The organism is Pseudomonas monachiensis (assembly GCF_047345015.1).
In the GTDB taxonomy this organism is placed as follows: Bacteria; Pseudomonadota; Gammaproteobacteria; order Pseudomonadales; family Pseudomonadaceae; genus Aquipseudomonas; species Aquipseudomonas monachiensis.
This window is the reverse complement of record NZ_CP178857.1, coordinates 2,621,767-2,852,452: the sequence shown is the minus strand read 5'-3', so window position 1 is coordinate 2,852,452 and position 230,686 is coordinate 2,621,767. Positions and strand designations below refer to the sequence as shown.

Here is a 230,686-nt window from a genome sequence, read left to right as displayed (position 1 = left end):
CCCGGCATGTCTGTCGGCCACGGCGGTGGCAGTGGCAGCGCGATTTCCGGAACCGTCAACCGCGCCATGAGCAGCGGCCTCGGCTCACTGGGCAGAATGGCGGGAGGCCAATGAGATGAGTCGGTCCCTGCTTTTACTTGCCCTGTTCGGCTGCACCGGCGTGATGGCCGATCCGGGCGTCAGTTCGGTGAACAACGCCACCCTCCAGGATTCTGCTACTCAATACCGCGGCAACTTCAACGTCAACCAGGCGGCAGGCGATCAGCAGCAGCAAACCAACGTCCGCGCGATCGCCATTGGTACGAATGCCGGTGCAACCACCAGCGTCCGGCAGACAATCACCACGCCCGCCAATCCGTCGATGGATGCGACGGCCACTATTGGCGGACCCTCCTTCAGTAATGGCAACGGCGTACTGGGTGTCAACCAGGGTGCCGGGGCGAACAACCAGATGGCCAATGCCATGCGCATCAGCATCAGCGCTGCACCGCAAGCCATCGACGATAGTGCCCTTTCTCAACAGAACGTGGCGTTGTTACCGAACTCGGGAGCAACTGGCGCCCCAAACGGCAGTCGCCAGGTCGTGACAAGCGACCAGGCCTTCACCGGCAGCCGCGGAGTGATCCAGGTGAACCAGAGTGCCGGGGTGGGGAACCGAATGGCTAACACCTTGAGCATCCGGGTCGCTGACTGACCCCGATACAGTGCGATTAAGGACGAACCAACACTTGACCAACTAATGAGCACGGAGAAACACCATGAACCCGACAACTGCTCTCAAACCTCTGGCTTTCGCTCTGGCGGCAGTGATGGCATTCGCAGCACAAGCAGGCGGTCTTGATGATGATCAAGGCAACGGCCAGAGCAATGCGCATGGCAACAACCACCAGCCCAAAGGCCCGACGCTGGAACAGATTCTGCAGATTACAGCAGGCGCCGGGGCCGTCGTGATGGACTCGCAGGAAAGCAGTGACAGCAGCGTATTGAACCGGGACACCAGGAACGACGCCAAAATCGATAACTCCCTGAACAACTCCAACGGCAACATGGGCGCCAACGTTGCAGCCGGTAACGGCAACCAGCAAGACAACGCCGCCGCCCTTGCCACGGCTGACGAAAGCTTCATCTTCGGCACCGCGGTCGCCGTCTCCAGTGCGACTCAGAAGAGCGCCGGCAACGCCGCCAGGAACCACTCCAACACCAACAACACAACGCTCAACAACGCAGGTAACAGCGGTTCCGGCAACATCGGCATCAACGTGACCACCGGCGACTTCAACCAACAGAAAAACAACCTGGCGATTGCCGTTGCGGGCGGTCGTGTAGCGCAAGCGGCGGCGGCGGCCAACCAAAGCACGTCCGGGCTGAACGTCACCAACAACGGCAACACGACTGATTTCGTAGCCGTGGGTGTATTCGGTCTGGCGGGCGTAACCACTCAACAAGTGATGACGCCTGAGGGTTGGAAACCCCCGGTAACCAACAACGCTTCGATAACGGGCTCGATGAACAACTTCTCCGGCAACGGCGGAGCGAACGTATCGTCTGGCGTGGGCAACCAGCAAAACAACTCGCTGTCCATCTCCGCGGGCTGCAAGTCCTGTCTGTAATCGCGATTGCAATGAAAGCCCCGGCGACGGGGCTTTCCCACAGTCCCAAGGCGTATCGATCATGCGTAAGACTGTCCTTTTCGCCCTGCTCTGCCTGTCTGGCCTGACCCAGGCTGCACAGATGCCGGTTGCCGCCCTGCCGGGTGGCGTGCTGGTGTACAAGCACGTACAGAGTTTGCGCGAGCGCAAGTTCAGCGACATCGTCGAACAGAAAACCGATTTCAGCTGCGGCGCCGCCGCGCTGGCAACGATACTGCGCCAGGCCTATTGGCTCGACGTCGATGAGGAGCACATCATCAAAGGCATGCTGGTCACCGCAGACCAGGACCTTGTGCGTACCCAGGGTTTTTCCATGCTGGACATGAAGCGCTACATAGAACGCATCGGCATGCGCGCCCGGGGCTACAGGATCCCGCCGGAAAGACTCGAAGCCGTGACGATTCCAGTGGTGGTGTTGATGGAAATTCGCGGCTACAAGCACTTCGTGGTGTTGCAGCGGGCGGACAAGAGCTGGGTCTATATCGGCGACCCGGTACTCGGTCACAAACGCTACTCCCATGATGACTTTGTCAAAGGCTGGAATGGCATTATCTTCGCCATCGTCGGCCCTGGTTACGACAAGACCAATGCCTTACGCAGCCCACCGGAACCGCTGACAGCCAAGAACAAGATGGATAACTTCAACCCGGTCAAAGATGCCGAATTGATGGATTTTGGTTTCATACAGAGCGACTTCTTTTAATCGCCAATAAGATGATAGGGAGCAGGATGCTCCGGGAGCAGCAAATGAAAACCTCGTATTGGGTGGTCGCAGCCTGTCTGGCAGCGAACACTTCAGGTTTTGCTGATGAGTTCAGACCCATCGAAATCAAGGACCAGGAACTGGCCGAGTTGCGTGGCCGGTATGTGATGCCGGGGCGGGTCATCAGCTTCGGTGTCGTCATGAGCAGTACCTGGCGCAATGCCAGTGGTGACCTGATCGGAGCCTCCACCTCGATGCAGCTTCAAGCCGCAACGGTCAAACCCCAGTTCTATGTTTCAACCATCAAGCAATCCGGTCATGGCGGTTCGCCCAAATCGGGTAGCGGCCACGTGACGGGGGGCGCTGCGCTGAGTACTTCCCGGGGCATTACCCAGGTCACAAGGGCAGCAGGCGATGGCAACAGCTCAAACAACAACATCGCCATCAACGTCAAGGAGGCCAGCACGGCCCCTGCACTGGTGCCGAGCCAGGGCCAGGCGCTGATAGCCGGTCAAACCATCACCGGCAGCAATGCCGCAGGCAGTGTCGTGGTATCCGCGACCAGTGGTGGCGTTCAGATGGCCATTACCGCCAACAACAATCAGGGTACAAGCGTGCAACAAGTCGCCCAAGGCGGGTTGCTGCAAAACACCCGGTTACTGGGCAGCAGCAATATGGTCGACAACATGACCCAGCTCAACGTAGTGCTTAACAATAATGGCCCGAGTGCGGGTGCACTGGACTGCAACCTCAATCAACTCGCTGCATTACGGACCATGGGCTATTGAACTACGCTGAGTCTGGACCATTAGGCACAAATGGACGGCTTATTCCATGTACCGATCAGTATCACTGCTAGCAGTTGCATGCTTGAGTGCTCTACTCCCGGCGGCGATGTTGCAGGCAGCACCTGACCCGGAACTGGAGGCTCTTAAACAAGAGCTCCTGGAGTTGAAGCAACGATACGAAGTACAGCAAAAAGCCCTGGCGGTTCTCGAACAACGGGTCCGCCAGGTCGAAGAGCAGCCCGCTTCGCCCCCACCCAAACGCCTGGCCAAGTCCCCAGCGGACCTCAAGGGCAATCCAGGAGTCGGCACCGCCTCGGGGGGCGTCGCCGGGGGCAGCGGCAGCTCTTATGGACAATCGCTGGCCAATGACTCACAACCGGCACAAAGTGTTTCGAACCTGTATGACGAAGCCAGCGGGTTCTTCGGCGGTGGCAAGTTCAGCGTCGAAACGGGGATAACCTACTCCCGATACGATACCCGCCAACTGGTCCTCAACGGTTTTCTCGCCCTGGACTCGATCTTCCTGGGCGCCATCAACCTGGACCGGATCAAGGCCGACACCTGGACGCTTGACCTCACCGGCCGTTACAACTTCAACAATCGCTGGCAGTTCGACCTGAACGTGCCGGTGGTCTACCGTGAGTCCACGTATCAGTCCGGTGGCGGCAATAGCGGCTCCGCAAACGTCACGACCGAAGATACCGTCAAGCAAGACCCGACCATAGGTGATGTCAACTTCGGTATCGCCTACAAATTCCTCGACGAATCGGCCAACACCCCGGATGCCGTGATGACCTTGCGCGTCAAGGCGCCTACCGGCAAAGACCCGTTCGGCATCAAGCTGGTTCGGGTGGCCGATAACTCAAACCTGGCCGTGCCTGAATCCTTGCCTACCGGTAATGGCGTCTGGTCGATCACGCCAGGGATCTCGCTGGTCAAGACGTTCGATCCGGCAGTGTTGTTCGGCAGCCTGTCCTACACCTACAACCTGGAAGAGTCTTTCGACGACATCAGCTCCAACCCGGCGCTCAAGACACCGGGCAAAGTTCGCATTGGCGACAGCTTCCAGATTGGCGCCGGTATTGCGTTCGCCTTGAACGAAAAGATGAGCATGTCGTTCTCGGTCTCTGACCTGGTGCAACGCAAAAGCAAGCTCAAGGAAGATGGCGGGGATTGGCAGTCGGTGGTCTCCAGCGATGCCAACGCCGGTTACTTCAACATCGGCATGACCATTGCGGCCACCGACAACCTGACCATCGTGCCCAACCTGTCCATCGGCATGACGGACGATGCCCCGGACTTCCAGTTCAGCCTGAAACTCCCTTACTACTTCTGACCCAAACAAAAAAACCGCTGCAATTGCAACGGGTTTTGGGTTTCCCACCGGGATTCAGCGAATCTGGTGCTTGTGCAACAACCGGTAGAAGGTCGGACGCGACACACCCAGTACTTTGGCCGCGACACTCAGATTATCGCTGTGGCGATTCAATACATCGCACAACGCCTGGCGTTCGGCCCGGGACTTGTATTCTTCGAGGGTACCCATCGGTGCGGCGATTGCATGCTGACTGATCAATCCCAGATCTCGGGCCTCAATCTGGCGGCCTTCGGCCAACACCAGGCCGCGACGGACGCGGTTGGCCAGTTCGCGAACATTGCCTGGCCAGTCGTGCTTGCCCATGGCAATCAACGCGTCGTCGCTGAAACTGCGTGGGCGGCGCCCGGTTTCATGGCTGTAGAAATGGGAAAAGTGGTTGGCCAGCACCGCCAGGTCGCCATGGCGCTCGCGCAGCGGAACAGTCGCCACTTGCAGTACGTTCAAGCGGTAATACAAGTCTTCGCGAAAGCGTTTTTTCTCGATGGCGGCTTCAAGGTCGACGTTCGTCGCCGCCAGAACCCGCACATCCACAGGAATCGGCTGACTGCCGCCGACCCGCTCGATATGTTTTTCCTGGAGGAACCGCAACAGGTTGGCCTGCAACTCCAGCGGCAGGTCACCGATCTCGTCGAGAAACAGAGTGCCACCGTTGGCGGCTTCTATCCGTCCGACCTTGCGTTGGTGCGCGCCGGTAAATGCGCCTTTTTCATGGCCAAACAGCTCGGACTGGATCAAGTGTTCGGGGATCGCCCCACAATTGATCGCGATAAAGGGTTTGCTGTGACGTTGGGACAGACGATGCAGGGTTCGTGCGACCAGTTCCTTGCCAGTGCCGCTTTCACCGCGAATCAACACCGGAGATTCGGTCGGAGCCAGTTTGCTCAACAGTTTTCGCAGTTCACGGACAGGTTTGCTGTCGCCCAGCAATTCGTGCTCGGGCTGGTCAACATGGACCGTACCCTGCCCACGCAACCGCGCCATGCCAAACGCCCGGCCCAGCGTTACCTGAACCCGGGACACATCGAACGGCAAGGTATGAAAGTCAAAAAACCACTCACAGACGAAGTCGCCGACATTTTGCAGTCGCAGTACTTCCTGGTTGAGTACGGCTATCCACTCGGTACCGCTGCGGCTGATCAACGCCTTGACAGCCTCCGGGTGCTCAAGGTGAAAAGGCTGCAAGCGCAGCAAGCCCACGTCGCAGGTTCGGTCAGCGGCGTTCTCCAGCGTGCAGCTGTCAACGTCCCAACCGATATCGCGCAACCCAGGGATCAGGCGATAGCAATCGTCACAGGGGTCCACCACTAGCAAACGTCGTAAGGCAGGCGCGTCGCTCATGACTGTTCCTTGGCGCCAAATTTGCGAAAATTTATTAAAAACAGTCATTTGGCAGACCTGACTGTAACATTAGCAAGAATTTGACAGGGCCTTGTACTGTTTGACTATAGGAGGGTCATAAAACCGGTTATAAGTTGCGATTATGTTAGTCACCTAACGACTCTTTCCTTTCATTCAGCTTTCAATGTCAGGCTCATTCTTGATTATGTGAAATAAAGTGGAAAATTCTTTTGATTGTGTGTGACCCAAACCCCGGTTGCGGGCATCAGTACAAGTAACCAGCTGAACGGTAAGCCCAACCGTCGGCCTGTCACTTGATTGGGCATAGAGAGAGAAGACCCTATGAACGCCCCGCTCCGTATCAACGAAGCACTTCTGATTGCCGACCGCGCATTCAAACCTTTCAAGTGCGTGGCCTGGGCCCCACAAGACGGTAACGGTGAACTCAGCCTGACCGTTATCGACCGCACCAGCACCAGCATTGGCCGCAAGCAGATCCCAAGCAGCGCCTATTCCGATCCTGCGCAACTCGAACTACTGCTGGAACAGGCTCGCGCCGAATTGAGCGAGGAAGGTTACACACTGCAGTCGTGGTCGATGCCGCACTGATCGTTTTGCGGATTACTCCGGAGTAATCCGCGCCCTTTTCCTGTCTTTGGTTCGCAGGTCTTTTTTGCCACGCACACTACTTGACACTGTTTAATTCGAACTTCGCTTGCGCCTGATACATTGCAGGCTCGCCATTGGTTCGAAAAGACACTGTTGTGGCACACAGCGACCCTCCGTCTGTTAGTTCTTACCGTTGTGCATCCCTTCATTCAGGGATTGAATATTCTCCTTATAAGGTCGCCACCCAAACTTCTGGATCATGACGACTCGCAAGGAGATGCGGTGCATGTCAAGCCACTCCGCTTTTGCCTACCCCGCCACCCGGAACACCGCCGGGGCCCTCGACACGTCGTTTGCCGCCAACGGCAAAACCCAGGTCTATTTCGCCGACAGCCTTTTCAGCCTGGCCAATGGCATTGCGATAGATGCCCAAGGTCGCTTGCTGGTGGCCGCAAAAGTCGGCATGGCCGATGGTATCCGCTTTGGCCTGGCCCGCTTGCTCGCGGATGGTTGCGCAGACCTGACGTTCGGCAAACAAGGCAGTGTCATCGGGCAATTCGAACCGGGGTTCGAAGCCATGGCCACCAAGGTCCTGATCCTGCCCGACGGCAATATCCTGCTGGCCGGCCTGCAATACGAAAACGCACACCGCACGCTCCCGGCCCTGGCATTACTGGATCAGGATGGTCGCCTGGTACAAGGCTTTGGCGATAATGGCCGCTGTGTCGTGCGATTGCCTGGCGATCTGTCCCTGGGGATGCGCGATAAATGGCTGCCTCCCGGTGTGCCGGGCGCAGAAGCCTGCGATGTGGCCGTACAGCAAGACGGCCGGATCCTGATCCTGGCCAACCATCACTTCGAACTGGCCGATCACGTCGGTATGTTGATACGACTGGATGTCGAAGGCTCGCTGGACTGTTCGTTCAATGGCCGCGGCTTCGTGATGGTCAGACACCTGCTGATGAATACCTGGCTCGGTAGCCTGACGATACAACGCGATGGCCGAATCCTGGTCGGAGGATCGATCAATTTCCCCGAGGAAGGCTTACTGGCCCGCTATCACCCGGACGGGCGCCTCGACGACCGTTTTGCCGTGGATGGATTCATGACCTTCAAGGCGCAAGGGCGTGGCGCCCGGGTCAGCCGGGTGGTCCAGCAAAACGAGGGCGAAATCCTGTGTTTTGGCTGCAGTCGCGAGCCGATGCACTGCCTGACATTTAAAATGCACAGCAACGGACGACCCGACAGTCATTGCAATGGAGGACACCCGCAGCGGCGGGAAATCGGTTACAGCGGATGCCAGTGGACCGCCGCGCAGTTACAGCCTGATGGCAGTGTGCTCACGGCGGGCGCTACCATCGGCGGTGTCGAAGCAGACTTCATTCTCGGGCGATGCCTGCCCAACGGCCTTCCCGATCGCCGTTTTGGCAAAGGCAGCGGCTATACGCGTACCCGCCTCGGCCCCAGCCTGGATACCGCCACCTGTGTCGCCGCGCAAGCCGATGGCAACATCGTCGTGGGAGGCTATTCGCTGCACGGAAACTACAAGGCGATCATCGCTCGATTCCAGGGATAACCACCGGCATTTTTCCTTCGCTTGATCTTCTGGCGCGCTTGCGGCAAGTTGCGCGCTTCTCAAGACAAGGAGCAGCCGATGTCCGGTTCAATGGCCCAGGCGTTCGCGCACAACTTTCTCGGGCACTCGCCCCGTTGGTACAAGGCCTGCATCGTCGGCTTTCTGATTCTCAATGCCCTGGTGCTGTGGACCGCAGGCCCGGTGGCTGCAGGCTGGCTGATGGTGCTGGAGTTCATCTTCACCCTGGCCATGGCGCTCAAATGCTATCCGCTGATGCCCGGCGGCCTGCTGATGATTGAAGCCCTGCTGCTGAAGATGACCACGCCCCAGGCGCTGTATGACGAGTTGCTGCACAACTTCCCGGTGATCCTGCTGCTGATGTTCATGGTGGCCGGTATCTATTTCATGAAGGACCTGTTGCTGTACCTGTTCTCGCGCCTGCTGCTCGGGGTCCGCTCCAAGGCCCTGCTGGCCCTGATGTTCTGCTTTCTGTCGGCCTTTCTGTCGGCGTTCCTCGATGCCTTGACCGTGACCGCCGTGATCATCAGTGCCGCCGTAGGCTTTTACTCTGTGTATCACCGCGTCGCCTCGGGTAACGATCCGCGCCAGGACAGCGAGTTCAGCGACGACCAACATCTGCCGACCCTGCATCAGGGCGATCTGGAACAGTTCCGCGCCTTCCTGCGTAGCCTGCTGATGCACGGCGCCGTCGGCACCGCGCTGGGCGGTGTTTGTACGCTGGTCGGCGAACCGCAGAACCTGCTGATCGGCCATGAAATGGGCTGGCACTTCACCGAGTTCTTTACCCGGGTTGCGCCGGTATCACTGCCGGTACTGGTTGCCGGGCTGACAACCTGCGTCCTGCTGGAAAAGCTGCGCTGGTTCGGATACGGCACGCTGCTGCCGGATAACGTCCGTGCGGTGCTGGCCAACTACGCCGCCGAAGACAATGCCGAGCGCACCACGCGCCAACGCGCAGCGCTTCTGGTGCAAGGCTTTGCCGCATTGATTCTGATTGCCGGGCTGGCGTTCCACATTGCCGAAGTGGGTTTGATCGGCTTGATGGTGATCGTGTTGATCACCGCCTTTACCGGCATCACCGACGAGCACCGCCTGGGCACAGCGTTCAAGGACGCCATGCCGTTCACCTCATTGCTGGTGGTGTTTTTCGCCGTGGTCGCGGTGATCCACGACCAGCAACTGTTCGCCCCGCTGATCCACTGGGTGCTGACGCTGCCGGCAGACCAGCAACCGGGCATGCTGTTCATCGCCAACGGCCTGCTGTCCGCCATCAGCGACAACGTGTTCGTGGCAACCATCTACATCACCGAAGTGAAGCGCGCGTTCATGGCGGGCGAGATGACCCGCGAACATTTCGAAACCCTGGCCATCGCGATCAATACCGGCACCAACCTGCCGAGCGTGGCGACGCCTAACGGCCAGGCAGCGTTCCTGTTCCTGCTGACCTCGGCGATTGCCCCGCTGGTGCGCCTGTCCTATGGGCGAATGGTCTGGATGGCGTTGCCGTACACCCTGGTGATGGGCTTGCTCGGGTGGTACGCGGTGAGTTACTGGCTGTAACCCCGGAACGAACTTTGGGAGGAAGGTGCTCGTGGCCGCGGAAGACGAGGGAGCGATTCCTCACTAGTAAATGCTCGATCTAACACCCTAATGGTTTTCCGCTCGGGGTACCATTCACCCCAACTAGAACTGATCCCAGAGAGCAAATCATTTATACAATGCCTGGCTCTCTGAGGTGTGCCGCCAGTTGGGCCACCCACTAAATACATCCCCTTCGTTGAACTCAATATTTCCTCCATGCGCCAACGTCGATCGGCAGTTTTTTCATCCATAGCCCCATGACGACCAGTGCGGTTAAAGGTAAGCCATGGAATAAAACAATCACTTGGGCCGGGGTCCACGCCAAATAGAATGGTCCTACCACCAGCATCCCCACTCCGAAGCCGGCCATCTGAATCAGTGTCAATAAACTGAACAGCGGCAGACGCAAGCTATCGGGCTCACTTTGCGCGCGGGAGATCAAGGCCACCTCAGATAAACCATCCCCTATGCCGGCCCACACGACCAACACCAGTGCCAGCCACAACTCGGTTTGTTGAAAGGTCAGAATAAAGCCGCTGGACATCAGCGCCACACCTATCATGAATAAGAGTTCCATGCTTTGCGTGCGACGGTCTTTCAAAACCGCACTGGCCAGGCGCGCACCGACGAACTTGCCACAGGCCCAGACCGCCAGCAGATAACCCATCACCGTTTTTGCCGTGTCCGGCGAAATGTACTGGGACAGCACAGGCCAACCGACGTTATGGGCAGCGCTACCGAGGGTATCGAGCATGCTGATCAGCAACATGGCGGCCAGCACTGGCGCGCCGCGCAGTCCTTTCCTCAGTTCGTGCCACTCAGCAGAGAGCCCCCGATGCGCAACAATGGCTACTGAATACAACGCGCGCAACGGCAGGATCAGACTGGCGGCCACGACATAGGTGCCGATGTTGACGGTAAACACCGCTTCAAATCCCCCTGTTGCGATCAGCAACCCTGACAGCAAACTGCCAAAGACCGCACCGGTGGCTGCGGCAGAGGTGATCCACGCATTGGTACTCACCCGCTGTTCAAGCGCTACCCAGGTGGGTAACTGACTGTTAAGGCCAATGGCAAACAGCGAATTGCACAAGCCGATCCCAAAGGCGATGAAGGGTAGGATGCTCAGCTGATGTGTCGGTATCAGCACTAGCAGGGGCGTCAATAATAGCGCCCTGGCCAAATCCAGCCCGGCCAACGCGCCACGCCCCGCAAAGCGCCGGAAAAACGAAATGCCAAACAGGCTGGCGACAATCCCGCCGATGACGCGGCACGCCAGGAAGATACTGACGAACACCACGCTTTCGCTGAGCCAGTAAACGTAGGTGGACAGCGCCACCATGTTGAGGAACGCGCCAAAATCCGAAACGCCTCTGGCAAAGATGATCAGGTGCGCGTTTCGGGTCGAGCGCGCCAACTGCGGATCGTGGCTCATGAAAGCTGTGCCTCTACGTCAGGTGGCAGGCTGCGAAGGTTCACCAGCAATAAATCGCGCCAGGCCGGCGCCGAATCGGCCTGCGGGCGCACATCGCTGGCCCGGTGGTAAATCCTACGGTCGTTGATCACGATGGTTTCGAGAAATTGCTCCATCGCCAGGTTCAATACCCGACTTTGCTCCGTTTCACTGGCAAAGACCTCCGAGACCACCGGCACTGTATTGCACTCGCCAATGAAGTGCATAAATACCCAGTCCAAGCCATCCTGGTGAATCCCCGAGGTGGTCGGACTGCTGGAATGCTCATCAGCCCTGACCCGAAACTGGTGGATATCAATCGTATAAGTCTGCTTTCCGAGGTGCGGGCCGATCACCGCAAGGTCCGTGGCCAGTAGTTTCTGCATGAGCGAATGCTTGATAAAGCCATCCTCGCAATAGCTCAAGTGATTCACGCCCTTGCGATACTTGATGGCATAGGTCACGGATGATTTGAACTCCGCATTCCTGTCGAGCCGCAGCTGCCGCGAAGGCAACAAACGATAGCGCAGGATGCGGCGTTTACGGTGGGTGTACTCCTTGAACGCCTCGTCTTGCACCAGGTTTGACCAGTACGCTCGAAAGCTCTCCTCTTCACCCGGCTCAATCGGGATTAACTCCCGAAAGTCCCGGACGTGGCAGTAGTGATGCTCGCGCAAATGCGCCGAAATCTGTGAGATGTCCATAACGCTATCCTGCAACCGGGTTATCGAGGATGACACGCAGGTTTTGCCTGATCGCATCATGCAGGGCATGGGCGTGTTCGGCATCGTCGACCTTGGTCCAGCACTTGAGCAAGTAGTGCTCTTCGATATCCGCATCGATATAGCTACCGGCTTCCTGCTGGGCATATTCCAGCACACACTCGTTATCATCCAGGTAGTGCATGCCTTCAATGCCCTTGAAATAGCCGCTGTGTTCCGGATAGATAGCCAACATCGAGTAGCTTTGCCCTGCGTCGGCGATCTTTTGCGCTCCAGCATCGAGCTGGGCGTTTATCCCCGGCCCGCCCAGCAGCAACGAGATATACAACTGATAAGGATTGATGGCGGCCAGATCACGGAAGGCTGCGTTGACGTAGAGACCACCCAAGCGCGGGTTGATCTCAATGACCACAGGCCCCTCATCGGTCATCCGAAACTCGAAATGCACCACTGCATTGGTCAGGCCAACCGCGCGCAGGCAATCCACGGCGTATTGGCGAATCTGCTCACACTGGTCCTCAGTAAAGGACGTCGGTGGCGAAATCAGCAGGTTTTCGAGTACGGTGCCATTGCGCTCTGTCAGCATCAATTTTTCGTTGATCAGCAGCGGATGGATCAACTTGCCGACAATCGCACATTCCACACTACCTTCAATGCCTGAGATATAGCCCTCCAGCAGCATGCTGCGCCCTGGAATATTCTCGTGCTGCCGCCCGTTTTCGTCAGGTAGGGTGTGCGCGCAGCCATAGAAATCCGAGCAAGCGGCAGTGCCGTGATTACTGAGAAAATGCGCGTAATGGCTGTGCAACTCTTCCCAGCTGGAACACTTCTTGATAAACACAGAAGCACCGCCAAAGGGGGGTTTGGCAATGAGCGGATAACCTACTCGATCGGCACCCTCCTTGAGGGCTTGTTCATTATTGCAAAGTGCGAACGGCACGGAGCGAAGCTCATGCTTATCCAGTACTCGACGCATCAGGAACTTGTTATTGCAGGCGGCAATGGCCTCAGGGCAGCTGTAAACCAGGCCGAGCCGCTTACAGGCCCGTGCAACAATACAACCCACCTCCCCTTGAGCAGACGGATGCCCTGCGTGGCAGAAAATCGCGCGAATGTTGTACTGCCCATCAAGTTGGCCAACCAGTTTCAAAATTGATACTTCGCTTAACGTATCAAGCAGGAAAACTTCATCACTATCATCCCGAAGTCGTTGCAGGTGATGACGCCCCAACACACCCGCCGTCAAACAAAGTAAACCTTGTTCGCGGGCAGCCGCAAAGTGCGGCTCACGATAACTATAGCGAACAGAAGTACTGTCATCGACATCAATAAAAATAATTGCATCTCGTTTCATGATGGATACTACCTGATTCGGTAAATGGATTCACGCGTCGTGCCAACTGCACCATTGCCCTTCCCAGTTACGGAACCGGTAATGGCGCTGCCCATCGAGAACTTCAAAATGCGGTAAATTTTCAGGTTTCTCAAAATCCAACAAGGGCACGGTGAATTTGCCTTGTGCGTGCGGTAGAACATATTCGGGCATGGCAATGTTGGATACACGCCGCTTAAGGCGATCCATAATGGCGATGACCTGGCTGATTGATGCCTTGTATTCCGATGCGCCCGGTGAGAACGGCATGAAGTGGTACAAGTAATATGGTTTTACACCCAAGCGATAAAGATCGATAAACAGTTTATGTAATGTTTTTTCATCGTCATTCACTCCACACAACAATGGCATGTTAGAGAAGACAATCGGCACCACACTCTGAATACGTTTAACCGCGGCGGCAAAGTCAGCACTCAGTTCAAGCGGGTGGCATACATGCACACCAAAGGCGTTGACGTTGTACTTTTCCAGCATTGCGACCAGTTCATCGGTGATGCGAAACGGGTTAAAGCTTAGGGCTCGCGAATGAATACGGATAAGCAGGTCGTTGCTGATTGAGCGCAACGTCGCCAGGTTCTCTTCTAGCCTGCGGTCAGCCAACATCAAGGGATCGCCACCGCTGAGAATCACCTCTTCAATGGCAGGGTTGTCGCGCACATACTCCACCGATTCCAGGAATGAGTTGGTATTGGCATTGGCTTTCTCGGTATCGACCTGCAAGGTACGCAAGGCTTCAAAGCAGAACTGGCAATACGCATTGCAGGTATTAGTCATCCGCAAGATGACGCGATTATCGTACTTGTGTTGGCAGATAGGAGTCTTCATCTCATGATGCAGCTCCCAATTCTCCGAAGTGCCGTCGTAGTCACCCGGCACATGTTCATTCCAGTAGGGCACCACCTGTTTCCACAGTGGATGTTCCGTCACCGGGCCGCTATCGAGCGAGCGCATGATCAGATCAATATAGTAGGGTGTAATTTGCATCTTACGGTCTTGCAAGTTTCGCTCAATATGAGCGGTGATATCTTCACTCCAGCCGCCGCATGCCACGCGAAGTGCAAGTTCATCACGCACGGCATTCTTCTGCTGCCAGCGCCAGTCTTTCCACTGGCCCGCACCATGAATATTTCGTTCGAAGATCGACATCTATTCAGCGCCTCTGTTAATCATGCACGAGATAACAATGAGGCTAACAAAAATTACTTGCGACGCAGGTGAACATCTATTTCTGAGTGCTACGTAGCCGACGGGCTAAGGTATTTGAGCAGAATACTAAACATCATCGGGCGCATGCAGGTGGAAGGCGTACTGATCCAAATAGATTAGTTGTTTTTTTCATGGCAACGGTCTCCGGTGGGGTCCCCTGTGAAAGCTTAGTGGGCGAACACAGGGGACAGCGGGGTAGCCATTTCATTAGTTTTTTGCATGACTCAATGAGACTGACGCTCGCTCATCCGAGACGGTGCCAGACGCGGCAGTCACGGGTGAGCAATTCTTCGCCGGCCTTGGGGCCGTTTTCCCCGGCGGCATATTGCTGCACGGTGGAGTCCTGCTGCCAGGCATCCAGGAACGGTTGCACCGCGCGCCAACCATTTTCGATGTTGTCGGCGCGCTGGAACAGCGTCTGGTCGCCCGTCAGGCAATCGTAGATCAGGGTCTCGTAGCCGGTGGACGGCTGCATCTCGAAGAAGTCCTTGTAGGCGAACCCCAGCTCGATGTTGTCCATTTTCAGGGCCTGACCGGGACGCTTGGCCAGCAGGTCGAACCACATGCCTTCGTTCGGCTGGATCTGAATGCGCAGATAGGTCGGCTGCAGCTCATCGACCTCAGTATCGCGGAACTGTGCATAGGGCGCCGGCTTGAAACAGATCACGATCTCGGTGTCACGCACGCTCATGCGCTTGCCGGTGCGCAGGTAGAACGGCACGCCGACCCAGCGCCAGTTATCGATCATGACCTTGAGGGCCACATAGGTTTCGGTATTGCTGTCGGGGGCGACGTTGTTTTCCTCGCGGTAGCCCGGCAGTGCATTGCCGTCGATCTCACCCGCGGCGTATTGGCCGCGCACCGAGTTGGCGCGGGCCTCCTCCACCGTCCAGGGACGGATCGCGCCAACGACCTTGGCTTTCTCGCCGCGCACCGCATCGGCACCAAACGCCGCGGGCGGTTCCATCGCCACCATCGCCAGCAACTGGAACAGGTGATTGGGCACCATGTCCCGCAGTGCGCCGGTGTGCTCGTAGAAACTGCCACGGGTTTCCACGCCGACGGTTTCCGCGGCGGTGATCTGCACGTGGTCGATGTAGTGATTGTTCCAGAACGCTTCGAACAGGCTATTGGAGAACCGGCTGACCAGGATGTTCTGCACGGTCTCCTTGCCCAGGTAATGGTCAATGCGATAGATCTGCTTTTCCGTCATCACCTTGAGCAGGCAAGCGTTCAAGGCTTCGGCCGTATGCAGGTCGGAGCCGAAGGGTTTTTCGATCACCACCCTTCTGAAGGCCTCGGGGGTTTCTTCCAGCAAGCCGGCCGAACCGAGGCGACGCGCCACTTCACTGAAGAAACGCGGTGCGGTGGCCAGATAGAACACCGCATTACCGGTACCACTGTCGGCGATTTTCGCCGCCAGTGCTTGATAAGTGCTGTCGTCCAGGAAATCGCCCTGGACGTAGCTGATGCCTTTGGCGAGTCTGGACCAGACCGCTGGATCAAGGGTGTGGTCACCCTTGCCAGCCATCTCGTTTCGAATGAATTCTTCGAGCTTTTGCGCAAAGCCTTCATCGCTGATGGCGTTGTGGTCAACGCCGATGATCCGCAGTCCATCCCCGAGTAACCCGTTGCGCTTGAGGTTATACAACGCCGGTACCAACAGACGCTTGACCAGGTCACCGTGGGCGCCAAACAGAAACAGCGTGGTCGGCGGCGCGGGTTCAGCCTTGGATTTTCTGCGGATCGCGTGGGTCATTTTTTCGAGGTCTCCACGTGGCCGCCGAAGCCGAAGCGCTGGGCCGAGAGAACCTTGTCGCCAAAGGTACCTTGCCCACGGGAACGGTAGCGGGAGAACAGCGAGTTCGACAGCACCGGCACCGGCACCGCTTGCTCCATGGCAGCTTCGATGGTCCATTGACCTTCACCGCTGTCGGCCACGGACCCGGAGAAACCGTCAAGTTTCGGATCGCTGGCCAGGGCGTCGGCTGTCAGGTCCAGCAACCACGAGGACACCACGCTGCCACGGCGCCACACTTCAGCGATGTCGGCGACGTTCAGGTCGAAACGCTGGTCTTGCGGCAGGTTCTCGCTGTTTTTGGTCTTGAGGATATCGAAGCCTTCTGCAAACGCCTGCATCATCCCGTATTCAATGCCGTTGTGGATCATCTTCACGAAATGCCCGGAACCGGCCGGACCTGCGTGAATGTAACCGCGTTCGGCACGATCGTCGTCGGACTTGCGGTCCTTGGTGCGCGGGATGTCGCCCATGCCCGGGGCCAGGGTTGCGAACAGCGGGTCGAGGCGTTTAACGGTCTCGGCATCACCGCCGATCATCATGCAGTAACCGCGTTCCAGGCCCCAGACGCCGCCGGACGTACCGACGTCGATGTAGTGCAGGCCTTTTTCCGACAGGGTCTTCGCCCGGCGGATATCGTCCTTATAGAAGGTGTTGCCGCCGTCGATGATGGTGTCGCCGGCTTCGAGCAAGGTGCTCAGGGTGTCGATAGTTTCTTCGGTCGGCGCGCCGGCCGGCAGCATGACCCAGACCGCACGCGGTTTGGCCAGGCCAGCGACCAGTGCTGGCAGGTCGGTGACGCCGGTGGAGCCCTCTGTGGCCAGGGCTTCGACAAAGGCGGTATTGCGGTCATAAACAACGGTGGTGTGCCCGTTGAGCATCAGGCGCCGCGCAATATTGCCGCCCATGCGGCCCAGTCCAATAATCCCGAGTTGCATGTGCTGATGCTCCCTACTACAAATAAAAGTGTGTCAAAGGTTATAGCCCAACGCGACTCATGAGGTTAGTCCAGAGCGTTGGCGTGAAGTTTCCGGGCATTGTGCCCGATCCTGATGGTTAACGTCGGGAATCAAACCGAAGACACAACGACCATGAAAAATAAAAAAGTTCCCTTTGGGGGCAAAAGAAATCAAAATTGGCGCCGATAGTAGGTCAGCCCCGGATTTCGAGGCGTACCTACAGTTGAGACACGCCATTTGCGAGGTGAGCAATGGGCACAGTACATACCGCACTGCCAGCACAAACCCTTTACGTCACAATCCGTCGCGATGAATTGCGCCAGTTGAAAGACGAACGCGATCAGTTGAAGCAGGAACTGGCACACTTGCGGCTGTTGCTGCAAACCGGCCAGACGCAGCCCCTGGCTGTGACGCAACGCGCCCCACTCGCCTGACCCCCTCCTTTCAAGCGGGAGCAGTCTGCACTGCTTCCGCACCGGCTCACGCCCTGCCGCCTTTGGCATCTCACAAAATTTTCACAATTGCCCCACGATAATTACTCGTTTAGGTCGCCCGATTCCGCGCGGCCATCGTTCGTCGTCCGCGATATCCAAGTCCCGGCGGTGGTAGTGAATTCTCGGCTGGAGCGCTGAATGTCTTGGTTTAAACGCAGTAAAACCACTGCGGCAGGTTTCGATTGGGCCGGATTCGTCTGGCTGTTTGTATTCTTCTGGTACTTTTCCGGCATTACCCAACTATTGATCCAGCTGACTGGCACCTCCGGCTTTACCGGGTTCCGCCAGGCCTTCGTCATGAGCGCCATCTGGCTGGCGCCGATGTTGCTGTTCCCCCGGCACACCCGTGTCATGGCTGCCGTGATCGGCGTCGTGCTGTGGGCCTGCTCCATGGCGAGCCTGGGCTATTTCTTCATCTATCAGCAGGAATTTTCCCAGAGCGTCATCTTCATCATGTTCGAGTCGAACGTGGCTGAAGCCGGCGAGTACATGACCCAGTACTTTGCCTGGTGGATGGTCCCGGCGTTCCTGGCCCACAGCGCTTTTTCCTGGTTCCTGTGGACACGCCTGCGCCCGGTGTACCTGTCCCGTGGCAAGGCGCTGGTCGCGGCAACAGCCCTCCTGTTCGCCGTGGTCGCCTATCCGCTGATCAAGCAGACCCAGCGCACCGGCAGTTTCGCCGCCGGTTTCGAGAAGTTCGAAACCCGCATCGAACCCGCGGTGCCATGGCAGATGGCCGTGGCCTATCACCGATACCTCGACACCCTGGCCGGAATGCAGGACATGCTGGAAAGCGCCAGCAAGATTCCACCGCTGCACAACCTCAAGGACGCCATGGCCAACACGCCTGCTACCCTGGTACTGGTGATCGGCGAGTCCACCAACCGCCAGCGCATGAGCCTGTACGGCTATCCCCGGCCAACCACGCCGGAACTGGACAAGCTCAAGGATCAACTGGACGTTTTCGACAACGTCATCACCCCGCGCCCCTATACCATTGAGGCGCTGCAGCAGGTCCTGACCTTCGCCGACGAAGAAAACCCCGACCTGTACCTGTCGACGCCATCGCTGGTCAGCATGATGAAACAGGCGGGTTACAAGACGTTCTGGATCACCAACCAACAGACCATGACCAAGCGCAACACCATGCTCACGACCTTCTCTGAACAGGCCGACGAGCAGGTGTACCTGAACAACAACCGCAACCAGAACGCTGCCCAGTACGATGGCGACGTGATCGAGCCGTTCAACAAGGCCCTGGCCGACGGGGCACCGCGCAAACTCATCGTCGTGCACTTGCTCGGCACGCACATGAGCTACCAGTACCGCTACCCGTCGACCTTCGACAAATTCCAGGACCGCGAAGGCGTACCTGCCGGTATTCGCGATGACCAGTTGCCGACGTACAATAGCTACGACAACGCCGTGCTGTACAACGACTTCGTGGTGTCCAGCCTGATCAAGGACTACGCCCGGACCGATCCCAACGGTTTCCTGCTGTACCTGTCCGACCATGGCGAAGACGTGTTCGATTCCGTGGGCCACGCCACCCTGGGGCGCAACGAGAACAAGCCGACTGCACCGATGTACACCATTCCGTTCATGGCCTGGGCTTCGCCGAAATGGCGCGCAGCCCATGACTGGAACCTCGCCGGTGATCTCTCGCGGCCTTACAGCAGCTCGCACCTGATTCACACCTGGGCGGACCTGGCAGGCCTGAGCTTCGACGAACTCGATCGCAGCAAGAGCCTGGTCAGCGACAGCTTCAAGGCCCGGCCATTGATGATCGGCAACCCGTATGAGCGTGAGCAACGGGCGTTGATCGACTTCAGCCTGATGAAGCCCAGGACGCCACCGGCTGTCGTCCAGCAGTAATCCTTTCAGGGGCCGCTTCCGGCCCCTTTTTTCATGCTGGTGAAGTTGATTCCCATTTAACCGAATCGGCGGATAATGCCATTTCGACACTGCTTCATTGATTCATGGACGAAAGGCATCCGACATCTGTAGTGGGAGGCAAACCATGAAACGCACCGCAATGATTCTCGCCGGCCTGATGGCCTTGGGCTCAACCAGCGCTTTTGCCGAAGGTGGAGCCGAACGCATGCGCTATTACTACGAAAGCCTGCGACTGGCCCAGCAAGAAGCCCTCGGCCACCCTATCCAAAGCACCGAACTGCGGGTTCCGGACGATCAAACCGCACAAATGACTGAAACCTACAGACCAAAATGATCCTGGGTCGCACAAGACTGTCGGGCGTCCTGATGGACGCCCTTTTTTTGGCCTGTCGAATCAGAGACTCTTGGTCCAGAACAGCATCCGCCCATGGGCAGGGTCGAACATGCCGGGAGCGAAACCGGCTTTTTCATAGGCCCCCTGGGCCACCGCGTTGCCTTCCAGCACCTCCAGGGTGAGCTTGCAGCAGCCGCGCTGACGGGCAATATCCTCGACCTTTTGCAGCATTTTCTGGCTCAAGCCCAGGCTGCGAAATTTTTTCACCACCGCCACATCGTGCACATTGACCAACGGCCGGCAGGCGAAGGTCGAGAACCCCTCGAAGCAATTGACCAGCCCGGCCGGCTCGCCACCGACAAAGGCCAGCACACTGAAAGCGTGGGGACGCCGGGCAAGCTCTGCCGGAAGTTGCTCCAGTACATTGGCCGGTAATGGCTGGCCGCCCCCCATCGGGTCCTCGGCGTAGTGGTTCAACACCAGACAAATAGCCTCGGCATGCACCGGATTGGTGTAACTGGCCTGAAGCACAAGAATTTCTGCGGAGTCCATTTCCATCCTCGATCACACATGAAGTAGCCCCCAGCATGCAGTCACGCTGAAGTGCCGGCAGACCATAGCGCGAGCACCGTGGTACCGACAATCGCAACCGAGAAAATCTTTGGCGCTCAAGCGCCCCAGATCAACGCCTCCGTCCACCCCAACTCGGCGAAATCCTCGGCCCGCAAGTGCGACTCACCGGCGCAGAAAAACTCGTCGAGTTGCGGTGGCTGGACCGAGGTGCCGCTGAGCATGGCGTGAACCTGGCCGCGGTGATGGATCTGGTGTTCAAACAAGTGGGACAGCAGGCGCAAGCGACTGTCGTGTTGCGGGGTGTCACGGGCGATGGTCACGATTTTGCCGAGGTCGGCGTCACGCATCTGCTCGCAATAGGCGATCAGCCGGCGGTCGACGTGGGCCTGTTCGCCAACCAGGTCCGTTGCCATGAGGCAGGGCTCGTCTTCCTTGAAAAACACCCGGCAATCGGGATGCGGATCGTCGCCGCGCAGTTCGCGCTCCAGGGCGTCCACGTAAAACCAGTCACAGGTGAGGATGTGGTTGAGGGTGGCGCGGATCGTCGGGAAGAAGCTGACCCGGGGTGCGCTCAGTTCCTGCGGGCTCAACTGACGCCAGGCCTTGGCCAGCCGGTGATTGGCCCAGGCGTTCTGATAGGCCATGGTCAGCAAATGGTGCGCCAGGGGCTGATTCATCTTCGCTGCTCCCGATCAAATCCCGATCAAACTTCGGCAAACCGCTGCAGTTGCATTTCCTGCAATCGACTGAGGGTGCGGCGGAACGGGAATTCCAGATAACCCTCGGTGTAAAGCGACGCCATGGGCACTTGCGCTTCAAGGTACAGCGGCACCTTGCGGTCGTAGCATTCGTCCACCAGGGCAATGAACCGTCGCACACCGTCGTCATGCACCGACAACTGCGGCAACTCGCGATCCCCCGCGTCCACCCGCTCGACACCGTCCTCGGTGCCCCGGGCAATGCGCCCGGCGCGTTTCTGTGCGCTGAGGTTGGGCACGTCACTCAACAGAATAGCGCCGTAGGTATCGCACAGGGCGATGAAATCCATGGCGGCGAAGGGTTGCTCGCACAGCGCGGCGTAACGGGTCCAGAGCACGCTCGGGCTGGCCTTGACCACCTCAAGGGTGCGGTAACCGACCTGGATCGATTCGCTCGATACTGACTGGCCGACGCTCAACACCTGGAACACTTCAACCAGCGCGCCAGGCCTGCCGGGCTCGGCCACCCAGTAGCGTTGCGAACCGGCCCCCGGATGCAGGCGATGGTCTTCCCCACCATCCACCGCAATCACCTGCATGTGCTGCTTGATCGCCGCGATGGCGGGCATGAAACGGTCGCGATTGAAGCCGTCGGCGTACAACTGGTCCGGCGGCAGATTGGACGTGCAGACCACTACCACGCCCTGTTCGAACATCACCTGGAACAGGCGCCCGAGAATGATCGCATCGCCGATGTCGTTGACGAACAGTTCGTCGAAACACAGCACCCGCACTTCTTCGGCCAGCTCACGGGCCAGTGCCTTGAGCGGGTCGGCGGTGCCGGTCAGTTGAAACGAGCGCTGGTGCACCCAACCCATGAAGTGGTGAAAGTGCTGGCGCCGCGCCGGTACCCGCAGGCTTTGGTAGAACTGGTCCATCAACCAGGTCTTGCCCCGCCCCACCGGCCCCCACAGGTACACGCCGGAAATGGGCGCGCGGCCTTCGTGCAAGGCCTCGTGGCATTTTTGCAGGGCCCACACGGCATGTTCCTGGGCCTCGTCCTGGACGAAGCCCTTTTGCTCGATGGCATGCTGCCAGGCGCTTAAGGGGGAATCGATAGTCATGGGCGGCAGTATGCCATTGCGCACGGATAACGCGACCAGTGATCGGCGATTTTATGCCGGGAGGAAAAGCGCCTTGACCAATTAGATTACCAGCATCATATTTAATACATGTTTCATATAATCTATTAAGCCTTGTCGTCACCCCTCTGGAGTCATCCCATGCATTACAAAGTTTTCGGTCGTAAAACCGGCTTGCGTGTTTCCGAACTGGCGCTGGGCGCCGGTAACTTCGGTACCGGTTGGGGGCATGGCGCCGAGCGTGACGAAGCCATACGGATTTTTGATGGCTACCTGGAAGCCGGCGGCAACTTCATCGATACCGCCAATGGCTATCAGGGCGGGCAGTCCGAAGCCATGCTCAGCGAATTCATCGCCGCAGAACGGGATCGCCTGGTCATCGCCACCAAATACACCCTGGGGACTACGCCGGCGGCCGGCATTTCCCACACTGGCAACAGCCGCAAGAATATGGTGCGTGCCGTCGAAGAAAGCCTCAAACGGCTGAAGACCGAGCATATCGACCTGTTCTGGGCGCACATGAGTGACGGTGTCACGCCGATGGAAGAGATCCTGCGCGGCTTCGACGATCTGGTCAGTGCCGGCAAGATTCATTATGCCGGGCTGTCGAACTTCCCCGCGTGGCGCATCGCCCGCGCCGACCTGCTGGCCGAGGTGCGTGGCTTTGCGCCGATTGCTGCGATCCAGGTCGAGTACAGCCTCGCCGAACGCAGCGCCGAGCGTGAACAACTGCCGATGGCCGAAGCACTGGGTCTGGCCGCGACCCTGTGGTCGCCGCTGGGTGGCGGCTTCCTGACTGGCAAATATCGCAACAGTGAGGGCGACAATCGCGCGAACAAGCTCGGCGTGCTGATTCACGCCGAAAAAAGCGCCCGGGAAACCGCCCTGCTCGACACCTTGATCGATGTCGCCGCAGAACTGGGCGCCAGCCCGACCCACGTGGCCATCGCCTGGTTGCGGGAAAAGTCCCGGCGCTCGACCACGGCGCTGATTCCGATCCTCGGCTCCCGGACCCGTGAACAGTTGGATGCGACGTTGGGCGCGCTGAATGTGCAGTTGAGCACCGAGCAACTGGCGCGACTGGACGGCGTCAGTGACGTGGCCAAGGGCGTGCCGCACGAATCCATTGCCGGTTCGTCCGCGCGGTTCAGCGGTGGCCAGGTCCTCGATCTGCCGATCGTTCCAGTGGCCTGACACAAATCATAATTGTGGGAGCGGCGGTGCGGCGATCCGACTTGCCCGCTCCCACATTGGGTTTTGTATTACTTATCAACCTTATGTCTGGCCGCATACAGACACAGCATCTCCATCGCCAGCGTCGCCGCCGCCAATGACGTGATTTCCGCGCTGTCATAGGCCGGGGCCACTTCCACCACGTCCATGCCCACCAGGTTGATCCCGCGCAGACCACCGAGAATCTCCAGCGCCTGAACCGTGCTCAAGCCGCCGCACACCGGTGTTCCGGTGCCCGGAGCGAACGCCGGATCGAGGCAGTCGATGTCGAAGGTCAGGTACACCGGGTTGTCGCCGACCCGCGCCCGAATCGCCTCGACAATCGCTTCGCAGCCACGTCGATGCACCTGCCGCGCGTCGAGCACTTGAAAACCCTGGTGATCGTCGTTGGTGGTGCGCAAGCCGATTTGCACCGAGCGCGACGGATCCACCAGTCCTTCTTTGGCTGCGTGCCAGAACATGGTGCCGTGGTCGATGCGCTTGCCCTCTTCGTCCGGCCAGGTGTCACTGTGGGCGTCGAAGTGGATCAGCGACAGCGCCCCGTGCTTGCGAGCATGGGCCTTGAGCAGCGGATAGGTGATGAAATGGTCGCCGCCAAAGGTCAGCATTGCCGTGCCAGCATTGAGGATGTGCTCGGCGTGGGCCTCGATCATTTCCGGCGTCGACTGCGGCGAGCCGTAATCGAAATCGCAATCGCCGTAGTCGATGACCGCCAGGTGATCGAACGGATCAAACGTCCACGGCCAGTGGCGTTCCCAGGCGATGCCGGCAGAGGCTGCACGAATGCCCCGTGGTCCGAAGCGGGCGCCGGGGCGGTTGCTGGTCGCGGTGTCGAACGGCACGCCACTGACCGCCACATCTACGCCGCGCAGGTCGCGACTGTAGCGCCGGCGCATGAAACTGGTGATACCGGCGTAGGTACTTTCGGCGGCCGTGCCGTAAAGGCTGTCACGGGTAAGGGCTTGATCGTTCTGCATCGGGACGTCCATTGAAGGCTCCTTCTCTTTTCTTATTGGCGGCTACGGAAAGTGGTCCACAGGCGGGTGCGCTGGCGCATGTCCTTGAGGTTCATGCTGCGGTCGGCGTACAGCCGCTCCCGCACGTCGGCCAGCGGGTAGATGTCCGGATCGGTGCGCACCGCTTCATCCACCAGCGGCGTGGCGGCCTGGTTGGCGGTGGCGAAGAACAAGGTGTTGGTCAGTGCCGCGACGGACTCGGGGCGCAACATGAACTCGATAAAGGCGCGGGCGGCTTCGGGGTGCGGCGCGTCCTTGGGAATCGCCAGGTTGTCCTGCCACACGAGGGTGCCTTCCCGGGGAATCCGGTAGGCGACTTCATAGGGTTTGTTGGCCTTGCGTGCCTGGTCGGCGGCCATGCTCGCGTCGCCGTTGTAGGTCAGCGCCAGGCACACGCTGCCATTGGCCAGGTCGCTGATCTGCCGCCCGGTGGCAACGTACAGCACATTCGGCTGCAACTGATGCAGCAACGCCTCGGCGGCTGACAGATCATTCTTGTCCGTGCTGTAGGGATCTTTACCCAGGTAATGCAACGCCAGTCCGATTACCTCCTGGGGCGAGTCGAGAATGGCGATGCCGCAGTCTTTCAACTTGCTCGCGTACTCGGGTTTGAACAGCAGGTCCAGGCTGTTGAGCGGCGCATCCGGCAAGCGCTGCCTGAGCGCCTCGACGTTCATGCCCAAACCCAGGGTGCCCCAGGTGTAAGGCACGCCGTAACGGTTGCCCGGATCGACAGCGGCGAGTTTTTCCAGCAAGTCAGGATCGAGGTTGGCGTAACCCTTGAGTCCTTCGTGGGGAATCGGTTTCAACGCCCCGGCCGCAAGCCCCCGGGCCAGTACGCTGGAGGACGGCACCACCACGTCATAACCGCTGCCGCCGGTGAGCAACTTGGTCTCCAGTACTTCCGAAGAGTCGAAGGTGTCATAGCGCACATGGATACCCGTCTCCTGCTCGAACCGTTGCAGGGTTTCGGGGGCCACGTAATCGGCCCAACTGTACAGATTGACCACCTTGTCTTCGGCCTGGGCCGATGCGGCCATGGCAAGGAACAGCGCGGGTAAACACAGCTTGAGCATGGGAGCCATGACGAACACCTGACCAGAGGAAGTGGTGGCAGGATGCGTCGTCGGATACATTGGTAAAATATCAAGTTAATTAACCTGACTTTATGACGGAGTAATGTTTGATGCTCGGCCAACTCCACGATCTGGATCTGCAATTGTTGCGTCTGTTTGTCAGCGTGGTGGAGTGCGGCGGCTTCAGCGCCGCCCAGGGCGAGTTGGGGTTGAGCCAGTCGAGCATCAGCCAGCAAATGGCCAAACTGGAAACCCGCCTGGGCTATCGGCTATGCAGTCGCGGCAAGGGCGGGTTCAGGATCACGCCCAAGGGTGAACAGCTGCTCAGCGCCACCCGTGGATTGTTCCAGTCCATCGAAACCTTCCGTCATCAATCCAACGGCGTGGCCGGGCGCTTGATCGGCGAAGTGCGCCTGGGCCTGTCCGAAGCCCTGGATCAATCGGTGCTGCAACGGGTGGCCGAGGCGATCCGGCGCTTCCGTGAGCGGGACGAGTCCGTGCGCATCGAACTGATCAGCGCCATGCCTGGTGAAATGGAGCGTTTGCTGCTGCAACAGCGGCTGGACCTGGCCATCGGCTATTTCTCGCAAGTGCAAAGCGCGTTTGACTACCGCCAGTTGTTCATTGAAACCCAGCATCTGTATTGCGCCCCCGGCCATCCGCTGTTCACCAACCCGGCCCCAAAGGATCAGGATCTGCAGGCCTGCGACCGGGTCGATCACCCCTACCGTTTCCTGCGCAGCGACGAACCCTTCCAGGGCAAGTTGTGTTCGGCGCGCTCGGAGCAAGTCGAAGGCACCCTCGCCTTCATCCTTTCCGGCAAGCATGTCGGTTACTTGCCCAGCCACTTCGCCCGTGGCTGGGAGGACAAGGGTTTGCTCAGGGCCGTGCGCCGAAGCGACATGAGTTTCGATGTCGCGTTTCATCTGGCCCGGCACCGCGCGCAGGTGGCCGGCGAGGCGCAGAAGGCGTTCGAAGAGGATCTGCTCGCAGCGTTTGCCTGAAATCGCCTTGGTCTACGCTGTAACAATACCGGACACAAACATGCAAAAATGCACAGACAACCTGCACTTATCCGGGTTGTACAAGGCAAATTTGCGCTGATACGATCCGCCATCGCTCGCGCGCGAGCATCTCGATAAAGAACAATAAAAGCAGGGAGTTAGTGATGACTGCTCAGGTTTTTTCTCCCGGGACCCAGTCCATGGATGCCATGCAAAACGAAGTGCTGGCCGAGGTTCGCAACCACATTGGTCACCTGACCCTCAACCGCCCCGCCGGCCTCAATGCCCTCACCCTGGACATGGTGCGCAATCTGCACCGCCAGCTCGACGCCTGGGCCCAGGATCCGCACGTCCATGCCGTGGTCTTGCGCGGTGCCGGGGAAAAAGCCTTCTGCGCCGGCGGCGACATTCGCTCGCTGCATGACAGTTTCAAAAGCGGCGACACCCTGCACGAAGATTTCTTCGTCGAGGAATACGCCCTCGACCTCGCGATCCACCACTACCGCAAACCGGTGCTGGCCCTGATGGACGGTTTTGTCCTCGGCGGCGGCATGGGCCTGGTGCAAGGCGCAGACCTGCGCGTGGTCACCGAGAAAAGCCGCCTGGCCATGCCGGAAGTCGGCATCGGCTACTTCCCTGACGTCGGCGGCAGTTACTTCCTGCCACGCATCCCCGGTGAACTGGGGATTTACCTCGGCGTCAGCGGCGTACAGATTCGCGCCGCCGATGCGCTGTATTGCGGGCTGGCCGACTGGTACCTCGAAAGCGACAAGCTGGGCACGCTGGACGAAAAACTCGATCAGCTCGAATGGCACGACACGCCGCTCAAGGACCTGCAAGGCCTGCTGGCGAGATACGCCGTGCAGCAACTGCCCGATGCACCATTGGCGGCTTTGCGCCCGGCCATCGACCACTTCTTCGCCCAAGCCGACGTGCCGAGTATTGTGGAGCAACTGCGTCAGGTAACGGTCGCCGACAGCCATGAGTGGGCCGTCACCACCGCCAACCTGCTGGAAACCCGCTCGCCGCTGGCCATGGCCGTGACCCTGGAAATGCTCCGTCGCGGACGCGAGCTGCCGCTGGAACAATGTTTTGCCCTGGAGCTGCACCTGGACCGCCAGTGGTTCGAGCGCGGCGACCTGATCGAAGGCGTGCGCGCCTTGCTGATCGACAAAGACAAGACACCGCACTGGAACCCGCCCACCCTCCAGGCGCTAGACGCCGAACACGTGGCGAGCTTCTTCAGCGAGTTTGACCAGAGCGAGAGCTGAACCATGCACGATATCGAATTGAGCGAAGAGCAAGTCATGATCCGCGACATGGCCCGGGATTTTGCCCGCGGCGAAATCGCACCCCATGCCCAGGCCTGGGAAAAGGCCGGCTGGATCGATGACGGTCTGGTGGCGAAGATGGGCGAACTGGGCCTGCTGGGCATGGTGGTCCCCGAAGAATGGGGTGGCACCTATGTCGACTACGTGGCCTACGCACTGGCGGTGGAAGAGATTTCCGCCGGCGACGGTGCTACCGGCGCCTTCATGAGCATCCACAACTCCGTGGGCTGCGGGCCGGTGATGAACTACGGCAGCGAAGAACAGAAACAGACCTGGCTGGCGGACCTTGCCAGCGGGAAGGTCATCGGCTGCTTTTGCCTGACCGAACCCCAGGCCGGTTCCGAGGCGCACAACCTGCGCACCCGCGCTGAACTGCGCGACGGCCAGTGGGTGATCAACGGCGCCAAGCAGTTCGTCAGCAACGGCAAACGCGCCAAGCTGGCGATTGTGTTTGCCGTGACCGATCCGGACCTGGGCAAACGTGGCATCTCGGCGTTCCTGGTACCGACCGACACTGCCGGTTTTATCGTTGATCGCACTGAACACAAGATGGGCATCCGGGCGTCCGACACCTGCGCGGTGACCCTGAACAACTGCACCATCCCCGAAGCCAATCTGCTGGGCGAACGCGGCAAGGGCCTGGCCATCGCCTTGTCCAACCTCGAAGGCGGCCGCATCGGCATCGCCGCCCAGGCGCTGGGCATCGCCCGCGCGGCGTTCGAAGCGGCACTGGCTTATTCCCGTGATCGTGTGCAGTTTGGCAAGACGATCAACGAGCACCAGAGCATCGCCAATTTGCTGGCCGACATGCACATGCAGTTGAACGCCGCTCGACTGCTGATCCTGCACGCCGCACGCCTGCGCACGGCCGGCAAACCCTGCCTGTCGGAGGCATCACAAGCCAAGCTGTTTGCCTCGGAAATGGCGGAAAAGGTCTGCTCGTCCGCCATTCAGATTCATGGCGGCTATGGCTATCTGGAAGACTATCCGGTGGAGAAGTACTACCGGGATGCGCGGATTACGCAGATCTACGAAGGGTCGAGCGAGATTCAGCGGATGGTGATTGCCCGCGAACTGAAAAACTACCTGGTGTAAAAGCAAAAGATCGCAGCCTTCGGCAGCTCCTACAGAGTTTTGCATACACCTGTAGGAGCTGCCGAAGGCTGCGATCTTTTGATGCAACCCTATTACTTGCCTTGGAACTCAGCCTCACGCTTGGCAATAAACGCCGCCATCCCTTCCTTCTGATCCTGCGTCGCAAACGCCGCATGGAACACCCGGCGCTCAAAGCGCACGCCTTCGGCCAGGCTCACTTCAAAGGCACGGTTGACACTTTCCTTGACCATCATCGCAATCGGCAACGACTTTTTGGCGATCAGCGCCGCGACTTTCAGCGCTTCGTCCAGCAGCTCATCACTCGGCACGATCCGCGCCACAATCCCGCAACGCTCCGCTTCCACGGCATCGATCAGACGACCGCTCAGGCACATTTCCATGGCCTTGGCCTTGCCCACCGCACGGGTCAGGCGTTGGGTGCCGCCCATGCCCGGCAACACACCGAGGTTGATTTCCGGCTGACCGAACCGGGCGTTGTCGCCGGCCAGAATGAAGTCGCACATCAACGCCAGCTCACAGCCGCCGCCCAAAGCAAAACCGTTGACCGCCGCGATGATCGGCTTGCGGCGGTTGGCCACGCGATCGCTGTCGCTGAACAGGTCGTCGATGTAGATCTGCGGATAGGTCAGCTCGGCCATTTCCTTGATGTCGGCACCGGCGGCGAAGGCTTTTTTTGAACCGGTCAGGACGATGCAGCCGATGTTCGAGTCCGCCTCGAAGCCATCGAGGGCCTGGTTCAGTTCGCTGACGATCTGCGCGTTCAACGCGTTCAGCGCCTGTGGACGGTTGAGGGTGATCAGGCCAACGCGGCCGTGGGTTTCCAGCAAAATCGTTTCGTAGTTCACAGATTCTCTCCTTCTTATAAATTGCGCGAAATGACCATGCGCTGAATATCGCTGGTGCCTTCGTAGATCTGGCAGACCCGCACGTCGCGGTAGATCCGCTCCAGCGGGAAATCGTTGAGGTAACCGTAACCGCCCAGGGTTTGCAGCGCCGAGGAGCATACCTTCTCGGCCATTTCCGAGGCGAACAGTTTGGCCATCGACGCTTCGACCAGGGCCGGTTTGCCGCTGTCGCGCAGGGCGGCGGCGTAGTGAACCATTTGCCGCGCCACGGCGATCTGGGTCGCCATGTCCGCCAGGCGAAAGGCCACGGCCTGGTGCTCGATGATCGGCTTGCCGAAGCTCTGGCGCTCACGGGCGTAGTCGCGCGCCGCTTCGAAGGCGGCACGGGCCATGCCCACCGATTGCGAAGCGATGCCGACGCGACCGCCTTCAAGGTTGGCCAAGGCAATCCTGTAGCCTTCGCCCTCCTCGCCCAAACGGTTGGCCACCGGCACCTTCACGTCTTCGAAGAGGATCTGGCAGGTGTCGGACGCATGCTGGCCGAGCTTGTCTTCGACCCGCGCAACGGTGTAGCCCGGCGAATCGGTCGGCACGATAAAAGCGCTGATGCCGCGTTTGCCCGCGCTCGGATCGGTCACCGCAAACACGATCACCACCCCGGCATTCTGCCCGGAGGTGATGAACTGCTTGCAGCCGTTGAGCACATAGTGATCGCCTTCCAGGCGCGCACGGGTTTTCAGGCCGCTGGCGTCAGAACCGGCCTGGGGTTCGGTCAGGGCGAAAGCGCCGAGCATCGCACCGCTGGCCAGCGGTTTGAGGAAGCGTTCTTTCTGCTCATCGGTGCCGTAGTTGAGGATCGGCACACAGCCCACGGAGTTGTGCACGCTCATGATGGTCGAGCAGGCACCATCGCCGGCGGCGATTTCTTCCAGCGCCATGGCGTAGGCCAGGTAACCGGTGTCGCATCCGCCCCACTGCTCCGGCACCAGCATGCCGAAGAAGCCCAGCCCGGCCATCTCGCCAATGGCTTCCTTGGGAAAGCGATGCTCACGGTCCCACTCGGCGGCGAACGGTTTGAGCCGTTCCTGGGCAAAATCCCGGGCCATGTCGCGGATTTGTTGTTGGTCGTCATTGGGGATCATGCCAAGTCCTTAAAAATAAATTGCCCCCTGTAGGAGCTGGCGAAGCCTGCGATCTTTTGATTTTTGGCAGTCTTGAAATCGCTAAAAAATCAAGGTCAAAAGATCGCAGCCTGCGGCAGCTCCTACAGGTCTTAATACAGGCATTCCACGGCCATGGCCGTCGCTTCACCGCCGCCGATACAAATCGCCGCAACGCCGCGTTTCAGGCCTTTCTGGCGCAGGGCCGAAAGCAGGGTCACCAGAATCCGCGCACCGGAAGCCCCGATCGGGTGACCGAGGGCGCAAGCGCCGCCGTGCACATTGAGCTTCTCGTGGGGGATCTCCAGATGAGTCATCGCGGCCATGCCGACCACGGCGAAGGCTTCGTTGACTTCCACCAGATCGACGTCATTGAGCGACCAGCCGGTTTTCTTCATCAATTTCTTGATTGCACCGATTGGCGCCACCGGGAACAGGCCCGGGGTGTCGGCGAACGCAGCGTGGCCATGAATCACCGCCAGCGGCTTCAGGCCTTGCTTCTGTGCCTGGGACTGGCGCATCAGCACCAATGCCGCCGCACCGTCGGAGATCGAACTGGAGTTGGCCGCCGTCACTGTACCGCCTTCGCGGAACGCCGGTTTCAACGAAGCGATCTTGTCCAGCCGGGCTTTTGGCGGCTGCTCGTCATTGCTGATCACCACCTGCTCTTTGCCGACCATCACCGTCAGCGGGACGATTTCATCCTTGAAGCTGCCGTCCTTGATCGCCTGCTGCGCGCGGGTGGTCGAGGCAATGGCGAAGGCGTCCTGGGCTTCACGGCTGAAACTGTTGGTTTCGGCGCACTCTTCGGCGAAAGTTCCCATCAGGCGGCCTTTGTCGTAGGCGTCTTCGAGGCCGTCGAGGAACATCGAGTCCTGCACCCGGCCATGGCCCATGCGGTAGCCGGCACGGGCGCGGTCCAGCAGGTAAGGCGCGTTGGACATGCTTTCCATGCCACCGGCGACCACCACATCGGCACTGCCCGCCACCAGCATGTCATGGGCCAGGATCGCCGCTTCCATGCCGGAACCGCACATCTTGTTCAGGGTGGTGCAGCGAGTCGATTTATCCAGCCCCGCACCCAGCGCCGCCTGACGCGCAGGGGCCTGGCCAAGGCCGGCCGGCAGTACGCAACCGAACAACACCTCGTCGACGGCATCACTGGCAACACCGGCACGTTCGACGGCGGCCTTGATGGCGGCCGCACCGAGTTGCGGCGCGGTCAGGCTTTTCAGCTCGCCCTGGAAACCGCCCATCGGGGTGCGGACGGCGCTGACGATAACAATTGGATCGTTGGACATTGTCATGACAAATCCTCCTTACTTGGCGGCCATGCGCAAGGCTCCGTCGAGACGGATCACCTCGCCATTGAGCATGCTGTTTTCAATAATATGCTTGACCAGCCCGGCATACTCGCCCGGTTTGCCCAAGCGCGGCGGGAATGGCACGCCAGCGGCCAGGGAATCACGGACTTCCTGGGTCATGCCGGCCATCATCGGCGTCTCGAAAATGCCGGGGGCGATCGTCATGACACGGATGCCGAAACGCGCCAGTTCACGGGCCGCCGGCAAGGTCAGGCTGACAATCGCACCCTTGGACGCCGAGTAGGCCGCCTGGCCGATCTGGCCGTCGTAAGCAGCCGCAGACGCGGTGTTGATGATCACGCCGCGCTCGCCGTCGGCATCCGCTTCGGTCTCGGCAATCGCCGCTGCCGCAAGGCGCAGCATGTTGAAGCTGCCGATCAGGTTGACGTTGATCACCTGGCTGAAACTGGACAGCGCATGCGGGCCGTTTTTGCCGAGGATCTTCTCCCCGCGCACGATACCGGCACAGTTGACCAGGCCGTTGAGGCCACCGAAGGCTTTGACCGTGGCTTGAACCGCTGCTTCGGCCGCCGCTTCGTTGCTGATGTCGGCGACAACACTCTGCGCACCAAGGCGCTGGGCCTGGGCCGCAACGGCTTCGGCGTTCAGGTCCACCAGCATCACTTTCGCGCCAGCGGCGACCAGCACCTCGGCCGTCGCTGCACCGAGGCCGGAAGCGCCACCGGTAACGATAAAAATCTTGTTCTCGATCTGCATCATTGTTTCCCTGGATTCAAGCTGGAAGGTTCTTCGCCGCAGCCTCTTGAGCCTTGGCGATTTCCTGGTTGCGCAAGATAAAGCGCTGCAATTTGCCGCTTGGGGTTTTCGGCAATTCGCTGACAAATTCGATTTCGCGGGGGTACGAGTGCGCCGCCAGACGCTTGCGCACGTGCTGGCGCAGCTCTTCGGCCAGCTCGGGGGCGGCGCGGTATTGCGCGCTGAGCACGACGAACGCCTTGACCAGTTCGGTGCGCTCCGGATCGGGCTTGCCGACCACGGCGGCCTCGACCACGGCCGGGTGTTCGATCAGCGCACTTTCCACGTCGAACGGGCCAACCCGGTAGCCGGAGGTGGTGATCACGTCATCACTGCGACCGACGAAGCTGATGCTGCCGTCCGGGTTCCACTCGACGGTGTCGCCACTCAGGTAATAGTTGCCGACAAAGGCCTTGGTCGGCCCGCCTTCGTAGCCGGCGAACCAGCACATCGGCGATTGGCTGCGGTCGATCGCCAGGATGCCCGGCTGCCCGATACCCAGCTCCTTGTACTGGTCGTCCAGTACCACGATGCGGTGGCCCGGCGAGGCAAAACCGGCGGCGCCCATGTGAATCGGGTGCTCAAGGCCGTGGTGGTTGCACAGCACCATGCCCAGTTCGGTCTGGCCGTAGTGGTCGTGGATGACCACGTCGAGGTTGTCGGCGAACCAGCGGATCACTTCCGGGTTCAGCGGCTCGCCGGCGCTGCTGACGATACGCAGCTTGCCCTTGATCGACTTGGCGAATTCATCGCCGCCGGCAATCAGCAAGCGGTAGGCCGTCGGCGAGCCCGTGAGGTTGCTGATCCCGTACTTGTTGATGACCCGGCAGGTGCTTTCGAGGGTGAACGGGCCATCGTAAAAGGTGATCGGATGGCCCATGGACATCGGCCCCGTGACACCGAAATAAATGCCGTAGGCCCAACCCGGGTCGGCGACGTTCCAGAAGGCGTCTTCCGGGCGCAGATCCACCGCGTCGCGGGTGTAGCTCTGGAATGCAACGATGGCCTTGAGCGGCACCGACAACGCTTTCGACGGGCCGGTGGTGCCCGAGGTGAACATCAGCAGGAACGGATCTTCGCCGGTCAGCAGCACCGGTTCACAGTCGGCGGAGTAGTTGGCCAGTTCGGCCCAGAAACTGAAATCGCCATGCACCAGGCCCTGCCCTTTGGCACCGGTGACGGTCACGATGGTCGGGCAATCGGCGACTTCGGCGAGTTTCGGCCGGTTCACTGCATCGGTCACCACCACTTTGGCGCCAGAGCAGCCCAGGCGGTGCTCGATGGCCTTGGGGCCGAATGCGGTAAACAGCGGTTGATACACCGCACCAATGCGCCAGGTGGCGAACACGGTGATCAACAGTTCGATATTGCGCGGCAACAGGCCGGCGACCTTGTCGCCTTTCTTCACGCCCTGGGCCAGCAGGTAGTTGGCGAAACGCGCGGCCTTGTCCTGCAAGTCGGTGAAGGTGTACGTCGCACCGGTGCCGTCGCGTCCTTCCCAGAACAGCGCGATGCGACCCGGCAAGGCATGCCGGTCACAGCATTCGACACAGGCGTTGAGGGCCGTCAGATCGCCCGCGAGCGCGGCATCGACGGTGTGCTGATAATTGAACTGAGAAGTAGCAGACAAGTAATCGCGCATTGCCAGAATCCCACTGTGTTTTTTATTAGGTTGGGGGGAACCGTAATCAACAGGGAAATACTCGCTCTGCGCGGGTTACCGGGCAATGGTCAAAGTTATCAAGTTGTCTGACTGCTTTGGCCAAAGCCCGCAGGTCATCAGGAAGTGAAGCGCACCCCGGGTTTGGCCCGCTCGTCCACGGTCAGCTCGAACACATCCGGCCGGGCGTAGTGGCCGACCACGTCGTAGTCGTAGCGGGCGCGTACCAGGTCGTCGGTGTCGATCTGTGCGGTGAGTAGCCCGGCACTGTCGCGCAACGGTCCGGCAAGAATGTCGCCCATGGGGCCTACGATTACACTGCCACCGGCAATCAACGGCCGATCCGCCGGCCAGTTGGCGATATCCAGGCCCAAGGCCTGGGGCGATGCCTGGATCTGGCAGGCGCTGACCACGAAGCAGCGCCCTTCATGGGCAATGTGGCGCATGCTGACCTGCCACATATCCCGCTCGTCCACGGTGGGCGCGCACCACACCTCCACACCCTTGGCGTACATCGCCGTGCGCAGCAGCGGCATCATGTTTTCCCAACACACCAGCGCCCCCACGCGCCCGACCTGGCTGTCGATCACCGGCAAGGTCGAGCCATCGCCCTTGCCCCAGATCAGCCGCTCGGTGCCGGTGGGCATCAGCTTGCGGTGTTTGGCCACCAGCCCGGCCTGCGGATCGAAGTACAGCGCGGTGCAGTACAAGGTGCTGCCGGCGCGCTCGATCACGCCGATCACCAGATTGGCTGCGGTGCGTGCGGACAGCGCCGCCAGCGCCTCGGTTTCCACGCCGGGTACATCAATGGCATTGGCAAAATAGCGGGCAAAGGCTTCGCGCCCTTGCGGCAGGCGATAGCCCAATTGCGTACCAAAGCCCTCGCCCTTGGGATAACCGCCCAGCAGCGCTTCCGGCATCACCACCAACCCGGCGCCGGATTCGATGATTGCGTTTTCATAGGACAGGATCTGTTCCAGGGTTTCAGCCTTGCCGCCGGGCAAGGCGCCGATCTGCAGCGCCGCAACGATTGATTTGGGCATCTTGGAAACTCCATTCGCATCAGGTGTTGCTCATTCTCCGGCGCCAGGCAATCATCAATAAAGACCGATTCAATGCTGAATGATATGAACCAAATGAATATCACCGACGTCGACCTCAACCTGCTCAAAGTCTTCGAGGCGCTGCACGAAGAGTCCAGCGCCAGCCGTGCCGCCTTGCGCCTGGGCGTGACGCAATCGGCCGTCAGCGCGGCCTTGCGTCGCTTGCGCGAGCTGTATGGCGATCAGCTATTCGTACGCACCGGACGCGGCCTGGCCCCCTCGCTCAAGGCCAATCAGCTCAAACCGGTGGTCAGCGATGCCCTGAACAAATGCCGGCAGAGCCTGGCGATGGTCGACCCGGCTGCGCAACAGTACGAAGGTCGTTCGGTCACCGTGGGAATGTCGGATGATTTCGAGATTGCCTACGGCCGGCGGCTGATCGAAGAGATCGCCCGTAGTGCACCGAAACTGCGGCTGATTTTCCGCCAGACCCACAGCCAGATCGTCGCCCAGGCGTTGATGGAGCGCAGCATTGACCTGGCGATTAGCGCGGGCGGGTTTGCCGAGCGGCTGCTCAGCCGTCAGGTGCTGGGGGAAGGTGGTTATCTGTGCCTGGCGGACCCGTCGAGCCTGGTCGAGGGTCAGCAGAGCATCGGTCTTGAGGAGTTTGTGGCACGCGAACACATTCTGGTGTCGTCCGGCGGTTTTATCGGGATTACCGACGAGGGTTTGGCGGCGCTGGGGCTCAGTCGACGGGTGTGCGCCTCGACCACGCATTTTGCCGCGTTGCCCCATTTGCTCAAAGGCAGCCGGGCGGTGGCGACCATTCCGGCCCATGCCGCCCAAAGCATCGCTACGCTCTGCGGGCTGGCGCTGCTGCCCTGCCCCCTGGCCTTGCCGCGCTACCCGATCGAACTGGGCTGGCGGACCAGCACCCAGCTCGACCCGGTGCTATTGAAAGTGCGCGAGGCGATCGTCGCGAGCTTCGCCTGACGACCGATGTTATTTGTTGGCCGCCATCAGGCGATTGACTTCACTGCGCACCATGTTGGCGTATTCCGGTGGCGACATGCCATCCAACTCGGCGCGCACCCATTCGGCCCACTTGCCTTTGCGCTTGGCCCGTTCGCCGAACAACCGCGCGGCCTCACCCTTGGCCTTGCCCAGGTTGTTTTGCCAGAGTTCGAACAGACGGGATTTCTCGTCTTCAAGCGCAGCGCGCTCGGCGAGGGGTTTGTCGGCCAGATTGAAGCTCATGGGAATTTCCTGCTGCGTAAAATAGGCGACATCTTACACTGTAGGACGAAAGGTCCTGCGCCGGTTTTTCAGCAAGATGACCTCCCCGGGCAAAATAGCTGCAACTTTTCCGACGACGGCAGACTCCATTGTTCACTGTCCACTTACCTGCAAGGAGTACTTCAATGGCCCGCAAAACCGCCGCGCAAGCCGCCGAAGATCAAATCAAGGATCAAGCCTTCAGCGAACTTCAAACGCTGATCGAAGAATCGGAAAAACTGCTGAAAAGCAGCGCCTCGCTGGTCGGGGAAGAAGCGGAGACCCTTCGTGGACAGATCGCCCTGAAACTCCAGCAGGCCAGGGATTCGGTGAGCAGCGTGCGCGAGCGCACCCTGCCCGCGGTCGAGGCCACTGAAACCTATATCGGCGGGCATCCATGGCAAACCGTGGCGATTTCCGCCGGGTTTGGTTTGGTGGTGGGATTGTTGTTGGGGCGTCGATAAACACTGGCAAACACTGAACCCTGTGGGAGCGGGCTTGCTCCCACAGGGGGTTGCGGCGTATCTAAAGGATCACTCCCCCGCCAATTCCCGAAGATTCGCCAGCGTCCGGGCATCCAGTTCAATGCCATTGACCTGCGACTTCGCGCGCTGATGATGACGCCGATCCCCCGGCAAACGCTTCAGGCCGACCCCGTGCATTTGCCGCACCAGTTCCTGGCTGCGCTCGGCAAAACTCTGCCCCGCCGCTTTGCCCGGATCGATCACGATAAGCAATTGGCCAGTCCAGGGTGTCTTGGCGCCAGGGTGGTTCTTCCAGTCGAACTCGAAGGAAAAATTGCCGCCGGTCAGTGCCGCCGCGAGCAACTCAACCATCATCGACAACGCCGAGCCCTTGTGCCCGCCGAAAGGCAGCAACGCACCGCCGTCGAGAATCGCCTTCGGGTCCGTGGTCGGCTGGCCGAGGCTGTCCACGCCCATCCCTTCCGGCAAGCGCTCACCCTCGCGGGCGGCAATTTGCACATCGCCGTGGGCAATGGCGCTGGTGGCCAGGTCGAAGACAATCGGCGAGCCATCGGCCCGCGGCGCAGCGAAGGCAATCGGGTTGGTGCCGAACAGCGGCCGGTCGGCACCGTGGGGTACCACGCAGGTCATGCTGTTGACCACGCTCAATGCCACCAGGCCTTCATCGGCGAAGGGTTCGACATCCGGCCACAAGGCCGCGAAATGGTGTGAGTTACGGATCGCCAGCGCCGCGATGCCGGCACTTCGGGCCTTTTGCACCAGTAGTTCGCGTGCCGCCGCCAGGGCCGGTTGCGCAAAACCGTTGTTGGCGTCGACCCGCACAAACCCAGAAGCCACATCTTCGACCACCGGAACCGCCTGGCCATTGACCCAGCCGCTTTGCAGCGTCGAAACATAACCTGGAATCCGGAATACCCCGTGACTGTGCGCGCCGTCGCGTTCGGCCCCGGCGCAGTTTTGCGCCAGCACCCGGGCAACGTCGGCCGAGGTGCCGTGACGCAAAAAAATCTTCTCCAGCAAAGCGCTCAGCGCATCGAATGAAAGGTGGGACGGGACAGCGGTAGAGGCGTGATCGTGTGGCGCAGACATCTGAAGCTCCAGACTGATTATTGGAGGGAACAACAGCGTACAAAGACCCGCCGATTAACAACGCGCGGCGAGCGACCTGTCAACCTTTCGCTCTGGGTCGATCAGAGATATCCCTCTCACGAATGCCCAGGCCCCGTGCGTTATCTATTTACCACCCGTGCCAGCGCACCGGCTTTTAGTGTCGAAGCTCAATCCACAGGCGCCTGTGAGTGGCACCTTGAACGAGACTCGACGATGTCTACACCCGTAACTCCGCTGTTTTTCCCCGAGGCGCTGACATTGCGCGGACGCTGGAAAGAACTTGGCAAAACCCATGGACTGACGCAAAAGGACTTCGAATGGTTCAGCCATATCGAACTGGCCACCCAGGCACTGCGCGATAAGCAGACGCCGCCCATGCTGGTGAAGAACGTGCTGCTGAAAATCCCGGGGCTGGAGCCCGTGGTGCTGGCCGGCAGCTTTGTGTTGACCGCGACACCCGATGACAATGGCCTGATTCTCTACACCCCGTACGCCGGGATAAAAAAGTTCGCCAACCGTACGGCCCTGACCGACCATCTGGTGACGCAACTCAAGGCCGCCAGTGAAGACGACGACCTGCTGGCCTTCATGGCGGTGTCTCAACGCAAGGCCGTGGTGGACGCCGGCGAAATCGTGTTGGACTTTCAACCCATCGACGACGACGTGTTCGAAGACCAGCGCAAGACCCTCTCCACCCATCAGCAACTCAACGACCAGGCCCTGCTCGACGAATTGAAAGTGCTGCCGTCCCTGACCTCGCTGCTCGACACATTGCTGAATCAGAAGCTGGCGGCGTCCTTTCCCGGTCTGGATCAGAGCCAGACCCAAGTGAACTTCTACCAGGCAACAACGCCAGAGAATGCTGACGAAAGCCATCCGGCGCGACGCTGGGTCAACTCCCTTTCCTTGAGTGAGGCCGTCCTCCTGCATTATCGCCATCAGCTTTGGCCGGCCGGACAGTCCCACGAATTTTTGCATCCGGAAAAGTCCCCGGCAAACGCCGACCAGCCACTGTGGGAAGCCGCAGTCACGACAATCTCGCGCCAACTGATCAGCCTGCTGGTCGGGCAGCTCGAAGGCTTCTGGGCTGCACCGAGCGCCGACGGCGCATCCCGTCGAGAGTTCTTCGGCCAGGCCATCGCCGATCAGGCGCGAGTGCAACTGCTGCTCAAGCGCGAAGCCGAGATCATCACCCCGGAGCAAAGCCAGGATTTGCACGCGTTGATCTCTACGGCCAGCCGGACGAACCAGGCAATGACGGTCGAAACCGTTCGCCTGTGGGAGTACAAGGCCAATTATGTGGAGCTGGCCGGCTCACTGATGGTCAGCACCGGCAATGCGTTTCTCTACACGCCCACCGCAGGCCTGCAGGTACTCAAGGACTATAAGGACTTGTGCGATACGGTGCGCAGCAAGTTCAGCGCTGCCGGTCACGAGGATGAACTCTATGGCCTGCTGAGCCTGGACGAGCGTCAGCGTTTCATTGGCTTTGACCAGCCGAATGTGACCGGGGAAGCAATTTCCGGCGAGATCTTCCCCAAGCTCTTCGACGGGATCATCGGCAAGCAACGGCAGAACATGCAATATGCCCTGCAGGTGTTCCGTCACAGTGACGGCACCGTGGACATCCACGCCCTGTTCGACAAAGCGCTGGATATCCGCTCGATGATCAACGAGCGCCTGCTGACGCTGGCTACCGACGGGCGCTGGAGCACGCGGCCCGTGCTATCCGGTGATCAGCATCCCTCCACGGTGCTGGCCCACACGGCGGCCACTTTCGCCAAGTCCTTCAACGACATCGAGACACCGTTCAAGACGGATTTCGCAGCACAACCGGTCGCTGCTCTGGCCCTGCAACGGGTCTATCTGGAAAACATGAAACCCCGCCTGGCCCATGCACTATCCGTTGGCCTGCGTGGCGAGGCCAATATGCGAGTGCTCGGCGCGACACTGCGGGATGCGGATCGGGCCATTGTCGAAACGGTATTCAATCCGGACCGGGCCGACCGGCAGAACCGTCCGGCCCTCAACGGCTTCCGACCCGATGCCTACTCATTGACACTGGAGTGCTCCGGTCAGCGCGATGTCCTGCCCCTGGCCCATTGTCTGCTTTTGACCGAGCGTGGCGGACTCGACCCCTCGCATTCCGGCCGGACAATCCTTTGGACACCCGCCGAGGGCCTGGAAGTCTTTGACAACATCAGTCGCGCAAGGCTGGAGCTGAACAGACGCCTGCTCGAACCGCAACAACGCCTGGCGCTGCTGGAAAACCTGACCCCGGCCCAACGCTTCCTTCACCAACGCTACTCACTGGGACCGTTGCGGCTGATCGAAGGGTCTGTATTGGAACGGGTCGCGCAATCATCCATCGAGCACTTTCTGGCTCGCTGCGAACACGTACGCATTTTCAAGCTGAGCGACACAAAGCGCAAAAAAGCCCTTAAAGACCTGACCACAACGGTGCTTGACACCAACCTGCAACGAGCCAGGTCGATTGCCCTGGCGATCGGCCAGCAGCAATCCCTGCCCGCCTGGCTGGGAATGGCTCCGCTGCAAGACCTGCGACTGCACCTTGAACTGCTGGAGCAATACCGCAACAGCGTTGTTGAGGACAAAGACTATTTGCACGGGATCAAACCCCTCAAGTCGTATGTGCATGAAACACTGAAATCGTTGCTCGCCGACCGCTTCCCGGCAACAACACTGGACCCCGACAAAATTCAAATCACCCCGGACCTGGCGTTGGTCGGCCCTGCCCGGAGCCTCACCGAGTTCGCCTTGCACCACGTCAACATTACGCAAGGCACCGGGTTCAAGGTCGGGTCGGCAACCACGCAAACCCTGCCCGCGGGGCTGGACCAGGCGGCTGTTCGCCAGTTGCTGCTATTACTGAAAATTGCGCAGAACTACGCCAAACATGTCACCGACAACTTGTCGAACAATGCGGCGGACGTGGAACAACGGATCCTGCGCTTCGTCAAGCAACTGCCCTGGCAATTGCTGCAACACGCACACGAACTGAAACTGCAGCAACGGCTGTCCGACAGCGCTTTCGATTTGCTTCGGCAAGTATTCGACATGCCGGACGCCATCGCCCGGGCTACCGTAGAAGGTGCGCACGCCATTGCCCGACCACTGGAACTGATCAAGACAACCGGTGCCGCCGCCGTCAAGGCACTGGGCCTGTACCTGATCGGTCCCGGCGAAGGCAAGGCAGGCCCGCAAATCCTCTATGCCCCTTACCACCCCAGTGGCTCACCGTTCGTTGAGTTCGACAATGAGGCCAGCGTTGTCGCGGCGCTCAACACACCGGGGCCATTGCAGGAGATGCTGCTTCGTCGCCTGCCGACCAGTCAGCAAACAGTGTTTCGCAACCTGCTCAAATCCACCGTTGGCCAGTCGAGCGAAATCACCCTGGCGTCCAGCCCCATCAATGGCAACCTGCTGACCCACTTGTTCCATGACAACACCAGGCTGCTGGAGAAGATGCTCGGCAGCCAGGCAAACGCAACCGCTCAGTCTGACTGGGAGGCTGTCAAACATCTGTTCAGCTCCGGCATAGAGCGCATTTCAGGCCTGCTGCCGGGCAAACTCGCGTATGTGCAGTTTCTTTGGAGGGCCTACAAGGACGCCAAAAACTCAGCCGAAGCCCTACAGGACCATCACTGGACGACCGCCTTGCGCGAGTTTATTGCCGGCGCGGCACAAATCGTGTCATTGGGCCGCTTGTCGCTTGAAGGGTGGGCCGAAAGCGCCCAGGCAACCAGCGAAGCCGCTGCTCAACCGGCCGTCCCCGCCGTGATCGCGCAACCCTGGTCGCAAGTCCGGTCGACAGCGCAACTGCGTACCCGGCTGCGACGGTTCGAAACCACCACCGAACTCAAGGACCTGACGAAAAGCAGCACCGACGGCACCTATCTGGAAGCGGGCAGCAAGAAAACCTTCGCCGCCATTGCCGGCAAAGTGTACGGCGTGAACAAGACCGGAGCGGTCTGGCGAATGGTCAAAGGCGAGCAAGAAGGCCCGGTGTTGCTGGCTACACCCGGCAAGCAACTGGTCATCGACCCGGATGCCCACACCGTTCACTTCGGCAAAGCCGTCTCGAAAATGCGCAATCAGTATGTCAACGCCTATGTTGCCAGGGAGGTGCTGAACATCGAGGCCCGGGGAATGGAGGAGATCCGCGCAAGACATCCCGAAAAAGCCCGCATGATCGTGCAGGCCATCGACATGGCTCGCTATTACGCGTTCAACAGCCTGCACAACCTGGTGCAACTCAGGGAACTCGTCCCGGGCACACGGCTCGATACCTTCCTCAAACAGTTCTTTGATGTTGACCTGATCGACAAAGCACTGCTCGACAAAATCAGGCAGGCCGTCGTTCCCATTTGCAACGCGCTGGTCGATCCCGATGAAGACTGGATGAACTCGCAACGTTTTATCGTGGGTTCAAGCCGGGACCCGGAGGACAACCTTGTCGCGTTTGTCGTGGACAAGGATCAACAGCGCAATGTGCATTTCACGGAAAACTTCTTCGATCAACAACTGGACTGGTACAAATCCAGCCTGACTCAGCCCTTCGATGTCGACGGCCACAGTCAGGCCGCGACCCTGATACACGAGTTCGCTCATTTGTTTTCAGGGGCCGTGGACATCGCCTACCTTGAGGCCAGGCTACCGTTCAGCGATCTGGTCGCGTCGGTCACCGGCTATGGCGCAGCAAAGAAACAGTCTCAAGTGGACTTCCAGCGAGAAGCCTTGTCGATGAAAACGCCAAAGGACGAACTGTTCGCACGCTGGAACAGTGGGCGGCAATTATGGGTCAACCTGGACTCCATACCGAGCACTTCCCACATCGGCAAGAAAATTCTGCAACTGACGGGCAGCGAGACCATGGCTAAGGCACGGGAAGCTTTTTTTAACGTGCGGGACTCGAAGTTCCGAACCGATGTCATTTTGCACAATGCCGACTCGGTCGCGTTTTTGATCTGCGAAATGGGCCGGCAACTGGACCCGGTACCGGTCGCTACGCCCCCTGCACCCTGATCCTGGCGAAATAACGCGCAGATCCCCGGATCTGTGCGCTATCGCGGTGTTTGATTTGATCTTTTTTTTACGCATCCCATGGATACTGCTACCCGAGAGCAGATGTTCCAGAGGCGAAGCGTTGAAAAAAAACCACACATTGATAGTTAAATGCCATGACTGATGTTCTCGCAGACTCCCCCCCAAGGTTAGAATGCAGGAAACCAGGAAGGGCCAATGACCGACCACACGATCTCGGAAGCCGAATACGACGCCATCACCGATGCCGCTGCGCATTGGTGCATGCGTCTGCACGCCAATGACTGCACCGAGCAAGAGCGCCAGGCGTTCGAGCAATGGCGCAACGCGCATCCGCTCCATGCCATCGAGTACGAAGCGATGCTGGAGATCTGGGATGTCGCTGGCGACCTGCCCCGTCCCGAGCCCGTCGTGCCGCTGGTTCGCCCCAAAGCGGAAAATCCGTGGCGCCGCCTGGCGATCGCAGCGGCGGTCTGCGCCCTGGCGTTGCCGGTGGCCGGTTATGGCGGCTGGCATCTGGGCTGGGTGCCAAACGCGTACCAGCATTTCGAAGCGACCGACAATGTTCGAACGGTCACCTTGAAAGACGGCAGCCAGGTGGAACTGAACCTGGGCAGCGAGCTGACGTACAGCAACTACAAGGATCAGCGGCAAGTCACGCTGGAAAAAGGCGAAGCCTTCTTCAGGGTCAGCCATGACACCCGTCACCCCTTCGTGGTCAAGGCCGCCGAAGGCCGGATTCGCGTGACCGGCACCCAATTCAACGTCTGGATGTATGAAGACCAGGTCAAGGTCAACCTGATCGAGGGTTCGGTACTGGTCAGCAGCAACGCCAACCTGAATGGCGACGGTTTGCACCTCAGCCCGGCGATGCAGGCCAGTTATCGCCACGGCGACTTCACCCCCCGCATCAGCCAGACCTATGACAATGACAGCTCGCTGGCCTGGCGCCAGGGCAAACTGGTGCTCGACGATCTGTCCCTGAGCGATGCGCTGCCCTTGATCAATCGCTACCTCGACAAACCGCTGATGGTGGCCGACAACAGCACCGGCTCGATCCATATCGGCGGCATCTACAACATCAACGAGATCAACGGCCTGGTGAAATCCTTGCCGCGGGTCCTGCCGGTCTACCTGACCCGCAATCAGAACGGCAATCTGGTGGTCAACGCGATTCCGCAAACCTCTCCGAAAAGCTGAAAAGGCCGCCACCCCTTGCGGGGTGCGGCCTTCAGTGTTCATGCAGAACTTCTGCTCCTTACTGCGCGGCCACCTTGGCATCCTGCCGACGGATCGTCTGCACCTGATAGTCCGGATCGGACAGGATCTGTTGCTCGGTGAAAGGCAGCACGCTCCATTGCTTTCTCGAAAAGGCCTGCGTCTGGTCCCGTGAATATTTCGACGCCGGGTCGCTGGACAACGAGAACGCCAGCAGCCCTTTGGCCTGCGGTCCGTTTTCGTCGAAGGTCACCACCTGCAGGTAACTCGTACCGCTGACCACCTCACGCTTGCCATCGCTGCGCGGCACGCTCTGGATGGCGTTGTAGACCCCCAGTGCACCCGGTCCGCCGTGGATTGGCGTCTGTTGCCCGCCGCTGCTGACCACCTGGATATCGCCCCAACGGCTGTCGGGTTTCAGGCCTGCCGCCTTGACCTGATCGACAGATGCCCGCATCGCGTCGCGCAGTGCCTGTGCAACTGGTGGCCGTTCAACCGCCAAGCCGCGCGGGGTATGTTGTGGATCCTGCGGATCGAATGCCACGCGCCATAGGTCCGGCACTGGCTCCAAAGCCTCCATGACATTCTGGAAGTGCACAAAGCCCAGGCCGCTGCCCAGGTTGGCCTTGCGGTCCCAGGCCTTGAGGCTGGCGCACAGTGGCGCGAGGGTTTTGGCATCGGCACCGAGATCCGCCACGCAGAATTGCAGCAGGTCCGCCATCACCTGATCCGCCTGATAAACCTGATCGTCCATGACCATGCGTTGCAAGTCCGCTGCCCCGACCTTGCCGGCCTTGGCCAGCGCGCTCAAACGATCGAGGGCAAAGCGTGAACGCAGCCCCAATGGCTGGCTGTCCTGGCTGATCAACGGCGAATAGCCGGTCAGCGGTTGCGCCGGGTTGGCCAGCCATGCCGAGTCGTTGGAGTGCTGGACAAAATCCTTGCGCAGCAATTGCGGTAACTTGTCCGCTGCATAGATGCCCTGCTGTGGCGCCTGCGGGTCGATGTCCCAGGCACAGGCGCCGTTGGAGCCGTCGAGAGTGATCATCTGCAAGCCAACGCGCGGATCGCTGCACTGCGCCAGCTTGTCGAGGCTGACGTTGGGCACCACCGAGAGGTTCATGTACAGCGTCTGCCCCTGATCGTCCGCCGCCAGGGTGTTGACCCACGGAATGCCCTGGATCTTGTGCACCGAGGCCTGGAAATCCTCGAGGCTTTCAGCGCGATTCATTGCGTACCACTGCTGCAGAACGCGGTCGTTGTCCAGATTGGCGTCACGCAGGCTGTAGGCGTACTGGTGGTCCCAATCCAGTTTTCCCGGCCATTGCACCACCGGACCGAATTTCGAGCTGTAGATCTCGTGGGGAATCGCCCGGACCTGCCCATCCGCCTGCCTGATGTTGACGGTCACGGTCTGCTTGTCCATCGGCAAGGACTGGCCGTCGAGCAGGTAACGGGTCGCATCCTTGGGGTCCAGTTGCAGGCGATACAGCGTGAAATGCCGGGAAGAATCCACGGTGTGGGTCCAGGCCAGATGTTGATTGAAACCGATGTTGATCACCGGCAGACCGGGTAACGCCGCGCCCATCACGTCCAGTTTGCCGGGTATGGTCAGGTGCATCTGATAAAAGCGCATGCCGCCCACCCACGGAAAGTGCGGATTGGCCAGCAACATGCCGCGTCCGTTGAAGGAGCGCTCGCTGCCGACCGCGACGGCATTGCTGCCCCGGTCCAGAGCGAAGCGCTGCATCCGCGTGGCGGCCACCTGGAACGCTGGCTGTGCACTCGATGCCTGGGCCACTGCGTTGGGTGGCGTGGCACCGGCCAGGGCTTCGGCAAACTGGCCGACGCCACCTTCGACCAACAGGCGCCGGGTCAGCTTGACCAGATCCGAGGGGGTGATCTCGCGCACCCAATCGCCCTGACACTGCAGCGGTAAACCCTGGGCCCGACGTTCGCTCAAGGAGCGGTTGTACCCCGCCACATAGCCTTCGACCAGTTCACGCACTTCGGGGGTTTGGGCCTGCCAGAAACCGGCGACAGCTTGCGGAGTGTTCAGCCAGGTGAAAAACACATCACTGACCAGGTTCTCCCGCTCTTCGACGGTGAACTGATCCGGCCCGAAGTACCGCGAACGTTCGCCGTTGACGGTCGTGATTTCGTTGGCCAGCAGGCACAGGTTGTCCTGGGCGTAGGCATAGCCGATGCCGTAGCCGAGCCCGCGCTCGTTGTCGGCGCGGATGTGTGGCACGCCAAAACCGGTTCGGCGGATATCCGCGCTCGTTTGCGCGGGCGTAGCGCTCGCGCTTGCCGCAAGGCTCAACCCCAGGCTCACCCCCAGAGCCACACCCGCCAGGCTCAACCTGATTAACTGGCTGGAAATAATCACGCTCGCTCCTGATCGAAAAAACGATGGCCACGGTTGCGCATATCCACGCACGCCGTGCCTCCCTGTAGGGACGAAGCTCACCACAAAAATTTAGGGATTTACTGTGCAACGACCCATGGTCTGACAGGTTGATCACGCGATGGCGACAAAATTTCTACATTCGAACCTTCATGATTCGGGCTGCTCATACGTCTAGTCCTGTAAGAGCGCCCATTTTTTTCTTGATCAGGCTCTGAAAGGAGTTTTGCAATGTACAACTCGCAACTGCCAACGGACGGTAGCAACGCGCCAAAGGGTACTTCCATGGGAGTCGGCGTATTCGAGCCGCGTACCGATCGTCACGGCAACGAGCGGATCCGGATCCTGCTCAAAAGCTTTGGCCTTCGAACCAGCCTGATCCGCCTGAAAGTCATCGACGCCCTGCTGACGGCCGCCGAAAACGACCGCAGCCTTGGCGTGCGCGGCGTGCACAGCCAATTGCTGGACCTGGATATTCCCCTGTCCTTTCTCAGCGTGCGTGAAGTGCTAAAGCGCTTGTGCAGCGAAGGCGTGATTGTTCTCAACCCCGACAAAAGCTACAGCCTGCATCCCCAGGCTGCCGCCATTTTGCGCAACCGATGATCGACTGATCAGGGCTTGACCTTGCGGCGCATCACGCCATTGATGACCACCACGACCACCGCCACGCCAATGGCGATGTACTGGAACAGTTTTTCGCTGATGACGCCGGTATTCTGCAACCAGGAAAGGCCAAACATGATCCCCAGCACCACCAGGGAGATCAGAATCGAGTATTTCAAACGTTGCGACTGAGTCATTGCGGGTTCCTGAATCTGAAATTGTATCCGGTTTGTATCGACATGCATGCCAAGCGCTTACCCGGTTTCGGGGATAAGCCGCTACAAGCGGGGTCCCATGTTACAGCCGATGAAGAGTTTTAGCTTCATTGCGGCGATAACCATGAGGACTTTCAAATGTTGCGTCGAATCACACTGCTGATTCCCCTGCTTGCCATCCTGACCCTGAGCGGTTGCATTGTTTTCCCCCACGGGGGCCGGCACCACGACCACTATGGCGGACCAGGTTACTACCAGCTTCGTTAACCACTACTCAATGCCCTGAATCCTTGCGATAAAAGTCATTGCCCGGCTGGGCACACAGTTCCACCAGCCAATCGACAAACACACGCACCCGCCGGGACAACTGGCGGTGCGGCGGATAAAGCGCCGTCATCGGCATGCCCGGTGGCGGCACTTCCCTCAGTACTTCACACAAACGCCCCTCCTGCAGTTGCCGCGCCACGTGATAGTACGGCGTCTGCACCAGGCCATATCCGGCCTCGCACGCAGCCAGATAGCCATCGGCACTGTTGACCGCCACCTGCTTGGGCAGGTCGACCGACCGCACCTGGCCATCCACGACAAACTCCAGTCCATAGCGTTTGCCACTGTTACTGGAGACGTACTCGACCATCCGGTGGCCGCGCAGGTCATCCAGCGTATGGGGCGCTGCGTGCCGCTGCAGATAGTCGGGGCTGGCACAGGTTACCTGATCCAAGACCACCAGGGGCCGCGCCACCAGCGAGTCGTCCAGCGGCGAACCACCGCGCAGCACACAATCGACACCTTCGCGTATCAGGTCCACCGGGCGGTCATTCAGGCCGATTTCCAGCTCGATCAACGGATAGCGGGCGGTGAACTGCGGCAGTGCCGGAATCACAATCAGGCGCCCCACGCCCGCCGGCATATCCACCCGTAACAAGCCCTTGGGATTGTGGCGTGCGGCACTGAACACCGCTTCGGTCTCTTCCAGGTCTGCCAGCAAGCGCACGCAACGCGGGTAATAGGCCGCGCCATCGAGCGTCAGGCTGATCTGCCGCGTGGTGCGTTGCAGCAGTTGCACCCCAAGATGCGCCTCCAGTTGTTTGATCAGGATGGTGACCGAGGCCCGGGGCAATTGCAGGCTGTCGGCGGCCTTGGCAAAGCCGCCCAACTCGACGATCCGGGTAAAAACGCGCATGGCGTTGAAACGGTCCATTGCTGGCTCCACCGGCTGATTATTTAGATTTTACGAATAGTGATAGCCGTTTTAGCCGGTTTATCTTGTTTCTGTCGAGGCGAACAATGGCGATTCACTTCACAGGGAGCTGATTTCATGCACACACGTCAATTGGGAAAAAACGGTCCGCAGGTATCGGCCATCGGCCTGGGCTGCATGGGCATGACCGACTTCTACACCACCGGCACGGACACCCGCGAAGCAACGGCCACCTTGCATCGCGCGCTGGAACTGGGGGTCAACCTGCTCGATACCGCCGACATGTACGGTCCGCACACCAATGAAGAACTGATCGGCAAGGCCATCGCCGGCAAGCGTGACCAGGTGTTCCTGGCCAGCAAGTTCGGGATCGTCCGCGACCCGGCCAACCCCACTGCCCGGGGCGTCAACGGCCGGCCGGAATACATTCGCCAGTCCATCGATGGCAGCTTGAAGCGCCTGGGCGTGGACACCCTCGACCTGTATTACCAACACCGAATCGACCCGCAGGTGGCCATCGAAGAAACCGTCGGTGCCATGGCCGAACTGGTCAGTGCCGGCAAGGTGCGTTACCTGGGATTGAGCGAGGCCTCGGCGGCGACCCTGGAACGAGCGCACAAGGTTCACCCGATCAGTGCGTTGCAAAGTGAGTATTCGTTGTGGAGCCGTGATCAGGAAGAAAACGCTTGCCTGGCAACCTGCCAGCGCCTGGGCGTCGCCTTTGTGCCCTATAGCCCGTTGGGCCGAGGGTTTCTGACCGGCGCATTGAAAAGCCCGGATGATTTCGCGGCCGACGATTATCGTCGTTTCAGCCCGCGCTTCCAGGGCGAAAACTTCGCGAAAAACCTGCTGCTGGTGCAACAGGTACAAGCGCTGGCGGCAGAAAAAGGCGTGACGGCGGGCCAACTGGCGCTGGCGTGGGTGCTGGCCCAGGGTGACTACCTGATTCCGATTCCGGGCACCAAGCAACGTAAATACCTGGAAGAAAACGTGGCCGCACTGGAGGTGACGCTGAGTGGCGAAGAACTGCACGCGCTGGAAGCGATCTTTGCGGCCAATGCCACCGCAGGCCTGCGTTATCCGGAAGAAGTCATGAAACTGCTCGACCGCTAAGGGTTGCCGGCCCGTTCGATGAACCGGGCGGGCCGTGCAACATGGCGTCAGGCCTCGTCCGAGAGAACTCTGCCTGGCCTCACCATGGGGCCGTTGTTCTTGCCGTAGGTTTCCAGGTTTTGCAGCACATAGATCGCTTTTTTGAACTCGGGAACCAGGTAGTTGGCGTACTTGTTACCCTTCAAATTATTGTTCTGAATGTTCTCCAGTTGCGTGGCGAAATATTCCAGCGCATTGAACTTGGCGTCAGGGTCCTTGATACCAAACCGGTCGAACTTGTCACCGGCATTGCTCAGTGTGACCGCTGTTACATCGCTGATCAGGCCACGCTCTTTCAGCATGACACTGAGAGCACCCATGGACTTGACAGAAATATCAGTGGGGTCAAAACCCTTCATCTGTTTGCGCAATTTCATCTTGTCCATCTTGACTGTATCCAGCTCAACCGGATTGTTGCCCACCAGGTCAAGCATCTGCCTGACCTTGACGCTCTGGGGAACAGGCTTTGATCTGCTGGCGGCATCTCGAACCAATAGACCCGCTTTCGCGGTCCAGTTGCCGGTATATCCGATCGTCATTGAAAACTCCTTGTTTGACCAAGTTGGGTGGCCAGAAGTATCGGCCGAAGCACTGAGGCAACCAAACTTTAATTCAGAGCCTTAACAATTCTCATACAATTAAGATACATACTGTAAAACTTCTTGTTTATTTGAACTTATCGCCCTGACGAATGTTCTTTCAGACTTTTCTTACATATCGGCTAGTTGGATTTCATCAGCACCGATACTTACCCTCGAATCTCAATCTGACAATTTTGTAATGTGCCCCTCATCTGCCTGACAGCATTGACCTACCATCATCGAACGGCAGATCTTTGTAGTAATTGGAAACACTCCTTGAATGCCTGACCGGATAAAATGGTCAGAATGCGTTTTTTTGCCCGTTACCCGAGACGAATCCCATGCGAAACCCTCTGCGCCTGATCGCCCTGAGCGCCCTGTTGATGTCTTCACTGGCCCAGGCCGCCGACCTCATTCCAATCGAGGTTCACCGCGACGCCAATTGTGGTTGCTGCAAAAAATGGATCACCCACCTGGAGGCCAATGGCTTCAAGGTCGAAGACCACGTCGAAACCAATATGAGCGAGTTCAAGCAACAGCACGGCGTGCCGCCGCGCCTGGCGTCGTGCCACACCGCGTTGATCAACGGCAAATTCGTTGAAGGTCATGTCCCGGCCGACCAGGTCCTGGCCTTGAGCAAGCGCGACGATCTGCTGGGGGTCGCGGCCCCCGGCATGCCCATGGGCTCGCCCGGCATGGAAATGGACGGCATGAGCGATGCCTATCAGGTCATCGGCCTGAAAAAAGACGGCACTGACGTGGTGGTTGCGGACTACCCCGCCCATTGATGTCGGGCGCGTACCTCGGGCTGTTTTTCGCGGCATTCGGTGCCGCCACGCTGCTGCCGTTGCAATCCGAAGCGGTGCTGGTCGGCCTGCTGCTCAGCGATCGGTACTGGCCCTGGGCACTGCTGGCGGTGGCAACGTTCGGCAACGTTCTGGGCTCGCTGCTTAACTGGTGGCTGGGGCGCGGGATCGAGCGGTTCCGTGACCGACGCTGGTTTCCGGTGAGCCCCCGGCACCTGGAAAAAGCCCGGCTTCATTACCAACGCTATGGCCATTGGTCATTGCTGCTCAGTTGGCTGCCGGTGATCGGCGATCCGCTGACGCTGGTCGCCGGGGTCATGCGCGAGCCGCTGGGGCGTTTCCTGCTGATCGTCACCCTGGCCAAGGGTGCCCGTTACGGCGTGCTGGCCATGGCGACTTTGGGCTGGATGGGTTGAACCATCAAGGGCGGCGGTTGCCTGTGTTTAATGCCGCCCTAATCGAATCGATCCAGCATCGGCGGATTTACCATGGAGCCCTTTCATGTCACGCCCCTTCTCCTGCTGGTTGCCCAGCCTTTTACTGACCGCCGCCCTGCCCGTCATCGCCCACGCCGAAGGACCGGGATACGGTCCCGAGTTGCAAGGTTTCGACTACCCCTACACCCTCAAGCACTTCGCCTTTGAATCCCAGGGCCAATCCCTGCAAATGGGTTACATGGATGTCGCCGCCCACGGCAAGCCCAATGGTCGCAGCGTGGTGCTGATGCACGGCAAGAATTTCTGCGGCGCCACCTGGGGCAGTTCGATCAAAGCCCTCAGCGACGCTGGCTACCGGGTCATCGCCCCGGACCAGATCGGCTTCTGCACCTCCAGCAAACCGGCGCACTATCAGTACAGCTTTCAGCAACTGGCGACGAACACCCAGCAATTGCTCAAGGCCCTGGGCATCCAGCAAGCCACCCTGCTGGGGCATTCCACCGGCGGCATGCTCGCCACTCGCTATGCCTTGCAATACCCCGAACAGGTCGAGCAACTGGCGCTGGTCAACCCCATCGGCCTGGAAGACTGGAAAGCCCTCGGCGTGCCCTATCGCACGGTGGATCAATGGTACGAGCGCGAACTCAAGCTCAGCGCCGAGGGTATCCGCAACTACGAACGCACCACCTATTACGGCGGTCGCTGGAAGCCGGAATTCGATCGCTGGGTCGACATGCTCGCCGGCCTGAACAAAGGCCCGGGGCATACCCAAGTCGCGTGGAACTCGGCGCTGATCTACGACATGATCTTCACCCAACCGGTGTACTACGAATTCCACAATCTGAAGATGCCGACCCTGCTGTTGATCGGTACGTCCGACACCACCGCCATCGGCAGTGACATCGCCCCGCCCGAAGTCAAGGCGAAGATCGGGCACTACGACGTCCTCGGCAAACAAGTGGCCAAGATGATTCCCCGGTCCACGCTGGTCGAGTTCCCTGGCATGGGCCACGCGCCACAGATGGAAGAACCGGCACAATTCCACCAGGCCCTGCTCGCCTGGCTGAACAAGACCAACCCCGTGCGTTGAAGAGGAAAGGCTCCCACAACGAATAATTGTTCATGCTGCGGTGTTCTCATCACATCAACCTTGCACTGCGCCTGGCCAGGCGCGATCTGATCCGAACCCCGTGAACCTGTGGAGCAATGCCCATGAATATTCGCTTTGCTGTTCTGATGCCCCCTCTGTTGCTGGCCATTGGGTTGTCCGGCTCCCTCGCCCTGGCCAACGGCGGTGGCGGCGACGACGACGCACCCATCAGGCCCAACTGCCCCAAAGGCCAGGTGTTCGATAGCAAATCCCAGCGTTGCGTGCGGCAGACCAGCAGCCTGGTACCGGACGAAGACCGCACCAACTATGCCTATCGACTGGCCAAGGACGGGCGTTATGAAGAAGCCCTGGCCCTGCTCGACACGCTGAAACAGCCAAACACGGCAAAAGCGTTGAACTATCGCGGCTACGCCACGCGTAAACTGGGACGTACCGACGAAGGCATCGGCTATTACCTGCAATCGGTGAAACTCGACCCGCAGTACGCGCAGGTCCGCGAGTATCTCGGTGAGGCCTATGTGGTCAAAGGCCGGCTGGATCTTGCCCAGGAGCAACTGCGACAGATCGAATCCATCTGTGGCAGCACTCAATGCGAGGAGTATCAGGACCTGGCCGAAGCCATCAACGGCTCATCGAAAACCTGACAACCCGAGCGGACGGAGGTCGCCATCGCCAGCGATCAGGCAATACGAACGGAACTGAACCAGCATCTGGCGCGTTTATGGCGTTACGGCCTGCTGTTGTCCCGGCAACGGCATGTCGCCGATGACCTGGTGCAAGCCACCTGCGTGCGGGCGCTGGAACGGGCCGGGCAATACGTGCCGGGAACGCGCATGGACCGGTGGCTGCTGAGCATTCTGCATTCGATCTGGCTCAATGAAGTCCGCGCCCGACGGGTGCGCCAGGGTCAGGGTCAGGTAGACGCCGATCAGGCCTTGTCGTTCGATGGTGAATCCGTGGCCCAGACCCACGTGCTGGCGGCACAGGTCATCCGCCGCGTCGATGCGTTGCCCGAGGCCCAGCGCGAAACGGTGTTTCTCGCCTATGTCGAAGGCTTGTCCTACCGCGAAGTCGCCGAGGTGCTGCAAGTGCCCATCGGCACGGTCATGAGCCGCCTGGCCACCGCTCGGGCGAAACTGGCCGAATACCCACCGTTGCACACGGTGCCCACCCCTAACCGAGGAGAACATTGATGAACACGATACCCTCGGACGAACAACTGGTGGCTTACCTCGATAACCAACTCGATACCGAGCAGCGCGCGCGCATCGACGCGGCCATCAATGCCGACCCGATGCTCGGCCTGCGCCTGCAATGGCTGGATCGCAGCAGCCTGCCGTTCAAGGACGCCTATGATGAACTGGCCCGACAGGCGCCGGTGGATCGCCTGCAAGCCATGCTCGCCACGCTGCCCTCACCCGCCCGTCCCGGGCTCAGTCGACGCTGGTTCCTGGCCGCCGCGGCCGGGCTGTTGGCTGGCGGTGTATTGGCGGACCGCTTGTTCCTCGGCTGGCAAGCGAGCCGGCAGACACATAACTGGCGCGGCCTGGTGGCCGATTACATGGCGCTCTACGTACCGGAAACCCTGGATCACTTGCCCGGCGATGAAGCCGCGCAACGGGCACAACTGCGCACCATCGATGCGCGCCTGGGCCTCAACCTCGCGTCGGCAAAACTGAGCCTGCCCCGTGCCGAATTCAAGCGCGCGCAAATCCTCGAGTACGACGGTGCGCCCATCGCCCAGATCACCTACCTCGATCCGGCGCACGGCCCCATGGCCCTGTGCGTCACCCGCTCCAACAGCGGCAGCCGACATTTCGCCCGGGAACAGCGACGCGAACTGAACATCGTGTATTGGGCCGATATGGAACACGCCTGGATGCTGATCGGGCATCAGCCGATGGCGGACCTGGAGGAAATGGCGAAGACGTTGCGCGAGCGCCTGAGTACCTGAGAAACCCCGGTTCAACGCAGGCGCTGCGCCAGCGCCTGCCAAGCGCGTCAGGCCGACGCCGGCAACCACAAGCGAAACCGCGCTCCGCCCAGGGGCGAGGCTTCCACCGTCAGCGTCCCGCCCTGGGCTTCCAGTGCGCGGCGGCTGATCGCCAGTCCCAGGCCGAAACCACCCGTGGCGCGGTCGCGGCTGCGGTCGAGACGGTAGAAGGGTTCGAAGATCCGCTCGCGCTCGTCATCCGGAATGCCGATGCCGTCATCGTCGACCCAGATTTCACAACCGCCGGCATAGGCCTGCACACCGATCTGAATACGCTTCTCGCAATAGCGCATGGCATTGCGCAGCAGGTTTTGCAAGGCACGGGCAGTCAGGCGCGGGTCCAGGCTGAAGCGTTCGAACTGGCCGTGGAGCAGCACGTCGATGACGATTTCCGGGGATTGCTGTTCTTCGTCGACGCTGCCGAGAATGCTGTCGATGAATTCATCCAGCGAGACTTCGACCTGCTCCGGTAGCCGCGCCGGGTTTTGCAGGCGGCTGTAGGACAGCAGCTCCAGCACCAATTCATCGAGTTCTCGAATGTGCGCCACCAGGCTTTGCAGGCGCTCGCGACTGGCCGCCGGCAAGTCGTCGGACAGCGCCAGCGCCAGGCCGAAATCCAGGCGCGTCAGCGGCGTGCGCAATTCGTGAGACACCGCATTGAGCAAGTCCCGCTGCTGGTTGAGCAGGTTCTCGATGTCGCCGGCCATGGTGTCGAACACACTGGCCAGGCTGCCGATGTTGGAACTCGGGGAGATTTGCGTGCGCTCGCCCAGGTGGCCCTTGCCAAAGCGTTCGGCGGCGCCCTTGAGGCGTTCCAGGTCACGCCAGTGCGGGCGCAGCCACAGCAACAGGCACGCGAGCATGGTCGCGCCGATCAGGACGTTGATGCTCCAGTACAACAGGTTGACGTCCAGCGGGTCCGGTGGCACGACCATTTGCACCACGGTGCGCTCATTGAGCGGCGCGACCGCCAGCGTGCGCCAGCCCCAGTCGCCCACGCGCACGATGTTCTCGCCGCGGCGCAAGCGCTGCTGTTCATCAGGGGTCAGGCTGCTGTCGTCATTGCCGCTGAGCACGATGTGCAGAGGAGAGAAGTCCTTGTCCATTTCAGCGGCCAGGGCCGGCCACTGTTCGGCCGGGACCCCGTGGAACTGTTTGACGATCAGCGTTTGCAGCCCACGGGAATAATCGAGGTTGTAGGTGACAAAGCGCTCCTGGAACACCTTGACCACCAGGTCCGGCACCAGATAGATCGCCGCGCTGAACGAGACGATGGTCACCAGGTACAAACGAAAGAGGATTCTGAACATCGGCTCAGCATTCCCACTCGGATCGACTGAACAGGTAACCCTTGCCCCACACGGTCTTGATCTTGCGCGCCTCGCCGGCGTGGTCGTCGAACTTGCGCCGCAGCTTGGAAATCGCCACGTCCACCGAACGGTCGGTACCGTTGAATTCGATGCCGCGCAAGCGTTGCAGGATCTGGTCGCGGCTCAACACTTCGCCGGCATGCCGGGCCAACACCACCAACAGGTTGTACTCGCCGCTGGACAGTTCCACCAACTGCTCGCGCCAGGTCACGGTGCGCTCGGACAAGTCGATGCACAGGTTGCCCATCAGAATGCGGTCGTTGGCGGTCTGCGGTTCGCTGAGGCTGCTGCGGCGCAGCAACGTCCGCACCCGGGCCAGCAGCACCCGCGGCTCGCAAGGTTTGGTGACGTAGTCGTCGGCCCCCATTTCCAGGCCCAGGACCTGGTCGTGGCTGTCGTCGCGGGCGGTGAGCATCAGGATCGGCAAGGTCGCCGAATCGGCGCGCAGCAGGCGACAGACTTGCAAGCCGTCGAGGCCGGGCAGCATCAGGTCGAGGATCACCAGGTCCGGCGGATTGAGCCGCGCACGTTCGCGCACATGGTCACCGCGACCGATCACGCTGACGGAATAACCGTTGCGTTCCAGGTAGCTGGCAATCAGTTCGGCGAGGGCGGTGTCGTCTTCGACCAGGAGGATGTTGGGCATGGGGTGTTTCCAGAAAGTGCTGTGGCGCCAGATACGCCGCCATCGCGAGCAAGCTCGCTCCCACAGTGGCCGGTGGTGTTCACAACATTTGTGTTCACATCAAATCCCTGTGGGAGCGAGCTTGCTCGCGATAGCAATCTATCAGGCGCAATAGAAATCAAGGACTGAAGGATATACGCCCTCACTCGTCCCTGAGTAAAACCCTTACACAATTTCACACAGCACCAACAAAGCTTCACCGCTACCCTCGCCTTCGCCCAGTAGGATGCTGGGTGTCTTTATTGGGGTATTACATGTCGAAAAATCTGCTTGCCAGGCTCAGCCTGATTGCACTGGCGTTGACACTGGCCGCGTGTGACAAGTCCTCGAATGCCGAGGAACAGGCGCCGCTGGCCACGGTTCGCGTCGAAACCATCGAGGCGCGGCCACTGACCATCAGCAGTGAACTGAGCGGACGGATTGCCGCGCCGCGCATGGCCGAAGTGCGTGCCCGCGTGGCTGGCGTGGTCTTGCAGCGCACCTTCCGTGAAGGTAGCGACGTGAAACAGGGCGATGTGTTGTTCCGCATCGACCCGGCGCCGTTCAAGGCCGACCTGGACAGCGCGGAAGCCGTACTGCGCAAGGCCGAGGCCAATGCGTTCCAGGCCCGGTTGCAGGAACAACGCTACGCCCAGTTGATCGATGACAAGGCCATCAGCGGTCAGGAGTATGACAACGCACGCGCCAACGCACGGCAGACCGCCGCCGAAGTCGCCGCCAGTAAAGCCGCTGTGGAGCGGGCGAAACTGAACCTCGGTTACGCCACCGTCACCGCGCCGATTTCCGGGCGCATCGGTCGTGCATTGGTCACCGAAGGCGCGCTGGTCGGGCAGAACGAAACCACGCCGCTGGCGCTGATCCAGCAACTGAACCCGATTCATGCCGACCTGACCCAGTCCACCCGCGAACTCAACGAACTGCGCCGCGCCTTCCGTTCCGGCCAGTTGCAGCAGGTCGGCCAGGACCAGGCCAAGGCCACGCTGATTCAGGATGACGGCAGCCTCTACCCGCTACCGGGCAAACTGCTGTTCAGCGACATCACCGTCGACCCGGGCACCGGCCAGATCATCCTGCGCAGCGAGTTCCCCAACCCCGACCTCGACTTGCTGCCCGGCAGTTTCGTGCGCGTACGCCTGGAACAAGCGGTCAACCAGCAAGGCATCAGCGTGCCGCAACGGGCCATCCAGCGCGACAGCGCCGGCATCGCCCAGGTGCTGCTGCTCGACGCCGAACAGCGGGTCGGGCAGCAACCGGTCGAACTGGGCACCGTGCAGAACGATCGCTGGATCGTCACCGGCGGCCTGAAGGCAGGCGACCGCATCGTCATCGAGGGCCTGCAGCACGCCCGCCCCGGCGAGAAAGTGCAGATCGACGACACCCCTCTTCCCCTTGCCCAGACGACTGGTCAGTAAGCAGGACGCTTCTCTATGCCGCAGTTCTTTATCGACCGCCCGGTGTTCGCCTGGGTGGTTGCCCTGTTCATCCTGCTGGCCGGTGCGCTGGCCATTCCGCAACTGCCGGTGGCGCAATACCCGGATGTTGCGCCGCCACAAATCGAAATCTACGCCGTGTACCCGGGCGCTTCGGCGCAAACCGTGGACGAGAGCGTGGTCAGCCTGATCGAGGAAGAACTCAACGGCGCCGATCACCTGTTGTATTTCGAATCCCAGAGCAGCCTGGGCAGCGCCACCATCAAGGCCACCTTCCAGCCGGGCACCAACCCGGAACTGGCCCAGGTGGATGTGCAGAATCGCCTCAAAGCCGTGGAATCACGGCTGCCGCAAGCGGTGATCCAGCAGGGTTTGCAGGTGGAGAAAGTCTCCTCCGGCTTCCTGCTGTTGATCACCCTGACGTCCAGCGACGGCAAACTCGACGACGTGGCGCTCAGCGATTACCTGGCGCGCAACGTGATGAATGAGGTCAAGCGTCTGGATGGCGTCGGCAAGGCTCAGCTGTACGGCGCCGAGCGGGCGATGCGGATCTGGATCGACCCGCGGAAACTGCTCGCCTTCAACCTGACGCCGGCAGACGTCAACACCGCCATCGTCGCGCAAAACGCCCAGGTGTCGGCGGGCAGCATCGGCGACCTGCCGACCCGCACCACCCAGGAAATCACCGCGACCATTCTGGTCAAGGGGCAGTTGTCGACCCCCGAAGAGTTTGCCGACATCGTCCTCAAGGCCAACCCGGACGGCTCGACCGTGCGCATCAGCGATGTGGCGCGGGTCGAGATCGGCAGCCAGGAATACCAGTTTTCCACGCGCCTGAACGGCAAGCCGTCCACTGCCGTTGCCGTGCAGCTGTCGCCCGGCGCCAACGCACTGAACACCGCGACCCTGGTGCGGGCGAAGATGGATGAACTCAAGCGCTACTTCCCGGCGAACGTCGAGTATTCGATACCGTACGACACCTCGCCTTTCGTCAAGGTTTCGATCACCAAGGTGGTCTACACCCTCTTTGAGGCGATGCTGCTGGTGTTCGCGGTGATGTTCCTGTTCCTGCAGAACATCCGCTACACGCTGATTCCGACCCTGGTGGTGCCGGTGGCGTTGATGGGCACCTTTGCGACGATGCTGGCGCTCGGGTTTTCGATCAACGTGCTGACCATGTTCGGCATGGTGCTGGCCATCGGCATTCTGGTGGACGACGCCATCGTGGTGGTGGAGAACGTCGAGCGGATCATGGCCACCGAAGGCCTTTCGCCCAAGGAAGCCACGCGCAAGGCCATGCAGCAGATCACCGGGGCCATCATCGGCATCACCCTGGTGCTGGTCGCGGTATTCATTCCGATGGCGTTCATGCAGGGCTCGGTCGGGGTGATCTACCAGCAGTTCTCACTGTCGATGGCCACCTCGATCCTGTTCTCGGCCTTCCTCGCCCTGACCTTGACCCCGGCCCTGTGCGCGACGTTGCTCAAGCCGATTGCCAAAGGCGAGCACCATGAAAAGACCGGGTTCTTCGGCTGGTTCAACCGTCGCTTCGAGCAACTGACCGACCGTTACCAGGGCTGGGTGGCCTACGCGTTAAAACGTACCGGGCGCTACTTGCTGATCTACGGCGTGCTGCTGATCGGTCTGGGCCTGGCCTTCAGTCGCCTGCCCTCCTCGTTCCTGCCGGTGGAAGACCAGGGTTACACCATCACCGACATCCAGTTGCCGCCGGGTGCGAGCAAGAACCGCACGGTGCAGGTGGCCGAGCAGGTTGAAGCGCACAACGCTGGCGAGCCAGGCATTCGCGACAGCGTGGTGATTCTCGGCTTCAGCTTCTCCGGCAGCGGGCAGAACGCGGCGCTGGCGTTCAGCACGCTCAAGGACTGGTCCGAGCGCGGCAGTGAAGACTCGGCAGCCTCCATTGCCGACCGGGCCAACGTTGCCCTCAGCCAGATCAAGGACGCGGTGACCTTTGCCGTACTGCCGCCGCCCGTGGATGGCCTGGGTACGTCCAGCGGATTCGAGTTCCGCCTGCAGGATCGTGGTGGTCTCGGCCATGAGAAGTTGATGGAAGCCCGCACCGAGTTACTCGCGGCGGCGCAAAAAAGCCCGATCCTGATGAACGTGCGCGAAAGCGCCCTGGCCGAGGCACCGCAGGTGCAACTGGTGGTCGACCGCAAGCAGGCCAACGCGCTGGGGGTGTCCTTCGCCGACGTCGGCAACGTGCTGTCCACGGCCGTGGGCTCGGCCTACATCAACGACTTCCCCAATCAGGGGCGGATGCAGCGTGTGGTGGTGCAGGCCGAGGGCGACCAGCGCAGCCAGGTGGAAGACCTGCTGAAGATCCACGTGCGCAACACCCACGAAAAAATGGTGCCCCTGTCGGCCTTCGTCCAGGCCAAGTGGACCCAGGGCCCGGCGCAGTTGACCCGCTACAACGGCTATCCGGCGATCAGCATTTCCGGTGAACCGACCCCGGGCCACAGCACCGGTGAGGCCATGGCCGAGATCGAGCGGCTGGTGGCACAGGGCCCGGCGGGCCTGGGCCAGGAATGGACCGGGTTGTCGTTGCAGGAACGGTTGTCCGGCAGCCAGGCGCCGATCCTGCTGGGGCTGTCGCTGTTGATCGTGTTCCTGTGCCTGGCGGCGTTGTACGAGAGCTGGTCGATCCCGACCTCGGTGCTGCTGGTGGTGCCGCTGGGCGTGCTCGGTGCGGTGCTGGCGGTGACCTTGCGCGGGATGCCCAACGACGTGTTCTTCAAGGTCGGGTTGATCACCATCATCGGCCTGTCGGCGAAGAACGCGATCCTGATCATCGAATTCGCCAAGAGCCTGTACGACGAAGGCCATGACCTGATCGACGCCACCCTGCAAGCGGCACGCCTGCGGTTGCGGCCGATTGTCATGACCTCCCTGGCGTTCATCCTAGGCGTGGTGCCGCTGGCGATCGCGACCGGCGCCAGCTCGGCGAGCCAGCAGGCCATCGGCACCGGGGTGATTGGCGGGATGATCACGGCGACCCTGGCCGTGGTGTTCGTGCCGGTGTTTTTTGTGGTGGTAATGAAGTTGGTGCGCAAGCGCCATAAAAACACCTGACAAAAACACTAACCCCTGTGGGAGCGAGCTTGCTCGCGATGGCGGCGTGACAGTCAACAAATATGTTGAAAGTGATGGCCTCATCGCGAGCAAGCTCGCTCCCACAGGGATCTCGGTGATTTCAAGATAGTGGTTACCTGGGCTAAGGTGATTGCACAGCCCCAACCCCTCGAGCCTCCATGATTTTCCTCGCACGCACCCACCCTCGCCTGTCCGCCGCCATCCTGCTGGGCATCGCGGCGGGCTTTCTGGCTCCGGCAGATTCGCCGATCAGCAAGATCCTCATCGGCTGGAATGCCGGCGTCTGGATCTATCTGTCGCTGATGCTTTGGCTCACCGTGCGTTCGAAAGCGCCTGACGTGAAACGCATCGCCGAAATCGAAGACGAAAACGCCGGGCTGGTGCTGGCGCTCGTATGCATTGCGGCGCTGGCCAGCCTGGCGACCATCACCTTCGAACTGGCCGGCAGCAAAGACCTGGAAACCACGCGCAAGCTTTTGCATTACGGCTTCACCGCCCTGACCGTCATCGGCTCATGGCTGCTGATCGGGGTCATCTTCAGCCTGCATTACGCCCGGCTGTATTACATCTGGGACGGCAAGGAGCCGGCGCTGCGTTTTGCCGAAGGTCTGACGACCCCCAACTACTGGGACTTCCTGTACTTCTCGTTCACCATCGGCGTGGCGGTACAAACCTCGGATGTCGGCGTGGCCACGCGGGGCATGCGCAAGATCGTGCTGGCGCAGTCGTTGATCGGTTTTCTGTTCAATACCGCCATTCTCGGGTTCTCGATCAACATCGCCGCCGGCCTGTTCGGTTGATGACTGCACAAACGTTCTAGGCATGGCCCTCGGTCAAGGCGTTAAATATCCCGGCAACCGTATCGCAGGTGCCCCATGAGCGCTCACAACTGGATCGACCTGGCCCAGGATGCCGACACCGGCATCGAGACCCTGCGCGCGCATTTCGAAGGCCATGCCTATGACCCGCACTGGCATGACAGCTATCTGGTGGGCGTCACCGAGCAAGGGGTGCAGCAATTCAATTGCCGACGGGCCAGGCACCAGAGCACGCCGGGCAAGGTGTTTCTGCTGGAACCCGGTGACATCCATGATGGCGACGCGCCGACCGCCGACGGCTTCACCTACCGCATGCTGTACCTCGACCCGCAGTGGTTGCAGCGCGAACTCGGCGCCGTGTTCGATCATGCCCCCGACAACAGCCAGCTGAGCTTCGCCGCCACCCTGGCCAGCGATGCGCGCCTGGCCCAGGCCACCAACCTGGCGTTTGAGACCCTGCATCGCGGTGAACTGAAGATCGTCCGCCAGACCGCCCTCGACGGTTTGCTCGAACGCCTGACCAGCCACTTGCAATGGCGCGCCCGCGATGGCCAGGACCCGCGTTTGCCACAGGTGGCGCAGAAGGCCCGGGAATACCTGCATGCCAACGCGCAATACGACATCGGCCTCGATCAACTGGCCGCCGTCACCGGCGTCGACCGCTTCCGCCTGACCCGCGCGTTCAAGGCGGCCTATGGCATGGCGCCTCACGCGTATCTGGTGCAATTGCGCCTGGCCACGGCGCGGCGGATGCTGGCCCGTGGTGAGCAACCGGCGGCTGTGGCGATGACATTGGGCTTTGCCGATCAGAGCCATCTGGGCCGTTGGTTCATGCGCGCCTACGGCCTGACGCCGGCGTTGTACCGCAAGCGCTGCTCAAATCTTCCAGACAGGTAATACCGGCGATGGTGAAGATCAACGTACTGATATTCACCGGAGTCTGCCTGCGATGCTTTCCTCTTTCCCGACCTTGTTGCCCTTCTTGCTGTTTGCCTTTGTCGCCTCGATTACACCGGGCCCGACCAACATTCTGGTGCTGAGCAACAGCGCACGGTTTGGCGTGGCGGCAGCCGTGCCCATCATTTTCGGCGCCTGCGCCAGCGCGGCGATCCTTGTGCTGTTGGTGGGTACCGGAGCCGGGTCAACGTTGACCGCTTGGCCGGTCTTGCAAACCGTCATGCAATGGGTCGGTGTAGGGTGGCTGAGCTATCTGGCCTGGCAGATTTTCAGCACCCCCGCCGAAGCCATCAGCACTCAGACCAGAGAAGTCCGCCTCGGAATGTGGGGTGCCGCCAGCCTGCAATGGATCAACCCGAAAACCTGGATGATGGCGCTGGCGGTGGTCAGTGTGTTCGCCGAAGGCGGCGAACAGCGTGGGTTGCGGGTGGCATTACTGTCGTTGGTGTTTTTCCTGGTGTCCCTGCCATGCCTCGGCGCATGGGCAATGCTGGGCGCCGGTTCGAGCCGCTGGCTGCGGACGCCGCGCGCCATGCAACGCTTCAATCGTTGCATGGCGCTTTTGCTGCTGGGTTCGACGTGGATAAGCGTCTGGATCTGAATGCCCCATGTGACCCATCGGTGCATAACGAGTTTCAACCGCCATCAGGATGACGTCGCGGCTGCAGCGCCGTTGGTGAACGTCGTCGTTACAGACAAGGAACGGTTTCCTGCGGCATCTTTGGCCCTTACGTCAAAAACGTCCGAGCTCCCCAAGCCTGAAACCGGGTAACTGGTACCGCTCACCGAAATCCAGCTACCTGCGTTACGCCGCACCTCGTAGCCGGTGACCCCGACATTGTCTTGCGACGCGCTCCAGCTCAGCAGTGCATTGCCAGGCGTCGAGGGCGTCAGCTTGAGGGCCGTCACGCGAATCGGCGGCACGAAGTCATGGGTCACCACGCCAATCACAGCCGACAGGGCCGGTACGGGGCCTTCGGGCCGACGGGGCTGAACGGTGAACCGATACTCCTGTTCGGCTATCAACCCCGTGGCGAGGTATTCACGCACACTGGTGCGAACGACCGGTCGTCCCGGGCAGGTGATTTCGTAATCGATCAGATAAGAGGCGTCCTGCGGCGCATCCCAGGTCAGACTCGCCTCGTTGAACGTCCTGCCGGGATTGCTCAGGTTTCTGGGTTGTGTCCGGTCCGGGCCGATGGTGACGGTCGCATATGCCGGTGCTGAATATCCAGTCTCGTTGAAAGCTCGCACTTCGATGAAATAGGTCACATCAGGAGACAGGTGCCTCAATAGCCAGGTCAGGTGCTCGGTTTCATATCGTGCGATGACTTGCGGGTGCTGACTGAGCACGCCATAGGCCACCTCGTATCCAGGCTGATTGATCGTGGCCCAACTGACACGCACCGTATCAAAGGTGTCCAGCACAACCAACGGGCCTGGCTTGGGTGGCAACGGTGGGCCATCCAGCGTTCGTTGAGTGATGCGCGACGGAGAAGATTCGCCGTTGGCATTGCGGGCGCTGACTTCGACGAAATAAAGGGTATTTTTGTTGAGGTTGGTCAGCGCCTCGCGCAGTAGTCGCGTGGTCAGCGTATTGACCGCCCCACCGGGTTCGATACCGTAACGGATGACATAATCGTCGGCCGCCGTGGCGGCAAACCATTGAATCTCCAGCGTGGAGATTGTCGGCGTCGCTCGCAAGCCAACGGGCGTCGCGGGCACTTGCAAGGTCTGTCTGGTGATACGTGTCGGTGCCGAATCGCCGACATTATTGGACGAGCGCACATCGAAATAATAGTGGGTTCCGGCATTCAGGCCGCTGACCGTGTGAGCCGCCGCCACCGATGTCGCGGAGCCGATCACCGCGCCACTGGGGGCAAGCCCGTAGCTGATCTTGTAGCTCGAAGCATCGGCGGGTCCGGACCAGCTCAAGGCTATGGTGTTTTTGCTGGGTGTGGCGCTGAGATTGGTCGGGCTTGACGGTACGGAGGCCGCCGGATGGGTCTTGGCTTGCGCGTCCTTGCTGATTGGCGACACCTCGCCACCCTTGAGCCCGAAAATCTGGATGAGATATTCCGTGTTCGGATTGAGCCCGCTGACGATATAGGTCAAGGAACTGATGGGGACATCGAACTCGCCCTCCGTGGGGCCTCCCGCCACTCCCCACTTCACCCGCGAACCGGTATGCCCGCCACCGGCCAGGTAGCCCCAGATCACGCGTATGGCCGAGGTCGACTGAGCGGACGCGGTAATGGTAATCGGCGGAACCACATAAGCCGTCCCAGGCAGGGGTGATTCGTTTTCATGCCCGCTCATTCAGACGCCTCCAGCAACGGTTTGACTGCGTTCATTTAAATACCGTTTGCGGGTGCAGCACCACTGACAGAACGGTTAGTGGCGATCGGCCGGTTTCTATTGTTCGCGCAATAGCAGCACTCGACCTTGAATCTGTAAGGCCGTCGCCCTTTCTCCGGCGATGCGTTGGGTCAAGGCTGAACAGCGCATGTCCTTCTCCCGTCGCGCGGATTCCCAGCCACAACCCTGTCTCACGTCGAGAAGCGCGCCACCGGCGTTTTCAAGCGACGAACGGGTATATCGGTGTTGATCGAAAACCGCCCCTTGCGTCGGCATTTTTCCGGTGAGGATCTGCGTAATCACTCGCCTGCGTTCAACACGCAAAATCTCGCCTAATCAAAAAATTAACGCGCATTCCTCAGGACGTCATGACTCAAAGATCCATCCTACAACTACCGAAGTCTTCGGCTGACAGCCTTTTCCATAACACCTGATTAAAGTTCCTCACCTGTAATTTCTGACAGGTTCCAAGTCGGTTGATTCGCGCTATAACGACACCTCGCCTACAGCCCTGCACCGGGCTTTGTAGGACGGCCGCGCGAACCGTGCCTTTGTGAAGTAGGAGGATTCCGCCGCGCCCACGCCGTCAATGATGATGAATGGGAGATCCAAAATGCATCAGTCCGCTACCCCCTCAGTTCGCTCATCGCCAGCCTCGCTCAATTTGCCACCTGTGGAGAGTAGGCAGGCAAAAGAAATCAGGCTTACCTCTCGGGAAAAAGAAGTCTTGCAGTGGAGCGCCGCGGGCAAATCTTCCTGGGAAATTGGCCAGATCGTCAGTTGTTCCGAGGCCGGTGTGAATTACCATTTTTGCAACATTCGCCGAAAATTCGGCGTGAGATCGCGCTGGATCGCCTTGGTCATGGCGCTGGAACAGGGATTGATTCAATTGCCTTGAGCCAGTCCGTCCCCAAGGGGCCGCGTGTCATCGCGTCCTAGGGACACCCAATGATTCCGGACCAGACACTTCATGCCTTCCCCCGTCCCCGTGCCTGTGACGATACGCCCGTATCGTGCAGGCACCGCCCGGACAACGCGCTACGCATTATCCTCGCCGATGACCATCCCGTGGTGCTGACCGGGGCCAAGATGACCCTGTGCGCGCAACCCGGTTCAGCATTCAGGATTGTTGCCCTGGCACATAACGCGGATGAACTGATCACCCATTTGCAGAACACCCCCTGTGATTTGCTGATCAGCGACTACTCGATGCCTGACGGACGCTTTCCCGATGGCCTGGCATTGATGGGTTACCTGCAGCGTCATTTCAGCCACATACCGCTGATGGTGATGACCGTGTTGCGCAACCCTTCGCTACTGCAAGCGTTGCTCAATATTGGCGTCAGGGGCCTGTTCGACAAGCGCAGCCCCATGACCGAGCTGAAATCGGCAGTGCGGACGGTGATCAAAGGCCGGCGCCACCTGTGCCCGACGATTGCAGAAATCCTGCAAGCCCGGAACGTGCCGTCCAGCTGTACGGCCATGCCGTCGATGAAACTTTCCGAGCGGGAGCTGGAGGTGGTCAGGTTGTTTGTCCAGGGATTGTCCGGCCGGCAGATTGCGGCGCAACTGAACCGCAGTGAAAAAACCATCAGCCGACAGAAACGCACCGCCATGGACAAGTTGGGGCTTGGCCATGACGGTGGGTTGGTGGAGTTTGCGCGGGTGAGTGGATTGGGGTAATCCTTTTTATTAATAACGAACCACTGAAACTTTAAATCAACTCCTGACGAAGTAAACAATAAGATTTAACTATTAGCACCCAGCGCTGATGCACTCACTCATCAGCGCTGGGATCTTTATTGGCTTACCCATTAATACATACACTCATTATTGCGCCCATTGTTTATTTGAGTCATATCGAATACCGCCTCCTCTAACTTCATTGTTTTTTTGTTGGTATTTTCGAGCCGCCCTGGCTTCAGCTTTGGCTTCGGTTTTGGCTCTGGTTTTGGCGGCATCTTTGGCTTGTTCTTGGGCTCGTTTCATAGCTTGCTCTTTGAGGCGATCTAAATACCGATGACGATCCTGATAAGCCCGTAGCACATAATCATCTAAGTACTCAGGAACCGCTTTTAACTCATTAGCGCTATGACGAGTAATAAGCCTTTTCCCAATGTTCCCCTCCATAAAATCAATCTGCGAAACCGAATCAGCGTATTTTCTAAAAAGTTCATCAGGCACATCTTTACCATTAAACTGTTCCAACTGAGACCTATAATGCCCAACCTGGTTCATGGCCTCTCCCGCATCAGATCGAGTTATTTTGTGCAGCGTCGCAGAGCCTTTTCCCTTGCCTACCATCTTCATACTACTTGGTATGCCTTTTGCCACTCTAGAATTCGTAGTCAATTTAAAAAGTCTAATTACAGCTCCCCAAGGACTATGGCCATTTTTATCTGTGAGATCAATCGGGTTCCCTAAGCAATACATATAAGCATTGATCCCCCCATCCCCAAACGGGCTCCAACTATCCGGACTATGAAACCGCATCAACAACGGATTGAACGCCCGATACCCGTTGCCCAACAGATACCATCCGGTTTGCGCTTCCCGTCGTTCGCCGTTGTAGCCCAAATGCCCACTGAGCGCCGCGTCATCCGCACGATGGCCATACGCCGAATACGTGACTTCATTGCGCCGGTCCTGGCTCACCTCACACAACACGCTGCTCTTGTCATCGCTGACAAGGAGTAGGGACTTTGGGTCGGCACCTGCCTGATGCTCGGCGAGCACTTTGCCGTCAGCTCGCAGGAAAGTACTGCTATTGGCACCCGTGATCAGATTGGCCAGATTACCGTCCTGATAAAAGCGCTGTTCATTGCCGCCAGCGGTGCCGAGTCCACTCAGGGTGTCCAGCGAGTCATAGTGATAGCCAGTGGCTTTTTCGCCTGCCTGGGCACTGACACTGATCAGACGACCCAGACTGTCATACCGCAAAATACGCCCCACTTCGTCCTGCAGCAGATTACCGTCGGCGTCATAAGTAAAATCAATTCTGGGCGGATAAAGCGGATCGCCCGGTAGCGCCGGGGTCAACGTATTGGTGAGCCCGGTCAATTGACACGGGTCTTTCTCGTTGGTGTATTCGAAATAGATCACATGACGCCCACCCTCGAAGGTCGTCTCCACGAAGTCCAGGTTGTCCTGCGCATCAAAACCGAAAACCTGACATTTGATGATTTTTCCATAAGGGTCCTCCGGCCGTTGACTGCCAGTGCATTTGTAGTCGACCAGGCGCCCACGCTCGTCATACGCATAGGTTTCGACGCGCAGCTCCTCGCTGCCTTGCATCAACGTCCGCTGGGTCAACCGGTCGACCTCATCGTAGGTCTGGCTCAGTGTTTGTTTTATCTGATTGCCCAGATCGAACGTACGCCGCACCTCCCGCCCGAAATCATCGTATTCAAGATCGATCTGCAGCCGCTGCGCTCCGTCGATGGTTTCAATCGTCTTGAGTTGCGCCAGATTGTCGTAGGTGAATGTCGAGCGCGTATCCCCCAGGCGGGTTGCAGTCAGTTGCGCACGGGGGTTGTATTCATACTCCTGGGTTTGCCCGAGGACATCGGTGTAGCGCATCAAGCGTGCTTGCCGGCTGTACTCGTAATACATGATGCGCGTGACTTCGCCGGTCTGCCCGCGGCTTTCGCTTTTCAGTTCGCCAGTGCTGAAATACTCGCGTTCAAGACTGTGCGTGATGCCCGACGGGTCCACCTCTTCAGTGGTCCGCAGGCGCGCATTCTGGGCGTCATAGGTATAAACCGCGGTACTCTCTAGCGCTCTGCGTTGCTCTGGATCCTCACCCAGTTCCGGCCGATACACGTAACCGATTTCCACCCCACTGGGACGCTTGACGCTTTTCGGCTGGCTTTGACCCGGGTCGAAGGTATAGACACTTTCCCGCCCGCCAGTGGTCGAAAGGACCATGCGATCGAGGCCATCGAAGCCCTGCTTCCCCAATACAACGCCGTTGACGCTGATTTCAATCGGCAGGTCTTCGCTACTGTGCCTGGCATATTGGCGCTCGACGACGTTGCTGTCCGGCAACACGGTTTTGGTCATCCGGTCGAAACCGTCGTACTCATAACGCGTCCAATTGCCCGCCGCATCCTGTTCCTCGGCGGTACGCCCTAGCCCGTCATACTGATAAACATGCTCGCTGATCTGCCGGCCACCCAGGTCGATACGCTTGACGCTGTCGGGCTTGTCAAACAGGTTATTGACGGTGATGGTTTTACCCATGCCTTCCAGCCAATGTGTGGTTGTGCGGGCGATCGGGTCATTGACCTCGTGCTCCTCGACACCATCGGGCCGCACAACGCTGCGCTGCTCGCCCCAATCGTCGTAGTTGAAAAAGCTGGTCAAGGCTACGTCTTTTGCTCGTTCCCAGTCGATATCCGTCTCGCTGGTCATCTGCTCCCGGTTGTTGTAAGTCGCACGGTAAATCTCACGGTACTGCCGATCATCGCCACCGAGGGCATCGGCATCAAGCCGGGTTTCCCTGATGACCCGGTTGTGCCCGTCCAGGTAGGTGATGGTTTCAACGCCCTTGACGTCCCTGGCGCTTTGCATGGCCTGCTGGCCCGATGCACTGGTCAGCGTATAGGTGTAGTTGCGGCTAGCGACATAAGGCGTGTTCGGTGCCACGGTTTCCCTGGTCACACGCCCGAGCAGGTCATACTCATATTCGATTTCAACATCGTTGTCGTCACGATTGAGCAAAGGCTCGCCATTGAGCAGCGAGTGCTGCAACGTGATGATTTTTTTCTCCCCGTCGAAGCCAGTCAATGTGCTGACGGTGTGCTGGACCGTTTCGCCGTTGCGCGCGTTGCGCGTCATGCTGTAACTGTAGTCCGTGGTCGTGGTCAGGTCGTTGAGCGTTACCGCATCCTGCAACTTGCGCCCGTGAATGAAGGGATTTGTCGGGTCGTTGTAGTATTTGTAGGCCGTCAGTTGTAATGACTGCTCCTGGCCGCTACCAAGTGGCACCAGGGTCTCGTCCCTGATCGCCAGCCATGGCCCGGAACCGGTCAAACCCGGTTCAGCCGTGTAGGTGTAGCGGGTTTGCAGGGTCGGGGCCTGGCCGTAAGCGGACCGGGCGGGGGTGACCGTCTTGCTCTTGAGATTGCGCACAAACCCTTGCGGGTCAGCCGGGCAGTCATCACCCTCGCCTTCGGCCTTGTACCATTCGCTGGTTTCGGTCACGCCGTTGGCGTTGACCTGGGTCAGCTGGTTGCCGAAGTCGTCGAAAGTGGTGGTGACGATTTCCGCATGCCGGGGCAGCGTGGCGCTGGCGAGGCGCCAGGTCTGGGTGACCTTTTTCGGCAGTTGGCAGTAGGGTTTCTGGTCCTTGAAGTCCAGGGCGGGATCGATGTGGTATTCGGTGTCGGTGGTCTGCAGGGTGTTTTTCGCCGGGTCGCTGCTGTACTGGGTGATTTGCTCCTGCGTCATCAGGTGAAAGCGGTTATACACCCGCTTGGTTTCACGGACCGCCTTGCCCGCCAAGGCGTCCCAGAGGATTTCCCGGGTTTCGTACTCGTACGCCGAGCGCACTTTGTACAGGTTGTCCAGGCCATCGTCGCTCCATGACAGACCGCTGCCGAAGCCCAGGAAGTTATGGTCCCGGGCATCGTACTCGTAGCGGGTTTCGATGGCGGGCTGGCCAAAACCGGGGTCGCGCTTGTGGCTCGCCACCCGCGGCAGGGTGCGCCCGGCCTGGCCGGGAAAATAATGCGCGCGGCTGGCATAGGTGACGGTTTCATGGCCGCCGGTGGGGGTGTAGACGTCTTTGAGGCAGGTCAGGCCGCTCTGGGCAACGTAGTCGAAACGCCACGAGGCTTTGTCGTCGGTCGGCAGGACCAGGGTCTTGCTCTCGCCATCGATAATGCTCATCTGGAACAGCGCTTCGAAGGCACTGCCGGGGTGCAGCGTGATCTTCAACAGGTTGGTGGTGCGCGCCAGGCTGAGCAACGCGGTGCTGTCGGTAGCGTTGGTGATACGACTGAGCAGCGGTTCGGTGCCGAAGGCCACATACTCGAGCGCGACACCGTGGCCCTGGGGCGAGAACATCTGCACCGGCAGCGCGACCTCGCCCTGGCCGACCTCGAGGATCTCCACCAGCCCGGCCTTGTGCTCGACGCGATAACGCTTGTTGCCCAGGTCATGGAAATGAAAGGAGTCGATTTTCTGTTCCGGAATCACCGGTCCATTGGGCCCGCCGAGGATGACCTTGAAGGTTTCACCGGTATACAACGACAGCACGCCGTTGGTGGGGTTGAACTGCGACAGTTGCAAGTTCCAGCCCTTGCCGAAACCGCTGTCGGCGGCATTGAGCGGGTTGAAGTTCAGTTGCAGCGGAACGACCGGGCCGCACAGGTTGTTGGCTTTCAATTCAGGCAGTGAAATGGCACAGGTGTATTGCCCGGTGCGCGGATCGACCTGACTGAGAATGAAACTCATGAAATTGAAGGCGTTGGAATGCACGGAAGTTGATGTCGACATGACTCACATCCTTAAAAATTCAGTAACGAGTGCGATCCGCAACGGACCGCACTGTTGATCAACTACCGGCGTTATGAACCGATGATTTTCAGCTTATTTCGATTAGTACCATCGAAGCCGATTCGCACGCTGTGCTTGTTGCCATAAACATCGATGACAATCACATGCAGGGCTGCATCGAAATCGGCTTTGGCATAACGATCATATGGGCAATATTCACGGCGATGCAGGCTGAACAACACCTGGCCTTCAGGTACCGGATACCCTGGGTTCACAAAAGGAAGTGGAGTTTGTGTCTTGTCGCCCAATCGGCGCAACAGAATATCGTCAATGTGCAGGATCTGCTGACCCTGCGCATTTTTGACGTCGGGTAACGCATAGCCGGTGATGCTGTAAATATCCTCCAGCAGAGTATCACTTTCCCATTTGATCATGCTGGAATTACCGACAAACTGAATGTCTTTTATTTTTTCCTGTACACCCTTGATCATCAACTTCAAGTAATAGTAATCGGTGGTGTTCATATCATCTTCGTCTGCATCACCCTCCACACGAGTCGCCGGATCATCTCCGAATGTTAATATGACCTGACCGCCAACTCCTCCGTCCGGCGGTGCGACTGCAATGAGGTTGCGTGCCTTATGATTATGTTCTCCATCTTCCACGCTTTTATTGGAATAAAAGTCCTCTCTGGTATCATTGCGAATGGTGGCCGACACCAGCAGGTTCTCGACTTTATGGCATTGGACAAAGAACTCTTTGATGTACATCCTTGCCTCGCGCGTTTGCCCTGCGCCCGTTGGTTGAACGGTGACAAGATCCGGGTGAGGCTTATAACCATTTTCAGCTTCAGTGACATACCATTTCCCCCCCTCCGGTACGCCGCCCTCACCGACTTCTGGCAATGGATTTTTTTCATCTGCCGAGACCAGGCGAATACTCTTGTACTCTGCATCAGACAACTCCAGCGGATCAGGCGCCCCGTCATAGACCATAGGGCGGAACCGAACCACGACCCTGGCCTGTTGCAAACCATTGGCCCAGACCCGGATTGGCGTGGTATCCACCGTAAAATCAAACGTGTCGACGGCGAACCAGTCCGACTGCGGGGCGTGGTTGTTCAGGTGAATGATGCTGTAGCCGGAAACCACCCCGGCCAAGGTTCCTTTCACTACGCTATAAGGTTGCGTGATCACGCTTGGTGCCGTGAACTCACCTGTATCGGGATTGACCTGACCTTCTCCCGCGACCACCGACCACTTAAGCGAAGCGTCCTCGGGGCCTGTAAAAAATGCGCGGCCATTAGCCCGTACGCCGGGAACGAAGGCCGGGGTAATCGCCAGTGAAAAACTCCCATTGAGCAACAGCACCGTGGCAATGGCCTTGTCACCAGTGAGACTGTCCTCAACATCAATCAGCACTGTTTCCAAGGTGTTCGAGGGTGGCGTCTGTGGTCGTGTATAGGTCACCTCGCGGCCCTGATTGGCGCTCAAGGAGCCCTGATTGCCACGTAACGACCACTTCAGCGTGCCGGCCCCCAGGGTGGTTGCCTTCAGCGTGACCGTTGTCGCGGTACTGTCACTCATATCAATCTGCGCCATCGAAGGCGTCACCACCACCCCGGCCAAAGCTACGGTAACCAATGCCGAGGCGGTCACCTCGTTACCGGTGGCCGGGTCTGTGTAAGTGGCGGTCACCACATTGCGCGCCGCCGTGCTTTCGAGCAGCTGAACCTCCGGCGCCGTGTACTCGCCACTGGCGTTGATGCTGCCCAGGGCCCGGGCACCGTCGACACTGCGTACGCTCCAGGTGACATCTGCGGCCTTGATGCCCAGTTGGCGGATGGTGAAGGTTTGTTTCTCACCGGCCTTGATCACCGGCATCAACGGATCGAGGGTGAACGTGGTTTCTTTCGGGTCGATGTGCCCGAAAAGCGCCAGGTCACCGGGCAGTCGTGCTTCGGTCAGTTGCAAGGCGTTGCGTTCGGGGAAGAGCAGGTTGCTGATGGCCAGGACGTTGATTTCGGGGATTCCGAAACTTTTAAATCGTGCCGTATCATTGAAAAAAATCTCGTATTTTTTAAGTTCCAGATCCACTAATGGTAAGTACTCTTCAGAAAAACGCTCTTTAAACTCCAAACTACCGTAACTTTCTATAACAGATTGGTAATTATAAGGAAATGACGCCGAGGGAGACTGCGCCTCAAAAGACAAAGAGTTAAATGGACCAATTACTGGAGCAAAATCAATTCTTACATCCGTTGTAACATCCGCTTTCGACGGATAATTATCAGCACCTCCAATCAATACCCATACCCGTACATTAAATGGCTGCTGCTGCATCTTGGTCCAAGTGACTGACAACATATTCTGCTGATCTGCACCAATTCGCAAGGCCTCAATATCGCTACCACTGAAGTCTAACTTGTGTTCCCCAACACTACTCACGTCCTCTGTCCGCCCTATACCATCGTACCATCGGATAAAACACCCAGGTAAAGGTAGCGCACCAGAAACAGCCTTAAGTGATCGAGCAATGGAGTTGGATTCGTGAGTGCGTTCAAAAACAATTTCACTGCCAATCATTTGCTGTATCGGGTATTGAATATACCAATCAAACACCACCCGACTGGCCAACACCAAAGCCCCCGAATAAATGGCCTTGCCCTGCGCATCCCGATCATTGGGAATCAAATAATCCAGAGCGCCTTCCGCCGGGTCATTCCCCTCCTTTGGATTCCCCTTGGTCCTGACCATCAGCACCACCGCGCCCTCACCGTAGTCGTCGGATGTGCGTATCTTTCCTTCCTCGGTGGCCATGGTGCGGATCATGAATGAACGCGGTGCCAGCAAATCGACGTCGCGCAAGTCCAGCATGCCCAAGGTGTAAACCCGGTCCTCGGGTTTCTGCTCAAGGAACAGCGCCTTGAAAAAATCACCCAGCGACTCTTGCGATTTCTCTTCATTCACCAGGTTGCAACGGCAGTTGTAGCCGTCACCTATATCGACAGTCACCTGGCCTTGTTCATTGACCGTGCCCTTACTGGCGGCGAGGTCGATGTCCATGGTGACGGTGTACCCTTGATGGGCGCTCACCACATAGCTGTAAAGAATGGCCCCCGGGACCTGGTTGCTTCCCTTGCGCACATAAGAAACCGTGCCCGACACAATATCCATGGTCGCGGTCACTCGGGAATCACGCAGCGAGGCCTTCTCGAAACTCAAGCGAGGCTGGCTCAAAATCAACCCACTCAACTCAAGTACCTCGGTACCATCCGGTGTCATCGCCGGCGCACCAAAGATTTGCTTCATGAAACTGTCCTGGTTGAAGCGCGTAATGTATTGCTGCTCCATCAAGCTGTTGACTTTGGCCCGATTCATGAACACCACGGCGTCCCAGCCGAGGGTGATCGATTTACCTTGCATTCTGTTTGTAAGCTCAACTAACGAATAATTTGACATAATGCACCCGACTTAATTGGCAATTTAATAATTAGGCACTGCGAACGGTATGATCGACTGCTTCAATCAGTTCCGCGTATTTACTCAAGGGCAATGGAATGACGATTTGTCCGTGTATCTTCATACTGGCAGGAATAATATTTGCAGTGCCGGACAGAACAACAAACCCACCCGGTTCGACCTTGTCCGGCTCGGTATATATCCCGGTAGTGGCATCGAAATTTCCATCCCCTGAAAGTTTGCTCCAGGTCAGCGTTACAACTTCAGGAACGGGAACAATCGGCCCATTTTCACCCAGCAACTGAAAGTGCGCCTTCCCACCCGGAAGATCGCTTGAACTGGCCAGCACCATGGGGGCCGGTGTCAGCACTTTCTCAATCATCAAGGCGATATGAGAGACAGCTCCAGTCGTTGGATTCTTGATCTCGATTTTATCAATCGGGAAAGGCGTATCGACGTCCATGTTCGTCCCGGCGGTATACAGATATTGGTTCGGATCTGTTGGGTCTACACTTACCGTCGATCCCCATTGCGAGGTCAAGATGCTCCACTGCAGTGGTTTCTGGTCCAGCGATTGCGCAGTCAGGGTCATCGTTTTGCCTGTTTCACAGCTGGCATATAACGGGTTGGCCACGATGACGCTATGCATTACCGAGACCAGCGCCGAGCTCTTGACCGGCGCACCATTGAGCGTCCCTTGGGCAGTGACCATCACCGCGACAAAACCATCGACCAGACTGCCCGCCGACGGCGCCGTGTATTCACCGGTGGAACTGATCACCCCGGGTTGAGCGATATTGCCGTCGACATCCTTTACGCTCCATTGCACGTCGCTGGGCACGGGCGACAAGGTAAATTGCAGTTTGCTGCCGGCCTCGATTGTCGAGTTCATTGGCGAAACAGTGGTGGTCGTGCGCAGCGGATCGATTTGACCGAAAACCGCCAGATCTCCAGGGACAAAGGCGTCGGTTAGTTGCAAGGCGTTTTGCCCGGGGAACAAAAGGTTCCGCAGCAGAAAGGTGTCCAGTGTGGGAGATGTCAAACGACTGAGTAGATCGATGATCTTCGGTTTAAAAAAAACTTCAATTTGAGGCCTTATACGCGGAAACTGAGAGATGACGTCTTCCAGTCCGTCCGCCCCGGCAATATTCAGACTGAATGTAGAGGACCCCTCATTCCGCTCAAAACTGACAAGACCTGTTTGCTTGTCGAGCTTAATATCAAAATGAACACTATATCGACATATAAAATCCATGTTCCCGGAGTCATCTTTATTCGGATCCCAAGGGGCAAAATATTTAATTTCCCGCCTAAACACAGTCTTATAGGATTTATCCCATACAAACTCAATACGGTTACCTCCCCCCCTAATTGTTAAAGGAGAACCGCCACTGTCTTGTTTAAAGTCATGCTGGATAGGTGTGGAAAAATAAAAAACACCTGTATGAACTCCACCATAATATACATCATACTGATACTTGTAGTCCTGAAATATACCCCCCGCGCCCCCCTTTAAACCAAATGCAACATCCGCCCCACTGTCATACGCTAAAAAATTAATATCATTGCCAATATCTTCAATGGCCGGCCCCCGCATGATCCTGTCGAAAAGCACCCGGCTCGACAGCAGCATCGCCCCGGTATATTTGGTGCCGCCTTCATCCGACGGAATCAGATAGGTCGAATTGGCATTCGGAAAAGTCTTGCTGTCCTCGCCGCCCGTCAAGGTGATGAACATCATGACAGCGCCATCGCCGTAGGCCTCATCTCCCAGTACGGCCTGAGGGTCGGACTTCATGGTCCTGATTTCAAAACTTTTAGGCGTCAATACACCATTCAGATCGCCCGTCAGTCGCCCGAGCGGGAAAATCTTCTGATCCTCCTCCACCTTTTCATCAAAGTACAACTTGAAACGTCTGCCTACGTCGTCCTGGGCCAAGTCGCCGAATACAAAGTTCGCCTTGAAAGTATCGGCATTCTTGATGTCAATCACGACATCACCCAGGTCACTGACTTCTCCTTTGGTTACCGGTTGGTCCATCCATAACTGGGGGCCACCTACCGGAAGCACTTTGAGTATCTTCGAGACAAAAACAGCGCCACCTGTATTCTTTTTAGTGCTCACAATCATCCCGCCGACCATATCCATGGTCAGTCGTGCCCGCGCAGCCAGACTGGGGTCCGAGCTTTCGAACGACAATCGTGGCGCACTCAGTTTCAAATTGAATACATGTTCTTTATAAGAACCATCCCCCCAACTCGCCTGCAAATTGACAGGCTCGATAAAACCATCGGCGGTATTGAACCGTTCAACGTAGAGTTGAAACAGCAATTCGTTAGCCTTGCGTTGATCGTATAATGTCAAGGCATCCCAACCATAGGTCATGGATTTACCCTGCATCTCGCCGACCAACTGCGTCAATGTCATCTTACTCATGTCTGAGCACCTCAAATAAATAACGCTTGTGCTCTTAAGCCAGAAGCTTCAGCGATAGCGGCCTGTTAAAATTGATGGTCGAGTGCCCACTATCAAAGCTCACGCTGACTCTCAAGGTTAATGTGTCGTTAATAGCAATATCGGCCAGGTCCGCTCTCAACAACCTGGCCTTGACGCCGCCGGTGGTTTCCTCGGGTTTTACCTCGCGTGCGGCAATAATGTCGCGCCCCGTAATGCCGGGAGCGGTCAACCATAAACGCACTATTTGCTCAGTCGATATGAACATCCAGGTTTCCACGCTCAACAGGGCACCTTCCGGTGGAATATCCGACAAACTGAGCGTTGCCGGCGATCCGATCTGGGCTTTGTCACACTCAATGCCGGAATGACTGGTGATGTTTCGAATAAACAATTGCAAGGGAGGTTCGGCGTCTTGGCCTGCAACCTGGTAAGTCACTTCGACCGTTTTACCGAAGTTCGCCGGAAGCACTTCGGGTGGCACCCGAAACTTCATGGGGTTAAGTTGGCTATGTACCGTTGTTTCATAACTGCCCGTCGCTCCAAAACCTTTCCAGTGGGCCGTGACTTCATCGCCATCGACAATGGTGGCGGCTGCCGGAATCGTGATGTAGGCACCACTGATAGCCACGCCTGGATTCAGCTCGTCACGCCCATCGATGAGCACGCTGCGATCAACCGTCGGTGTCGGCAGTACGAGGGGTTCGCGAATGCTCAGCTCCAATGCGGCACCGGAACCGGCGGCGTCGGGCCGCGCATACTGATAACGCAGGCTGACGGTGCCACCACGATTGTCCAGCAGCCATTGCGCCGCGATGGGGACTTCAATCCTGCCGGTTTCGATATTGGAGAGGTCGATCTTCAAATACTGGATGGTATTTTTGTTCGGGCCACTGCCCGAGCCGGTGCGCGTGCCGTACACCAACACTTCATCACCGACACGAATACCCGGATACACCGGAACGACCACACGGATGCCATCGGGAAACAGGCCGGGATTGATCTCGCTACCGGTCAGGTCCTTGACGCTGGCCACAGGTAGTTCCGGCGCGGAAGACGGAGTCACCAGGAAGGTCCGTTCGGCCGATACCGTTTCGGCGAGCGTGGACGAGGCATAGGTAATCTCGTAACGCAGCGTGATCTTGCCCCCTCGCAGCGCTGCGGCGTAGGTTCTGGGCGCGGTCCAGCTCAATACCTGACCGGGGTTGTTGCTCGGGTCGGTATCGGTATCGCTCAAGGTCTTGGGGGGAATATTGACAATGGGGCCATCACTGCCATCAGCACGCTTGCCTTCCCAGATAACCCTGACCACGTCAGCGTTGGACATAACGGTATAGGGGACCACTGCGATGGTCATATTGCCATCAATCGCGTCCGGATCCAGCTGGAGGTCATGGGACTCTTTTATCTGCGGCGCGGATAACAACCCATGCCTGCCGATACCGAAATGGATTCGCTTGGACTCTTCCCTCGGGGCTCCGCCGGCACGCTCCAGAAAAAACGAATAGAACACCTGGCCCTTGTTCAGCGCTAGCACGGTGTGATTGGGAACCGGCATCGGGAACTCGGTCTGACCCGGTTGCGGATCCACATCGATCCTGGAGTCCCCGTGATCTACCGGAGTGCCATTTTCTGCCAACCCGAGCCAGCTCTGATAAAGGCCATCACCCAGCGCGGGATTGGTATACCTGGCGAAAGTACAAAGTTGTTCGCCGTTCAACGCTTCCGGATCAATTGTACCGTTGATCAAAAGTGGAATGATCGGCGCGTCTAAATCACCCGCTGCCATAGTATTACTCCTGCACAGTTCAATAATATGAATAACAAAATCGGCATTTAAAGCCGTCAGAAAATTTGAATGTCGACTCACGTTTTACACCTGATAAACGACCCTGGGTACTAGCAGAACTGCTAGGTTGTCAAACTCGCAACCGGTGCTAAAGTCGGGAGGAAGTAGACCGTACGTGTCTTCCATGAACCTGTCGGAGTTAATCGATAATGAAGCCTTACCTATCACTATTGAGGGTGACCGCTTGTGTATGCCTTGCACTTTACGGGGCAAATTCTGTTGCCGCGGCATCGGATGAAAACAGCCAACAATCTGAACCCAGGGCTAACTATGGCGATATTGTATTCTTCAACTCAAAAGGCGAAAAAAAATGCACTTTGTCTGTTCCGGAGACCAAGCAGGCCTTCGGTTTCGAGCAACCTGGCCAAAGTTGCGAGAACAATCTGATGGCCAGCTTTACACTCGAAAATATTCCCTCGGCAACACTCATTCAATTTTATGCTGGTGAAGGTTGTAGTGATGCACGAACCAAAGACAACTTCTTTGTAAAACTCAAGACAGTCAAACAACCCACAGACTGGAGCACCCCTCCAAACCCGCCGACACCGACAATGAACTTCAATGACTTCAAAAAAAGAAAGGAGGGTGATTTGATTCCAAAAAGATACGTTCGAGTCGAAGCGCAGTGGGAAGGGAGTGACTTTGGCAACCAAGATTGGGATGAGCAAATCAGCTGCGTTTATATTGAACGCTCCCAGCCCGCTAATTAATCATCCACTGAAATAGCTCTGACTTTTTTGCATTCCCGCCAAATAACGAGGCGCCTTTCATGAGCACGTCCACCTCGATACATTCCAACGCGTTCAATTTCACGGACTTCATTCAAAGCCAGGTCGATCCGCGCACCGGGCAATACACCTGTGCCATTTCACTGCCTGAATTGAAAGCCAACAACCTGTGCGGCCCGGTCGTTCCGCTGCAACTGAACTTCAACCCGCTCAATGCCGCCGACAGCGGTTTCGGCAAGGGCTGGAACTTGCAACTGTCGCAGTTCAACCCCACCAACGGCGTGCTGTCGTTGTATACCGGTGAAACCTTCAAGGTCATCCTCGGCGGGCCCAATGGACCGGTGATTCCGGAACAGAAAATCGACTCCTTTCATTTCCATGACCTGGGCAACAAGCGTTATCGCGTCGAGCACAAGGCCGGGCTGGTGGAGATCCTCGAGGTCGGCCAGGGCGAGGTCGCGCTGCCGGTGCAGATGTTCTCGCCCCAGGGCCACGGTGTCGCGCTCGAGTATGTGGCCTTCGGCACCGAACCGCTGCTCAGTCGTATCACCAACGCTACCGACAGCACCGCGTTGCTCAGCCTGGAGCGCACCACCAACCTGTTGAAGATCACGCTGCACCCCGGCAGTGCCTTCGAAGCGCTGTTCCAGATGAGCATTATCGGTGGCGAGAGCGAGACCCTGGTCCTGCCGACCGACGACAAAGCCTGCTGGCGTTTCGACTACGTTGCCCAGAACGGCCTGACCTGCCTCAAAGACGTCTACACCCCCACCGGCGGCCATGAAACCGTCACCTATGCCAGCCGCGCGCATTATTTTCCCGGCCAGGCCGGGCGCACCCTGCCGCGGGTGGCGAGCCACAAGCGCGACCCCGGTTTTGGCCAGCCCGCCATCGAAACCCGCTACGAGTACGATGCCCGGGACCATAACTTCCTGGGCTTCGGCAGCGGTCTGTCATGGAGCGACGATGGCCTGGACAACCTGTACAAAGTGCGCTCGGCGTACGAGTACGAAACCCGGGAAATCCTCTGGGACGCCTTGGCGGGCAAGGCGGTCCGTGAAACCAAGCGGGTGTATAACCGCTTTCACCTGATGACGCAGGAGCAAATCACCCAGTACAGCAGCGACCCGGCGAAAAACACCCTGCAGACCACCGACACCGAATACCACATCGATCCCGCCCTGGACTTCAAGGACCAGAAACCCTACTGCCAGTTGCCGAAAAAGGTCACCCAGACCTGGCGCCTCGTCAGCGCCACGCTGCCCCGGCATACGGAAATCGTCACCACCACCTTCGACGACTTCGGCAACCTGCTGACCCAGGTCAGCGCCAATGGCGTGACCGAAACCAGCGAGTGGTACAAGGCCGAAGGTGAGGGTGATGACTGCCCGGCTGACCCGCAAGGGTTTGTGCGCACCCTCAAGAGCAAGACGGTCACCCCCGCCCGGTCCGCTTACGGCCAGGCCCCGACCCTGCAAACCCGTTATACCTACACGGCCGAGCCAGGCCTTGGCGATTCCGGGCCATGGCTGACACTGCGCGATGAAACGCTGCAGCACATGGTCGACGGTCGTGTAGCAACGCAGCTACGGAACATTCGCCATGACTACCTCAATACACCACAAGATCCGCGGACCCATGGCCTCATTTGCAAGATGACGCAAACGTTGCATGGCCTTGCCGAGACCTTGACCACCACCCTGTACAGCTACGGCATCACCCGCAATGCCCGCACAGGGACAATGGTCATGCGTACGGACAGTGAGTTGATTGGATGCGATGACAAACCGGACACGCCAATACGCAAAACCATCACCCAGGAGCACTCGTTGCTCAACGGTTTCAAGCTACTCACCCAGGATGACAGTGACGTAAAAGTCGCCTTCGAGTATGACCGGCTCGGGCGAGTGATCGAGGAAATCGTCGCCCCAGACTCCGATAACTACAAGGCCAGCCGTACCTACACCTACACACTGACCAATGGCGGCGAGGGTCAACAGGCGAAACAAAGCGCCAGGGACATCAAGGGCGTAGAAACCATCACCTACCTCGACGGCTACAATCGCGTGATCAAAGTCGAACGCCAGGACGCCGATGCCCTCGGCGGAGACCCCAAGGCGTTTCGCGAAACCTACAGCGCGACCTACAACAACCTTGGCCAATTGATCAGCGAGACCACCACCGACTGGGAAGGCGCCGTCGACAAATCCTTGACCAGCCACCGTCAATACGACGCCTGGGGCCAGGAATGCAAAATTATCGGCGCCGATGGCGTGGCAGAGGTGACCGAAGTCGACCCCACCACACAAACCCTGCGCAGCTGGACCGAAAGTACCGTGGCCCCGATCACGGTCAGTGGTAAACGTCGCGCGACGCTCAACCTGTTTGGCAAGGAAGACAAGATCGAGGCGCTGGACGCACAGGACAAGGTCGTCAGCTCGCGTGAGTATCTGTATGACGGTTTGGGCAACTGCGTTGAGCAAATCGACGAAATGGGCGAGTCCACCCGCTTCGAGTTCGATCTGTTCGCCCGGCTGCAGTCCACGACACTGCCCGACTACACCCAAGTGCGCCGCATTTACGCCGACCACAGTGGCGATGAGCTGCCTATTGACATTCAGGTGGTCGTCAATGCAGAACCGGTCAGCGTAGGCACCCAGACTTTTGACGGCCTGGAACGCCGGACCACGTTGAAAGTCGGGCCGCGTCTTCAGTCGTTCGAATATCGAGGTGGCGAGTCTCAGGTCAGCACGGCGATCACCGCCAGTGGCAAAAAAATCACCTACGAATACACACCGGGCCTGGTGGGCACGCCGGTTGGCAGTATTGCCCCGGACGAGCAGTCGAGCTTCAACTACGATCCGCAGAGTGCGCAACTGACCTTTTCGCAAAACACTCAGGGCGAGTTGACCTTCAACTACAACAGCAGCGGCCAGTTGCTCAAGGAGTTATGGAAAGACAAGCATTCCGGCAAACAATGGGAAAGCCTTTACACCTACACCCTGAGCGGGCGCCCGCTGACCCGCCTGGATGTCGAAGGATTGACCTGCACCTACGCCTATGACGAGAAGGCCCGGCTCAAGAGCCTCACTCAAGGCTGGTTGGTCGCGACTTTCGAGTACGACAATCTGGGGCGAGTGTACAAAACCACAACCTGTAACACCCACACCGGGCAAACCATCACCACCGAACTGGCCTATGACGACCAGGGCCGGGAAGTCAGCCGCACGATGGCGCTTGACGGTCACCCGCAGCAAACCATCACCCAGACCTACCGCGACGACGGCAAGTTGCTGGTTCGCCACTTGCAAGTGGATGACCAGTGCGAACTGCACGAGACCTTCGGTTATGACCAGCGCGGGCGCCTGACCGCCTACAACTGTGATGGCACTGCCCTGCCCCGGGATCGCTATAAAAACGCCATCAAGGAGCAGTTGTTCGATTTTGATGCGCTGGACAATGTGACCGGTGTGTACACGCTGTTTGACGACGGTACACGAGACGACGCCATCAGCTATTTTGCCGAGGACGACCCATGTCAATTGGTGGAAGTCACCCACAGCCACAGCGACTACCCGTCGAGTTGCAAATTCGACTACGACGCGGACGGTAATCTGCTGCACGACGAAAACGGCCAGACCCTGCACTACGACACCCAGGGCCGTTTGCTGCGCGTCACCGATAGCAACGGCAAGGACGTCAGCCAGTACCGCTACGACGCCCATAACCATCTTCTGGGCGTGACCCGGGGCGCACAAGCTGAAACGTTGCGTTTTTATCAGGATGATCGCCTGAGCCGCACCGAACAGGGCGACAGGAAGATTGATTACCTGTACCTCGACGACCAGCCTCTGGGTCAGCAGGAGCAAAACGACCCGGAACAAACACTGCTGCTGATGACAGACGTCAAAAACAGTGTGCTGGCGGAAGGTGGCCAGGATGGGCTGCAAAAAGCGGTCTATGGCGCCTATGGCGAACGCAACCCGGACGACGACTTGAAATGCCTGCTGGGTTTCAACGGTGAAGTGCGTGACGAACTCAGTGGCTGGTACCTGCTGGGCCGGGGCTATCGGGCCTACAACCCGACGCTGATGCGCTTTCATAGCCCTGATTCGTTAAGCCCGTTCGGTGCCGGCGGGATCAACCCTTATGTGTACTGCGCGGGGGACCCGATCAACTTTGTCGATCCGACAGGGCATGCCAACCGAGGAGTTAATATAGAAGGTCTTTTGGGCATATTTTTTGCCGCTGCAGCTTTAGTGGCCAGCGCCGTGTTGATATATGTTGCGCCTCCGGTTGGCGCGGCAACCACATCCTTAGTTTCGTCTGCTGTAACTTTTAGCGCTACGGCTGCCGTCTCCGGCTACACCTTTTACGAAGGCGCGAGGGCCATATCTGACAAAAAATTGCAGGTTCGCGAGAGTAGCGGGAGGACTGCCTTGATCTCGGGTTCGATGGACCTGGTACTTACCGCCGCATTCACACTAGCGATTCGAAAAGGCCTTGGCAAATGGATTGGTAAGGCGCGTGGTCGTGTATCGGCGAGGAATGGGCGTACTGCCAGCTTGCCGGATGGACCTGATGGTGGCGCAGTTAGGGGACCTAAAGGAGATCCAGGACCTAAAGGAAATACAGGACCTAGAGGAGATAGAGGGCCTAAAGGAGATACAGGGCCTCGTGGCGATACCGGGCCAGCGGGAAGGGAAGGACGTCCTGGGCAGCCGGGGGCTCCTGGCCAGAATGCGAGTAGTCCTGCAACGACTGTGTCTCCACCTTCTCGGCCGACTCCGCAAGCATCCCGAACGCCTGAACCCGTAGCCGGCTCTTCTAATGCAAGAAACCAAAATTCCGGGTATGACTTTAAGATGTTGCAGAAAGATCAAAACTCTAAAACAACTGTATTTAATAATGAAGAAGTACATCTTCAACCAACCGACACCATTGACAGCATCCCAAAAAGCAGCGCAAGTTCTATCCGCTCTAACATAGGCAACACGATGCAAAATTAACTCAACAACCGAGGGGGATATTAAACAGCAAAAAATTGCGGGCTCCATGTTTACTAAAATGGAGCCTTTTTTATTAAAGAAACACTTACAAAAACAATCTGCGCTCCAAACTGAGAGTTCTCTCATATCCCCCGCCCCACCCACCCATCTAAACTCCCGCCACCGAGACAACACCATCTTCCTCAACTCACATCATCGTGAGCACTTCCGGCACTGTCTCGCGCTACAAACGCCGGACTAACAACCTAAGGATTTTTGTTACATGAAGACATCTTTGTTCGCACTGCCCCTGGCACTTGGCATGGGTCTGGCCGCCACTTCGGCCTTCGCCGCCGATGGCCGTATCAACTTCACCGGTAATATCAACAGCGCTACCTGCCCCATTGAAATCGTCAACCCTGATAACGGCAACGTCAGCAATCTGGTGTCCCTGGGCTGGGTCGATTCCACTGACTTCAAGGGTATCAACACCGTGGCCGGTGAGCGCGCCTTCCAGATGCGCGTGACCCCAGGCTCCGCTTGCGTGCTGGACCCCGCCAAGCTCGACGCCACCATCACCTTCAACTCGGTATACGGCGGCGGTGGCAACCACTACGGCCTCAAGCCGACCGGTACCCCGGCAAAAGGCGTTGCCGTGGCCATCAAGGACGCGAGTGGCAACTACGTTGAAAACGGTGACACCTCCGTTATCTACCAGCTGGACGAAACCAACCCGACGCTCATGGACTTTACCGCCATGTACATCGCCACCGCCGCCACCGTAATACCCGGCCCTGCCGATTCCGATGTCGAGTTCACACTCCACATCAACTGATCACACGCGCCAGTTGTAGAGCAACGGGTCTGATGGCCCGTTGTTTACAGGCAACGTTTCGATACAGGGTTCTTTCTTATTATGTTTGGTTTCAATAAATATCCCGACCGGGTCAGGTGTGGGATTTTCTCCTGCGCGCTGTTTGGAGTTTTGACTACATGGGTTGCAGACAGCCACGCCGCATTAACGATCAGCAGTACCCGGGTGGTATTTGACAGCGACAAGCGCAATGTATCGCTAAACATTTCAAACCCAAGCAATAAACCGTTTGCCGTACAAACCTGGGTCAATACCGCAGCAGACGATCAAACCACTGCGGTGCCGTTTATCGCCTCCCCGCCACTGTTTCGCTTGAATGCCAACAAAGAGCAACAAGTGCAGATCAACGGGCTGCCCAATACATTGCCCAAAGACCGCGAGTCACTGTTCTATTTCAATGTCCAGGAGTTGCCGCAACTCGAGGCCGGCGATGCCAACCAGTTGAACATTGCACTTCGCACACGCATCAAGCTGTTCTATCGCCCGGTTGAAATCAAAAGCAAGCCGCTGGACCGGTTGCAGGACTTGCGCTGGTCGATCCAGCACATCGATGGCAAACCTCGCCTGCAAGTGAGCAATCCCAGCCCGTTCCATGTGTCTTTCGTGCGTATCGAACTGCGCGCCAACGGCAAGACCATCACGCTCAAGGAAACGCCCATGGCCGCCCCCATGGCGACCCAGGACTTTGAACTCGATGGCCTCAAACCCGCGCCAGGCATGCAAGTGAACTTTTCCGTGATCACCGACTACGGCGGCTACACACCCCCCATGACGCTGCCGGTCGGCCTTGATCCTTAATTTTGCGGACGCTCACCATGCCTTTCTACACACAGCGGCGCATGCCCGTGGCGCAGCGTTTGCTCCACGTTTTCGTATTTACCGGCGCAGGATCAGTGCTGCTGGGCAACAAATCGGCCCTGGCGGATGCGCCCGTGGAGTTTCAATCGACGTTCATGCGACAGCTGGACAACCATGCCAGCGATGCTGGCGCACTGGCCTTGAAAACCCTTTCCGCGAACCAGGATCTGGCACCGGGACGCTACCTTGTCAGTATCGAAGTCAATCGCAGTTTTTTCGACCAGCGAGAAATAGAGTTCACCGCCAATGCCCAGGGCGACGGGCTTTCACCTTGTCTTTCACGGCAACTACTGCTGGACATGGGTATCCGGCTCGATAGCCTGGCCGAGACTGAATCGCTGACCGATGCCTGTGTTGATCTGCCGCGCCTGGTGCCCGGCGCGTTGATCGAACTGCACGGCGGGCAACTGCTGCTTTCCCTCTCCATTCCGCAAATTGCCATGCGCCGGGATGTCGTCGGCTATGTCGACCCGCAACGCTGGGACTACGGCATCAACTCGGCGTTCATCAATTATCAGGTCTCTGCGCAACAGGGCCGCAACCCGTCAGGCCACAACAGCAGCCAGGACCTGTTCCTCAACAGTGGCTTGAACCTGGGTGCCTGGCGCTTGCGCAGTAACAATGCCTTTCGCAGCGACGCACAGGGCGAGCGAAGCTGGACCCGCGCCTATACCTATGTGCAACGTGATCTGCCGGGCATGCACTCACAATTGACCGTGGGCGAGACGTTTACGCCTGGTGACGTATTCAAGAGTGTGCCGATCAAGGGCATTCAGGTGGCTTCTGACATGAGCATGCTGCCCGACTCTCAGCAGCACTATGCACCGATTGTGCGCGGCGTTGCGCAGACCCGGGCCCGATTGGAAATTCGTCAGAACGGTTATCCGATTTATTCCAGCTACGTCAGCCCGGGTCCCTATGAAATCGATGACCTCACCATCGGCGGTGGCAGTGGTGAACTGGAAATCATCCTGACCGAAGCCGATGGTCAGGTGCGGCGATTCACCCAACCTTACGCAACGCTCAGCAACCTGTTGCGTGAAGGCGTCTGGCGCTACAGCACCAGCCTGGGCCGTTACAACGCCGCCTCGTCGTCCACCGATGATACCCCGCTGTGGCAAGGCACCCTCGCCACCGGCACGGGATGGAATTCGACGCTGTATGGCGGGTTGATGGCCAATGAATTCTATCGCGCTGGTACGTTCGGCGTCGGCAGGAACTTTGGTTCCCTCGGTGCGCTCTCGCTCGATGTCACACGCTCCTCGGCCGACATCGACTCAACGAACAGTAGCCGCAATGTCCAGGGCATGAGCTACGCCATCAAATACGGCAAGACCTTCGAGACCCGCACCAACCTGCGCTTTGCCGGCTATCGTTACTCCACCGAAGGGTATCGGGACTTCACCGAAGCGGTGCGTGAACGCAGTGCCGACCAGCGTTTTCGTGGCAGTCGACGCAGCCTGCTCGAAGCCTCGGTGTTTCAGAACATTGCTAGCGACAGCTCGCTGAGCCTGACGTTATCCCAGGAAGATTTCTGGCAATCCGATTATCAGCAACGTCAGTTCCAGTTCAACTTCAACAGTCGTTACAAGTCGATCAACTACAGCCTCTACGCTTCGCAGTCGCTGAACGATGAGCAGTCCAATGACCGGCAACTGGGCTTGAGCGTTTCCTTCCCGCTGGACTTCGGGAACTCGACGACCGCCACATTCGACCTGCGCGAAAGTCGTGGATCAATGAATGAACGGGCATCCCTGTCGGGGCGCAGCGAGGGAGATCGACTCAACTATCGGGCGTCGTTGTCCAACAACGAACAGCATCAACAGACCGCCGAACTGGCAGTGGGTTATCAGACTGCTTTCGCCAGCGTCGGCGCAGGTATCACTCAAGGCACTGACTACAACAACCTCTCGGTCAACGCCACTGGCGCGCTGCTGGCCCACGCCGAGGGTATCGAATTCGGCCCCTACCTGGGTGAAACCAGCGGCCTGGCCTATGTGCCTGGTATCGCCGATGTCGGCCTGTTGAACGCTTCGAGTGCCAAGACCAACGATCGTGGTTATGCCTTGATTCCTTACTTGCAGCCTTATCGGGTCAACCGGGTGATTCTGGACACCAATCAGCTTGATCCGAATGTCGAGATCGAAAACGGCGTGACCCAGGTCGTACCCCGTCGAGGTGCTGTGGTCAAAGCGACCTTCCCTGCCCGAACCGTACAAAGGCTTTTACTGACCACACGTGACAGCCAGGGCGCACCGCTGCCGTTCGGTGCACAGGTCAGCAACGCCGCTGGCGAAGTACTCGGGGTTGTCGGCCAGGCCGGCCAAGTGCTGTTGGGCACCGTCGATGGCCAGCAAACCTTCGATGTGCGTTGGGGGAATGCGGCTACCGAGCAATGCCGGCTGCACGCTGATGTCAAGAATATGCCCCTGGACCAGGGCTATCGGGTTCAAGACCTGACGTGCCGCTGACCAAAGCCTTCGCCTACCCCTGCTCGATGCACCTCTTGGTGCAGCGGGTGGTTTTTTTGCCAGGATAAAACACCGTATGTCGATCAGAATACTTCCAGGCCTGTTGCTCGCGTTAACCGCCATTGGGCTCATGCCGCCCGAGGACGCTCACGCCGCCGGCTCCTGCAGTTGGGGCGGCAGCGCCGGGCCTATTCGCTACGTGGCCAACGTGGGTTCGCTGTACATCCCCAGAGATGCCCAGGTGGGCGACCCCATAGGCCCGGTTGACCAGCCCTTCACCGTAACCGGTAATGGATTGTCCATCCACTGCATGACTGACGGATTGACCCGCCTGACATTCAATGCCGACTCGGCGGCTGCCCCGGTACCCGGCCCTGTGCCGATAAAAAATGGCAGACGGACACTGGGCGCCTTACTGCAAACCAACATTGCCGGGGTTGCGGCTCAAATCAGCCTTGGCAGTCCATACGACGGCATTACGCCCGGCTACTGGAAAATCAGCGGCCCCGACAGCTCGGTGCCCTTCAGTGGCTACATCGATTTCAATACGCCTTTTACTTTGCAACACACGCTATTGAGAGGCGTCGTGACACTGATCAAAACCGGGCCGATCGGCAAGGGCGTACAGCCGCTGGATACCGGCCATGAATTGGTCAAGGCGTCCTTCAGCGATATCCCCGATGCTTTTAGCCTGGCGTTGAGCGGTTCGGTTACCCAGGCCGAATGCACGTTATCGGCCAACCCGGTGAGTGCCGACCCGGTGAAACTGGGGGACTGGTCGACGGCGCAGTTTACCGGCCAAGGCGACACGACCGATCCGGTGCCCTTCAGCATTGCATTGAATTCGTGTATTTCCGACCCGCTGCCGGGCGGCACGGTGACCACCGCGCACATTCGCCTGGAGCCCATGGCCGGCTCGACGACAATCGATGCGAACCTGGGCCTGTTCAGCCTCGGCAGCGGCTCAACCGCAAAGGGTGTCGGCATCCAGATACTGGGACGAGATGCCACCACGCCTGTCATGCTGAACACCGATGTGATGCAGGGCACCATTCCGGCCAGCGGCGGCATGCTGCTGGAGTTCAACGCCCTCTACTATCAGACCGGCGCAACGGCCGATGTCTCGCCGGGGTCGGCGGACGCATCGCTGGCCTTTACCATCACCTACAAATAACCCTGCTCGCCCGGCAGGTCCTGCTGCCGGGGAACGAGGGAGGTGGATGGTTACGTGACCAGCTTCATCGACATTGGCTTGAAGGTACGATAGCTATGTCCCTGGTCAAAGCTGACGCTGGCATACAGGGTAAAGGTGCCGTTGAGCGGCAACGGCGCGACGTAGTCCTTGGGTAGGGATGTGGTGAACATCCCCTTGTCATTGAGCGGTGCCGGCGCATCCTTCAGGAAATCCGTGCGAACTCCGGAAGCCATTGCCCATACGTTTATTCGATGCTGGCTTTCGTGATAAGCCCACTCCTCGATTTCGATATTGGCGCCGTCGGACGCAACCTTGCTCTTGGAGAGCGTCGCCGGCGAGCCGATCTGAGCCTCGGGGCATTCGACCGAGCCGAGCGCATCGGCGGATAACTCGCTGATGGTCAGCGTATACGTCGCTGAATGTTGGGGGTCATGACCGGCCCAGTACCAGATTTCGACCTTGCGCCCATCACCACTGACGGGGATGTTGGCGGCAACGACAGGCGCCGCAATGGCGAATTCCAGGCCACCCGACGTAGTGGGGCTTACGTCCGTCACCGAACCGATACCCTCCTCTCCGCCCAGACCGATAAAGTCAACCCGCACCGCTTCCGTCGGATCGACTTCCGATGCTTCCACCACCACGGTCACACCGGCCGTCCCCCTGAACGGGTTCAATATCCCCGTGCCTGCCGGTGTGCTGTCCGCCTGCCTGACGGTTGGAAACTTGCGCGGGATGGGTGGGCGGATATTGACATCCAGCTTTTCGTCCACGGACAGAACAGACTCGTTTCCAGCTCGGTCACTTACCCGATAAGTCGCATAAAAAACGCCATTGGCCTTGCGAAGCAAATCCCCCGCAAAGCTGACCTGCACCGGCTGCCCCACATCACTGAGCGCAAGCGTCTTCGAGCCTGCCACTTCCCGGCCGCCGGGAGACAGCTCCCAATACCAGGTGATCACGTCACCTACTTTTTTCACGGAGTAATCGGGCACGGTTGCCAGCACCTGATCCTGATGCGCAGGGTCGGCCAGGTAGGCGGCGGTAATGGCGTTGGGCGGAAGTACATTGGAAGGGAAAACCAGCTTGCTGGACGTCGCGACTACAGGCGGGGTTTTATCGATGGTGATGGTGACCGGATCCGACTCATGAGGCGTTCCACTCCAGATCGTCACGATATAGCGAAGTTCGTGTACACCCGAGGGAAGCTTGTCTGCACTGATGGCAACATAAAGATCGTCGGGATGGATAGGCGCCGTCCATTCCTTGCGAGTGATTTCAACGTCGTTGAGGAGGATCTGGATTGACTCCGGATCCTTCTCGGACGGTTGCGAGTTATCCCATGGATCGAAACACACCTTGAGTGGATTGCTCGAGTCACTCCAGGCCGTTCGGTGCAACAGATTGGTTTCCCCGCCCTCGATATTGCTCAAGGGCGCAGGGTCTGTGGTCGGTGGCGGCAGCGGCACAACGGTTTGCTCTGATGACATGGATATCTCCTGCGCCGGGTGACAAGCGCTGGAGACTCACAGAGTCAAAGAGCCCCGAGCGCAATCAACACTCAGCTCCGTTTTCGGGAGCGCCAAGTACCGTCATCAATGACAGCACTCGACAGTAATTGCTGGCTACTTCAGAAGTTTAATTACCAGCTGTAACGCGCACCAAGGTTGAAACCCCAAGGCTGCTCGATTTTATTGCCGTTGCTGTAATCAAAATCGGCGTGCACTGAGACCTTGCCTCTCAGGGTCATGGCGATCCCCGCTCCCAGCTCACCACGGGAGCCGGAAAGATCGGATTTGAACGGGTTGTTATTGACCTCAACATCGTTGTTCTCGGCGAACTCGTGCACATAAGCCGCCCGCAGGTACGGTTGCACGACTTTGCCTTCACCCAGGTTGAAATTGCGTCCGGTGGTGGCACCGACCTTGCCTAGCAAGGATCGCGCGCGATCGCCCTGCGCGGACAAGCCGTTGTCCAGGTCATAACTGGCGCCCTGGACGACCACTCCCGACAACTGGGTAAAAGGCTCGACAAAGTAGTCGTCCGCCAACTTGATATGCCGGCCGAACTCGAGCGACGCACCGACACCATTGTTGTTGTAGTCACCCTTGGCTTTTGTGCCGTCACTGAGTCGTACATCGGACTCATTCTGGAAGCGGTTGAACTTGAGCACACCGTCGAAATAGTACCCGCTCGGTTCATCCAGCCAGGTGGTGTAGGCACCCAGGTAGTAGCTATCAACCGTGCCACTGGTGCCACGGGTCATGTTCAGGTCGGACTTGCTGTAACCACCCAGCAGTCCCACCAACCACTGGCCGTCACCCATCGGCAAGGGGGCATCGGCACCGAACGACAGCCCCTGCTGGGTTTGCTGGTAGGCCACACCGGAACCGGCGCTGACATCGAACTTGTTGCCATAGGCCCGAATCCAGCCACCGGCCTTGCCGTTGTCCATGCGCACTTCGCCCATGCGACTGCGCAAAGTGCTGAGTTCTCCGTACCAGACAGTAGGCGCGGCATTGAACAGCGCCATCACCGATTGGGTGCCCGGGCTGATGGTTTTTGTAGCCGTATTCAGATACCAGTCGTTTTCGCCCTGCTTGATCAGGTCGTAGGAAAACGCACCGAGGTCGACGGCACCGCCGGCCAGTTTGAACGTTGCATCCCCCGAGCCGATATGAACGACGGCGGTCGATGCCGGTGCCCGCGGTTCAGTGCCGCTGCTGTCGAGCGCGATCACATGGTTGCCGCTGGCGTTGCCGGTGACTGTAAGGGTATCGATCTGGCCGGTGGTGAAGTCGTGGTGCATGTAGAACGTACCGCCCTCGCCCGACAACGTTCCCACAGAGAGCTTGAAGAATTCCCCAGGGTTGCCGAACTGTACGCCGCCGCCATTCATGGCCAGGTTTTCAACACTGCCATCGCCGACCATTATCCATCGGGCATCACTGTTGACCGCCAGGTTCTGCACGTTTTCCAGGCGTCCGGTCAGGGTTGCGAAGTTTTCCAGGGTTACATTGGCGGTGCTGCTGCCATCGGCAACGATATCGCCGACCAGATGACTGTTGCCTACACGCAGATTACCTTCAGCGCCGCTGACGACTTCCATCAGTACGCCATTGCTGCCCGTCAGGGTCGAGCCATTGAGTACAGCGATATCGGCCGATACAGTCCCGGCGTTCAGGGTATCGACAATAATGGCCGAGCCGTTGCGCCCGATGACGTGAGAGCCATTCAGATTCAGTGTGCCGGGAGCATTGATCGCCGGATCGAAATTGATTTGAACACCGTTCTTGCCACCGACAATGGTGCTGTCATTGGCATTGACCGTGCCATTGAACAAACGCAAGCCCGCTGCGCTGCCCCCCGTCACTGTACTGCCGGTCAGTGTCAGTGTGCTCATGGCATTGACCGAAGCACCGCTTTGCCCACCGGTGATGGTGCTACCACTCACTTGCACGACAGAGCCCCTGGTGTTGGCGGCATCGTGACTGAGCGCGAGGCCGACCCGGTCGGCACTGATAGCGCTGCCGGTAATGGTGGCGGTGCCTGCATCCAGATGAACGCCATTGTTGTTTCCGGTGCCCTGCACTTGACTGCCGGTCAGGTTCAAGTTGGAACCACTGCTGACTCGAATGTCTTGTGTCCGGGCGCCGTTGGCATTCAACGTGGCGGCATTGATCAATCGATAACTGTCATACGCAGCGCTGCCATCAATATCAAGTGTTGTTGCATTGATCGTGCGAGTCGCTGATACAGCATGCTCGCCAAGCAACATCAGCGGAGCGATGGACAACAATCTCAAGATTTGAGACAGGGGGCTCAAGGTGAACAAACGCGTGCCAGCCATAACAGGCTCCATGATTTCTGGACGAAGAAAGCCCGGATCAACCCTACAGGCTATGATGACCCGACCTACAAAGACGACGCAGAATATCCAGTAACAACTGATTGAAATGCGGGAGTTCCCTTAAGATCTTGTAGGATTTTTCCCATCAGTTTCGACGCCCATCGCCAAACCAGCGCGAGGGGTCCGAGTCCCATGACACGGACCACCGAGGGTTTGCTCCTGCCCGTTTTCACTTTACGGAATGAGACAAGTTCCCGATCCCGCCGAGAGCACCACCCGTGTGTCTGATGCTGGCGATGGGACGGCTACACCGTCGACTTCAAGGGTGTAAATCACTTCGCCCTTACCTTCCTGGTCAGTGGGGCCTCCCCAGGTCGGCAGCAGATGAGTGTCATAAGGCTCGATCAACCACATCAAGCCATTCACCTCCTGATCGGCCGTGACCGGACCCAGCGTGGCTCTCTTGCCAGCGGCTGTAACCGGTACTGGAGAGGCGTATGTGGTGTAAGCCTTCCACTCGACCTCAACCATCATCCCTGCCTTGAGATAGTCGCTAGGCGGAATCCGATATTGAAAGCCCATCTTGCCGGCCTCTGTATGCAGCGAGAGACAGGTCAATCGTTTGGTGGTTGTGCCGACGAGGTTTTGTGGCTCGGCAACCGGCAAGTCCACCGTCAGGAACTCGATTTCAACCTCGGTTGGGTTCTTGGGCCCTTGAGGGTTGGCGATGGCAGGATTGGACAAGGAATACGTCACCGGCATTTTCGCATTGTTGCCTTGCCGGCGGATCACGTCCCAATCCAGTTCGATTCGAATCTCATCACCAGCATTATCGCTGGTGGTATCAATGACATAGGGTGCGCCAATAGGAACGCCATTCCACAGCACCTGATATTCGTCGTCATCGGCAATGGGAGCGACCAGTTCGATCACCGCTTCGATGAGCTCGTCCTCATCGCTGGCAACCAATTTGTTGGCAACGTTTGACTTACCAAACACATCCAGCGGCAGCAGCAACGGGTTGCCGGGCCACGGATCGGGGTTGCCAGGACCTGTGGTTTCGAAGTTGACCATCACCGTGCCGGACTCGCCGCCCAGTTCGAGTATGCCGCGGTACAACTTGTATGCAATGGGGGTGGAAACAGCCCCTGTCGCGGCGCCGTACCGATCACGCATGTGCTCCCAGTTCACTCCGATACTGATGGTACTACCCGGGTTGGAACCGATCGGCGTGCGATAAGCCAACGCTACCCCATCCCAAATGATCTCGACCTCATCGGTACTTTTCGCATGCAGGATGCTGGGGAACTCGACGTGAACGCCCTGGAGCGCGTCGTTTCGATCGACATAACCTTTGGGGACCGCTTCCGGCACACTCGGTGCTGGATAGGGCAATGGCGGAAGGGTGCCGAGCGCGACAGGGATCAAGTCATACAACGAAATCCTGCTGCGGTTACCCGCCTTGTCGAAAATGGTATAGCCACCACAGAAGCCGCCGTCACCCAGTAAGCGAATCAGGTCAACCGGGAACTTCACCTTTCGGTCCGCCCCCAACTCGACCACATCAATTGGTACGATTAAATCCGGGTCTTCGGGCAACCGGTCCTTCATCCAGGCAAAGGCCACCTGGTCACCTTCCGCTGCCCCGGTCCAGGTGGGGATGGTGCCATCAACGTCCGTCAACCCGGCAAGATTGGTCTCGGTGAAGGGCGGCGTAATTGAAAATGTAATCTTGCCAGGTGCCGCTGTACCGTTAGGCGGGGTCTTGTCGATAAAGACCGGCACATCCTCCGACTCGGCAGGCGTCCCAACCCAGTTAACATGTTGATAACGGATCTTGAATGCCCCCTCGTTTTCATCTTTCAACAGAAAGTCAGCCGGGAGGGTGATCGGCAAAGGGAAAGAGGACGTACCTTCGGTGTAGTCGACACTCGCAACATCTTCGTATTCATCACTGCCGACCCGCGCAATCTGAAGTGTCACGGTTTCGGTTTCACCATCAGGTGGAAGTGTCGCCCAGGCTGTAACCTGCAACAGGATTCCGGCATCCAGTGAAGCCCGAGGGAACAGGCCTGGCGGGTTTCCAGGCAGCGTTACGGTACTGACATCCGGTTTGACGAACTCCAATGGGCCATTGCGCCCAGGTTCGCGTTGACTCCATGCGGGTAATATTTGCTTGCTGCCGTAACTCGCCATGACATCGTTCTCCCATGAACAACACTTCGACCTTTGCGCACGCAATGGTCACCAAGCCTGTCTGGCAGATCGAGACATCGGGTAAGCGCAGCACTGTCCCTTCGCTCTGCTCGGTAACTGGACCTTGAGCGAATTAAACGGCAGTTTTTAGCAACGCGATACTGTCAAAGTTGACAGGTATCCGCACTTTTTTTGCACGGCTGGAACAGGTTCAGACGGGGTTGGATCGCACGTTCAGCGCTCAGGCCGGGGTGAAAAACCTCAGGCCCGCCGCCCCTCGAGCAAGTCCGTCACACACAGGGAAATACGTCGGCAGGCATCCGCCAGCTTCAGTCGGTCCACCACCAGGCCGAGGCGAATATGCCCCGCCGCACTCGGCCCGAAGGCTTCGCCGGCCAGCACCGACACGCCATAGCCGTCCAGCAACCGCTCGGCAAAGTGCTGGGCCGACAACCCGGTCTGACGCACGTCGACCATCACGAACATGCCGCCATCGGGGCGAATCGCCCGGATGCCAGGGCACAGATCCAGGCTGGCGCACACCAGGTCGCGACGCTGGCGATACTCCTCACGCATCAGCGCCACGTGCGGCAGGTTTTCATCCAGCGCCAACTGCGCGGCGTTCTGGATGAAATCCGGAATGCCGAACAGCATGCACAACGACAGATTCACCAAATGTTCACACAGCGTTTGCGGCCCGATCACCCACCCCACCCGCCAGCCACTCATGGCGTGGGACTTCGACAGGCTGTTGATCGTCGCCGTGCGTTCGGCCATGCCCGGCAAGCTCGCGGGGCTGATGTGTTCGCCCTCGAACAGCAGTTCGCTGTAGACCTCGTCGCTGATCAACCACAGGTCATGGCGAATGCACAATTCGGCCAGCGCTTTCCAGGTCGTCAGCGGCAGGTTGGCGCCGGAGGGGTTGTTCGGGCTGTTGAGCAACATCGCGCGGGTGTTCGGCGTGATCAGTGCCGCGACATCCGCCGGATCGACTCGAAAGCCGTTCTGCGAACGCACCGGTACCGGCACCACTTTCGCCCCGCAGGCGCCGAACACGCCTTCGTAGGTCACGTACATCGGTTCGGCGACGAGCACTTCGTCCCCCGGATCGAGCAGGCATTGCACCACCGAATACACCGCGCACTGCGCCCCGGGGAAGACGATCACGTGCCGCGCATCCACTGCCTGGCCGCTGCGCTGGCGATGATGCCGGGCGATGCTGTCGCGCAAGCCCTGGCTGCCGCGCACCGCCGGGTAATGCGTGTCGCCGGCCAGCAAACTGCCAATCGCGGCCTGGACGATGGGTGGTGGGGTGTCGAAATCCGGGTCGCCGATCGACAGCAGCAAGACATCGACACCCTGCTCGCGCAGCGCCAGCGCTCGATCGTGAATCTGCCAGGCCGCCGCTCCGTCACCGGCGATTCGTTGGGTCAAGGCTGAGTAGCGCATGGCGTTCTCCTGTGGCGCGTATTCCTGGCCACAACCCTATCTCAAATCGCGCAGTACGGCACCTCGCCATCACTTGTTTAAGGGTGTTCAAACGTTTACCGGCTGGCCATCCGCCAGACCCGCGCCACATCGGTCGCCCGCTCACGCAGCAAGCGCGGCGCCTCGGCACAGGCCTGCTCCAGGGTCATCGGCCCGCTCGCCAGGGCAAACGCCGCGTCGATACCGTGCTCGTACAGTGCCTGATAGCCCTCGCCCAACGTGCCCGCGATGACGATGACCGGCACGCCGTGTTCCCGGGCAACCCGCGCCACGCCAAAGGGCGTCTTGCCGCGCAGGGTTTGCGCATCGAAACGTCCTTCACCGGTGATCACCAGGTCGGCGCCCGCAACGGCGTCGGCCAGGCCCACGAGTTCGGCCACCACTTCAACACCCGCCTTGAATTGCGCACCGAGGAACGCCTTGGCGGCAAACCCCAGACCGCCCGCCGCGCCACTGCCCGGCTCGTCGCGTACGTCGTGGTTCAAGGCCTGTGCGCAATGGTCGGCAAAGTGCCCCAAAGCGTGGTCCAGCTGTTCGACCTGCACCGGCGAGGCGCCTTTTTGCGGGCCGAAGATCGTCGAGGCACCGTGGGGGCCGCACAGCGGATTGTTGACGTCGGCGGCGATGTCGAAACGCACCTGGGTCAGGCGCGGATCGATGTCACTCAAGTCGACGCGGGCCAACTGCGCCAGGGCGAGGCCGCCCGGTGACAGCGTCTGCCCCTGGAAGTCGAGCAGTTTCACGCCCAGGGCCTGCATGGCACCGGCGCCGCCGTCGTTGGTCGCACTGCCGCCAATCGCCAGGATCACCCGTTGCGCACCGGCATCCAGCGCGGCGCGGATCAATTGCCCGGTCCCGAAGGTGCTGCTGATGCATGCATCACGCTGAGCCAGAGGGACCAACTGCAACCCGCTGGCTTCGGCCATTTCGATAATCGCGGTGTGGCTATCGGGCAACCAGCCCCAAGCGGCATTCACCGTAGCCCCTAAAGGCCCGCGCACCTCATTGCGGCGCAGTTCGCCATCGCACGCCGCCAGGATCGACTCGACAGTCCCTTCCCCGCCGTCGGCCATCGGGCATTTGATCAGTTGCGCATCAGGCCAGACCTGGGCCAATCCCAATGCAATGGCATCGGCCACGCCTTGGGCGCTGAGGCTGTCCTTGAACGAGTCGGGGGCGATCACGATTTTCATGGGAATTCTCCAGTTCCAATGCCCACATGCTGCCAGCCGCCAGGAACAATAACGCCGGGCCGCTGCACAAGCGGTGTTGAGGATTATTGTTCATTTCCACAAAGTACCGGCCTTTTGTGGGAGCGGGCTTGCTCGCGAAAGCGGTGGGTCAATCAGCATTGATGTTGGATGTGATGGCCTCTTCGCGAGCAAGCCCGCTCCCACAGGGGAATTGCGTGATTCATGGTTGGGTGTCTGTCTGGGGCAGCAGTTGCACCCCCAGATACAGCGCGAGCATCCCGTCGAGCCGCAACGGATCAACCCCGCTCAGCTCGGCAATTCGCTCCATGCGGTAGCGCAGGCTGTTGCGGTGAATGCCCAGTGCATCGGCGCAGGCCTGGCTCTGGCCGTCGTGTTCGCACCAGCTGCGCAGGGTTGCCAGCAACTGGCCGTTGTTGTCCTTGGCAATGACCTTGCGCAGCGGATTGAGCAGTTCGTCGAGGGCGTCGTCGTTGCGGTGGCGCCAGAGCATCACCGGCAGCCGATAGCGGTTGAGCGTCAGCAATCGCGAGCGCGGCAACACCTCGCGCCCGTAGGCCAACAAGTCACCGACCCGGCGATAGCAGCGCCGCAAGCCCGAAAGGCCATCGGCCTGCCCGCCCACGGCAATGCGCAGGATGTTCCAGCCCAGGCCGTCGAGCTTGTCCAGCAAGCGCTCGTTCTCCACCGTCTGGCTTGCCGGCCGGCACCAGAGCAACGAGGTCTTGGCCGAGCTCACGCACCAACTGTCGGGGTGGCGGCTGGTCAACCAGGCGCTGAGGGCCTCGACGGTTTGCCCTGGCGCGTGCTCAAGTCCCAGTTCGAACAGGTACGGCACCCGGGTCATCTGGGGCTTGAGGCCCAACTGCTGCGCTTCGTCGACCAGTCGCGGCGCATCCCCGGCTTCGCTGAGCAACAACGCCAGCAGATCATCGCAGCGCTGGCGCCGCCATTGTTGCTCGGCCTGCTGGTTGCGCTGGCCCACCAGCATCTCGGCGGTCATGCGCACCAGTTCGGCGTAGGTGCGCAGTTGCTCGGGTTCGCCGGTGATGCCCAATACACCGATCAGACGCTGGTCCAGCATCAGCGGCAGGTTGATGCCCGGCTGCACGCCCTTGAGATGAATCGCCGTCTGCGCATCGATCTCCACCACCCGGCCATTGGCCAAAACCAGTTGCGCGCCTTCATGCCGGGTGTTGACCCGATCCGGCTCGCCGCTGCCCAGGATCAAGCCCTGGCTGTCCATGACGTTGACGTTGTACGGCAGGATAGCCATCGCCCGGTCGACGATGTCCTGGGCCAGGTCGTGATCGAGTTCGAACATGCAAGTGATCCTTGAAGACAGTGATGGAACGGGTTGTTCACCCGCACAGGCCTTGGTTGCAAACCCTGTGCTCAGGCACAAAGACAGCCACCCTGGGGGTGGTCGAGACTCTCTGGGCGATCAACGTTACCCTTTGCATCGCAAAAAATCATAATAAAGAGAGAGCCGCCATGACCCAGAGCGCCGTAGCGTCCGACGCCATCGCTGACGACAAAAATGCCGTCTACAAGCGCATCACCCTGCGCTTGATCCCCTTCATTTTCATCTGCTACCTGTTCAACTACCTCGACCGGGTAAACGTTGGGTTTGCCAAACTGCAGATGCTCGATGCGCTGAAGTTCAGCGAAACCGTGTACGGCCTCGGCGCCGGCATCTTCTTTATCGGCTATGTACTGTGCGGCGTGCCAAGCAACCTGGCGTTGACCAGATTCGGCCCACGGCGCTGGATTGCGCTGATGATGATCACCTGGGGCACCCTGTCGACCTGCCTGCTGTTCGTCACCACGCCGACCGAGTTCTATACCCTGCGCCTGTTCACCGGCGCGGCCGAAGCCGGGTTCTTCCCGGGCGTGGTGTTGTACCTCTCGCAATGGTTCCCGACCTTCCGCCGTGGCCGCATCATGGCGCTGTTCATGTCGGCGATCCCGGTCTCCGGCCTGCTCGGCAGCCCGTTCTCCGGCTGGATTCTCAACCACTTCGCCGCCGGCCAAGGTGGTTTGGCGGGCTGGCAGTGGATGTTCCTGCTGCAAGGCATTCCCACCATCATCCTCGGTGCGCTGGCTTACTTCCTGCTCAGCGACAGCTACGCCAACGCCAAGTGGCTGACCCCGTTCGAGCGTTCGGTGCTGGAAGCCGACCACGCCGAAGATCTGGCGAACAAGCCGAAAACCACGACCGATTCGCTGCTGGCGGTGTTCAGGAACCCGGCGATCTGGGCCTTCGGCCTGATCTATTTCTGCATCCAGAGTGGCGTGTACGCGATCAACTTCTGGCTGCCGTCGATCATCAAGAACCTGGGCTTCAGCGATAACCTGGTGATCGGCTGGCTCAGTGCGATTCCGTACCTGCTGGCCGCGGTGTTCATGCTGATTGTCGGCCGTTCGGCGGACCTGCGCCAGGAACGTCGCTGGCATCTGGTGGTGCCGATGCTGATGGGCGCGCTGGGGCTGCTGATCGCGGTGAACTTCGCCGCCAACCCGGCCATCGCGATTCTCGGCCTGACCATCGCCACCATGGGCGCCCTCACCGGCCTGCCGATGTTCTGGCCGGTGCCGACCGCCCTGCTCAGTGCGGGCGCCGCGGCTGGCGGCCTGGCGCTGATCAACTCCATGGGGCAAATGGCCGGTTTCCTCAGCCCGTACCTGGTGGGTTGGGTCAAGGACAGCACCGGCTCGACCGATGCGGCGCTGTACTTGTTGGCGGGTGTGATTGTCGGCGGCAGTCTGCTGGCGTTGCGCATGACCCGTACCTTGCGCGCCTAATCAGCGAAGATCAAAAGATCGCAGCCTGCGGCAGCTCCTACACAGCAATGACATACAGCCTGTAGGAGCTGCCGCAGGCTGCGTTCTTTTTCGTTTGCCATGTCCAACAATTTTGATATCTGATTGAGCCTTTCCCACTGGTAAAAGGATTTGCTCATGAGCTACCGCACGCTGGGTCATTCGGGTCTGCAGGTGTCCACCCTGACCCTGGGCACCATGATGTTCGGCGAACAGACCAGCGCCGAAGATTCCCTGCGAATCATCGACAAGGCCTGGGACCAGGGCATCAACTTCATCGACACCGCCGACGTCTACACCAACGGCCGTTCCGAAGAAATCGTCGGCGAAGCCATCGCCAGCCGCCGCCATGAATGGGTGCTGGCCACCAAGGTCGGCTTCGGTCCCGTGGATGGCGTCCCCAACCGCAGCGGCTTGAGTCGCAAGCACCTGTTCAACGGCATCGATGCCAGCCTGACGCGCTTGGGCACCGACTACCTCGACATCTATTACCTGCACCGCGAAGACCACAATACGCCGCTGGAAGTCACGATCTCGGCCATCGGCGATTTGATTCGCCAGGGCAAAATCCGCTATTGGGGCCTGTCCAACTACCGTGGCTGGCGCATCGCCGAAGTCATCCGCGTGGCCGACAAACTGGGGGTTGACCGGCCGGTGATCAGCCAGCCGCTGTACAACATCGTCAACCGCCAGGCTGAAACCGAGCAGATCACGGCGGCGCACAACTACGGTCTGGGCGTGGTGCCCTACAGCCCGTTGGCGCGCGGTGTGCTCAGCGGTAAATACGCGCCGGATGTGAAACCGGACGCCAGCAGCCGAGCCGGACGCCAGGACAAACGCATCCTGGAAACCGAATGGCGAGTCGAGTCCTTGCACATCGCCCAGCAGATCCAGCAATACACCCGGCAGCGTGGCGTCGGCATCGTCGAGTTCGCGATTGCCTGGGTGCTGAACAACAGCGCCGTGACCTCGGCCATTGTCGGGCCGCGCACGGAGGAGCAATGGGACGCCTACACTAAGGCGCAGGCGGTGAAGATCACGGCCGAGGACGAGGCGTTCATCGATTCGCTGGTGACGCCGGGGCATGCGTCGACACCGGGGTTCAATGATGTGAGCCATTTTGTGTCGGGGCGTACACCGCGCAGTACCTGAAGAAATAGAAAACCAATGTGGGAGTGGGCTTGCTCGCGAAGGCGGAGTGTCAGCCACATCAATGTTGTTTGACCCACCGCTTTCGCGAGCAAGCCCGCTCCCACAGGGTCCTGGTTGATTGATCGGTCAATATTCGCCTGAAAAACCACGTATCCTCTGCGCCCGTTTAAATCTCACTCAAAATCACGCGAGGACAGCTTGTCTAAAGGTATCGCTCTATCGGTTTCAGCCTCGGTGCTGTTTGCCGTCATGTATTACTACACGTCGCTGCTCACCCCCTTGAGCGGCGTGGAAATCTTCGGTTGGCGCATGCTGCTGACCGTCCCGTGCATGACCGTGTTCATGGTGGTGTCCGGGGAATGGAAACGCGTGGTGGAGATCGTTCGGCGCGCCATGGCCAATCCGAAACTGATGGGTGCGTTGATCGCCTCCTCGGCCCTGCTCGGCGTGCAATTGTGGCTATTCATGTGGGCGCCGTTGAACGGCTACAGCCTTGATGTATCCCTCGGCTATTTCCTGCTGCCGCTGACCATGGTCTTGACCGGTCGCCTGGCCTACGGCGAACGCCTGTCCTACCTGCAAAAAGTTGCCGTGGTGTTCGCCTGCCTGGGGGTGGTCAACGAGGTGTATCAGGTCGGTGGGTTTTCCTGGGCGACCTTGCTGGTCTGCGTGGGTTATCCGGCCTACTTCGTCCTGCGCAAACGGCTGGCGGCGGACAACCTCGGTGGCTTGTGGCTGGACATGGCATTGACCCTGCCGGTGGCGTTCTGGTTCGTCCAGAGCGGCGCGCAAGGTTTTGGTGTGTTTGAACAGCACCCATGGTTGTCGCTGTTGATCCCCATGCTCGGCGTGATCAGCGCATCGGCACTGGTGGTCTATATCATTGCCAGTCGCCTGCTGCCGTTCAGCCTGTTCGGCTTGTTGAGCTATGTCGAACCGGTGTTGCTGCTGGGTGTGGCGTTGCTGTTGGGAGAGAGCATCAAGGCTGGCGAATGGCTGACCTACATCCCGATCTGGATGGCGGTGCTGGTGCTGGTGTTCGAAGGGTTCAAGCATCTGGTGCGCCAGCGCAGGCCTTAACGCAAAAGATCGCAGCCTTCGGCAGCTCCTACATGGTTTGCATTCCCTGTAGGAGCTGCCGAAGGCTGCGATCTTTTGATCAAAAAAAACCGGTCAACGACCGGTTTTTTTACATCGGCTTAGTCCGTGGACAAAACACCACGACGCACCTGGTCACGCTCGATGGATTCGAACAGCGCCTTGAAGTTGCCTTCGCCGAAACCGTCGTCGCCCTTGCGCTGGATGAACTCGAAGAACACCGGCCCCATCAGGGTTTCCGAGAAGATCTGCAGCAGCAGACGCTTGTCGCCCGAATCGGACGATCCGTCCAGCAAGATGCCTCGCGCCTGCAGTTCCCCCACCGGCTCGCCGTGGTTCGGCAAACGGCCTTCGAGCATTTCGTAGTAAGTTTCCGGCGGCGCGGTCATGAAGCGCATGCCGATGCTTTTCAGGTGGTCCCAGGTCTTGATCAGGTCATCGGACAGGAACGCAACGTGCTGGATGCCCTCGCCGTTGAACTGCATCAGGAACTCTTCGATCTGCCCCGCGCCCTTGGACGACTCTTCGTTCAGCGGGATGCGGATCATGCCATCGGGTGCGGTCATGGCCTTGGAGGTCAGGCCGGTGTACTCGCCCTTGATGTCGAAGTAGCGGATTTCGCGGAAGTTGAACAGCTTCTCGTAGAAGTTGGCCCAGTAGGCCATGCGACCGCGATACACGTTGTGGGTCAGGTGATCGATGATCTTCAGGCCGGCGCCGACCGGATGGCGGTCCACACCTTCGATGAACACGAAGTCGATGTCATAGATCGAGCTGCCTTCGCCGAAACGGTCGATCAGGTACAGCGGCGCACCACCGATGCCTTTGATCGCCGGCAGGTTCAGTTCCATCGGGCCGGTTTCGATGTGGATCGGCTGGGCGCCGAGTTCCAGGGCACGCTTGTAGGCTTTTTGCGAATCCTTGACGCGAAACGCCATGCCGCACACCGACGGACCGTGCTCGGCCGCGAAGTACGAGGCCACGCTGTGGGGTTCGTTGTTGAGGATCAGGTTGATCGCGCCCTGGCGGTACAGGTGCACGTCCTTGGAACGGTGGGTCGCCACCTTGGTGAAGCCCATGATCTCGAAGATCGGCTCCAGGGTGTTCGGGGTCGGCGATGCGAGCTCGATGAATTCAAAGCCCATCAGGCCCATTGGGTTTTCGTATAAATCTGCCATGGTCGGCGCCTCATCATTTTTTTATCAATTAACAAAGGTTAGTTGTAAGCAATGCTGAGACCGGTGGGTGGCGCACAGGAGATGCCCCGCACACTGCGGGCGAGAAAGTCACCGTAGATCAGTTGAAACCCGAATATCTTCATTGTCGACCCAAGGCTCTTGCGGGCGAGGCTTCTGCTGCCAGAAGACGATTATTATTGTATGCGTAACCGGATTCTACACAGCGTAAATCGATTTGTCCGCCTTCTGTATCAAATCCCCTTTTTCCATGCCCGCGCAAGGGGTTTGTTGCAGAGGAAAATCCCCGCCAGTATCAACCCGCCACCCAGGCACATGGCCAGCGTCAGCGGCTCATCCAGCAGCAGCGCGCCGAGGATCACCGCCGTCAACGGGTTCAAGGCAATGAACACCCCGGAACGGGTCGCACCGATCTTGCGGATGCCGTCGTAGTAGCCGATGTACGCCAGCGCCGAACCCAGCACGCCCAGGTACAAAAGGCTCAACCATTGCTGCGCACCGAGCTGGGCGATCGCGGCGACACTCACCTCACCGCGCGCGATGCAGGTGACCCAGAGCATGCCGGTGCCCAGCAGGATTGACCAGGTCACGGTTTGTACCGGTCCCAGGCTGTGATTCAGTTCTTTGGAGAACAGCGAGTAGACACCCCAGCCAAGGACACAGCCGAAAATCAACAGATCACCGAGCCAGGCACCGGCACCGCCGGCCAGTAGTTGCGGGTCGCGACTGACGATCACCATGCTCGCGCCCGTCATGCAGATCGCGATGCCGACGACTTTGGCCCGGTTCAAGCGCTCCTTGAACAGGAGCCAGGAAGCCAGGCCGATCACCGCCGGGTTCAGCGCCACGATCAAGGACGCCCGTGAAGCGCTGATGTAATGCAGGCCATAAAAGAAGCACAGGTTGTAAAAGAAGATCCCGAAAAAGCCAAGCAAAAGCAATTGCAGCCATTGCCGGGGGCTGGGCCGGACCAGCGGTGTCCGCGCCATGCGTATAAACAGCAGCAACGCCACGCTGGCCAGCAGAAACCGCAGGCTGGCCGCCAGTAGCGGACTGAGGCCGCCGGCCAGATAGCGCCCGGCGACGAAGGTGCCACCCCACACCATGGTGACCGCCGCCAGTTTCAGATACACCGGCCGATCCGAGGGTTTTGACAGGCTTTGCTCACAGATCGTCATGGATTCCAGGACCGGATAGTGAAGAGATGCCGTATCATTCGGCTAATACCCAGTCATCGTAAAATGAGCAAACACTCATGACCCTCACTCAGCTGGAGATTTTCTCGCTGGTGGCCGAACTCCACGGCTTCACGGCTGCGGCCAATCGCCTGGGTATTTCCCAATCGGCGGTGTCCCATGCGTTAAAGTCCCTGGAACTGGAGTTGGGTGTCGAACTGTTGCGTCGGCATCAATCCCAGGTCGAACTGAGCGACATTGGCCAGCAGTTGTTGCTGCGCGCCCGGGCGATGCTCGGCCTGGCCAACACCCTGCGCCAGGAAGCGGCCGATGCGCGGGGCATGAAACGCGGCACGCTGCGCATCGGCTCCTTCGGCCCGACCTCGTCGATCAAATTGCTGCCGTTGATTCTGCAGCAGTACCGCGCCGCCCATCCCGGCATCGAGGTGCATATCGACGAAGGCCCTGACCGCCAGGTGCTCCAGTGGCTGGAGGAACGACGGATCGACATCGGCTTTGTGGTGTTGCCCGAGGAGCGTTTCGACACGGTCCCGTTGATTGAGGACCAGATGGTCGCGCTGCTGCCCGCTGGACACCCGTTGGCGAATCACGACAGCTTGAGCCTGAAGAACCTGTGCGATTTCCCGTTCGTGTTGACCGAGGCCGGTTCTTCGGAGCTGGTTTCACGCCTGTTCACAGCGGCCCGACTGACGCCCAACATCCGTTATCGCTGCTCGCAGTTGATCAGCACCCTGGATGTCGTCGCTCGTGGCGACGGGGTAACGGTGGTTGCCGAAGGTTCATTGCCCGATCAGATTGACCGCCGCTGGGTGAAGAAACCGCTGTCGCCGGCCGTGTTGCGCCAGGTCGGCCTGGCGGTACTCGATCGACGCCAGGCATCACCCGCGACGCTGGCCTTTATCAAGCTGGCCGAAAGCCTTGACTTGCATTGAGCGGCATAACCGCCAACGGCCAACTATCATGGCCCATACCCGAACTCTTCGTGGGAGGCGTTTGCCCCGCCATCAATTGAGAGCCTTACTTCTTCGTGACAGGACTCGCGAATGCCGTTGAAAACCAAAACCCGCAGTCGCAGAAAAAAAATTGCGATCACCCTGATCAGTGGCTTGCTCCCGGTCCTGCTGGGGGCCGCCATTCTTTACATGCAAGCAGGGCGTGCGCTCCAACAAGACACCCAACAAACCGCCGAAGAAGCGATTCGCCAGTTCGACCTGATGCTCGACAACAATGCCCAGGCCGCTCGTGAATTGCTGCCGCTGGCGGGGCAAAGTTGCAGTGACGTTAAACTGGCCCTGCGCGAGCAGGTCACTCGCCGCCCCTTCGTGCGTTCCACCAGTCTGGTGTGGGACAACAACCTCTATTGCAGCTCTCTGTTCGGCGACTACCAGGAGACGGTCAACCCCGGTGACTACACCCAGGGCGCCTTATGGCTCATGAGCGGCAATCAGGTAACGCCCAACACCGCCTTGCTGGTGTACCGCCTGAGCGAAGGAAATAAAGGCGCGCTGACGACCCTCGATGGTTATCACTTGAGCAATATCCTGCGTTTGATCGGCCGCAAGACCTTGCTGTTGCTGCAAGTTGGCCCGAACTGGTTGTCCGCCGACGGCAAGTTTCATACCGGCGCTACGCCTGAGTTGCCCGTTGCGCAAAGTCGCCTGACCTCCGGGCACTATGCGTTTGCCGTGGAAGCCGGTTTCCCCGAAGGTGAAACCTGGCGCTACATGAGAAGCGAATATCCGCCGCTGTTCAGCCTGCTGATTTTCTTCGGCGTGATTGCCGGGGCAATCAGTCACTTCCTGCAAAAGCGCTCATCGTCACCCACCTATGAAATGCAGCGGGCACTGGAAGCTAAAGAGTTCATTCCGTATTTCCAGCCCGTGGTGCAGGGCGACAACAAAAGCTGGTCCGGCGCTGAAGTGCTGATGCGCTGGCAACATCCAAAGGAAGGCCTGGTGCGTCCGGATCTGTTCATTCCGTTTGCCGAGCACTCCGGGCTGATCGTACCGATGACCCGCTCACTGATGAGACAAACCGCCGCCCTGCTCGCACCGCTATCGGCCAGTTTCAACAAGCCGTTTCACATTGGCATCAACATCACCGCGAGCCATTGCCAGGACCTGGAACTGGTCAAGGATTGCCGCGAGTTTCTCGATGCGTTCGAACCAGGCTCGATCCATCTGGTACTGGAACTGACCGAGCGCGAATTGATCGAGCCCACGGCCATCACCCTGCAACTGTTCGAGCAACTCCGCGAACTGGGCGTGAAAATCGCCATCGACGACTTTGGCACGGGCCACTCGAGCCTTGGCTACCTAAGGCAGTTCAATGTCGATTTCCTGAAAATCGACCAGAGTTTTGTCGCCATGATCGGCATCGATACACTCACTAGCCACCTACTTGACAGCATCATCGAACTGGCGGTCAAACTCGACCTTGCCCTGGTGGCCGAAGGTGTCGAAACCCGCGAGCAGAGTGATTACCTGAGCGCTCATCAGGTCAACTTCCTGCAAGGTTATCTGTTCGGCAAACCCATGCCCGGCGCGGAATTCATTAGTGCATTAAGCGACCATTAACTCGCAGATTTAATCGCCAAAACAAACGATTAGCCGCACCATTTTGAATCAAAAGACTACTGACGTTACATGAAGAAAAAGACAGGATTTACTCTTGGCCAATTAACTACTACAATTTTTCATGCCTGCGCTAAATTGGCAGGTGAGCCACTATCACCGAGTCGCTTCAAGGCTCTTGGCTTATAGCTTTGTTTGCGGTTGGTATCAGCCAAACACACTATTGGAGTAAAGATATTGTCCAGACTCGCTGAATTTCGTGCAGCCGAAAAGGCCCTTCAAGAACAGCTCAAGCAGTTGGAATCCCTGAAGAACGATGCCGGGCTCAAGAAAGAAATCGAATTCGAAGAAAAGCTCCAGGGCTTGATGAAAACCTATGGCAAGAGCCTGCGCGACATCATCGCCATTCTCGACCCTAACCCGGCAAAATCCGGCCTGCAGCAGGCAGCACCTAAAACCCGCCGTGCCCGTGTGGTCAAGGTTTATCAGAACCCGCACACCGGCGAGCTGATTGAAACCAAGGGCGGCAACCACCGCGGCCTGAAAGCCTGGAAAGAACAGTACGGTGCAGCCACCGTTGATTCCTGGCTGCGCGGCTAACTCTCGCGGCAACAAAAAAAGCCCTGCTCGTGCAGGGCTTTTTCATGGGCCATCTAAAACCCCGGGCGGACACCGCACAATTACCTGACTGCCACCAACTTTGTGCTTAATCCATTTGGATATCTAAAATTTTCTTCATGCATCGAAAAAGCACTGTCGCTGACTAAAGTTTCAAGCTGTTACGGGCTGCGTCTATTTCATCCTGGCTCGCCTTATAAGCTTCGGCCTGCCCTGCGTAGGAAAGAACATAGGCCTTATCGGCATCCACCGCGGCCACCAATGTTTGCGAAAGCACATGCCGGCCGTTTTGCGTGATGGTGCAGGTTGTTTCCAGCGCGGCCAATCGACTCAAGGTAGTGGAATGAATGCGCGTACAGACACTTTGATACCCGCCCTGAAAGAAGTCTTTTTGAACCGACTTGCGCATCTCCAGCAATACGCCCTCGAGGTTTACCTGGTGATCGCTTTGCACCGGGCTCATGGTCAACTCCATCACCATGAGCGGCGATCCATCCCGATCATTTTTCACCGCACGCTGGCGACTGACCCCCGACGCCGATTCAGGCACTTCTTCGACTTGCCAACCTTCCGGCCAGGTCACTACTGGCGCATCGGCGCGAGCAACGCCAGCCAGCGAAAACACGCTCAGCAGGATGAACAGCAGGTTACGAAATCGAATCATTGCAATGGGCACTCAAGGATCAAGCGGTAAAGTCTGGGCCCAGGCCGCCTGTCAGGCAATAGCCGACTGTTTGGGTTTGGTGATGTCCGAAGCCTTGCGTATCATTGTCGCCATTCGTTAGCCCACATATTTCCCGGAGGGCCCATGAGCCTGCACGAATTGAACACCTTCCCCGGCGTCACCGCCCAACCGGACGCCGCCACGCAGAAATTTGTCTTCAACCACACCATGCTGCGGGTCAAGGACATCACCAGGTCCCTGGACTTCTACACACGCATCCTGGGTTTTACCCTGGTGGAAAAACGCGACTTCCCGGAAGCCGAGTTCAGCCTGTATTTCCTGGCGCTGGTGGACAAGAACCAGATCCCGGCCGACGCCGCCGCGCGCACCGAGTGGATGAAATCGATCCCCGGCATCCTGGAACTGACCCACAACCACGGCACCGAGCACGATGCGGAGTTCGCCTACCACAATGGCAACACCGACCCACGCGGTTTCGGCCACATCTGCATCTCGGTACCGGATATCGTCGCCGCCTGCGAGCGCTTTGAAGCACTGGGCTGCGATTTCCAGAAGCGCCTGAGCGATGGCCGCATGAAGAGCCTGGCGTTCATCAAGGACCCGGACGCCTACTGGGTCGAGATCATCCAGCCAGCACCACTGTAAAGCAGAATCAAAAGATCGCAGCCTGCGGCAGCTCCTACGGAGATCGGTGTAGGAGCTGCCGCAGGCTGCGATCTTTTGATCCATAAAAAACCCCATGATCAATCATGGGGTTTTTTATTTTCAGTGCCGGTGCTTATGCCGGTGCAGAAGTCCGGATCAAGTGATCGAAGGCGCTCAACGAAGCCTTGGCACCCTCACCCAGCGCAATCACGATCTGCTTGTACGGCACGGTGGTCACGTCGCCGGCGGCGAACACGCCCGGTACCGAGGTTTCACCGCGAGCGTCGACGATGATCTCGCCACGGGGCGACAACTCGATGGTGCCTTTGAGCCAATCGGTGTTGGGCAACAGACCGATCTGCACAAAGATCCCTTCCAGCTCCACACTGCGCAATTCGTCGCTCTGACGATCCTTGTAGCGCAGGCCGTTGACCTTCTGGCCGTCGCCGGTGACTTCAGTGGTTTGCGCACTGGTGATCACGGTAACGTTCGGCAGGCTGTGCAACTTGCGCTGCAATACCGCATCGGCGCGCAACTGCACGTCGAACTCCAGCAGCGTGACGTGGGACACGATACCGGCCAGGTCGATGGCCGCTTCGACGCCGGAGTTGCCGCCGCCAATCACCGCCACGCGCTTGCCCTTGAACAGCGGGCCGTCACAGTGCGGGCAGTACGCCACGCCTTTGTTGCGGTATTGCTGCTCGCCCGGCACGTTCATTTCACGCCACCGTGCGCCGGTTGCGAGGATCACGGTCCTGGCCTTGAGCTTCGCGCCGCTGGCGAAGTGAACTTCGTGCAACTCACCTTCTTTGCCGGTGATCAATTTGTCTGCGCGTTGCAGGTTCATGATGTCCACGTCGTACTGCTTGACGTGCTCTTCCAGGGCCACGGCGAGTTTCGGCCCTTCGGTTTCCTGCACCGAGATAAAGTTCTCGATGGCCATGGTGTCCAGCACCTGACCACCAAAACGCTCAGCCGCGACGCCGGTACGAATGCCTTTACGGGCCGCGTAGATCGCCGCCGAAGCACCGGCCGGGCCACCGCCGACCACCAGCACATCAAAGGTTTCCTTGGCGCTGATTTTCTCGGCCTGGCGTTCGATGCCGCTGGTGTCGATTTTAGCGAGAATTTCTTCCAGGCCCATGCGGCCCTGACCGAAGTTCACACCGTTGAGGTAGATGCTGGGGACCGCCATGATCTGGCGCTCATCGACTTCATCCTGGAACAGCGCGCCGTCGATGGCGACATGGCGAACGTTCGGGTTCAGTACCGCCATCAGGTTCAGCGCCTGGACCACGTCCGGGCAGTTCTGGCAGGACAGCGAGAAGTAAGTCTCGAAGGTGAACTCGCCCTTGAGCGAGCGGATCTGTTCGATCACTTCAGCGCTGGCTTTCGAAGGGTGTCCGCCGACTTGCAGCAGCGCCAACACCAACGAAGTGAATTCGTGGCCCATCGGGATGCCGGCGAAACGCAGGCTGATATCGGCTCCCGGGCGATTGATCGAGAACGACGGCTTGCGAGCATCATCGCCGTTATCGAGCAAGGTAATCTGGGTGGAAAGACTGGCAACGTCTTTCAACAGTTCGAGCATTTCCCGGGATTTCGCACCGTCGTCGAGAGAAGCAACGATCTCGATCGGCTGGGTGACCCGTTCCAGGTACGACTTCAACTGGGCTTTAAGATTGGTGTCCAACATACGGGCGATTTCCTTGAATTCTTGAGGCAAAAAAACGCCCGAGCGAATCTCGCCCGGGCGTTTTTATTGGGCGGTGCAGCTTGCTTAGAAGGTGCGCAAGTGCGCCCTGATGAAGCGCGTCACAGACTTAGATCTTGCCGACCAGGTCCAGGGACGGCGCCAGAGTGGCCTCGCCTTCTTTCCACTTGGCCGGGCAAACCTGGCCTGGGTGAGCGGCGACGTACTGGGCAGCCTTGATCTTGCGCAGCAGCTCGGAAGCGTCACGGCCTACACCGCCGTCGTTCAGTTCAACGATCTTGATCTGACCTTCAGGGTTGATCACGAAAGTGCCACGGTCAGCCAGGCCAGCTTCTTCGATCAGCACGTCGAAGTTGCGGGAGATGGCGTGGGTCGGGTCGCCGATCATGGTGTACTGGATCTTGCCGATGGCTGGCGAAGTGTTGTGCCAGGCAGCGTGGGCGAAATGGGTGTCGGTGGAAACGCTGTAGATCTCGACGCCCAGCTTCTGGAATGCGTCGTAGTTGTCGGCCAGGTCTTCCAGCTCGGTCGGGCAGACGAAGGTGAAGTCGGCCGGGTAGAAGAACACCACAGACCACTTGCCTTTGAGGTCAGCGTCCGAAACTTTTACGAAGTCGCCATTTTTGAATGCGTCAGCTTTGAACGGTTTAACTTGGCTGTTGATGATAGGCATCGTTGACTCTCCGTCAGGGGTTAAGAAGTTGATGGAGAGAACTTTACCCACTCGACGAACGGAAGGCTCATTGGCAAACCTGATGCTGCTGATTGGCTTTCGCTATTAGCCAGCGGTACTAATAGAAGAAAACGGTATCTAGGGGGTGTTCTCAATTAGTTTCCCCTCCGCGTTGTCGCCTTAAAGCTGGCCAGGCAAGGCGTAGGCCGCTGGGAATGGTTGTTCCCTTTCCAAGGCCTGCAACGCAGCATGGCCAGCTTTAAGGCACAACCCGAAGGGCCGGGCCTGCTGTTGTGCAGGGCTGTGTTGCTCGAAGCTGATTTGGAATGACCTAGGGTGACACCGGCTTTTCCGTGATGCGCGCCATGCCGAGGAACGGACTGGCTTCGATGTAGCGCATGGCCGACTTCATGTCCTTCCAGCCCACATAGCTCATCAGCGACTTCAGATCCCAGCCACTCTGATGCGCCCAGGTAGCAAAACCGCGACGCAAGGAGTGGCTGGTGTAGAGCTCGCCAGCGATACCTGCCCGCGCCAACGCCTGACGCAATAACGGAATCACACTGTTGGCGTGCAGTCCCTCCTCGCCCAGATGCCCCCAGCGGTCGATGCCTCGGAACACCGGCCCGCGCACCAGTGCCGCCTCGGCAATCCAGTCGATATAAGCCTGCACCGGACACAAGCGTTGCAAGGCTGGTGTCTGATAGGTCTTGCCAAGGTTGTCGCGATCACTCTTGCTGCGCGGCAGATAGAGACTGATGCCGGAACCGGCGCTGGCCTGCACGTGTTCCACCTGAAGCCGACACAACTCATCACTGCGAAAGCCGCGCCAGAAGCCCAACAGGATCAAGGCCATGTCGCGCCGGGCCCGCAGCAACCCCGGCCGGTCGCCCTCGGCCCTGGCGACTTGCACTTCTCGCTCCAGACAACTGACCACCTGTTCCAGGTGCTGAAGCTGCAAGGGTTCGGCTTGTTTTTCCTGGGCCGGGTGCAGCGCGCGAATACCCTTGAACACCTTGCGAACCACTGGCGCCTTGGTGGGGTCGGCAAAACCCTGGCTGTTGTGCCACTGCGCCAATGCCGACAAACGCAGTTTCAGCGTATTGATCGACAACACCCCGGCATGGGCCACCAGGTAGCGCGCCACGCTGTCGCCGGTGGCTGGCAGGAAACCGCCCCACGTCACTTCGAAGTGTTCGATGGCTGCCCGATAGCTACGCCGGGTGTTGTCACGCGTTGCGGCTTGCAGGTAACGATCCAGCTCTGTCATGGGATCAACTCTTGAATTCATACCGCTTTAACGGGTCAAAAACCGGTATTGGGTGTATCACACGGGGTAATACCAGTATATCCCGCGTCAGTTGCATTCAGCATTTAACTTTATGAATTGAATGGTACAATGTGTATTTACGTGGTACGTACCACATTATCAAAACCCGGGAGATCTCATGGCACGCGGCGGTGTAAATAAAGCGGTGGTTCAAGCCGCTCGGTTGGCGATCCTCGCCCGCGGCGAAAACCCCAGCATCGATGCCGTACGGATCGAGATGGGCAATACCGGCTCGAAAACCACGATTCATCGCTACCTCAAGGAGCTCGATGACAGGGTCGAACCCGTCGAAGCGCCGACAGAACCGATCGACGACGAACTGATGGCGCTGGTGGCGCGCCTCGCACAAAGACTCAAGGAGCAGGCGCAAGAGCCCATCGACCAGGCGCGCACGCAGTACGAGGAACAACGCAAGGCGCTGGATAACCAGCTCGGCGAAGCGCAAGAGGCCAACAACGAACTGCACCAGCAATACGAATTTCAAAGCCTGGCGCTGACCCAGGAATCCGAGGCCCTGCAAGAAACCCGCGCCTTGCTGCAAACGGAGCAGACCCGCAACGCCGGGATGAACCAGGCACTGGCCGATTTCGAACTGCGCTTGAAGGACAAGGACGAGCAGATCCGCTCCCTTGAAGAAAAACACCTGCACACTCGCGACGCCCTGGAGCACTACCGCAATGCGGTCAAGGAACAACGCGAACAGGAAATGAGTCGCCACGAAGGCCAGGTGCAACAGCTGCAGATGGAACTGCGCCAGGCACAACAAAGCGCGCTGGTACGCCAGGATGAAATCACCCAGTTGCACCGCGACAACGAACGCTTGCTGACTGAAAACCGCGGCACCCTGCGCGAGCTGAGCCTGCTGCAAGAACAGCTCAAGCAAAGCAATACCCGCCAGGATCAGTTACTGGAACAGGCCACCCGCGTCGACGGCGAGCGCACCCTCCTCCAGGAACGCCTGCGCGTCGCTCTGCTGGAAAGCCAGGCACTCAAACAGAACGTCGATGAGCAGTCGCAGCTCAACAGGTCACTGGAAATGGATCTGGCCAAGACCCGGGCGGATCTGGAGGAACGCGTACGTCTGGCCGCGACCCTGGCGGCAGCGGCAGACGCAGCGAAGGACGCTTAACCGGCGACCGGCGTACGCATGGTGACGAACTCTTCGGCGGCCGTCGGGTGCACCCCGATGGTTTCGTCGAAGTCGCGCTTGGTGGCGCCGGCCTTCAAGGCAATCGCCAGGCCCTGGACGATTTCACCAGCTTCCGGGCCGACCATGTGGCATCCCAGGACCTTGTCGGTCCCGGCGTCCACCACCAGCTTCATCAGCGTGCGCTCCTGGCATTCGGTCAGGGTCAGCTTCATCGGCCGGAAGCGGCTTTCGAAGATCAGCACCTCGTGGCCGGCTTCGCGAGCCTCTTCTTCGGTCAAACCGACAGTGCCGATGTTCGGCAGGCTGAACACCGCCGTCGGGATCATCTTGTAATCCACCGGACGATATTGCTCTGGCTTGAACAGGCGTCGCGCCACCGCCATGCCTTCAGCCAGGGCCACCGGTGTCAGCTGAACACGGCCGATCACATCGCCCAGCGCCAGGATCGACGGCTCGGCGGTCTGATACAGCTCATCGACCTCGACAAAGCCTTTGCTGTCGAGTTTGACCCCGGTGTTTTCCAGGCCCAGATTGTCCAGCATCGGACGACGCCCCGTGGCGTAGAACACGCAATCGGCTTCCAGCTGGCGACCATCCTTGAGCGTGACCTTCAGGCTGCCATCGGCCTGCTTGTCGATGCGCTCGATGTCCGCATTGAACTGCAGGTCCATGCCGCGCTTGGTCAACTCTTCCTGCAAATGCTTGCGCACGGAACCGTCGAAGCCGCGCAGGAACAATTCGCCACGATACAGCAGCGTGGTCTTGGCGCCCAAGCCGTGGAAGATCCCGGCGAACTCGACCGCAATGTAGCCACCGCCCACCACCAACACACGCTTGGGCAGCTCTTTGAGGAAGAACGCCTGGTTGGAACTGATGGCATGCTCGTGCCCGGCAATGTCCGGAATCTGCGGCCAGCCACCGGTAGCGATCAGGATGTTTTTGGCGCTGAAGCGCTCGCCATTGATCTCGACCTGATGCGGGTCGACGATCTTCGCGTGACCTTCATGCAGGGTCACGCCGCTGTTGACCAGCAGGTTGCGATAAATGCCATTGAGGCGATTGATCTCGCGGTCCTTGTTGGCGATCAACGTCGGCCAGTCGAACTGCGCTTCATCCAGGCTCCAGCCAAAACCGGAAGCCTGCTCGAAGTCTTCGGCGAAGTGCGCACCGTAGACCAGCAATTTTTTCGGCACGCAGCCGACGTTCACACAGGTCCCACCCAGGTAGCGGCTTTCGGCCACGGCCACTTTCGCGCCGAACCCGGCGGCAAACCGCGCAGCCCGCACACCACCGGAACCGGCACCAATCACATAAAGGTCAAAATCGTAGGCCATTTTCAATCTCCTCGGCAGGCCAACAGCATACCTGCGGACGGCCGCTGAGCAAGCATTGTGCTGAAATGCTCGGGCCGTGCGATGCGCGGCCCAATCTTCGTTTTCGATCAATGCTCCTCTGCAGATTGCGTTTTCGATGTCCGCAGAGTGCGCCAAGCAATCAAAATCGCCATGAGTGCCAAGCCGAACGTCACCCACGAAACCAAACCGATTCCACCTTCGAATGCCCTTCCCGCCTGCGCCATCAATTCCCTTGCTTGATCACCCGACAAGTCTGCCGCCACATGATAGGCGCCAGACAGCGTCTCACTCGCCAGCATCATCTGCACTTCGCTCAGGAACCCCGGAAGCTGCAATGCACCACGATAGTAGGCGGTGACGACTCCGCCGAGCACTGTCGTCCCCAAAACTACACCCACTTCATAGGCCGTTTCGCTAATGGCAGACGCGGCGCCCGCCTTTGCCGGTGGTGCGGCTGACAAAATCACATCATTGGACACCGTCGCGATCGCGCCCACACCAATGTTCAGCAAGGCAAAAGCCACCACTAGAACGGTCAGGCTACTGCCCATGCTGGCGACCAGCAAAAACGCCGCTCCAGCAAACGCCATCAAAATCGGTATCAGCACATGCACCTGTAATCGCTGTGCGACAGGCACGACCGCCATCCCCACTACAATCGCCATGACCTGACCAGGAATCAACGCGAGACTAGCACTCAAGGGCGACATCTGAAGAACGATCTGCAGGAACTGAGTGGTAAAGAATACGAAGCCGACGAGAAACGCGAGACTCATCAAATTGATCGCGACAGAGCCGCTAAAGGTGCCACCGCGGAACAGAGTCAGGTCCATCAGCGGCACTGGCAGACGTAACTGTCGACGCACAAACATCCAGCCCGCAACTGCGCCGACTGCAAACGCTGTCAGCGTCATCCAGTCGATACCATTACTGGCGCTGTGTTTAATGCCATAAACGATGGCACCAAGGGCAACCATCGATTGCAGGATGCTAAGCGGATCCAGCGGCCCTGAAGCATCTCGCTCGGATTCAGGCAACAACATTGGGCCCAATATCAGCAGCGGCACCAGCACGGGCACCGCCAACAGGAAAATCGACCCCCAACTGAAGAACTCCAGCAACACCCCGCCCACCAAAGGTCCGAGTGCCGAGCCGACCGTCAACGTCGTTGCCCAGATCGCGACCGCCAGTCTGCGTTCTTCTCGGTCCTCGAACAGCGAACGTATCAGCGCCAACGTTGAGGGCATCAGCATTGCACCGAAAATGCCCATACAAGCTCGCCCGGCAATCAGTTGCGTGGCGGTATCGGAATACGCGGTTAGCACCGACACAATCGCAAAACCCAAAGACCCGGCCAGCAACAACTTACGATGACCGACTCGATCTCCCAGACTCCCCATCGACACCAGCAATCCCGCCAATACCAGCGAATAAGCGTCGATCATCCACAACTGCTGACTAGCACTCGGACGCAGGGCCTCGGCAATCTTTGGCAACGCGAACCCAAGCACCGTATTGTCAACTGTCACCAGCAATACTGGCAGCATCAGCACGCTTAGGCCTAACCAACGCTTTGATCTCGCTCCGCGGTTTGTCGCCTCACTTATTAATGCCATGGGTAAAAACTCCTTACTGCACACAAAAAATTCACGGGGCATTTTTCAATGCACCCGTGAAACCTTTCCTACGCGCTTCCTTGGCGAGGATTTAATCAGTTCAGCAATGAAAAAACGTGCTGACAATCGACGGCTCCAGAATTCAAATGACTGCCCAAAGTTTTTGAAACGCCTTGTAGGTCACGCCTAAACTCGTCGTAATCCTGATTACGGACATTTTTCATCAAGCGCTCCATCCCTTCCGCCAGCGCAGCACGCTGATGGCTGGCTTGGTCATTTTCTAGCTGTATATCCCAGTAAACTTCCGGTGGATTCACCAGAACCCGGGACAATAACGCCATCATTGTGCGCATCGGAGGCGGCATCACCTCAAAAGCGCTTTCCAGATCTAACGAAGACTTTGCCAACGCTAAACCGAACCCGAGAATTGCGGCATGGGGCAGCGCCTGACAGAGCGCCATGAGCTCATCATGGGCCACCGGCGTCATTCGCTTTATCTTCATCCCAGCCCCCATCAGGTGTTGCTCAATGAAGGTCGAAGGCGAGTCGCCGTCTTCTAGGCAAATTGCGACGGTGCGCCCCTGAACGGAGAGCTTGGGTGAAAACATCGGATTGACACCGATGAACGGCTGTTGGGACGAGGTATCCTTCAATGCTCTGTAAAATGGATCCTGAACAGAACAAGTCGGTATGAACACAACATCGCTCGAAACGGAACCAACAACCCAAGGTATTGCCCGGATAGCCACGCTTTCGGGCAGCGCAAAGACCACTGCAACTGCCCCTTTGAAAATGTGCTCGGTGTTGCTGAACGGGCTTGTGACATCAACTTCATAGAAGCCACCTTCATGTTCCGAAGGTCTGCGATCCACCACCCGGACATCGTATCCATATTGCATAAGAATGCGGCTGATCAACGAACCAACCAAACCCGCCCCACCCAATACGACAACCGTGTCGCTAATCATGATTCGCTCTCTGCGGCAAAACTGTAATAAGGCACGCTAGCCTTGACCAAAGTTTCTTCTAGCTCTTGCTGTGGATCGGAGTGCGCAACAATTGCGCCACCAATTCCAAATTTCGCCTCGTTACCCTTGAGCACTGCCGTTCGGATGACAATACTCAGTTCCGCTCCACCACTGAAAGATAACCAGCCTAATGCGCCTGAGTAGACACCACGGGCAGAGGACTCCAATACGTCAATAATTTCCATCGTGCGTTTCTTCGGGGCTCCCGTCATGGAACCACCCGGGAAACAGGCTCTAATAGCTTCGACCGTTGAAACATCCGAGCGAAGATGCCCACGAACCGTTGAAACAAGTTGGTGAACCGAAGAAAAGCTTTCCACTGAGAAAATTTCAGGAACATGAACGCTCCCTGGACGGCACACTTGATTCAAATCATGGCGCACCAAATCAACAATCATTAGATTCTCGGCCCTATCTTTGGCCGAGCTGCATAGCTCATCGCGCAGTATTTGGTCCTCTGAGGGTTGCTTACTACGCGGCCTGGTTCCCTTGATCGGTCTAGACTCGATCAATCCGCTGTCATCGATTCTGAGAAAGGTTTCGGGCGAAGCGCTCAGAACTGAGAAACCTGCAAACGAGAGGTACGCACCGTAGGGTACGGGGCTAGCCTGGCGCATTCGCCGATAAGCGCTCAAAGGCTCCCCGTCGTACGCCATTTTTGCCCTGTTGGTCAGACAGATCTCATACGACTCTCCATCAGTGATGTACTTGAGAGATTGATTGATCTTACTGATGTAATCCTCTGGTCCGTCCTCGAGCGAGAGCTTCAGCTGATCTACAGCCCCTGGAGTAAACGTACTGCAATGGCCAGCCGACTCATTATTACGATTGAGAAAATCAGGTAAGGACGGCCAAACAACAGCATCGCCAGTCGCAGTCATCATGCATTCATAGGCTTTGTCTTCCTGATGATCAAAGACAAAGAAATGCGGTGCAAACATGAATGAAGCATCTGGATAAACCGAGCGATAAGTTTTGCGTCCACCCGCCAGGGCTTTCAACTCGTAACCGAGGTAGCCGACAAAACCGCCCTTGAAAGCAAACGGTAAGTACTGAGGGGTAGCAACCTGCACGGCTTCGAAGATCTGCGCAGTCAGTGTAAAAAAGTCCCCTTTGATGCTTTTTTTACCCTTGGGGCCCTCAAGTTTCAGGCACTCATCGTTGACATCGTACTCAAGCCTTATCGCTCCCTGAGCCTCCCCACTACCCATGATCGAGTAGCGGGCATTAGGTCTTTCCGACTTCTCGCTGTCTAGCCAAAAAGCATAACGATCATCGGCATAGAGAGATGAAAATACTGATTGCGGATCCGTGCAATCGGAAAATTCGCGATAGGCAAGCTGTATATTCAGCATCCCCCCTACCGCGACGTATGCATTTTTTGACGACGTACATTCCGTGCCGGACTCTAAGCGAGTTCTAACACTGTCGTTATGTTCCAGAGCCATGCGTATGAAGTTGCTCAATAGCGCATGGCCATATTCTGAATCGATGGACTCGGGATGGAATTGGACACCCCAAACCGGTCTGGTGACGTGTTCGATTGCCATGACCACGCCTTCAGATGTCCAAGCCGTACATTGGAGATCTGAAGGTAGGCTTGTACACATCAACGAATGATATCTGACCACCTCGAACTGCTCCGGCAAATCTCGAAAGAGCCCTTTGCCTGAATGAGTAATGCGACTGCGGTAGCCATGCACAGGGTTGGGAGCGTGCCCTACAGTCCCCCCAAGAAATTGAGCGATGCCTTGGTGTCCCAGACAAATACCGAGCAACGGGACAGGAGAACGGAGGATGACGTCGCGGCAAACACCAAAATCCCCCTCTTCCCCTGGGTGCCCTGGACCGGGCGACAACACTACAGCGTCATATTTGTCGATGTGCAATTCATTGTACGCAAGGGTATTTGTGACTACGTCCGCACAGATACCTGTCACCTCATACAAATACTGAGCGATGTTCTGGGTGAAGGAGTCAAAGTTATCAATCAGCAATATTTTCATGAGGGGCGCCCTGAGGCCAGACACTGATTAATCAGGACGTCCTCCTGAATACACGTCTCTTCTATAATCAATTTGAATATTGACTCGGTGTATTCTGGTCTCAATCCTACCGCCTCCGATCTAGTCCTAATCATATCGAGCACGTAGGAAATTCGTCCGGGTTGCATCATCGCAATGCCATGGACGGCTTTGAGCTCGGCAATGTCCAGGCACACCTTCATTCGCTCAGAAAGCAGGTCGACAACTTGCAAACTTATCGAGTCAAGCCGCTCCCGCTGCGGCTGCAAAATGTTAGACGCGCCTGTCTTTGATAACTGTCCCTGTTGCTTCATCTTTTGCACCTCCGTTAGCCCATTTCTGGAAGAGAGTCGTCAGTCAGGCGTGATCCAGCTCATTGATAGCAGGCGTCCATAACCCTTTGCTCGCCATAACCTTCAGAGCCCCCCCTAACATCCTGATGTCTTTGTCGCTGTGGCTTGCTGATATCGCAAAACGCAGCATCGCTTTGCCTTTGGCAATAATTGGATAAAACACCGGGAAGAGCAGCATGCCTTGGTTACGCAGGGTTCTCGCAGCCTGCAAACCGGCCTCCTCTGTTTCAAAGAAGGCTCCTCTGACAGGCGACTGAATACCTGCGTTGAGCAACCGGTTATCGGTGAGGGAATCTAAAAGTCTTACGTTTTCCCAAAGTCGCTGTTGCAGCACATCGATCTCTTCACTGAGATGGACTTTCGCCGAGGCAACATTCGCCGCCAGCATGGGCACCATAATGGAATGGCCAAATATCAGTGGATTCGCCAGGGTTCGGATAACGTCAATATCCCGTGGATCTGAAACCACGACAAAACCACCCGAGCCACCAAAGGCCTTCGAGAGAGACCCCGCCAGAATAATATTTGCTGGTAACGAGTGATCAACCGCTGAAAAAGCATATCCCGCACCATGACGTCCGACGATCGAAATTCCATGAGCATCGTCTACGTATAGGTATCCCCGCGCCGACTCCAGCTGCCGCGAGAGCTCGGCGATGGGCACAAGACCACTCATCGAACCAATTCCATCGATCAAAAGCACAGGAGTCTCACCTTTGTCGGTGCAGTCTTTCAGCGCTGTGGTCAGTGATTCTGGATTGGTGGATTCAACTCTAGAAACAGATCCGAACTGCTCCAAAATCCCCCTAAGTACCTGCATCGAAGCGTGGGCGGTTTTGTCCATCAGCCAGTGGATTCGTTTTTTGACCGGATACCTACTCAACGAACCACTCCCCAGCAACGGTAAAACACCTAAATGGACACTGCTGGTAGAGGTAAACACCGCGACGCCGCTACCTCTGTATACCTGACCAAGCAATTCTTCCAGTTGAGGCAGGTAACTCGGGCGCATTGCACTTCGAGAAGACGACAGGTGCAGTCCGGACGTTTCCATAGCTTGGTGTGCCGCGTCGATCAATGCCGAATGGGTTTCTAAGCCCAAGTACGAACAGGAAACGAACTCTGTAAATGTACCTCCGTCTTGCAAGGTAATGTCCTTACCCACACGACTCGCAACGGTAAAACCTGTCAGTCCTTCCTCGTAAGCCTTCGCCAGCGCACGAGTAGTGTTACCGCGACGAACGCTCATCCAGTCTTGTTTAGTTTGCGCATCCATTGCTAAAACTCCTTTATGAAAATCAACGAGATCTGCATCCGATGGTCATTACTGAACTGCCCGTCGCGTCGGACGCCTCCTTATCGATTACCGTCTGTACATTTGTCAGCTGACTCTGCTCAAACAGTTCGCGTACCACTTGGGCCTGTTCCTCGCCATGCTCAATAACTAGCCAACCTTCGCGACTTAGTAGCTGGTTCGCGCGCGAGATGATTTGCCGTATCAGTTCAAGACCATCGACCCCGGAATAGACTGACGCCTGTGGATGGTGATCGCTCCATTCAGGCAGCAACTCTTGGGACTGCGGGACGTACGGAGGATTAGCGACAATCAAACCAACCTGATGTGTGAATCGCGTAAATGCCTGTTCGTCGCGAATATCTGCCTGCAAGTAATTCACCCGTATCCCCTTGCAGGCAAGCCGGTCGATGTTGCGCTTGAGGTACTGCACCGCTATCTCATCAAACTCAACGCATGTCACTTTCAGATCCGGTCTGCGACGTGCGATCGCCAGGCCAATCGCTCCACTTCCGGCACATAAATCGAGAACACTAGCTCCCGGTCGCAGCACAGCTCTGGTCTCCAGCCACTTGTGAATGACTTTGCTGTGAGGACGGGGGATAAATACGCCGCTACCTACCACCAGCGGCATTTCGTCAAACTCCACCATGCCAACAATATGCCCGAGAGGAATTCGGTTACAGCGTTCTTGAACCGCCAACATAAATTCTTCGATCGCACGGTCCTTATCCACTCGTTCGATATAGCGATCTATAAGACAACTCAAATCTTCTTCCAAATCCCAGACACCAGACTCCCGCAACATGGCCCGAGCCTGGCTAATAGCAAGACACTCACGATCAGTAAGACTCATGACCACTCCTTGTAATACTGAGAAAGTCTTTTCAAGATTGACTCATAAAGATAGGAGAATGCCACCAACTCCGGCGGAGGCGTAAATAACGGATGCAAGTCGTTTATTAGCTGTTCATAATTACGCGACAGCCCCTCATCCAGCAGAGGGAACCAATAAGGCTTTATATTCCAACGATACTCATATCCGGTGGCAAACATCTGCTGTACCGTCTCCCTGACTGTATGCTCGCGGGCAAACCCAGATAACGGAGCACGGACTGGTTTGAAAGGGCTGAGATCTAGATCGGGAGTCTCTACATCGGTCAGGCAATCAGCTATATACCGCGCCAACAATGGTGATTGGTGCAGACCATCTCGGTAGGTACCTGTTGCGAGCCAAAGACCTTCGATGTCGCACTCGCCGATCAATGGGAAACCATCCGCTGGAATTGGTCTGTTGCCAACTTGTATGGAAACTATTTCCGCGCCATGAAGGTCCAGGTTCAATTGATCAACAGCACAATCAAGCAAAAACTGAACATCTGATATGAGAGCCTGTTGCTTGGGCCGCTCCGAAATAATGTTAGTTGCCCCCAGATACAAGACTCCATCCCCACGAGGGACACAGTGTAAGCCGCATGCAAAGGCACGATTTGGCGTCCGTATGACCGAATTAGGCAAATCAACCCCTTCTGGCACCTTTACGAGTATGGAAACGCCATAACCACTGAACAGCGGTGGAATTTTCTTTGCGAGCTCATCGAAGTCACTGAGCAAATCCAGAGATTGAACGCCTGCGGCAACCACAACCTTCCTTGCCCAGAGAACCTCCCCACTGCACAACTCGACACCTGCTGCTACCCCACCCTCAGCCAACACTCGCTTAGCATTCTCATTTTTCAGAGTGCCGCCTTCGGTGACAAATGCAGCATCCAGTTTCTCCAATAAAAGATGCGAATTCACTGAATGTTCATTTGGTATGTACAACCCCCGCAGAGGGCGAACCAGATGGTTGGGTTTAAGCCATTTCATCTTGCGTGGATCAACAACTTCGAACGGTTCACCATACTCACGAAGGGCATTCTCGATGGTGTCGAAGTTAACGCTATCCACCTCATCCATACCGGCGGTATTGAGCAGCACATGGGTCCCAATAGCGGTAAATAACGAACTAGAATCACCTGAAGAAATTGCCAAGCGCTCCGCCCAACTTGACCATAGGTGTTGGGCTTGTCGGTCCATATCTAGTTTTAATCGACCATAATCACTCGAAAGTAGACCGCTTGTTACCTCCCCGAAACATCCATTCATTGCTCCCGCAGCTTTTGACGCTGCATTTATGCGATCCGTCTCACCTATGCGACATACGTTTAGACCTCGTGTTGATAGCTCATATGCAATTGAGCCACCAACTGCTCCTGCACCCACGACAATAACGTCGAATTCCATGTAAACCTCGGACCGTCACCAGCAACGGAGAAATAAATTATTAATCAGGAAACAATTCATTTCTATGACTTCGTTACATCACAATTCAAGACGCATATCATTTCATATTGTGTCCACGTTACAAATGGACACATTTACATGCAAGGTGTAGGAATAAGCCTTCAGACAACAGGAAGAAAGTAACAAATATCGAATAACACTAATTTTTGGCCTGGATTATATTAAGTGAGTGAGACATCCGCTTTGTGCGATGGGCAACATCAATACTTGAGAGGTTTTTTCGATTCGAAAAATAAAACGCCCCGAGCAAGTCGGGGCGTTTTATTAGTTCCCACCTATGTTTTACACAGGGTGGTTTATCTTTTCAGTACAAGTCAATAAGGCGCTATCAGAACGCCTTGCCCGTCTTGTAGAAGTTCTCGAAGCAGAAATTGGTCGCGTCGATGTAGCCTTCGGCGCCGCCGCAGTCGAAACGCTTGCCCTTGAACTTGTAGGCCATCACGCAGCCGTTCTGGGCCTGTTTCATCAGGGCGTCGGTGATCTGGATTTCACCGCCCTTGCCTGGCTCGGTCTGTTCGATCAGGTCGAAGATGTCCGGGGTCAGGATGTAGCGGCCGATGATGGCCAGGTTCGACGGTGCGTCTTCCGGCTTTGGTTTTTCAACCATGCTGTGTACGCGGTAGATGTCGTCGCGGATCATCTCGCCGGCGATTACGCCGTACTTGTTGGTCTCTGACGGATCGACTTCCTGGATGGCCACGATCGAGCAGCGGAACTGCTTGTACAGCTTGACCATCTGGGTCAGTACGCCGTCGCCTTCGAGATTGACGCACAAGTCGTCCGCCAGTACCACGGCGAACGGTTCGTCGCCGATCAGTGGGCGGCCGGTCAGGATCGCGTGGCCCAGGCCTTTCATTTCGGTCTGGCGGGTGTAGGAGAACGAGCACTCGTCGAGCAGCTTGCGGATGCCGACCAGGTATTTCTCCTTGTCGGTGCCCTTGATCTGGTTTTCCAGCTCGTAGCTGATGTCGAAGTGGTCTTCCAGGGCGCGCTTGCCGCGACCGGTGACGATGGAGATTTCGGTCAAGCCGGCATCCAGTGCTTCTTCGACGCCGTACTGGATCAGTGGCTTGTTCACCACCGGCAGCATTTCTTTGGGCATGGCTTTAGTCGCTGGCAGGAAGCGAGTACCGTAACCGGCTGCTGGGAACAAGCATTTCTTGATCATATAAGTCCTTGAAAGGGCTGTGTGTACGAGTTTCGGCGCAGTCTAATCAGGCGGCGTGCACCTTACAATGCCCCCGCGCTGGCTAACCGATGCCAACATAGAGAAATATTCTTGCCGATAGTTCCCTGCGAGGGTGCGCAGGTCGCTGCGCAGCCTCTTATGCATAGCAGAGACTTGCGCAAATGCACGGTTTCTACCGCCCGGAACCCATCACCATACGCCCATCGGCACCCCTTGGGTGCGTTTGGCGGTATCATGGCGCGATTGAACCAGACAACGAGGCAAGTAGATGTCGGCAGTAAAAAGCGTCAACGGATTTCTGATCAATCAGGAGAAGGACGGCCAATGGTGGGTGGCCAGTGTCGCCGGTGAAAATATCGCCGGGCCTTTCCCTTCCGAAGCCCTGGCAATCGAAGTGGCCTCGGTGCTGGAGCTTGAGCACCCGGAACCCAAGCGACGCGCCAAGGACAAGAGCTGATCGACGCCCGTTGCGAAAGGCCCTGCCATGGCGCAGGGCTTTTTTATGAATAATGAAAAAGAAGTGGCCCTTGGCTATAACCTTTTGATACCGGCGCTGTCTCAGCCATAGCCCACCCCCCCTGACGATGATCAAGCCATGAATAAAATTTTGCCTTTGCTGACGGTATTGGCCCTGAGTGGCTGCGCAACGTCGGAACAGACCTACCTGGCCAATGGAGAGCAAGGTCTATCGATCGACTGCTCCGGGGAAGCCAACTCCTGGGCTGCGTGCTACGAAAAGGCCGATGCGTCCTGCGCGGGCACCGGCTACAAGATCGTCGGGACCGATGGCACCCCCGCGCTCAAGGAGAGCGAAAAGACCCTTGGCGCCGACGTCGGCAACTACAAGAGCCGCAACGTCGTGGTGATCTGCAAGTAAGGTGTCGCGCCCTACATGTGGATTTCGGCGAATTTGATTCCAAGCCCGCGCACGGTCTCGATCAGATCATCCAGGCGGCTGAAGGACTCGACTTCATCATTGTCATCCACCAGGAAATAGCTGCGCCCGGCACTTTTCTTGAAAAACACGATCCATTCCCCCAGCTCCGCCGGGTTCTGAATCACATGGGTGGCAGAGATCAAACCCTCTGCGTGGCGCTCCCGGACCTGCTCTCGTTTCATATTCGACTCCAGAAATAACGATGCCGCCCAAGCAGGGCTTGGGCGGCATCGGTGCTGATGGTCGACAGTCTATCAGCCGGAAATGCACTCGTTGGCAGCATTCTGTACGTCCTTTGGCCGCACCGGGACATTGGACATGCTCTCGTGCAGCTTGATACTGCTGCCGCCAGAGCGTTCTTCAATGTCAAACACGGCCGACGGCCCCGCGGAAAACTTGAGCGGCACGATCACGCGCAAGCCATCCTTGTATGGCTGGATCTGCAAGGCGCCACGGCTATCGGCCAGTTTTTCGCTCAGGCATTGCGCGTATTCATGGGGCTTCTTGCCGGAAATCACGTTCATTGTCGGCAAGGACTCGTTGATGTCCGAGACGTTCGCGCAACCACTGATCGTCAGTGCCATCGGCAACAACCACAAACCCCACTTCATACTAAACCTCCGATAAAGACCCTCGGACAGCGCAACTGCGATTTTTCTCCGAGACAAACTGCTTTATCGCTCATCAAATGTGAAATAAGCGTTTTTAATTGTCCTGGCGGCGGGATAATAAGGCGTTCGGGCTGATAAACTGCGCCAATCGCCCATGCTATCGTTTTGATTTTGTAGAAAAAGCCCTTCTGGAGGCGCCTCATGAAATTTATCCATCAGCGCGAGCACCTCAATGAAGACGACATCGTCGTCATTCAATGCTCCCAAATGTGCAACATCCGCTTGATGAACGACGCCAACTTCCGCAGCTTCAAGAATGGCGGCCGTCACACCTATCACGGTGGTGCATTCGACACGTTTCCGGCCCGCATCACGGCCCCTAGCACCGGCTTCTGGAACATCACGATCGACACCGTCAACCGCCGCGCTATCAGCGTGACGCGTAAACCCACCCTGACGCACTCGATCAAAATCATTCGCCGCTCCAGCACGAAACTGAGCTGATCGGCGAACCCGAAACACAAGACAGGCAGATACAACCGTGGCCCAAACGACCAAGTACGTCATCAAATACAAACTCAACGGTGAGCGCCGCTTCGAGTTTGCCCAGCTTGAAAAAGGCACCCCGGAAGAGGCCAAGGCAGCGCTGGATGCCATTCATGGGCAGGGCGACGTCATCAGCGACATCAGCGTCAGCAAAGCGCTGTAAAGCGGTCCGGAGCGACAATGGACGTCGCCTCCCCCTCGCAGTTCGACCGCAAGCACCGGAGTGCCAGCTTCATCCTTGCCTTGCAGACTGGCCACCTCAACGACGAGAGGCCCGGCAATGAGCGAGCAATATCTGGACCGGCTGGACTGGCCCCGGCTGGAGCAGCAACTTGATCGGGACGGTTATGCCGTCATCCCGTCACTGCTGAGCCACAAGGCTTGCGGGCAAGTCAGCACGTTATACCCTCGAACCGAACTGTTTCGCTCCCATGTAGTGATGGCTCGCCACGGGTTCGGCCGAGGCGAGTACAAGTATTTCAACTACCCGTTGCCGGATCTGGTGGCTCGCCTGCGCACCGCGCTCTACCCGCGACTGGTGCCCATCGCCAATCGCTGGCATGAACAAATGGGCTTGCCGCAGCGTTTTCCTGAAACCCATCCAGCCTTCCTCGATCGCTGCCATGCCGCTGGTCAGAACCGTCCGACACCCTTGTTGCTGCAATACGGTCCACAGGACTACAACTGTTTGCATCAGGATCTATACGGTGAGCATGTTTTCCCGCTGCAAGTGGCGATCCTGCTGTCAGACCCGGATCAAGACTTCACCGGCGGTGAGTTTGTCCTGACTGAACAGCGCCCGCGAATGCAGTCGCGCCCCATGGTCATCGGCCTGAAGCAAGGTGACGGGGTGATCTTTGCGGTCAATCAACGGCCGGTCAAAGGGACTCGCGGTTACTACCGCGTGACCTTGCGTCACGGCGTGAGTCGCCTGCACAGCGGCAAACGGCATACCCTTGGAATCATCTTTCACGATGCGTCATGAGCCTATGAACCCGCTGACTTTCGATCTGTTTGCCGATGCGGAGCCCGAGCAACAGCCCAGGCACGAGCAGATCGGCGAACAATCCTACGTGCTCAGAGGCTTCGCCCTACCTTGGCTGGAGCGTTTGCTGCCGGCCCTGGAAGAAGTGCTGGCGGCCGCACCGTTTCGGCAGATGATCACACCCGGCGGTTTCACCATGTCGGTCGCCCTGAGCAGTTGTGGCACATTCGGCTGGACCACTGACCGCAGCGGTTATCGGTATACCCGCGACGATCCACAGACCGGTCGGCCCTGGCCAATGATGCCTGAAGTGTTTTTCCAACTGGCGCAAGCGGCGGCGCAGGCAGCGGGTTTCGCCGATTTTGCACCGGATTCCTGCCTGATCAACCGATACATCCCCGGGGCAAAAATGTCATTGCATCAGGACAAGGACGAACATTCCTGGGCCGCCCCCATCGTATCGGTATCCCTGGGCTTGCCGGCGATGTTCCTGTTCGGCGGCTTTGCACGTGGCGACAAAAGTCAGCGCGTTCCCCTGTTCCACGGTGACATCGTGGTCTGGGGTGGCGTGGATCGCCTGCGTTATCACGGTGTGCTGCCGATCAAGGACGGCCATCATCCGAAACTGGGCGAGCAACGTATCAACTTCACCTTCCGTACCGCCGGATAAAGACTTCGAATTTGACCGCAAGCGCCGGAGTGTGTGGGAATTGCCCCATGGTTAATGTGCAGGCAACCCCTCAATGGACGTGACGCCATGACAACCCAATCGACCAAGATCACCATCGAAAACGATCCGCGCTGGGCCGCCGTGGTCGCCCGCGACCCCAAGGCTGACGGGCAGTTTGTCTATGCCGTGAAGACCACGGGCGTCTACTGCAATCCCAGCAGCCACGCGCGCTTGCCCAAGCCCCACAATGTCGAATTCTTCGACAGCGCCGAACAGGCCCGGGCCGCGGGTTATCGTCCGAGCAAGCGCGCGACGAAGGATCAGAGCGAACTCGCCGCGCAACATGCCTCCACCGTGGCCGCCGCTTGCCGCCAGATCGAAAGCGCGCAAACGCTGCCTGCCCTGGGCGAATTGGCCGAGGCGGCGGGCCTGAGCAGCTTTCACTTCCATCGCGTATTCAAAGCCGTCACCGGCCTGACGCCCAAGGGCTACGCCGATGCCCATCGTTCACGCAAGGTACGCGAGCGCCTGGCACACGGCGGCTCGGTGACCGATGCCCTGTATGACGCCGGCTTCAACTCCAACAGCCGGTTTTATGAAGCGGCAGACCAGTTGCTGGGAATGAAACCCGGGGACTACCGCGCCGCCGGTCAAAACAACGACATTCGTTTTGCTGTCGGCCAGTGTTCGCTGGGCGCGATTCTGGTGGCACAGAGTGAGCGCGGGGTGTGCGCGATCCTGCTGGGCGATGATCCGCATCAACTGGTCTGCGATCTGCAAGACAAATTCCGCCGCGCCAATCTGATTGGTGCCGATCATGAGTTCGAGCAATTGATTGCCAGGGTCGTCGGCTTTATCGAGGCGCCGGCCATTGGCCTTGATTTGCCGCTGGACGTACGCGGCACGGCGTTTCAGGAGCGTGTCTGGCAAGCGCTGCGGGAGATTCCCGTGGGCAGCACTGCCAGCTACGCCGATGTCGCCCAGCGTATCGGTCAACCAAAAGCCGTTCGCGCCGTGGCCCAGGCCTGCGGTGCAAACAACCTGGCGGTGGCGATCCCTTGCCATCGCGTGGTGCGCAGCGATGGCAATCTGTCGGGCTATCGCTGGGGTGTCGAGCGCAAACGGCAGTTGCTGGAGCGCGAGTTGCAGTGATCAACGATTCACATCCACCACCACGCGCCCGCGCAACTGCCCGGCCAGCAAGCGTGGCGCGGCTTCAATGGCTTCGCTCAAGCCGATTTCGTGACTGATCAGCGGCAACAGGTTGAAGTCCAGATCCCGGGCCAGGCGATTCCAGGCTGCCACACGCTTGGCTTTGGGCTGGGTCACGCTGTTGATGCCGGCCAGGGTCACGCCGCGCAAGATGAACGGCGCAACGGATGCCGGAAAGTCCATGCCCTGAGCCAATCCGCAGGCCGCGACGGTGCCATTGGCCTTGGTGCTGGCGCACGCGTTGGCCAGGGTGTGGCTGCCGACCGAGTCGATCACGGCCACCCAGCGCTCCTTTGCCAACGGTTTGCCCGGTTCGGACAAGGTGGCGCGATCGATGATTTCGCCGGCCCCCAGTTGCTTCAGGTAGTCGTGCTCCGAGGTCCGTCCGGTGGACGCGACCACCCGGTAGCCGAGCCTGCTGAGTAAGGCGATGGCGAAACTGCCGACGCCGCCGTTGGCGCCGGTCACCAGAACTTCGCCCTGTTCGGGCGTCACGCCGTTGTGCTCAAGCGCCATGATGCACAGCATGGCCGTGTAGCCCGCCGTACCGATGGCCATCGCCTGGGCCGCGGTAAACGCCTTGGGTAGCGGGATCAGCCAGTCACCGTTGAGGCGCGCTTTCTGCGCCAATCCCCCCCAATGCCCTTCGCCCACACCCCAGCCATTGAGCAGGACCGGGTCACCAACCTTGTAGTCCGGATGCCCGCTGGCTTCAACGACACCGGCCAGGTCGATGCCCGGCACCATCGGGAATTTGCGCACCACCGGACTGCTGCCGGTGATCGCCAGGCCATCCTTGAAGTTCAACGTGCTGTAGGCAACACGCACCGTGACATCGCCCTCGGGCAGTTGATCGTCCTGGATCTCTTGCAGTGTGGCCCGATAACCGCTGTCGTCTTTGTCGATCAAAATACCTTTGAACATTACGGCCTCTCAATGGAATCAGTCGGTTGGTGGAGCATTTCAAATAACACATGGCAATGGATTGCCGTACCCGACTTTAAGCCAATCCGGCAAACCGCCGGGCGTTTTGATTAACGGCAGCTATGCTTTTCGCAACCCTGAAGTGCCGCAACAAACTGTCTTGTCGATGGAGCTGACAATGCCTCAACTGCGTTTACTCACCGTTTTACTGATGCTCTGCATGATTCCGCTCAGCGGCGTCCAGGCCACACCAGAGCCACCCGCCCAAACTCCCGGGAATCTGGCGCCGACAGCCCCTAGCTGGCCACAAGTGCTGGCGGCCGGCGACACCAAATTGACCATCTACCAACCGCAACTGGACAGCTGGGACGGTTACACCCTGCACGCGCGGGCTGCCGTGGAGGCCACGAGCACCGATGGCAAGGCCACCTATGGCATCGTGCAGTTCAGCGCCCACACCCTGGTCGACAAAGCCACGCGCTGGGTGGCGCTCGATCAGTACACCATCACCAAGGCCGATTTCCCCGATAGCGCAACCAAGGCTGACAGCTGGGTCGCCGCGGTGAAGCAAGACGCCGGGAACCGCACGAAAACCATTTCCCTGGACCAACTCGAAGCCGCGCTCGGTGTCATCGCCGCCGAACAGAAGTCCAACAGCGAGCCGCTGGAAAATACCCCGCCGACCATTATTTCCTCCGAGGTGCCCGCGCTGCTGGTGTACATCGATGGCGAACCCGCCTATCGCCCCGTTGATGGCACCTCGCTGCAGCGAGTGATCAACACCCGGCCGTTGCTGCTCAAGGATGCACAGGGCAAGCATTACCTGCACGTGTTCGATGGCTGGATGGTAGCGGACAATCTGGATGGACAATATGCGCCACTGCCCTCGCCCTCCGCCGAGCTGGAGAAGGCCAAGAAAGCTGCGATCCAGGGCCGACAGGTAGACCTGCTGACAGGCCAGAGCGATCCGAAGGAGAAGATACCGACGCTGGCCAAGCCGCCGACTCCGCAGATCCATATCGCCACGGTGCCGACCGAGTTGATCGTCACTGACGGCGCGCCGCAATGGCAGCCGATCCAGAACACCACACTGCTGTATGTGACCAACACCACCGGGCATATTTTCAAGGAGATCGGTGACCAGGACAGCTACGTGCTGATCTCGGGTCGCTGGTTCCGTGCCAGTGACATGAAAGGCCCCTGGACCTTTGTAGGCGCAGACCAGTTGCCGGCGGACTTCGCCAACATTCCCGATGACAGCCCCAAGGAGAACGTAAAGGCCTCGGTGGCCGGAACACCGCAGGCCAAGGAAGCGGCGATTGCAGCGACCATTCCACAGACCTCGGCGATCAAGAAAAGCCAGGTCAAAATGACCAAGCCAACCTTTGACGGCGAGCCGCAACTCAAGGCCATCAAGGGCACGCCCCTGCAATACGTGGTCAACAGCCCGATGCCGATCATCATGGTCGATGCACAAAGCTGGTACGCGGTGGAGAACGGCATCTGGTTCGTGGCCACCTCGGTGCAAGGCCCCTGGACGGTCGCCTCTTCGGTACCGGCGGTGATCTATTCGATCCCGCCCAGCTCACCAATGCACTACGTCACTTACGTGAAAGTCTACGAAGCCAGTGGCGATACGGTCGTCGTCGGTTACACGCCGGGTTACCAGGGTTCGACGCTGGACCCTGACAGCGGTGTGGTGGTGTATGGCACCGGTTATCCCTATACGCCGTGGGTGGGCAGTGTCTGGTACGGCCCACCGGTGACCTATGGCTTTGGCGTGGCGATTCGCTACACACCCTGGACGGGCTGGACGTTTGGCTTCGGTTTCGGCTGGAGTTGGGGCGGCAGCACGGCCGCCGTGGGTTGGGGCTGGGGCGCCTATCCATGGTGGGGCAATTACGGTTGGGGTTACGCCTGGGGGCCGCATCTGTACCCGGCGCCAATGCCTTGGGGCGGTGCCGCTTACGGCTATCACGGTGGCGCCGTTGCCTGGGGCCCCGGTGGCTGGGCCGGCACGACCGGCAACATCTACCGCCAATGGGGCGACCGCGCTTCGGTCAGCCGCTACGGCGGCGGCTACAACGCCTGGACCGGCAATCGCTGGGCCGGCCAGGTTGGCGCCTCCTACAACTCGCGTACCGGCATCGCCGCGGCAGGCCAGCGCGGCGCGGTACACAACGTTTACAACGGCAACTATGCCGCAGGCCGCAGCGGTGTGGCCGTCGGCCCGGACGGCGGAGCCATCGCCGGCCAGCATGTGACCGCCGGCAACGTTCGCACCGGCACCCAGGTCACCGCCAATCGCGGGGCCATCTACAACCCCAATACCGGCAACACCACCCAGTACGGCGGTATCCATGATCGCGACGGCGGCATGGCGCATGTCGGCGACAACGTGTACGCCGGCCGTGATGGCAACGTTTACAAAAGGACCGATAGCGGCTGGCAATCGATGGTCCAGGGCGGAGCAACCCGTCTCGATTCGGTCAACACGGCTCAGGTCCAGAATCTCAACCGGGAGTACGATGCGCGTTCCTTCGGCAATGATCGCTTCAACAGTTATCACGACTCGTCCCGGTTCATGTATCACTCCTTCGGCGGTGGCGGCTTCCACCGACGCTAACGCCTTACCCGCTGAAAAGACGACTGGCCTTGCGCCAGTCGTTGCGTTACAAATCCTGTTCTACCGCCCCTGCCCGGATTCAACGTCGGAGAACACAGCACATGAACCAATGGCCAGATACCCGCATCCTTGACCTGCTCGGGATCGAACTGCCGATCATCCAGGGGCCGATGGCCGGTGCCACAAACTCGTCCATGGTGATCGCCACCTGCAATGCCGGCGGCCTGGGCTCGATGCCGGCGGCGATGCTCAGCACAGATCAACTGCGCGAAGAGCTCAAAACCATCCGCCAACACACCCGACGCCCGATCAACGTCAACTTCTTCTGTCATCAGCCGCCTGCTGCGGATGAGCAACGCGCACAGGACTGGAAAAACCTGCTGCAACCCTACTACCAGGAACTCGGCGCCGACTTCGATGCGCCGACGCCGGTGTCCAACCGGGCACCGTTCGATAGCGCGGCCTGCGAAGTGGTCGAAGCGTTTCGCCCGCAAGTGGTGAGCTTTCACTTTGGCTTGCCGGAAAAATCCCTGCTCGACCGGGTCAAGGCCACGGGTGCGAAGGTGCTGTCCTCAGCCACCACAGTCGCAGAAGCCGTGTGGCTGGAGCAGCACGGTTGCGATGCAATCATTGCCATGGGCTACGAGGCCGGGGGCCATCGCGGGATGTTTCTCAGCGATGACCTGAGCAGTCAGGTGGGGACTTTCGCCCTGGTGCCCCAAGTCGTCGATGCGGTGAAAGTGCCGGTGATTGCCGCTGGCGGCATCGCTGACGCCCGAGGCGTCGCCGCTGCATTCATGCTCGGTGCTTCGGCGGTGCAGGTGGGTACGGCGTACCTGTTCACCCCAGAGGCCAAGGTCAGCCCGTCCCATCACAAGGCGTTGCGCACCGCCAGGGAAAGCGAGACAGCCGTCACCAACGTGTTCACCGGTCGCCCGGCCCGGGGCATCCTCAATCGGGTGATGCGTGAACTGGGCCCCATGAGCGCCAAGGCCCCGGCCTTCCCCCTTGCCGGTGGCGCGCTGATGCCGTTGCGGGCCAAAGGTGAAGCGGATTTCAGCAACCTCTGGGCCGGTCAGGCATTTACCCTCGGCGTCGATTTGACCAGCGAGGCACTGACTCGAAAGCTGGCTGAAGAAGGGTTGGCGAGACTCTCAGGTCGCTTCTGAGCATCTGCCCCATTAAATTGTATACAATTTTTCACCAGCACATTCCGTTCAAAGGCAATTCGCTATATATTTTTGTACATAACGATTAACCTGCCGCAATTGCCTTTGACGGAGCCGTTTCATGTTCATTCGTGCCTCACGTTTTGCCCCGACCTGCCTGGCGAGCCTTCTCGCCGCATTCGCCTTCGGCTCAGCCCAGGCGGACGAAGTCCAGGTGGCGGTCGCCGCCAACTTCACCGCGCCCATCCAGGCCATCGCCGCTGATTTCGAAAAAGACACCGGGCATAAACTGGTCGCCTCCTTTGGCGCCACCGGCCAGTTCTACACCCAGATCAAAAACGGTGCGCCGTTCGAAGTGTTCCTCTCGGCAGACGACAGCACCCCGAAAAAACTTGAAGCCGAAGGCGACTCCGTCAAGGGCTCGCGCTTCACCTACGCGGTCGGCACCCTGGCGCTGTGGTCGGCCAAGGAAGGCTACGTCGATGCCAAGGGCGATGTGCTGAAAAAGAACGCCTACCAACACCTGTCCATCGCCAACCCGAAAGCCGCGCCTTATGGCCTGGCGGCGACCCAGGTACTGGCAAAAGAAGGCTTGACCGACAAGGTCAAGGACAAGATCGTTGAAGGCCAGAACATCAGCCAGGCCTACCAGTTCATTTCCACCGGCAACGCCGAGCTGGGTTTTGTCGCCTTGTCGCAGATCTACAAGGACGGCAAGATCTCCAGCGGTTCGGCCTGGATCGTTCCCGCCAGCCTGCACGACCCGATCAAACAGGATGCGGTGATTCTCAACAAGGGCAAGGACAACCCGGCCGCCAAGGCACTGGTTGACTACCTCAAGGGGCCGAAAGCGGCAGCTGTCATCAAGTCCTACGGTTACGAAATCTAAATGTCGCTATCGAGTGCCGATCTTTCCGCCATCTGGCTGACCCTGAAACTGGCGTCCCTGACGACTGTCATCCTGCTGATTGTCGGCACTCCGATTGCGTTATGGCTGTCGCGCACCCGCTCCTGGTTGCGCGGCCCGGTCGGGGCGATTGTCGCCCTACCCCTGGTGCTGCCGCCGACGGTGATTGGTTTTTACCTGTTGCTGGCTCTCGGCCCTCACGGATTCCTTGGACAGCTCACCCAGTCACTGGGCCTTGGGACCCTCACGTTCAGTTTTGCGGGGCTGGTCATCGGTTCGGTGTTGTATTCGATGCCATTTGTGGTCCAGCCGCTGCAAAACGCTTTTTCCGCGATTGGTACGCGCCCGCTCGAAGTGGCCGCGACCTTGCGGGCCAATCCCTGGGACAGCTTTTTCAGTGTGATCCTGCCCCTGGCCCGCCCCGGTTTCATTACCGCGGCCATTCTCGGCTTCGCCCACACCGTCGGCGAGTTCGGCGTGGTGCTGATGATCGGCGGCAACATTCCCGAGAAGACCCGCGTGGTCTCGGTGCAGATCTACGACCACGTCGAAGCCATGGAATACGCCCAGGCCCATTGGCTGGCCGGGGCGATGCTGGTGTTCTCGTTTGTCGTCCTGCTGGCGCTGTATTCCAGCCGTAAAACCAAAGCGGGCTGGAGCTGATCGATGATTCAAATGCGTCTGAAACTGCGTTATTCGGGCTTCGCCCTGGACGTCGATCTGCAACTGCCGGGCCGTGGCGTCACGGCACTTTACGGCCACTCCGGTTCAGGCAAGACCACTTGCCTACGCTGCATCGCCGGCCTGGAGCGGGCCGATCAAGGCTTTATCCAGGTCAACAATGAAGTCTGGCAAGACAGCGCCAACCGGATCTTCGTCGCGCCGCACAAGCGCGCGCTGGGCTACGTGTTCCAGGAAGCCAGCCTGTTTCCCCATCTGTCGGTGCTGGCCAATCTCGAGTTCGGCCTCAAGCGCATTCCCAAGCCACAGCGTCGGGTCGACATGGCCCACGCCACCGAATTGCTGGGCATCGGTCATTTGCTGGACCGGCACCCGCAACACCTTTCGGGCGGCGAGCGTCAGCGCGTCGGCATCGCCCGCGCCTTGCTCACCAGCCCGAAACTGCTGTTGATGGACGAACCCCTGGCGGCGCTGGATGCCCAACGCAAAGGTGAAATCCTGCCCTACTTGCAACGCCTGCACGACGAGCTCGACATCCCGGTGCTGTACGTCAGCCATTCCCAGGATGAAGTCGCGCGGCTGGCCGACCATATCGTGCTGCTCAGCAACGGCAAGGCACTGGCCAGCGGCCCGATCGGCCAGACCCTGGCGCGCCTCGACTTGCCGTTGGCAATGGGGGATGACGCCGGTGTGGTGATCGAAGGTCGCGTCAGCGCCTATGACGCCGACTATCAATTGCTCAGCCTGCAACTGCCCGACACCGCCCTCGACATTCGTGTGCCGCATACGCCAATGGACGTGGGCCAGGCGCTGCGCTGCAAGGTCCAGGCGCGGGATGTGAGCCTGAGCCTGGACAATGTCGGGCATAGCAGCATTCTCAATCGCCTGCCGGTCACCGTGGTCAGTGAAATGAACGCCGACAACGCCGCCCACGTGCTGGTTCGCCTGGATGCCGCCGGCACGCCGCTGCTTGCGCGGATCACGCGTTATTCCCGTGACCAACTGAACATTCATCCTGGCCAGCCACTCTGGGCACAAATAAAAGCGGTCGCGGTGCTGGCGTAACTCCGAAGGCACGACTGCACCGGGGCGAGGTCAATGGCTGTAATGCTCCGTGACTCCTTGCCCAGGACGCTTGTCATGCCCGATGGACTGCCACCTGACCTGCATTATGTCGATGACACTCAGCCGGGCATTACCCGCAGGAAACTGCGCGGAAAATTCGCCTATTTCGACCCGGCCGGCCAGCGCATCACCGACCCCGACGCAATCAAGCGCCTCAACTCCCTCGCGGTGCCGCCCGCCTATACCGAGGTGTGGATCTGCGCCGATCCACGCGGGCATCTGCAGGCTACCGGGCGCGATGCCCGGGGTCGCAAGCAGTACCGTTATCACCCCCACTGGCGAGAGGTGCGTGACGCCGACAAGTATTTGCGCCTGCGTGAATTCGGGCTGGCCCTGCCGAAACTGCGCCAACGATTGCAAGCCGTGCTAACGGAACCGGGATTCAGTCGCGACAAAGTCATGGCCACTGTCATTACCCTGCTCGACTCGACGCTGATCCGCATCGGTAACAGCCAATACGCCCGGGACAACCGCTCCTATGGCCTGACGACCCTGCGCAGCCGCCATGTAGAGATCAACGGCAGTGCCATCCTGTTCCAGTTCCGCGGCAAAAGTGGCGTCGAACACCAGATCACCGTGAAAGACCGGCGCCTGGCCCGGATCATCAGGCGCTGCCAGGAAATACCCGGGCAGAACCTGTTTCAGTATCTGGATGAAAACGGTGACCGGCACACCGTCAGTTCATCCGACATCAACAGCTATTTGCAAAGGCTCAGCGGCGCCGATTTCACCGCCAAGGACTACCGCACCTGGGCCGGCAGTGTTCTGGCCCTGGCAATACTGCGCAAGCGTCACTGGGAACCTGAAATGGACGCCCGACGGCACCTGGTGGAGATGGTCAAGGACGTTGCCAGGCAACTGGGCAATACCCCGGCGGTGTGCCGCAAGTGCTATATCCACCCGGCGGTGCTAGATGGTTTCCTTCTAGGGGCTTTGGCGCAACTGCCCAGGCCGAGAGCGCGCAAGGGGCTCTCGGCCGCGGAAGTCGGGCTGGCGAATTTTCTGGAGAGAACGCTGGCAGCGCCTGAACCGACGAATTGACCTGCCTATTTTTTGCACGATCAGCAATGACTTCTATAGTTGAACTGAACACGAATCCGCCGCGGAGACGCCATGGAAGACATTTTCGTCGTGAAGCGTTGCAACAAGATCATCATCCATGGCCGCCGTGCCGGTGAAAATGACCACCTGCCACCGGATGCCGCGGTCTGGTACCGCATCGCCGATACCCGCACCCAAGGCTTCATCGGAGATGGCTACGAGGTTGAAGAGGACGCCGCGCGTGTTTGCCGTCAGTTGAACGCGAAATCACAAGTGACAGCCCGACAAAGTTGAGGGGTGTCACCCTTTTTTAACGGGTCTATACTGAAATGGCTGAAGGATCAGTAACCCTTTCGGCAGAAAGCTCGCTCCCGGCGGGCTTTTTGCTGCCACACACAGGTTTCTTGAACGGAGGTGTCTCCCATGTCCGAAAAAGAGTCCATCACCACCCTGCTCACCTTGCTGGACTCCCGTCAGGCCCGCCTGGCCGCCGCCTGCAAGGAAATCGCCGACTGGGTCGATCATCAAGGCGGACACCCTACCGCCCTCAGAATTCGTGATCGCCTGAACGACATCGAAAAGGACACGCCGCTGATCCGGCACACGCTGTCGTCTCTCAAGCCTGTCGACCCGCCTCTGCCACGGTTCAGATGATCCGTCACGGATTCGCAGCGCGAGGACAGGCCCGATTCGGGCAGCATGATCGTTGACCGTGCGTCTGCGAACCTTTGGCTGCCTGCTGGATTTCCAGCTTTTCTCACAACCCGGCCTGGTGTCGGGATTTTTGTTGCGCAAAACCAATCGAACGTCCCCGCTCACGTGGAGTCAACCGCTCACACGTCACGAAGGAGACGTTCCAATGGTCACTCATTTCAAAGTCAGCGGGCACCTGGCCTGCGGTCACCACGGCAGCAACCTCGTATCGACCCGCGAACTCAATCGGGTTAAATGCCGAAGCTGCCGAAACACCGACGCCTACAAAGAGGCCCGCAAGGCTGAACGCAACGCTGCCCGCCGCGCAGCACGCAAAGCCAAAGCCATGCACACCGCCAATGACTGGCGTTCAGCCTGGACCGAGCGACTGACCGCGATGGCCGGCCTGCAACGACTGCCCCGCGGTTTTGGCGGTCAACCCTTCGTTTAGGGAAACTGAACCAACCGCCAGGCTTTTACGGTGAATCGATGTTCCTGCGCGCGGGCTCCATGATCTCGCGCAGGGACATACGCTTGAACGCCTCGACCAGTGCTCGTCCCTCATCGGGTGCACAAGTGACAGCCAAGCGCATGGTTGCCTCGCCCAAGTGCCAGATCAAAAACGCGGACTCCTCGACCTGTTGTTCGTCACAGTCGGGATACACGCGAAGCATCGCTTGGGACAGCAGCGCTCCGGCAACCCGACTCTCCTTCAACTCCAGCTGCAACAGCTGCTTGTCGGCCTGCATGCCGGACCAGATGTCACGCATCACCGGTGTCGCCATCACGATCTCGTAATACAGATCGAGCAACTGCGAATAGGCGGCCTGCAAACCCTGGGCGTCCTCGACGGCCGCCATTGCCTCTGCAATGCAACGGCGGCTCTCAGCGTTATAGCGTTCGGCCAGCGTGCGGATCACGGAACTCTTGTCGGGAAAATATTGATAAAGGGAACCGATCGAGATCTCGGAGCGCTCGGCGATTTCACTCATCTTGAGTTGGTCGCTGCCCTTGTCCGCGATCAATTGAGTGGCCATGGCCAGAATCCGCTCCTGACGATCGCGGCTGCGCTGTTGCGTGGGGTTGCGTCGAACCGCTTCTGCAGCAGGCTGTTCGAGGTTTTCAGAGGGCTTTTTGCGCACGAGTGAATTCCCGATCAAAAACGTGACATGTGCTCACCTTAGCATCGCCACTCTCTGCACCCAACAACAGATGCCACACGTCGGGGAATTCGATCTGATGGGTTGACGGTAAAACATGAGCATCTATCATCTTTTTTAACATGAGCATCACTCACATTAACCGATGGAGATGAACGCGATGAAAACTGCCCAACCAATCACGCTGGTCCTCGGCGCCACCGGCAAAACCGGACGGCACATCACACAACGCCTCGAAGCCGCCGGCCTGCCCGTTCGCCGGGGCTCCCGCGACGCCAATCCTCCCTTCGACTGGGAAGATCGATCGACCTGGGACGCCGTGATCGATGGCGTTCATCGCGTCTACATTTCCTTTCAACCTGATCTTGCCGTTCCTGGCGCCGTTGAAACCATCCAGGCGTTCACTGACCTGGCGGTGAAAAGCGGCGTCCGCAAACTGGTCTTGTTATCCGGACGTGGCGAAGTGGAAGCCGAACAGGCCGAACGCGTTGTACAGGACAGCGGGATTGACTGGACAATTCTACGGGCCAGTTGGTTCTGCCAGAATTTCAGCGAGGCACACTTTCTTGAACCCATTGTGCAAGGTGAACTCGCACTCCCCATCGGCCAGGTCGCCGAGCCCTTTGTCGATGCGCAAGACATCGCCGAGTGTGCCGTCGCCGCACTGACTCAACCCGGGCACACTGGCCAGCTCTATGAATTGACCGGCCCTCGGGCGTTGACCTTTGCTCAAGCCGTGACCGAGATTGCCCGCGCCACCGGTCGCAACATCGAATTCGTGCCCGTGCCGCCGGATGCCTATCGACAGGCAATGGAACAGGAACAGCTTCCCCCGGCGTTGATCGATCTGGTGTTGTATCTCTTCACGACGGTGCTGGACGGGCGCAACACACCCGTGGCCGATGGCGTACAGCGGGCACTGGGACGCCCGGCGCGCGACTTCGGCGACTACGTACAGCGCACTGCCGCTACGGGCATCTGGGGCAATGGCAGTCCGACGTAAAGCAGTGGCGGGAACCCGCTTCGTCGACTAGGGTTTTTGGGCGTATCGAAGTGCGGCGCCTTATTGGCAGGAGCCTGATTAAGGAGGAACCCATGTCACTCAATCGTAGTGCTGAACAAACCTACCGCCAGTGGTCGACCCCGATCCTGTTGGAACTCAAGGAGCGAGAACATCAGATGAACCCGTCAGACCGCCAGGCCCTGGAAAACGTACTGCTGGAAAGAAGGCTGATCGATACCGGCAACCCGGCCGGCAGCGATCGCCGCAAGGCAGACCCGGCCCCCTGAAGCATCAGGCGACCATGATCAAGATCGAAATAATGACGCAGAAACATACAAGGGTTTGCAATGCTTTCGCTTGCAAACCCTTGGTTTAGAGCATGCCCAATCGATCGCAAACACGGCTCCAACGTCTGAATCCCCCGCCGCCGTAAATCCATTTTTGATAATTATTAATTTCCAAACACCCCCCTCTATTGGCTTTAAATGTGGGCTTAACCACCACATGGAGGGATTCCAGGATGCTGATAAAAATCGAGAAAGCGAGCAAGCCGGAAGGCTGGAATGTATGGATGAACGCGTGGTGCGTTGAATTTCGCAGCTACGCAGAAGCCCTCGCGTTCGTGAACAGACTGGAAGGCCGGATCAATGCACCTCACCCCTTGCCTGGCAGCACCAACAGACTTCTTTTGGAACTGGCTTAATCTCGCGATGCCCTCACCGAGAAGCTATCCACGAAGCCATATCCATATTGATTGATCTGCTTTTGATAATTATTGATTTCGCTCGCTCCTCTCCCTCGGCTTTAAATATGCGTCGAGGGAGGTTGGCCAAGGGGTTCACAGGTGGTGCCTCTAACGGACGCTTCGAATACAGCCAGTCTGCATTTGAGGAGGCCGACCCTCCTCACCATGTGTAATACATTGCCCCGCATCTTCCCCCAGGAGGTGCGGGGATTTTTTTTCGTAAATGCGTTAAAACCACCCGCTACGATCATCATCCAACTCTTGGCGACACACTTTTAGTTGCGCGTTGTAAATCTCTGACTGCTTTTGCACTTTCTGGGCAACCTGCATCAGCCACGGTTTACTGCGATAGGAATCGCGGCTGAAGCCCCCTCGCCCCTCGTGATAAGCCAGGTACTGATTGTAGGTGTCCCATTTGGAGATCCCGAGCTGACGTTGGGTGCCCGTGGTGTACCAACCGATAAACATGATCGCGTCGTCGAAACTGTCACGCGAACCACCGTTGCCCGTATTGTCCCTGTACTCACCCCACACCGGGTCTTGAGCCTGCGCGTAACCGTAGGCCGAACTGACTCGCCCCCAGGGGATGACCCATAGCAGGTAGTCACGAGGCGGCAATGCGTCCGCCACGTAGCTGCTTTCCTGCTTCATGATCGCCATGGCCACATGCAGGGGTGTCCCATACTCGCTCTGCATTTGCAGCGAGTCCTCATACCAGTCGGGATACTCACGGTAGATACTGCAGAGATTGCCTTGGTCTTTTGGCGGCGTAGTCGTGCACCCCGTTAAAAACATCATCAACAAAGCCAACAGCAGAACTTGTCCTTGTTTCATTCAATACCCTCGAAAATAAGGGCACAGGTACCCTCCGTTTACTGCAAGGAGCCTGAGTCAGGCAGGTGCAGGCAAAAATGTCAGAAGACATCCAGCTTGACCGCGTCACCCTTTTGAGTGAATTGCCTCTGGATTTGCGCCGGCTTTCTCAAACGGCTCTTTGGACAGTCGCCCCCACTCAATCCTCAGCCTGGGACAAAGGCCTGGCCACATGTTCCAGCGCTCGACGCTCGGCAGACACCCCCCAAACCGCTTGCACCGCCGCCGCCGCACACATTAGTGCAGCGCCTGCCAGATAACCAATCAACAGACTGCCGCGCTGCTGGGTCTGAATCAGTTGGCCAAACAGCGTCGGCCCGATGATGCCGCCCAGGCCAGTGCCGAACGCGTAGAACACGGCGATGGCCAAGGCACGGATTTCCAGCGGGAAGGTTTCTGCCACCGTCAGGTAAGCCGAACTGGCCGCTGCCGAAGCGAAAAAGAAGATCACCATCCACGCCGCGGCTTGCTGGGTGACATCCAGCCAGCCCTGCTGGAAGGCGTAGCCATTGAGCGCCAGCAACATTCCGGACGTCGCATAAGTGAAGCTGATCATCACGCGTCGGCCGACCACGTCAAACAGGCGCCCCAGCAGCAGCGGTCCGCAAAAATTGCCCAGTGCCAAGGGCAATACGTACCAACCGACCTGTTCGGCGGGCACCTGGTAAAAATCGGTGAGCACCAGCGCATAGGTGAAGAATATCGCGTTGTAAAAGAACGCCTGCGCTGTCAGCAGGGTCATCCCCACCAGCGCGCGGCGGCTGAATCTGACGAACAGGGTATGGAAGACCTCCCCCAGCGGCGTATGGTCCCGCGCGTGCAGGCGCAATGGTTTGCTGGTCACCGCCGGCAGTTCGTGGCCTTGTTCGCGCAGACTCGCTTCGATACCTTCGACGATGTGTCGCGCCTTATCGCGCTGACCATGGACCAGCAGCCAGCGCGGGCTTTCCGGCAACCACAGGCGCATCACCAGGATCACCAGGCCCAACGCGGCACCAATGCCGAAGCACAGGCGCCAGCCCAGCTCACCACCGACCACGTGCGGATCCAGCAGGACGATGGCCCCGCCGGCACCCAATGCTGCACCTAGCCAGAATGTGCCGTTGATGCTCAGGTCGACCCAGCCGCGATAGCGTACCGGGGTAAATTCCTGGATGGTCGAATTGATCGCCGTGTATTCGCCGCCGATGCCCATGCCCGTGAGGAAGCGAAACAGCAGGAAGCTTTCCAGGCTGAACGAGAACGCCGTGGCCGCCGTGGCGCCTACATACAGCCATAAAGTTACAAAGAACAACTTGCGCCGCCCCAGGCGATCGGTCAGCCAGCCGAACAGCAAGGCACCGAGCACTGCACCGGCGATGTAGATGCCGCCGGCCAGGCCAATATCGAAGTTGTTCATGCGCAGGACGGGGCTGTTTTTCAGCGCGCCGGACACCGAGCCCGCCAGGGTCACTTCCAGACCGTCGAGCAACCAGGTGACGCCCAGCGCGACCACCAGCAGGGAGTGAAAGCGGCCCCACGGCAAGCGGTCCAGGCGCGCTGGAAGATTGGTTTCGAATATCGCGCCGGGCTCGCGGCTATGCAACTGTTGGTGGGTCATCGCCACATCGTTGTCGTGTACAGTGCCTTGTGAGTTAGGAGTTGGCCTCTGGATCGGGAGTTCAACATTCCACTTACTCAGAATTTAGTTGTGTTGCAGCCGGAGGCCGTACGCCTGGTTTCGATCTAGAGCATTTTCTCCAGGCCGATCTTGTCGCTGAGCCAGGCCTTGAAGCTACGCCATTTGCTGCCGGGCTCCTTACGCAAGGTATGCTCGCGGCCGTCGTCCTCGGTGAGCCAGACGACTTCGCCGTTTTCCAGTCGGGCCTGGTAACTCATGGCCGGCGCCATGCCCTCAAGCGCCAACTGGCGCACTTGGCCGGCCAGTTCGGGACTATCGACCAGCACTCCGACTTCAGTGTTCCAGAACACTGAACGCGGGTCGAAATTGAACGAGCCGACGAACACTTTCTGCTTGTCCAGGATCATGGCCTTGGTGTGCAGACTGGAGTCCGAGCCACCACTGAAGCCAAACGAAGAACTGCGGCCGGGATCGTCCGGCTGGCGCCGCAGCTCATAGAGCTTCACGCCATGTTCGAGCAGAGTCTTGCGATACGGTGCATAGCCGCCATGCACAGCCGGCACATCGGTGGCTTCCAGTGAGTTGGTCAGCAGGCGCACATCGACGCCGGCATCGGCACGCCCCAGCAGATAGTCCATACCCGGCTTTTGCGGAACGAAATAGGCCGAGATCATGATCAGCTCGTTATTGACGCCATCGAGTTCAGGACGCAGCTGTGTGGCCATCAATAGCGCGCGTGCCGGCTCGCCGTCGGCCAGGACCTTGCTCGGAGCGTCCCACATCGCCTTGTTATGGGCCCAGATCAGTTGCTTGCGCCAGGTCTCGAATTGCGGCTGAGTCTGGTAGGTCATGAGATGGTTGTACAACACCTTGCTCTCGATACGTGAGGTCTGCAGCGATTGCTCCAGGCGTTGACGGCTCTCGAGCAAGTCTTGTGCTGTCGGCTTGTTGAGCAGGAAGTCACTGATCGACTGGCTCAAGGCGCTATTCCAGTACTGATCGAAGCTGTGTCCCAACTGCTCGGCGACCGGACCGATGCACAGCAGGTCCATGTCGGTGAAGTTGAGATCGGGCTTGGCGTCGAAATATTCGTCCCCCAGGTTGCGTCCGCCGACGATGGCTGCGCTGTTGTCGGCCAGCCACAGTTTGTTGTGCATGCGTCGGTGTTGCTGGGAAAGATCAAGCAGACGCCCCATGGTTCGGGTGACCACGGTGCTGCGCCCCAGATGCAAAGGATTGAAGACGCGGATATGGATGTTCGGGTGCACCGCCAGGGTAGCGATGACTTCTTCCCGGCCGTCGCTGGCCGTGTCATCGAGCAAGATGCGTATCCGTACGCCGCGATCGGCAGCCAGCAGCATTTCACGCACCAGCGCCCGGGTGCTCAGACCGTTATGCACGATGTAGTACTGCAGATCGACGGATTTCTGCGCATGGCGGATCAACTCGGCGCGCGCCCGGAATGCTTCACTGCTGTTGGGCAGCAAGCGAAAACCCGAGCGCCCCTCGTGTGCGGCGGCCTGAACCTGGATCGAACGCCCGAACGCCGAATCGCTGGCGGGTATCGCCTCGCTGAATTCGTGGGGCAAGCGCGTGGTTGCGCAGCCAACGAGCAGCAGTGCGAACAGCATGGCGCAGAGGAACCGGGACATGGGCAAGGACTGCTCCTCAACCTCGACGGTTGTAGTTTTGCACTCGGCATCCAGCCAGTACTGGCTGCCGAGAACATGCAGCCCTCGATAATCCGCACGACTTATTCCAGTAAAGCCCGTTTCAAGCAACGTGTCGAAATTTTACGGCAGCTGCGCCCAGAGTATGAAAGCGCCCTGGGACCGGGTGCAGGCCAGCCTTCCTCTATAGCGCCTGGCGCACCTTCCAGTCGCGCAACCACTGCAAGCCGGCAGACGTATTGCCACGAGGCCGATACTCGCACCCTACCCAGCCGTCATAACCCAACTGATCGATCAGCTCGAACAGATAAGGATAATTGACTTCCCCCAGGTCCGGTTCATGCCGATCCGGCACCCCGGCGATCTGGATATGGCCGATACCATCGAAGTCGCGACGCAGTTTGGCCGCCAGGTCGCCCTCGACGATTTGGCAGTGGTAGCAGTCGAACTGAACCTTCAGGTTACTGGCGCCCACTTCCTTGCAGATAGCCTGGGCCTGATCCTGGCGGTTGAGGAAAAAGCCTGGCATGTCTCGCGTATTGATCGGTTCGAGCAATACGGTGACGCCTGCCTTGGCTGCCTGGGTGGTGGCGTAGGCGAGGTTCTCCAGGTACACGCCGTGATGCCGCGGGCGATCGTTTTCCGACGGCAACAGCCCGGCCATGACATGGATGCGTGAATTGCCCAATACGCTGGCGTAGTCCAGGGCACGATCAAAACCGCTACGAAATTCACTCTCCCGGCCCGGCAACGACACCGTGCCCCGCTCCCCCGCTGCCCAATCACCGGGCGGTGCGTTGAACAGTGCCTGCACCAGGCCGTTGTCGCTCAAGCATTGCTTGAGTTCTTCAGCACGGTAGTCGTAGGGAAACAGATATTCGACCGCTTCGAAACCGTCAGAGGCAGCGGCGGCGAAACGATCCAGAAACTCATGTTCCGGGTAGAGCATGCTGAGATTGGCAGCAAAACGAGGCATGGTAGCTCCTGAAATAAAGGGTTAGACAAAGGGCCAGATCAGCAGGGTAATACAGAAACCCAAGGTACCGAGCAAAGTGGTCATCACCGTCCAGGTGCGCAGACCGTCGGCCACGTTCAGGCCTGACAGTTTGGTGAAGATCCAGTAACCGGCGTCATTGATATGGGACAGGGCCAGCACCGGCAGCCCCGTGGTGCGCAGCATGTCGGAGAGCACGACACCGATTCCGGTATCCACCAGCACCTTGCCGAATACGCCACCCGACCATGAAGCCGGCAATCGTCAACGCCAGGGGCGTGCGCCGGTTGCCAAAACGGGTGAAACGCTTGCGCCACCACCGGCTCCCTCGCCGCCAGGCCAACGGATCAATCCGCAAATCTGGACGAACAGCTTCGAGCCAGGCCGCCACTTGCCCATTGGTGGCGATCGAAGCACTACCGGCCAACACCACTTCCCCACCGGACACCACCGGGAGTTTCGAGGCGTCGAGGTCGCGCAACTTGCCGGCGCGACGGAAGTTTTCCGGCAGGCCCAGGGCCAGCCCCGAACCACCCGTCAACAACGGCAGATCGGCGCAGGCGCTACCGAGGGTGTACAGATCGCTGTCCGGCAAGGCATCGGCGATGGCCATGCCGACACCTTGAGCCCTCAGTTCAGCGATTCGCGCCTGCACCTGCTCAGCGCCTTGGGCGATCGTGTCGTAGCGCAACAGGCTGACATTCAGGCGGGTCTGCGATTGCAGCACCCGAACCAGGTTGGCTTCGGTCATGGGCGTCAGTGATACCGGACAGACGATGACCACTGGCGTGGGCAGGAACAGGTTTTATGACGCGTGGGAGGAAGCCGGTAGCGAATTGCGGAAGGATTTTGATTGCGGAAAAAACTAAGGGCCTGCATGAGGTATCTCACGCAAGCCCTTGATATTCATGGTGCCCGAAGCCGGAATCGAACCGGCACGCCCTTACGAGCGGGGGATTTTAAGTCCCATGCGTCTACCAGTTTCGCCATTCGGGCGGTAGCGCGGTGAAGCGTCCAGGTTTTGCCAGATAACGATCCGGCAGTTCTGACGCTTGTGCAGCAGAGGTGGAAATATATACATCCCGCCCCAGTGAAGCAAGTTCGCAAATACCCTTTTCAAGACTAAATCTTGCAGGCTATTGCAAATAAAAAAGCTCCGTAAATCATAGATCTACGGAGCTTGTTTATTAGTGGAGGCCGAGGTCGGAATCGAACCGGCGTAGGCGGATTTGCAATCCGCTGCATAACCATTTTGCTACTCGGCCTCAAAACATTTGCTGTCAGTAGCGCGACATCAAATGCGTACAAACTTGGAGCGGGAAACGAGACTCGAACTCGCGACCCCGACCTTGGCAAGGTCGTGCTCTACCAACTGAGCTATTCCCGCGTCTTGGTGTGGCGCATTCTATAGAATCCAGAAGCCCCGTCAACCCCTTGATTCAAAAAAGTTTTATTTCTTTTCAACGTCAGTCTTCAGATGTGGCCAGGCAGCCCGCAGGTACTGGACCATCGACCACAAAGTCAGGCCAGCCGACACCATCAACAAGGTGTAGCCCAGCAAGACCCAGAAACTGAAATCCTTGGGATTGGCCAGCAGGATCACCAGCGCCAGCATTTGCGCGGCGGTTTTCCATTTGCCCAGGTTAGATACGGCGACGTGGGCACGAGCGCCCAGTTCGGCCATCCATTCGCGCAGTGCCGAGACGACAATCTCGCGACCGATGATCACGGCGGCAGGCAGCGTGAGCCACAGGTTTCCGTGTTCCTGCACCAACAGGACCAATGCAACCGCAACCATCAGCTTGTCGGCAACCGGATCGAGGAAAGCCCCGAACGGCGTGCTTTGTTCCAGGCGGCGCGCCAGGTACCCGTCCAGCCAGTCGGTCGCCGCAGCGAATGCGAAGACCGAGGCGGAGGCCATGTAGCTCCACTGGTAAGGCAGGTAGAACAGCAAAATGAAGATCGGTATGAGCAGAACGCGTAGAACGGTAATCAGATTAGGGATATTCATCGGCACAACTGGCTACGAGGTGAGGGGGCATTCTACTCGCTGTGCAGATTTGCATAAATCAACTCTGCGAGCTTTTTACTGATCCCGGGGGCTTTGGCAATTTCTTCGATGCTTGCACGAGACAGCTCCTGCAATCCACCAAAATGTTTCAACAAGTCACGCCGACGTGTGGGTCCGACGCCGGCGACGCCTTCCAGTGTAGACGTCCGACGGGTTTTTCCACGTCGGGCTCGGTGCCCGGTAATGGCAAACCGGTGGGCTTCGTCGCGAATCTGCTGGATCAGGTGCAGCGCGGGTGAATCGCCGCGCAAGGTGAACTCATGTGCAGCGTCGTTCAGGTACAGGGTTTCGAAACCGGCCTTGCGCGTCGCGCCTTTTGCCACACCCAGCAAAATCAGGTCAGGCACGGCCAGCTCATCGAGCACGTCGCGGGCCATGGACAACTGGCCTTTTCCGCCGTCCACCAGCAGGATATCCGGCAGCTTGCCCTCCCCGTCCTTCAGTTTGCTGAAGCGTCGGGTCAGCGCCTGATGCATCGCCGCATAATCATCGCCGGCCGTAACGCCCTCGATGTTGTACCGGCGGTAATCGGCCTTGATCGGACCTTCGGGGCCGAAGACCACGCACGACGCCACCGTCGCCTCACCGCTGGAGTGACTGATGTCGTAGCACTCAAGTCGCTGTGGAGGCTCATCCAGCTTCAGCACCTCGGCCAGTGCATCGAAGCGCGCCGTAATGTGCTGACGATTCGCCAGGCGCGCACTCAGAGCCTGCTCGGCATTGGTCACCGCCAGTTGCTGCCAGCGCGCCCGCGTGCCCCGCACGCGATGGCTGATGGTCAGCTCCCGACCGCGTAATTCGTCGATGGCGGCGATCAGCGTGGGAAAGTCATCGTGGACCACGTTGACGATCAGCTCGCTGGGCAAGTCGCGTTCAGGGCTGCTGATGAAGTACTGGCCGAGAAACGCGGCCATGACTTCAGAAACGTCTTCTTCAATACCGACTTGAGGGAAGAAGTTCTTGCTTCCCAGTACCCGACCGCCCCGCACGCTGATCAAGTGAACACAGGCACCACCCGGGTTGACGAAGGCAGCAATCACATCGACGTCCCCGGTCCCGCCCTCCATGCTCTGTTGATCCTGGACCCGGCGCAGTAAAGCAATCTGGTCCCGCAACTCCGCGGCCCGTTCGAATTCGAGATTGATCGCCGCCTCTTCCATCCCGGCGGACAACTCGTCAGTCAGTGCATTGCTGCGCCCTTCAAGAAACATCACCGAATGGCGGACATCCTCGGCGTACACCTGCGGCTCCACCAGCCCGACACAGGGCGCCTTGCAACGCTTGATCTGGTATTGCAGGCAAGGGCGCGTGCGGTTCTTGTAATAACTGTCTTCGCATTGGCGAACGAAAAACGTCTTTTGCAGCAGGCTCAGGCTTTCGCGGATCGCGCCGGCACTCGGATAAGGCCCGAAATATTTGCCCTTGGCCTTTTTCGCGCCGCGATGAATGCTCAGGCGCGGAAACTCTCCGTCGGAGAGAAAGACGTAGGGGTAGGATTTATCGTCGCGCAGCAGGATGTTGTAGGGCGGACGCCATTCCTTGATCAGCGTCTGCTCAAGCAGCAAGGCTTCGGTTTCGTTGGCGGTGATCGTCGTCTCGACCTGGGCGATACGCGCTACCAGCGCGGCGGTCTTGGGGGCAAGCCCGGTCTTTCGAAAGTAACTCGACAGGCGACTCTTGAGATTCTTCGCCTTGCCGACGTAGAGCAACCGCGCTTCGCTGTCGAACATGCGGTACACGCCGGGGCGCCCGCTAACGGTCGACAGAAAGGCGCTCGGATCAAAGGTGTCGTTCATTTTCAGAGGCTGGCGTCGACCATGCCATGACGAACCGCCAACAGCGTCAACTCGACATCACTGCTGATCGAAAGCTTTTCGAAGATGCGGTAACGGTAGGTGTTCACGGTTTTCGGCGACAGGCACAATTTGTCGGAAATGATCTGTACTTTCTGGCAGCCGACGATCATCAGCGCGATCTGGATTTCCCGCTCCGACAGGGCATCGAAAGGCGAATCGTTGGTGGGCTGGAAGGACTTGATCGCCAGTTGCTGGGCAATTTGCGGGCTGATGTAGCGTTGCCCGGCAAACACCAGTCGAATGGCCTGGACCATTTCCGGCAAACCTGCCCCCTTGGTCAGGTAACCTGCCGCACCGGCCTGCAACAGCCGTGTAGGAAACGGGTCCTCTTCACATACAGTCACCGCGACGACCTTGATATCCGGGTGACTGCGCAATAATTTGCGAGTGGCTTCAAGACCGCCGATACCCGGCATCTTGACGTCCATCAACACCACATCGGGCTTCAGCTCGCGCGCCTTGATCAGGGATTCCTCACCCGACTCGGCCTGGCCGACTACTTGCAGGCCATCGATGTCAGCCAGCATTCGTGTAATGCCTGTACGAACGAGATCATGGTCATCGACTACTAGCACCCTAATCAAGCAGACACCTCGTGATATGGTCTTATTGGGTTGCCAGACACCTTAGCAAAAAGCTTCTGGCAGACCTAGCGGAAAGCGTCAGATTAAAAGTTTCAATTCATCTTGAAAGGCTTGTCGCAAGCGTGTTGCAGCGATCCAGCCCGGGGATATCCAGTTGCATCCTCAGGAAACATTCGTCCTTGCCCACCACCCTCAACCCCTTGCGCTCGTACAACGCTCGCGCCGGATTGTTTTCGAAAACCGTCAGGCGCAATGCCGGTCGCCGCTCCTGGCGCGCCAGAGCCGATGCCTGATCGATCACCCAGGATCCAGTGCCCTGCCCACGAAACGCGTCGACGATATGCAATTCGCGGATATACAAGGCTCTGGCATCACGACTCAGGCTGACATAGCCCTGCACTCCGTCGCCCGATGTAATCAAACGGTTGTCCCGCCCGGCCCAGGCCACGTCAAACGCTTCGTCCTGCCACAACAGTTCATGCTCAATGTAGTAACGCAGCATGCTTCTGCAGGTCAGTTCGCGGGCGAATTCCAGGTCATCCGGTGTTGCCGGGCGCCATTGGCGCTCCATCATTCCAATTCCACAGCGAGGGTCATGTGCGTCCTTGTGACGATAGGATTGTTGTTGCAGCGCAAAGTGTGTCACAACCGTGGGGGCACTCAAGCAATAGAAAGCGCCATCGTTGGCCGATAGCATTTTCTGATTGAATCTGCGTACCGGCCTCTAGTAAGCTCGGACCATCCATCGGAGACAGACCATGTTCAACGCCCTCTTACAGCTTCGTACCGCCAGCGCCCCGCGCTCGGTTGCGGCTGCCCGGGTGAACGACGGTTGTACTCCGGTCAGCTTTTATTTTGGGTATTGGTTTAGCCACTGGCGCGCCTGATACCCACATGGCGCCCACTTCAAACGGGTCGCCACCAGAGAATTCTCAACCCCCGGTCGGCCTCCCGACCGGGGGTTTTGTTTTTTCAGCCCCAACACTTTTAGCGACACACCAGACATTCAGAGGATTCAAAACATGAACTACGCCACTTATTACCGTTACGACAGTTTTACCGCCTGGCGATTTACCACCCTCCGCTCGGGACAGCCTGCCGCCTCCGATCGGTCACCCACAGGTGGCAAGCACACACACGCAGCCAATCCGGCCAATTGTCGAACACCCCAGTAGGGCCGAGCGCGCGGGCACGAACCCGCCACCAGCCCAGGAAGCCTTGAATATGAACTCGTCCGTCTCCGCACTGCCGCTGTCCACCATGAGCCCTGCCAATGAAGCGCTGACCCTGCGCCTGCCCAGCTCATTGCAACTCAAACAGCAATTGCCCCTCGGCAACGCCCTGACCCGGCAAGTCGCCGCCCACCGCCAGGCGGTTCGCGCGATCCTCAACGGTGAAGATTCCCGACTGCTGATCATCGTCGGCCCCTGCTCGATACACGATCCAAAGTCAGCCCTCGAATACGCCGGTAATCTTGCCCGCCTCGCCGCCGAAGTCAGCGACGAAATGCTGCTGGTGATGCGTGCCTACGTCGAAAAACCCCGCACCACGGTTGGCTGGAAAGGCCTGGCCTACGACCCGCACCTCAATGGCAGCGATGACATGGCCGCCGGCCTGACGTTGTCCCGCGAGCTGATGCGCGAAATGCTCCGCCTGGGCCTGCCCGTTGCCACTGAGCTGCTGCAACCGATGGCCGCCGGCTACTTCGACGATCTGTTGAGCTGGGTGGCGATTGGCGCCCGGACCACGGAGTCGCAGATCCACCGGGAAATGGCCAGCGGGCTTGGCATGCCTGTAGGGTTCAAGAACGGGACAGACGGCGGTGTCGGTGTCGCCAGCGACGCCATGCGCTCCGCCGCTCATCCTCATCGCCATTTCGGTGTCGATAGCCAGGGACATCCGGCGATCATTCAAACCCCGGGCAATGCAGACACACACCTGGTATTGCGCGGCGGCCATCGCGGGCCGAACTACGACAGCGCCAGCGTCGCCCAGGTGAACAGCGACCTGACCAAGCTCAGGATTCCGCCTCGAATCATGATCGATTGCAGTCACGCCAACAGCGGCAAAGACCCGTTGCGCCAGCCAGCCGTGTTCCAGGATGTACTTGAACAACGCCTGCAAGGTGATCGTTCGCTGATCGGCATGATGATCGAGAGCCATTTGTTCGAGGGCTGCCAGCCGTTGAGTTCACCGCTGAAGTATGGCGTGTCAGTTACGGATGGCTGCCTTGGCTGGTCCGGGACGGAAATGTTGTTGCGCGATGCAGCGGATAGATTGCGGAAACAAATTCGCACTTAACAATCGCTCTGGTGTTGAGCTCCCTTGCGCCCTCTACGGCGCAAGCTGAGTTCCTCGCTCCCCGTACAATTTGTAACGTTTAGATGCTGCATTCGTGAATGCTTTTGGACGACGATTGAAGCACAAGAGTTCTGACGAAAAAAATCTGAATGATTATGCATGGAAGCAAATCTACAGAGTAAGAAAAAAGTAACGCCAGCTCGATTCAAGCAGGCACAGCGCATTATCATCAGCAGTAACGAGGTCAAGGATGGATAAAAAATATTTCACTAAACACTTACTATTGAGCGCACTGTACCTAATTACAGCTAGTGCTGCTTTTTATATTGATGACAACCTTTTTTACCATGACATTAAACTTGTCACACTTATGCTACTCAGCACATTGCTATACCCACTCTCTAGGTACTTTACAACCGCCAGCGCCTACAAACTGACAGGACCGGAGTTCTGGAGAAAGGATTTTTTTATCAAGGGAGACTCTACAGGAATAAATGCACTTTTTATATTTTTTTGCCTCGTCTTCGCCATCCCACTGGGCAGCACTTACTTGATATTCATGATATTAAAAAGGGGGTGAAAGCTGCCACCCCCTTTACACATCAGAGATTTATCACGTAGTCGTTGATCTTGCCCACCAGTGCATCATCAATCAATGCCCCCATCACAGCCGTTAGCAATGCAAATCCCAGAATAGTCAAGGGTGTCGCGGCCGTCAGGCCAAACATGAACGCTACCAGAGTGGTTGCACCCTTACCCACAACTAAAGACTCAACTTTTACAAAAAATGGCACCCAATCACCACTCCTAGATGATGTTTTCGCTTCAGCGAGCAAGCTGAAAAGATCAGTGATGTTACTAATAGCCTTCAGACCTTTACCGAATGCCGTCAGGTTTTTAGACATCACATCTTTATCTAGAGCGTCAAGAGCCCGAGCAATCGCTTCCCGGTCCTTGACTCCAAACTTCTTGCTCAAAACATTCTTATACTGATCAAAAGCCTTTATTGCCTCACCAGCATTACGAATCGTCTTCCCTTTGGCATTTTTCGAAAGTTCTTTCGCCAGCGCCTCGGCTCTTACACCAAATCGCTCACTCACCTCCTTATAAAAATCCATGGTAAACTTGATTGCACTCTGGATCTGTTCAGCTTCATTCGACCGCTCGGCCAAGCCGCCCAAGGCACTTGAAGTTGAAGTCAGGTGTCTTGCAGATTCGGCCTTCAACAAGGCGTCGTGGTAGCTGAGCCACTTTGTCCCAATCGGGGTGTGGGTTTGCAGATATACCAACTCATTGAGAGCCTCTAATTCAGGCTTGCTCAATGGCGAACTGATCTTCGGGTTCGCCGCTGTGAAATTGATGGTTACACCACCTCTTTTGAATGGAGGCGGTGCAACGACAGGTCTGATCTCTGCCATTTTGGTCGAAGCCATACGCTCTAGCGTCGCCTTGTAATGTAACAATACTTGAGTTTGGGTCATGCCAGTCAGGGAACCTGCCGCAGCAACGAGCTCTGTTTGAAGAAACTCGGGAAGTTGCTGAGCGTGAATATCCAGTTCCAAACCAATAATGCTAAGTCGCTGATTCTGCACAGCGAACCATGCGGCGCCATCTAGAGGAACAACCGACTCCGCTTGGCTTCTGCTGTTAGCTAGCTCGGCAAGTTTGCCAGCCAGAATATCCACCGAGAGCGAAAGCGCTTTGAGCTCCAATGCAGATTTATAGACGTTGTCAAACATGGAATACAGGCTCATGAGAGCTTGGGAGTCGGCGCTACCGGAGTTCAGAAATTCACGCATTTTCTGACGCGGCAGCACCCCCATCATAAAGAATGGACTCTGACCATAAAGGCCGTAGATATTTGGCACAATGGATATGTATTGCTTCTTTTTTGAGTCAATAAATTCCAGGGTGACCTGTTGGTCTACGGCAGCAGATTCTGAGGGTGCTAAAACTTGAGCGCTTTTTGCAGCGACTTTTCTTTCCTCTAATTCACGCGCGGTATCGGTGATGAGTGTATTGAATCGTGCATTGTATTCATTATCAATCTGCTGCTGACTGTAGACTTGTTCGTTCATAAACTCGGCCATAACGTTTGGCAACGCGACATCCCGAATTCCACTTGGACCTCCCTCCCCTCTACGTGGCCCGTCCTGCAACCCCCATCCACCATTATTTCCGCTGTAACCACCGCCACCACCAGGACCGAAGGTTTGCTGACGCCCAGCAACAATGTGCGTAGGTTTAATGTAGTAAGTTTCGCCTCGAACAAATCCATCATCTGCCATGTGTAACTTCTCCCATCAATCCATTGAAAGTTCGCCATCCAACAATCGACATCGAACGAGGCCTATTGAACGTCATAAAAAAATCTTGTGATGTCAGAAGAGCACTAAGTGCTACAGGGAATATTGATATTGATGTGGTAGGAATTAACGCCTTACAACTTTCTACCCAACGAATTACGTCGAGATATTTCGGCGAAGACCGTCCATAAATTCGAATGTACCTACTGATTTCCGCCTTCTTCAAAACTCATGAAACTTTCGTATACCCCATTTCCGTCAATGGCTTTAGAGTTAGGCGTAATACCACTCACACGAATGTTTGCGAAGATGTGCGATATGCAAAGGAATGCAAACACCTGTTATTCAATACTGCTGGCCCACGACTTTTCGGCGTCGAATGAATCGGCAAGTTCGAGGTCTTTGACGACACCAGGTAGACGCGGAGGAACGCCGGAGCAAGGGTGTCCGTTCCCTGCGCATCAGCCACTTATGACAACGAAGTACTTGATGATCAATTGCTTACGCAGATCGAGCGGGTACTGGAAAGAACTGGTGCACGCAAAGTCAACCTCATAGGACATCGCCACGGAACACTGACCACGCGGTCGCCCAGGCAAAAAGCGACCTGACCAGACTCGGGATCCGACTCGAATCATGGTCGATTGCAAGCCGTGTTCAAGGATGTATTTGAGGCACAGAACAACTGTTACTTGAAGCCGCAGACCGACTGCGAGCGGCGAACAACGCCCGATAATCAGCATCCTCCGTGCGCCCTCCAGCCTTCATGGAAAGACTGGAGGGCAAATGGCAATCAATGTCCCATCAGGGACTGCACCTGAACCAGTGTCACCCCCGATTGCTGACGGGTGCCGTCAAGGCGCTCGACTGAACAGGAAACACGGATCGCAGTATCTCGATGTTCCCTCCAGAACGGGTAGGGAACGATAAACACCAATGGCTCACCCGCGATGTCCCTGGTTATTACGCGGTCGTCACAGTGATTGAATTTCTCCCCGTCGCATGTCAGGCAAATCCGTTCTCCTTTATCAGCCTTGGGGTTTTCGATGACGACGGACACGCCATCCTGCGCATCTTGCAGATCCACCCAACCCTCGTTGGCTTCCAGCACAGTGGGTGCTCGCAGTGGCCGCCGCTCCAGGATGCCAACCATCAGTGCCGTTACTTCAGAATAACGAGGCCCCTGCCCCGCCTGTTTGACGCAATAGTCGACGGACACCGAGGAGCCCAGGTTGAGCGCAATGCACTCCGGACTGACCCAAAACGACAGTTCCTCCCCCACAGCGAAAGCCTCGACCTTGAGTGCATCACTGAAACTTGCTTCAACCGAAACACCCGCCCAGGTCAGCAACACCCAGTCGCCCGCCGCCATGCGCGCATAGGGTTTGATCGTAACGATCGCCCCTTCCTTCACCCGATCCGGATCAAGCGTTCTCCCCACCGCATCGCTCACCGTCGCGGGCAACAGATCGCACTGCACATCACCGACACTGAGCTGCAATCGACGGGAATGCACGGGCTCGGCCAATCGGGTACTGGTGAGTGAGTAACCGATTTCCAGTGAACCACCCTCAAGCGCCTCGATATGCATGCTACCCACGGCAAAGATAATGTCTTCGCCGACCCGGTCGTCACTGACAAAACGCGCCACCTGGTGATTGCAGGCAAGGCCATCGGCATCCAGCCCCGCCCAACTCAATAGCAATTTGTCGCCGCAGGTCATGCCTGGATAAGGCCGGACCCTGATGACGGCTTTTTTTTCACAGGGATTGAGAACGCCGTTTTGCGCCTGCTCAAGGATCGGCGGTGGCAATGGTTGCTGGGCGAGATTCAAGGTGTCGGGTTCATAAACAGTCATTCATTCGCTCCATTCCCTGGAATAAACACCGGACAGGTGGCCGGCTCCGTACGGCTATTTAACCTCATGCCGAACAGTCGTGATGTCGGCCTCTCACTCCGACCTGCTCGGAAAATCGATACATGCAAAGTAGGTCTTTGATCAGCAGCAACCTGATTGCCGCGAAAAGTCCTCGATCTATTCCGACTAAGGCTTCAACTGCTCTTGAGCATTCGCACTTGTTCTATTCCGTTTTCCTCAAGTTTCGGCGGACTTTTCATACATCGCGCCAACCTCGAGTGTTTTAGAGTGAAGCGCCATGCAGTCCCAATGAACTTCTGCGTAAAGGTATGAACATGCAAAGGAATGCAAGCACTCGTTACCCAATACTGCTGGTCCACGGGCTTTTCGGCTTCGAAAAAATCGGCAAGTTCGAGCTCTTTCACGACATCAGGCAGGCACTGAGGAACGCCGGAGTCAGGGTGTTCGTTCCCCACTTGTCGGCCATCCATGGCAACGAGGTACGCGGAGACCAATTGCTCGCACAGATCGAGCGGGTAATGGAAGGAACCGGTGCGCGCAAAGTCAACCTCATAGGCCATAGCCAGGGCGCACTGGCCGCACGCTATGCCGCAGCGATTGCGCCACACAGCGTGGCGTCGGTCACCTCCGTCAGCGGGCCGAACCATGGTTCGGAACTGGCCGACTTCCTGCGCAAGGCATTGACACCGGGATGCCTGCCGGAACATGTGGCCGAGACGGTGGTGACCCTGTTCGCCGACTTCCTCGCGACCTTGAGCGACAATCAGTATCAACCGCGAAACGCCATTGCCGCCCTCAATGCGCTGACCACCGAAGGCGTAGGCGCATTCAACGACAAATACCCGCAAGGGCTGCCCACCACCTGGGGTGGCAAGGGGTGCGAACAGGTCAACGGTGTTCGTTACTACTCGTGGAGCGGCGTGCTGCCAGCGAATGTTCTCGAACAAGGGCGCTATGCGCTCGATCCGCTCAACGCCTTTTGCCGGGCCCTTTCCGGTTATTTCGTCACGGAAAGCGAACAGAACGACGGTTTGGTCGGTCGCTTCAGCTCCCATCTGGGCACGGTTATCCGGTCCGACTATGCGCTGGATCACCTGGACTCCATTGGCCAGCCGACCGGGCAACTGCGTAGGGGTGTCGACCCGATTGATCTGTATGTCCAGCATGCCAGGCGCTTGCGGGACGCCGGCCTTTGAGCACCCACCTGCCGTGGATCCCCCGTGGAACGGAACTTTGAGGAGAAATCGCTCACTGAATCCGGTAGGCTCAGCACTTTATCGAGTATTGAAAGGAGTATTTTCCCATGGCTAAAGCCACTGCCCGTCACATCCTTGTTGCCTCCGAAGCCAAGTGCAACGAACTCAAGGCCCAAATTGAGGCTGGCGCCGATTTCGCCGAAGTTGCCAAGGCAAACTCCACTTGCCCATCCAGCCGCCAGGGCGGTGACCTGGGTTCGTTCGGGCCGGGCCAGATGGTCAAGGAATTCGACACCGTGGTCTTCAGCGCACCACTCAACGTGGTCCAGGGCCCGGTCAAGACCCAGTTCGGTTTCCACCTGCTGGAAGTGACCAGCCGTCAGGACTGATCGACGCCTGAGCTATTCACACAACGGCCCGCCTATTGGTGGGCCGTTGTGTTTGTGATGCGCAATACGGCTGGCGAGGGACGCGCCGCTAGCGTACAAATTGTCGTTAACGACTACCCGGCTCTAAGGCTGACAATGCGACTGGTTTTCCCTACCTTGCTGTTCACGGCCGTGGCCCTGCTGATGGATGCCTCGGGTGTGAATGCGGCACCGCAACAGGCAATGACCGTGTACGGCGAACCGGCCAAATATCCCACCGGCTTCAGTCATTTCGCCTACACCAACCCGCAGGCCCCCAAGGGCGGTACGATGCGGCGTTCGGCGATCGAAATCGGTCAGTTCGACCATGTCTTGCCCTACATCGACAAAGGCATCGGCGTTACACAGGTCGACGGTTTGCTCTATTCACCGCTGGCCCAGCGCTCCCTGGACGAGCCTTACACCGTGTACGGCCTGGTGGCCGAGAAGATGGAGCGCTCCGAGGACGGCCTGTCCCTGCGCTTTTACCTCAACCCCAAGGCGCGTTTTGCCGATGGCAAACCCATTACTGCCCAAGACGTACGCTACACCTTCGACCTGCTGATGACCCAGGGCAGCCTGCGCTACCGCACCCAGTTCGCCGACGTCAAAGGCGTCGAAGTGGAATCGCCACTGACTGTGCGCTTTGATTTCAAGAACAACGAAAACCGCACCCTGCCCCTGGACATCGCGACCTTGCCGGTGTTTCCCGAACACTGGTGGAAGAGCCGCGATTTCGCAGGTGGCGGTGGTTATGAAGCGCCGTTGGGCAGCGGCCCCTATAAAGTCGGCAAGATCGACTCGGGACGCAGCATCACCTTCGAGCGCAATCCCGACTGGTGGGGCAAGGACCTGCCGGTCAGTCGCGGCCTGTACAACTTCGATCATTTCAGCATCGAGTACTTCGGCGATACCGACGTGGCGCGCCAGGTCCTGCGCGGAGGCGCCTATGACTACAATCGCGAATTTTCCGCCACCGGCTATTCCATCGGCTACGACAGCCCGGCCCTGAGCGACGGTCGCCTGCAAAAGGCCCACCTCGCCACCGAGGCGCCGCAGCCGGCCCAGGGTTTTGTGTTCAACCTGCAAAAGCCCATGTTCCAGGACCGTCGCGTGCGCCAGGCGCTGGTGATGCTGTGGGACTTCGAGTGGAGCAACCGGCAGATGATGCGCGACATGTACATCCGCCAGCAGAGCTTTTTTTCCAATACCGACCTCGCCGCCCGGCAACTGCCGGATGCCGGTGAACTGGCGATTCTCGAACCGCTGCGCGGGCAGATTCCCGACGAAGTCTTCACGCAGGTGTTCGAAGCGCCGAAGACCGACGGCAGCGGCGTGATTCGCGACAAGCAGTTGCAAGCCCTGGACTTGCTCGAAGAGGCCGGCTGGAAACCCGATGGCGACCAATTGGTCAATGCCGACGGCGAGCCGCTGACCTTCACATTCCTGGTCAGCCAGAACGGCATGGACCGCCTGCTGCTGCCCTATAAACGCACGTTGAAACAGATCGGCATCGACCTGAACATCCGCCGCATCGACTCGTCCCAGTATGTCAATCGCCTGATGAGCCGCGACTACGACATGATCGTCACCGGCTACCCGGTCACCACCTCTCCGGGGGGCGAACTGGTCAATTACTTCGGTTCGGCGGCGGCCACCGACCCTGGCTCCAACAACTACATGGTATTGAAGAACCCGGCGGTGGACACCCTGATCACCGGGCTGATCCGCGCCAATACCCAGGCCGGCATGCTGCACTACGCCCATGCCCTGGACCGGGTACTGCAATGGAATTACTACTGGATTCCCAACTATTACCCGCCGGGCACCTCGACAGTGTGGTGGAACCGCTTTGGTATCCCGAACGTGCAAGCGAGCAATGACGAAGCCATCGAAAGCTGGTGGGAGATGAGCACCACGCCATTGACCAACCAACAGATGACGGCCGAGCGTATCAGCCGTGGCAAACCCGGAGGGCCGCACTGATGTGGGCTTACATATTGCGGCGCCTGCTGCTGATCATTCCGACGCTGGTGATCATTCTCCTGGTCAACTTTGTCATCGTCCAGGCCGCGCCAGGCGGGCCGGTCGAACAGGCCATCGCGCACCTGCAAGGCATTGGTGGCGCCGCGGTTGGTGGCAGTTCCGGCGAAGCCATGAGCGGCAAGTCCCGGTCCAGCCGAGGGCTCGATCCGCAGTTGATCAAGGACATTGAAAAACAGTACGGCTTCGACAAGCCGGCACACGAACGCCTCTGGCTGATGCTCACCAGCTATGCGCGCCTGGACTTCGGCAAGAGCTTCTTCCGTGGCGCCACCGTCACCGACCTGATCCTCGAAAAAATGCCCGTGACCATCTCCCTCGGGCTCTGGGCGACGCTGATCACCTACCTGGTGTCGATTCCCCTGGGCATCCGCAAGGCCGTGCACCATGGCAGCCATTTCGACATCTGGAGCAGTACCGCGATCATCATCGGCTATGCCATGCCGGCGTTCCTGTTTGCGATGTTCCTGATCGTGGTCTTTGCAGGCGGCACTTCGCTGAACTGGTTTCCGGTTCGCGGGCTGGTCTCGGACAACTTCGAATCATTGTCGACCCTGGGCAAGGTGGCCGACTACTTCTGGCACCTGGTGTTGCCGGTGACTTCGCTGGTGATCGGCGGCTTCGCCACACTGACCATCCTGACCAAGAACTCGTTCCTCAATGAAATCACCCGCCAGTACGTGGTCACTGCCCGGGCCAAGGGCTTGAGTGAACGACGGGTGCTCTACGGGCACGTATTCCGCAACGCCATGCTGCTGGTGGTGTCGGGCATTCCCCAGGCGTTCATCAGTGTGTTTTTTGCCGGTTCCCTGCTGATCGAGGTGATCTTCTCTCTCGACGGCCTGGGCCGCATGAGCTACGAAGCGGCCGTATCGCGGGACTATCCGGTGGTGTTCGGCTCGCTGTTCATCTTCACCCTGTTCGGCCTTCTGATAAAACTGGTCGGCGACCTCTGCTACACCCTGGTCGACCCGCGTATCGACTTCGCCGCGAGGAACGCCTGATGCTCAAGCTTTCACCGCTGGCCCGTCGTCGCTTCGAGCGTTTCAAGAAAAACCGTCGGGGCTGGTGGTCGCTCTGGCTGTTTATCGGTCTGTTCCTGATGACCCTGGGCGGCGAACTGATCGCCAACGACAAACCGCTGGTGGTCAGCTATCAGGGCCAATGGTACTTCCCGGTCTTCAAGCGCCACACCGAACAGGCGTTCGGTGGGCAGCTGCCGTTCCAGGCCGACTACCGCAGCGACTACGTGCAGAAACTGATCAAGAAGGATGGCGGCTGGTTGCTGTTTCCACCGATTCCGTTCAGTGACGACACACCCAACTACGACCTGAACACACCTGCCCCCAGCCCGCCCTCCAGCGTCAATTGGCTGGGCACCGACGACCAGGCGCGGGACGTTCTGGCCCGGGTGATCTTCGGGGCCCGGGTGTCGATCCTGTTTGCCTTGATGCTGACCTTTGTCAGTGCCCTGATCGGCATTGCCGCCGGGGCCCTGCAAGGCTATTACGGCGGCTGGGTGGACTTGCTCGGCCAGCGTCTGCTGGAGGTGTGGTCCGGGTTGCCGGTGCTGTACCTGCTGATCATCCTGTCGGGCTTCGTCGAGCCGAATTTCTGGTGGCTGCTGGGGATCATGGCGCTGTTTTCCTGGCTGGCCCTGGTGGACGTGGTGCGCGCCGAGTTCCTGCGCGGGCGCAACCTGGAATACGTCAAGGCCGCGCGTGCGCTGGGCCTGACCGACCGCAAGGTCATCGTGCGGCACATTCTGCCCAACGCCATGAACGCGACCTTGAGCTACTTGCCGTTCATTCTCACCGGGGCGATTTCCACCCTGACGGCGCTGGACTTCCTCGGCTTCGGCATGCCTGCCGGCAGCGCTTCCCTGGGCGAACTGATCGGCCAGGGCAAGCAGAACCTGCAAGCGCCGTGGCTGGGGCTGACGGCGTTCTTCACCCTGGCGCTGATTCTTTCTTTACTGGTGTTCATTGGCGAAGCCTTGCGCGACGCTTTTGATCCTCGATCTTGATTCGGAATGTAGAGATGACCAACCTGATCGAAATCCGTGACCTCAACGTGGCCTTCAGCGGCCAGACCGTGGTGCGCAATCTGTGCCTGGACATCCGCCCCGGCGAATGCCTGGCGCTGGTGGGCGAATCGGGTTCGGGCAAGTCGGTGACGGCCCACTCGATCCTGCAACTGCTGCCGCAAACCGAGTCCGAGACGACGGGCAGCATCCGCTATCGCGGCCAGGAACTGGTGGGTGCCGATGCCGGCATGTTGCGACAACTGCGCGGCAATCGCATCGCGATGATCTTCCAGGAGCCGATGACCTCCCTCAACCCGCTGCACAGCATCGAAAAACAGATCGGTGAAACCTTGCTGGTGCACAAAGGCCTGGCGGGCAAGGCGGCGCAAGCGCGGATCCTCGAATTGCTGCACCTGGTAGGCATCCAGAAACCCGAGGAGCGCCTCAAGGCCTATCCCCATCAATTGTCCGGCGGGCAGCGCCAGCGGGTGATGATCGCCATGGCCCTGGCGTGCGAGCCGGAACTGCTGATTGCCGATGAACCGACCACCGCGCTGGATGTGACGGTGCAACGCAAGATCCTGCTGCTGCTCAAGTCCCTGCAACAGCGGCTGGGCATGTCGCTGCTGCTGATCAGTCATGACCTCAATCTGGTGCGCAGCATCGCCCAGCGCGTGTGCGTGATGAAGGCCGGGGAAATCGTCGAGCAGGCGCCTTGCGAAGTCCTTTTCACTGAGCCGAAGCACCCTTACAGCTGCGTATTGCTGCACGCCGAACCCGAGGGCGAAGCCTTGCCCCGGGACGAGCGCGAAAACGTACTGGAGGTGGACAACCTGCAGGTGCGGTTTGCCGTCGGTGGTGGCCTGTTCCAGCGCAAGACCTGGCTGCGGGCCGTCGATGGCATCAGCCTGAATATTCAACGCGGCAAGACCCTGGGCATCGTCGGCGAATCCGGTTCGGGCAAGTCCACCTTGGGCCAGGCGATCCTGCGTTTGCTCGACTCCGAAGGCGGTATCCGCTTTCAGGGCCAGGCGCTGGATGGCCTGACGCAAAAACAGCTACGGCCGTGGCGCAAGAAGATGCAGGTGGTGTTCCAGGACCCCTTTGGTAGCCTCAGCCCGCGAATGTCGGTCGCGCAGATCATCAGCGAGGGCCTGGAAGTGCACAGCCAGCTGAGCACAGAAGAATGCAACGCCGAAGTGATCCGGGCGCTGAACGAAGTCGGTCTTGACCCGCAAAGTCGCCATCGTTATCCCCACGAGTTCTCCGGTGGCCAGCGTCAACGCATCGCCATCGCCCGGGCGCTGGTGCTCAAGCCGGCGTTGATCCTGCTCGACGAACCGACCTCGGCGCTGGACCGCACGGTGCAGAAACAAGTGGTCGCCCTGCTCCGTCAGCTTCAGGAAAAATACGGGCTGACCTATCTGTTCATCAGCCATGACCTGGCTGTGGTGCGCGCCCTGGCCCACGACATGATCGTGATCAAGGACGGCAAAGTGGTGGAACGCGGCGCCAGCCATGAGGTGTTTGACTCACCGCAGCATCCGTACACCAAGGAGCTGTTGGCGGCGGCGCTGTTGGGGCAGGCATAATCGCGCCACGCAGTTGAACCGTGTCGCAGCCATCGCGGGCAAGCCCGCTCCCACAGGGTATTTGTCGTACCCAAAATCGGTGGCAACCCCATATCCTGTGGGAGCGGGCTTGCCCGCGATGGGGCCGGAACAGTCAACAAGAAATCAGGATCAATACCGATGAACACCACCGAAAGCCTCAAGGACTACCAGCGCGTTCGCCTGCTGGCGATCCGTTCGTTGTTCGAAATCATCGAGCAATCGAGTGAGGGCACGGTGATTGTCGACCGCGATGCCAACATCGTCTGGATGAATGAGCGCTACGCCCGGCGCTTCGGCCTGCAATCGGCCGAAGTCGCGATCGGCAAGCCCTGTGAAAGCGTGATCCCCGGCAGCCTGCTGCGTGAGGTGGTGCGCACCGGCCGGCCGATTCTGCTGGACATGCAAGACACCCCCAAAGAGCCGCTGGTGGTCATGCGCCTGCCGATTCACGACGATGTCGGCGTGGTGATCGGTGCCATCGGATTCGCCCTGTTCGACGAGCTGCGCAGCCTGTCGCCAATGCTCAAGCGCTACATGAACATGCAGGAAGAACTGGCCTCCACCCGCTCGCTGCTGCGGGCGCGGCAGACCAAATACAACTTCGCCCACTTCATCGGCACCAGCGCCGCCAGCCTCGAAGTCAAACGCCGTGCCCGACGCAGTGCAAGCACCGAATCGCCGGTATTGCTGCTCGGCGAAACCGGCACCGGCAAGGAACTGCTGGCCCAGGCGATCCACAATGCTTCGCCCCGCGCGCACAAGGCGTTTGTCAGTATCAACAGCGCGGCGATTCCCGAATCGCTGCTGGAGGCCGAATTCTTCGGCACCGCTCCGGGCGCGTTTACCGGTGCCGACCGCAAGGGCCGCGCCGGCAAATTGCAGATCGCCCAGGGCGGCACGCTGTTCCTCGACGAAATCGGCGACATGCCGCTGCCCCTGCAAAGCAAACTGCTGCGGGTGTTGCAGGAAAAGGAATTCGAGCCGGTGGGCTCCAACGAAGTGATCCAGAGCGATGTGCGGGTGATCGCCGCGACCTCAACGGACCTTGAGGCCGCGATCAAACGCGGCGAATTCCGCGCCGACTTGTACTACCGGCTCAACGTGCTGCCGATCCAGGTTCCGCCCCTGCGTGACCGCCTCGATGACGTGCCGGCGCTCAGTGAAGCGATTCTCGAAGAACTGCGCAGCCAGCATGAACTTCACCATGAAGCCCTGGAACTGTTGGGCCAACACGCCTGGCCGGGGAACATCCGCGAGCTGCGCAACGTGCTGGAGCGGGCCGCGTTGCTCAGTGATGACTTGCGCCTGACGACAGCAGATATCCGTGCGGCGATTGGTACGTTCAAACCCGTTGAGCGCGTGGCGCCGTTGACCATCGAACCGCTTGCCCATGAGACCTTCAGTGCGGCGCGAGAGCGATTTGACCGGCAACTGATTGAGTCCACCCTCGCGCAATGCGGGGGCAAGGTGGTTGATGCAGCAGCACGATTGGGCCTTGGGCGGTCGACGTTGTACAAAAAGATGGTGGCGCTGGGGATCGTAGAGTCTCAATAAAGAGACATTAATCTCCATTGTTAGAAAGTCCTTCGCGAGCAAGCCCGCTCCCACAGGAGACCTTGCTCTCCTGACCAACTCGTTCAACTGTGGGAGCGGGCTTGCCCGCGAAGAGGCTAGCACTGCCAATGCAAGTCTCAGAACAGAGACAAATCTACTCGACAAGCCCGCCAACCTGAAAATATATCCTTATATTTCAACAACTTAACTATCTGGCACAAAACTCGCTATACGCCTCTCCTACCAGGCTTCACCCAACAAAAATAACAACCCAGGAGACACACCATGAGTGTGATCATTGCCTTGGCAGCCCTCGCGCTGCTGATGCTGGCTGCCTACCGTGGCTACAGCGTTATCCTCTTTGCCCCGATTGCCGCTCTCGGCGCTGTCCTGCTGACTGACCCGTCTGCCGTCGCCCCCGCTTTCACCGGGGTGTTCATGGAAAAAATGGTCGGCTTCATCAAACTGTATTTCCCGGTGTTCCTGCTCGGTGCGGTGTTCGGCAAGCTGATCGAACTGTCCGGTTTCTCGCGCTCCATCGTCGCGGCGGCCATTCGCTTGCTCGGCACCCGTCAGGCGATGCTGGTGATCGTGCTGGTCTGTGCCCTGCTGACCTACGGCGGCGTATCGTTGTTTGTGGTGGTGTTCGCGGTCTACCCGTTTGCCGCTGAAATGTTCCGCCAGAGCAACATCCCCAAGCGACTGATCCCGGCGACCATTGCCCTGGGCGCCTTCTCGTTCACCATGGACGCCCTGCCCGGTACGCCACAAATCCAGAACATCATCCCCAGCACCTTCTTCAACACCACCGCCTGGGCGGCGCCGTGGCTGGGGGTGATCGGCACGATCTTCGTGTTCTGCGCCGGCATGCTGTTTCTCCAGCGCCAGCGCAACAAGGCGCAGCGTGCCGGTGAAGGCTATGGTTCAGACCTGCGCAACGAGCCGGAAACCGCCGCCGACCTCAAGCTGCCCAACCCGTGGCTGGCGCTCTCGCCACTGCTGGCGGTGGGCATCATGAACCTGTTGTTCACCCACTGGATTCCCCAGGTGTACGGCAAGACCCACAGCCTGGCGCTACCGGGCATGGCCGCGCCGGTGACCACGGAAATCGCCAAGCTCACGGCGATCTGGGCGGTACAGGCAGCCTTGCTGGTCGGCATCCTCATGGTGCTGGTGTTTGGCTTCCAGGCGATTCGCAGCAAACTCGCCGAGGGCAGTAAAAGTGCGGTCAGCGGAGCATTGCTGGCGGCGATGAACACCGCCTCGGAATATGGTTTCGGTGCCGTGATCGCATCCTTGCCGGGCTTTCTGGTGCTGGCCGACTGGCTCAAGAGCATTCCCAACCCACTGGTCAACGAAGCGATTACCGTGACCCTGCTGGCCGGCATCACCGGTTCCGCCTCGGGCGGCATGAGCATCGCGCTGGCGGCGATGTCCGAACAGTTCATCAGCGCCGCCCATGCGGCGAACATTCCGCTGGAAGTGCTGCACCGGGTTGCCGCGATGGCCAGCGGCGGCATGGACACCTTGCCGCACAACGGCGCGGTGATCACCCTGCTGGCGGTCACCGGGCTGACCCACCGCGAGGCTTACAAAGACATTTTCTGTATTACGCTGATCAAGACCCTGGCGGTTTTCGTGGTGATCGGCACTTTCTACGCCACTGGCATTGTGTGAGGTATTCATGACGACTCTTTCGGGCAAGACCGCACTGGTCACCGGTTCCACCAGCGGCATCGGCCTGGGGATCGCCCTCAGCCTGGCCAAGGCCGGGGCCAACCTGATCCTCAACGGCTTTGGCGATGCCTCCCAAGTGATCGCCCAGGTGCAACAGTTCGGCGGCAAGGTCGGCCATCACCCCGCCGATGTCAGCGATCCGGCACAAATTGCCGACATGATCACCTACGCCGAACGTGAGTTTGGCGGCGTCGACATTCTGGTCAACAACGCAGGCATTCAACACGTGGCAGCGGTGGACGAGTTCCCGGTGGAGCGCTGGGATTCGATCATTGCCATCAACCTGTCGTCGGTGTTCCACAGCACCCGCTTGAGCCTGCCGGGCATGCGTGCCAAGGGCTGGGGTCGGGTGATCAACATTGCCTCGGTGCATGGCCTGGTCGGTTCGGTGGGCAAGTCAGCTTATGTCGCCGCCAAACACGGGGTGATCGGCCTGACCAAAGTGGTCGCGCTGGAGACCGCGACCACCCAGGTCACCTGCAACGCGATCTGCCCAGGCTGGGTATTGACGCCACTGGTGCAAAAGCAGATTGATGATCGTGCCGCCAGCGGGGTTGATCCGCAGCAGGCGCAGCATGATCTGCTCGCTGAAAAGCAGCCATCACTGGAGTTCGTGACACCGCCGCAACTGGGTGAACTGGTGTTGTTTTTGTGCAGCGAAGCCGGCAGCCAGGTACGCGGCGCGGCGTGGAATGTTGATGGTGGGTGGTTGGCGCAGTGATCATCTGCCAGACCGCGTTATCGTTCATCGCGAGCAAGCTCGCTCCCACAGGTTCTGTGGTGTCTGTGGGAGCGAGCTTGCTCGCGATCGAGTGCGCAGCACTCGCCAACAAAAAGAGGCAAACCATGTCCGACATCCTCTGGCAACCCGACGCCAAACGCATTGGCAAGACCCGCATGGAGGCCTTTCGGCGCTTCATCAATCAGCGGCATCACCTCAAGATCGACGACTACCCGGCCCTGCACCAATGGTCCATCGATCAACGGCCGGACTTCTGGCAGGCCATCGTCGATTTCTTCGACATCCGCTTCCACGAGCAGCCCGACGCCGTGCTGCTCGAAGGCCCGCAAATGCCTAGCGCCCAGTGGTTCCCCGGCGCAACACTGAACTTTGCCGAACACCTGCTGCAGCGTCGCGATGATGCGATCGCCGTGATAGCCGTCGGCGAAAACGGTCAGCGTGAACATTTGACCTGGGCTGAACTGGCCGAACAGGTCGCCGGCTTTCAGAATGGCTTGATCGCCGCCGGCGTCGTTGTGGGCGACCGGGTCGCCGCCTGCATGCCCAACACCTGGCAGACCCTGGTGGCCATGCTCGCCACCACCAGCCTTGGCGCCGTCTGGTCCTGCTCTTCGCCGGACTTCGGCACCCAAGGGGTGGTTGACCGTTTCGGCCAGATCGAACCGAAAGTGCTGGTGACCTGCGCCGGCTACCGCTATGCCGGCAAAGAGATCGACCAGACCGCCAAGGTCAACGAAATCCTCCAGCGCCTGCCGTCGCTGCAACAGTTGATCGTCGTGCCTTACGCACGTCCACACGCACACATCGAACAATTCCATACCCAGGCCAACGTGACGCTTTGGGACGATTTCTACGAACCTGGCGGCGAACCGGATTTCGTCCCGGTGCCTTTCGCCCATCCGCTGTACATCCTCTACTCCAGCGGCACCACCGGTGTACCCAAATGCATCATCCACAGCACCGGCGGCGTGTTGCTGCAACACGTCAAGGAACACGGTCTGCATGGCGATCTCGGCCCCGGTGAACGGCTGTTCTACTACACCACCTGCGGCTGGATGATGTGGAACTGGCTAGTGTCGGCGCTGGCGACAGGCAACTCCGTGGTGCTGTACGACGGCTCACCGTTCCAGCCCGAACCGCAACGCCTGATCGACCTGATCGACGACGAATGCATCAGCGTCTTCGGCACCAGCCCCAAATACCTCGCGACCCTGGAAAGCAGCGGTATCAAGCCCCGTGAAAGTCATGACCTGGGTAGCCTCAAGACATTGCTCTGCACCGGCTCGGCGCTGTCGCCGCAGAGTTACGACTACGTCTATCGCGACTTCAAGGCTGACGTGTGCCTGGCCTCGATGTCCGGCGGCACCGACATCGTCTCGTGCTTCGTCAATGGCAACCCGATGTCGCCCGTGCGTCGCGGCGAAATCATGGGCAAGAGCCTGGGCATGGCCGTCGAAGTGTGGAACGACGAAGGCCACCCGGTGATTGGTGAAAAGGGCGAACTGGTCTGCACCCGGCATTTCCCGGCGATGCCCATTGGCCTGTGGAACGACCCCGATGGCGAGAAACTGCGCCAATCCTATTTCAGCCTGTTCCCCGGCGTCTGGGCCCAGGGGGATTACGCCGAACAATTGCCCCATGGCGGGATGATGATCCACGGTCGCTCCGATGCCGTGCTCAACCCCGGTGGCGTACGCATCGGCACGGCGGAAATCTATCGTCAGGTGGAGAAAGTCCCCCAGGTACTCGACAGCGTGGCCATCGGTCAGCAGTGGCAGGACGACGTGCGAGTGGTGCTGTTCGTACGCTTGCGCGACGGGCTCGAGCTGGACGAAGCCCTGCGACAGCAGATCCGCGAGACGATTCGCACCAACACCACGCCACGCCATGTACCGGCGAAAATTGTTGCCGTGACGGACATTCCCCGGACCATCAGCGGCAAGGTCGTTGAGTTGGCGGTGCGCAATGTGGTGCATGGGCAGAAGGTGAAAAACACTGATGCACTGGCCAATCCCGAAGCGCTGGAGCAATTTCGTGACCGGCCCGAACTCAAATCTTGAAGCACCACGCAAATCCCTGTGGAATCGGTGTCTCTGAACCACTCGCGCCGACGAATCCTCCAGCTTCAACCACCTGTGCAAGAATAGACGTCAGCCAAAGCGACTCACGTGCAGGACTCTTTGATGAACGCAACACCAACCGCCAGCGATGCCCAGGCCTTGATCGCCCGAATCGACTGGGCCAGCAGCCCGCTGGGCGCTGCCAGCACTTGGCCACAAAGCCTGCGAACCGCCGTGGACATCGTCATTCACTCACCGATGCCGATGCTGTTGCTATGGGGCCCGCAACTGACGCAGATCTACAATGACGGCTTCGCCCTGCTCGCCGGGAGCAAGCATCCACACGCTTTCGGACAACCGACGCACCTGATCTGGCCAGAGTTGCAAGACTTTACCGACCCGATCTACAACGCCGTCTTGCAAGGTCAGGTGCGAACCTACAGTGAGCAGCGCTTTACCCTGCAACGCGGGGACCGGGAGTCGGACTTCTGGCTCGACCTGACCTACAGCCCGATCCGCGACGAAAGTGCCGAAGTGGCCGGGATCCTGGTCACCGCCATTGAAACCAACGAACGCCGGCGCATCGCCCTCGAACTCGAACAGCGCTCGGCGGCCAGCCTCAAGGCCCAGCGTGAAACCGAGGAACGCCTGCAACTGGCCCTTGCCGCCACCGATGCGGTCGGCACCTGGGACTGGGACATCAGCGAGGACCGTTTCATCGCCGATGCGCATTTTGCCCAGTTGCACGGCATCGACCCGGCCATGGCCAGTCAGTTGCCGATCAGTCAGTACCTGCACGGCGTACACCCCGAAGACCGTGCCCTGATCGCCCGCAGCATCAAGCATTGCATCACCCAAGGCAGCGAATACGCCGAGGAATATCGCCTGCTGCAAACCGACGGCCAGATGCGCTGGGTATTCGCCCGCGGACGCTGCTACAAGGATCACCATGGCCGGCCGATGCGTTTCCTCGGCGCGGCGCTGGACCTGACCGAGCGCAAACACACCGAACAGGCCCTGCGCCAGAGCCAGACCGAGCTGCAACTGATCATCAACGCCATGCCGATCCTGATCAGCTACGTCGACCGTGAAGAACGCTTTCGCCTGAACAATGCGGCGTACCTGGACTGGTATGGGCTGACGCCGCAAGAGCTTTACGGGCGGACCATTCTTGAAGTGATTGGCGAACAAGCCTATGCACTGCGCGCCCCGTACATCACTGAGGCACTGTCCGGCCGGCCTTGCTGCTTCAGCATCAGCACGCCGCACCGCGACGGCAGCATCCGCCAGGCCTTGATGAATTACCTGCCACGCCACGGCGCGGATGGCGCGGTGAACGGTTTCTACATCTTCGTGATCGACGAAACCGAACGCAAAAAGACCGAAGAAGCCCTGCGCAACCTCAACGAAACCCTTGAAGAACGGGTTGCCGCCCGCACCCGCCAATTGGCCGAGGCCAACGAGCGTTTGCAGAGCGAGATGTTCGAGCGCGAGCGTGCCGAAGAGGCCTTGCGCCATGCGCAGAAAATGGAAGCGGTCGGCCAGCTTACCGGCGGCATCGCCCATGACTTCAACAACATGCTCACCGGCATCATCGGCAGCCTCGACCTGATGCAACGCTACATTGCCGACGGCCGCACCAGCGAGATCGGCCGATTCACCGAAGCGGCCGTGTCCTCGGCCAACCGTGCCGCCGCCCTCACCCATCGCCTGCTGGCGTTTTCCCGACGTCAGTCGCTCAACCGCAAGCCGCTGAACCCCAACGACTTGATTCACTCGCTCGTAGACTTGTTCAGTCGTACCAAGGGCGACCACATCGAGCTCAACCTGCAACTGGCCGAGAACATCTGGCGGGTCAGCACCGATGTCAGCCAGCTGGAAAACGCCTTGCTCAACCTGGTGATCAATGCCCGGGACGCCATGCCCGATGGCGGCCAGTTGCAGATTGAAACCGCCAATGTGTACCTCGACGGCAGCGACATCACGACCCTGGAACCGGTCAAGGCCGGCGACTACGTGATGATTGCCGTCAGCGACAACGGCACCGGCATGACGCCCTCGGTGCTGGCCAAGGCATTCGACCCGTTCTTCACCACCAAGCCCATCGGCCAGGGCACCGGTCTGGGCTTGTCGATGATTTACGGTTTTGCCCAGCAAACGGGGGGCCACGTCAACCTGTTCAGCCTGCCCGGACGGGGCACCAGCGTGCGCTTGTACCTGCCGCGCCTGCATTCAACCGAACCGGAACAGGTTTTGTCGCCTGTCATCAGCGAGGCACCGGCGGCGATTGCCGGCGAAACCGTGATGCTGGTCGAGGACGATGCGGCGGTGCGCATGCTGGTGCTGGACCTGCTCAAGGAGCTCGGTTACCGCGCCCATGAAGCCGAAGATGCCAAGGGCGCCCTGCCGCTGCTGGAGTCGGACCTGCGGGTGGACCTGCTGGTGACCGACGTTGGCTTACCGGGCATGAACGGCCGCCAACTGGCGGAAATCGCCCGCCAGCATCGTCCTGAACTGAAAGTGCTGTTCATGACCGGTTACGCCGAGATCGCCGCCGAGCGCCAGGGTTTCCTCGAAGAAGGCATGGACATGGTGGCCAAGCCGTTTTCCATCGACCTGCTGGCCAACAAGATTCGCACGATGATCAGTCAACCGGACTGAGTTGAGGCATAATCGCGCGCGCCCGCTGCCACCCACATAGCCACCACCGTTGCAAGGTACCGCCAATGAAAGCTCAAGCCCGCCATATTCTGGTGAAAACCTCGGAAGAAGCCGAGCAGCTCAAACAACGTATCGCCAAGGGTGAAGCGTTCGATGTGCTGGCCAAGAAGTATTCGACCTGCCCATCGGGCAAGCGCGGCGGCGATCTCGGTGAGGTGCGGCCGGGGCAGATGGTCGGCGTGATCGATGCGGTGATCTTCAAGAAGCCCCTGCGGGTGGTGCATGGGCCGATCAAGAGCAAGTTCGGGTATCACCTGGTGCAGGTGTTTTACCGGGATTGAGTGGTTGGCTTTCGGCCCCCATCGCGAGCAAGCTCGCTCCCACAGAGGTAGTCGGTGTGGCTGCTATCTATTGCAACTCACTAATCCCTGTGGGAGCGAGCTTGCTCGCGATCCGTTGGCGCAGCCAGCGGCCATTCACCTCTTACTTCGGAATCAGCGCCCCCGGCACCTGAATCACCCGGCTCGCCAGCCGATGCCCGGCCTCGGCGGCGTCCGCAGGACTCCCGCCCTTGAGCCGCGAAGCCAGATACGCCGCGCTGAACGAATCCCCCGCCGCCGTGGTGTCCACCACCCGCTCGACCTTCTGCGCCGGCACCTCGAATGACTCACCATCACAACGAATCAGGCACGCCTGGGCACCGCGCTTGAGCACGACTTCCGGCGTACCGATCTGCGCATACGCGGCAAACACCGCGTCACAATCGGCATAACCGAACAACGCCTGTTCGTCCTCCACCGTCAGCAACGCCAGGTCGACATGTGACAGCACGCAGCGATACGCCGCTTGTGCATCCTCGACCGATGCCCACAGCCGTGGCCGGTAGTTGTTGTCGAACACGATCCGCGCATCGCGCTGGCGGGCTTCGATCAGGGTTTCCAGCAGTTTTTCCCGACCTTGCGCGCCGAGTACCGCCAGGGTGATGCCGCTGAAATACAGCACGTCGTAATCCGGCAGCGCCGCGAGGATCGGCGCGGCGGCCGGGGTGGTGAAGCAATCGCGGACGGCCGCTTCATTGCGCCAGTACAGAAAACGTCGCTCACCGGCGGCGTCAGTCTGGATGCAATACAAGCCCGGCAGGCGTCCGGGCAGGCGCTGAACCATGGTGAGGCCGATGTTTTCCGCCGCCCAGCCCTGGCACATCGCGTCGCTGAAACTGTCATCGCCCAGGGCGGTGACGTAGTCCACGCAGCCGTCCTCTGCCAGTTCCCGGGACAGGTACACCGCCGTATTCAAGGTGTCGCCGCCGAAACTTTGTTGCAGGCTGCCGTCGGCGCGATGCTGCAACTCGATCATGCATTCGCCGATCAGGGCGATGCGTGGAGTATGGGGGCCCAGGGTGTTGATGGTGTTCATACGCGGATTTCTCTTTTGTCTGGTAGAGCCTCTTCGCGAGCAAGCCCGCTCCCACATTGGATCTTCGGTGTACACAAACCCTGTAGGAGCGGGATTGCTCGTGAAAGCCGCGCCGCGGGTTTCAGTCTTAGAAACAGGTTTCCATGGTCTCGATAACGTTCAGTTGCTCATCCACCAGGCAGCCAACACGCCATTTATCGAACGTCAGGCACGGGTGCGAGGTACCAAACGAAATGATGTCGCCCACCCGCAGATCAACCCCCGGCGCCACGGTCATGAACGCATGCTGGTCCATCACCGCGGTCACTTTGCAGGCGCCCACATCATCGCCCTTGGCCGGCACGGTGCCTGCCTTGTAACGCAGCAATGGCACCGGCAAACCGGCGTCGTAGGCCACGTCGCGCTTGCCCAGGGCAATCACCGCAAACCCCGGCTCCGGCAGCGACTGCACATGCGCCCACACTTCCAGCGCCGGACGCAGGCCCTCGTGCAGGTCGCTGCGACGGTCGAGCACGCAACACTGCGCTTCCTTGTAGATGCCATGGTCATGAGCCACGTAGCTGCCGGGACGCAGTACGCTGAGGAAGCGCCCGGCGGCGTTCTGTGCTTCAAAGGACTCGGCAATCAGGTCATACCAGGCCGAACCCGATGCAGTGATGATCGGCTTGGCAATGGCGAAGGCTGCGCTGTCCTGCAATTGCACCGCCAGACGCACCAGTGACTCGGCGAAATCACGAATGCCGGTCACCGCGTGATCGCCATGGATCACGCCTTCGTAGCCTTCGATCCCGGTCAGGGCCAGCGCCGGTTGTGCGCCGATGGCCTTGGCCAGATCCAGCACTTGCTGCTCGCTGCGGCAACCGCAACGTCCACCCACCACACCGTATTCGATCATGACGTTCAGGCGCACACCACGGGAGGCGAAATAAGCGCCGAGGTCGGCGACGTTGTCCGGGTGATCGACCATGCAATAGAAGTCGAACGTCGGGTCGGCCAGCAGGTCGGCGATCAATGCCATGTTCGGCGTGCCGACCAACTGGTTGGCCATCAGCACCCGGCGTACCCCATGGGCGTAGGCCGCCCGGGTTTGCGTGGCGCTTGCCAGGGTGATACCCCAGGCACCGGCGTCCAGTTGGCGACGGAACAACGCCGGGGTCATGCTGGTTTTGCCATGGGGCGCCAGTTCCGCGCCGCTGTCGCTGACGAACGCCTGCATCCAGCGAATGTTGTGTTCCAGCGCATCGCGGTGCAGTACCAGCGCAGGCAAGCTGACGTCACGCACCAGGCTGGCGCCCTTGGGCGCGGTGCCTTTTTCCACGGCGGCAGTATTGGGGACAGAAGACATGGTCGAACTCCTCGTTCACGCGGCCGCAGGTAGCCGCTGTTATTCGTTGATGCGACGGGCCAGGCTGTTGGCGCTTGCGATCAGCACCCGGCGGTAGTCGTTGTAGTTGTTCTTGGCATCGGCCCGTGGGGCGACGATGCACAGGGTCGCGATGGCCACGCCGTCGGGGTCTTTGACCGGGGCGGCGAAGCAATGGGTAAAAGTATCGGCCACGCTATCGAAGGAAAAGAAACCATCGATACCGGCCTGACGGATTTCCTTGAGAAACTGCGCAAGTTCCAGGCGATCGCCATTGGGCAGGATGAAGTCGTCGTGGTCGATCAGGTCGACGATAGCCTGGTCGCTCAGGTGCGCCAGCAACAGGCGCCCGGATGCGGTCCAGGGGATGGGCGCGTTTTCGCCGATGTCCGAGGAAATGCGGAAATGCCGCTCCCCCTCCTTCATCAGCGCGACGGTGTACTTGCGCCCGTTGAGCAGGCACATCTGCGCCGTTTCACCGGTCTGGCTGACGATGTCCTGCAAGGCGTGATCGGCCTCGCGGGTCAGGTCGAAATGCCGCAGGTGTGCCTGCCCGAGAAAGTACAACTGGCGACCGAGGTAGACATGACCGTCCTTGCCCACCGGTTCCAGGATCCGTCGCTCCAGCAGCGAGGCCACCAGTTCGTAGACCGTGGATTTGGGGCTGCCGATGCCGTTGGCGATGTCATTCGGACGCAGGGGCTGGCCGATCTCCTTGAGGAAATCGAGGATATCGAACGCCCGGTCCAGCCCGCGTGCCCGGCGCTTGATGGTGTCTTCGGTCATTTCAGTGGTTCCCATTCATAGTCGCCCGTAGGAGCTGCCGCAGGCTGCGATCTTTTGATTCTGTCTTGGCTGCACCCATCAAAAAACGCCAGAAGATCGCAGCCTTCGGCAGCTCCTACAAGAGCAACCGCGGACTCAAGCCTTCTTCTTGTACGCAATGCAGTCAATCTCGACCTTGCAGTCGACCATCATGTTCGCCTGCACGCAGGCCCGCGCTGGTGCGTGTTCGGGCTTGAAGTACTCGGAGAAGACCTTGTTGAAACTCGTGAAATCCCGTGGATCCTCCAGCCACACGCCGGCACGCACCACGTCTTCCAGGCCGAAACCTGCCTCTTCGAGAATCGCGATCAGGTTCTTCATGGCCTGGTGAGTCTGCTCGACGATGCCACCGACAATGATCTCGCCATCCAGCGCCGGCACCTGGCCAGACACGTGCAGCCAGCCATCGGCTTCGACAGCGCGGGCGAATGGACGAGGCTGACCGCCAGCGGCGGTGCTGCCGGTGCCGTAACGAGTAATGCTCATGAGTGTTTCTCCTGACTGGAAGTGTTTATTCCGCTATACCGGAACTAGGTGTGCAACAACGGAATAGAGAGCAGAAAGTTTGCCACAGGATGTGGAGGGAATGTGAGGGAGATTGGAATTTGTTTTCAATCAGAGCAATGGGTATCAGGTTCTCAATTGGCTGCTCATGAACCCATTCGAAGCAAAACCCGCGACTCAGAGCAGCTTCATTGGACAACCGCCCATCCGGCTGCTTTATTCTATGTCCAGGAAATAACCGGTTTTAGCAGCCGCGACGTAATCGGCGTGCGCGGTCCCAGGAGGGTTGATGTCTTTTAAAGTCATGATGGTTTTCGGTACGCGTCCGGAGGCCATCAAGATGGCCCCATTGGCACGGGTTCTGCGCAATTGGCCGGGTATCACCCTGAACATCTGCTCCACGGGCCAGCACCGGGAAATGCTCAAGCAGGTCCTCGACTCGTTCGAACTGACGGTTGATGAGGACTTGCAGGTGATGACCCAGGGCCAGACCCTCAACGGTCTCTCCGAACAATTGCTGGGGCATCTCGACAAAGCCTACGAGCGGGTGCATCCGGATATCGTGCTGGTGCACGGCGATACCACCACCAGCTTCATTGCCGCCCTCGCCGCCTTCAATCGCCAGATACCCATCGGCCACGTCGAGGCGGGGTTGCGTACCGGCAACTTGCGCGCACCCTGGCCGGAGGAAGCCAACCGACACCTGACCGGCGTCATCGCCGACCTGCATTTCGCACCGACCCTCATCAACCAGGACAACCTGCTGCGCGAAGGTGTGTCCAAGGCCAACATCGAAGTCACCGGTAACACGGTGATCGACGCGCTGGTATGGATGCGCAAACACCAACAGGAAGTCCACTGGCACCCGGCCGCCGATTCGCCGCTGGCCGTGCTCGACGACAACCGGCGCATGGTGCTGATCACCGGGCATCGCCGGGAGAACTTCGGCGGCGGTTTTCGCAACATCTGCCAGGCCCTGGCCATCCTCGCCGAACGTTATCCCGACGTGCAATTCGTCTACCCGGTGCACCTCAATCCGCAGGTGCAAAAGGCGGTCTACAGCGTCCTCTCGGACAAACCCAATATCTATCTGGTGGCGCCGCAGGATTACCAGCACTTCGTCTGGCTGATGGACCGCGCTTATTTCATTCTCACCGACTCCGGCGGCATCCAGGAGGAAGCCCCGGCCATTGGCAAGCCGTTGTTGGTGCTGCGCGATGTCACGGAGCGGCCAACGGCGCTCGAAGGCGGAACGGTGGTGCTGGTGGGCACCGATACCGACCGCATCGTCAATGAGTCGAGCCTGCTGTTCGATGATGAGGCCACTTTCGAGCGCATGAGCCGGGTCCACAGCCCTTATGGCGACGGGCACGCCAGTGAACGCATCGCCAATCGACTCGGCGTATGGCTCAAACACCGTACAGCGGGTAAAGCCGTATGAGCCTGGTGTTTGTCGACCTCTTTGCCTATGTGTTGTTCGGACTCAAATACCTCGCGATTACGCTAGCCCTGCTGATGTTCCTGCTCGGGCTCGATGACCTGTTCATAGACCTGGTGTACTGGACCCGCAAACTGATCCGGCGCTGGCGGATCTATGAAAAATTCGATCGCGCCGATGAGCAACGGCTGTACTCCATCGGCGAAAAACCCCTGGCGATCATGGTGCCGGCGTGGAACGAAGTCGGTGTGGTCGGTGAAATGGCGCGCCTGGCCGCCTCGACCATCGACTACGAGAACTATCAGATTTTCGTCGGCACCTACCCCAACGACGCCGAGACCCAGGCCGACGTCGATGCAGTGTGCCGGCATTATCCCAATGTGCACAAAGTGGTGTGCGCACGCCCCGGCCCGACCAGCAAGGCCGACTGCCTGAACAACGTGATCGACGCCATCCTGCGCTTTGAAAACGACGCAAAGATCCAGTTCGCCGGCTTCATCCTGCACGATGCCGAGGACGTGATTTCGCCGATGGAGTTGCGCCTGTTCAACTACCTGCTGCCGGCCAAGGACCTGATCCAGATTCCGGTCTATCCCTACGCGCCGCAATGGAATGGCTTCACCGCCGGGCACTACGTCGACGAGTTCGCCGAAAACCATGGCAAGGACGTCATCGTGCGTGAAGCACTGACCGGGCAAGTGCCCAGCGCCGGGGTCGGCACCTGCTTCAGCCGTAAGGCCATCAGTGCCCTGCTCGAGGACGGTGACGGTATCGCTTTCGACGTGCAGAGCCTGACCGAAGACTACGACATCGGTTTCCGCCTCAAGCAAAAAGGCATGAAGTGCATCTTTGCCCGCTATTCGGTAACCGATCCGAAACTGGCACTGGAACAACCCTGGGTGTTCGGCATGGATCGCGCCTTTTCCCAGGTGATCTGCGTGCGCGAGCACTTTCCCCGGGACTTGCAGTACGCGATCCGGCAGAAGTCGCGCTGGATCGTCGGCATTGTGTTCCAGGGCACCAAGAATCTGGGCTGGAGCAGCAAAGGCCTGCTCAATTATTTTCTGTGGCGCGACCGCCGTGGCCTGATTGCGTACCTGTTGAGCTTCCTGGTGAACATACTGCTGGTGGTGTTGCTGGCGATGTGGCTGGTCACAGTAATCGCACCGAACGCCTGGCGGTTCCCCTCGATCCTCTCTGACAGCACGTTGTTGGCGGGCCTGCTCTGGCTCAATGGCTTCATGCTGCTCAATCGGCTATTCCAGCGCGGTTGGTTTGTCACCCGTTTTTACGGACTGGGCGAAGGACTGCTGTCGGCCCCCCGGATGGTGTGGAGCAATTTCGTCAATTTCTTCGCCAACCTTCGGGCCTTGCGCCAGGTGATGGAAATGGGCGATTCGCGTCGCGTCGCCTGGGACAAGACCACCCATGAGTTTCCGGCCCTGGCCGAGGCCCAGCGCACCCCGCTGGGACATCGACTGGTGGAAAAAGGCCTGCTTTCTGAAGATCAACTCGAAGCCGCGATCACCAACCCGGTGCGCCGACGCCTGGGTCAGGAGTTGCTGCTGCGCGGGCACATCGACACCACGCAACTGGTGCAGGCCCTGGCCGAGCAACTGGACCTGGAATGGGCGCCACTCAATCCGTTCAAGCTCGACAAACGCCTGATCGACGCGGTGCCGCGCAAAATCGCCACACACTACGGCGTGCTGCCGGTCGGCGAGGAAAACGAAACCCTGGTACTGGCCTCCGAAGGTCCGGTGAGCCAGGTGTCCCTGGGAGCCATCAGCCGTCAACTGAAACGCAAGGTGCGTTGCCGCCTTGCACCGCAAGGCCGGGTGACACTGGGGATCCGCTATTGGTACGCCAGCCCTCGTCAAAGCGAAGAAGTACATCAGATGCTTGAGGTGCTGGAAAAAAATCAGGACGACGAAGACCTGATCGAGCGCGTCAGCCATCACCAGGTGTTGCTGGGCAATCTGTTGCAAGTACGCGGCATGGTGCCGCCAACCCTGTTCAATCAGGCACTGATCGATTTCGATGCGGAAAAAATGTCTTTAGGTGAACACTTGATTGAACGCGGCATGATCACACAGGAAATTCTCGAACAGGCCTTGGTCGATCAGGCGAGTGAGCAGCACGCTGCCTACTGCATTGCCCGGGAGGCCGCATGAAGCCTGTCCATCGCCAGACCCTGATGGCCGGTAGCCTGTTGCTCTGCCTGACCACGCCGGCGTGGGTGCAAGCCGAACCCCTGACCGATTTCGATCAGTTCCGCAGTTACCCCTATATGGACCGCAGTTACCGCGAAGCGAAAAACGGCAACTGGAAGGAAGTCGAACGGCTGATGCGTCACCTGCTGGGTCAAGTACCAGGAAACGATGAAGCACGGGCGCTGCTGGTGCAATCGCTGGTCAAGCAGCAACGCTACGAAGACGCCGTGCAAGCGCTGCAGGATACCCCGGCCAACAGCGAAGCCCTGCTCAACCTGCGCCTGGCCTGGATCGAACAGGATCCGCCAGACAGAAAACAGGTGGAGCAATGGATCGCCTCCAGCAATATCGAGCATCGCGTGCGCCTGTGGCAGGCCTACAGTGCGAGCCTGGCCAAGCGCGGTGGCGCGGCCTCGGCCCATGACTGGCTGGCCCAACTGCCAGCCAAGGGTGATGAGCAAGCGCTGCAACAGGCCCGGGCCAACTGGTCCGAGCAGTTGCACGATTGGGATAGCACCATCAAGGAGCTGGCGCCCCTGGCCGCGAAACAACAACTCGATGCCCAAAGCTGGCAACGCCTGGCCAACGCCTACGTGCAACGCCTCGACGAGCAACCCTTGCAGCAACTGCTGCAAACGGCGCCAAGCGCGGAAGCCGCGCGCAAGACCCGACTGGCCATGGTCGACCGGGCGATTGCCATGGGCCAGGTCCAGCAGGCGCAGCGCTGGATGCAATCGCTGCCGCCCGCCGATCTTGCCGATCCGGCGCAACGCCAGCGCCTGTGGGAACTGGCGCGGCAAACCGGCGACAGCGCCACGGTACAACGCTTGAGTGGTGAGTTGCAGCGGCCGTGCCTGGAGACCGCCGACTGGCTGTCACGTCGTGATCCGCAAGCGGCGCTGACCCAGTTGAAAAGTTGCCAGCCTGATGAAAATCCGCAAGCATGGCTGGTCCTCGCCCAGCGCCTGCAAGCCACCGACCTGCTGCAAGCGACCCGTCTGCCGGAACCCTGGGACACGCAACGCCGCGAACAGCTGCTCGACGTCTGGCGGGATGAAGGCCGCAACGACAAAGTCATGGCCTACCTCGCCAGCCAGCCGCAGACCGCCGACGTGGTCAAGCGTCGCGCTGAACTGCTCCAGGCATCGGATCACGATACCGAAGCGGCGGCATTCTGGGAGCGGCACTACCAGCAGACCGGCAACCTCAACTCGCTGAATCAGGCGACCTACCTGGCGCTCAAAGCCGGCCAGCGGGAACATGCGCAACAGTTGCTCGAAAGCGCCTTCGACCGCCATGGCGGCAAGCTGCCGACGCCCCTGCTGCAACGATTGGCGGGGTTGTATGCCGCATCGACACCAACCGCGGCACAACAGCAACGCATCGTTTCGTTGCTCAACCGCGTCGACCCCGCCACTCGCGGGCAGCTGCTGGCGCAACTGGCGGAAAACGGCCAGTGTGGCGCGGTTCAACAGGCGATTGGCGATCACCCGCAAGTCGCAGGCGACTACCGCGCCCTCGGCCGCTGTGCAATGCCCGAGCGCCCCGGCGAAGCGGTGGTGTACTACCAGACCGCCGAAAAAATGGGTGACCCGAACACTCGCCTGCCACTCGCCTACGCCCTGGAAGCGTCCGGAGACTCGGCCGGTGCCCTGGCCATCTGGCGCAGCATTCCGGACGCCGAACTCAGCGACAATGCCCGCCTCACTGCCAGCCGCGGCGCCCTGAATATCGGCGACACGCAAACGGCCGAACGCTACTGGCAACTAAGCCGTACCCGTGGCGCCAATGAGTGGACGTTGGGCGCGGCGATTGCCGATGCCCGGGGCGATCACGCGCTCGCGCTGCAACGCCAGCGTTCCGCCCTGCAGCTGGTACCGGATGCCGAGCATTACTACGCGGCTTCGGTCACGGCGCAAAAGGCCGGCGACCTGCAGCAAAGTACCGAATGGCTTGCCGAAGCGGTGCGCCGCGAGCCGAACAACCCCCGTTATCGTGCCGACTACGGCGTACGCCTGGCCGGTGCCGAGACCAAGGCAGCACGCGCCAGTTCCATCCCGTACCTGCAACGCGCCACCCAGGACTTCCCGGAAGACTATCGCCTCGGCGAAACACTGGCCTGGCGTTATGACGAGGTCGAAGACAGCGCCTCGGCGCGCAAGGAACTGGAACGCGTGATCGACCTGGAGCAGAACCCGGTGGCCGCCGATGACGAGGATGGCAGCATGGAAGCGCGGCGCTATCGCCAGCGTCGTGCTCACGAAAGCCTGTCCCGTCGCGACTCAGTCACCATCGCCAGTACCTGGTCGCCGGCCGGGATATCGACCAACGACTTCGTGCGCCCTGACCAGAGCACCGGCACGCAGCGACGCTCCAGTTCGCAGAACGTCCAACTGGCCATGTGGGACCACGCATTGGGCGATGAACCCAGCCGCGCCGGCAGCACGCTGTCGGTCTATGGCCGCGTGTTGCTTGGCGGCGTGGGCCGCTCGAGCTATGCCGAATCCCTGGGCACCGGCGTCGGCCTGCGCTACAAGCCCTGGGGCACCGCCAACATCAACTTCTATGGCGAGATCTACAAACAAAGCCAGTTCGATGACCAGGACAACCATGGCCTGAGCCTCGGCCAGATGCTGGTCCCCGACAAGGTATCCGATCAGGCCGAGGATCACCGCGATGATGGCCACACCACCACCGACTACCTGCTGCGGACAACGGCGTCGTTCCTTGATCAGGGTCGATTCCGCAACGATTGGCGGGTCGATGAAAGCGATTGGGAGGAGCGCTTCCTCTACCTCGACGCGGCGTGGTGGACCAAGGCCGGCGACCATCAATGGCTGTCGCGCTTCCAGCAAGGTCACACCTGGAAACTGCCGTTCAACGGCGCACAAACGATCATGCCGTACGGTTTCCTCGAATTCGCCAGCCAGGACCCGAGCAACGACTGGCGCCAGGACCTGCGCACCGGTCTGGGCCTGCGTTGGCAATGGTGGTTCGACGATGACATATACAACGCCTATCGCGCGCACCTGACAGTACGCACCGAGTATCAACAAGCGTTGGGCGGCAATCTGTATGACGGCGGTAACGGCGTGCTGCTGGGCGTGGAGTTGAATTTCTGATGAAGCGACTTCTTTTGACTTTGTGCCTGCTGCTGGGCACCACGGCGACCCATGCCGACGAGCGGATTTTCTATCAACCACTCAATGTCGATGCCAACCTGAGCCAGGCGCAATGGCAGCGGATCTGGCAGGACAGCGCCCGCGAGGGTGTGCACACGGTGATCGTGCAGTGGACGGCCTACGGCGATTCGGACTTCGGCGGCGCCGATGGCTGGCTCGCCGGCAGCCTGAAGCAGGCCCAGGCCCAGGGCCTGAAACTGGTGCTGGGCCTGTACATGGACCCGGCCTATTACCACCGCATCAATGAGCTGGACAGTGCCGGGCTGGCAACGTACTGGCAGACGCAACTGGGGCAGTCGCTGGCCCGGCAGCAGAAGCTGCGCAAGGACTGGAAACTCCCGGTCAGCGGCTGGTATCTGCCCATGGAACTGGATGACCTGCACTTTCTAGCACTGGATCGCCGGCAAAGGTTGCAACGCCAGCTCAAGGACTTTTCCGCCAAACTCGATGCGCCATTGCACATCAGTGTGTTCAACGTCGGCAAACTCGCGCCGCAAGTAAATGGCCAATGGCTAGGAGAATTGGCGAACGCCGGAATCCAGGTGTGGTGGCAGGACGGTGCCGGCACTGGACGCTTGCCACCCTTGATTCGCAATGGCTACGCCAATGCACTGCCCTGCTCCATCGGCATTGTCAGGGAAGCCTTCCGGCAAGTCAGCGCTGCCGGGCAACCCTTCCGTGCCGAAGCGATGGCCCCGCAAACCTCTTCGCCGGGTTGCCACCCGACATCGGTTTTCTCCCTGCGCTACCGCCCCTGGGGCAAGGTGATTCTCGACAACCAGCACAACGGCAAGGTCGGCGATGTACAAAACCATTGAAGAAGAAGTGCTGAAAAAATCGGCGCCGACTGAGCTCAGGGCCGAGTTTCTCCAGCATGAATTCGAACGGCTGCACACCTTTTGCGTGCTGATCTACATCGCCAGTATCGTGGTCTGGATTGCTTACGACCTGATCCTGAGTTTCATCGGCGGGCAGCCATTCACCTGGCGTTCGCTGGTGTTTTTCGGTGTCTTCGCGACTCTCCTCATCACTCTGCTGTTCATCCGCGACGCCCGGCACTTCCAGAAACTCAACCTGCTGTTTGTGCTCACCATTGCCTTCGGCACGCGGCTGCTCATCGAAGGCCTGGGCAACGACCACCAACCGGCCTGGCTGTTGCTGGCGGCCTCGACCACTCTGTTCACGGCTTCGGTGTTGCCGCTGAGCCGCTGGTCATTCTTTGCCGCGCAATGGGTGACCTGGTGGTTTCTCAACCCCTTCTACCACACCGGTATCGAACAGTTTGAACTAGGGGGCGTGATGGCCCTCAGTTACACGACATTTATCGGCGGCCTGACCATCTACAGCTTCCTGACACTGCGCAAGGCCAAGCTCTACAACTTCATAATGTCCAAGCTGCTGCTGGACCAGGCCTACATCGACACGCTCACCGAAATCCCCAATCGCCGTTCGTTCATGACACGCGCCAACCTGCAATTGAACAACGTGCCGCGGGAAACCGACCACTACCTGGCGATGATCGACATCGACAACTTCAAGAAGGTTAACGACGTCTACGGCCACGACATTGGCGATGAGGTGCTCAAGCGCATTGCGCAGGACATCAAGTCGGTGATGGCTCACTACGAATATGCGCGATTGGGTGGCGAGGAGTTCGCGATTTACCTGGCCGGGGTTCGCCGCGAAGACGTCGAGACGCTGGCCGGTGAACTGTGTCGGGTGGTGCGCGAGCAACCCACTCGACACCCGGTGACCATCAGCATCGGCCTGGCCCGGGTACTCGACGGGGACACACTGAACCAGGCGCTGATCAAGGCCGATGCGGCCTTGTATGAGTCAAAACATACCGGGAAAGATCGGTATACTTTTCATCAATAAAGTTATCTATCCCACCCGCTGCACAGTGCGCCCTCATTGGTAACCGAGCGAGGCGCACCATCTAGAAACGATAAGTTTAAACCCTACAAACCTGATTGCCACTGTCAACTATGACAGTAGACGCTTCGGAGTATGCGAGGAAATACTGGCACGTATCTCACTTTCGACTCCAAAGGAATCAGACATGAATACGGCGAAAACTTTGTTTTTTTGCGCGACGCTGGGAATGGGTTTAACAGGTTGTAACGTTGATCCGGACGCGACTGTTTCCACGGTCAGTGAAGAGTGCAGCAGCTTGGTCAATGGAAAGTACATCGGCCAGAATGGCCCTGAAGTTTGTGTCACGACACCGCTTTCAAAAAGTGCCACCTCCATCTCGGGCACTATCGTTGGGGCCACGACTACTGGCCCGTTCATGGTAACGGCGGTAACCAGTGATGGCGCCATTTTGAAGCAGGTTTCCACGCTGGCCAACGATAACTTCACGATGTCTCAATTGAATCTTCAGAACCTGCCAGGCAAGGGTATTTCATTTTCGGTGTTTGTAAACGGTATCAGCTCACCGCCCACCAAACTGGTAGTCGGCCAGGAGCCACCGTCAAAATGTTCCCTGGGAACTCCAAACTTTCCGTTATGTGGCACTTATCCCGGCGCGATCTTTTTTCCAATCAAAACCTCCATTACCACCATTTTCTCTGTTTCACCTGGGGAATATTATACTGGGGCTACCTTGCACCCGCTTCTCGTGGGTTTAGATACAACTCGCTGGAAGACAGACCGTTACATCAGCTTTTTACAAAGCGTTCCTGATTACATAAAGCCGGGACATGAGCAGACCGTTATTGCGACTATCGATAACACTGAGTCTTTTGCCTACCCAGTCACTCAAACTGTTTTGCCCGCTCAACAGTAAAAATCCCACGAACAATGTGTTCACCGTCGGGCGCACGCAGGGCCGGTACGCCGATGCGCAATCCGGTTCCTGTGTCACGATGATCTAGTGCTTGAATGACGTCATCACCCGCTCGGCATTTTCATCGCAGCTCATGCCTTCGGGCCGGGCCTGGATGGTGTCGATCCAGCCCAGCAACTGCGCCTTGCTATGGGCCAGGTGCCGTTGCATCTCTTCGATCTGCTCGATCTTGCGGTGCAGGCCGGCCATCAACTCATCATGCTTGAACGCGCCCGTCACATTATCCGGCAGTAATTGTCTGAGTTCTTCCAGGCTGAAACCCGCTTGCTGCGCGCACTGGATGATTTGCAGGGTTTGCAGCGCCTGTTGCGAGTAACGTCGATAACCGTTGGATGAGCGCTCGACCTGGCGGATCAACCCCTGAGACTCGTAAAAACGAATTCGCGATGCGGTCAACCCGCTCAACTGCGCCAATTCACCAATCTTCATTGCGACCTCGTTTACCTGCTTGACATTAAAGTTAACTTTAAGCTTAGCCTCTGCTCATCACTACGAGGAGTCAAGCATGTCGCCCTTTCAAGCGTTGAATTTGCCCAACGGCCAGACCATCGGCAATCGCATTGCCAAAGCCGCGATGGAAGAGAACCTCGCCAATACCGAGCAAGTGCCCGATGAAGCGCTGTTTCGCCTGTATCAGGCCTGGGCCGAGGGCGAGGCCGGCTTGTTGCTGACCGGTAATGTGATGATCGACCGCCGCGCCATGACCGGCCCCGGTGGTGTAGCACTGGAAGACGAGCGCCACCTGGAGCGCTTCCGCCAGTGGGCTAGCGTCGGCCGGGCCGGCGGTGCGCACTTCTGGGTGCAGCTCAACCACCCTGGCCGCCAGACCATGGCCAACCTCGGCCAGCAAGCCCTGGCACCGTCGGCGGTTGCGCTGGATCTGGGCCAATTCTCGAAGATGTTCGCCGAACCCAAGCCCATGACCGAGGACGACATCCAAGAGGTGATCCGACGCTTCGCCAGCAGCGCCGCACTGGCCGAGAAAGCCGGTTTTACCGGTGTGCAGATCCACGCCGCCCACGGCTACCTGCTCAGCCAGTTCCTTTCGCCGCTCACCAATCGGCGCACCGATCAGTGGGGTGGCTCCCTGGAAAACCGTGCGCGCCTGCTGTTGTCCGTTGTCGAGGCAGTTCGCCAGGCGGTGTCGCCGCAATTTTGCGTGTCGGTAAAACTCAATTCGGCGGATTTCCAGCGCGGTGGTTTCGATGCCGAGGATGCGCGGCAAGTGATCCAGTGGCTGAACGAACAAGCGATCGACCTGCTGGAACTCTCCGGCGGCAGTTACGAGGCACCGGCCATGCAAGGCGAAGCGCGCGACGGCCGGACCCTGGCACGGGAGGCGTACTTTCTGGAAATGGCCGGTGAACTGGCCAGCGTGGCGCGCATGCCCGTGATGGTGACTGGCGGGATCCGCCGTTTGGCGATCGTCGAACACGTGCTCGACAGCGGCCTTGCCATGGCCGGCATCGGCACCGCGCTGGCCGTTGAGCCGCACTTGGTCAAGCACTGGCGCGAAGGCCAGGACAGCCATCCGCAACTGCCGCCAATCCGCTGGAAGCGCAAGCCCCTGGTGGCGCTGGCGAGCATGGCGGTGGTCAAGTTCCAGCTGCATCGCTTGAGCCGTGGGCGCAAAACCCGACCTGAAGTCTCGGCGCTATGGGCGTTGATTCTCGACCGGTTATACATTGGCAAGCGCACCCGGCAGTATCGGCAGGCGATGGGTAAGTGATCCGAAATGGATGGTGACTGACCCACCGCTTTCGCGAGCAAGCCCGCTCCCACAGGGGAACGCATTCCAAATGTGGGAGCGGGCTTGCTCGCGAAGAGGCCAGTCCAGGCACGACAGATCTCAGCCAGGAAGCAGCTCGTCAATGTGCCGATACTCGGCCTGCAACTGCGCCGCCAACACCCTGCTGCGCCCAAGCCGGATCGGCCCGCGCTCGATGTCGATCAACAGCCCCGGGCACTCCAGCACGGGCAACAACGACCAGTCCTTGAGCCGGCCATCGGTCACCAGCAGCAACCGCTGTTGCTCCGCCGGAAAACGCTTTTGCCGTGCGGCGAGCCATCGACCGGCTTCGCCCAATGCCGCCAGCAACGGCGTACCACCACCGGCACCAAGACCCTCGAGCCACTGGCGCAACCCGGTCGAGGCCTTCAATCCCTGCACCTGCCACTTCGGTACTGCACCGCTGGCCGTGAGCAAAGCCAGTCGGGCGCGCTGGCGATAGGCATCGTCGAACAGCTGTGCCAGCAATCCCTTGGCATCGCTCAATGCCTGATGACGGCGGGTCGATGCGGAGGCATCAACGATCACCAGCCACAGTTCATGGGGCGAGCGAGTGCGCAGGTGAAACAACAGGTCTTCGCACTGACGCGGTCGGCCATTGAGCAATGTGCCAGGCCAGTTGACCGAGCCGTTGGGGGCTGCATGACGCTTGCCCTGTTTGCCGTGGTCCAGCCGCCCGGCCCGGGGTCTGGCATTCGCCCCCGCGTCGCGGCGAAGGCGAATGCCTAGGGCTTTTTTGGCCAGCTCGGCACTTCACGTCGTGCGCCGACCGCCAGCGCCTGGGCAGGCAACTCGCCCCACTGGCCCTGCCCTTCGCTCGGGTTGGTGTTCTGCGGCGCCGAGGGTTGCGCAGCCTGGGATGGCTGAGGCGCCGGCGGTGAATGCTCGCGACGACGATGGCGCAAGGCAAACTCGGCCACGGCGTCGATATCTTCCTCGGCGATGGCGTTCGCCCCACGCCAGGCGGCGTGCGCCCGGGCGGCGCGCAGCCAGACCAGGTCGGCGCGCAAACCATCGACGCCGGCGGCAAAGCAGCGCTCGGTGATGTGCGCCAGCGCCTGATCGTCGAGGGCAATGTTTGTCAGCGCGTTGCGTGCGTTCTGGCAACGTTCGCGCAAAGACGCCTGCGCGGACTCCCATTCGGCGCAGAAACCTTGCGGATCGCTGTCGAAATCCAGGCGACGGCGGATGATCTGACCGCGCTCGACCGGCGCGGTGTGGCCACCAAGGGCGACATTCAAGCCGAAACGGTCCAGCAATTGCGGACGCAGTTCGCCCTCTTCCGGGTTCATGGTGCCAATCAGCACGAACTTCGCCGAATGCCGATGGGAAATACCGTCACGCTCCACCAGATTGGTGCCGCTGGCGGCCACATCGAGCAGCAGGTCAACGAGGTGATCGGGCAACAGGTTGACCTCGTCGACGTAGAGCACGCCACCGTCAGCCTTGGCCAATACACCGGGGGAAAACTGTGCGCGACCTTCGCCCAGCGCCGCATCGAGATCGAGGGTGCCGACCAGGCGTTCCTCGGTGGCGCCCAGCGGCAAGGTGACGAACTGACCGCTGGCCAGCAGGTCCGCCAGACCACGGGCCAGGGTCGACTTGGCCATGCCCCGCGGGCCTTCGATCAGCACGCCGCCGATTTTCGGGTCGATGGCGGTCAGGTACAGGGCCAGCTTCAAATCGTCGGCGCCGACCACGGCGGAGAGCGGGAAATGCGGGGTGTCGGTCATTGTTTTATCTCGGTCATGGTCGGTGATCTCACTGGCGCCCCAATCCCTGTGGGAGCGAGCTTGCTCGCGATGGCAATTGTTCAGTCGAAAAAAATGTTGCCTGATAGACCGCTATCGCGAGCAAGCTCGCTCCCACAGGTTTAAGCGTGTTAGCCGTCTTCTTCTATATCCAGCAACAGATTTTCCAGCGCCTCGCGGTACTCGCCGGGCTCCTTCCACATCCCCCGTTGTTGCGCCTCGAGCATGCGCTCGGTCATGTCGCGCAAGGCATGGGGGTTGTGTTCACGGACAAAATCCCGGGTGTCCGGGTCGAGCAAGTAGGCATCGGCCAGCAACGCGTACTGGTGATCGTCGATCAACTGCGTCGTGGCATCGAAGGCGAACAGGTTGTCGACCGTCGCGGCCATCTCGAAGGCACCTTTGTAGCCGTGACGCTTGACGCCTTCGAGCCACTTCGGATTGGCCGCCCGGGAGCGGATCACCCGGTTCAGCTCTTCCTTCAGGGTGCGAATCTTCGGCAGGTCCGGCTGGCTGTGGTCGCCATAATAGCTGGCCGCCGCCTCGCCTTTCAGGCTTTCCACCGCCGCGAGCATGCCGCCCTGGAACTGGTAGTAATCGTTGGAGTCGAGCAGATCGTGCTCGCGGTTATCCTGGTTTTGCAGCACCGCCTGTACCTGGCTCAGGCGCTGGCTGAACTGTTCGCGGGCGGCGGTGCCTTCGTCGGACCCGCCGTAAGCGTAGCCGCCCCAGTTGAGGTAGACCTCGGCCAGGTCCTCGCGGCTCTGCCACAGGCGACCGTCGATGGCGCCCTGCACTCCCGCGCCGTAGGCACCGGGTTTGGCCCCGAAAATCCGCCAGCCGGCCTGACGCCGCGCAGCCACTTCATCGAGCCCTGACTGCAGCAAGGCTGCGCGTTCGGCGCGTACCTTGGCCGCCAACGGGTTGAGGTCATCCGGCTCATCGAGGTCGGCCACCGCTTGCACCGCCGCGTCGAACAAGCGAATCAGATTGGCAAAGGCATCGCGGAAGAAACCGGACACGCGCAAGGTCACGTCCACCCGCGGACGGTCGAGCAAACTCAACGGCAGAATCTCGAAATCATCGACCCGCTGGCTGCCGGTGGCCCACACCGGACGCACCCCCATCAGCGCCATGGCCTGGGCGATGTCATCGCCGCCGGTGCGCATGGTCGCGGTGCCCCACACCGACAAACCGAGCTGGCGCAAATGATCGCCATGGTCTTGCAGGTGCCGTTCGAGGATCAGGTTGGCCGACTGGAACCCGATACGCCACGCCGTGGTGGTCGGCAGGTTGCGCACGTCCACCGAATAGAAGTTGCGACCGGTGGGCAGCACGTCCAGGCGACCACGACTCGGCGCGCCGCTGGGACCGGCCGGGACGAAGCGACCGCTCAGGGCATCGAGCAATCCGCGCATTTCCGCCGGACCGCAGGCGTCCAGACGCGGGGCGACCACCTCACGCAGGTTGTCGATGATGGCTTGCACTTCAGTCCAGCCCGCCTTTTGTGGGAGCGGGCTTGTCTCCGGGCGGTGTTCCGACGAATCGGTTGAGCATTCAACATTGATGTCGATTGAGCCACCGCTTTCGCGAGCAAGCCCGCTCCCACAGGGGCTATTCAAAACGTCCGAGATCAGTCGTGTGGCGAATAGCTCGAGGCGTTCGCGGGTATCACCCGCCGTACGCCAGGTCTCTTCGCTGATACCCACAAGAACCTCGGGGCGCGGCCCAGTCCACGGCTCGGCCAAGGCGCAATCCAGTGGATCGAACCCCAGCCCGAAGGCCTTGGCCAGTGCCCGCAGCAGACTCGACTGCGCGCCCCGACCATCGCCCCGTGGAATGCGCAACAACGCCAGCAAGGTGTCGATACGCAAACGCCCGGTGGGCGATTCGCCGAACACATGCAGGCCGTCGCGGATCTGCGACTCCTTCAAGTCGCACAGGTAAGTGTCGAGTCGCGGCAACCAGATCGCCGCGTCGGCATCGCTGTCGAGTTGTTCGTCCAGTTGCAGTTCACGGTCGATGTGGGTGTCGCGCACCAGTTGCAGGATGTCGCGCTGCAACTCTCGGGCACGACGCGGATCGAGCAACTGCGCTTCGTAATACTCGTCGGCCAACAGCTCAAGGTTGCGCAGCGGGCCGTAGGTTTCGGCGCGGGTCAGCGGTGGCATCAGGTGATCGATGATCACGGCCTGGGTGCGCCGCTTGGCTTGGGCGCCCTCGCCCGGGTCGTTGACGATGAACGGATAGATGTTCGGCAGCGGCCCGAGCAACGCATCTGGCCAGCAATGTTCCGACAGCCCGACGCCCTTGCCCGGCAGCCATTCAAGGTTGCCGTGCTTGCCGACGTGGATCACACCGTGGGCGCCATAGGTGTTGCGCAACCAGAAGTAGAACGCCAGGTAGCCATGGGGCGGCACCAGGTCCGGGTCGTGATACACCGCGCTCGGGTCGACCTGATAACCCCGGGCCGGCTGAATGCCGACGAAGGTCAGGCCAAAACGCAGGCCGGCGATCATCATCCGTCCGCTGCGGCACATCGGGTCGCTTTCCGGTGCGCCCCAACGTTCGAGCACCGCCGCACGGTTGGCGTCGGGCAGTGCGTTGAACATCGCCAGATAGTCATCCATTCCCAGGCTTTGCTGGCACGGACGCAGGTCGAGGGTCTCGAGATCGTTGCTGACGCCGCCCAGCAACTGCTGGATCAGCGCGGTGCCACTGTCGGGCAATTGGGCCGGTAACGGATAACCTTCGGCATGCAGCGCCCGCAGGATATTCAGCGCGGCGGCCGGGGTGTCGAGACCGACGCCATTACCGATGCGACCATCGCGGGTCGGGTAATTGGCGAGAATCAAGGCAATGCGTTTTTCCGCATTAGGTACCCGTCCCAGATCGACCCAGCGCCGCGCCAGCTCGGCCACGAAATCCATGCGCTCCGGTTGTGGCCGGTAGCAAACAACATCCGACTGGCTGCGCTCACTGCGCCATGCCAGGTCCTTGAAACTGATCGGGCGGCTGATGATGCGTCCATCCAGCTCAGGCAACGCGATATGCATCGCCAGATCACGAGGGCCAAGTCCCTGTTCGCTGGCGCGCCAACCGGGCTCGTTGTCCTGGGCGCAAATCGCCTGGATCACCGCAATATTGCGGCGAAACGGGCGCAGATGGGGTGCTTCGGGGCTGGACTGGGCGAAACCCGTGGTGTTCAGGATCACCGAGACGCTGGCCTCATCCAGCCAGTCCTCGACCACGCCAAGGCAACCAGGCTCTTTCAGGCTGGCCAGCGCGATCGGCAACGGATTCAACCCCGCCGCCTGCAAGCGCTGGCAAAAAACATCAATGAAAGCGGTGTTCGCCGCCTGCAAATGCGATCGGTAAAACAGCACCGCCGCCACCGGTTGATCGGTGTGCCAGTCGGCTTGCCAGTCGCTCAGTGCAGCGTGGTGTTTGTGCGGATGGTAGATCGCCGTGCGCGGCAGGGTTTGCGGCTCGCCCCAGGTGTAATCACGGGCCAGCCAGCGGTTGGCCAGGCAGCGGAAGAAATCCAGGGCGTTGCCCATGCCGCCCTGGCGCAGAAACTGCCAGAGCCGGTCGCGATCCTCAGCACCGACGGTGCTCAGGTCACTGAGCTCCGGGTCCGGACGATCATCACCCGGCACCAGAATCACCTGCACACCACGCTGCGACAGTTCGACCAGGCGCTCGATGCCGTAACGCCAATAGGCGATGCCGCCGTGCAGCGAAATCAGGATCACCCTGGCGTGACGCAGCACTTCATCGACGTACAAATCGACCGAGGCATGGTTCTGCACCTGCATCGGGTTGGCCAAGCGTACGCTCGGGTAATCGTCGGGCAACTGCTGCGCCGCTTCGGCGAGCAGCGCCAGGCTGGAATCGCCGCTGCACAGGACCACCAGTTCGGCGGGGGTTTGTCCGAGGTCGGCAATGTTGTCATCCGACACGAAACCGCCGGGCTGGGTCCTGAGCAGGTGCATGGGCTTACACGCTGAGCGCGGCGCGCAATTGCGCTTGGAGAACAGCGGCGTCCAGTTCCTGGCCGATCAGCACCAGGCGGGTGACGCGCGCTTCTTCAGCACCCCACTGGCGGTCGAAATGCTTGTCGAAACGCGTGCCCACGCCCTGGATCAGCAGGCGCATCGGCTTGTTCGGAATCGCCGCAAAACCCTTGACCCGCAGGATGCCGTGCTGGACCACCAACTGGGTCAGCGCGTCCAGCAGCAGGCTTTCGTCGGCTTGCGGCAGTTCGATGGAGATCGAATCGAAGGCGTCGTGATCGTGGTCATCATGATCGTCGTCGCCATCGTGATGATGGTCGTGGTGACTGTGACGGCTGTCGATGTGTTCTTCGGAGCCGGCACCCAGGCCGATCAGCACGTCCAGCGGCAGGCGACCACTGCTGGCTTCGATGATTTTCACCGCCGGCGGCAATTCCTCGGCGACTTCCAGGCGCACGCGGGCCAGGTCCGCCGGGTTGATCAGGTCGGCTTTGTTGAGGATCACCAGGTCAGCACTTGCCAGTTGGTCGGCGAACAGTTCGTGCAGCGGCGATTCGTGGTCCAGGTTCGGGTCGAGCTTGCGCTGGGCGTCGACCTGATCCGGGAACGCGGCGAAGGTGCCGGCGGCCACGGCCGGGCTGTCGACCACGGTGATCACTGCATCCACCGTGCAGGCACTGCGGATTTCCGGCCACTGGAAGGCCTGCACCAGCGGCTTTGGCAGCGCCAGACCGGACGTTTCGATGAGAATGTGGTCCAGATCGCCGCGACGGGCCACCAGTTCGCGCATCACCGGGAAGAATTCTTCCTGGACGGTGCAGCACAGGCAGCCGTTGGCCAGCTCATAGACACGGCCGTTGGCTTCTTCTTCGGTGCAACCGATGGAGCACTGCTTGAGGATTTCACCGTCGATGCCCAGCTCGCCAAATTCGTTGACGATCACCGCGATGCGGCGACCCTGGGCGTTATCGAGCATGTGCCGCAGCAGCGTGGTCTTGCCCGAGCCGAGAAAGCCGGTAACGATGGTGACGGGGAGTTTGGCCAGTGTTTTCATCGGATGCCCTATGGCTAATGTGGCGGGCATACGGGACGACGACCGGCAACGCGGACACGCGTGCCTGAAGAGTTCGCCACCGGATCACCCCGCCCGGTTGAAAGTGAGAATCTGTGACGAGGCAGGTCTCCTGGCTGACGGTGTGCCGGCCTTGAGCCTGGCATTCGCTGCGCCTTCCCGCCGGCCTCATGGATTGAGCCTGCAGTGGCGTGGCAACGAACATCACCGTTCACAGTTGCGGGGGCAGCCGCGGCATCGACCGCGTTCCCTTCTTAGCTTCGGCAAATGCCGAAGAACCTCGAAAGCGCAAGGCTACGCATGGTGGGAAGACCGGTCAATCACTGTAGGAGCTGCCGAAGGCTGCGATCCTTTGATTTCCCTTTTAAAAACAAGATCAAAAGATCGTCCGAACGCGGCCCGAGCCTTCGGCAGCTCCTACAAAGAGCCGAGCATCATTCAGTCTCAAGTGAGAACCCTTGCCAATTGACGCCCAACCCCCGCCCATGCTCTCCTACACGCCTTGTTACGGGTGCCCTTCACAGGGTGAAACGGGAAACCGGTGAATCATGTGCTTTACTCTTAAGCCATGTCAGTCCGGTGCTGCCCCCGCAACGGTAAGCGAGCGAAGCGTCAGATCCACTGTGCCACTGCGGCATGGGAAGGTGACGTTTTCAGGTTCAGGCGCAAGCCTTCGCCCCTCGTGAGCCCGGAGACCGGCCCGCAACACAAAGTGACCAGTACGGTCACTGAACCAACAAACCCGCGGTGGGCGGGCGCTGTTCGAAACCTTGCGCGCCTGGTCGCGCGGGTTTTTGCATGCGCTCTTATTCCCCGCTGACAGACCAGAGGGAAACGCCATGTCGATCATCAGCAGCGCCGAACACACAGCCGCGAGCACCACCTCAACCCTGACCCAACGTCTGACCGTTGCCGTCTGCGCGTCGATCCTGGGCGCGTGCCTTGTGTATTTTGCCGGTTTCTCGCACATCGAAGCGGTGCACAATGCCGCCCACGATACCCGCCACAGCTCCGCGTTTCCGTGCCATTGAGAGCTGTCGACATGATCAAGCGTATTGCGCAAACCGCAGGTTTCACCGGGTTGCTGGCCGCCCTGTTGCTGACGCTGCTGCAAAGCTTCTGGGTCGCCCCGCTGATTTTGCAGGCCGAGACCTACGAAAAATCCGAACCGGCCGCTGTTGAAGTGCATGAACACGCCGACGGTGCGATGGCTGCCCACACCCACGATGCACAAGCCTGGGAGCCGGAAGATGGCTGGCAGCGCGTGCTGTCGACCACCGGTGGCAACCTGGTGGTGGCCGTCGGTTTCGCCCTGATGCTGGCCGGTCTGTACACCTTGCGTGCGCCGACCAAAACCTCGCAGGGCCTGCTCTGGGGCCTGGCCGGTTACGCGACCTTCGTGCTCGCGCCGACCCTCGGCCTGCCGCCTGAATTGCCAGGCACTGCCGCGGCCGACCTGGCACAACGGCAACTGTGGTGGATCGGTACCGCCGCCTCCACCGCCGTCGGTATCGCGCTGATCGTGTTCAGCCGTCACTGGCTGATGAAAGTCCTCGGTGCGGCGATCCTCGCCGTTCCCCATGTGATTGGCGCACCGCAACCGCAAGTGCATTCGATGCTCGCTCCAGAGGCGCTGGAAACCCAGTTCAAAATCGCTTCGCAACTGACCAACGTGGCGTTCTGGCTGGCCCTGGGCCTGATCAGCGCCTGGTTGTTCCGTCGCAAAAGCGATGGTCAATACCACGCATGACGGATATCAGCACAGCGCCGACCCTGGTGGTCGGCCTGGGCTGCCAGCGAGGCTGCCCTGTCAGCACGTTGCGAGCGCTGCTCGACCAGGCGTTGGCCGCGCATCAAATTCCCCTGCATGCAATCAAGGCACTGGCCAGCATCGATTTGAAGCGCGACGAACCTGCGCTGATCGAACTGGCTCAGCAGCTTGGCCTGGAACTGATGTATTTCAGCAGTGAACAACTGGCCGCTTATGAACCGCAACTCAGTCATCAATCGCAAATAGCCTTTGAACGCACCGGTTGCTACGGCGTGGCGGAAAGCGCCGCCCTGGCGCTGGCGGAACAATTGGCCCAGGCCCCGGCAAAGCTGCTGATTCCACGACAAAAATATGCCCAGGCAACCCTGGCATTGGCTGGCGCTGCGTAAAAAACCGATAATCCCCGCCTTTGATCATGAACATTCTTCATCTGAAGCCCTGTTCAGCCCCTTTTTTTCCCCACAGGAACCGACGATGACCGTCTACTTCATTGGCGCAGGTCCCGGCGACCCCGAACTGATTACCGTCAAGGGCCAGCGGCTGATTCGCAGCTGTCCGGTGATCATTTATGCCGGCTCCCTGGTGCCTGCCGCCGTGCTGGAAGGTCACTGTGCCGAACAGGTGGTCAACAGCGCCGAACTGCACCTGGAACAGATCATCGACCTGATCAAGAGCGCCCACGCCAAGGGCCAGGATGTGGCCCGGGTGCACTCCGGCGATCCGAGCCTGTATGGCGCCATTGGCGAGCAGATTCGCTATCTGCGTGAGCTGGGCATTGCGTTCGAAATCGTCCCTGGCGTGACGGCCACAGCCGCTTGCGCTGCGCTCTTGGGCGCGGAACTGACGCTGCCGGACATTTCGCAAAGCGTGATCCTGACGCGTTACGCCGACAAAACCGCCATGCCTCCCGGAGAGGAATTCTCCAGCCTGGCGCAGCACGGCGCGACCATGGCGATTCACTTGGGGGTCAATCACCTGGCGAAGATCGTTGAGGAACTGCTGCCCCATTACGGCGCCGATTGCCCGATTGCAGTGGTTCACCGCGCGAGCTGGCCGGATCAGGATTGGGTGGTGGGCACGCTTGAGGATATTGCCGGGAAAGTTGAAGCCAAGGGCTTTCGCCGTACGGCGTTGATTCTGGTGGGACGGGTGCTGGGCAGTGACCACTTCAGCGAGTCGTCGCTGTATCGCGCGGGGCATGCGCATCTCTACCGCCCTTAAAATCAAAAGATCGCAGCCTTCGGCAGCTCCTACAACAGAATGCGTACACCTGTAGGAGCTGCCGAAGGCTGCGGTCTTTTATGCCGCAGCGAACACCTTACTTAGTAGTAGGCGTTTTCTTTCTGCGTGTGGTCGGTCACGTCGCGAACACCCTTGAGCTCAGGGATGCGCTCGAGCAAAGTGCGCTCGATGCCTTCCTTCAGCGTCACATCGGCCTGGCCGCAGCCCTGGCAACCACCGCCGAACTGCAGGACGGCGATGCCGTCTTCGACCACGTCGATCAGGCTGACCTGACCGCCGTGGCTGGCGAGCCCGGGGTTGATCTCGGTTTGCAGGTAGTAGTTGATGCGCTCGTTGACCGGGCTGTCGGCGTTGACCATCGGTACCTTGGCGTTTGGCGCCTTGATGGTCAGCTGGCCGCCCATGCGGTCGGTGGCGTAGTCGACAACGGCATCGTCCAGGAAAGCTTCGCTGAAGTGGTCGATGTACGCGGTGAAGCTTTTGAGCCCCAGCGCGGTGTCTTCGGGTTTTTCTTCGCCCGGCTTGCAGTAGGCAATGCAGGTTTCGGCGTACTGGGTGCCAGGCTGGGTGATGAAGACGCGAATGCCGATGCCCGGGGTGTTCTGCTTGGAGAGCAGATCAGCCAGGTAATCGTGGGCGGCGTCAGTGATGGTAATAGCGGTCATGGAAACTCCTCGCAGGCTTGGGCGCAGTTTACGCCAATCAACGCGCCGGACAAAGTCCTAGTATTTTTGTCGGGAAAAGATCCCGATGATCTCTCCCTGTAGGAGCTGCCGCAGGCTGCGATCTCTTGATTTGTTTTTTAGATCAAAAGATCGCAGCCTGCGGCAGCTCCTACAGGAGGGCCCAGTGGTTCAAAGGTTCTCGTAGCGGTTCATGTCCAGCACGCCCTCTTCCACCGGATCGTTTTCCTGGATGTAGCGGCTCAGATCATGGAAATAGAACCAGAATTGCGGATGACTGCGACGTACTCCCCAACGTTCGACGATTTTCTCGAAGCTGTCGGTGTCCTTGGCGCGTTCCATCGCATCCACAAACGCCGGCACTTGCCCGGCCGGGATGTTGAACATGAAGTTCGGGTAGCTGCTGAGCACACCCGGGAAAATCGTCAGGGTGTCGAGCCCCGGTTGGTAACGCAGTGATTCACCGAGCAAAAACGCCACGTTGCTATGGGCACGGTTACGCAGCAGGCTGTAGACCTCACGCTTGCCGCTGCTGGTTTCGATACGCAGCATAGTGGCTTCCGGCAACAGGTCGATGACCTTCAGCCCCGCAGCCGGACGCGAAGTCAGGCGACTGAGCGCCTGCTCGGCACTTTGCAGGTCCGGGTCGATGTTCGGCCGTGAACAATAGGCGCCGTCGCAGCGATTGATCGGGTCGGGCCTGGCATTAAGGTCGCCGTATCGGGCCAGCAGCTGATTGGCAAAGTCACGCTTGGGATCAGCCGGGTTCAGCTTCAGCGCGGTCGGCTTGTCGTCATCGATGGTCTCGTAGTCGAGCCACATCTTGAATTTGCCACTGTTTTGATACCAGTCGTCCAGGTAGTCATCCCGGGAATCGGCGGGCATCAGGCGCAGGAAATTCTGCTCGGCGCCGTTGCGGATCAGGTCGAAATACAAGCGCGTCTGGGCCTGGTGGGACAGGTTGCCGAACACATCGAAGTTCACCGCCAATTGATAGTAGGTGCGTTCCAGCAGCGGATAGTCGAACAGCCATACGGTTTGCGGCACCTCGCCGATCAGACCCTTGGTCACTGAAGCACTGTCGAAATGGCGGAAGATACTCAGCAACGCATTGTCGTTGCCGGCCCAGAGGGTCGACCAGCTTGGCGCGGGCTCATCGGCGTAGCTGTCCCGGCGCAAGGCTTCGTATTCATTTCGCTTGTCACGGTAGTCGTGCCACAGGCTGAGGACGCTGCCGACATCATCGTTCTGCCCCGGCATGGCCAGCAACGGCGTGGCTTGCCCGCGATAATTCGGATCGGTGACATACAGGTCGTGCTCGGGCGCCTGGAACAGCGCCCAGAAATTATCGCGGATCACGTCCGTGGCGATCTGACCGCGACACACTGGCCCACGGATAAAGGTGCGCACGAAGTACTCGGCGTTATCGAGCATGAACTGATAGCGCGCCTGGGCCGGAATCGCTTCGAAGGTGGCAAACGGGTTGGCCCGGCTCTGCGGTCCATAGCCCGGCAATGCGTCGACCTGCCAGTTGCCGCTGTAGAACAGGCTCTTGACCCGCGCCAGTTTCGCCGGACTCAGCGCATAGGTGATGTGGGTCTTGTGCACGATCACGCCCTGCACCGGCCACAAGCGATAGTAGAACTGCGTGCCCGGATCATCGTTCGGGCGACGGGTGTTGATCAGGTCAATCGGCTGGCCGGTCGGGGTGCGCGAACGCACCCACTGGAAGAAATGCCCAGGCTCGCCGTCCTTGAAGTAGAGATGGGCGAGGAACCAGTGCTCGAACAGCCAGCGCCCCACCAGGCTTTCCCGGGCGCCCGGCGCATTGAGCAGGTTTTCCCATTGCACCACCTGCAAGGCTTCCCTGGCGCTGGGCGCCAGCGCCAGCTGATCGATCGGCGCGCCTGCCGCCAGCCAGCGCTGCAGCGTCTGGTACTGCTGGTCGGTCAGGCCGGTCACTGCCAGCGGCATGCCCTCTTTTGGATGCCTGGCGGCGTAGCCGTCGAACTCCCCGGGCATGGCACACATGTCTTCCCGATTCAGGCCCAGGACGATGTCTTCCGGCAACTTCGCGTTGGGTTGCAACGGAGTCTTGTGGCCAAGCTCCAGCATCCGCGCCATCAGTGCAGCCTGGCTGCCCTGGGTATCGAGTACCGAATAAAAGCCCTTTTGCTGCCAGGCCTGTTTGCCGGAAGCGTCATAGAACAGTCGGGTCGGTGCAACCGCCTGACGACGGTCACCGTCGTAGACCGGGACTTTGGTTGCGCCACGTGCCGCGCCCTCACCGCTGCCCAGGTTGAGCTGACAGGCGGCGTCGTAGCAGGCGTGGCAGGCCACGCACTTTTCAGTGAAGATCGGTTGAATGTCACGGCTATAGGAAATAGCAGGTGAAATGGCAGTGGGAATCACCGGGCCTTGCGCCAGAGCGCCCCAGCTTAAACACAACAACAATGTGCCGATGACGAAGCGATACGACATGTCCCTGGTCCTGAATCCTGAAAAAACGCCGCGATTCTACCGGTCTGTCATCCTTACCAACATGAACGATATTCATGCAAATTCGAGTCATGCTCCAAAAGCGCACAGGTTTGCTATCATCCCGGCCCTTCGTCATGGCCTTACCGAGTAGTCCAAATGTCCGATCGCAGCGTTCGCCTTCAAGCTCTCAAGCACGCCCTCAAAGAGCGCATCCTGATTCTCGATGGCGGTATGGGCACGATGATCCAGAGCTACAAGCTCGAAGAGCAGGATTACCGTGGCAAACGCTTTGCTGACTGGCCAAGCGATGTCAAAGGCAACAACGACCTGTTGGTACTGACTCGCCCGGATGTGATTGGCGGCATTGAAAAAGCCTACCTGGACGCCGGCGCCGACATTCTCGAAACCAACACCTTCAACGCCACCCAGATCTCCCTCGCCGACTACGGCATGCAAGGCCTGGCGTATGAATTAAACGTAGAAGGCGCGCGCCTGGCGCGCAAGGTCGCCGACGCCAAGACCCTGGAAACCCCGGACAAGCCGCGCTTCGTTGCCGGCGTGCTCGGTCCTACAAGTCGCACCTGCTCGTTGTCCCCGGACGTGAACAACCCCGGCTACCGCAACGTGACCTTCGATGAACTGGTGGAAAACTACACCGAGTCCACCAAGGGCCTGATCGAAGGCGGCGCCGACCTGATCCTGATCGAAACCATTTTCGACACCCTCAACGCCAAGGCGGCGATCTTCGCCGTACAAGGCGTGTTCGAGGAGTTGGGCATTGAATTGCCGATCATGATCTCCGGCACCATCACCGACGCCTCGGGCCGTACCCTGTCGGGCCAGACCACCGAAGCGTTCTGGAACTCCGTGGCCCACGCCAAGCCGATTTCCGTCGGCCTGAACTGCGCCCTCGGCGCCCGAGAATTGCGCCCGTACCTCGAAGAGCTGTCGAACAAGGCCAACACCCACGTTTCCGCGCACCCGAACGCCGGCCTGCCGAACGAATTCGGTGAGTACGACGAACTGCCGTCGGAAACCGCCAAGGTCATCGAAGAGTTCGCCCAGAGCGGCTTCTTGAACATCGTCGGCGGCTGCTGCGGCACTACGCCGGGGCACATCGAAGCCATCGCCAAAGCCGTGGCCGGTTATGCCCCGCGCCAGATTCCGGACATCCCGAAGGCCTGCCGCCTCTCGGGCCTTGAACCGTTCACCATCGATCGCAACTCGCTGTTCGTCAACGTCGGCGAGCGCACCAACATCACCGGTTCCGCCAAGTTCGCCCGCCTGATCCGCGAAGACAACTACACCGAAGCCCTGGAAGTCGCCCTGCAGCAGGTTGAAGCCGGCGCCCAGGTGATCGACATCAACATGGACGAAGGGATGCTCGATTCGAAGAAGGCCATGGTGACCTTCCTCAATCTGATTGCCGGCGAACCGGACATCTCCCGCGTACCGATCATGATCGACTCCTCCAAGTGGGAAGTGATCGAAGCCGGCCTCAAGTGCATCCAGGGCAAGGGCATCGTCAACTCGATCAGCATGAAAGAAGGCGTCGAGCAGTTCATCCATCACGCCAAGCTGTGCAAGCGCTACGGCGCCGCCGTGGTGGTGATGGCCTTCGACGAAGCCGGCCAGGCCGACACCGAAGCGCGCAAGAAGGAAATCTGCAAACGTTCCTACGACATTCTGGTCAACGAAGTGGACTTCCCGCCGGAAGACATCATCTTCGACCCGAACATCTTTGCCGTCGCCACCGGTATCGAAGAACACAACAACTACGCCGTCGATTTCATCAATGCGTGCGCCTACATCCGTGACGAACTGCCGTATGCGCTGACCTCGGGCGGCGTGTCCAACGTATCGTTCTCGTTCCGTGGCAACAACCCGGTGCGCGAGGCGATCCACTCGGTGTTCCTGCTGTACGCGATCCGCTCCGGGCTGACCATGGGTATCGTCAACGCCGGGCAACTGGAGATCTACGACCAGATCCCGGCGGAACTGCGTGATGCCGTGGAAGACGTGATCCTCAACCGCACCCCGGAAGGCACCGACGCCCTCCTCGCCATCGCCGACAAGTACAAGGGCGACGGCAGCGTCAAGGAAGCCGAGACCGAAGAGTGGCGCAACTGGGACGTCAACAAGCGCCTGGAGCACGCCCTGGTCAAGGGCATCACCACTCACATCGTCGAAGACACCGAAGAATCGCGCCAGTCCTTCGCCCGCCCGATCGAAGTGATCGAAGGCCCGCTGATGGCCGGCATGAACATCGTCGGCGACCTGTTCGGCGCCGGCAAAATGTTCCTGCCGCAAGTGGTGAAATCCGCCCGCGTGATGAAGCAGGCCGTGGCCCACCTGATCCCGTTCATCGAACTGGAAAAAGGCGACAAGCCTGAAGCCAAGGGCAAGATCCTCATGGCCACGGTGAAAGGCGACGTGCACGACATCGGCAAGAACATCGTTGGCGTGGTGCTGGGCTGCAACGGCTATGACATCGTCGACCTCGGCGTGATGGTGCCGGCGGAGAAAATCCTGCAAGTGGCCAAGGAACAGAAGTGCGACATCATCGGCCTGTCCGGCCTGATCACCCCGTCGCTGGACGAGATGGTCCACGTCGCCCGCGAAATGCAGCGCCAGGACTTCCACCTGCCGTTGATGATCGGTGGCGCCACCACCTCCAAGGCGCACACGGCGGTGAAAATCGAACCCAAGTACAGCAACGATGCGGTGATCTACGTCACTGACGCTTCCCGCGCCGTGGGCGTGGCGACGCAGTTGCTGTCCAAGGAGCTCAAGGCCGGTTTCGTCGAGAAAACCCGCCAGGACTACATCGAGGTTCGCGAGCGCACCGCCAACCGCAGCGCCCGCACTGAGCGTCTGAGCTATGGTGCGGCCATCGCCAAGAAGCCGCAATTCGACTGGGCGAGCTACACGCCAGTCAAACCGACCTTCACCGGTACCCGGGTGCTGGACAACATCGACCTCAACGTCCTGGCCGAATACATCGACTGGACGCCGTTCTTCATTTCCTGGGACCTGGCCGGCAAGTTTCCGCGCATCCTCCAGGACGAAGTGGTCGGTGAAGCCGCCACCTCGCTGTACAAGGATGCCCGGGAAATGCTGACCAAACTGATCGACGAGAAGCTGATCAGCGCCCGCGCGGTGTTCGGTTTCTGGCCGGCCAACCAGGTGCATGACGACGACATCGAGCTCTATGGCGATGACGGCAAGCCGATGGCCAAGCTGCATCACTTGCGCCAGCAGATCATCAAGACCGACGGCAAGCCGAACTTCTCCCTGGCCGACTTCGTCGCGCCCAAGGACAGTGAAGTGACTGACTACGTGGGTGGTTTCATCACCACTGCGGGGATCGGCGCCGAAGAAGTGGCCAAGGCCTATCAGGACGCCGGCGACGATTACAACTCAATCATGGTCAAGGCCCTGGCCGACCGCCTGGCCGAGGCCTGCGCCGAGTGGCTGCACCAGCAGGTGCGTAAAGACTACTGGGGTTATGCCAAGGATGAAGTGCTGGATAACGAAGCGCTGATCAAGGAGCAGTACAGCGGCATCCGTCCGGCACCAGGCTACCCGGCCTGCCCGGACCACACCGAGAAAGCCCAGCTGTTCGCCTTGCTCGACCCAGAGGCCCAGGAAATGCGCGCAGGTCGCAGCGGCGTGTTCCTCACCGAACACTACGCGATGTTCCCGGCGGCAGCGGTCAGCGGCTGGTACTTCGCTCACCCGCAGGCGCAATACTTTGCCGTGGGCAAGATCGACAAGGACCAGGTGCAGAGCTACACCTCGCGTAAAGGCCAGGAGTTGAGCGTGACCGAACGCTGGCTGGCGCCGAACCTGGGTTACGACAACTGAGTGACCCACTGTGGGAGCGAGCTCGCTCCCACAGTGGTTGTCCAGCGGCTGATTCAGCTGTTCCCGGCCGATGTCCCTGGTTGCGGTTCTTCACCCACAACCTCCTTGCGGGACAACTCGATCATCTTCGCGTTGCGCGCCGCCGTCTGTTCGAACATCTGAGTCAAAAGGGCAGCGTCATCGACGTCATCCTCCTCCCCCGCCTGATTCTCCGCTTCATCAAGTGCCGTGAACTCTTCAGGGTATTTCTCCTTCAGATAGCTCACCCAATAGTCGCGCTGGATCAAGTCTTCGTAAAACCCGTCGGACTGCTCCGCATTGACGACCTCCGCGCGCGCGTCCGCCAGTTGTTGCCGCGTGACGCCCGACGCATACGTCATGTGTTTCGGCTGACCCGGCAGGATCAGGCCGTCATCCCAACCCTCCGTCAGGCCGATTCGATAACCCAGGCGCACCTCGGCCTCATCCCCACCGGATCGAGCCGCGGCCTTGGTCGCCAGATCATCGATCTTGTCCAGTCGAAACAGTTGCCTGGACAGCTTCAGCAGTGCCTGCCCCTTCACACTCAGGCCTCCAGGCGCAATGCCGAGCAAGGCATTGTGGGTGAATACTTTGCTTTCCAGCCCGCTGAACGTGAGGATTCGCCCGTCGACACAGGTGCCATGAGTACTCGAACTGGCGAACAGAACCTCCCGCAGTTCGCTGTTGCTGGCCGCGGCTTCCATCACTGTCCAGACCCGTCGTGTCAAATCGGCATTGGCCACCCGAAACTCCCGGGTGTCTTGCAGTCGCTCGAGCAAATGAAAGAACGCAGCACTGTCCGGCTCGGCCGCCAGTTGATTCCAGATTTCGCTTTTACCGGCCAGTTCCTCCGGGGGCGCATTGGCCAGCCAAGGGGCCTGTTGCGCGGAATCAGGCTCAACGTCAGGGAGTTCTTCATCCGACTCAATGCTGTCACTGTCGCCTTGGTCTTGAGCATCATCGAGTAACTCGTCGAGTTCATCGCGCGACAGGCCCAGCACGGTGTCCCGTGCTCCCGAGTCACGGTAGTCCCTCAAGCGCTCGAGACTCTCAAGCACCAGGTTGTTATCACTCAGGTCGATGCCGATCATCAGGACGTTGTGATTGCCATCCAGCGCCTGCGCCGGAACCGATGTGATGCCGTTACCACTCAGGTTCAGGACCCGGAGGTGGGCGGCATCCAGCACACCGCCAGGCCATTGCGTCAGATTGTTATTGCGCAGATCGAGTGTCACCAGCGCTTCGAAAACGTCGAGGTCGAAGGACTCCAGTTCGTTGTAGCTCAGGTCAAGCTGGTTCAGACGTTCCAGATTGCTTAACGAGTCGTACAGGTGTTCGGCATCGTCCAGCCGGTTCGAAGACAGCTCCAGGCGCTCGAGCCTATCCATGTGCTGGACAGGCTCGGGTACTGCCTCCAGCCCATTGCCATTGAGTTCCAGGGTCTTGAGCCGGGTAAAGGCGGCGAGGAACCCGTCGGAGCCTGTTCGGGTCAGTTTTACTCCGGTCAGGTCCAGCCTGCCAACGTGGTCGAATGTTCCCGGCAACGTAGGGAGATCGCCCAGTTGCAGGCCGCTCAGATCCAAAACGGCATTGGCAACCCCCTCCACGCCGGCCAGGCCCTGGCGCCAGCATTCGAGGATGCGCAAGGCGCCCAACCGGCGAATGCTTGAAGATATTATCCAGCCTGTGTCGCGTACTCCCCGTGTGAAGATCCAGCCGTTCAACTGACGCGTAAGCGCTTCGAAGGTCTGTTCCCAACCGGCAAGGCGCTCGCTGATTTGCACCTCGGTCACCCCGCGCTCGCGCATCTGTTCCAGCGCTTGCAAGGCCTCATCATCCGCCAGTGCCGGCTTTAAACGTTGCAGACGCCTTGTGAAAACCTCGGCCCCTTCTCCCGCCGGTACCTCAGGCAGCGTCAGCAAATGCTGCGCAATGGAAAACCCACTCTCGGACGGCGGAAAACCGAGCGGTATCGGCTCCAGGGCGAACCGCTGCAGGGTGCCCTCTGGAAGTACTCTGGCCGCTTCTATTCGCTGCCAGGCGGTCCGGAGCATTGCGTCAGCCTGAGGGGTCAAGGGCGAACCGCCGAGATTGGTTTTGAGCAACGCCTCATTTTCCAGCACCGCCCCCGGCAGCTCGGAAATTTTGCTGTCGCGTAAATCCAGCCAGGTCAGATCCGGCAAGTCCTGGGCACCTGCCGGCCACTCCCCCAGCTCTGTCGCGCGCAGGTTCAAGGCCTTGAGGTGAGTCATTGCGCTGACGTCCAGGGTGTTCAGGGGGTTGCTGCCAAGGTCCAGATATTCGAGCATCTTCAACCCATCGAGACCTTGCTGAACCCCGGAATCGACAACAATCGCGTTACTGGAGAGATCCAGTTGAGTCAATTTTCCGAGATCTTTGGGTCCGATGGGGATTTCGGTCAGGCCGCAACCACGCAATTCGAGTGTTTGAAGTTCGGAAAAACCGCTGATGAAACCGCGAATCTGTGCTGCGGGCGCTTGATTGCTTCGCAAATACAGCGTTTGCACTTCCGGGAAAGCACCGGCCGGCAACTCGGGAAAACTACTCAGCCCCAGATTAGGCAAGTCGAGCACCGAGGCATCGGCTCTAGCGCCGTAGCGCTTGAATACGCCTTTGCGCCAGCAGGCTCTCAGGGAGCTTGTCGCTAATATCCGGCCTGTCATTTCATTGACCGCTATCGGCATTTCACCCCAATCATTGAGGTTGCGGTTGAGTACAGTGTTTTGCTCACTCAAGGCTTCGATCGCTCCGTACCTCGCCTCGGCGTCCGGCCACTGCTCGACAAACCGATTGAACAAGGTCTCGTAATTCTCGTTGAGGCCTTCGCCAAGGCGTCTCAACTCACCCTTGCTGTAGTCCCTGACCATTTCCTCGAGATCGACAAGGTGCGGGGGTAGGCTTTTGGCGTACTCATACGCCGGCCTGAAGTTTTCACGAAGGAAATTCGACCAGTCCAGCGACAGTCCGGACCAGAGTGTTTCATGTCCGTTGAAAATGCCGTCCGGCAATGTCCTGATCCCGGTGCGCTTGAGATTCAATCGCTCAAGTCGCGGCAGTTCGAGCACCCCGGCGGGCCATTCGAACAATGAAGGTGCCAGCACTTCCAGCAGGCGCAGATTGCGCAACTGGCTGACATCCAGCGCAATCGGCGTAAACGCCGAACAATAGACATTGAGGTACTCAAGCCTGGTCAACGCGCCCAGCCTCGTCGGCATGTCGGCGGCGTAGGGAGCGGATGAGTACAGGCTCAGATCGGTGAGCTCCGGCATCGTACCGATGATTTCGGGCACATTGCTGAACTGATTGCCCGTGGCGTTGATCCGCAGTTTTCTCAACTTGGGGAAATTGCCCAGCAGTGCATCGGCATTGGCATCGGTGATGCAGCGGCCCCGGACGTACAGATCACGCACATGGGAGAAATCGGCAGGCAACGAAGGAAGCGCTTGGTCACAGGTCAGCTCAAGCAATGTGAAGCGCGCCTGCTCTGCAGCCAACGGCGAGTTGCGCCAGCTTTGCTTGAGGCTCTGCGCGACCGAGGCCTTGCCACCCAACATGAGTTCCAGGGCAGCGTTCGGCGATGGCTCGCCCACCCAATGATCGAGTGTAGCCTCAAGCGTCTCCCACTCGCGCAGGCGGGTCTGCAACAAACCGTAAATCTGCCCGTCGGTTTTCCCCGCACGCAGCTGCGCCAGGACAAATCCGTTGGCCTGCTGTTCGGTCAGCGCCGGATAGACATCCCGAACCCGACTCGCCAGCGAAGGATTGATCCCATGCCCGCGCCCGCTGGCGTAGTACCCCACCAACCGTTCGTTGATCCGGACCGGAGGCTTGAAGTTCGCGTGCTTGCCAGTGCGTGTCTCCAGGCTTTGTGCCAGCTCGCTACGATGGGCAACGGCATGGTCGATGATTGCCTTGCGCAACTGGCTGCCCTGAGCCACATGGGGAACACCCAGCGCCTGTCGCGCTGAGTCGGGCAAGGCGTGCATGATCGACGAGTAAAAATTGTCTTCATTTCGAGGAATGCCGTTGAGCTCCTCGCCGCGCTCATCAAACGCCTGGTAAGCCGGTCCTTTCTTGACCACATATTTGCGCGTGACGGCAGTTTGACTGCCAATGCCATCGATCAGCGGCCCCTCGACGTGACCGTCGCGCACTTCCAGGCGCACGCTGTCGGACCAGCCCGGCAGTTTTTCCAGGGAATGCAGGGCGAGCCATCGGCTGTCCGCCGACGCCATACGCTCCAGATGCAACCCGGCAAAGGCCTGGTTGACGCGCCCTTGGCGTGCGTACCAGCGGCCCTCTTCAAGCATGTTCAAGGGGATCCGCCGCGTCGTTTGCCACCGCGCCAGCTCCTCGGCATTGGCATCCTGCAACACCCTGTTGGCTGCGGATTCACTCAGCCCCGGGCAAGCTCGCCGCAACATCGCCACCGGCCCCTTGCCCGCCTCGGAGCTACCGGGGGCAGCCTCGAACGCCGACAACAACTCAACCAGCCCCGGAGGCGGAGGCAGGTGATCGAGGTGCATCTTGCGCAAGGCATTGTCAGTGGCACCGCTGGCATCGGCGAGGGTGAGCAGTTGTTCGTCCGTCAGGGCCTCGGTCGCATGGCCCATGCGCCGCAACAGGGTCAAACGGTCCCACTCCAGAGGACGCTCCAGCGTATGGCGCCAGGCACCGTGGCCGTTGTGTTCGAGAATCGGCCGCCAGGCCCCGGTATCGGACGGATGCTTGATGCGCCATTTTTTCACTGATGAATCAAAGGTGATCTCATACACCTTGCCCGCCTGGCGGATGTAAGTCCTGCGGTTCGCGCGAAACTGTCCCAAGGAATTGGGGACAGTGTCATCGCCCAGCTCAACGTTGCGCTCATAGGCCTTCAGGTCGGGTTTCCACAGCCGAGTCGTGCCATCGGCACGCTTGATGGCGTCCAGCCCTTCGATCACGGGCTCCGGTGCGAGTGGCACTAGCTTGCCCAGCGCCTTGCCGGCCCCGGCCATCGCCGCGATCAGCGCCAGGTTTTCCGCCACGTCGATCAGGTGCGCCTTGGCCGCGGTGCGATCCCCCTCACTCCACTCGATCGCACCCTCGAACGACTCGTACAGCAATTGCCCGGCCATCACCGTCAGCATGATCTCGCCCAGCACCGGTACGAACATCGACACCATGTTCAAGCCCAGCATGCCGATTTCCAGCAGGTGATTGAGCTTTTTCGCCCGCACCGTTGCATCGACGTCAGCCGTGGGCACAGCATGACTGCGTGCATCGGCGATCACCTTGGCGCGGTTTTGCTCGTAGAGATAAGTCCACAGATCGGTGTTGGCGGACCAGATTCCGGCCGCGCCTTTGCGAGTGACGTCAACAGGATCGAGGTAGGGATCTTCGACCCGCTCACGTTTGACCGAATGCTCAGGTGGCAACTCCTTGATGCGGGCGACGGGAGAAAGCACGGGAATGTACTGCGCGACTTTCACCCAAATGGAGTGCAATGGATCGGCGGGAGCATCCGCGGCTTTACGGTTGAATTGACTGAAATAGTAAGGCCGGTCGGCGTAAGCGACGAATTGGCTGAAATACCGCTGGTGCTCCGTCGGGCCATCACTCGACGGCGATGCGCCAAGGGCTGTGAATTGCCGCTTGAATTCCGCCCTCATCCGCTCAGGGGTATAGCGTTTGAGCGGATGTTCCGGATCATGGGGAATGTAAACGATGAAATCGCTGCTATAGCGATATTGTTCACAGATGCCGAACACGACGCAGCCTGTCATCCTGCGTTTCATCAAACTCAGGTCGCGAAACCAGACAGGCCTGTTGCCAAGACGGGGATGAACTTCGCCGTTAACCACCGAAAGAATCATTTCGTAATCGTCGGGCTCGATGTCCTTTTTCAGCAGCGCCAGTTCGGCTGCTGCCTTCAATGCCGCTTTCTGGCTGGCAACGAACTGCTCGCGCAATGCCGTTTCCTTCTGCGCATCCGCTGGCTGGAAAAACGCCTTCAGTCGGGTTTGATACTGCGCGCCGATATCCAGCTTGCGACAGAGTGAGAGGAACTGCCTGACCGACATGCTGAAGGTAGCGACCTCGAACGTGCCTGGCGTCGATGTCTCGATCACAAACCCGGACCCGCGATGAAAAGCGCCCTCCTCACACTCGGACGCTTCGAAGTTGTGCAATGCCGCTTGCAACAACGAAAGTTTCATCACCTCGAACGAGGCGATCTCTATTTCAAGGGCGCTGACTTCCAGCGCCCGCCTGAGGCACACCAGGGTTTTGTTGACGTCGACCTCAACACCAAATTGCTCCTTCAAGGCCTTGCGCAGTATCGGCTCGGCAAAGCTTTCGGCGTCCGGCAGCGACGACATCGTCTTGTCGAGCCGGGCCTGGGACACAAAACTGTCGTTGAAAAGGTCTTTCAGTGCCTGCTTTTGCTCGCGGGATGCTCGCTGGTACCACTGCGGCGGGAGCGAACCGCTCGCTTTTATGGCAGCTCGCCGCTGCGGCGTGGCATCGATCAACCAATCAGGCGTCTGTTGTTCAAGCAGTTCGCGATGAATGCTGTTTCGGCCCGGAACCAAATGTTGACGGGGCACGGATGGAGGATGGGTAGACATAGTGTCGCTCCTGAAAAATGGAACGACAGGACACCATTTCAGCGAACCGCATCTGCGGTAGATAGTTATCGCACCGCTCAAGACTGATTTCAAAATACGTCGATCCGCGGACCGGCCGAGCCCACCACCGGCCGCTGGATTGTCTATGCTCTGAGGACCTACTGACAGGCGAGGGACTTATGGCCGATCCAGCCGACAACAAGCCGCCGACCTTCTGGCAAATGCTGCACAGCGTCATGGCGGCGGCATTCGGGGTGCAGAGCGGGAAGAACCGGGCCCGAGATTTCACTCACGGCAAGCCGAGTCATTTCGTGATTCTGGGGATAATGTTCACGGCGGTGTTTGCATTGACGCTGTTTGGCATCGTCAAGCTGGTGCTGCTTCTGGCCGGGGTTTGATCAGACTCAGTGCATCAGGGTTTGCAGGGTGAACGGGTAACGCCAGGACGCGGGACGTCCCTTGGCCGAGAGTTTGTGGAAATCCACGCCAAAGTCCTGCGCGGTGTCCATCGCCAGCAACCGCCTGGCCTGCGTCCGATCGATCAGCTGCAACAACGGAATCTGCCGGTCACGGCCGCCGTACTGGCTGATGTCCACACCTTCATCGTAGTCATGCAATTGCACCAGCGCCCAGCCACCGAGGGTGAAGTGCCCGCCCAGCAAGACACTCAGGCGATGGTCCAGCAGCGCTTGCAACGCAGCGGGTGAATTGTTTATCGCGCCGAACAGCACGCCCTTGCCCGGCACACCTCCCGCTTCGACATACGCCTGCATCACGCCGAACACCATTTCGTCATTTGCAGCCCAGACCAGCGACGTCTGCGGGTAGCGCTTGAACAGCAACCGGGCCTGCTCGCAGGCACGTTGCCGGGTCCAGCCGCCGTACACCAATTGCCGCAAACGCACTTCGGGGTGCTCGGCCAAGGCACGCCGCATGCCCTTCTCGCGAAATTGCGCGGACGGGGTGATCTTCAATCCGGAAAAAGCCAGCAACTCAATGGTCTGGCCGGGGGCTACCGGGCCGTGCTGTCGGATCAACTCCTTGAGCATCAGGTAGCCGCCCTCCTCGTCGTTGGGCACCAGGCTGCCGAGCAAATCGGGATACTTGTCAGGCCGGGCTTCGACCAGCTTCATCTGATCCGGGGTCAGGGCATTGTTGACCATGAACAGCTTTACCCCACTGCCCTTGGCCAGCCGCAGGATTTCGGGGGCGATGTATTGCTCGTTGACGAACACCAGGTAGTCGGGACGATGGTGGCCCTGAAGGGCTTCGCGAGCCTGGCGGAGAGTGTTTTCGGAGACACGGTCGGAATACTGGATGCGCAAGTCCATCCCCAGGTCAGTCGCCGCGGCGTGCATGAACTGCGAATAACTCACCCAAAAAGCCTCGGTGGGGGTTCCCGGATTCAGGAACAGCACTGACGCCGCCTGGGCACAAGGTCCCAAGACCATGCCCAGCGTCAGTAATACGCCACACAGAAACTTCAGCATTGGTCGTCCGAGCCCCCGGAAATTCGCCGCGCATTATAGCCAGCGAACATCCGTAAAACGGCGATTTTTCCGGTTTTTGTCAGACAATCGTCGGAACCGGGCCCGGACGGTGTCGCTTATTGATGACTGACCCAGAATACCGCCGTCCCCACGACCAGAATGATCAGGAACAAAATTGCCCATGCATCAACGGTGCTATCGCTTTTCCGTGCTTTGGTTGGGTTGCTCATTGCATCGCCTCTTGTCGGTTTTATCGGTGATTGCATAAAGACTCGAGCAGAGTAAAGACGACGATTGCCCGCATCACAAACAGGGTCTTTGCATCAACGTTTATCATTAGGCGATTTGGTTCTTTACATATGCTCAAACATCACTTTTACGCATAACTGCAAACTGGTATCGTGCCCCGGCTCCGTAGGGAGTGCGCGGCCGTGCGCGCAGAATTGCCGAGGTTTTATCGGACGCCAGCAAGCCAAAAAAACGCCGCTGTTTCCGACCGGCCCAAGCCTGAGAACAGGACTTATATGTACGTATACGACGAATACGATCAGCGGATCATCGAGGACCGCGTCAAGCAGTTCCGTGATCAGACCCGACGCTATCTGGCAGGCGAGCTGAGCGAAGAAGAATTCCGCCCCCTGCGCCTGCAAAATGGCCTTTATATCCAGCGTTTCGCGCCTATGTTGCGAGTCGCCGTGCCATACGGCCAGCTGACTTCGCGCCAGATGCGAATGATGGCCAAAATTGCCCGTGACTACGACAAGGGCTACGCCCACATCAGTACCCGGCAGAACGTGCAGTTCAACTGGCCGGCCGTGGAAGACATTCCGGACATTCTCGCTGAACTGGCCACCGTGCAGATGCACGCGATCCAGACCAGCGGCAACTGCCTGCGCAACGTCACCACCGACCAGTTTGCCGGTGTCGCCGCCGACGAACTGATCGATCCGCGCCCATGGTGCGAGATCGTGCGCCAGTGGACCACGTTCCACCCGGAATTCGCCTATCTGCCGCGTAAATTCAAGATCGCCGTCAACGGTTCGACTTCCGACCGTGCCGCCATCGAAGTCCATGACATCGGCCTTGAGCCGGTGCACAACGCCGCTGGCGAACTGGGCTTCCGTGTGCTGGTCGGCGGTGGCCTGGGCCGTACGCCGGTGGTGGGCGCATTCATCAATGAATTCCTGCCGTGGCAAGATCTGTTGAGCTACCTCGACGCCATCCTGCGGGTCTACAACCGCTATGGCCGTCGCGACAACAAGTACAAGGCGCGGATCAAGATCCTGGTCAAGGCGCTGACGCCTGAAGTCTTCGCACAGAAAGTCGATGCGGAAATGGAGCACCTGCGCGGTGGCCAGACCACGCTGACCGAAGCCGAAGTGCAGCGCGTCGCCAAGCACTTCGTCGACCCGGACTACAAGGCACTGGACAACCAGAGCGCCGCCCTGGCCGAACTCGACCAGCAGCACCCGGGCTTCGCCCGCTGGCGCGTGCGCAACACCCTGGCCCACAAGAAGCCGGGCTATGTGGCCGTGACCTTGTCCCTGAAGCCGACCGGCGTTGCACCGGGCGACATCACCGACAAACAGCTCGACGCCGTGGCCGACCTGGCCGACCGCTACAGCTTCGGCCAACTGCGAACCTCCCACGAGCAGAACATCATCCTGGCCGACGTCGAGCAGGACAAGCTGTTCGCCATGTGGGGCGAGTTGCGCGAGCAAGGCTTCGCCACGCCGAACATCGGCCTGCTGACCGACATCATCTGCTGCCCGGGCGGCGATTTCTGCTCCCTGGCCAACGCCAAGTCGATCCCGATCGCCGAATCGATCCAGCGTCGTTTCGACGATCTGGACTACCTGTTCGACATCGGCGAACTGGATCTGAACATCTCCGGCTGCATGAACGCCTGTGGTCACCACCACGTCGGCCACATCGGCATCCTGGGGGTGGACAAGAAAGGCGAAGAGTTCTATCAGGTTTCCCTCGGCGGCAGCGCCAGCCGTGACGCCAGCCTGGGCAAGATCCTCGGCCCGTCCTTTGCCCAGGAAGCCATGCCTGACGTGATCGAAAAGCTGATCGACGTGTACATCGAACAACGTACCGAAGACGAACGCTTCATCGACACCTATCAGCGTATTGGTATCGACCTCTTCAAGGAGCGTGTCTATGCAGCGAATCATTAAGAACAACGAGGTCGTCGACGAGACCTGGCACCTGCTGCCCAAGGACTTCAACATCGACGAAATCACCAACTGCGACGACTACATCGTTCCGTTGCAACTGTGGCGCGAACACAGCCGCATGCTCCTGGCCCGCGACGGCGGCCTGGGCATCTGGCTGGACGCCGATGAAGAAGCCGAGGAAATCGGCGAAGACGTGGCTCAGTTCCAGGTCATTGCCCTGAACTTCCCGGCATTCACCGACGGCCGCAACTACTCCAATGCCCGCCTGCTGCGTGACCGTTACGGTTTCAAGGGCGAATTGCGGGCCATTGGCGACGTGCTGCGTGACCAGTTGTTCTACATGCATCGCTGTGGTTTCGACGCGTTCGCCATTCGCGCCGACAAAGACCCGCACGAAGCCCTTGAAGGCCTCAAGGACTTCTCGGTGTCCTATCAGGCCGCTACCGACGAACCGCTACCGCTGTTCCGTCGTCGCTGACCGTCACGCCTTGAACCCCGGCCCGGGGTTCAAGGCGTTTCACCTTCCCGGCTAAAACGGTGGATAGTCGGCCAGCGGCATCGGCCGCCCCATGGCGACCCAATCGCGGTACAGCCGGACTCGATCCTCCAGCACCACGAACAACCGGAACGGATTCTGCGCATCGCCCATCCGCGTTTCGACACACTGTCGCAACCAACCCCACAGCTCTTCTGACGCATCCGCTTCCTGCAGCAAACGCCACACCCGCGCCTGCAGCGACCGATAGCCGACCTGGAAATCCGCGGTCAAACTCAATCCATCCATGACCCGGAGCAACGTACTGCCCGATGGCTTGACGGCCAATCGTTGCCAGATCTGTTGCCGGGCTTCGCGCACGCCTTCATCACCCTCCTGCAACCAGGGTGTCGCACTGCCGTAATCGGTACCCGGCTCGCTCAGCCACAGGTTGATACCGGTGCGTTCGCGATGATCCACCAGGCGCAACAACGTCTCTTCATCCGTCAGCGGATTGCCCCACAGTTTCACCCGGTCCCGGGAGATCGCCTGAATCATTATTGCGTAGGGAACCCGACTGATCCGGTTGCCTCGCAAGTCGAGCGCGGTGAGATACGGCTGATCGGCGACGCCAATCGGGCAATGACTGATCCCGGTGTTTCTCAGGTTCAACACACGCAACTCATTCAGCCCCAATACCACGGGCGGGACAGTCAACGGGTTGTCACTCAGGTCCAGCGTTTGCAAGCTCGGCAGATCACGAAACTGCGAAGCCGTGTTCTCCTGAAGCTGAAGAAAGGTGGAACTCAGGTTGAGCGTTGTGAGTCGAGTCATTTGCCGAACCGGTGCAGGCAATATCCCCTCCAGCACATTGCCTGCATTAAGCCGGCGCAGATCGACTCGTTTCAGGTTCAGGGTGTGCAGATTGGGAAAGCTTTCGAGAAAAGCGCTCAGACTCTCGCGTTCGACAAGGTGCAAGCCCTGCATCGTTAGCTCGACGACGTCATTGAAGCGAACGTTCATTGTCGGCAAGCGATGGAAATCCTCGTACCCCAGGTCCAGCCTGTAGCCGCTGCACACCTCGCCGGACATGACTCGATTGATCCCGGGCGGGCATTTTTGCCAGATGCTCATCAACTCCTCGACCAGTTCATTTCGCACCTCACGCTCGGAATCGATCACGGTTTGCAGCAGTTCGGCATTGTGCGCCGCCACCTGCCGGGGATTCATGCCCGCGGCGGCGTCATCGCCCACAACCAGAAACTCCACATCCATGTCATCGACATCCAGCACGGTCTGGTCGACCCAGTCGCGCAGATCGGCATGCAACTGCCGCACCTCGAGCGTCAGGCGATCCACCAGCGCTTGCGCCCGGGCACCTGCCGTCAGAAGCAACTCGTCCACCTGGGCATCGGTGAACTCCGGATACAGATCCTTGACCTGCATGCGCATGATTTCGTGAGCCAGCGCAGCGCCCTGTGGCGTGTTTGGAAAGCCGCCGCCGCGCAACCCCCTGGCGTCGAAGGGCAACCGCGAATCCATTCGATTCAAGCCGAGTATCAGCTCGGAACGAGACAAGGCGTGCCCGCCAATGCGCAGGCGCAACTGGCTGGCCGCGTCGGGCGCGTTTAGCGCCATCGCCGCGCGTTCCTCCCCGGACAATAGTTCGACCAGCGCCGCAAACAGATCCGTACCTTCACCGTCGGCTGCCGCCACCGTGGCACACCGATAGCGATCACCGGCCTTGATCAAGCGCCGGCAATCCGCCGAATCGAGCGGGCCGCAACGGTCCAGGACCCGGCCACTGATCGACCCGTCGAGCACTTCGATGCGCAATCCTTCCGGCCAACCGGGCAGGCGTTCCAGGGAGTGCAACGCCAGGACATCGGAATCGGGGTGGCTGACCGAACGCAAGTACAACCCCTCATAGGCCCGGTTGAGTCGTACATGCTGCTGATACTCGCGTGCCTTGCTGTCCAGGCGCTTGAACAGTTGCAGCACCTCGTCAGCATCGACGGGCCGATTGATGTCGACCCCTGAACGGTCGAGGATCTGCTCCACCGCACTTTTCGGCAAACCCTTGTATTCGCGCTGAAACAGGCGAATCCAATCCTGGTCCGAGTGCTGGAGCGCCTGATAGCGGGCGTTGAACAATCCGGCCCGCGCTTGCGGATCGGCGACGGCTTCAAGTTCCTGATCGAGCTTGAAGCGAGTGATGGTGTCGGCAAGCGTCGGCGTCAGCGGGCGACCGGTCTGCATCAGGCGCAACATATCGTCGTCGACCGTGCTGATCCGGGCGATCCGTGCCAATACCTCATCACTGAAGGCAGCAAGCGGTGCGCAAACGCCACGCATCAGTTCCACACGTGTCGGCACGGGCACCTCAGACGTACCGGGCACGGGCTCGTCCGGCGCTGCGGGAAGTGGCTCGCTCCCCGGCTCCCCCGACTCGTGCAACGTCCCGGCGATTTTCTCTTCGCCCTTGAGTGCTGCCACCGCCCCGGCCAGCGGGAGCGCATTGAGCAGGCCGAACACTGTACGCGTCACCCCCTCGGAGCGCTGCCCGGGTGTTTTACCGTTGATGGCCTGATCGAGGCCGTAACCGGCGTCGATCAGGCCCGCCAGCACCAGGACGCCCTCTCCTCCCGGAATGAACAATGCCAAAGGTCCCAGCCGGTTGATCCACTGCACAAGCGGCTCCACCACCGCGCTCAGGTTGTCGCGATTGACCTGGGCATCGTTGCGGATGGTTTTGACACTGGCCATGGAAGCCAGCTTCATGGTCAGCACCAGTTGCGCGAACGGATCGGTACCGGTCGGCGCACGCTCAAGGTCGATGTAGTCCTGCGGGTCCCAGAAACCGTCATTGTTGAAGAATCCGGCGTTCTTTGTCAGCCAGTGCTCCTTCGGGTAAACCGCCATGCCCTCCAACGCCGTCGATACGCCCGCATGGAAAGTGCCGTCTTCACGATCGTCCTCGGCAAAATGCGCGACCAGCGCTTGCCGTGTGGCGGCAACCCGGCCTTGGGCCACGATCCATTGGCGCAGATGCGGCAAGTCGGCGAATTCATGCAGGGGTGAGGAGTTGCCGGGAATGTTCAACAAGACCCGACCGCTGCGACGATGGCGGTAACACCAGATATCGTCCGATGTGTAGCGATAGATCGTCAGCCGACCGACTTCGATCGGCGCGCTGATGCGGGTGGGCGCCTGCATCTGATCGATAGTCAACGTACTCCAGGCCTGCTCCGCTGGCAAACCGGCGGCCTGCATGGCCAAGGCCAGGCCCTCCTGACTCAAGCTGCCCTCCTGATGTTGCAGGCAGGCGCTCATGATAAAGGCGGCCCTGGTCGAGGTTCTCAGGTCGAAAGGCGCCGCCTGGAGGATTCGCTTATCGGAGGGCCAGGCACTATCAAGGTAAGCCTGATAGCGGGTTTGCAAATCCAGATCCCATACCCACTGTTTGAACGCCGCCGGCCTCAGGGTAATTTGCGTTGCCGGCCCATACGCCTGAGGCGTGGTCCGGCGATAGATGCCTTCGTAGGTGTGGTGGTTGCCATTGCCGTGGTCGGCGAATTCATCGACATGCTCCACGATACGAATGGACGGACCGACATCGGGCGGTGTGAACAAGTCCAACAGACCTTCGGCAATACGCCCGTCCGCGACGCTCTGGTAGTTCGCCAGCAGCGCCTGCACCAGGGTTTGCGAGTTTGCCACCTGGCCTTGCTCGATACCGTCCTGCGGCGGATGCCCCCGGTAGCGATAATCCAGGGTGACCAACAGGGCGCTTTGCGGGTCGATGTCTTGTCCCCACCTTTCCTGGATCAACTGCGCACCGAACTGCTCGGGAGACTGCGGCAAAGCCGCGCTCACCACAGACTCCAGTGTTTCGCGCAGCGGCAGATGTTCGGCATGAAGCGGTGTCCGATGGTCATTCATGTGCGTTCCATGGCAATTATTCTGGAGCATCAACATAACCAGCAGCCGCGCTGCCGAAAGCAGGAACGGTCGCCTGCTGCCTACAGAGATTTCGCCGGGCCGTGGAGGACATCGGGCAGACATTCGCAGGCTAAAAAAGCGGGACCCAACTCAAACGAACTGACCGGCCAGACAACCAGCGTCGCAATATTGCTTTGAAAATCCTGGTAATATATTCCGCGCAAAGTTGTTTATTTTTCGCGATAGAGTATGAAAACTCAACTACCGCAAAAAGGATTTTGCACGATGTATATCACCGACGAAGCTCGCAACTCCGCTTTCAAAATACTTTGGAATGAAAGAAACTTTAGTTATCTCGCCATTTTATACTGCGATGCCAGCGGTAATATTGTCTATGTCCCCATCAAGACTGACAGCACTCTCATCTATATTGAACACGAAGAATGGCCAAACATTGATCATGTTCGTTTCAAGAGTCTCGAGACTCTGCTTGATGCCCTTAAGTCAAATGGATTTAAACAGGTTCCAGGTAAAATGGACAGTATCGAACTGCCATGGTCTTCATACCCTGATCTACCGACTACATTAAAAGAGCAACTCAATGAACCCGGGATGTTTATACTCGACCACATGTATAGATTCCAGTTTCAGTATGAGCCTTTTGGGCCAGGACCAGTGGCGTTTCCAATACGGGTTGAATACGATAGTGTTTATCCGGTAAATGAAAGCATCGGCACCATGTATAAAACTCGCTTTGCCGACATTGAATCTCTGCTCCAGGCGCTGGCCACTTATGGCGATAATTGCAGGATCCTGGATTGGTATATCAATCGCGGACTAGTCCGGATTCCAAATATAACATGGCAGCTCTGAGCACCGGATAAACACTTTCGCCCTTAAGTTTTTAGTCTCCATAAAAAAGACCTTGAACATTGCCTGCATGGCATCGTTCAAGGTCCTTTAATCGTACATGGTACCAAAGCGGACAATTGCTATTAGCCCATTGAACGCAGAATTACCAGAAGCGTTGCTGGGTCAAACGGCTCCACCAGCTCAGCAGCACGCGATCGACCGAGCCGCTGGCGGCGATGCCGATGCGCTCCTGCAGGCTTTTGCGTTCGGCGTAATGCAAGTGATAGAGCTCGGACTTGCTGGCGCGTTCGGCGAGGTATTCATCGCTGGTCTTGAGTTCGTCGACCAGTTGTTTGTCCAGCGCCGCGACACCGAGCCAGATTTCGCCGGTGGCCACTTCATCGATCGCCAATTGCGGGCGATAGCGCGACACGAAGTTCTTGAACAGTTGATGGGTGATGTCCAGGTCCTGCTGGAACTTCTCCCGGCCCTTCTCGGTGTTTTCGCCAAACACGGTCAGGGTGCGCTTGTATTCACCGGCGGTCAGCACTTCGAAGTCGATGTCGTGCTTTTTCAGCAAGCGGTTGACGTTGGGCAACTGCGCCACCACGCCAATCGAGCCGAGGATCGCGAACGGTGCACTGATGATCTTCTGGCCGATGCACGCCATCATGTAGCCACCACTGGCCGCGACCTTGTCGATGCACACGGTCAAGGGCACGCCAGCCTCACGGATACGCGCCAGTTGCGAGGAGGCCAGGCCGTAGCTGTGAACCATGCCACCGCCACTTTCCAGGCGCAGCACCACTTCGTCCTTCGGTGTGGCCAGGGTCAGCAAGGCAGTGATTTCGTGGCGCAGGCTTTCGGTGGCCGAAGCCTTGATATCGCCATTGAAATCCAGCACGAACACCCGGGGCTTGGCCTCGGGCTTTTTCTTCTGTTTCTTGTCGGTTTTAGCCTGGGTCTTGCGCAGGGCCTTGAGCTGGTCCTTGTCGAGCAAGGTCTGCTCCAGGCGCTCACGCAGCCCTTTGTAGAAGTCATTGAGCTTGCTGACCTGCAACTGGCCCGACGACTTGCGCCGCCCCTTGCTGCGCAAGGCCGCGAAACTGGCCAGGACCACCAGAATGGCGATCACCAGGGTCACGGTCTTGGCCAGAAAAATGGCGTACTCGGAAAAAAACTCCACAGGGACTCCTCAAACGATGCGCGGCTTGAACGCGCGCGGGATACCTCCAGCATACCCATGCGCCGACCTTGCGACCAGTCGTGAAACCTCTGGCAACAGGCGTGTAACGAGCATTTCAAACAAGCGTATGTTTTTTCATTGACAGCACACCGCCATCCTCATAACCTCGCCAAACCTTCAACGTACCGGGAAGACGCGGACGTGGGCAGCATCTATTTGATTCGACATGGCCAGGCCTCCTTCGGTGCGGACGACTACGACGTGCTGTCGCCGACCGGCATTCGTCAGGCTGAAATCCTTGGCCGCCACCTGGCCGAACTGGGGATCAGCTTCGACCGCTGCCTGGCGGGCGACCTGCGCCGCCAGCAGCACACGGCCAACAGCGCGCTGGAGCAATTCACCGCGGCGGGCCTGTCGGTGCCGCTGCTGGAAACCGACTCCGCCTTCAACGAGTTCGACGCCGATGCGGTGATCCGCGCGCTGTTGCCGGCCATGCTGCCGGACGAACCCGAAGCCCTGGACATCCTGCGCAACGCTACGCAAAACCGCGCTGAGTTCCAGCGTATCTTCGCCCTGATCATCGAGCGCTGGCTGGCCGGCACCTACGACACACCGGGCCTGGAAAGCTGGCTGGGGTTTGTCGAACGGGTGCAGGCCGGCTTGCATCGCATCCTCGACCAGGCCGACAACACCCAGAAAATCGCCGTGTTCACCTCCGGCGGCACCATCACTGCCCTGCTCCACCTGATTACGCAAATGCCTGCCCGGCAGGCCTTTGAGTTGAACTGGCAAATCGTCAACACCTCGCTCAACCAGCTTAAGTTTCGTGGTCGCGAGGTGTCCCTGGCTTCCTTCAACAGTCATGCGCACCTGCAACTGTTGAAGGCCCCGGAACTCATCACGTTTCGCTGAGTCCGGACTATTGTGACCCTGGCTGTAATCACCCAGCTCTTATTACCCAAGAAAGGATCGAACCATGACCTCCGTAGCTGATGCCGTACAAGCAATGAAAGCCAAGTTCAACCCAGCCGCTGCTGCCGGTCTGGACCTGGTCTTCGGTTTCCGCATCGACGACACCAAGAACTTCTCGCTGATCGTCAAGGACAGCACCTGCGAACTGCAGGAAGGCGAGAACCCGGACGCACAAGTTACCCTGGTGATGGACGGCGAAACCCTGCAAGGCATCGTCGACGGTTCGACTGACGGCATGCAAGCGTTCATGGGCGGCAAACTGCGCGCTGAAGGCGACATGATGCTGGCGATGAAACTGTCCGAACTGTTCCCGTCGTAAGCACCTGGCTCCCGAACTTCGGGAGTGTGCCTGCTGCAAACGAATCCCGCCCTTAGTGGCGGGATTCGTCGTTTTTGCCTGCCCGCCGCTGAACCTTGTGGCAAGGGGGCATACAATGCCTGAACTTCCCACACCGGCCACCCCATGGACATCGACCTCGCCCGCACCTTCCTCGAAATCGTCCGCCATGGCAGCCTGGCTGCCGCCGCGGAAAAACTCCATGTCACCCAGACCGCGATCACCGCGCGGGTGCAAAAACTCGAGAGCCAGTTGGGCAGCACCCTGTTCGTGCGCAACCGTGCCGGCGCCCGCCTGACGCCCAACGGCGAAGCGTTCGTGGTGTATGCCAATCAACTGGTGCAAACCTGGGAAGCCGCGCGGCGTGATTTGCCGTTGCCCGAGGGTTTTCACGATGTGCTGCACATCGGTGGCGAGGTGAGCCTGTGCAATCCGCTGATGCTCGGCTGGGCCGGTGAAATCCGCAAGAACATCCCCAGCCATGCCCTGCGCATGGAAATCCGTGACGGCGAAAACCTGCTGCGGCAACTGGAGTTGGGCGTTCTGGATGCCGCGCTGGTGTATCAGCCCGAGTATTGGCCGCGTTTGCAGGTCGAGCAGGTTCTCGAAGAAAAACTGATTCTCGTGCGCCAGGTCGACAAGCCCGATCCTTATGTGTACATCGATTGGGGCGCTGATTTCCGGCGCCAGCACGACGCCGCGCTGCCGGAAAAAGCCAAGGCCGCGCTGAGTTTCAATCTCGGCCCGCTGGGCTTGCAGTACCTTCTCGAAAACGGCGGCAGTGGCTACTTCCGCACCCGCGTCGTGCAGAGCTATCTGCAAAGCGACGCCCTGGAACGGGTGCCCAAGGCACCGGAATTCAACTACCCGACCTATCTGGTCTACTCGCGCGATCGTGACTCGCCGACGCTGCAACGCGCCTTCGACCTGCTGCGCAAGGTCATCGATTCCGACGAAGACTGGTCGCAGCGCTGGGATCCGCTGACCTGAGACCGGTTTGCACCGGATCATGGCCGTTGTGTCATCAAGGTTCGCTCCGTCAAATCACCGGGATCGGCTAATCTGAAAGAGATAACAAAAACGACTGGTGATTGCAGTGAGGCAGACCACCGAAGGATTCCGCAGCCGTTACCGCGCCGACATTCATCCGCTCTACAATCCCTGGCTGCACGGCGCGTTTGTCCTGGTGTTCGGGGCAGTAGCGATCAGCGCTTTCTGGAGCAACGTACATCAGGTGCGGCCAGCGGAATGGCTGGCGGTACCCGTCACGCTACTGTTGTTCAACCTCGGCGTGTACATGGTGCATCGCCACCTGGGGCATCATAAAAAGAGCTTCGCCCGGCTGTTTTATGCCCGTCACGCAGTCGACCACCACAGCTTTTTCACCCCCGGCCACATGACCTACGACAGCGCCCGCGACTGGCGAGTGATCCTGTTTCCGGCGTGGCTGATCGTGCTGCACACCCTCGCCTTCGCCCTGCCCCTCTGGTGGCTGCTCAAGCACATCAACACCAACGTCGCCGGATTGGTCGGCGGCCTTCTTGTCCTCGGTTACCTGGTTTACGAAGTGTTCCATGCCTGCGAGCACCTGCCGTCGCGCAACCTGGTCACACGATTGCCGTGGATCCGCCAGATGCGCCGGTTGCACGAACTGCATCACCGCCGCGAATTGATGCAGGAGCGTAATTTCAACATCGTTTTCCCGCTGATGGACTACCTGTTCGGCACCCTCTATTGGGAGCCGGAACCTGAGCCGCTCAACCCGACGAGAACGCCCATGACCCGCATGCAACATCAGATTGTCATTGCCGGAACCCCGGTCCAGGTACTTGCCTACGCCAGTACCGTGACCCTTTGGCCGCAATGGCATCCGTCGTCGCTGCGCATCGATGGGCCACAAGGTCCGTTGCACGCCGGTGCACGTTTCGAGGAAGACATCCGTGCCGGCGGGCGCGACGGACACTTGCGCTGGGAGGTAGCGGAATACCTGCCCGGGCGGCGCTGGAGCGCCGAGGCCCGGGGTGATCACGGCCTGTCGCTGGTGGTGACCTATGAATGCGATGCCACAGGCGAGGACACCCGCTTCGTCCGCACCCTGGAGTATCAGTTCAGCGGCCTGGCGATGCGCATTGCCAACCGGTTGCTGCTCAAGCGACGCATCGATGGGGAATCGGCGGCGTCGATGCTGGCATTGCGCGACATGGCGCAGAAGTATCTGGCGGCGACGGGGGTCGGCGCGTGAGCAGAACCTTCAAATGCCTGCTGCTTGCCATCATCGTCATCGGCGCCTTCCTGCTGCTGATGCCGACCAAGGTGCGACCAGTGGCCTGGACGCCACAACCTGCACCGTCTCTCACCAGCGGAATCTACGCCGACAACCAGCGGCTCAAGGACGTGGAACGCGTGGGTGCCGCC

Annotated in this window: 183 protein-coding genes, 3 tRNA genes, 2 pseudogenes and 2 riboswitches (2 of these 190 running past the window's edge); of the genes and pseudogenes, 102 read left to right on the top strand and 86 right to left on the bottom strand. The window is 59.2% G+C overall.

From position 1 onward, the window contains the following. From ACMDB8_RS12780 to ACMDB8_RS12755, 6 genes are all read left to right on the top strand, one after another. Nucleotides 1-114 carry the end of a hypothetical protein gene (locus tag ACMDB8_RS12780; protein ID WP_056724639.1) on the top strand. 324 nt of this gene lie to the left of the window's left edge, so the window shows 114 of its 438 coding nt (coding positions 325-438); the start codon falls outside the window, past its left edge; its stop codon occupies nt 112-114. Nucleotide 115: 1 nt separating this feature from the next. After that, nucleotides 116-694, top strand: coding sequence for a hypothetical protein (locus tag ACMDB8_RS12775; protein ID WP_056724638.1), 579 nt, complete (start codon nt 116-118; stop codon nt 692-694). Nucleotides 695-758: 64 nt separating this feature from the next. Further along, nucleotides 759-1,610, top strand: coding sequence for a hypothetical protein (locus ACMDB8_RS12770; RefSeq protein WP_056724635.1), 852 nt, complete (start codon nt 759-761; stop codon nt 1,608-1,610). Nucleotides 1,611-1,671: 61 nt separating this feature from the next. Then, on the top strand, nt 1,672-2,352 hold the full coding sequence (locus ACMDB8_RS12765) for a C39 family peptidase (RefSeq protein WP_056724633.1): 681 nt from the start codon (nt 1,672-1,674) through the stop codon (nt 2,350-2,352). A gap of 26 nt (nt 2,353-2,378) precedes the next feature. Beyond that, nucleotides 2,379-3,140 carry a hypothetical protein gene (locus tag ACMDB8_RS12760; protein WP_082562958.1) on the top strand — a complete coding sequence of 254 codons (762 nt, stop codon included), beginning with the start codon at nt 2,379-2,381 and terminating at the stop codon, nt 3,138-3,140. Between the two features lie 46 nt (nt 3,141-3,186). Next, nucleotides 3,187-4,476 (top strand): hypothetical protein, encoded by a 1,290-nt coding sequence (locus ACMDB8_RS12755; protein WP_056724629.1) that lies wholly within the window; start codon nt 3,187-3,189, stop codon nt 4,474-4,476. A gap of 54 nt (nt 4,477-4,530) precedes the next feature. Here the strand turns inward: ACMDB8_RS12755 and ACMDB8_RS12750 are convergent, their stop codons facing one another. Further along, on the bottom strand, nt 4,531-5,856 hold the full coding sequence (locus ACMDB8_RS12750) for a sigma-54 dependent transcriptional regulator (RefSeq protein ID WP_056724627.1): 1,326 nt from the start codon (nt 5,854-5,856) through the stop codon (nt 4,531-4,533). 342 nt (nt 5,857-6,198) lie between these two features. Here ACMDB8_RS12750 and ACMDB8_RS12745 point away from each other — a divergent pair, with 342 nt between their 5' ends. The 3 genes from ACMDB8_RS12745 (at nt 6,199) to nhaB (ending at nt 9,622) form a co-directional block, all read left to right on the top strand. Beyond that, the gene (locus ACMDB8_RS12745) at nt 6,199-6,465 is read left to right on the top strand and encodes a hypothetical protein (RefSeq protein WP_007970062.1); all 267 of its coding nucleotides are present in this window, start codon (nt 6,199-6,201) and stop codon (nt 6,463-6,465) included. 286 nt (nt 6,466-6,751) lie between these two features. Then, entirely contained in the window at nt 6,752-8,041 is a 1,290-nt protein-coding gene (locus tag ACMDB8_RS12740) for a hypothetical protein (RefSeq protein WP_056724625.1), read from the top strand. Nucleotides 8,042-8,119: 78 nt separating this feature from the next. Then, a complete protein-coding gene (gene nhaB, locus ACMDB8_RS12735) occupies nt 8,120-9,622 on the top strand; it encodes a sodium/proton antiporter NhaB (RefSeq protein WP_056724623.1) in 1,503 nt (500 codons plus the stop codon). Between the two features lie 223 nt (nt 9,623-9,845). On the opposite strand, the gene ACMDB8_RS12730 is transcribed toward nhaB, so the two are convergent. From ACMDB8_RS12730 to gnd, 6 genes are all read right to left on the bottom strand, one after another. After that, nucleotides 9,846-11,078: an MFS transporter gene (locus ACMDB8_RS12730; protein ID WP_223540947.1), complete on the bottom strand. Its 1,233-nt coding sequence runs from the start codon at nt 11,076-11,078 to the stop codon at nt 9,846-9,848. Beyond that, on the bottom strand, nt 11,075-11,800 hold the full coding sequence (locus ACMDB8_RS12725; RefSeq protein WP_409079045.1) for a 2OG-Fe dioxygenase family protein: 726 nt from the start codon (nt 11,798-11,800) through the stop codon (nt 11,075-11,077). The genes ACMDB8_RS12730 and ACMDB8_RS12725 overlap by 4 nt, the downstream gene beginning before the upstream one ends. A 4-nt stretch (nt 11,801-11,804) precedes the next feature. Further along, nucleotides 11,805-13,172, bottom strand: a complete 1,368-nt coding sequence (locus tag ACMDB8_RS12720) for an ATP-grasp domain-containing protein (RefSeq protein ID WP_409079046.1) — start codon at nt 13,170-13,172, stop codon at nt 11,805-11,807. A gap of 30 nt (nt 13,173-13,202) precedes the next feature. Continuing rightward, entirely contained in the window at nt 13,203-14,357 is a 1,155-nt protein-coding gene (locus ACMDB8_RS12715) for a KamA family radical SAM protein (protein WP_056724615.1), read from the bottom strand. 304 nt (nt 14,358-14,661) lie between these two features. Further along, the gene (gene zwf / locus ACMDB8_RS12710; RefSeq protein WP_056724613.1) at nt 14,662-16,176 is read right to left on the bottom strand and encodes a glucose-6-phosphate dehydrogenase; all 1,515 of its coding nucleotides are present in this window, start codon (nt 16,174-16,176) and stop codon (nt 14,662-14,664) included. Beyond that, entirely contained in the window at nt 16,173-17,153 is a 981-nt protein-coding gene (gene gnd / locus ACMDB8_RS12705; protein WP_409079047.1) for a phosphogluconate dehydrogenase (NAD(+)-dependent, decarboxylating), read from the bottom strand. Before gnd ends, zwf begins: the two co-directional genes overlap by 4 nt. A gap of 272 nt (nt 17,154-17,425) precedes the next feature. On the opposite strand from gnd, the gene ACMDB8_RS12700 reads away from it, so the two are divergent. The 3 genes from ACMDB8_RS12700 to ACMDB8_RS12690 all read left to right on the top strand — a co-directional run bounded on the left by ACMDB8_RS12700 (nt 17,426) and on the right by ACMDB8_RS12690 (nt 19,898). Next, on the top strand, nt 17,426-17,608 hold the full coding sequence (locus ACMDB8_RS12700) for a DUF6026 family protein (protein ID WP_046042083.1): 183 nt from the start codon (nt 17,426-17,428) through the stop codon (nt 17,606-17,608). Nucleotides 17,609-17,806: 198 nt separating this feature from the next. Further along, nucleotides 17,807-19,543, top strand: a complete 1,737-nt coding sequence (locus ACMDB8_RS12695) for a phosphoethanolamine transferase CptA (protein ID WP_409079048.1) — start codon at nt 17,807-17,809, stop codon at nt 19,541-19,543. A 145-nt stretch (nt 19,544-19,688) separates the two neighbouring features. Beyond that, the gene (locus ACMDB8_RS12690) at nt 19,689-19,898 is read left to right on the top strand and encodes a hypothetical protein (protein WP_008053741.1); all 210 of its coding nucleotides are present in this window, start codon (nt 19,689-19,691) and stop codon (nt 19,896-19,898) included. 60 nt (nt 19,899-19,958) lie between these two features. Here ACMDB8_RS12690 and ACMDB8_RS12685 read toward each other — a convergent pair whose 3' ends face one another. The 3 genes from ACMDB8_RS12685 to zapE all read right to left on the bottom strand — a co-directional run bounded on the left by ACMDB8_RS12685 (nt 19,959) and on the right by zapE (nt 22,293). After that, complete coding sequence (locus ACMDB8_RS12685) at nt 19,959-20,450, bottom strand: GNAT family N-acetyltransferase (protein WP_223540939.1); 492 nt, start codon at nt 20,448-20,450, stop codon at nt 19,959-19,961. A 116-nt stretch (nt 20,451-20,566) separates the two neighbouring features. After that, the gene (locus ACMDB8_RS12680; protein ID WP_056724606.1) at nt 20,567-21,148 is read right to left on the bottom strand and encodes a DinB family protein; all 582 of its coding nucleotides are present in this window, start codon (nt 21,146-21,148) and stop codon (nt 20,567-20,569) included. A gap of 26 nt (nt 21,149-21,174) precedes the next feature. Further along, complete coding sequence (gene zapE / locus ACMDB8_RS12675) at nt 21,175-22,293, bottom strand: cell division protein ZapE (RefSeq protein WP_056724604.1); 1,119 nt, start codon at nt 22,291-22,293, stop codon at nt 21,175-21,177. A 159-nt stretch (nt 22,294-22,452) separates the two neighbouring features. Here zapE and ACMDB8_RS12670 point away from each other — a divergent pair, with 159 nt between their 5' ends. Then, on the top strand, nt 22,453-23,505 hold the full coding sequence (locus ACMDB8_RS12670) for an aldo/keto reductase (protein WP_223540938.1): 1,053 nt from the start codon (nt 22,453-22,455) through the stop codon (nt 23,503-23,505). Nucleotides 23,506-23,573: 68 nt separating this feature from the next. On the opposite strand, the gene speB is transcribed toward ACMDB8_RS12670, so the two are convergent. Both speB and ACMDB8_RS12660 read right to left on the bottom strand, forming a co-directional pair. After that, complete coding sequence (gene speB / locus ACMDB8_RS12665) at nt 23,574-24,533, bottom strand: agmatinase (protein WP_056724599.1); 960 nt, start codon at nt 24,531-24,533, stop codon at nt 23,574-23,576. Between the two features lie 20 nt (nt 24,534-24,553). Then, nucleotides 24,554-25,645: a polyamine ABC transporter substrate-binding protein gene (locus tag ACMDB8_RS12660; RefSeq protein WP_223540936.1), complete on the bottom strand. Its 1,092-nt coding sequence runs from the start codon at nt 25,643-25,645 to the stop codon at nt 24,554-24,556. Between the two features lie 101 nt (nt 25,646-25,746). On the opposite strand from ACMDB8_RS12660, the gene ACMDB8_RS12655 reads away from it, so the two are divergent. The 3 genes from ACMDB8_RS12655 to ACMDB8_RS12645 all read left to right on the top strand — a co-directional run bounded on the left by ACMDB8_RS12655 (nt 25,747) and on the right by ACMDB8_RS12645 (nt 29,066). Beyond that, a complete protein-coding gene (locus tag ACMDB8_RS12655) occupies nt 25,747-26,640 on the top strand; it encodes a LysR family transcriptional regulator (protein ID WP_223540935.1) in 894 nt (297 codons plus the stop codon). Nucleotides 26,641-26,804: 164 nt separating this feature from the next. Then, nucleotides 26,805-27,911: an enoyl-CoA hydratase/isomerase family protein gene (locus ACMDB8_RS12650; protein WP_056724591.1), complete on the top strand. Its 1,107-nt coding sequence runs from the start codon at nt 26,805-26,807 to the stop codon at nt 27,909-27,911. A 3-nt stretch (nt 27,912-27,914) separates the two neighbouring features. Continuing rightward, a complete protein-coding gene (locus ACMDB8_RS12645) occupies nt 27,915-29,066 on the top strand; it encodes an acyl-CoA dehydrogenase family protein (protein ID WP_056724589.1) in 1,152 nt (383 codons plus the stop codon). 92 nt (nt 29,067-29,158) lie between these two features. Here the strand turns inward: ACMDB8_RS12645 and ACMDB8_RS12640 are convergent, their stop codons facing one another. From ACMDB8_RS12640 to ACMDB8_RS12615, 6 genes are all read right to left on the bottom strand, one after another. Continuing rightward, the gene (locus ACMDB8_RS12640) at nt 29,159-29,932 is read right to left on the bottom strand and encodes an enoyl-CoA hydratase (protein WP_056724587.1); all 774 of its coding nucleotides are present in this window, start codon (nt 29,930-29,932) and stop codon (nt 29,159-29,161) included. A gap of 14 nt (nt 29,933-29,946) precedes the next feature. Continuing rightward, on the bottom strand, nt 29,947-31,074 hold the full coding sequence (locus tag ACMDB8_RS12635) for an acyl-CoA dehydrogenase (RefSeq protein WP_056724585.1): 1,128 nt from the start codon (nt 31,072-31,074) through the stop codon (nt 29,947-29,949). Between the two features lie 131 nt (nt 31,075-31,205). Further along, nucleotides 31,206-32,399 (bottom strand): acetyl-CoA C-acyltransferase, encoded by a 1,194-nt coding sequence (locus tag ACMDB8_RS12630; protein ID WP_056724584.1) that lies wholly within the window; start codon nt 32,397-32,399, stop codon nt 31,206-31,208. 12 nt (nt 32,400-32,411) lie between these two features. Next, nucleotides 32,412-33,173, bottom strand: coding sequence for an SDR family NAD(P)-dependent oxidoreductase (locus tag ACMDB8_RS12625; RefSeq protein WP_409079049.1), 762 nt, complete (start codon nt 33,171-33,173; stop codon nt 32,412-32,414). A 16-nt stretch (nt 33,174-33,189) separates the two neighbouring features. Beyond that, nucleotides 33,190-34,854: an AMP-binding protein gene (locus ACMDB8_RS12620; RefSeq protein ID WP_056724579.1), complete on the bottom strand. Its 1,665-nt coding sequence runs from the start codon at nt 34,852-34,854 to the stop codon at nt 33,190-33,192. Nucleotides 34,855-34,991: 137 nt separating this feature from the next. Next, nucleotides 34,992-35,915 (bottom strand): carbon-nitrogen hydrolase family protein, encoded by a 924-nt coding sequence (locus ACMDB8_RS12615; protein ID WP_056724578.1) that lies wholly within the window; start codon nt 35,913-35,915, stop codon nt 34,992-34,994. A gap of 84 nt (nt 35,916-35,999) precedes the next feature. Here ACMDB8_RS12615 and ACMDB8_RS12610 point away from each other — a divergent pair, with 84 nt between their 5' ends. After that, nucleotides 36,000-36,908, top strand: a complete 909-nt coding sequence (locus tag ACMDB8_RS12610; RefSeq protein ID WP_056725102.1) for a LysR family transcriptional regulator — start codon at nt 36,000-36,002, stop codon at nt 36,906-36,908. 9 nt (nt 36,909-36,917) lie between these two features. Here ACMDB8_RS12610 and ACMDB8_RS12605 read toward each other — a convergent pair whose 3' ends face one another. Further along, on the bottom strand, nt 36,918-37,172 hold the full coding sequence (locus ACMDB8_RS12605) for a hypothetical protein (protein ID WP_007970091.1): 255 nt from the start codon (nt 37,170-37,172) through the stop codon (nt 36,918-36,920). A gap of 164 nt (nt 37,173-37,336) precedes the next feature. On the opposite strand from ACMDB8_RS12605, the gene ACMDB8_RS12600 reads away from it, so the two are divergent. Continuing rightward, nucleotides 37,337-37,654 carry a DUF883 family protein gene (locus ACMDB8_RS12600; RefSeq protein WP_056724576.1) on the top strand — a complete coding sequence of 106 codons (318 nt, stop codon included), beginning with the start codon at nt 37,337-37,339 and terminating at the stop codon, nt 37,652-37,654. A 69-nt stretch (nt 37,655-37,723) separates the two neighbouring features. On the opposite strand, the gene ACMDB8_RS12595 is transcribed toward ACMDB8_RS12600, so the two are convergent. Beyond that, complete coding sequence (locus tag ACMDB8_RS12595; RefSeq protein WP_223540933.1) at nt 37,724-38,764, bottom strand: Ldh family oxidoreductase; 1,041 nt, start codon at nt 38,762-38,764, stop codon at nt 37,724-37,726. Between the two features lie 234 nt (nt 38,765-38,998). Between ACMDB8_RS12595 and ACMDB8_RS12590 the strand changes: the two genes are divergently transcribed. Both ACMDB8_RS12590 and ACMDB8_RS12585 read left to right on the top strand, forming a co-directional pair. Further along, nucleotides 38,999-43,831: a dermonecrotic toxin domain-containing protein gene (locus tag ACMDB8_RS12590; protein ID WP_409079050.1), complete on the top strand. Its 4,833-nt coding sequence runs from the start codon at nt 38,999-39,001 to the stop codon at nt 43,829-43,831. 216 nt (nt 43,832-44,047) lie between these two features. Then, the gene (locus tag ACMDB8_RS12585) at nt 44,048-45,049 is read left to right on the top strand and encodes a FecR family protein (RefSeq protein WP_056724569.1); all 1,002 of its coding nucleotides are present in this window, start codon (nt 44,048-44,050) and stop codon (nt 45,047-45,049) included. 58 nt (nt 45,050-45,107) lie between these two features. Here ACMDB8_RS12585 and ACMDB8_RS12580 read toward each other — a convergent pair whose 3' ends face one another. Next, the gene (locus tag ACMDB8_RS12580) at nt 45,108-47,456 is read right to left on the bottom strand and encodes an acylase (protein ID WP_409079051.1); all 2,349 of its coding nucleotides are present in this window, start codon (nt 47,454-47,456) and stop codon (nt 45,108-45,110) included. Between the two features lie 249 nt (nt 47,457-47,705). Here ACMDB8_RS12580 and ACMDB8_RS12575 point away from each other — a divergent pair, with 249 nt between their 5' ends. Further along, nucleotides 47,706-48,077, top strand: a complete 372-nt coding sequence (locus ACMDB8_RS12575) for a hypothetical protein (RefSeq protein ID WP_056724565.1) — start codon at nt 47,706-47,708, stop codon at nt 48,075-48,077. Between the two features lie 8 nt (nt 48,078-48,085). Here ACMDB8_RS12575 and ACMDB8_RS12570 read toward each other — a convergent pair whose 3' ends face one another. Both ACMDB8_RS12570 and ACMDB8_RS12565 read right to left on the bottom strand, forming a co-directional pair. Then, nucleotides 48,086-48,274, bottom strand: coding sequence for a hypothetical protein (locus ACMDB8_RS12570; RefSeq protein ID WP_056724563.1), 189 nt, complete (start codon nt 48,272-48,274; stop codon nt 48,086-48,088). 292 nt (nt 48,275-48,566) lie between these two features. Then, nucleotides 48,567-49,493, bottom strand: coding sequence for a LysR family transcriptional regulator (locus tag ACMDB8_RS12565; protein WP_056724560.1), 927 nt, complete (start codon nt 49,491-49,493; stop codon nt 48,567-48,569). Between the two features lie 117 nt (nt 49,494-49,610). Here ACMDB8_RS12565 and ACMDB8_RS12560 point away from each other — a divergent pair, with 117 nt between their 5' ends. Continuing rightward, nucleotides 49,611-50,606 carry an aldo/keto reductase gene (locus tag ACMDB8_RS12560; RefSeq protein ID WP_223540928.1) on the top strand — a complete coding sequence of 332 codons (996 nt, stop codon included), beginning with the start codon at nt 49,611-49,613 and terminating at the stop codon, nt 50,604-50,606. 47 nt (nt 50,607-50,653) lie between these two features. Here the strand turns inward: ACMDB8_RS12560 and ACMDB8_RS12555 are convergent, their stop codons facing one another. Next, complete coding sequence (locus ACMDB8_RS12555) at nt 50,654-51,184, bottom strand: hypothetical protein (RefSeq protein WP_223540927.1); 531 nt, start codon at nt 51,182-51,184, stop codon at nt 50,654-50,656. Nucleotides 51,185-51,567: 383 nt separating this feature from the next. Here ACMDB8_RS12555 and ACMDB8_RS12550 point away from each other — a divergent pair, with 383 nt between their 5' ends. The 6 genes from ACMDB8_RS12550 (at nt 51,568) to ACMDB8_RS12525 (ending at nt 55,534) form a co-directional block, all read left to right on the top strand. After that, nucleotides 51,568-52,014: a DUF411 domain-containing protein gene (locus ACMDB8_RS12550; protein ID WP_056724558.1), complete on the top strand. Its 447-nt coding sequence runs from the start codon at nt 51,568-51,570 to the stop codon at nt 52,012-52,014. Then, nucleotides 52,014-52,448, top strand: coding sequence for a YqaA family protein (locus ACMDB8_RS12545; protein WP_056724556.1), 435 nt, complete (start codon nt 52,014-52,016; stop codon nt 52,446-52,448). Before ACMDB8_RS12550 ends, ACMDB8_RS12545 begins: the two co-directional genes overlap by 1 nt. An 85-nt stretch (nt 52,449-52,533) precedes the next feature. Further along, nucleotides 52,534-53,559, top strand: a complete 1,026-nt coding sequence (locus tag ACMDB8_RS12540) for an alpha/beta fold hydrolase (protein ID WP_409079052.1) — start codon at nt 52,534-52,536, stop codon at nt 53,557-53,559. A gap of 122 nt (nt 53,560-53,681) precedes the next feature. Then, nucleotides 53,682-54,224 carry a tetratricopeptide repeat protein gene (locus ACMDB8_RS12535; RefSeq protein ID WP_056724552.1) on the top strand — a complete coding sequence of 181 codons (543 nt, stop codon included), beginning with the start codon at nt 53,682-53,684 and terminating at the stop codon, nt 54,222-54,224. Nucleotides 54,225-54,290: 66 nt separating this feature from the next. Further along, complete coding sequence (locus ACMDB8_RS12530; RefSeq protein ID WP_409079063.1) at nt 54,291-54,773, top strand: RNA polymerase sigma factor; 483 nt, start codon at nt 54,291-54,293, stop codon at nt 54,771-54,773. Beyond that, complete coding sequence (locus tag ACMDB8_RS12525; RefSeq protein WP_409079053.1) at nt 54,773-55,534, top strand: anti-sigma factor family protein; 762 nt, start codon at nt 54,773-54,775, stop codon at nt 55,532-55,534. The genes ACMDB8_RS12530 and ACMDB8_RS12525 overlap by 1 nt, the downstream gene beginning before the upstream one ends. A 47-nt stretch (nt 55,535-55,581) precedes the next feature. Here ACMDB8_RS12525 and ACMDB8_RS12520 read toward each other — a convergent pair whose 3' ends face one another. Then, nucleotides 55,582-56,883 (bottom strand): ATP-binding protein, encoded by a 1,302-nt coding sequence (locus ACMDB8_RS12520; RefSeq protein ID WP_056724548.1) that lies wholly within the window; start codon nt 56,881-56,883, stop codon nt 55,582-55,584. A 4-nt stretch (nt 56,884-56,887) separates the two neighbouring features. Then, a complete protein-coding gene (locus ACMDB8_RS12515) occupies nt 56,888-57,589 on the bottom strand; it encodes a response regulator transcription factor (RefSeq protein ID WP_007985461.1) in 702 nt (233 codons plus the stop codon). 293 nt (nt 57,590-57,882) lie between these two features. Between ACMDB8_RS12515 and ACMDB8_RS12510 the strand changes: the two genes are divergently transcribed. The 5 genes from ACMDB8_RS12510 (at nt 57,883) to ACMDB8_RS12490 (ending at nt 64,551) form a co-directional block, all read left to right on the top strand. After that, the gene (locus ACMDB8_RS12510) at nt 57,883-59,040 is read left to right on the top strand and encodes an efflux RND transporter periplasmic adaptor subunit (RefSeq protein WP_409079054.1); all 1,158 of its coding nucleotides are present in this window, start codon (nt 57,883-57,885) and stop codon (nt 59,038-59,040) included. A 15-nt stretch (nt 59,041-59,055) separates the two neighbouring features. Then, the gene (locus ACMDB8_RS12505) at nt 59,056-62,154 is read left to right on the top strand and encodes an efflux RND transporter permease subunit (protein ID WP_223540922.1); all 3,099 of its coding nucleotides are present in this window, start codon (nt 59,056-59,058) and stop codon (nt 62,152-62,154) included. Between the two features lie 179 nt (nt 62,155-62,333). After that, nucleotides 62,334-62,975 carry a DUF1345 domain-containing protein gene (locus ACMDB8_RS12500; RefSeq protein WP_223540921.1) on the top strand — a complete coding sequence of 214 codons (642 nt, stop codon included), beginning with the start codon at nt 62,334-62,336 and terminating at the stop codon, nt 62,973-62,975. 75 nt (nt 62,976-63,050) lie between these two features. Continuing rightward, a complete protein-coding gene (locus tag ACMDB8_RS12495; RefSeq protein WP_223540920.1) occupies nt 63,051-63,890 on the top strand; it encodes an AraC family transcriptional regulator in 840 nt (279 codons plus the stop codon). A 52-nt stretch (nt 63,891-63,942) separates the two neighbouring features. Next, nucleotides 63,943-64,551 carry a LysE family translocator gene (locus ACMDB8_RS12490; RefSeq protein WP_056724540.1) on the top strand — a complete coding sequence of 203 codons (609 nt, stop codon included), beginning with the start codon at nt 63,943-63,945 and terminating at the stop codon, nt 64,549-64,551. Between the two features lie 44 nt (nt 64,552-64,595). Here the strand turns inward: ACMDB8_RS12490 and ACMDB8_RS12485 are convergent, their stop codons facing one another. Beyond that, nucleotides 64,596-66,269 carry a fibronectin type III domain-containing protein gene (locus ACMDB8_RS12485; RefSeq protein ID WP_409079055.1) on the bottom strand — a complete coding sequence of 558 codons (1,674 nt, stop codon included), beginning with the start codon at nt 66,267-66,269 and terminating at the stop codon, nt 64,596-64,598. Nucleotides 66,270-66,921: 652 nt separating this feature from the next. Here ACMDB8_RS12485 and ACMDB8_RS12480 point away from each other — a divergent pair. Then, nucleotides 66,922-67,206, top strand: a complete 285-nt coding sequence (locus tag ACMDB8_RS12480; RefSeq protein WP_056725098.1) for a LuxR family transcriptional regulator — start codon at nt 66,922-66,924, stop codon at nt 67,204-67,206. A gap of 50 nt (nt 67,207-67,256) precedes the next feature. Beyond that, nucleotides 67,257-67,991: a response regulator gene (locus ACMDB8_RS12475; RefSeq protein WP_409079056.1), complete on the top strand. Its 735-nt coding sequence runs from the start codon at nt 67,257-67,259 to the stop codon at nt 67,989-67,991. A 147-nt stretch (nt 67,992-68,138) separates the two neighbouring features. Here the strand turns inward: ACMDB8_RS12475 and ACMDB8_RS12470 are convergent, their stop codons facing one another. The 4 genes from ACMDB8_RS12470 to ACMDB8_RS12455 form a co-directional block, all read right to left on the bottom strand. Beyond that, complete coding sequence (locus ACMDB8_RS12470; RefSeq protein WP_409079057.1) at nt 68,139-72,809, bottom strand: RHS repeat domain-containing protein; 4,671 nt, start codon at nt 72,807-72,809, stop codon at nt 68,139-68,141. A gap of 71 nt (nt 72,810-72,880) precedes the next feature. Then, nucleotides 72,881-76,270: a hypothetical protein gene (locus tag ACMDB8_RS12465; RefSeq protein ID WP_409079058.1), complete on the bottom strand. Its 3,390-nt coding sequence runs from the start codon at nt 76,268-76,270 to the stop codon at nt 72,881-72,883. 31 nt (nt 76,271-76,301) lie between these two features. Then, nucleotides 76,302-78,707 carry a hypothetical protein gene (locus ACMDB8_RS12460; protein ID WP_409079059.1) on the bottom strand — a complete coding sequence of 802 codons (2,406 nt, stop codon included), beginning with the start codon at nt 78,705-78,707 and terminating at the stop codon, nt 76,302-76,304. Between the two features lie 34 nt (nt 78,708-78,741). Continuing rightward, complete coding sequence (locus ACMDB8_RS12455; protein ID WP_409079060.1) at nt 78,742-80,514, bottom strand: hypothetical protein; 1,773 nt, start codon at nt 80,512-80,514, stop codon at nt 78,742-78,744. A 209-nt stretch (nt 80,515-80,723) separates the two neighbouring features. Between ACMDB8_RS12455 and ACMDB8_RS12450 the strand changes: the two genes are divergently transcribed. The 6 genes from ACMDB8_RS12450 to ACMDB8_RS12425 all read left to right on the top strand — a co-directional run bounded on the left by ACMDB8_RS12450 (nt 80,724) and on the right by ACMDB8_RS12425 (nt 91,667). After that, complete coding sequence (locus ACMDB8_RS12450; protein WP_409079061.1) at nt 80,724-81,284, top strand: hypothetical protein; 561 nt, start codon at nt 80,724-80,726, stop codon at nt 81,282-81,284. A 59-nt stretch (nt 81,285-81,343) separates the two neighbouring features. Then, nucleotides 81,344-86,311, top strand: coding sequence for an RHS repeat-associated core domain-containing protein (locus tag ACMDB8_RS12445; protein ID WP_409079062.1), 4,968 nt, complete (start codon nt 81,344-81,346; stop codon nt 86,309-86,311). A gap of 262 nt (nt 86,312-86,573) precedes the next feature. Further along, complete coding sequence (locus ACMDB8_RS12440) at nt 86,574-87,125, top strand: fimbrial protein (protein ID WP_409078951.1); 552 nt, start codon at nt 86,574-86,576, stop codon at nt 87,123-87,125. Nucleotides 87,126-87,206: 81 nt separating this feature from the next. Further along, the gene (locus ACMDB8_RS12435; RefSeq protein ID WP_409078952.1) at nt 87,207-87,962 is read left to right on the top strand and encodes a fimbrial biogenesis chaperone; all 756 of its coding nucleotides are present in this window, start codon (nt 87,207-87,209) and stop codon (nt 87,960-87,962) included. A gap of 17 nt (nt 87,963-87,979) precedes the next feature. After that, entirely contained in the window at nt 87,980-90,493 is a 2,514-nt protein-coding gene (locus ACMDB8_RS12430) for a fimbria/pilus outer membrane usher protein (protein ID WP_409078953.1), read from the top strand. Nucleotides 90,494-90,569: 76 nt separating this feature from the next. Continuing rightward, nucleotides 90,570-91,667, top strand: a complete 1,098-nt coding sequence (locus ACMDB8_RS12425) for a fimbrial protein (protein ID WP_223540913.1) — start codon at nt 90,570-90,572, stop codon at nt 91,665-91,667. Between the two features lie 50 nt (nt 91,668-91,717). Here ACMDB8_RS12425 and ACMDB8_RS12420 read toward each other — a convergent pair whose 3' ends face one another. The 6 genes from ACMDB8_RS12420 to ACMDB8_RS12395 form a co-directional block, all read right to left on the bottom strand. Then, nucleotides 91,718-93,178, bottom strand: coding sequence for a hypothetical protein (locus ACMDB8_RS12420; protein ID WP_409078954.1), 1,461 nt, complete (start codon nt 93,176-93,178; stop codon nt 91,718-91,720). A gap of 152 nt (nt 93,179-93,330) precedes the next feature. Then, nucleotides 93,331-95,538, bottom strand: a complete 2,208-nt coding sequence (locus ACMDB8_RS12415; protein WP_409078955.1) for an autotransporter outer membrane beta-barrel domain-containing protein — start codon at nt 95,536-95,538, stop codon at nt 93,331-93,333. Between the two features lie 234 nt (nt 95,539-95,772). Then, the gene (locus ACMDB8_RS12410; protein ID WP_409078956.1) at nt 95,773-97,734 is read right to left on the bottom strand and encodes a hypothetical protein; all 1,962 of its coding nucleotides are present in this window, start codon (nt 97,732-97,734) and stop codon (nt 95,773-95,775) included. A gap of 261 nt (nt 97,735-97,995) precedes the next feature. Beyond that, on the bottom strand, nt 97,996-99,183 hold the full coding sequence (locus ACMDB8_RS12405) for a pyridoxal phosphate-dependent aminotransferase (protein ID WP_056724532.1): 1,188 nt from the start codon (nt 99,181-99,183) through the stop codon (nt 97,996-97,998). 95 nt (nt 99,184-99,278) lie between these two features. Beyond that, entirely contained in the window at nt 99,279-100,415 is a 1,137-nt protein-coding gene (locus ACMDB8_RS12400) for a glycerate kinase (RefSeq protein ID WP_056724530.1), read from the bottom strand. Between the two features lie 220 nt (nt 100,416-100,635). Further along, nucleotides 100,636-101,757, bottom strand: coding sequence for a sugar diacid recognition domain-containing protein (locus ACMDB8_RS12395; protein ID WP_056724528.1), 1,122 nt, complete (start codon nt 101,755-101,757; stop codon nt 100,636-100,638). A 170-nt stretch (nt 101,758-101,927) separates the two neighbouring features. Between ACMDB8_RS12395 and ACMDB8_RS12390 the strand changes: the two genes are divergently transcribed. The 3 genes from ACMDB8_RS12390 (at nt 101,928) to rarD (ending at nt 105,488) form a co-directional block, all read left to right on the top strand. Beyond that, complete coding sequence (locus tag ACMDB8_RS12390) at nt 101,928-103,238, top strand: MFS transporter (protein WP_056724526.1); 1,311 nt, start codon at nt 101,928-101,930, stop codon at nt 103,236-103,238. 156 nt (nt 103,239-103,394) lie between these two features. After that, complete coding sequence (locus tag ACMDB8_RS12385; protein WP_223540909.1) at nt 103,395-104,408, top strand: aldo/keto reductase; 1,014 nt, start codon at nt 103,395-103,397, stop codon at nt 104,406-104,408. Between the two features lie 198 nt (nt 104,409-104,606). Next, nucleotides 104,607-105,488: an EamA family transporter RarD gene (rarD, locus tag ACMDB8_RS12380; protein ID WP_056724522.1), complete on the top strand. Its 882-nt coding sequence runs from the start codon at nt 104,607-104,609 to the stop codon at nt 105,486-105,488. Nucleotides 105,489-105,607: 119 nt separating this feature from the next. On the opposite strand, the gene hppD is transcribed toward rarD, so the two are convergent. Both hppD and ACMDB8_RS12370 read right to left on the bottom strand, forming a co-directional pair. After that, nucleotides 105,608-106,684 carry a 4-hydroxyphenylpyruvate dioxygenase gene (hppD, locus tag ACMDB8_RS12375; protein ID WP_056724520.1) on the bottom strand — a complete coding sequence of 359 codons (1,077 nt, stop codon included), beginning with the start codon at nt 106,682-106,684 and terminating at the stop codon, nt 105,608-105,610. A gap of 251 nt (nt 106,685-106,935) precedes the next feature. Then, nucleotides 106,936-107,880 carry a DMT family transporter gene (locus ACMDB8_RS12370; RefSeq protein WP_056724518.1) on the bottom strand — a complete coding sequence of 315 codons (945 nt, stop codon included), beginning with the start codon at nt 107,878-107,880 and terminating at the stop codon, nt 106,936-106,938. A gap of 77 nt (nt 107,881-107,957) precedes the next feature. On the opposite strand from ACMDB8_RS12370, the gene ACMDB8_RS12365 reads away from it, so the two are divergent. The 3 genes from ACMDB8_RS12365 (at nt 107,958) to ACMDB8_RS12355 (ending at nt 111,071) form a co-directional block, all read left to right on the top strand. Then, nucleotides 107,958-108,830 carry a LysR family transcriptional regulator gene (locus ACMDB8_RS12365; protein WP_056724516.1) on the top strand — a complete coding sequence of 291 codons (873 nt, stop codon included), beginning with the start codon at nt 107,958-107,960 and terminating at the stop codon, nt 108,828-108,830. A gap of 111 nt (nt 108,831-108,941) precedes the next feature. Continuing rightward, the gene (locus tag ACMDB8_RS12360) at nt 108,942-110,474 is read left to right on the top strand and encodes an EAL domain-containing protein (protein WP_056724514.1); all 1,533 of its coding nucleotides are present in this window, start codon (nt 108,942-108,944) and stop codon (nt 110,472-110,474) included. Between the two features lie 234 nt (nt 110,475-110,708). Further along, entirely contained in the window at nt 110,709-111,071 is a 363-nt protein-coding gene (locus ACMDB8_RS12355) for a histone-like nucleoid-structuring protein, MvaT/MvaU family (RefSeq protein WP_008065377.1), read from the top strand. Between the two features lie 163 nt (nt 111,072-111,234). Here ACMDB8_RS12355 and ACMDB8_RS12350 read toward each other — a convergent pair whose 3' ends face one another. Beyond that, complete coding sequence (locus ACMDB8_RS12350; protein WP_056724513.1) at nt 111,235-111,753, bottom strand: DUF4946 domain-containing protein; 519 nt, start codon at nt 111,751-111,753, stop codon at nt 111,235-111,237. Between the two features lie 144 nt (nt 111,754-111,897). On the opposite strand from ACMDB8_RS12350, the gene gloA reads away from it, so the two are divergent. Beyond that, entirely contained in the window at nt 111,898-112,419 is a 522-nt protein-coding gene (gene gloA / locus ACMDB8_RS12345; RefSeq protein ID WP_056724511.1) for a lactoylglutathione lyase, read from the top strand. A 133-nt stretch (nt 112,420-112,552) separates the two neighbouring features. Here the strand turns inward: gloA and ahpF are convergent, their stop codons facing one another. The 3 genes from ahpF to ACMDB8_RS12330 all read right to left on the bottom strand — a co-directional run bounded on the left by ahpF (nt 112,553) and on the right by ACMDB8_RS12330 (nt 116,076). Further along, nucleotides 112,553-114,115, bottom strand: a complete 1,563-nt coding sequence (ahpF, locus tag ACMDB8_RS12340; RefSeq protein ID WP_409078957.1) for an alkyl hydroperoxide reductase subunit F — start codon at nt 114,113-114,115, stop codon at nt 112,553-112,555. A gap of 127 nt (nt 114,116-114,242) precedes the next feature. Beyond that, nucleotides 114,243-114,806, bottom strand: coding sequence for an alkyl hydroperoxide reductase subunit C (gene ahpC / locus ACMDB8_RS12335; RefSeq protein ID WP_007975937.1), 564 nt, complete (start codon nt 114,804-114,806; stop codon nt 114,243-114,245). A gap of 331 nt (nt 114,807-115,137) precedes the next feature. Beyond that, the gene (locus ACMDB8_RS12330; RefSeq protein WP_409078958.1) at nt 115,138-116,076 is read right to left on the bottom strand and encodes a site-specific integrase; all 939 of its coding nucleotides are present in this window, start codon (nt 116,074-116,076) and stop codon (nt 115,138-115,140) included. A 178-nt stretch (nt 116,077-116,254) separates the two neighbouring features. On the opposite strand from ACMDB8_RS12330, the gene ACMDB8_RS12325 reads away from it, so the two are divergent. After that, nucleotides 116,255-117,265 (top strand): DNA-binding protein, encoded by a 1,011-nt coding sequence (locus ACMDB8_RS12325; protein ID WP_056724504.1) that lies wholly within the window; start codon nt 116,255-116,257, stop codon nt 117,263-117,265. On the opposite strand, the gene gorA is transcribed toward ACMDB8_RS12325, so the two are convergent. The 9 genes from gorA to galU all read right to left on the bottom strand — a co-directional run bounded on the left by gorA (nt 117,262) and on the right by galU (nt 128,470). Next, nucleotides 117,262-118,620, bottom strand: a complete 1,359-nt coding sequence (gene gorA, locus ACMDB8_RS12320; RefSeq protein WP_056724502.1) for a glutathione-disulfide reductase — start codon at nt 118,618-118,620, stop codon at nt 117,262-117,264. The two genes, ACMDB8_RS12325 and gorA, sit on opposite strands and share 4 nt — an antisense overlap. 107 nt (nt 118,621-118,727) lie before the next feature. Next, a complete protein-coding gene (locus tag ACMDB8_RS12315; RefSeq protein ID WP_409078959.1) occupies nt 118,728-120,257 on the bottom strand; it encodes an MFS transporter in 1,530 nt (509 codons plus the stop codon). 95 nt (nt 120,258-120,352) lie between these two features. After that, complete coding sequence (locus ACMDB8_RS12310; protein ID WP_409078960.1) at nt 120,353-121,225, bottom strand: prephenate dehydrogenase dimerization domain-containing protein; 873 nt, start codon at nt 121,223-121,225, stop codon at nt 120,353-120,355. Then, complete coding sequence (gene pabB / locus ACMDB8_RS12305) at nt 121,222-123,291, bottom strand: aminodeoxychorismate synthase component I (protein WP_409078961.1); 2,070 nt, start codon at nt 123,289-123,291, stop codon at nt 121,222-121,224. The genes ACMDB8_RS12310 and pabB overlap by 4 nt, the downstream gene beginning before the upstream one ends. Beyond that, the gene (locus ACMDB8_RS12300; RefSeq protein WP_409078962.1) at nt 123,288-123,623 is read right to left on the bottom strand and encodes a chorismate mutase; all 336 of its coding nucleotides are present in this window, start codon (nt 123,621-123,623) and stop codon (nt 123,288-123,290) included. Before ACMDB8_RS12300 ends, pabB begins: the two co-directional genes overlap by 4 nt. Before the next feature lie 43 nt (nt 123,624-123,666). Next, the gene (locus tag ACMDB8_RS12295) at nt 123,667-124,938 is read right to left on the bottom strand and encodes an aminotransferase class I/II-fold pyridoxal phosphate-dependent enzyme (protein ID WP_409078963.1); all 1,272 of its coding nucleotides are present in this window, start codon (nt 124,936-124,938) and stop codon (nt 123,667-123,669) included. A gap of 22 nt (nt 124,939-124,960) precedes the next feature. Then, nucleotides 124,961-125,812, bottom strand: a complete 852-nt coding sequence (locus ACMDB8_RS12290; protein WP_409078964.1) for a HemK/PrmC family methyltransferase — start codon at nt 125,810-125,812, stop codon at nt 124,961-124,963. Next, on the bottom strand, nt 125,809-127,242 hold the full coding sequence (locus tag ACMDB8_RS12285) for an NAD(P)/FAD-dependent oxidoreductase (RefSeq protein WP_409078965.1): 1,434 nt from the start codon (nt 127,240-127,242) through the stop codon (nt 125,809-125,811). The genes ACMDB8_RS12290 and ACMDB8_RS12285 overlap by 4 nt, the downstream gene beginning before the upstream one ends. A 388-nt stretch (nt 127,243-127,630) precedes the next feature. Next, nucleotides 127,631-128,470, bottom strand: coding sequence for a UTP--glucose-1-phosphate uridylyltransferase GalU (galU, locus tag ACMDB8_RS12280; RefSeq protein WP_409078966.1), 840 nt, complete (start codon nt 128,468-128,470; stop codon nt 127,631-127,633). Nucleotides 128,471-128,759: 289 nt separating this feature from the next. Here galU and ACMDB8_RS12275 point away from each other — a divergent pair, with 289 nt between their 5' ends. Beyond that, the gene (locus ACMDB8_RS12275) at nt 128,760-128,948 is read left to right on the top strand and encodes a hypothetical protein (protein WP_056724498.1); all 189 of its coding nucleotides are present in this window, start codon (nt 128,760-128,762) and stop codon (nt 128,946-128,948) included. Between the two features lie 138 nt (nt 128,949-129,086). After that, nucleotides 129,087-129,368, top strand: coding sequence for a hypothetical protein (locus ACMDB8_RS12270; RefSeq protein WP_046038393.1), 282 nt, complete (start codon nt 129,087-129,089; stop codon nt 129,366-129,368). A gap of 11 nt (nt 129,369-129,379) precedes the next feature. Here ACMDB8_RS12270 and ACMDB8_RS12265 read toward each other — a convergent pair whose 3' ends face one another. Continuing rightward, nucleotides 129,380-129,610, bottom strand: a complete 231-nt coding sequence (locus ACMDB8_RS12265) for a hypothetical protein (protein WP_056724496.1) — start codon at nt 129,608-129,610, stop codon at nt 129,380-129,382. A gap of 72 nt (nt 129,611-129,682) precedes the next feature. Beyond that, on the bottom strand, nt 129,683-130,039 hold the full coding sequence (locus ACMDB8_RS12260) for a hypothetical protein (RefSeq protein WP_056724495.1): 357 nt from the start codon (nt 130,037-130,039) through the stop codon (nt 129,683-129,685). A gap of 201 nt (nt 130,040-130,240) precedes the next feature. Between ACMDB8_RS12260 and ACMDB8_RS12255 the strand changes: the two genes are divergently transcribed. The 5 genes from ACMDB8_RS12255 to ada all read left to right on the top strand — a co-directional run bounded on the left by ACMDB8_RS12255 (nt 130,241) and on the right by ada (nt 133,392). Then, nucleotides 130,241-130,543 carry a DUF1883 domain-containing protein gene (locus tag ACMDB8_RS12255; RefSeq protein WP_007912251.1) on the top strand — a complete coding sequence of 101 codons (303 nt, stop codon included), beginning with the start codon at nt 130,241-130,243 and terminating at the stop codon, nt 130,541-130,543. A gap of 37 nt (nt 130,544-130,580) precedes the next feature. Then, nucleotides 130,581-130,748 (top strand): hypothetical protein, encoded by a 168-nt coding sequence (locus ACMDB8_RS12250; protein ID WP_177336470.1) that lies wholly within the window; start codon nt 130,581-130,583, stop codon nt 130,746-130,748. Between the two features lie 117 nt (nt 130,749-130,865). Then, nucleotides 130,866-131,570, top strand: a complete 705-nt coding sequence (locus ACMDB8_RS12245; RefSeq protein WP_056724493.1) for a 2OG-Fe(II) oxygenase — start codon at nt 130,866-130,868, stop codon at nt 131,568-131,570. Continuing rightward, nucleotides 131,560-132,240: a DNA oxidative demethylase AlkB gene (alkB, locus tag ACMDB8_RS12240; RefSeq protein WP_056724491.1), complete on the top strand. Its 681-nt coding sequence runs from the start codon at nt 131,560-131,562 to the stop codon at nt 132,238-132,240. The genes ACMDB8_RS12245 and alkB overlap by 11 nt, the downstream gene beginning before the upstream one ends. Nucleotides 132,241-132,327: 87 nt before the next feature. Further along, a complete protein-coding gene (gene ada, locus ACMDB8_RS12235) occupies nt 132,328-133,392 on the top strand; it encodes a bifunctional DNA-binding transcriptional regulator/O6-methylguanine-DNA methyltransferase Ada (RefSeq protein WP_056724490.1) in 1,065 nt (354 codons plus the stop codon). On the opposite strand, the gene ACMDB8_RS12230 is transcribed toward ada, so the two are convergent. Continuing rightward, on the bottom strand, nt 133,393-134,376 hold the full coding sequence (locus ACMDB8_RS12230) for an MDR family oxidoreductase (protein WP_056724488.1): 984 nt from the start codon (nt 134,374-134,376) through the stop codon (nt 133,393-133,395). It lies immediately after the preceding gene. A gap of 178 nt (nt 134,377-134,554) precedes the next feature. On the opposite strand from ACMDB8_RS12230, the gene ACMDB8_RS12225 reads away from it, so the two are divergent. From ACMDB8_RS12225 to ACMDB8_RS12185, 9 genes are all read left to right on the top strand, one after another. Continuing rightward, nucleotides 134,555-137,002 carry a hypothetical protein gene (locus ACMDB8_RS12225; RefSeq protein ID WP_056724486.1) on the top strand — a complete coding sequence of 816 codons (2,448 nt, stop codon included), beginning with the start codon at nt 134,555-134,557 and terminating at the stop codon, nt 137,000-137,002. Between the two features lie 101 nt (nt 137,003-137,103). After that, nucleotides 137,104-138,171, top strand: coding sequence for an NAD(P)H-dependent flavin oxidoreductase (locus ACMDB8_RS12220; protein WP_223540898.1), 1,068 nt, complete (start codon nt 137,104-137,106; stop codon nt 138,169-138,171). A gap of 121 nt (nt 138,172-138,292) precedes the next feature. After that, entirely contained in the window at nt 138,293-139,060 is a 768-nt protein-coding gene (gene modA / locus ACMDB8_RS12215; protein WP_056724483.1) for a molybdate ABC transporter substrate-binding protein, read from the top strand. Beyond that, nucleotides 139,061-139,741 (top strand): molybdate ABC transporter permease subunit, encoded by a 681-nt coding sequence (modB, locus tag ACMDB8_RS12210; protein WP_056724481.1) that lies wholly within the window; start codon nt 139,061-139,063, stop codon nt 139,739-139,741. A gap of 3 nt (nt 139,742-139,744) precedes the next feature. After that, nucleotides 139,745-140,824, top strand: a complete 1,080-nt coding sequence (modC, locus tag ACMDB8_RS12205; protein WP_223540896.1) for a molybdenum ABC transporter ATP-binding protein — start codon at nt 139,745-139,747, stop codon at nt 140,822-140,824. A gap of 75 nt (nt 140,825-140,899) precedes the next feature. Beyond that, the gene (locus ACMDB8_RS12200) at nt 140,900-141,925 is read left to right on the top strand and encodes a DNA topoisomerase IB (RefSeq protein ID WP_409078967.1); all 1,026 of its coding nucleotides are present in this window, start codon (nt 140,900-140,902) and stop codon (nt 141,923-141,925) included. 72 nt (nt 141,926-141,997) lie between these two features. Then, entirely contained in the window at nt 141,998-142,219 is a 222-nt protein-coding gene (locus tag ACMDB8_RS12195) for a hypothetical protein (RefSeq protein ID WP_056724478.1), read from the top strand. 129 nt (nt 142,220-142,348) lie between these two features. After that, nucleotides 142,349-142,579, top strand: coding sequence for a hypothetical protein (locus ACMDB8_RS12190; RefSeq protein WP_056724476.1), 231 nt, complete (start codon nt 142,349-142,351; stop codon nt 142,577-142,579). 205 nt (nt 142,580-142,784) lie between these two features. Next, entirely contained in the window at nt 142,785-143,069 is a 285-nt protein-coding gene (locus ACMDB8_RS12185; protein ID WP_056724474.1) for a hypothetical protein, read from the top strand. A 25-nt stretch (nt 143,070-143,094) separates the two neighbouring features. Here ACMDB8_RS12185 and ACMDB8_RS12180 read toward each other — a convergent pair whose 3' ends face one another. Then, the gene (locus ACMDB8_RS12180) at nt 143,095-143,760 is read right to left on the bottom strand and encodes a TetR/AcrR family transcriptional regulator (protein WP_056724473.1); all 666 of its coding nucleotides are present in this window, start codon (nt 143,758-143,760) and stop codon (nt 143,095-143,097) included. A 178-nt stretch (nt 143,761-143,938) separates the two neighbouring features. Between ACMDB8_RS12180 and ACMDB8_RS12175 the strand changes: the two genes are divergently transcribed. The 3 genes from ACMDB8_RS12175 to ACMDB8_RS12165 all read left to right on the top strand — a co-directional run bounded on the left by ACMDB8_RS12175 (nt 143,939) and on the right by ACMDB8_RS12165 (nt 145,484). Next, nucleotides 143,939-144,781, top strand: a complete 843-nt coding sequence (locus ACMDB8_RS12175) for an NAD(P)H-binding protein (protein WP_056724471.1) — start codon at nt 143,939-143,941, stop codon at nt 144,779-144,781. Nucleotides 144,782-144,873: 92 nt separating this feature from the next. Then, nucleotides 144,874-145,068 (top strand): hypothetical protein, encoded by a 195-nt coding sequence (locus tag ACMDB8_RS12170; RefSeq protein WP_056724469.1) that lies wholly within the window; start codon nt 144,874-144,876, stop codon nt 145,066-145,068. Nucleotides 145,069-145,301: 233 nt separating this feature from the next. After that, the gene (locus ACMDB8_RS12165) at nt 145,302-145,484 is read left to right on the top strand and encodes a hypothetical protein (protein ID WP_056724468.1); all 183 of its coding nucleotides are present in this window, start codon (nt 145,302-145,304) and stop codon (nt 145,482-145,484) included. 270 nt (nt 145,485-145,754) lie between these two features. Here the strand turns inward: ACMDB8_RS12165 and ACMDB8_RS12160 are convergent, their stop codons facing one another. From ACMDB8_RS12160 to ACMDB8_RS12100, 13 genes and pseudogenes are all read right to left on the bottom strand, one after another. Next, entirely contained in the window at nt 145,755-146,360 is a 606-nt protein-coding gene (locus ACMDB8_RS12160) for a hypothetical protein (protein WP_056724466.1), read from the bottom strand. A gap of 178 nt (nt 146,361-146,538) precedes the next feature. Continuing rightward, nucleotides 146,539-147,999 carry an MFS transporter gene (locus tag ACMDB8_RS12155; protein ID WP_056724464.1) on the bottom strand — a complete coding sequence of 487 codons (1,461 nt, stop codon included), beginning with the start codon at nt 147,997-147,999 and terminating at the stop codon, nt 146,539-146,541. A gap of 125 nt (nt 148,000-148,124) precedes the next feature. Beyond that, complete coding sequence (locus ACMDB8_RS12150) at nt 148,125-149,672, bottom strand: phospholipase D-like domain-containing protein (protein WP_409078968.1); 1,548 nt, start codon at nt 149,670-149,672, stop codon at nt 148,125-148,127. A gap of 202 nt (nt 149,673-149,874) precedes the next feature. Then, the gene (gene otnI, locus ACMDB8_RS12145; protein ID WP_056724460.1) at nt 149,875-150,666 is read right to left on the bottom strand and encodes a 2-oxo-tetronate isomerase; all 792 of its coding nucleotides are present in this window, start codon (nt 150,664-150,666) and stop codon (nt 149,875-149,877) included. Between the two features lie 21 nt (nt 150,667-150,687). Beyond that, a pseudogene (locus ACMDB8_RS12140) lies at nt 150,688-150,930 on the bottom strand (transporter); the annotation flags it as partial. A gap of 59 nt (nt 150,931-150,989) precedes the next feature. Beyond that, nucleotides 150,990-151,444: pseudogene (locus ACMDB8_RS12135) on the bottom strand (four-carbon acid sugar kinase family protein); the annotation flags it as partial. A 149-nt stretch (nt 151,445-151,593) separates the two neighbouring features. Beyond that, nucleotides 151,594-151,680: transfer RNA gene (locus ACMDB8_RS12130), tRNA-Leu, on the bottom strand. A gap of 195 nt (nt 151,681-151,875) precedes the next feature. Beyond that, nucleotides 151,876-151,949, bottom strand: a tRNA-Cys gene (locus ACMDB8_RS12125). Nucleotides 151,950-151,995: 46 nt separating this feature from the next. After that, nucleotides 151,996-152,071 (bottom strand) — tRNA-Gly (locus ACMDB8_RS12120). 63 nt (nt 152,072-152,134) lie between these two features. Further along, nucleotides 152,135-152,695 (bottom strand): CDP-diacylglycerol--glycerol-3-phosphate 3-phosphatidyltransferase, encoded by a 561-nt coding sequence (gene pgsA, locus ACMDB8_RS12115; RefSeq protein WP_008051977.1) that lies wholly within the window; start codon nt 152,693-152,695, stop codon nt 152,135-152,137. A 32-nt stretch (nt 152,696-152,727) separates the two neighbouring features. Further along, entirely contained in the window at nt 152,728-154,551 is a 1,824-nt protein-coding gene (gene uvrC / locus ACMDB8_RS12110; protein ID WP_056724454.1) for an excinuclease ABC subunit UvrC, read from the bottom strand. 2 nt (nt 154,552-154,553) lie between these two features. Then, on the bottom strand, nt 154,554-155,195 hold the full coding sequence (gene gacA, locus ACMDB8_RS12105) for a response regulator transcription factor GacA (RefSeq protein ID WP_032829778.1): 642 nt from the start codon (nt 155,193-155,195) through the stop codon (nt 154,554-154,556). Between the two features lie 97 nt (nt 155,196-155,292). Continuing rightward, nucleotides 155,293-155,766, bottom strand: a complete 474-nt coding sequence (locus ACMDB8_RS12100) for a GNAT family N-acetyltransferase (RefSeq protein WP_223542811.1) — start codon at nt 155,764-155,766, stop codon at nt 155,293-155,295. A gap of 653 nt (nt 155,767-156,419) precedes the next feature. On the opposite strand from ACMDB8_RS12100, the gene ACMDB8_RS12095 reads away from it, so the two are divergent. Beyond that, nucleotides 156,420-157,496: a 3-deoxy-7-phosphoheptulonate synthase gene (locus tag ACMDB8_RS12095; RefSeq protein WP_056724452.1), complete on the top strand. Its 1,077-nt coding sequence runs from the start codon at nt 156,420-156,422 to the stop codon at nt 157,494-157,496. A 602-nt stretch (nt 157,497-158,098) separates the two neighbouring features. Here the strand turns inward: ACMDB8_RS12095 and ACMDB8_RS12090 are convergent. Further along, complete coding sequence (locus ACMDB8_RS12090) at nt 158,099-159,784, bottom strand: colicin-like pore-forming protein (RefSeq protein WP_223542761.1); 1,686 nt, start codon at nt 159,782-159,784, stop codon at nt 158,099-158,101. 811 nt (nt 159,785-160,595) lie between these two features. After that, nucleotides 160,596-161,660, bottom strand: coding sequence for a hypothetical protein (locus ACMDB8_RS12085; protein WP_056724445.1), 1,065 nt, complete (start codon nt 161,658-161,660; stop codon nt 160,596-160,598). Nucleotides 161,661-161,995: 335 nt separating this feature from the next. Here ACMDB8_RS12085 and ACMDB8_RS12080 point away from each other — a divergent pair, with 335 nt between their 5' ends. The 12 genes from ACMDB8_RS12080 to ACMDB8_RS12025 all read left to right on the top strand — a co-directional run bounded on the left by ACMDB8_RS12080 (nt 161,996) and on the right by ACMDB8_RS12025 (nt 178,061). Further along, nucleotides 161,996-162,877, top strand: coding sequence for an esterase/lipase family protein (locus ACMDB8_RS12080; protein WP_056725093.1), 882 nt, complete (start codon nt 161,996-161,998; stop codon nt 162,875-162,877). Nucleotides 162,878-162,984: 107 nt separating this feature from the next. Then, on the top strand, nt 162,985-163,266 hold the full coding sequence (locus ACMDB8_RS12075) for a peptidylprolyl isomerase (RefSeq protein ID WP_008051985.1): 282 nt from the start codon (nt 162,985-162,987) through the stop codon (nt 163,264-163,266). Nucleotides 163,267-163,401: 135 nt separating this feature from the next. Further along, nucleotides 163,402-165,270: an extracellular solute-binding protein gene (locus tag ACMDB8_RS12070; protein ID WP_056724443.1), complete on the top strand. Its 1,869-nt coding sequence runs from the start codon at nt 163,402-163,404 to the stop codon at nt 165,268-165,270. Further along, nucleotides 165,270-166,331, top strand: coding sequence for a microcin C ABC transporter permease YejB (locus ACMDB8_RS12065; RefSeq protein ID WP_056724441.1), 1,062 nt, complete (start codon nt 165,270-165,272; stop codon nt 166,329-166,331). Before ACMDB8_RS12070 ends, ACMDB8_RS12065 begins: the two co-directional genes overlap by 1 nt. Beyond that, entirely contained in the window at nt 166,331-167,353 is a 1,023-nt protein-coding gene (locus ACMDB8_RS12060) for an ABC transporter permease (protein WP_056724439.1), read from the top strand. The genes ACMDB8_RS12065 and ACMDB8_RS12060 overlap by 1 nt, the downstream gene beginning before the upstream one ends. Before the next feature lie 14 nt (nt 167,354-167,367). Further along, a complete protein-coding gene (locus ACMDB8_RS12055; RefSeq protein WP_056724437.1) occupies nt 167,368-168,945 on the top strand; it encodes an ABC transporter ATP-binding protein in 1,578 nt (525 codons plus the stop codon). A 159-nt stretch (nt 168,946-169,104) separates the two neighbouring features. Beyond that, a complete protein-coding gene (locus tag ACMDB8_RS12050) occupies nt 169,105-170,520 on the top strand; it encodes a sigma-54 interaction domain-containing protein (RefSeq protein ID WP_056724434.1) in 1,416 nt (471 codons plus the stop codon). 285 nt (nt 170,521-170,805) lie between these two features. Continuing rightward, complete coding sequence (locus ACMDB8_RS12045) at nt 170,806-172,197, top strand: GntP family permease (protein ID WP_007974692.1); 1,392 nt, start codon at nt 170,806-170,808, stop codon at nt 172,195-172,197. A gap of 7 nt (nt 172,198-172,204) precedes the next feature. After that, a complete protein-coding gene (locus tag ACMDB8_RS12040; RefSeq protein ID WP_056724432.1) occupies nt 172,205-172,978 on the top strand; it encodes a 3-hydroxybutyrate dehydrogenase in 774 nt (257 codons plus the stop codon). Nucleotides 172,979-173,103: 125 nt separating this feature from the next. Continuing rightward, nucleotides 173,104-175,059, top strand: coding sequence for an acetoacetate--CoA ligase (locus ACMDB8_RS12035; protein WP_056724430.1), 1,956 nt, complete (start codon nt 173,104-173,106; stop codon nt 175,057-175,059). A gap of 123 nt (nt 175,060-175,182) precedes the next feature. Then, nucleotides 175,183-177,720, top strand: a complete 2,538-nt coding sequence (locus ACMDB8_RS12030) for a PAS domain-containing hybrid sensor histidine kinase/response regulator (protein ID WP_056724427.1) — start codon at nt 175,183-175,185, stop codon at nt 177,718-177,720. 65 nt (nt 177,721-177,785) lie between these two features. Next, nucleotides 177,786-178,061: a peptidylprolyl isomerase gene (locus ACMDB8_RS12025; RefSeq protein WP_007898282.1), complete on the top strand. Its 276-nt coding sequence runs from the start codon at nt 177,786-177,788 to the stop codon at nt 178,059-178,061. Between the two features lie 142 nt (nt 178,062-178,203). On the opposite strand, the gene ACMDB8_RS12020 is transcribed toward ACMDB8_RS12025, so the two are convergent. From ACMDB8_RS12020 to ACMDB8_RS12005, 4 genes are all read right to left on the bottom strand, one after another. After that, a complete protein-coding gene (locus ACMDB8_RS12020) occupies nt 178,204-179,136 on the bottom strand; it encodes a sugar kinase (RefSeq protein WP_056724425.1) in 933 nt (310 codons plus the stop codon). Nucleotides 179,137-179,263: 127 nt separating this feature from the next. Next, entirely contained in the window at nt 179,264-180,481 is a 1,218-nt protein-coding gene (locus tag ACMDB8_RS12015) for an amino acid deaminase (protein ID WP_056724423.1), read from the bottom strand. A gap of 39 nt (nt 180,482-180,520) precedes the next feature. Beyond that, nucleotides 180,521-181,285, bottom strand: coding sequence for an IclR family transcriptional regulator (locus ACMDB8_RS12010; RefSeq protein ID WP_056724421.1), 765 nt, complete (start codon nt 181,283-181,285; stop codon nt 180,521-180,523). Nucleotides 181,286-181,420: 135 nt separating this feature from the next. Then, the gene (locus ACMDB8_RS12005; RefSeq protein WP_056724419.1) at nt 181,421-181,810 is read right to left on the bottom strand and encodes a RidA family protein; all 390 of its coding nucleotides are present in this window, start codon (nt 181,808-181,810) and stop codon (nt 181,421-181,423) included. A gap of 307 nt (nt 181,811-182,117) precedes the next feature. On the opposite strand from ACMDB8_RS12005, the gene wecB reads away from it, so the two are divergent. The 6 genes from wecB (at nt 182,118) to ACMDB8_RS11975 (ending at nt 191,452) form a co-directional block, all read left to right on the top strand. Further along, entirely contained in the window at nt 182,118-183,269 is a 1,152-nt protein-coding gene (gene wecB, locus ACMDB8_RS12000) for a non-hydrolyzing UDP-N-acetylglucosamine 2-epimerase (protein ID WP_056724417.1), read from the top strand. Beyond that, nucleotides 183,266-185,440, top strand: coding sequence for a cyclic di-3',5'-guanylate-activated glycosyltransferase NrfB (nrfB, locus tag ACMDB8_RS11995; RefSeq protein WP_223542766.1), 2,175 nt, complete (start codon nt 183,266-183,268; stop codon nt 185,438-185,440). Before wecB ends, nrfB begins: the two co-directional genes overlap by 4 nt. Beyond that, entirely contained in the window at nt 185,437-188,601 is a 3,165-nt protein-coding gene (locus tag ACMDB8_RS11990; protein ID WP_409078969.1) for an NfrA family protein, read from the top strand. The genes nrfB and ACMDB8_RS11990 overlap by 4 nt, the downstream gene beginning before the upstream one ends. Then, nucleotides 188,601-189,479, top strand: coding sequence for a DUF4434 family protein (locus tag ACMDB8_RS11985; protein WP_223542768.1), 879 nt, complete (start codon nt 188,601-188,603; stop codon nt 189,477-189,479). Before ACMDB8_RS11990 ends, ACMDB8_RS11985 begins: the two co-directional genes overlap by 1 nt. After that, nucleotides 189,463-190,539 carry a GGDEF domain-containing protein gene (locus tag ACMDB8_RS11980; RefSeq protein ID WP_409078970.1) on the top strand — a complete coding sequence of 359 codons (1,077 nt, stop codon included), beginning with the start codon at nt 189,463-189,465 and terminating at the stop codon, nt 190,537-190,539. Before ACMDB8_RS11985 ends, ACMDB8_RS11980 begins: the two co-directional genes overlap by 17 nt. A gap of 184 nt (nt 190,540-190,723) precedes the next feature. After that, complete coding sequence (locus ACMDB8_RS11975; protein WP_409078971.1) at nt 190,724-191,452, top strand: hypothetical protein; 729 nt, start codon at nt 190,724-190,726, stop codon at nt 191,450-191,452. A gap of 84 nt (nt 191,453-191,536) precedes the next feature. Here the strand turns inward: ACMDB8_RS11975 and ACMDB8_RS11970 are convergent, their stop codons facing one another. Next, nucleotides 191,537-191,941 carry a MerR family transcriptional regulator gene (locus ACMDB8_RS11970; RefSeq protein ID WP_223542771.1) on the bottom strand — a complete coding sequence of 135 codons (405 nt, stop codon included), beginning with the start codon at nt 191,939-191,941 and terminating at the stop codon, nt 191,537-191,539. A gap of 76 nt (nt 191,942-192,017) precedes the next feature. Between ACMDB8_RS11970 and ACMDB8_RS11965 the strand changes: the two genes are divergently transcribed. After that, complete coding sequence (locus ACMDB8_RS11965) at nt 192,018-193,241, top strand: NADH:flavin oxidoreductase/NADH oxidase family protein (RefSeq protein WP_223542772.1); 1,224 nt, start codon at nt 192,018-192,020, stop codon at nt 193,239-193,241. Nucleotides 193,242-193,361: 120 nt separating this feature from the next. Here ACMDB8_RS11965 and ACMDB8_RS11960 read toward each other — a convergent pair whose 3' ends face one another. From ACMDB8_RS11960 to cobW, 4 genes are all read right to left on the bottom strand, one after another. Further along, nucleotides 193,362-193,907, bottom strand: coding sequence for a vWA domain-containing protein (locus tag ACMDB8_RS11960; protein ID WP_409078972.1), 546 nt, complete (start codon nt 193,905-193,907; stop codon nt 193,362-193,364). 119 nt (nt 193,908-194,026) lie between these two features. After that, nucleotides 194,027-195,034, bottom strand: a complete 1,008-nt coding sequence (locus ACMDB8_RS11955) for an ATP-binding protein (protein ID WP_223542773.1) — start codon at nt 195,032-195,034, stop codon at nt 194,027-194,029. 149 nt (nt 195,035-195,183) lie between these two features. Beyond that, nucleotides 195,184-199,047: a cobaltochelatase subunit CobN gene (cobN, locus tag ACMDB8_RS11950; protein ID WP_409078973.1), complete on the bottom strand. Its 3,864-nt coding sequence runs from the start codon at nt 199,045-199,047 to the stop codon at nt 195,184-195,186. A 4-nt stretch (nt 199,048-199,051) separates the two neighbouring features. Beyond that, the gene (gene cobW, locus ACMDB8_RS11945) at nt 199,052-200,122 is read right to left on the bottom strand and encodes a cobalamin biosynthesis protein CobW (protein WP_317850386.1); all 1,071 of its coding nucleotides are present in this window, start codon (nt 200,120-200,122) and stop codon (nt 199,052-199,054) included. A 103-nt stretch (nt 200,123-200,225) separates the two neighbouring features. After that, a riboswitch (cobalamin riboswitch) is annotated at nt 200,226-200,438 on the bottom strand. Between the two features lie 194 nt (nt 200,439-200,632). Then, a riboswitch (cobalamin riboswitch) is annotated at nt 200,633-200,858 on the top strand. A 121-nt stretch (nt 200,859-200,979) separates the two neighbouring features. Here cobW and ACMDB8_RS11940 point away from each other — a divergent pair. The 4 genes from ACMDB8_RS11940 (at nt 200,980) to cobM (ending at nt 203,132) form a co-directional block, all read left to right on the top strand. Then, nucleotides 200,980-201,171 (top strand): CbtB domain-containing protein, encoded by a 192-nt coding sequence (locus ACMDB8_RS11940; protein ID WP_223542775.1) that lies wholly within the window; start codon nt 200,980-200,982, stop codon nt 201,169-201,171. Nucleotides 201,172-201,182: 11 nt separating this feature from the next. After that, the gene (locus ACMDB8_RS11935) at nt 201,183-201,890 is read left to right on the top strand and encodes a CbtA family protein (protein WP_409078974.1); all 708 of its coding nucleotides are present in this window, start codon (nt 201,183-201,185) and stop codon (nt 201,888-201,890) included. Then, nucleotides 201,887-202,300, top strand: a complete 414-nt coding sequence (locus ACMDB8_RS11930; RefSeq protein ID WP_056724410.1) for a cobalamin biosynthesis protein — start codon at nt 201,887-201,889, stop codon at nt 202,298-202,300. The genes ACMDB8_RS11935 and ACMDB8_RS11930 overlap by 4 nt, the downstream gene beginning before the upstream one ends. 85 nt (nt 202,301-202,385) lie before the next feature. After that, a complete protein-coding gene (cobM, locus tag ACMDB8_RS11925; protein ID WP_056724408.1) occupies nt 202,386-203,132 on the top strand; it encodes a precorrin-4 C(11)-methyltransferase in 747 nt (248 codons plus the stop codon). Nucleotides 203,133-203,233: 101 nt separating this feature from the next. Here the strand turns inward: cobM and nfuA are convergent, their stop codons facing one another. Together nfuA and ACMDB8_RS11915 are read right to left on the bottom strand one after the other, a co-directional pair. Beyond that, nucleotides 203,234-203,818 carry a Fe-S biogenesis protein NfuA gene (gene nfuA, locus ACMDB8_RS11920; RefSeq protein WP_007912592.1) on the bottom strand — a complete coding sequence of 195 codons (585 nt, stop codon included), beginning with the start codon at nt 203,816-203,818 and terminating at the stop codon, nt 203,234-203,236. Nucleotides 203,819-204,007: 189 nt separating this feature from the next. Further along, a complete protein-coding gene (locus ACMDB8_RS11915; protein ID WP_409078975.1) occupies nt 204,008-206,317 on the bottom strand; it encodes a fatty acid cis/trans isomerase in 2,310 nt (769 codons plus the stop codon). 156 nt (nt 206,318-206,473) lie between these two features. Between ACMDB8_RS11915 and metH the strand changes: the two genes are divergently transcribed. Further along, the gene (gene metH / locus ACMDB8_RS11910) at nt 206,474-210,184 is read left to right on the top strand and encodes a methionine synthase (RefSeq protein WP_056724404.1); all 3,711 of its coding nucleotides are present in this window, start codon (nt 206,474-206,476) and stop codon (nt 210,182-210,184) included. Between the two features lie 53 nt (nt 210,185-210,237). Here the strand turns inward: metH and ACMDB8_RS11905 are convergent, their stop codons facing one another. Continuing rightward, nucleotides 210,238-216,834 (bottom strand): NEL-type E3 ubiquitin ligase domain-containing protein, encoded by a 6,597-nt coding sequence (locus tag ACMDB8_RS11905; RefSeq protein ID WP_409078976.1) that lies wholly within the window; start codon nt 216,832-216,834, stop codon nt 210,238-210,240. A gap of 179 nt (nt 216,835-217,013) precedes the next feature. Here ACMDB8_RS11905 and ACMDB8_RS11900 point away from each other — a divergent pair, with 179 nt between their 5' ends. Beyond that, complete coding sequence (locus tag ACMDB8_RS11900; RefSeq protein ID WP_056724401.1) at nt 217,014-217,232, top strand: DUF2970 domain-containing protein; 219 nt, start codon at nt 217,014-217,016, stop codon at nt 217,230-217,232. A 6-nt stretch (nt 217,233-217,238) separates the two neighbouring features. On the opposite strand, the gene ACMDB8_RS11895 is transcribed toward ACMDB8_RS11900, so the two are convergent. Beyond that, entirely contained in the window at nt 217,239-218,324 is a 1,086-nt protein-coding gene (locus tag ACMDB8_RS11895) for an ABC transporter substrate-binding protein (protein WP_056724399.1), read from the bottom strand. A gap of 524 nt (nt 218,325-218,848) precedes the next feature. On the opposite strand from ACMDB8_RS11895, the gene ACMDB8_RS11890 reads away from it, so the two are divergent. Then, nucleotides 218,849-220,507: a nitrite/sulfite reductase gene (locus tag ACMDB8_RS11890; RefSeq protein WP_056724397.1), complete on the top strand. Its 1,659-nt coding sequence runs from the start codon at nt 218,849-218,851 to the stop codon at nt 220,505-220,507. Beyond that, on the top strand, nt 220,491-220,985 hold the full coding sequence (locus ACMDB8_RS11885; RefSeq protein ID WP_056724395.1) for a DUF934 domain-containing protein: 495 nt from the start codon (nt 220,491-220,493) through the stop codon (nt 220,983-220,985). Before ACMDB8_RS11890 ends, ACMDB8_RS11885 begins: the two co-directional genes overlap by 17 nt. 51 nt (nt 220,986-221,036) lie before the next feature. Here the strand turns inward: ACMDB8_RS11885 and ACMDB8_RS11880 are convergent, their stop codons facing one another. After that, nucleotides 221,037-224,924 carry a dermonecrotic toxin domain-containing protein gene (locus tag ACMDB8_RS11880; protein ID WP_409078977.1) on the bottom strand — a complete coding sequence of 1,296 codons (3,888 nt, stop codon included), beginning with the start codon at nt 224,922-224,924 and terminating at the stop codon, nt 221,037-221,039. Nucleotides 224,925-225,209: 285 nt separating this feature from the next. On the opposite strand from ACMDB8_RS11880, the gene ACMDB8_RS11875 reads away from it, so the two are divergent. After that, complete coding sequence (locus tag ACMDB8_RS11875) at nt 225,210-225,797, top strand: hypothetical protein (protein WP_223542781.1); 588 nt, start codon at nt 225,210-225,212, stop codon at nt 225,795-225,797. Between the two features lie 142 nt (nt 225,798-225,939). Here ACMDB8_RS11875 and sohB read toward each other — a convergent pair whose 3' ends face one another. Beyond that, the gene (gene sohB, locus ACMDB8_RS11870; protein ID WP_056724390.1) at nt 225,940-226,962 is read right to left on the bottom strand and encodes a protease SohB; all 1,023 of its coding nucleotides are present in this window, start codon (nt 226,960-226,962) and stop codon (nt 225,940-225,942) included. A 201-nt stretch (nt 226,963-227,163) separates the two neighbouring features. Between sohB and ACMDB8_RS11865 the strand changes: the two genes are divergently transcribed. The 5 genes from ACMDB8_RS11865 to ACMDB8_RS11845 form a co-directional block, all read left to right on the top strand. Continuing rightward, on the top strand, nt 227,164-227,874 hold the full coding sequence (locus tag ACMDB8_RS11865) for a histidine phosphatase family protein (protein WP_223542782.1): 711 nt from the start codon (nt 227,164-227,166) through the stop codon (nt 227,872-227,874). A gap of 64 nt (nt 227,875-227,938) precedes the next feature. Continuing rightward, the gene (locus tag ACMDB8_RS11860; protein WP_007946492.1) at nt 227,939-228,253 is read left to right on the top strand and encodes an SCP2 sterol-binding domain-containing protein; all 315 of its coding nucleotides are present in this window, start codon (nt 227,939-227,941) and stop codon (nt 228,251-228,253) included. Between the two features lie 144 nt (nt 228,254-228,397). Next, nucleotides 228,398-229,261 (top strand): LysR family transcriptional regulator, encoded by an 864-nt coding sequence (locus tag ACMDB8_RS11855; RefSeq protein WP_223542783.1) that lies wholly within the window; start codon nt 228,398-228,400, stop codon nt 229,259-229,261. Nucleotides 229,262-229,367: 106 nt separating this feature from the next. Next, nucleotides 229,368-230,513 (top strand): sterol desaturase/SRPBCC family protein, encoded by a 1,146-nt coding sequence (locus ACMDB8_RS11850; protein ID WP_056725091.1) that lies wholly within the window; start codon nt 229,368-229,370, stop codon nt 230,511-230,513. Beyond that, nucleotides 230,510-230,686, top strand: partial view of an SMP-30/gluconolactonase/LRE family protein gene (locus ACMDB8_RS11845; protein ID WP_056724384.1) — the start only. Its footprint extends 903 nt past the window's final position; only the first 177 of its 1,080 coding nucleotides appear in the window; its start codon is at nt 230,510-230,512; its stop codon lies beyond the right edge, outside the window. The genes ACMDB8_RS11850 and ACMDB8_RS11845 overlap by 4 nt, the downstream gene beginning before the upstream one ends.

Coding starts and splice junctions, on each gene's coding strand:
- ACMDB8_RS12575 (WP_056724565.1), top strand. CDS start 47,706: ATGTACAACTCGCAACTGCCAACGGACGGTAGCAACGCGCCAAAGGGT.
- ACMDB8_RS12550 (WP_056724558.1), top strand. CDS start 51,568: ATGCGAAACCCTCTGCGCCTGATCGCCCTGAGCGCCCTGTTGATGTCT.
- ACMDB8_RS12440 (WP_409078951.1), top strand. CDS start 86,574: ATGAAGACATCTTTGTTCGCACTGCCCCTGGCACTTGGCATGGGTCTG.
- ACMDB8_RS12010 (WP_056724421.1), bottom strand. CDS start 181,285: ATGACCGAAGACACCATCAAGCGCCGGGCACGCGGGCTGGACCGGGCG.
- ACMDB8_RS12040 (WP_056724432.1), top strand. CDS start 172,205: ATGACGACTCTTTCGGGCAAGACCGCACTGGTCACCGGTTCCACCAGC.
- ACMDB8_RS12325 (WP_056724504.1), top strand. CDS start 116,255: ATGGCACGCGGCGGTGTAAATAAAGCGGTGGTTCAAGCCGCTCGGTTG.
- modB (WP_056724481.1), top strand. CDS start 139,061: ATGTCGCTATCGAGTGCCGATCTTTCCGCCATCTGGCTGACCCTGAAA.
- galU (WP_409078966.1), bottom strand. CDS start 128,470: ATGATCAAGAAATGCTTGTTCCCAGCAGCCGGTTACGGTACTCGCTTC.
- ACMDB8_RS12015 (WP_056724423.1), bottom strand. CDS start 180,481: ATGTCTTCTGTCCCCAATACTGCCGCCGTGGAAAAAGGCACCGCGCCC.
- ACMDB8_RS12725 (WP_409079045.1), bottom strand. CDS start 11,800: ATGGACATCTCACAGATTTCGGCGCATTTGCGCGAGCATCACTACTGC.
- ACMDB8_RS12425 (WP_223540913.1), top strand. CDS start 90,570: ATGTCGATCAGAATACTTCCAGGCCTGTTGCTCGCGTTAACCGCCATT.
- alkB (WP_056724491.1), top strand. CDS start 131,560: ATGCGTCATGAGCCTATGAACCCGCTGACTTTCGATCTGTTTGCCGAT.
- ACMDB8_RS11860 (WP_007946492.1), top strand. CDS start 227,939: ATGACCTCCGTAGCTGATGCCGTACAAGCAATGAAAGCCAAGTTCAAC.
- ACMDB8_RS11965 (WP_223542772.1), top strand. CDS start 192,018: ATGTCGCCCTTTCAAGCGTTGAATTTGCCCAACGGCCAGACCATCGGC.
- ACMDB8_RS12270 (WP_046038393.1), top strand. CDS start 129,087: ATGAATAAAATTTTGCCTTTGCTGACGGTATTGGCCCTGAGTGGCTGC.
- ACMDB8_RS12660 (WP_223540936.1), bottom strand. CDS start 25,645: ATGGCTCCCATGCTCAAGCTGTGTTTACCCGCGCTGTTCCTTGCCATG.
- ACMDB8_RS12430 (WP_409078953.1), top strand. CDS start 87,980: ATGCCTTTCTACACACAGCGGCGCATGCCCGTGGCGCAGCGTTTGCTC.
- ACMDB8_RS12275 (WP_056724498.1), top strand. CDS start 128,760: ATGTCGGCAGTAAAAAGCGTCAACGGATTTCTGATCAATCAGGAGAAG.
- ACMDB8_RS12625 (WP_409079049.1), bottom strand. CDS start 33,173: ATGCAGATCGAGAACAAGATTTTTATCGTTACCGGTGGCGCTTCCGGC.
- ACMDB8_RS12030 (WP_056724427.1), top strand. CDS start 175,183: ATGAACGCAACACCAACCGCCAGCGATGCCCAGGCCTTGATCGCCCGA.
- ACMDB8_RS12175 (WP_056724471.1), top strand. CDS start 143,939: ATGAAAACTGCCCAACCAATCACGCTGGTCCTCGGCGCCACCGGCAAA.
- ACMDB8_RS12715 (WP_056724615.1), bottom strand. CDS start 14,357: ATGTCGATCTTCGAACGAAATATTCATGGTGCGGGCCAGTGGAAAGAC.
- ACMDB8_RS12445 (WP_409079062.1), top strand. CDS start 81,344: ATGAGCACGTCCACCTCGATACATTCCAACGCGTTCAATTTCACGGAC.
- gnd (WP_409079047.1), bottom strand. CDS start 17,153: ATGCAACTCGGGATTATTGGACTGGGCCGCATGGGCGGCAATATTGCG.
- ACMDB8_RS12490 (WP_056724540.1), top strand. CDS start 63,943: ATGCTTTCCTCTTTCCCGACCTTGTTGCCCTTCTTGCTGTTTGCCTTT.
- ACMDB8_RS12645 (WP_056724589.1), top strand. CDS start 27,915: ATGCACGATATCGAATTGAGCGAAGAGCAAGTCATGATCCGCGACATG.
- ACMDB8_RS12670 (WP_223540938.1), top strand. CDS start 22,453: ATGCATTACAAAGTTTTCGGTCGTAAAACCGGCTTGCGTGTTTCCGAA.
- ACMDB8_RS12540 (WP_409079052.1), top strand. CDS start 52,534: ATGTCACGCCCCTTCTCCTGCTGGTTGCCCAGCCTTTTACTGACCGCC.
- ACMDB8_RS12405 (WP_056724532.1), bottom strand. CDS start 99,183: ATGCGCTACTCAGCCTTGACCCAACGAATCGCCGGTGACGGAGCGGCG.
- ACMDB8_RS12525 (WP_409079053.1), top strand. CDS start 54,773: ATGAACACGATACCCTCGGACGAACAACTGGTGGCTTACCTCGATAAC.
- ACMDB8_RS12150 (WP_409078968.1), bottom strand. CDS start 149,672: ATGTCCCGGTTCCTCTGCGCCATGCTGTTCGCACTGCTGCTCGTTGGC.
- ACMDB8_RS12265 (WP_056724496.1), bottom strand. CDS start 129,610: ATGAAACGAGAGCAGGTCCGGGAGCGCCACGCAGAGGGTTTGATCTCT.
- ACMDB8_RS12750 (WP_056724627.1), bottom strand. CDS start 5,856: ATGAGCGACGCGCCTGCCTTACGACGTTTGCTAGTGGTGGACCCCTGT.
- ACMDB8_RS12630 (WP_056724584.1), bottom strand. CDS start 32,399: ATGACAATGTCCAACGATCCAATTGTTATCGTCAGCGCCGTCCGCACC.
- ACMDB8_RS12470 (WP_409079057.1), bottom strand. CDS start 72,809: ATGTCGACATCAACTTCCGTGCATTCCAACGCCTTCAATTTCATGAGT.
- ACMDB8_RS12185 (WP_056724474.1), top strand. CDS start 142,785: ATGGTCACTCATTTCAAAGTCAGCGGGCACCTGGCCTGCGGTCACCAC.
- ACMDB8_RS12590 (WP_409079050.1), top strand. CDS start 38,999: ATGTCTACACCCGTAACTCCGCTGTTTTTCCCCGAGGCGCTGACATTG.
- ACMDB8_RS12190 (WP_056724476.1), top strand. CDS start 142,349: ATGTCCGAAAAAGAGTCCATCACCACCCTGCTCACCTTGCTGGACTCC.
- cobM (WP_056724408.1), top strand. CDS start 202,386: ATGACCGTCTACTTCATTGGCGCAGGTCCCGGCGACCCCGAACTGATT.
- hppD (WP_056724520.1), bottom strand. CDS start 106,684: ATGGCAGATTTATACGAAAACCCAATGGGCCTGATGGGCTTTGAATTC.
- ACMDB8_RS12770 (WP_056724635.1), top strand. CDS start 759: ATGAACCCGACAACTGCTCTCAAACCTCTGGCTTTCGCTCTGGCGGCA.
- ACMDB8_RS12155 (WP_056724464.1), bottom strand. CDS start 147,999: ATGACCCACCAACAGTTGCATAGCCGCGAGCCCGGCGCGATATTCGAA.
- ACMDB8_RS12730 (WP_223540947.1), bottom strand. CDS start 11,078: ATGAGCCACGATCCGCAGTTGGCGCGCTCGACCCGAAACGCGCACCTG.
- ACMDB8_RS12350 (WP_056724513.1), bottom strand. CDS start 111,753: ATGATTCGATTTCGTAACCTGCTGTTCATCCTGCTGAGCGTGTTTTCG.
- ACMDB8_RS12410 (WP_409078956.1), bottom strand. CDS start 97,734: ATGGCGAGTTACGGCAGCAAGCAAATATTACCCGCATGGAGTCAACGC.
- ACMDB8_RS12390 (WP_056724526.1), top strand. CDS start 101,928: ATGACCCAGAGCGCCGTAGCGTCCGACGCCATCGCTGACGACAAAAAT.
- ACMDB8_RS12595 (WP_223540933.1), bottom strand. CDS start 38,764: ATGTCTGCGCCACACGATCACGCCTCTACCGCTGTCCCGTCCCACCTT.
- ACMDB8_RS12195 (WP_056724478.1), top strand. CDS start 141,998: ATGGAAGACATTTTCGTCGTGAAGCGTTGCAACAAGATCATCATCCAT.
- ACMDB8_RS12505 (WP_223540922.1), top strand. CDS start 59,056: ATGCCGCAGTTCTTTATCGACCGCCCGGTGTTCGCCTGGGTGGTTGCC.
- ACMDB8_RS12415 (WP_409078955.1), bottom strand. CDS start 95,538: ATGGCTGGCACGCGTTTGTTCACCTTGAGCCCCCTGTCTCAAATCTTG.
- ACMDB8_RS12310 (WP_409078960.1), bottom strand. CDS start 121,225: ATGATTAGCGACACGGTTGTCGTATTGGGTGGGGCGGGTTTGGTTGGT.
- ACMDB8_RS12050 (WP_056724434.1), top strand. CDS start 169,105: ATGAACACCACCGAAAGCCTCAAGGACTACCAGCGCGTTCGCCTGCTG.
- ACMDB8_RS12680 (WP_056724606.1), bottom strand. CDS start 21,148: ATGAATCAGCCCCTGGCGCACCATTTGCTGACCATGGCCTATCAGAAC.
- ACMDB8_RS12065 (WP_056724441.1), top strand. CDS start 165,270: ATGTGGGCTTACATATTGCGGCGCCTGCTGCTGATCATTCCGACGCTG.
- ACMDB8_RS12025 (WP_007898282.1), top strand. CDS start 177,786: ATGAAAGCTCAAGCCCGCCATATTCTGGTGAAAACCTCGGAAGAAGCC.
- ACMDB8_RS12510 (WP_409079054.1), top strand. CDS start 57,883: ATGTCGAAAAATCTGCTTGCCAGGCTCAGCCTGATTGCACTGGCGTTG.
- ACMDB8_RS11885 (WP_056724395.1), top strand. CDS start 220,491: ATGCAGCGAATCATTAAGAACAACGAGGTCGTCGACGAGACCTGGCAC.
- ACMDB8_RS11930 (WP_056724410.1), top strand. CDS start 201,887: ATGACGGATATCAGCACAGCGCCGACCCTGGTGGTCGGCCTGGGCTGC.
- ACMDB8_RS12535 (WP_056724552.1), top strand. CDS start 53,682: ATGAATATTCGCTTTGCTGTTCTGATGCCCCCTCTGTTGCTGGCCATT.
- ACMDB8_RS12385 (WP_223540909.1), top strand. CDS start 103,395: ATGAGCTACCGCACGCTGGGTCATTCGGGTCTGCAGGTGTCCACCCTG.
- ACMDB8_RS12765 (WP_056724633.1), top strand. CDS start 1,672: ATGCGTAAGACTGTCCTTTTCGCCCTGCTCTGCCTGTCTGGCCTGACC.
- ada (WP_056724490.1), top strand. CDS start 132,328: ATGACAACCCAATCGACCAAGATCACCATCGAAAACGATCCGCGCTGG.
- ACMDB8_RS12295 (WP_409078963.1), bottom strand. CDS start 124,938: ATGGATGCGCAAACTAAACAAGACTGGATGAGCGTTCGTCGCGGTAAC.
- ACMDB8_RS12545 (WP_056724556.1), top strand. CDS start 52,014: ATGTCGGGCGCGTACCTCGGGCTGTTTTTCGCGGCATTCGGTGCCGCC.
- ACMDB8_RS12100 (WP_223542811.1), bottom strand. CDS start 155,766: ATGGAGCGCCAATGGCGCCCGGCAACACCGGATGACCTGGAATTCGCC.
- ACMDB8_RS12170 (WP_056724469.1), top strand. CDS start 144,874: ATGTCACTCAATCGTAGTGCTGAACAAACCTACCGCCAGTGGTCGACC.
- ACMDB8_RS12200 (WP_409078967.1), top strand. CDS start 140,900: ATGCCCGATGGACTGCCACCTGACCTGCATTATGTCGATGACACTCAG.
- wecB (WP_056724417.1), top strand. CDS start 182,118: ATGTCTTTTAAAGTCATGATGGTTTTCGGTACGCGTCCGGAGGCCATC.
- ACMDB8_RS12605 (WP_007970091.1), bottom strand. CDS start 37,172: ATGAGCTTCAATCTGGCCGACAAACCCCTCGCCGAGCGCGCTGCGCTT.
- ACMDB8_RS12685 (WP_223540939.1), bottom strand. CDS start 20,450: ATGGACTCCGCAGAAATTCTTGTGCTTCAGGCCAGTTACACCAATCCG.
- gloA (WP_056724511.1), top strand. CDS start 111,898: ATGAGCCTGCACGAATTGAACACCTTCCCCGGCGTCACCGCCCAACCG.
- ACMDB8_RS12360 (WP_056724514.1), top strand. CDS start 108,942: ATGCCGTTGAAAACCAAAACCCGCAGTCGCAGAAAAAAAATTGCGATC.
- ACMDB8_RS12500 (WP_223540921.1), top strand. CDS start 62,334: ATGATTTTCCTCGCACGCACCCACCCTCGCCTGTCCGCCGCCATCCTG.
- speB (WP_056724599.1), bottom strand. CDS start 24,533: ATGGACGTCCCGATGCAGAACGATCAAGCCCTTACCCGTGACAGCCTT.
- ACMDB8_RS11980 (WP_409078970.1), top strand. CDS start 189,463: ATGTACAAAACCATTGAAGAAGAAGTGCTGAAAAAATCGGCGCCGACT.
- ACMDB8_RS12455 (WP_409079060.1), bottom strand. CDS start 80,514: ATGGCAGCGGGTGATTTAGACGCGCCGATCATTCCACTTTTGATCAAC.
- ACMDB8_RS12245 (WP_056724493.1), top strand. CDS start 130,866: ATGAGCGAGCAATATCTGGACCGGCTGGACTGGCCCCGGCTGGAGCAG.
- ACMDB8_RS12330 (WP_409078958.1), bottom strand. CDS start 116,076: ATGACAGAGCTGGATCGTTACCTGCAAGCCGCAACGCGTGACAACACC.
- ACMDB8_RS11935 (WP_409078974.1), top strand. CDS start 201,183: ATGATCAAGCGTATTGCGCAAACCGCAGGTTTCACCGGGTTGCTGGCC.
- ACMDB8_RS11985 (WP_223542768.1), top strand. CDS start 188,601: ATGAAGCGACTTCTTTTGACTTTGTGCCTGCTGCTGGGCACCACGGCG.
- ACMDB8_RS12095 (WP_056724452.1), top strand. CDS start 156,420: ATGAACTCGTCCGTCTCCGCACTGCCGCTGTCCACCATGAGCCCTGCC.
- ahpC (WP_007975937.1), bottom strand. CDS start 114,806: ATGCCTATCATCAACAGCCAAGTTAAACCGTTCAAAGCTGACGCATTC.
- pabB (WP_409078961.1), bottom strand. CDS start 123,291: ATGAAAATATTGCTGATTGATAACTTTGACTCCTTCACCCAGAACATC.
- ACMDB8_RS12495 (WP_223540920.1), top strand. CDS start 63,051: ATGAGCGCTCACAACTGGATCGACCTGGCCCAGGATGCCGACACCGGC.
- ACMDB8_RS12060 (WP_056724439.1), top strand. CDS start 166,331: ATGCTCAAGCTTTCACCGCTGGCCCGTCGTCGCTTCGAGCGTTTCAAG.
- ACMDB8_RS12450 (WP_409079061.1), top strand. CDS start 80,724: ATGAAGCCTTACCTATCACTATTGAGGGTGACCGCTTGTGTATGCCTT.
- ahpF (WP_409078957.1), bottom strand. CDS start 114,115: ATGTTGGACACCAATCTTAAAGCCCAGTTGAAGTCGTACCTGGAACGG.
- ACMDB8_RS12300 (WP_409078962.1), bottom strand. CDS start 123,623: ATGAAGCAACAGGGACAGTTATCAAAGACAGGCGCGTCTAACATTTTG.
- modC (WP_223540896.1), top strand. CDS start 139,745: ATGATTCAAATGCGTCTGAAACTGCGTTATTCGGGCTTCGCCCTGGAC.
- ACMDB8_RS11900 (WP_056724401.1), top strand. CDS start 217,014: ATGGCCGATCCAGCCGACAACAAGCCGCCGACCTTCTGGCAAATGCTG.
- ACMDB8_RS12690 (WP_008053741.1), top strand. CDS start 19,689: ATGAAACGCACCGCAATGATTCTCGCCGGCCTGATGGCCTTGGGCTCA.
- cobW (WP_317850386.1), bottom strand. CDS start 200,122: ATGAAAACACTGGCCAAACTCCCCGTCACCATCGTTACCGGCTTTCTC.
- ACMDB8_RS12070 (WP_056724443.1), top strand. CDS start 163,402: ATGCGACTGGTTTTCCCTACCTTGCTGTTCACGGCCGTGGCCCTGCTG.
- ACMDB8_RS12020 (WP_056724425.1), bottom strand. CDS start 179,136: ATGAACACCATCAACACCCTGGGCCCCCATACTCCACGCATCGCCCTG.
- ACMDB8_RS12160 (WP_056724466.1), bottom strand. CDS start 146,360: ATGAAACAAGGACAAGTTCTGCTGTTGGCTTTGTTGATGATGTTTTTA.
- ACMDB8_RS12035 (WP_056724430.1), top strand. CDS start 173,104: ATGTCCGACATCCTCTGGCAACCCGACGCCAAACGCATTGGCAAGACC.
- ACMDB8_RS11955 (WP_223542773.1), bottom strand. CDS start 195,034: ATGACCGACACCCCGCATTTCCCGCTCTCCGCCGTGGTCGGCGCCGAC.
- ACMDB8_RS12045 (WP_007974692.1), top strand. CDS start 170,806: ATGAGTGTGATCATTGCCTTGGCAGCCCTCGCGCTGCTGATGCTGGCT.
- ACMDB8_RS12260 (WP_056724495.1), bottom strand. CDS start 130,039: ATGAAGTGGGGTTTGTGGTTGTTGCCGATGGCACTGACGATCAGTGGT.
- ACMDB8_RS12475 (WP_409079056.1), top strand. CDS start 67,257: ATGATTCCGGACCAGACACTTCATGCCTTCCCCCGTCCCCGTGCCTGT.
- ACMDB8_RS12400 (WP_056724530.1), bottom strand. CDS start 100,415: ATGAAAATCGTGATCGCCCCCGACTCGTTCAAGGACAGCCTCAGCGCC.
- ACMDB8_RS11895 (WP_056724399.1), bottom strand. CDS start 218,324: ATGCTGAAGTTTCTGTGTGGCGTATTACTGACGCTGGGCATGGTCTTG.
- ACMDB8_RS12745 (WP_007970062.1), top strand. CDS start 6,199: ATGAACGCCCCGCTCCGTATCAACGAAGCACTTCTGATTGCCGACCGC.
- ACMDB8_RS12560 (WP_223540928.1), top strand. CDS start 49,611: ATGCACACACGTCAATTGGGAAAAAACGGTCCGCAGGTATCGGCCATC.
- ACMDB8_RS11855 (WP_223542783.1), top strand. CDS start 228,398: ATGGACATCGACCTCGCCCGCACCTTCCTCGAAATCGTCCGCCATGGC.
- zwf (WP_056724613.1), bottom strand. CDS start 16,176: ATGACCCACGCGATCCGCAGAAAATCCAAGGCTGAACCCGCGCCGCCG.
- ACMDB8_RS12480 (WP_056725098.1), top strand. CDS start 66,922: ATGCATCAGTCCGCTACCCCCTCAGTTCGCTCATCGCCAGCCTCGCTC.
- ACMDB8_RS12740 (WP_056724625.1), top strand. CDS start 6,752: ATGTCAAGCCACTCCGCTTTTGCCTACCCCGCCACCCGGAACACCGCC.
- ACMDB8_RS12615 (WP_056724578.1), bottom strand. CDS start 35,915: ATGCCCAAATCAATCGTTGCGGCGCTGCAGATCGGCGCCTTGCCCGGC.
- ACMDB8_RS12220 (WP_223540898.1), top strand. CDS start 137,104: ATGAACCAATGGCCAGATACCCGCATCCTTGACCTGCTCGGGATCGAA.
- pgsA (WP_008051977.1), bottom strand. CDS start 152,695: ATGAATATCCCTAATCTGATTACCGTTCTACGCGTTCTGCTCATACCG.
- ACMDB8_RS12230 (WP_056724488.1), bottom strand. CDS start 134,376: ATGTTCAAAGGTATTTTGATCGACAAAGACGACAGCGGTTATCGGGCC.
- ACMDB8_RS12650 (WP_056724591.1), top strand. CDS start 26,805: ATGACTGCTCAGGTTTTTTCTCCCGGGACCCAGTCCATGGATGCCATG.
- ACMDB8_RS12775 (WP_056724638.1), top strand. CDS start 116: ATGAGTCGGTCCCTGCTTTTACTTGCCCTGTTCGGCTGCACCGGCGTG.
- ACMDB8_RS12005 (WP_056724419.1), bottom strand. CDS start 181,810: ATGAGCATTACTCGTTACGGCACCGGCAGCACCGCCGCTGGCGGTCAG.
- metH (WP_056724404.1), top strand. CDS start 206,474: ATGTCCGATCGCAGCGTTCGCCTTCAAGCTCTCAAGCACGCCCTCAAA.
- ACMDB8_RS11915 (WP_409078975.1), bottom strand. CDS start 206,317: ATGTCGTATCGCTTCGTCATCGGCACATTGTTGTTGTGTTTAAGCTGG.
- ACMDB8_RS12695 (WP_409079048.1), top strand. CDS start 17,807: ATGTCTTGGTTTAAACGCAGTAAAACCACTGCGGCAGGTTTCGATTGG.
- ACMDB8_RS12700 (WP_046042083.1), top strand. CDS start 17,426: ATGGGCACAGTACATACCGCACTGCCAGCACAAACCCTTTACGTCACA.
- ACMDB8_RS12610 (WP_056725102.1), top strand. CDS start 36,000: ATGAACCAAATGAATATCACCGACGTCGACCTCAACCTGCTCAAAGTC.
- ACMDB8_RS12570 (WP_056724563.1), bottom strand. CDS start 48,274: ATGACTCAGTCGCAACGTTTGAAATACTCGATTCTGATCTCCCTGGTG.
- ACMDB8_RS12420 (WP_409078954.1), bottom strand. CDS start 93,178: ATGTCATCAGAGCAAACCGTTGTGCCGCTGCCGCCACCGACCACAGAC.
- ACMDB8_RS12080 (WP_056725093.1), top strand. CDS start 161,996: ATGCAAAGGAATGCAAGCACTCGTTACCCAATACTGCTGGTCCACGGG.
- ACMDB8_RS12225 (WP_056724486.1), top strand. CDS start 134,555: ATGCCTCAACTGCGTTTACTCACCGTTTTACTGATGCTCTGCATGATT.
- ACMDB8_RS12465 (WP_409079058.1), bottom strand. CDS start 76,270: ATGTCAAATTATTCGTTAGTTGAGCTTACAAACAGAATGCAAGGTAAA.
- ACMDB8_RS12585 (WP_056724569.1), top strand. CDS start 44,048: ATGACCGACCACACGATCTCGGAAGCCGAATACGACGCCATCACCGAT.
- nfuA (WP_007912592.1), bottom strand. CDS start 203,818: ATGACCGCTATTACCATCACTGACGCCGCCCACGATTACCTGGCTGAT.
- uvrC (WP_056724454.1), bottom strand. CDS start 154,551: ATGAACGACACCTTTGATCCGAGCGCCTTTCTGTCGACCGTTAGCGGG.
- ACMDB8_RS12165 (WP_056724468.1), top strand. CDS start 145,302: ATGCTGATAAAAATCGAGAAAGCGAGCAAGCCGGAAGGCTGGAATGTA.
- nrfB (WP_223542766.1), top strand. CDS start 183,266: ATGAGCCTGGTGTTTGTCGACCTCTTTGCCTATGTGTTGTTCGGACTC.
- ACMDB8_RS12085 (WP_056724445.1), bottom strand. CDS start 161,660: ATGACTGTTTATGAACCCGACACCTTGAATCTCGCCCAGCAACCATTG.
- otnI (WP_056724460.1), bottom strand. CDS start 150,666: ATGCCTCGTTTTGCTGCCAATCTCAGCATGCTCTACCCGGAACATGAG.
- ACMDB8_RS12620 (WP_056724579.1), bottom strand. CDS start 34,854: ATGCGCGATTACTTGTCTGCTACTTCTCAGTTCAATTATCAGCACACC.
- ACMDB8_RS12370 (WP_056724518.1), bottom strand. CDS start 107,880: ATGACGATCTGTGAGCAAAGCCTGTCAAAACCCTCGGATCGGCCGGTG.
- ACMDB8_RS12435 (WP_409078952.1), top strand. CDS start 87,207: ATGTTTGGTTTCAATAAATATCCCGACCGGGTCAGGTGTGGGATTTTC.
- ACMDB8_RS11990 (WP_409078969.1), top strand. CDS start 185,437: ATGAAGCCTGTCCATCGCCAGACCCTGATGGCCGGTAGCCTGTTGCTC.
- ACMDB8_RS12315 (WP_409078959.1), bottom strand. CDS start 120,257: ATGGCATTAATAAGTGAGGCGACAAACCGCGGAGCGAGATCAAAGCGT.
- ACMDB8_RS11975 (WP_409078971.1), top strand. CDS start 190,724: ATGAATACGGCGAAAACTTTGTTTTTTTGCGCGACGCTGGGAATGGGT.
- ACMDB8_RS12565 (WP_056724560.1), bottom strand. CDS start 49,493: ATGGACCGTTTCAACGCCATGCGCGTTTTTACCCGGATCGTCGAGTTG.
- ACMDB8_RS11875 (WP_223542781.1), top strand. CDS start 225,210: ATGTATATCACCGACGAAGCTCGCAACTCCGCTTTCAAAATACTTTGG.
- gorA (WP_056724502.1), bottom strand. CDS start 118,620: ATGGCCTACGATTTTGACCTTTATGTGATTGGTGCCGGTTCCGGTGGT.
- ACMDB8_RS12365 (WP_056724516.1), top strand. CDS start 107,958: ATGACCCTCACTCAGCTGGAGATTTTCTCGCTGGTGGCCGAACTCCAC.
- ACMDB8_RS11890 (WP_056724397.1), top strand. CDS start 218,849: ATGTACGTATACGACGAATACGATCAGCGGATCATCGAGGACCGCGTC.
- modA (WP_056724483.1), top strand. CDS start 138,293: ATGTTCATTCGTGCCTCACGTTTTGCCCCGACCTGCCTGGCGAGCCTT.
- ACMDB8_RS11905 (WP_409078976.1), bottom strand. CDS start 216,834: ATGTCTACCCATCCTCCATCCGTGCCCCGTCAACATTTGGTTCCGGGC.
- ACMDB8_RS12075 (WP_008051985.1), top strand. CDS start 162,985: ATGGCTAAAGCCACTGCCCGTCACATCCTTGTTGCCTCCGAAGCCAAG.
- ACMDB8_RS12460 (WP_409079059.1), bottom strand. CDS start 78,707: ATGAGTAAGATGACATTGACGCAGTTGGTCGGCGAGATGCAGGGTAAA.
- ACMDB8_RS12290 (WP_409078964.1), bottom strand. CDS start 125,812: ATGAGTCTTACTGATCGTGAGTGTCTTGCTATTAGCCAGGCTCGGGCC.
- ACMDB8_RS12555 (WP_223540927.1), bottom strand. CDS start 51,184: ATGACGATCGGATATACCGGCAACTGGACCGCGAAAGCGGGTCTATTG.
- ACMDB8_RS12635 (WP_056724585.1), bottom strand. CDS start 31,074: ATGATCCCCAATGACGACCAACAACAAATCCGCGACATGGCCCGGGAT.
- ACMDB8_RS12720 (WP_409079046.1), bottom strand. CDS start 13,172: ATGAAACGAGATGCAATTATTTTTATTGATGTCGATGACAGTACTTCT.
- ACMDB8_RS12520 (WP_056724548.1), bottom strand. CDS start 56,883: ATGTTCAGAATCCTCTTTCGTTTGTACCTGGTGACCATCGTCTCGTTC.
- cobN (WP_409078973.1), bottom strand. CDS start 199,047: ATGCACCTGCTCAGGACCCAGCCCGGCGGTTTCGTGTCGGATGACAAC.
- ACMDB8_RS12090 (WP_223542761.1), bottom strand. CDS start 159,784: ATGGCAGATGATGGATTTGTTCGAGGCGAAACTTACTACATTAAACCT.
- ACMDB8_RS12055 (WP_056724437.1), top strand. CDS start 167,368: ATGACCAACCTGATCGAAATCCGTGACCTCAACGTGGCCTTCAGCGGC.
- ACMDB8_RS12600 (WP_056724576.1), top strand. CDS start 37,337: ATGGCCCGCAAAACCGCCGCGCAAGCCGCCGAAGATCAAATCAAGGAT.
- ACMDB8_RS12655 (WP_223540935.1), top strand. CDS start 25,747: ATGCTCGGCCAACTCCACGATCTGGATCTGCAATTGTTGCGTCTGTTT.
- ACMDB8_RS12255 (WP_007912251.1), top strand. CDS start 130,241: ATGAAATTTATCCATCAGCGCGAGCACCTCAATGAAGACGACATCGTC.
- ACMDB8_RS11880 (WP_409078977.1), bottom strand. CDS start 224,924: ATGAATGACCATCGGACACCGCTTCATGCCGAACATCTGCCGCTGCGC.
- zapE (WP_056724604.1), bottom strand. CDS start 22,293: ATGACTATCGATTCCCCCTTAAGCGCCTGGCAGCATGCCATCGAGCAA.
- ACMDB8_RS11940 (WP_223542775.1), top strand. CDS start 200,980: ATGTCGATCATCAGCAGCGCCGAACACACAGCCGCGAGCACCACCTCA.
- ACMDB8_RS12755 (WP_056724629.1), top strand. CDS start 3,187: ATGTACCGATCAGTATCACTGCTAGCAGTTGCATGCTTGAGTGCTCTA.
- ACMDB8_RS12485 (WP_409079055.1), bottom strand. CDS start 66,269: ATGAGCGGGCATGAAAACGAATCACCCCTGCCTGGGACGGCTTATGTG.
- ACMDB8_RS12760 (WP_082562958.1), top strand. CDS start 2,379: ATGCTCCGGGAGCAGCAAATGAAAACCTCGTATTGGGTGGTCGCAGCC.
- nhaB (WP_056724623.1), top strand. CDS start 8,120: ATGTCCGGTTCAATGGCCCAGGCGTTCGCGCACAACTTTCTCGGGCAC.
- ACMDB8_RS12395 (WP_056724528.1), bottom strand. CDS start 101,757: ATGTTCGAACTCGATCACGACCTGGCCCAGGACATCGTCGACCGGGCG.
- ACMDB8_RS12285 (WP_409078965.1), bottom strand. CDS start 127,242: ATGGAATTCGACGTTATTGTCGTGGGTGCAGGAGCAGTTGGTGGCTCA.
- ACMDB8_RS11970 (WP_223542771.1), bottom strand. CDS start 191,941: ATGAAGATTGGTGAATTGGCGCAGTTGAGCGGGTTGACCGCATCGCGA.
- ACMDB8_RS12515 (WP_007985461.1), bottom strand. CDS start 57,589: ATGCCCAACATCCTCCTGGTCGAAGACGACACCGCCCTCGCCGAACTG.